Genomic DNA, 217857 nt, shown 5'->3' on the forward strand with positions numbered 1-217857 from the left:
CCCCAACCCTCCCCCGCTGGGGGAGGGAGTCCGGCTCCTCCCCCCAACGGGGGGAGGCTGGGAGGGGGGCGGAAATGCCGCGAAACTTACCAAACCCTCCCCTCTGGCGGGAAGGCTTCGCCGCGTCTCTGGGCTTCAATCTCCTCCCGCGCCGCGATGCCCGCCGCGCCATGCGCCAGGGCCTGGAACAACTCCAGGTAGCGCCGCGCCGCAGCGTCCCAGGAGAAGGCGGCGGCGCGCGCGCGCGAGGCGGCGCCCATGCGCCGGGCCAGGTCGCGGTCGGCGGCGAGGCGGCGCAGATGATTGGCGAGCGCGTCCACATCGCCCCAGGCGAAGATCCAGCCGTTGACGCCCTCGGCGACCAGTTCGGCGGCGCCGCCGGTGCGGGTAACCACCACGGGCAGGCCGGACGCCATGGCTTCGAGGGTTGCCACGCTCATCCCCTCGTTGTAGGACGGGAGGACGAAGACATGGGCGCTGGCATAGCGGGTGGCGATGTGCTCGCGGGCCACATAACCCGCGAACGTGACCCGCTCAGCCACGCCGAGGCGCTGCGCCAGGTCCTGGTATGCGGCGCGCGCGTCTCCCTCGCCGACCAGTTCGAGGCGCAGGTCGTGTCCTTCGGCCACGAGGCGGCGCAGAGCCTCAATCAGGTGGGCCTGCCCCTTGCGCTCGATCAGCCGCGCCACGCAGATCACCCGCAGCGGGCCGCCATCGGCGATGGGCGCCGGGTGAAAGGCCGACAGGTCCACGCCGTTCGCAATAAGATCAATCTTTAGCTCTGGACTGATAGTCCGGATCATATCGGCCTCGCCCTGGCACTTGGCCACTACCCGCCCGGCATCGCGCCAGATGGCCTTGATCACCGGCGTCAGGACGGGGTATAGCGGCCCGTAGCGTTGCTCGAAGCCAGGAATGTCGGGGCCGCAGACGCGCACCAGGTAGGGCAGGCCGGTGAGGCGCCGCAGGGCCAGGGCCACACCCCCGGCGGGCACAGCGCTCCAGGCGAACACCAGGTCATACGGCGCGGCCCGGTGCAGGCGGAGGGCGAGGGGCAGGGCCCGGGCGGCGTAGGTGAGCAGTTCGCGGTTGCTGGAGTGGTGGATGTTGCGGTTGTTGACCGGGGTCTTGAAGATCCGCGCGCCCGGGGCGAAGGTCTCCTGTTCGGCGCGCCGGCCCAGGGCCGAGGTCACCAGGTCAATCTCCAGCTCCGGCATACCCGCCAGGCGCTCCAGGATGGCCCGGTTCACCGTGCCCGTGCCGCCACCGAGGGGCGGAAACTCGTTGTTGAGCATGAGGATGCGCATGCGCCGTGCCTGTTGACATGGTTTCACAGGTGCGTTACCGTTCACGGGTTCCGCCCCTCTCCCAGCCTCTCCCCGTTGGGGGGAGGAGCCAGACTTCCTCCCCCGGCGGGGAAGGGCTGGGGAGGGGGCGGAGGTTTAGCGAAAGACTTTGTTTACAGACTAATCAGTCGCCAACTTCTAAATGCCCCAAATGATCGGAATCTATCCGGTATAGCCCGCGCAGGGGGGCTTCGCAGCGATAGCCCGCGGCTTCAGCCGCCGGGCTACGGGGTGAATACCGGTTTATATAATCTTCATCAGCCGCCGGGCTACCGGGCGAATACCGGTTTATATTCTTAATCTTCATTTCCTATGGGGAATGGGACGCGAGGAAGCGCCTGAACGCTCTACTCTGTGAGCTCCCGGCCCATCCCGTTCAAGACTCTCGATACCGATACACCTGGCGCGTCACGTAGAGCGGGCGGGCCTTGACCTCCTCGAAGATCCGCCCGACGTACTCGCCGATCACCCCGATGGTGATCAACTGGATGCCGGCCAGGAAGAAGATGGCTACGACCAGGGTGGCGAAGCCGGGCGGCGAGAGGCCGATGGTCAGCTTCTGGATGGTATAGGCGATGGCAATCAGGATGGAGAGGAACGAAACCGCCAGCCCGGCCAGGGAGATCATGCGCAGGGGCACGAAACTGAAGGAGATCAGCCCGTCGAGGGCCAGGTAGATCAGCTTCTTGAAGGTGTACTTGGGCTTGCCGGCGTAACGGGCGTGGCGCTCGTAGGCCAGGCCGGTCTGATTCAGGCCGACCCAGGTGCGAATGCCGCGCACGAAGCGGTTGCGTTCGGGCATGCCGTTGAGCAGGTCTACGACGCGCCGGTCCATGATGCAGAAGTCGCCGGCGTCAAGGGGGATGTCAATGTGGGCGATGCGCTTGAGCAGGCGATAGAAGAGGGCGTAGGCTGCGCGCTTGAGGGGCCCTTCTTTGCGCTGTTCGCGGATGGCGTAGACCACGTCGTAGCCTTCGCGCCATTTGGCGATGAACTGGGGCAGAACCTCCGGCGGGTCCTGCAGATCGGCGTCCATAATGATCACCGCCGCGCCGCGGCTGTGGTCAAGCCCCGCGCTGATAGCCACCTGGTGGCCGAAGTTGCGCGCCAGGTCCACGGCAACTACCCGCGGGTCGCTGGCGGCCAGATCGCGCAACAGGGCCAGGGTGCGGTCCTGGCTGCCATCGTTGACGAAGATGATCTCGTAGTCCAGGTTCAGCGGGTCGAGTGTCGCAGTCAGGCGCGCGTAGAGGGCAGGCAGGTTTTCTTCTTCATTGTAAGCGGGGACGACGACCGACAGTTCGACCTCCTTATCGGGGTCGTAGCCGGTCCCCGCAGGGTCTGGAGGCGCGACGGCCCTGGCCAGGCGCGCGCCGCTTCGGGACTCGGTCAGCGCGGCCAGGGCGCGACAGAAGCGCAGCGCCGCCTCGGGATCGTCGGTGGGGATGAAGGGGGCGGGAACGGCGCGGGCCTCGACCGTCTCAGACGCTTCGAGGAAGGACACGCGCTCTTGAAGATCCACGGCTGTCTGTCCCATAGCGCTCTCTTTCTGGCGAACGCCGATGAAATGCTCGCGCCTCATGATTTACTACGCTGGACCGAGAAGCAATAGCCTGATCATCCCAGGCGGCGGTGGAATTTTGGATTTTGGATTTTGGATTTTGGATTTTGGTCTCTGGCAAGGTTTGCGCCTATGCAGGATAGCATTCGGGTATTACGGCAGTGTTCCCTTGCGCGCCGCGCGGCGGGGTGGGAAAAACCCGCTTGCCCCTGCCGCAACCCGGAGGGTTGCGCGACCGCAGCGCCATTGGTCGGCGTAGAGACGGCCCGCCGGGCGGTCTCTATGCCGCCGGGGGCGGGCAGGCGGGGCCGCCACGGTCGCCGACCGTGCGGGGTGTTGCGTATGGGCGTCGCGACGCGCATGTGCTGGCGGCTGCACGGTTACACGCGTTACACCTGGCGTCGGGGCCGGGCTGCACGACCGGCGGACAAAGAGAGTATACTTGTGAGGGCGAAGCCCTGCCAGGCCCCACGCCCTCGTAGCGCATATTTACAGCAGTCTGGTGCAGCGATGAGTGTGAACCACGACCGTTCCACGCCCTGGTCCGCCGCGGATCTTGCCGCATTGAACGCGCGCTTCCGCGATCGCCCGCCCGAAGAGTTGCTCGCCTGGGCCGCCGAGCGCTTTGGCGAACAGACGGCGCTGACATGCAGCTTCGGCGGCGCGTCGGGTATGGTGCTGCTCGACCTGGTGGCCCGCCGGCGCCTGCCTATCACGATCCTCTTTCTCGACACCGACCTGCTCTTCCCCGAAACCTATCATCTGGCCGCCGAGGTTGAACGGCGGTACGGGCTGACGGTCAAACGCCAGCGTCCCGCCCTCAGTCTGGAGGAACAGGCGCGCCGGCATGGCCCGGAGTTGTATGCCCGCGACCCGGACCGCTGCTGCGCCATCCGCAAGGTAGCCCCCCTGGCCGAGGCCCTGCGCCCCTACCGGGCCTGGGTCAGCGGCATTCGCCGCGAGCAGACTGCCCAGCGCGCCGCCACCGAACTGGCGGCCTGGGACGCCCGGCACGGTCTGCTCAAGCTCAGCCCGCTGGCGGCCTGGAGCGAGCGCGAGGTGTGGGCCTACATTCAGGCCCATCAGGTCCCCTATAACCCGCTGCTCGACCGCGGCTACCCCAGCCTTGGCTGCGCGCCCTGCACCTGCCCGGCCAGCCCCGACAATCCGCGCGCCGGGCGCTGGAGCGGTTTCGCGAAGACCGAGTGCGGGATCCACGGGTGAGGCGTGGAGGTGTGGAGGTGTGAGGTGTAGAGCTACGGAACTGAAAACACCTCCACACCTCCACGGCGTGCGCCGGGTTCTCGGATGCGGTATCATTCCCTCCAGCAGCATTCGCCTTTGACGCGCCGGAAGCGTCGCGCATCAGGAGGTGTTCAATGACGAACGTTCCCGCTCCGCGCCTGCTGTGGACGCCCTCGCAGGCGTTGCAGGACAGCAGCAACATCCGCGCCTACATGCGCTGGCTTGAGACCACGCGCGGCCTGCGCTTCACCACCTACGACGAGTTGTGGCGCTGGTCGGTCAGCGACCTCGAGGCCTTCTGGGAGTCGCTCTGGGAGTACTTCCACATCCGCTCGGCCACGCCCTACACCCGTGTGCTTTCCGGCCATGAGATGCCCGGCGCGCGCTGGTTCGAGGGCGCGACGCTCAACTACGTTGAGCACGTATTCCGCCGGGCCACGCCCGACTATCCCGCGGCCCTGTTTCAGTCGGAGCGCCAGCCGCTGACGCCGATCAGTTGGGCCGACCTGGAGCGCCAGGTTGCCAGCGTCGCCGCGGCGCTGCGGGACCTCGGCGTTGGCACGGGTGATCGAGTGGTCGGCTACGTGCCGAATATCCCCCAGGCCCTGGTGGCCTTCCTCGCCGCCGCCAGCCTGGGCGCCATCTGGTCGAGTTGTTCGCCCGACTTCGGCAGCCCCAGCGTGATCGACCGTTTCAAGCAGATCGAGCCGAAGGTGCTCGTGGCGGTGGACGGCTACCAGTACGGCGGCAAGCCGTTCGACCGGCGCGCCGTGGTGGCCGAGATTCAGGCCGCCCTGCCGACCCTGGAGGCGACCATCTTTGTGCCCTACCTCGACCCCCAGGCCGCGCCAGAGGGTCTCTCCGGGCGCATTCTCGCCTGGGAGACGGCCCTGGCGACGCCAGGGGAGTTGCGTTACGAGATGGTCCCCTTCGAGCACCCGCTCTGGGTGCTCTACTCCTCCGGGACCACCGGCCTGCCCAAGCCAATTGTGCAGAGCCAGGGCGGCATTCTCATCCAGCATCTCAAGGAGTTGCACCTGCACCTCAACCTCAAGCCGGGGGATCGCTTCTTCTGGTACACCACCACCGGCTGGATGATGTGGAACTTCCTCATCGGCGGCCTGCTGGCAGGCGCGACGGTGCTACTCTACGACGGCAGCCCGGCCTATCCCGACATGGGCGCGCTCTGGCGGCTCGCCGCGGAGAGCCGGATGACCTTCTTCGGCACCAGCGCCGGGTACATCACCGCGCTGATGAAGAGCGACGTGGAACCGGGCCGGCAGTACGACCTGAGCGCCCTGGTCGGCATAGGTTCCACCGGCTCGCCCCTGCCGCCCGAGGGCTTTGAATGGGTCTACGAGCATGTCAAGTCGGACCTGTGGCTGGCCTCGATCAGCGGGGGCACCGATGTGTGCGGGTGCTTCATCGCCGGGGCGCCGATCCTGCCGGTCTACAGCGGCGAGCTCCAGTGCCGCGCCCTGGGGGTCAACGCCCAGGCCTACGATGCCGACGGCAACAGCGTTATCGGCGTGATGGGCGAACTGGTGATCACCGAGCCGATGCCCTCGATGCCGATCTATTTCTGGAACGACCCCGATGGGCGGCGCTACCGCGAGAGCTACTTCGAGATGTACCCCGGCAAATGGCGCCACGGCGACTGGGTGGTGATCAACGAGCGGGGCGGGGTGGTGATCTACGGGCGCTCAGACAGCACGATCAACCGCCAGGGCGTGCGCATGGGCAGCAGCGAGATCTACCGCGTGGTCGAGAGTCTCCCCGAAGTGCTTGACAGCCTGGTGGTGGACCTGGAGGGACTGGGCGGTGCGTCATACATGCCGCTCTTCGTCGTGTTGCGCGAGGGGGTGGAGCTTGATGCGGCCCTGGAGCGCAAGATCAAAGATGCGATCCGCACGGCTCTGTCGCCGCGCCACGTGCCCGACGCGATTTTCGCCATTCCCGATGTGCCGCGCACGCTCTCAGGCAAGAAGCTGGAAGTGCCGGTGAAGAAGATCCTCATGGGCGTGCCGGTGGAACGGGCGGCCAATCCCGACTCGCTGCGCAACCCCGAGTTGTTGCCGTTTTTCGTGGAACTGGCGGCGAAGCTCAGGGGGTAGTTCCCGGTGGAGGTGTGGAGCTGAAAACACCTCCGCATCTCCACACCTCCACACCTCCACATCCCTCACTCACCGACGGCAGGCTCAGGGGCGCCGAGGCGAATAATCGCCGCCCGCACCTCATCGGCGGCGCTCTGCCAGGTGGCGCGCAACCTGGGGTGCGCCTTCGGGTACATCGGCGCGCCAAAGTAGACATGCACCTTGAAGGGGCGTGGAATGAGCACGCCCTTGGGCATCACGCGGGTCGTGCCTTCGATGTAGGTAGGAATGACCGGGGTGCCGGGGAACTCGGCGATCAGTTTGCCGATCCCGGCGCGGAAGGGGCCGATGGTCCCATCGGAGCTGCGCGTGCCTTCAGGGAAGAGGAGCAGCACGTAGCCCTCGCGGAGGGCGCGCGCAGCGTGGCGCAGCGGGTCCTGGCCCCCGCGCCGGTCACGAGCGACGGGAATAGCGTTGAAGAGCACTCGTGAGGCGAACTGCTGCGGCCCGCCCTGAAAAAAATAATCCTGAGCCGCGGCGGCGACGAAGCGCTCCCGCGCGTGACGGGGCAGCGAGGCGAAGACAACTGCCGTATCAGCGTGACTGCAGTGATTGGCGGCGATAATACATGCGCCCTCAGTGGGGATGTGTTCGCGTCCCTCAACTGCCGGTCGCGCGTAGATCCATACAAAACGCACAAACAGACCAGGAAGGAACCGGGCCGCGACATGGCGGCTCTTGTAGAGGCTCATCGTCGTTCCGCCAGATGATTAGAGCACTGACCGGAATGCTTGATCCACTGAGGACACTGAGCCGTATGGCTCTCGGCGCGAGTGCCGCCATCATTACGGATCAATCTTTTCGAGAAACGCTATAGACATTCGTACCAGGCAACGCTTTATTGTACCGCAACTCGGGGCAGCAACGCCGAACAGGGCGGGCCTTGCCCTCCCGGGCCCGCCTCTGAAGGCGGCTTCAGGGAACGCGTAGTTGACCCGCAGATTGCGCTTTACGGCGACGGCGCCCCCCACAGCAGCGCCTGGCCCCCGCTGATGGTCGCCGCCAGGCGCTGCTCCGGCCCCAGCGCCATCGCGCTGGCCGGGGTCTTCAGCGCGCCTGCCTGCTGTCCGCTCGCTGTTGCGTAGAAGACCGGGCCGCCAGGGGTGTTTACCAGCAGCAGTTGTCCATCGGCGCTGAGGCGCGGCTCGCTGGCATCGGGCGCAACCGGCCAGCGGTCCAGTTGGACGCCCTGGGCGACGTCCCAGATAAAGGCCGCGCCGCCCGCCAGTCCCACGAGCCGGGCGCCGTCGGGGCCGAAGCTCAGCGCCTCCACCAGACTCCCCGTGCGGCCCACGTTTCGCAGCGCCCCATCTCCGACCGTGAGGAGCCACACCTCGCCCGCGGCGACGCCAATGGCCAGCGTGGCGCCATCGTCGGTGAAGGCCAGAGCAGAGGGGTCGGCCGGGGTTTTGAGCGTCCGTTCCTCGCCGTTCGGGCGCCGCAGGACCAGGTTGCCCTCGGGACCACGCCAGGCCGCCGCCGAGCCATCGGGGGCGAAGGCCAGCGCCTGCGGGGCGCTGTCGAGCGGGTTGCCGGCTTCATCAACCGCCGGGGGGAGATCGCCGATCGCGCTCAGGATCGTGCCGTCGGCAATGTTCCAGGTGACAATTTTGCTAAAACCAATCGCTGCGCAACCGTAGCGCGCCAGGACGCTGACGCGCCGCCCGTCGGGACTAAAGCGCAACCCGCTCAGGGCGAAAACGAAATCCTCGGGCGCTGTTGCCAGCACCGCGCGCTGTGTCCCTGTCGCCACGTTCCACAGTTCCACCTGGCCCACCGGGCGGCTATTCTCATCGCTGACAACGGCGGCGAGGGCCAGCGTCGCGCCATCGGGGCTGAAGGCGATGTCGGTGTACGCCGCGAGGTCGCGTTCCACAACCGCGCCGCCAGCCAGATCCGCCACTCGCACCTGGCCGTTGCGCCCCAGGGCGATCCGTTTGCCGTCGGGAGCGTAGACGACACTGACGCTGGCATCGTCCTCGTAGCGCACGGCGCCATCGGTGGTCGCGCTAACCCGCGCCCCGCCGGGCGGGCAGTCGCCGAGGAGCGGCGTCAGGGTGGCGAGGGTGTCACGCCGGGGGGCGAAACGAGGTTCCTCGGCAGGCGGCAGGTCGCCGGCGCGGTTCACGCCGGCAAGACGGCGCCGTTCACGTCCGGCGGCAAGGTCCCAGACAATCAGGTCCGGGCCGTCTACACTCAGCAGGTCGCGCCCATCGGGGCTGAAGGCGACCGCCGACACCAGGCTGCCGGGCACACCGATTATCTTCGCGCCGTCCGGCAGGCTATAGATCGTCACCCGGTCATTAAGCACCACGGCCACCCGGCCGCCGTCCGGGCTGAAAGCGGGCGCGGCGCCCTCAACTTCCAGCACCGGCTGGTTGTCACCGGCCGGGTAGACGCGAGTGATTGAGGGATCTGTGAGTCTGTTCTCAACGGTAGCGAGATAGCGGCCATCGTCACTGAAGCGAGGCGCGTTGCCGGGTAGTTCGGCGACACGGGCGCCATCGGTGGCGCGCCATAGCCAGGTAACCCCGTCTTCAAGCTGGTAGGATGGGCTGCTCGTCGCCAGCAGGTTTCCGTCAGGCGCGAAGCGCGGAGTGCCGCCCCGCAGTTCAGCGATTGGCGCAGCGTCGGCGGCGCGCCGCAGGACGGCGCGACCCTGCTCATTGTCGCCGGGCGTGGCGTGGGCCAGGAGCGCGCCGCCGGGCGACAGGGCGAGATCATAAGCGGCGCCGACGGCCTCGAAGCGGGCCAGCTTGAGGTCGGGAAGACGCAACCAGGCGATGCCGGCGGTCGTGCCCACTACCAGGGCGTCATCGCTGAGGGCGAAGCTGGCGAAGCCCCCCAGGCCAATCGAGCGTAGCCGGGCGATCCGGCCTACCGTTTCGGGACCGAGACGGGTGGCGGGCAATTCGGGCGTGGCCAGAGGCGATGGCAACGCCTCTGGCACGGTGGTAGGGACCGTGGGCGCTGTAGGCGCGATAACCGCGGCGGTCGGGGCGAGGGGGGCCATGGTCGCGGTGGGGACGGGCGTGGCGGCCGACGGTGGCGAAGCGCAGGCGGTAAGGGCCAGGGCGAGAAGGAGCGTGAGAAGCCGCGGGTAATGTTGCATACGATGCTTCCCTTTTGTGGTCCTTACCCTCCCCCCAATCTCCTCCCTCTCCACCTATCCTGGAGAGGGAGGAGGCGCCGAGCGTGGCGAGGCGGGGGAGGGTAAGGAGCGACTCCCATCGTCAGGTGGATGCGGGTAGAGACTCCCTCGCCAGGGGGTTCTGGAGGGGGCATTGCTCCCGGGAAGACGCCCGGGCATTCTGTCGTTGTGCAGTGAATGCGCACACACATCAAACGTGAAAAAAAGAGGATTTGGAAGGGCAGGGCCCTCCCAGATCCTCACTTGCAACGAGCATTGGAGCACTCGGCTCAATCCGTACCCCCTACCTCCTGCCCCCTACCCCTGCCGCCTGCGCCGGCTACCGCGCGGCTTCCTCGCGAATCCTGGCGAACGCCTCGGCATCATAGCGCAGCACCGGCTGCCGGGCGGCGCGCACCTCGTCGAGGCGGCGCACAGGCGCCTTCGTCGGGGCCTGGTGCAGCAGTTCGGGAGTCTCGACCGCCTCGCGGGCGATCTGGCGCAGGGCCTGGATGAAGGCGTCGAGGGTGCGCTTGCTCTCCGTCTCGGTCGGCTCGATCATCAACGCCTCGGGAACGATCAAGGGAAAGTAGACCGTCGGCGGATGAAAGCCATAGTCAATCAGCCGCTTGGCGATGTCGAGCGTGCGCACCCCGTGCGCGCCGGGAATCTGGCCCTTCAGCACCGTCTCGTGCATACAGATGCGGTCAACGGCCTGAGGGTAAAGGTCTTTGAGCATCACTCGCACATAGTTGGCGTTGAGCACGGCGGTCTCGCTGACCTCGCGCAGGCCCTCCGCTCCGAGGCTGCGGATGTAGGTCCAGGCGCGCACCAGCATGCCGAAGTTGCCGTGAAAAGCCTTCAGGCGACCGATGCTTTTTTCGGGAGTGAACAACTCATACGCGCCGCTCTCGGTACGGCGCACACGGGGGCCAGGCAGGTAAGGGGCCAGGGCCGCTGTGCAGCCCACCGCGCCCGAGCCGGGGCCGCCGCCGCCGTGCGGGGTGGTGAAGGTCTTGTGCAGGTTGTAGTGCATGAAGTCAAAGCCCAGTTCTCCCGGTCTGGCGATGCCGAGGATAGCGTTGAAATTGGCGCCATCGCCGTACATCAGGCCGCCGGCCTCGTGAACCAGGCGCGCCACCTCGACGATGTGCTCTTCAAACAGCCCCAGGGTGTTGGGGTTGGTGAGCATCAGTCCCACCGTGCGCGGTGAGAGTCTGGTCTTCAGGTCATCCAGATCTACATTGCCGCGCGCATCGCTCTTCACCTCAACGACCTTGAAACCGGCCATCGCCGCGGTGGCGGGATTGGTGCCATGGGCGGCGTCGGGCACCAGCACCTCGACGCGCTGCGGCTCGTTGCGGTCCAGGTGATAGGCGCGGAAAGCGAGGATGCCGGCGAATTCGCCCTGGGCCCCGGCGGCGGGTTGCAGCGAGACGGCGTCGAAACCGGAGATCTCGCCCAGATACTCCTGAAGTTCGTACATCAGTTGCAGCGCGCCCTGGGAGAGGCTGGCATCCTGGAGGGGATGGGCGGCGGCGAAGCCAGGGAGCCGCGCAGCTTCTTCGTGGAGCTTGGGGTTGTACTTCATCGTACACGACCCCAGGGGGTAGAAGCCCGTATCAATCGCATAGTTCCGCTGGCTGATGCGGGTGTAGTGCCGGATCACCTCGGGTTCGGACAGGCTGGGGAAGTCGTTCATATCGTCCTGGCGCAGCAACGCCTCCGGCAGGGGCGTTTCGGGCACATCGAGGCCCGGCAGGTTGGCGCCATACTTTCCCGGCGCGGAGAGTTCGTAGATGTGGGGTTCGTAAGTGTCCATCTTGATATGCTTTCCAGGTTAGCCGGGCAAAGACCGGTAGTGGTTTTTCATCACCGGTGGAGCAACCCTCAGAGTTGCTCCACAGGCCCCTGGCAGTCTAACGGAACAGATCGGCGATCTTCAGGCTAAACCCAGGCAACAGATCCGGGCTTTCCAGGGAGGCTTCCGGGCCATAGGTCCGCGCGAGGCCATCGGGCGTATGCACAGTGATGCTGCGGCTGCGCGGGTACACCACCCAGACGGCGCTCGCGCCCGCAGCCAGGTAGTCGCGGACCTTCTCATGCAGCCCGTCGGCGCTGTCGGAGGGTGAAACGATCTCCACAGCCAGGTCGGGCGCGATAGTCCAGAAGCCTTCGGGCACTCCCGTTTCGGGCAGACGTTCGGCGCGCACATAGTATACGTCCGGCGCGCGCACGGTGGCAGGATCTTGTTGGAGGACAAAGCCCGACTCGATACCGACATAGCCGCCGCGCTGTCTGCTCCACTGAGACAGAGCCGCGGTAATCAACGCAGCAAGAATACCGTGTATTCCTCCAGGTGGCATCGTTTCAACAACTTCTCCCCCCACAAGCTCGCGCCGGGAGGCGCCGGGGGGCAGCGCGGCGAACTCTTCGACGGTGAGCAACCGGCTCGTAGTGGCGCTCATAGTTCCTCCGGGTTCTGCAGCAACGCCAGGGCCAGGTCGGCGCGTCCAGCCTCCAGGAAGAGGATGAGACGGTAAGGGGTCAGGGCGAATTCGCGGACCTGATCGTAGCGGCGCTCGGTGGTGGCGTCGTAGGCGTTGCCATAGCCAACACGGATGCTGAAATACTCCTGACCGTCGAAATGCTCCATCACCGCGACGTGGTCCCAGGCGGGGCGCCAGGCCAGGGCGTAGCCCCAGCCGGTCAGGCCGGCGAGGCGCCAGTGGCGTTCGCGCCGCCGTACCAGCACGCGAGCAGGGCGGAGATCGCCGTGGGTGAGGCAGGCGGGCCGTCCGGTGGTCACAACATTCGCAGCGGCCCAGGCGGCAAGCGCCGCCGCGCCGCGGGCGTCGAGTTCGCCAGCGGCCCTGGCGGCCTCGAGGGCGGCAGTGAGGCGCGCCTGGTAATAACGAACATCCTCGTCGGCGCGCGCGCCAGGGGCAGGGCTGCTCTCACTGCCGTAGCCCGGCGGAGCGTCAGGGTCGAGGGGACCGTAGGCCGGCGCAGTATACTGGTGCACCCGCGCCAGCAGCGCGCCGAGGGCCTGGCCCAGTTCGTAGCGCTGTTCCTCGTCGAGAGCGCCCAGCACCTCGATCAGCGACGTGCCCTCAAGGTATGCCAGCAGCAGATAGGGCGCGCCGGCCTCCCCGCGCAGATCGTGGGCGAGTACCTCGGGGAGCGGCAGATCAATCTCTGCCCGCAGGGCGCGCAGCGTTGCCAGTTCAGCGGCCAGAGGATCGCCCGCGCCTGGATCGGGGGGCGCGCCCAGGCGCAGCACGGCGCGCCGTGACTCGCCCAGGTGGAGCAGCAGCGTGCGCTCGCCCAGCGGCTCCGCCTCGCGCAGGCGAGTGCCGGGGAGGGCATGGGCGACGAGGCGCCCGAGTTGTGCGTCGGTCAGGAGCATAGAATGATTTTAGATTTTGGATTGCGGATTTTGGATTGTCGGCGGGCGACATCCGCGGTTTTCTCGCACAACGATGTGAGTCAAAACGGGTTTTCCTGGGAGGGCTGCGCTTTCCCAGACTCTGCAAGGATAAGGTCGTGTAAGTCGCTCCTCACCCACCCCCTCGCTCCCTCCCTCTCCACCACAGGTGGAGAGAGAGGGTTGGGGAGGGTGAGGACCAGCCACCTCAAGCGCAGCTACCCCGCCTCCCGCAACGCCGCCGCCAGGCGGTCAATCTCGGCCTTGCTGTTCATCTCGGTGACGGCCAGGAGCATAGCGTGACCCAGTTGGGGTTCGTCCTGGCTCAGGTCATAGCCGCCGATGATGCGTTGCGCGCGCAGGGCGGCGTTGATCTCGGCCACGGGCCGCGGGCAGCGCACCACGAACTCCTTGAAGAACGGGCCGCGCTCCACGCTGTACCCCGGCAATTCCGCGATCTGCGCGGCGGCGTAGTGCGCCCGGTGGTAGCAGAGTTCGGCCACCCGGCGCATGCCCTGCCGGCCCAGCAGACTCATATAGACCGTTGCGGCCAGGGCCATGAGGCCCTGGTTGGTGCAGATGTTGCTGGTGGCCCGCTCGCGGCGGATGTCCTGCTCACGGGCGCGCAGGGTCAGCACGTAGGCCAGGCGCCCGTCCACATCGCGGGTGACGCCGACGATGCGCCCGGCGATTTTGTGCACATATTTCTGCCGGGTCGTAAAAATGCCCAGGTACGGCCCGCCGAAGTTGAGCCCGATGCCTAGCGGCTGGCCCTCGGCGGTGGCAATATCGGCGCCGGCCTCGCCGGGAGTCTGGAACAGGCCCAGGGCGATCGGGTCGAAGTGCACGCAGAGCAGCGCGCCGCGGGTCTGCACCTGCGCGGCCAGCCCGCGCAGGTCGTGCAGCCGTCCGAAGAAATCGGGGTTCTGGACGATCAGCAGGGCGGTCTGGTCGTCAACGAGGGCCAGGGCGTCCTCGATGGTGGCGCCGGGGGTCTCATCGCCGGTAATGCGGACATCCAGGGCCTGCAAGTAGGTGCGGAGCACGGCACGGTACTGGGGGTTGACGCTGCGGGCGACGACGATCTTGCGCCGGTTGCGAACTACGTTGAGGGCCATGATGGCCGCCTCGGCGATGGCGGTGCCGCCGTCGTAGTGCGAGGCATTAGCAATCTCCATACCGGTGAGCGAGCAGATCAGGCTCTGGTACTCGAAGATCGCCTGAAGCGTGCCCTGGCTGATCTCCGGCTGATAGGGGGTGTAGGCGGTGTAGTACTCGCCCCGGCGGAGGATCTGGTCCACCGCAGCGGGCACGAAGTGGTTGTAGGCCCCCGCCCCCAGGAAGATGCTATGGCTGTGGGCGCTGGCGTTCGCGTCGCTGAGGGCGCGCAATTCGCGCATCAGTTCCGCTTCGGAGAGGGGCGCGGGCAGGTCGAGACGGGGGAAGCGCCATTCCTCCGGCACATCGGCGAACAGGTCTTCAAGCCTGTTGACGCCGATAGCGGCCAGCATCTCGGCGCGCTCGGCTTCGGTGATGGAAATATAGTGAGACATAGCGATGCGATCTAGACTGCAACCTGAACCAGGATGGCTAGAAGAGTCCGGATGACCTCCGTAGCGCAACCTTGAAGATTGCGCTGCGGGGGAAACCGGATTGCTCCACCCCCGCCGGACAGGCGGGCCGGCGGCTAATGGGCGCGCCCCTCGAGATAGGCGGCATAGGCGGCGGCGTCCATCAGTTCCTCTTCCTCGCCCGAAGGCCGCATACGGATGAGCCAGCCCGCGCCGTAGGGATCGCTGTTGATCGGCTGCTGGTCGCTCTCCAGGGCGCTGTTCACGGCGGTCACCTCGCCGCCAACGGGGGCGTACAGGTCTGAGGAGGCTTTAACCGACTCGATCACCCCGAAGCTTTCGCCGGGGGCGAAGGTTGCGCCCACCTGGGGCAGTTCGACGTAGACGATGTCGCCGAGCTGTTCCTGAGCGTAGTCGGTAATGCCGATCACCACCTCATCGCCCTCGACCCGGACCCACTCGTCCGACTTGCTGTAGCGGAGGTCCGCTGGAATGACGCTCATGATGCACTCCTAAGGTGAACACAGGTGGTTGTAGGGGTATGGGGAAACCTGGTTTCCCCATACGCCTGCCCGATCGTGAACGTGGGGAAACCAGATTTCCCCGTGCCCCGGCCTGCTGCACAAGGACGATCGCCGCCGCGGGTCATGCCTTCTTGTAGCGCGGCTTATAGAACGGCATTTTAATCACCCGGGCGCGGGCCGGCTTCTCGCGGATAAGCACATCGAACTCGCTGCCCTCGGCGCTCAGCGGGGTGGGCACCAGGGCGATGCCGAGGGGCTTGCCCAGGGTCGGCGCCGGCATGCCCGAGGTGACGTGGCCCACCCGCTCGCCGCTGAGCGCAAGCACCGGATAGTCGCTTCGGGCGATGCCGCGCCCGACCATCTCGAAGCCGGCCAGGCGGCGGGCCGGCCCCCGGGCCTTAATCGCCGCCAGGGCCTCGCGCCCGACGAAGTCGCCCTTATCGAGTTTGACCACCCACCCCAGGCGCGCCTCGTAGGGGTTGATCGTCTCGCTGATCTCGTGGCCGTAGAGGGCCAGACATGGCTCAAAGCGCAGACTGTCGCGCGCGCCGAGGCCGCAGGGCTTCACGCTTCCTGGCGCGCCCAGAGCCAGCAGCCGCGTCCAGAGCATCTCGGCGTGCGGGGCGTCGAAAAACAACTCGAAGCCATCCTCGCCGGTGTAGCCAGTGCGAGCAATCAGCACATTCACTCCGAACATGCTGGTAAGCGCCACCCCGTGAAAGGGCAGGTTGCCCAGTTCGGCCGTCTCGGCGTCCTCAGCGTTCACCAGCAGCGCCTCGGCGGCGGGACCCTGCAGCGCCAGCATGGCCCAGCGCTCGGAGCGGTCCTCCAGTTCCACATCAAAGCCCCGGGCGTGTTCCTGGAGCCAGGCCCAGTCCTTGTCGCGATTGGCGGCATTGACCACGACCAGAAACTCATCGGGGACATGGTAGATGAAGATGTCGTCAACAATGCCGCCATCGGGCTTGCAGAGCAGGCCATAGCTTGACTGCCCGATCGGGATGGCGCTCACGTCACAGGTGACGACGTGCTGGAGGAAGGCCATCGCGTGAGGGCCGCGAACCATAAAGCGGCCCATGTGACTGATGTCGAACAGACCGGCGCCCTGCCGTACCGCGTGGTGCTCCTCGATGATCCCGCTGTACTGAACCGGCATCTCCCAGCCGCCAAACTCAACCATCCGCGCGCCAGCGGCGCGATGAGCCTCGAAGAGCGGAGTGCGTTTGAGCATAGGGCCTCCGGTTACGGTTCCAGATCGGCGCGAACGCGGCGCAGCAATTCGCGGCATGCCACGGCATAGCGGGCCAGTTCCTCATCGCCGCTGGCGCGCGCTTCGGCGGCGAACTGCCAGAGGGCGTCAGCGGCGGCCTCTTCGAGGAGCACAGGATAGCGATCGAGCACCTCGATCAGCGCCTCTTCACCGTCGGCGACCAGCAGCGCCTCAATGGCCTCATCAAGGCTCGCCGCATCTGCCTCGGAAGCCGCGGCGGGACGCCGGCGAGCCAGGGCCTCGCGGCGCTCCTCCAGGGCCTGGGCCAGGCGTTCGTTCCCCTCATCGAGGGCCTGGTCCACTCGCCGGGCCAGCAGGCCATCGGCCTCGAGGCGCAACAGCACAGGATGTTCGGCGCAGACCGCCTCCAACTCGGCGTCCGTGCGCGTCCGCAGCAGGGCCTGCACCGCGGCGTCGGGCAAGTCGTCGACGGGCGGCGCGGGCGCCGGGCGTGCGGCGTGGCTGCGCGACATCTCGGTCAGGCGGGCCAGGAGGGCGCGGGCGTTGCGCAGGCTATCGGCGATGGCGAACTCGCGCTGTTCGAGCGCCACCTCAATCAATTGCGCCAGGGCCGTATCAGCGCCCGGGTCAAGCAGAACAGGATGGCGCGCCAGGACGGCCTCGAACTCCTCCGGCCCATCTGCAGCCAGCATGGCCTCGACGGCCGCCAGCAGCGGCGGCGGGTCCTCGGTCGGGCTGCCTGCAGGCGTCTCGGATGCGCCCCGCCCGGCCACGGCTTCGCCGGTGACCGGCGGGGTCACGTGTGACGCCGGTTCGGATGGACGGCGTTCCATACGCTCCAGGAGACGGGCGATGCCGCCCAGGTCCTGAACGATCTCCACCTCGCCGAGATAGGGGCGGCGCTGCTCCTCGGGGAGGGAGCCAACCAGGAGGGCGTGCAGGTCGCGCGCCTGGTCGCGCCAGGCGTACTCAGGGACGCCGGGAGCAGGCGCGAAGATCACCCGGCGGCGCACAGCGTCGTGGAAGAGGAGCGGCGCGCCAGCGGGGCCGCGGTGGCCGCAACTCGGGCAGGTTACCACGTTCAACTCGCCCCGGCGCAGCGCCGCAACCGCCTCGGGCGCCTCCTGGGCGTCGAGGATCAGCCAGACTGGCGCCTCAAAGGCGACATTGCAGGCAGGGCAGGCAAGTTCAGTTGACTCCTGGTACCCGACAGACATAGGCGGCGAGTGCTAGGTCGAAGAAAACCTCTCCCATTGTACCATCACTTCGTCCGGTTGCAGATTACTGATCGAGTGGGACGCATCTGGACGCGGTCCGTAGCCGGTTGACACCCGGATCCTCCAGCGCAGGGCATGGCTTTTTCGCCGTGCCTCGCTGCACTCGGAGCTCCCAGGTAACGAGGCGTCCATTATTCACGAGGGTAGCAACAGGTTCGGGCGCCTCCTGCCCCTTTCGAGACCGGCAGAAGCGCCGCTGCCAGTTCTACTGCGCTGGCCTGGCTGTGGATACGCAGTTCGTAAGGATCGCCAAAGAACCAGAGATCACCTCTGATTCTTTCCTCTGCCGCCAGCTCGTTCTCGGCGGTCGGCACGCTCGACGCCAAAGAACCAGAGATCAACTCTGGTTATTTCCCCTCTAGCAATATCCGGTTCTGCAATAACGATGAACTGCGTTTAACATCCGCTCAATACTCAATGTCCGGGTAATTCTTACGCGAAAGCGGGAGGGTTTGGGAATAAATGCCCGATCAAACTCCTGTTTATGCCATCTTATCAGGAAAGGGATAAAGATCTGCGGCATGAACCTTGTTGAAATATCAACATATAGTGTATGAAGATATAAAAAATGTTAATAATATATTGACATAGGGCGGGCTTTATGTTATAAAAAGGGGCGTAACTCAGAAAATCTCATTCCATCCTTGATCTTATCATTGGATGTTGTTGGTATTCGGTAGCTTGTTGTGGCCGATGCGGCGCTTTACTACGATTCGGGCATGAGAGAGAGTCCGTGAGATGTCAGTTCAGTAGACAAGGCATCTCAATAAATCGGTCAACGTAGTGTGCAGCAAGACGAGAGCTGCAAAACTATGGAACTAAAACGCTATATCGATGTGCTTGTAAGGCGACGCTGGATTGTCATACTGACGGCTCTGGCCGCCTGTATTGCCGCAATACTAGGAACGCTAGGCATGGAGCCTCGTTATAAGGCGGCTACTACGGTTCGTATCACGCCGGGCACGAGTGCGCCGATAGACTTTGGACTGCTTGAATACTCCGTGCGTCTAAAGAACACCTACGCTGAGCTTGCGCGAAGTGAACCTGTGTTGATGGCGACCTTGAGCGAATTAGGCTTCGAAGAGTCGTACTCAGTGAAGAGCTTGCGGCGACATATTAGAGTGAAGTTCCCCGCTAACAACGAGCTAATGGTGATTGAGGTAGAAGATACTAATCCGAACAATGCGGCTGCTCTTGCTAATACCATCGCGAATACCCTCATTGAACAAAGTAAGAGTTCACCAAACCGGCGCAACTTCACCCTCACGGTCGTAGCCCCCGCCAGTGTCCCAACCAGTCCGAATGTGATAAGCCAGGCGCTTCTCGTCGCCTTTGGTATCGCGAGCGGGTTGCTCGGGGGCGTCGTGCTTGCTTTTTTGATGGATAATCTCGATACAAGAGTGTATTCTAATGAACAATTGCTAGATTTTGCCACGAATCTGCCAATTGGATACATTCCCGCCTTTTCTCATCGTAGAAACGGTGGATTGGAAAGCACCGCTGAAGGCGAAGCTCTGCGTTTGCTCCGCACTCGCTTGCTCGCGCTCAAGCGCAAGACGCCATTCAAGACCATTCTGGTGGCCAGTGCTGAGCCTCGAGCAGGGAAAACAACCATCGCTACAGGCCTGGCCTGGAGTTTTGCTCAGCAAGATCGTAAAGTTGCGCTCGTTGATGGCGATATGCGCTTACCGCGCGTTCATACGATGCTGGGTCTGAAGAATGAAATAGGCCTTGGCAATGTACTGAGTCAGCAAGCCTCGCTCGATGAGGCATTGCAGTTTAGCAGTCGCTATGGGTTTCATGTACTGACAAGCGGTGAGCCTGGATCGAATCCGGCTGAATTATTGAGTTCGCGCACGATGGCCGAAACCCTTGCGTTGCTATCGGAGCGATTTGATGTCGTCATTATTGATACGCCCGCGCTCACGGCGGTGCCTGATGCCGTGATACTCGCCACGCTAACCGATGGCTATCTGCTAGTGGTCCAACGCGGCCATTCGCGGCGTGAAGACATACAGGCCGCCCATGAGCAGCTTGTTGCCGTTGGTGCAGAAGCCTTTGGCGTCGTCATCAACCGTGCGGCGCCGAACCGTCGGTATGCCTATTATCAGCACAGGTGACTTTCTTTAATTTGTCTCGCTGCCTGGGGCGAGGCGGCGAGTCGTCGACCTCGTTGCTTGTCAGGAGTTCTCGCGGGCGGTGCGCGGTGGTATGACTGCGAGCGGGAGTCAACAAAGGCAAGGTGATACTGTGATCCGATCTGGCTGGACATCATTACTACACGAATGATTCGGGGGGCAGCGATGTTGGAGGTGAAGAGTCACGCGCCGGATCTGGCGACCGAGAGTTCACAGCTTGTCTTTGAAGTCAAAGCAGGAACGTTTTATCTGATCAGCAAACGGATGTTGGATGTTGTGATCGCTGCGGTGCTGCTCCTACTGCTTGCGCCTGTCATAGCGGTGATTGCCCTGGCGATCAAATGCACCTCTCCTGGTCCGGTATTCTTCGTCCAGGAACGCGTAACTGTCCGGTTGAAAAAGCGCAATGGCCGGAGAGTCTGGGTGGCGCAGCCTTTTCAGTGCTATAAGTTTCGTTCGATGTATCACAACGCCGATCCTGCCTTGCACCGCTTATATGTCGAAGCCAACATCAAGAATGATGTCGATGCGATGCGCCGATACAATGGCAATGAAACGAAGGTTCGGAAACTTAAGGCCGATCCGCGCATCACACCGATCGGGCGTTTTTTGCGCAAGACAAGCCTTGATGAACTGCCACAACTCTGGAACGTCCTGAAAGGCGATCTTAGCCTGGTCGGTCCGCGCCCGGCAATACCCTACGAGCTTGACCTCTATAAACCGTGGTATTTTGAGCGCCTCGGCGCCAGGCCGGGCGTCACCGGTTGGTGGCAGGTTACTGCGCGCAGTGCGGCCAGTTATGATGAAATGGTCGCTCTCGATATCTGGTATGTCAATCACCAGTCATTCCTCCTCGATTGCTGGATTTTGCTTCTCACACCGCGAGCGGTGCTATGGCCGCGCGGGACGGCGGTGTGAGCCAGTGAGTCGTTCACCTCTCGATGGTTTTTAGAGTACGTCGCAGGCGGTTGCAGCGGTTGGGCGAGCTATATGGGAGTATGCAATGAACGCTGTTCGCGTAGGTGTGATTGGCTATGGCTACTGGGGTCCCAATCTTGTACGCAACTTCGTCGAGTTGCCGGAGGTCGAACTTGTTGCTGTAGCCGATCTTCATCTGAGCCGGCTTGCAAAAGTCAAACGTCGCTACCCAACGACGTTGATAACCCAGGATTACCGGGATCTATTCGACCTTGGTCTCGATGCGGCGGTCGTTGCTACGCCGCCTACCACTCACTACGCTATTGCCCGTGATTGTCTCCAACACAATCTCCATGTTCTGGTTGAGAAGCCGCTGACGGTGAACGGCGCCCATGCCGAGGAGTTGATCGACCTGGCGCATGCTCGCCGGCGCGTCCTAATGGTCGGGCATACTTTTGAATACAACGCCGCCGTTCGCGAACTGAAACGCCTGATTGACAGCGGGGAGTTGGGCCAGATTTATTACGTCGACGCGGTGCGAGCAAACCTCGGCCTGTTCCAGTCGAAGACAAATGTGCTCTGGGATCTCGCGCCGCACGATGTGTCGATTATTTTGTACCTGCTCGGTCACAACATCGAGACCGTAAGTGCGCAGGGCACTGCCTGTCTTCTTAATGGCGTGCACGATAATGTGTATCTGCACCTGCGCTTTGCGCACGGAGTGACAGCCCATGCGCGTCTGAGCTGGCTTGATCCCAGCAAGACGCGTCGCATCACAGTGGTGGGCAGCAGGAAGATGGTGGTGTATGACGATGTCGAGGCCATTGAAAAGATCAGGATCTATGATAAGGGCGTCGAACACATGTTGCCCGATGATGGAAATGGCGATGTGTCCTTTAACTACCGCCACGGGAATATGGTGATCCCCCACGTTCCTGTATCCGAGCCGCTGCATGACCAGTGCCAGCACTTCATTTCGTGCATTATGACCAATACTGAGCCTCAGAGCAACGGGGCTGTTGGTCTGAAAGTTGTGCGGATACTCGAGCAAGCCGACTTTTCGCTCCGCAACAACGGCGTGATTTGCCCGGTCAATCTCAAGGCGCCTCAGGTGCAGCACACGGATTTAATGGCCAGAGAAGTGGCGGGTGTTGTGTTGCAGCCGTTTCAGCGCCGCGCGGTTGGCTTGGAGTAGCGGAGCATGTCAGCGTCTATGGAGCGTCGCCGACCTGCAATGAAGAAGACACATATGAAGGTTCCCTTTGTTGATTTGCGTGGTCAATATTTTTCGGTGCGCGAAGAGATCGAGACAGCGATCGAAAGGGTGCTGAACCGGGGCGATTATATTCTCGGCGAAGCAGTCCACGCCTTTGAGGAACAGTTTGCGCGGTACTGCGGCGTGGATCAGTGCGTGGGCGTTGACTCCGGACTCTCGGCGATTGAGTTGATCTTGCGCGCCTGGGACATTGGTTCGGGCGACGAGGTGATTACCACCGCCAATACGTTCTATTCAACGGTGTTGCCGATCGTTGCCTGTGGCGCGCGCCCGGTGCTTGTAGAGCCGGACCCGGCGACGCATACGCTGGATCCCGGCCAGCTCGAAGCCGCGATTACGCCGCGGACGCGGGCGGTGATCGTTGTGCATCTATACGGTCACCCCGCGGATATGGACCCCATCAACGCAATCGCGCGCCGCTACGGCCTGAAGGTGATCGAGGACGCCGCCCAGGCTCACGGAGCGCGCTACAAGCACCGCGTCGTTGGCAGTCTCGGTGATGCGGCCGCTTTCAGTTTCTACCCAACTAAGAACCTTGGCGCCTACGGTGATGCAGGCGCCGTGGCAACCAATGATGCCGATCTGGCTGAGCGGGTGCGGTTGTTGCGCAATCTCGGCCAGCGGGTCAGGAATGTCCACGAACTCAGGGGCTTTAACCATCGTCTCGACACCATCCAGGCGGCAATCCTGAGCGTCAATCTGCAACGCCTGGACGAGAGGAACGCGGCGCGCCGCCGGGCGGTTGCGCTCTATACCAAGGCGCTGGCCGAACTTCCAGTGGAACAGCCGTATGTTGCCCCATGGGCCGAGCACGTCTACCATCTGTATGTCATCCGAACCGACAATCGTGCCTGGTTGCAGCAGCAACTGGCGGAAGCAGGGGTCGCGACGGCGATCCACTATCCGACGCCCATTCATCTCCAGCCGGCCTTTGCGGATCTGGGCTATCGCAAGGGCGATTTTCCCGTATCAGAACGTCTGGCGCAGCAGATTCTTTCTCTGCCGATGTATCCCGGAATCAGCGAGGAGGCCATTCGCTACGTCGCCGACGTTGTCCGTCTCGCCAGCAGTGAGGGCAAGCGGCCTGCGATGGCCGGCGTGCGCGCGGAATAAAAGGTCGAGAGATGAAGCCGCCAGCCGTGACTGCTCAAGTTCAGCGTCCAGACGCGTACAGCTTCGTCGCGGCGGCGCTTGTCGGCGCCGGGCTCGGACTGATGAGCCTCTTCTCGCCTCTGCTGGCAATCGGGTTGGTCGGCGCGACGGTCTTCGGCCTGGTGGTGCTGCGCTACCCGCTGGTGATGGGCTACACGCTGATTGCCGGTGTGACGCTGCTGGCGGGTATTACTCGCGGCAAACTTATCCCGATGCTGCGCCCGAATGAGGTGATCCTCGTCCTTGCAATCGCCTTTACTGTCTTTGTGGTTATCGCGGATAGGCGGCGCAGCTTCGCCGTCGGGCGCTATAGCTTCGTCCTGACGGCCTTTGGCGTGCTGTTTTGCGGCAGTATAGCCATGCCCCTCGTCTACCACCTCAGCCAGGGCCGCGACGTTACGTTCGATGCCCTGCTCAACCTGACGTCGCCGCTCAAGTTTCTGGCCACCTTCCTGGTCATCGTCACCCTGGTACGGGGGCGCGCCGATACCGCGCGGGTGGTGCTGTGGATGCTGATCTGCGGCGCGATTGTCGCGCTGGTGGGGTTGCTTCAGGCGGCGGGCGTCGGGGTCGTGCGACAGATCCTGGCAAGTTGGTATACCTCGGTGCATTCCGAAAGCGCTCTGGCGTCAACGTCCGGTCGGGTCACCTCGCTCGTGGCAGCGTGGAACACGCTGGGTATGCTGATGATGACCTGCGTGCTGCTGGGATGGTCGGCCCTTCAGGCGTCAAGTATGGCCAGGCATCACTGGCCAATCATGGGCGCAACCGCGCTCTGCGCGTTGTGTCTGCTCGCCAGCGGCTCATTCGCAGGCACGCTGAGCGCAATCATAGGCATCGCGATCATCGCGCTTTTCAACCGGCAAAGCACGAAGACCCTGAAGCGCCTCTTTCTTGCCGGCGCGATCATTGGCGCGGGTCTCCTCCTCACCGCGCCGATCTCCTGGCCGGTCATCCAGGCGCGTCTGGAATACCAGTATGGCAATGGCGGCGCGTCGGGATTGTTGCCATCAACGCTGGTCTATCGCTTCTGGATCTGGCGCGATGTGTTCTGGCCCCTGATCACCGAGCAACCCATCTTCGGCGCCTCGCTGGTCATCTCCGACGCGCTACGCTGGCAGTGGACGGAAAGCCAGTACCTGCTGCTCTTGTTTAACGGCGGCCTGATTAGCTTACTGGCGCACCTGCTCTGGGTCGGCCTGATGGCCTTCTGGTTGTTGCGACGGGCGCGGAGAAGCGACGACGATCTGGTGAGTATGCTCGCCATCTGCGGCTTCGCTCTGCTCGTCGTGAGCTCGATCGCCGGCGTGACCAATGAGGTGTTTCTTTTTACCAGCTCGATTGATTATCTCTGGATCATCTTCGCACTCGTCGTTCAGCACCGAGAGGAGCATGCCCATGCGCGATCAGCGTAACGGGATCGCAGTGATCTTCTGGGGGCCGCATAGCCGGCACTCAGCGGATATTGCCGAGCGGCTCGGCGCGACCGTCTTCACGATCCATTATTTCAGTTGGCGCCGGATGTGGGTGGCGCCGGTGAAATATGTGTTACAGCATTTCAAGACCTGGGAGGTGCTCTGGCGTCAACGACCGTCGGCGGTCTATGTCATCATCCCGCCGACGTTTGCCGCGTTGAGCGTCTATCTGTACTGCCGGCTCACGGGGACGCCCTACGTGATGGACGTCCACGGTTTCTCGCTTACTGTTCCGAAGTGGCGCTGGACGATCCCGCTCCAACGCTTCCTGGCTCGCCGGGCGCGGGCCACGGTGGTTGATCAGGGCATGTACCAGCGCACCTTTGACTCCTGGGGGGCGCGCACCGTGTTGCTGGAACGACGGCCAAAGAGCGTAGCTTCCGGTCAGTTGCCGCCGCGCAACGCCGCGGATCCATTTACGGTGACGCTGGTCAACATCTTTGCCGAGGACGAACCGGTTGTCCCTGTCATTGAAGCGGCGCGTCACCTGCCGGATGTGCGCTTCTGCATTACCGGCGATACACGCCGCGCCGATCGGCGCGTGCTGGCATCGGCGCCGGCCAATGTGGTCTTCACCGGCTATCTGCGCGGTGATGACTTCTGGCATCTGCTGAGCAACTCACAGGCGGTGATGACGTTGACGGAGGAGCCATTCTCGCTGGTGTCGGGCGGCATTGAGTCGATGGCCATGGGCAAGCCAACCATCCTGTCGCGTCAGCCGGTGTTGACCGAATACTTCACCAGAGGGACCGTCTTTGTCGAACATACCGCTGCAAGCATCGTTGAGGCCGTGCGCTACGTCCAGGACCATGAAGATCGCCTCGCGTGCGAAATTAAGGAACTCGCGGCTGAGAAACGTGAACGCTGGGAACGGGCGTTCCATGAACTGCAAAGCCTGCTGGGAGAACATGTATGTGGGGCGGTGTCGGTCTTGGAAAGTTGAAGCAACAGTTTCGTCAATTTGACTGGAGCTTTATTCGCGGCTCGACGCTGCTCTCGGTTGGCACGGCGCTTGGCCGGCTGCTCGCCATGGGCTTCTGGCTCATTCTGGCGCGCGTCTTTGTTCCCGCCGACTATGGCGCGGTGCAGTACGCGATCACCATTGGCGGTCTGATCGCAGTGGCAACTCAGCCATTCGGCCAGTATGTGCTGGCGCGCTACGTCGGGAGCGCACGTGCGAACTGCCAGCAATTGCGCGCGGTGATCACCAATGGGCTGTTCTTTCTGACGGCGCTGGCCCTGCTCAGTCTCGGATTGGCCATCCCGATCCTGGCCGCTTTGAGACAGTTGACCTTCGAGGTGCTGCTGCTGTTTGCCGGTCTGACGCTCTACTACGGCTACTGGGGGCTGGCGACCGGTTTTACGGCGTCAGGGCAGTTGACGGCGGTTTACGTCGGCAGCAATTTGCTCCAGTTGGTGATGGTCTTCATCGTATTCTGGTTCAGCGACGCACTGACCCCTGCGCTAGCAGCGGCCATTTACGCGCTGTCGTATGTTCCGGTCATCGTGGCGCTCCAGGCGCGCTGGCCCCTGCCGCTCGCGCTGAGTCGCAGCGATCTGCGCCTCGACATGCTCGGGGATCTGGCGCGTTTCTCCTGGCCGATCTGGGTGTCGCATATCAGCTATATGCTGTATACCGCCATTCCCATTCTGCTGCTGGAGTACCATTTGTTTCTGGATGCGCTGGGAGTCTTTTCGCTTGCTAACACCCTGACCGCCGCGTTCACGATTATCAATCACAGTATTGCCACCCTGTTTCTGTCCCGCATTTCGCAGGCGCCGGCAGGGCAACGCCGGCTGCTCTTGCTGCGCACTCTGGCCGTGGTTGCGCTGCTGAACGCAGTGATACTTGCCGGCTACCTCCTGCTTGTGCAATGGGTAGTCATTGGTCTCTTCGGGGTTGCCTACGCTGGCGATCTGGGCACGTATGTGTTCCTTGCGCTGGCGACCATCGCTGGCGGCATTCAGTTGCTCATCACCGCCGCCCTGATCGGCAGCGGCAATGTCTGGCTGGAAGCCTCAGCCCGAATGCTACAGTGTCTGGTTGTCGGCGTAGTTGCCTGGTGGCTGGTGCCGCAACAAGCGGCGTTGGGCGCAGCGATCGCCGCGCTGGCCGGCGCGCTGGCGGCGCTGGCCTTTTATTCGCTGGCGGGCATATATCAGCGTTCTGAGCCGCCTTTAGGAGCGAGGATGTAGAAATGAGCAATCGTGCGCTGAGAGTCTGTTTTGTGCGTTGTAACAACTATTCGAGTATGCGGTTGCGTAAAGAAGCGGAAGCGCTCGCCAGAGCGGGGCACATGGTTGACGTAGTGTGTCTGCGCGATCATCCACGACAGGCGCCGCAGGAGCGGATAGACGGCGTCAACGTCTATCGGCTGCCAATGGAACACCAGCGGCGCGGCAAATTGCACTACCTCTATGAGTACCTGGGGGGCTTTGTGCTCTTGAGTCTGGCGCTGATCTGGCTGCACCTGCGCCGGCGCTACGATGTGATCGTGACCACTAATATGCCCGACCTTACTACCTTTGCGGCAGCCCTGCCGAAACTTCTAGGGGCGAGAGTCGTCTTTGATCTCCACGAGTGCATGCCGGAAATCTTTATGGTCAAATATGGGATCGGCCCCCGGCATCCTGTGGTGCGTCTCCTCAGCGCGATGGAGCAAGCCGCGATTGCCTTTGCCGACTATGCCATCACCTGCACCGAGGAGATGAAGCGTATCTTTGTGGCTCGTGGCGCGCCCGCCGACAAGTTTGCCGTCTTTCTGAACACCAGTAACGAGGCCATCTTCAGACCGCTGGAGGCGGCCTCGCCGCCGGCGCCCGATACCTTCACGCTCATGACACACGGGTCAATCGAGGAGCGCTACGGCCATGCCACCGCGATTCGCGCTGTAGCGCTGCTGCGAGCGCACATCCCCGGGCTGCGCTTCGAGATCTTCGGCGACGGTACAGCGCGTCAGCGGGTTGAACAGCTAACGCGCGAACTGGGGGTGGACGATATCGTGTGCTTCCACGGCTACGTGTCCTTCGAGGATCTGGTGAGGGCTATTAACCGCGCCGATATCGGGGTGGTAACCATCGAGCAGCGACCGGAGATGCGCTGGGTGCATACGCTAAAGATGTTTGACTATCTGGCGGTCGGCAAGCCTGTGGTGATCTCGCGCCTGCGCGCAGTGGAGGATTATTTCGACGACACGTGCCTCACCTATTTTGATCATAACAGCCCTGAGGCCCTGGCCGAGGCAGTGCTGATGTTGTACCGCAACCCTGAACTGCGGCAAAACCGGGTTCGTAATGCCAGCAAAGTCTACGAAACCCTGCGCTGGCCGGTGCAGGCGGTCGAGTTTGTTGCTCTCATCGAAAGGATTGCAGCGTGGAAAAATATGCACACCTTCAGGCGCTCGGTGCGCCCGGCGAAGTAGTTGCTCCTCACACTGACGAGATTGAGGCGACGGATCGCAGGGAACTGGAGGAGCCTAGAGACATACGGACGATTGACCCTGGTCATGATCATCGCTGGCAGACCCTGGTGGCAACGCATACGAGCACGCTCTTTCAGTCGCCGCCCTGGGTCCGGGTGATCCAACAGGTCTATAGTCTTGACGTCCGCGCCCATGTTGTGGTTGATCCTGCCGGGCATCCAATCGCTGGCCTCAGTTATTGCCGCATTGAAGACCTTTTCGCGCCGCGGATCGTCACCATGCCCTTTTCGGATTACTGCGATCCGCTGGTCAGTGACCGCGAGACTTTGAATTTGCTGCTCACCCGCATACTCGCCGAGGGCTGCCCGTTCACGATGCGCTGTCTGTTTAACGCGCTGCCACTTGAAGATGAACGGTTGACTCTTGTGAATCGCGCTCGCTGGCACGGGGTAAACCTGCAATCCGATCCTGATACGCTCTGGTCCAGCATAGACGAGTCCAGCCGGCGGGCCATTCGGAAGGCGCGCGCTGAAGGCGTCAGGGTTCGCGTTGCTGAAAGTCGTGACGATCTCTACGCCTTTTTTCGGCTGCATCTGAGGGTTCGCAAGTACAAGTATCGCTTGCTGGCCCAACCCTTTGCGCTCTTTGAACACCTCTGGGAAGAGTTTGTGGCCCGCGATCGGGGCTTTCTGATGCTGGCCGAGCACGAAGGCGCGATCATTGGCGGCGTCTATTTCCTCGGATGGGGCGACACGATCTATTACAAGTTTAACGCCTCGGATTTCGACCAGCTCAAACACCGGCCGAATGATCTAGTTATCTGGGAGAGCATGTGTTACGCCCGGGAACGCGGCTACGCCTGGCTCGATTTTGGTCTGAGCGACTGGGATCAGGAGGGGTTGGTGCGCTACAAGCGCAAGTTCGCTACCGAGGAACGCACCATCTCCTTTCTGAGATACATGCCGGAAGGCGCCGCCAGTGCGCGTGACGCCCAATTGCGCGGCCTGATCAATCGTCTCACCGAACTGTTTGTTGATCCCGGCGTTTCCGACGAGGTGACCGAACGGGCCGGGGCGGCTCTGTATCGGTATTTTACGTAGATCGAAGGTGGACGAGCCTCGTCAAATCAGATAAGGAGGTGTTGCATATGGTTAGGAAGGGAAGTGAGGCTGGGTTTAGGCGGCGTGATGTGCCATGTTTCGTCGCGGGTAACGTTGTCCTGTCCACTTCGTTCGATCTAGAGGATGATGCCTGGGACGCTTTCCTTGCCGCGACGCCGGGAGGCGGTCACAACCAGACAAGTCTGTGGGCGCGGCTCAAATCCCTTTCTGGATGGCGCCCGGCACGGGTCATTGCGCGCTCCGAGGGAAAGATCGTCGCAGGCGCGCAAATGTTGATGCGCACGTTGCCGGGAATTGGCGGGGTGGCGTATGTCCAGCACGGGCCGATTTCCGTCGATGATTCTCCCGTCCTCATGCGGGATTTGATCGCTACCCTGCACCGTCTGGCACGTTCATGCCGTATTCACTATCTGTCGCTCCAGCTTCCTTTGAATGGCCAGTATGGTGAACAACTCACCCGGATGGGCTTTCGTCCGAGTCCTGTCTCTCCGTGGGATCGGGCGACGGTGAGAATTGATCTGAGCGCCGAGCCGGAAACCATCCTGGCGCGAATGCGATCAAGTACGCGGTACAACATTCGTCTGGCCCAGCGCCAGGGGATTGTCATCCGTGAAGGCGGCGAGAGCGATCTGGCGGCATTCTACGCATTGCTCAGCGCTACAGCGCAGCGTCAGGGATTCGAACTTGAGCCAGAGTCCTATCTGCGTAGTTTATGGCAATTGTTCAGCCCGTCCGGGCACGCACGGATCTTCCTGGCGGAACATCAGGGCGAAAGGCTGTCGGGCGCCCTAATCGTCGCGTTTGGAGAAGCCGCGATGATGAAGCGCGTCGGTTGGCGCGGAGACACGGGTCGCCTGCGCCCGAATGAGTTGCTCTGGTCGACGGCGATAACCTGGGCACGGGCCAACGGCTACCGTTACTTCGACGTTGATGGGATCGACTATGAAGCAGCGCAAGCGGTGTTAAGCGGAGGGGAAATACCTGAGTCGGTGCGGCAGTCGGCAAGGGGTTTCAAGTTAGGATTCGGTGGTCAAGTCGCTCTGTATCCCGAGGCGCTCGAATGTTTTTATAACCCTTTCGTCCGGCGGCTCTATGATACGGTCAGGCCGTGGATCTCGGACGATGTCGATGTCAGGGAGTTGGTGCGCACCGTGGGGCTATAGTGGGCGATATTGGCAAATGTCGGACTATAGGTCATTGCCTCTGGCCAGACCCGCCGGTGGTTGTGGCCCAACCATTGCTTGAAGCGGCTGGCGGTCTGAGATGCCGCGGCCAGCTATGTCTTTTGGTTTGCGTGGATGAGCAGTCCGGATGAAAAACCAGCGACAACCTATCCGGTATCGTGGCAGCTATCGCCAGCCAGGGCCACGCAGGCTCTGGATGCTAATCCTTCTCGTAGGGCTGTTGCTCATTGCGGCGTGCAACCGCATTCCATCCGCTCTTCCAGGCCCTACCTCGACTCCTCATACCCGCACTGACGCGGCCGTTGCGCCTACGGCGACCCCGCCTGTCCAGCCTCGGCCCACATTGCCTGCGGGGCAGCCAGCTACCCCTTCGACCGGCCAGTATCTGCCGACAGTGACGCCGCCTGCCTCTGGTTGGCGGCTGATCTGGCACGATGAGTTTAATGGGACCTCCATTGACACCAGCAAGTGGGAGGTCATGGGCCGACGATCGTGGGGATGCTGGGAGCGTCGCCTGGGTTGGTGGTCAGAGGAAGATGCCTACCTTGATGGACGCGGCAACCTGGTGCTCCGCACGCGCGAGGTTCCGCTGGCAGAGTTTCGGGAGAAATGCCCGCAGGACGAGCGCAACCCGTGGGGGGCAAAGTACTGGGACAATGAGTATTTCTCGGGGGCGATCCGCTCACGCGGCAAGTTCGAGCGCGCCTTTGGGTATTTTGAGGCCAGAGTCGCCTTTGCCTACGACGCAACGCGCCCCGGTCACTGGCCGGCCTTCTGGCTCTATAACGACTCGGTGAAGCTCGTTGACAATAGCGGTCGCGATGGAACGGAGATCGATATCTTTGAGTACTGGGAGACCGATTTTGTGACCCATGCCCTGCACTGGGATGGTTACGACGATCAACATCATAAGAAAGCGGTGCGCGAAGTGCGCATGCCTGGCTTGAGCGCTGGCTACCACGTCTTTGGATTGCTCTGGACGCCGGACGTGTATGTGTTCTACATAGACGGCAAGGAAACCTGGCGTACCGCGCAGGGTGGGGTTGCGCAGACACCCCTTTATATTAAATTAACCGATGAAATCGAAGCTTATTATGGATTAGTATCCGAAGCTGATTTGCCCCATCACACCCTTGTTGACTACGTGCGCGTGTATGAAACGCCACCTGTTTATTGACAGGCAGTAGCTGCATCAACAGGGCCCCCGGGCTGAAAGCTGTCCAGAGGGCTTATCAGTTTTAGGCAAGGGATGTGAAGTCATGCGTCGCATCTACAATAAGATGCTCGCGATTGGGGCATTGATCAGGGTCGGCGATTACGAAGAAGCCAGGCGGCATTCTCGAGTGTGGTAACCCTTTGCTATATGCAGTTCCTCATTAAACCTGCAGACAACGCTCGCGTTCACGAGTATTTTGGCGGGCTCTTTCCGTGGCTTGCTCCAGATGAAGCGCTACTCGAACACGCTTTCACGCCTGAGGCATTTCAGGGACAGGGCATTATGGCCGGCGCCATGGCTCAGATTGCGGTTAAGGTCCTAGATTTTGGCGCGCGCTATGTGCTGACCTTTGTGCATGCGGATAACATCCCGGCGCTCAAAGGATGTCAACGGGCCGGTTTTGCCCCGTACATCTTGCGGCATGAACGCTGGCGTCTTTTTCGGCGCTCTGTCGTCTTTGAGGCGTTGCCTAACACTGTTGACCCGTTCGGGCCTGTTCCGCCCATAGCACGCACGCGTCCCGGCTGAGTCAGGACACGCCTGCCGCCAGGGTCAGAAAGAACGGTCAGGGAGGCATCGCCTCCCAGCCCCTTTCCAACGGTAAAACGGTAACTTTGGTGCAAAGCGTGTCTTGGAGCCTATCCGAACAACTCCTTTAGGCGGGAGGGGAAACCACGTTTCCCCGCCACCTGCCTGGTTAGAAGGTCGGCGAGGGCAAAGCCCTCCCGGATTATAATTCGGATAAACCGGTTATCGGGATAGGCTCCTAGTGAGGAAAGTGCAATGAGCGACCAGGAATCGCGGCCCCAGGTCAGCATCCATCCCACGGCGATCGTTGACCCGCAGGCCCGGATCGGCCCCGGAACCCGCATCTGGCACTGGACCCAGGTGCGCGAGGGGGTCGTCATCGGGTCCGAGTGCATCATCGGTAGAGGTTGCTATATTGACATCGGCGTGCAGATCGGCCGCTGCGTCAAGTTTCAGAGCAATATCTCGGTCTTTCACGGCGTCACCATCGAGGACGGTGTGTTCGTTGGCCCCCACGTCTGTTTCACCAACGACAAAGTTCCGCGGGCGATTAATCCCGATGGCACACTCAAAGCGGCGACGGACTGGAAGCTGGTTCCGACCCTGATTCGCTACGGCGCGAGCCTGGGCGCTAATGCGACCATCGTCTGCGGCGTAACCGTTGGCCGTTTCGCGATGGTGGGATCGGGCGCGGTGGTCACCCGCGACGTGCCCGACTACGGGCTGGTTGTGGGCAACCCGGCGCGGCTGATCGGCTACGTCTGCGCGTGCGGGCAGCGACTCCCGGGGGGGCCGCTGCCCGCAGGCGACCCGCCCGAGCAGCGGGTTTGCCCGGCGTGCGGGCGAGAGACGTGGGTGGGGACGGCTCCTGCTAATCAGGGCCTTTCTCAGAAAGAGTGACGCACAGGCGCGAAGGCGCAATGTGTTCGTGGTCGTGATGCCAGGCCTCTGTGCCATCGCATCCTGGCGTCACAAGTGATCGGGAAGCCCTGGTTCAAGGTATGCGAGACGTGCCGTAAGGTAGCGGACCGGCCCGACCGGCCGCGAGGCTGGCCGCACGGGATGCCTGTGTGGATGTACGGAGATGGGGGAGAGTCAAGAACGGGGGGCGGGGAGGACAAAGCTCCTCCCCGCTCCCCATATGCCCTTCACGCTCGGCTATGGCGCCTCGGCGCGCGCAATCACCTCTATCTCCGCCAGACTGGCGACGCGCATGCCGTAGAAGGTCCCGCTCATGCTGTCAATCAGCACGCGCACGGCGCGGGCGCGCACCTCGGTGAATGGCACATCGGTCCCCTGAGTGGTGATCCGCCCCACCGAGGACCGGGCAACCTCCTGCGTCGCACGGGCGTCGGCGTACAGCACCACGGTCGCGCCCTCGACCTGCAGGCTCGAATTCGCCTCGTCGCCGCGGCGCGGGTTGTAGAGCCGCACGTTGCGTACCGTCACCGGCACCGGGAAGGTCAACTGCACCCACTGGCCGGTTGTCTGTCCGGGGGCGCTGGTCCAGTAGGCGAAGATGGGGCCTTTCAGCACGCGCCGGTCGTTAACGCCGCCGTTGTAGTTGGGGTCACGGGTCGAGGAGACCGTGACCGTAGCGCCCGGGGCCAGGTTGGTCCACGCCGCTTCCTCCTCAGTGGCGGGGACCGGCATCATCGAGTGGCCGGCGTGGCAGCCCACACAGCGCACGTGCTCGCCGGGCCGCCCGAAGTTCATCCCTGCGACGTGGGCGCCGCCATTGCCGCCCGGCAGCAGCGGCACGTTCCCCGCCGCATCACGCAGTTGCTCGAACAGCGGGAGGTTGGCCGGCGTCTGGTCGTTGCGGACGACGCCTGCCGGGCTGACGGGCAGCTCGCTCAGCAGGATCGGCCAGTCGAGGTTGGGGAAGGAGCCGGTGCTGGTGCGCTGGTGGTCAAGAAAGAAGCGCAGCGTAGCGGCCGAGCCTGCGGGCGGCGCGCTGATGATGTCGCTATCCACCGGCGCATTGGCGTAGATGTTGAGCACATCGAAGATGAACGTTCCGTCCTGGTTGAAGGGCCCGCCCGCGGGCGGGGGAACCATGCTCGCCGGCTGCGTCACCGTGTCGGGGATGATCGGCGGGAGCGGCCGGGGCCGGACGGCGCGCGCCCGCAGCTCCGACGTGCCGGGGTAATTGAGGAGCGGGCGCAGATCGGTTCCATCAATGTTGACCGTGTAAAGCCCATAGTCCTGGTTGATATCTCTGGCGAGCGAGATCACCAGGCGGTGGTTGGAAAGGGCTTCGGGTTCGGCCGCATAATCGCCCCTGAAGACGCCAAACGAGGTGGGATTGTCGGGGTTTACGTAGTCGAGGGTCAGCGAGGTGATGCCGATCACGGGCGTAAAGGGCGTCGGGCCGCGGCTGTAGAGGCGGATGCCGCCGAAGCCGGCGGCTTCGCTCATGTTGAACATCGGGAAAAAGTTGGCCGCGAACTGGCCATTAGGCAGGAAGGTCCCGCCGTAGGTGTGATTGGCCGCCTCGTCGCGGAACCGTCCCGTCAACATGCGCAGATCGGTGCCATCAGGATTGATTGATGCCGCGTGCCAGGCGTTGCGGAAGGAAGCATCGGCGCCGCCCACCTGGTTGTCGCGGTCGGTGGTCAGGCCGTCCCGCTGCCTGAAACCTCCCGCGGGGTCCGCCACCGTTGCCGCGCTGTTGCTTGGGAAGCGGTGGTTGCGCCACCAGCGGGCATAGACGATCCGTCCGGTCAGCGGGTCCACCAGGGGGCGGTCGGCGCCGTTGCGCTCGGCGGTGATGCGGCGCAGGCCCGAGCCGTCGGCGTTCACCACGAACAGGTTGGTCGTGCGCGTGCCGCTGTACTGGGCGAAGGAAGGCCAGCGCGTTGATGAGAAGACGATGCGGCCGTCCGGCAGCCACACCGGATCGCCGTCATCGTAGCCGGAGAGCGGCGCAGCGGCAGGGCCGAGATGGGAAAGGTCCAGGCGCTGGTCGCTAAAGGTCACCTGACGCAGCCCGCGCCCGTCCACGCCGATGGTATAGATGCGCCAGGCCCCGGGATGGGCGCCGGGGTCCTGGTCATAGTTGCCGGCGGGAAGCCCGGCGAAGACGATCGTCGTGCCATCGTAGGAGACATCGGGCGCGTTGACATCAATCAGGTTGAGGGTCGCGGGCGTGGGGTTGGCCCCGTCAATGAGGGTGCGCACCGTACCGTCGGCCTCGCGGATCAGCAGCCTGCCGGGGTTGGCCGGACGGAAGCGCGAGTACGGGCCGACGCCGGGCATATCTCTGGGCCTATCCCAGTAGATGGTGCCGCGGTCGCGGATCTGGCGCGAGACGAAAACCAGGGCGGGGATGCCATCGCGGGCGATGAAGGGCGCAAAAACCCTGCTCTGCCTGCCGGTCTGGGCATTGCCGACCGCCGGCAGAGCGGAAGGAAGGAGCAAGGCGCACAGAGCAACTACCCCTGTCATCACTGCGAAATGGCGCAGCAGTTTGAGCATACTGGCCTCTCCTGTGGCGGGTGATGAGCATAGACGTGATCAGGCGCGAGCGTGCTCAGTGTAGCTGCCGTCTTGAGGGGTATGCCATCGGTCCATGGTCCTGTTTTAACCAATTTTTTACTACTACCGTGCGCGGAAGATGCAACCGGCTCACCGGCGCTGCGTGTGGAGGAGGCACTTCGCGCGGATGGCGCGTGTTGTGTAAACGGTAAAATCGGCGCGCCCATTCGAGGTGCACCCCTGCGATGCGGAGCGAGCAGTGTTCGCGATGCAGCGCGCCGCGCGGCTGATCGGGCGGTACGGGTGCAGATGAACCGCAGAGCGCGCGGCGGATGAGCTTATTGAAGCCGTTTGCGCTGCGGTACGAAGGTGGTCGGAAGATGTGAGCAGAGTCGATCAAGCAGTTCTGGCGGTAGCACGGGGACCTATTCGGCAACCCTTTACGCCGCCTATGGGGTTGATTTATACTCTCTCGCAGGTGCGGCGCGATACGCGCAAGGGGCGCCGTTTCGCCGCGCAACTGGCCGAAGATGCGGTTCATAGCTGGCTCGCCGCATCCGGGCGATTACCGGAAGACGGCAGGTTACAGGCAGCAAGAGCGGGAGGCGATCGGTCTACTTCGTGTTAGCCCGCCGATTTCACGCCTCTTCCTGAATATAGGCAGAACGTCCGTTCTTTCGACAGCTTGCACTACGATCAAGCGATATAGTAATAGGGTTGCTGTCTCTGTCCAAAAGACTTGCACAGGGGAGTTGTCAATGAGCGATCCTTTGCTGAACAGGCTCCTAGAAAATGATCTCGATCATCATGCGAAACCTATTTCGGAGGCTCAAAAGCAGAGCTTTGCCTTTCAAATAGAGTGTCTGAAAATGGAAATAGATATCCTCGAGAGAAGCATATCTAGACGGGAAACAATTTCACAGAGCGTTAAGAATTTCGCTATTGTTAGCTGGGGCGCAGCATTGACGGTTATGATTGGGCAAAGTGACTTGAGAAAATATGTGATTATCACTGTCATCCTGCCAATTATGTTCTGGTTGGTGGATGCCTGGTGGCTCTATTTATATCGAGGTGACTCTTTCAGATTTCGTAAAATAGAGCAATTCGTAAATAGCCCTGACCTAGAATTATCATACAGCCAAAAAAGATTAGCGAATTTTACCGTTCTTGATACGTCTGGAAAACAGTACAGAAACACAAAAGAGTACAAGAGGTTTGTGAATTTCGGGAAAATTCTTTTCTTTAGAGAAATGTTGTTCTTATACGGCGGTTTAGTTACTTTTAGTTTGGTAATCGGTATAATTTCTCTACTCATCTTCTAAAGTATTACCAACCAACCGCGGCGGGCAAACAAGGGCATGCAACGGATGCCGCTTCGCGTTGATCGAGATCGGCGCGATTTTGAAGGTTCGATTCGGCTCAACAGCCGTATCGAATCTAGGGTGCGGCACCGCTGATGCCCGGGCCGTTAGCCCGCTTATCCATAGCCAACAGTTAAATGGGGTGGTCAATTGCCTATCAGAATAACTTTGCGAACAGACAGAGAGTTTAGCCTGTTCAGGGAGATGCTTCATCGCTTGATACTACTTCGCGACGCAGATGATTTAGTTCTATGCTCTGGGTATATCTGGGAGCCAGCGGCAGGCTATAAGTACAAAATCCTGGATGACAAACTGCTGGATGTTCTCCTGAGAGGTTGTAAGGGTAAACGAATTATCACGATTGCGGGTAAGTTGGACAAACAATGGCTTGACCACTACAAAAATTTCGTCAGGCGATTGAGACAAAAAGATCTCTATGTAAAACCTTACTTGGCTCCCAAAAGAAACTGGCACGCCAAAATCGCAATTCGCCTAAAACAAGGGAAGCCTATCGCTGCCATAATTGGTAGTAGCAATCTAACCGGTCCTGCTTATAGCGAGAATGGATATTCTTGGAATTTTGAATGTGATGTCTTGATTTGGGAAAACTCTTCCCGGTTAAACCAACTATTCAAGCAACCTTTTGAAAAAATGTGGCATTTGGAGATTTTCAGTTAATCATTGACCCAGAAGTTCGTCAAATGAACGAGCAAGAGCAATTGCTTCGTATCTACACAGATACAGTTCAGAATGATTTTGAGGATTTAAGCGTTGAGTGACCCAAAGGCGAAAAGCGGGCTGACCCCTCGCTACAGCCACCTGCTCAAGCGCTCGCCTTGCTCCCAGGCGCGCTGCGGCCGAGCGGCAGACTGTTGAGCTTTGGAGAGTTTCATGCAAGGTAGTATCTCACAGGTAATCGCCCTCGCCATCTGGGGCAATGCGGCGTTGAGAGAGCCGGCTTCCTTTGATGAAGACGGCTTCTATTCGTCCAATAGAACGTTTGCGTTCTGTGAATATGTGCAGTTCGTTGATCTCAGAAGAATGGGAACAACTCTGGAGGAAGTTTCATATGCCTCTGATCCTGTCGCCTGGTTCAGGCGCATCAAGGATGAGGGCGCATATGCGCTGCGTCTGCTGTATGAGCCATCGGCTGGCGAGGACATAGGAGATCAGAAAGTCCCGGATAGCCTGCTGGTCGGATTTGTCGGCGGCGGCGGCGACTGGGTTGTCGAGGCCGTGAAGCCGGCAGGGTCTGACTACTGGGCGGCCCGCTGGGAACTCGGAGATCGCGCTCGCGAGGACGGGAAAATCTGGCGGGTCACCTACGGCCGCGTCGTGGCTAATGGTCCATCATCGCGAGCCGAGGCAAGCGCCAGCGCGGAGGAGATCAGGCAGCAACTCGTGGCTCACCTGCCAGAGATTGCAGAGTTCGCCCGGGCGCATTACGAGGAGCGATTCGCAAGAGCCTTTGATGTGGCGCTTGCTTGCCTTGTTTCTCCATATCCGGTTGAACCTCATGCGCGTCTTGCGCCGAAGAACGTTCTTCCCGAAATTGGCGCGCAGCTCCTTGACGCCGTTCAGGCGGCCTGGGTCTTTGGCGGCATGGGATCGTGGAACGACCTGGCGTTCGGCGGGGAGGCTCAAGTTCAATACGAAGCGCTGTCGGCGGAGTTGTACCGGTTGCTGAATGCCGCAATTATGGCGGCGGCGAATTCGAGTGCCCGCCCATAAGCGGTAATTCGCGCATCCGCTCGCCGGTGAGGGCGAAGACGGCGTTGGCCACCGCGGCGCCGATCGGCCCCATCGGCGGCTCGCCCACGCCATAGGGCACGTCGCCGCTGCGCAGCACGGCGACCTCGATCGCCGGCGCGTCGCGTATGCTGAGCAGGGGGTAGGCGCCGAAGTTGTCGGCGGCGAACCGCCCGTTGCGCACGCTGAGCCGCTCGAAGAGCACCGAACTCAGCCCCATGCAGATGTTGCCCTCGGTCTGGGCCGCCACCCCGTCGGGGTTGATCGGCAGCCCGGGGTCCACCGCTGCCCAGACCCGGTGCACGCGTATCCCGCCTTCGGTTGTGCGCGAGACCTCGGCGACGTGGGCCACCACGGTGCCGGCATCCATCGCGCAGGCGAGGCCGCGGGCGCGTCCGGCGGGCACGGGACCGCCCCAATCCGAGCGCGCGGCCACTTCGGCGAGCACGGTGCGCAGGCGGCGTCCGCGTTCGTCGTCGCCAGCGTGGGCGATGCGGAAGGCCAGCGGGTCGGCGCCGGCGGCGTGGGCCAGTTCGTCAATGAAGCTCTCGATGGCGAAGATGTTGGCGAGCAGACCAAGGCCGCGCCAGGCGCCGGTGGGGATGGGCAGCGGTACACGCTCAGAGGTTACGGTGATGTTCGGTACGGCGTAGGTGATGCGCGCGCCGCGCCATGCGCCGAAGTCGGCCCCGAAGAAGGCCCCGACGGGGGCGGGAACAAACGGGAAGATAACGTCGCCGCTGGCCTGGCTGTGCTCAATGGCTGCGATGCGCCCGCCTGGCCCCAGGACCGCGCGCAGCACGTGATGGGTGGGCGGGCGCACGAAGCCGTGCTGGAACTCCTCGGCCCGGCTCCAGCCGACGTGAACAGGCCGGCCTGCCGCCGCCGAGAGCCGCGCAGCCTCCACCGCCACTTCGCTGACCATGCGCCGCCCGAAGCCGCCGCCCAGGTAGGTGGGGATGACCTCAACGCTGCGCGGGTTGCGGCCCAGGGCGCGGGCGATGGCCTGCGCGGTTCCCGCGGCGTACTGGGTGCTGACCCAGGCCCGCACCCGGTCGGGGCGCACGTCCACCAGCGCAGCCTGGGGTTCCAGGTGGGCATGGGCGGCCATGGGAGTGCGGTACTCCGCCGTGATCACCCCGGCGCCGCGCAGGACCGCGGCGGCGTCGCCCACCCGCTGAACGGCGACGCCCCGGCCGGGGGCGGCGCGCACCAGGGCGTCAATCTGCTCCTGCTGAAGCGGCGGTTGCTCGATCCATTCCACATCCAGCGCGCGCACGGCGGACGCGGCGGCGCTGCGCGATTCGGCGACGACGCCGGCGAAGTCGCGCTCGATGACCACGGCGACCACGCCGGGGCGCGTGGCGGCGTCGCCGGGGGCGGCCCGGCGCAGGGTCGCGCCGAGGCTCGGCGGGCGGGCCACCGCGCCGAAGAGCATGCCCTCGACCCGGGCGTCGTAGCCGTAGGTGGCGGCGCCGCGGATCTTGGCCGGGAGGTCCACGCGGGGCAGGCTGGCGCCAATCAGCGTCCAGGCGGCGCCCGGCTTCAGGGGCGGCGGCTCGGCGGGAACCTCGCGGGCGGCGGCGCCGGTCGCCAGTTCGCCGTAGCTCAGCCGGCGCTGCGGCTCGGCGGTGACGAAGAAGGCCCCGGCGGCGGCGCTCAATGCGGCAGGCGCGACCCCCAGGCGCTCGGCGGCCTCGGCGCGGAGCAACTCGCGCAGGGTCGCCGCCGTCTCGCGCAGCGGGGCGAAGAGCGAAGAGACCGAGTTGCTGGCATTGGTGCCGAAGTTGTCAGTCACCGGGCCGAGGGAGCCGCTCTGGACGACCTCGATCTGCTCCCAGGCCAGTTCCAGCTCCTCGGCGGCGATCTGGGCGAGGGCGGTGTGGATGCCCTGGCCCATTTCGGTTTTGGGGACGGCGAGGCGCACCCGGCCGTCGGGGGCGATGTCGAACCACAGGAGCGGATCGGTGGTGACGATGGTCGGCGGCGCGGCGCCCTCGAAGGCATCGGCGAGGACGAGGCGCAGGGCGGGCAGGCCGAGGGTGGCGCCGAGGGCCAGGCCCCCGCCGACCACGCCGGCGCCGATGAGGAAGCCGCGGCGCGAGAGGCGCCAGCGGCGAGGAGGCGGCTGGCTCATGCGGCCTCCCCGGGGCTACGGGCCAGCACGGCAGCGCGGGCCACCGCCCGGCGGATGCGAACGTAGGCCCCGCAGCGACAGAAATTGCCCTCCATTGCCGCGGTAATCTCCTCGTCCGAGGGGTCGGGATTGGCGGCGATGAGCGCGGCGGCGGCCATCATCTGGCCGCTCATGCACCAGCCGCACTGGGGCGCCTGAACCTCCAGGAAAGCCCGTTGCACCGGATGCAGCACCTCGCCCCGGGCCAGGCCCTCGATGGTCGTAACCTTTTTGCCGGCGGCCTGGCGGAGGGGGGTCAGGCAGCTTCGGACGGCGACGCCGTCGAGGTGAACGGTACAGGCGCCGCAGTAGCCCGCGCCGCAGCCGAACTTGGTGCCGGTGAGGCCGAGTTCGTCGCGCAGCACCCAGAGCAGCACGCGCGGCGGGTCGTCGGCCACCTGGTAGGTCTGGTCGTTGATGGTGAGATCCACGGGTGGCTCCATTATTACCGGCGGCCCAACCTGAGGGCCGCCCACGACCGCACCGCGCACGGGCGCGGTGCGCTGGCGCTACTTTACCAGAGTTTTGCTACGGTTTTGCAGGGATGGTCGATACGATTTTGGATTGCCGATACCGGCCAACGATGGGAGGGGCGCGGGGAAACCTGGTTTCCCCACGCCCCTGCCCGAATGCTCAATGCCTGCAAGCTACGCTTGAGGCTCTTCACGGGGTGAGAAAAAGGTTGTTCGGGGAGGGTCGCGCCTTCATCCGGGAAGCACGCCCCCCGTACTACGCCGCGGGCGCGAGGCCGAGGGTCCGGGCAGCCTCGCGGTAGGCGTCGAGGCTGCCCTCGTCCCAGAGCACAAAGCGCACCAGGGTCACGCTGCCGCCCGCGGCGAGGGCGTCGCGCACGGCGGCGAGGGCCACCCGCGCGGCCTCGGCGACGGGGTAGCCGAAGATGCCAGTGCTGATACTGGGGAAGGCCACGCTGCTCAGCCCGTGCTGCGCGGCCAGGGCCAGGCTGCTGGCGTAGGCGGCGGCCAGCAGGCGGGCTGAAGTGGCCGGGTCGTCGGCGCGGTAGACCGGGCCGACGGCGTGGATGATGTGGCGCGCGCGCAGCGCGAAGCCGGGGGTAATGCGGGCCTCGCCGGTGGGGCAGGGGGCCAGGGGCCGGCAGGCGGCCGCAAGCTCCTCGCGCCCGGCGGCGCGGAAGATCGCCCCGCAGACCCCGCCGCCCTCGGCCAGGCCCTCGTTGGCCGCGTTGACGATCGCGTCCACGTCCTGCACGACGATGTCGCCCCGCACCAGTTCAAGGGTGGCAGGGCCGATCTGGTAGCGATCCATGCTGCCGCTCCTTTCTGCGGTGAAGGTTCACCACGAAGATCATACCAGGAATCACATCTCCTGTGTGATCACCGCAGAGCGTGTGAAGAAGCGGGAAGTGTTTCGACCAGCCCATCCTCCGCGCTCCTCCGCGTGCTCTGCGGTAGACCCGAACAAGCACCCCATCAACGCAGTCCGTTGCGTGCGATCAGCAATATCCTATGGCGGCGGAAGGCGGGCGATCAGTTCTGCGAGATCATCATACCCATACGGTGGGCAGCGACGAATAGCGAGCACCCAGACCCAACGCTCAGCCTCACAAACGGCATAGATGATTCGCCAACGCTCGAGCCTGATGCGACGGAGCTCGACATCAGGGCGCATATTGAGATCGTTCGCGTTCATCGGGCGGCTTTCGTGTGGCCGGGGCTCTGTCGCCAGTTGCGCAATAGCGAGGCGCACGCGTTGCCGCAGCTTGCCCGGTAGCGTGTGGCGCAGGGCGTGGACCTCGGGCTCAATGAACAGGTCGTAACTCACTCCCATTCGTTTGAGACCTCGTTCCATTGCAGCGCGCCGGCCGCCCGTGGTCCGGCCGCGATCCGGTCGCGGAGCGTCCGAAGCAATTCGCGATCCTCCGCATCCTCCAGCGCCTCCAGGATCTGGCGCCACAACTCCGGCGTCAGTACGACCGCAGTGGTGTGCCCCTGCTGGTCAACCATAAACTGCACGCCGCGCGCAAGTTCTTCAAACGTCATGGTGCGGTCCTCCTTGTGGATTTGAAACCTGGCGGTGACAGGTCGCTCCTTTATCAGGAGGAAGGCTTTGCCCTGTCACGCCCCCTCCTGTCCGCGCCCCGCATCTTCGGAGCGCCGGACCGCTAATAAATGCTTCTTGTATTGTAGCGCACCGGGCTCGCCCCTGCCCCCTACAGCCGGGCCAGCACGGCCCGCGCCGGGGCGCCGTCGCCGCCACTGATGCGCAGGGGCAGGCAGATGAGCTGGTACGGGCCGGGGGCCACGCCCGCCAGGGCCGCCCCCTCCAGGATCAGCACACCCGCGCCGAGCAGGATGTGGTGCGCGGGCAGCCGCGGGTCGTCCGGCGGGTCCACCGAGAGATAGTCAATGCCCACCAGGCCCGCCTGCCGCCGCACCAGTTCGGCGGCGGCCGCGGGGGTCAGGTAGACATAATCATGGACGAAATCCGGGCGCTCCAGCAGGCGCTCCTCACTGTTGCGGGTGTGGAAGAGGACGCGGTCGCCGGGATCGATCGGGTGGCCGGCCAGTTCCTCGACAGTGATCGCCCGGCGGTCGCGGATGTGGATCACCCGCGCCGGGCCGCAGAAACGCTCCAGCGGCACGTCGTCGAGACATGCGCCCCCGGCGAGGATGTGCCGCGGCAGGTCCACGTGGGTGCCGAAGTGGGTGCTGGCGTTGCGGATGGCGGTGACGTTCGCCCCGTCGGCGGCGAGGGTGAGTTGCGGTTCCAGGCCGATCGGCGGGTCGCCGGGGTACACCGGCATGTCCGCGCGCACCGGCATGGAGATGTCGTGCAGGATGGTGAGCATGGGAACCCCCCGGGGAATTTTGGATTTTGGATTTTGGATTTTGGATTGCAGATTGGGGCTATGAATCCGGCATAGCACGTTCGTCCCTGCGAAGGCATGGCCCGCTGCGGGCTAAAGCCCTCGCTTAGTTCTACTTTGTCACTTTGCCCCTGGCGGGGGTTGCGTGGGCCGCAGGCCCCCAAAGATCTTCTCTTCCTGGTGCGGCGCGGCGAAGCCGCGCCGCACCAGGAAGGGGAACGTTCCGAGGGGTGCAACCCCTCCGAACCTCCTCCCAGTAGCGCCAGGCTTGTCATTTGCGCGCCCTGCGGTAGATCTGCGTGCGGCGTCACTGCTGCTCGACGCTGGCGGCTACGGGCGTTTCGGCGCCGTTGTCGAGCTCGCGGAACTGGAGGGCGTAGAGCCGGGCGTACAGGCCCTGACGGGCCAGCAGTTCGGCGTGGCTGCCCTCCTCGACGATGCGGCCCCGGTCGAGCACGATGATCCGGTGGGCGATGGCCACCGTGCTGAGGCGGTGGGCGATGATCACCGCGGTGCGCCCGCGCATCAGCCGGTCGAGGGCCTCCTGCACCAGGGCCTCTGACTCGCTGTCGAGCGAGCTGGTGGCCTCGTCGAGCAGGAGGATGCGCGGGTCCTTGAGCATGGCCCGGGCGATGGCGATGCGCTGGCGCTGGCCCCCGCTCAGTTTGATGCCTCGCTCGCCCACGATGGTGTCGTAGCCGTGGGGCGTGGCTATGATGAAGTCGTGGGCGTTGGCCGCCCGCGCCGCGGCGATGATGGCCGCCTCGTCCGCGTCGAGCCGGCCGTAGGCGATGTTCTCGCGGATCGTGCCGCCGAAGAGCATGGTCTCCTGCGGCACCAGGCCGATCTGCGCCCGCAGGCTGCGCTGGGTCACCGCGCGCACGTCAATGCCGTCAATCGCCACCGTGCCGCTGGTGGGGTCGTAGAAACGCGGGATGAGGTTGAAGAGGGTGCTCTTGCCGGCGCCGCTCGGCCCGACCAGGGCGACGATCTCGCCGGGGCGCACCGTTAGCGAGATCTGGCGGAGCACCTCGCGCCCCGGCTCGTAGGCGAAGGAGACGTTCTCGAACCTGATCGCCCCGGCGACGGGGGGCAGGTCGGGCGCGCCGGGCGCGTCGGTGACGGTGGGCCGGGTGTCGAGGATCTCGAAGACGCGCCGCACGGCTCCCAGGGCCTCGCGGAACTGGCCGTAGAGGCCCGAGAGCTGGCCCAGGGAGGCGCCGATGGTGATCGCGTAGATCAGGAAGCCGCTGATGGTCGAGAAGGCCAGCCGGCCGGCCAGAACCTCGCGGCCGCTGAACCAGAGGATGGCGGCGATGCCGCTGAAGCCGAGGAAGGCCATCAGCCCGCCGAAGGCGGAGCGCAGCAGCGCCAGACGCAGGCTCGCGCCGAGGGTGCGCTCCATGGCCGCCGCGTAGCGCTCGACCTCGTAGCTCTCGCGGGCGAAGCTCTTGACCACGCGGATGCCCTGCAACCCCTCCTCGACCGCCACCGTCGCGCTGGCCAGTTCGTCCTGGGCGCGGGTGCTGAGCCGCTGGAGCATGCGCCCGAAGCTGGCGGCCACCGCGACCACGCCGAGGGCCAGGACGAGCACGAAGCCCACCAGGCGCGGGTTGAGCAGGAAGACGATGATGACCGAGCCGACCAGGGCGATCAGGCTGGAGAGGAGCTGGGTAATATTGCTGGTCAGCGCCGCCCGCACCTGGGTCACATCGCTGGAGAGGCGCGAGAGGATCTCGCCGGTGCGCCGGCTGGCGAAGAAGTCGAGGGAGAGCGACTGCAGGTGGCGGTAGAGGGCGACGCGCAGGTCAAGGACGATCCGCTCGCCGACGAGGTTGAGGATGTAGCTCTGGCCGAAGGTGAGCAGGGCCTGGAGCAGGAACATGCCCAGCAGGGCCAGGGCCAGGCCGTTGAGCAGCGTGAGGTTCTGCTGTTGCAGCACGGCGTCAAGCAGGCGGACGATCACCAGGGGAAAGGCCAGGCCGATGGCGCTCGAGCCGGCGAGCATGGCGAGGGCCAGGGCCATGTGCCCGCGGTAGGGCCGCAGGTAGCGGAGCAGGCGCCGCCAGTCGTTGGGATTTGGGATTTGGGATTTGGGATTTTGGATTGGTGATTGTGGATTGGTGATTGGGGGCGGCACGGTGGCGATTTCTGATCTATGATTGCGGATTGGGGGTGGCCGGCGCTGTGCGATGCTGCGATAGGGCTTCAGGGAGCCTGTACTGTTGCAGGCGCGGCTAATGGCGATGTAAAACGGGTAGGCGTTGCGACGACTTCAGTTGGCTTCCGGCTCAGGCGACTGATGAAGATTCAGAATGTAGACCGGTATTCGCCTGGTAGCCCGGCGGCTGAAGCCGCGGGCTAGCGATGCGAAGCCCGCCTGCGCAGGCTATGCCGGATTTAATTCGTAATCTCTATCAGTCGGCATGACCGAATTTCATTCTAAAAAACCACAAGCTGCACAATACTGGGTGTGGTGCGGCCGCAAGCCGCACCTACAATGCGAACGACAACTCCAGGGCCGGTTGGTGTTAGCATTGCTGCTTTTTATGGTAACACCCCTGCGACGGCGCGGCAAGGGCGGGCATCACCTCATCACCGCGCCGCGGCCCGATGCGTAATGCGGAGGCTGAATGCTATAATTGGGCCGGTGGTTGGCAGGGGGTATGGCGACGGTGAAAACGTCCTTGTGCAGATTTACCGCAGAGGAACGCAGAGGATGGACTTGTTGAAGCCCTCCGCGCCCCTCCGCGGCGCGTACCTGTTCGATGAAGCATATCAATTCCTGTTGAATACCGTACATGCGCATCATCACCCGGTCTGATTTTCGGCAATCCAAAATCCAAAATGGTTCGCCCTCCCCATCTTCGTGGTGAATCAATGCCCATCCGACGATCCATCGCCCTCCTCCTGCTCGCCCTGGCGCTGTTCGGCGCGTGGTCCGGCGCGCGGGGCCAGGTGATGGTGCAGCAGCCCGCGCCGACGGCTACCACTCTCCCGGCAACACCCTCGCCGACCCCTGTGCCGCCGACGGCAACCGCAGCGCCGCCCACGGCGACCCCTGCGCTGCCCACGCCGACCCCATCCCCGCCCCTCACGCCAACGGTCGCTCCCACCCCCGAGCCGACGCTCACCGTGCCGCAGGCGTTCGACCGGATCCTTAGCGGTCAGCAACCGGTCGAGACTATCTTCATACTGATCGCCCAGCGACCATGGTGGCTGGTTATTGGCCTCATCACACTCGCCTTGCTCATCGCTGGCTTGGTCGCCATCGTCAAGCCCTGGCACGAGCGGTTCTTGCGCTGGGTTGACCGGAAGACGGGAGGTCAGCGGATTGATATTGAGGGCGAGGTACAGCGCGAAGAGGAGAAGAAGAAGGTCGAAGGCGAACGGAAAGCCCAACAACTCCAGGCGGCACTGCCCGAGGGCATCGCGCGCTACCTGGACTGGCTGTGCGCCGAGTATGGCTTCACGCAGCCCCTCGGCATCGCCACCGAGCAGGTGCAGCTCAGCCTGCAGGCGGTGCATGTGCCGCTGCGGGTCGTTGAACGCGAGGCGATTGAAGCCTATCGCCAGCGTATGCGCGGCGAGCGGCAGAACGAGCCTGGGCGGGACGAGAAGAGCGGCAGGTACGTGTTTGAACTGCTGAGCGAGCCGGAGTTGATCGCAGCGGATTTGTCGTCGTCTGCCAGCCGGGACTCATGGCAGAGGATGTTCGTCGAGGGGGCCGAGAGCGATCCGCCGCCTGCGACCACCACCCGCCTGCTGCTGCTCGGCGACGCGGGCAGCGGCAAGACGACCACCCTGCGCTACGCGGCGCTGCGCCTTGCCGAGGCGTATCGCGCGGGCCGGGCCGCGCTGCTCGCCGAACCGGAGGCTGGCCTGCGCCTGCGTCTGCGGCAGGCGCCCCTGCCGATCTACGTCCGCCTGACCCTCTTCGCAGCGACGACTCCGGCCGATCTGAATGAACTACCGGTGCAGGAGCGGCAACGCTATGCCGGCGCCCCTCCCGACCTCTTCCTGGCCTGGCTGGACCGCGAGGCGGCGAAGTACTGCGAACTTCCAGAGGCGGCGTTGTCGTCGCTGATCAAACGGAACGACGGCGGAGTGCTGTTGCTGCTCGACGGGTTGGACGAAGCCGGAGACGATCAGCGCCGCGCCTATCTCGCGCAGGTGATTGACAATCTCGCCAGCCGCTACAACCGGCAACGCTACGTCGTCGCCAGCCGCACCGCGGGGTACCGTGGGAACGTCTACCTGCCGACCTTTCTGGAACGCCACCTCAGCCCCCTCGATAGGGACGAGGCGCAGGCGCTGATCCGCAAGTGGTTCGATGCCGTCTACGCGCGCCTGGCAGCGATCGGGCGGCGCAGGCAGGATGCCGCCGCCGATCAGGCGGCGGAACTCTGGGAAGCGATCGAGCGCAACGAGCGCCTGTTTGAGATGGCCGCCAACCCGCTGCTACTGACGGTGATGGCGCTGCTCCAGTTCAACAACGTCAGGCTGCCTGACCAGCGGGCAAAACTGTATGAGAAACTGATCGAACTGTTGCTCGATCTCTGGCGCAAACAGAACGTCGCCAGCGATACGCTGACAATGAGCGTGGCGCAACTGGCCAGCGAGCAGCGGCGGCTGGAGGCGCTTGCGCTGAAGATGCAACAGCAGCCGCGGCAGGTGCGGGAGGTGACGTTGCGCCAGGCGCAGGAATGGCTCAGCCCGCTGTATGTCGAACGGTTGAAGATTGACCCCGAGGCGGCGGACGATCGAGTGCGCGATCTGCTGCACCGCCTGGCGGTAGATAGCGGGATCATCCAGCGGCGCGAGGAGATGTACTCCTTTTCCCACTACACCTTTCAGGAGTACCTGGCGGCGCGGGCGCTCGACAGCCTCGACAACCGCGATGGCGAGCCGGATAGCGTGGCCTTTCTCCTGGAGCGCGCCGGCGATGCCCGCTGGCGCGAGACGCTGCTGCTCGCCGCCGGGACCTGGAGCAACGGGCAGCAACTCCCCAAGACAGAGCGGCTGCTGAACGGACTGCTGAAGACCCGCACACCGGAGCATCTACTGCTTGCCGCCGACGCGCTGGCCGACATCGGTAGGGTGGAGGAGTTGACCGATCTGCGCGACAGGACCACCGCCCGCCTCCGCGCCCTCGCCGCGCTCACCGACGACTGGCGCACCGCGGCCCACCCCAACCCCGTGCTGCGCAACCGCGCCGCGACCATGCTCGACCGCCTCGACGCCGATACCGACCGCCCCGGCCTCGACCTGACCAGCCCCGACTACTGGGCCGCCCGCATCGAGCCGGGGACGTTCAGTATGGGCGATAACAATGGGGAGTATGACGACGAAAAGCAGCAGTTCGACTGCCCCATCCGCCGGCCCTACGCCCTGGCGCGCTTTCCGGTGACCAACCGCCAGTACCTGCTCTTCGTCGAGGCCCTGGCCGGGCGCGGGACCCCCGAGGCGCTCGCGGCGGCGGACCGGCTGAAGGAGTTGATGAAGCGGCACGGGGAAACCCCGGAGAAGTACGGTGGCTTCCGTCCGCGCTCCTGGCCCGGGGCGCGCTACCGGCCCGGCGAGGGCAACCACCCGGTGGGAGGAGTGACCTGGTACGCGGCCACGGCCTTTGCCTGGTGGGTGAACGCCTGGCTGCACGCCCTGGGCGCGCTGAGGGCGGACGAGGAGGTGCGCCTGCCGACCGAGGCGGAGTGGGAGCGAGCGGCGGCCTACCCTCTGGCACTGCCGGGGGGCGACCCGCGGGCCGGGCGGCGCGAGTACCCCTGGGGCGACCGGAACGTGACAGAAACGCTGACCGGTGGTATGATTGCCAGCATTCGGGCGAACACCAGCGAGAGCGGGATCGACGGCACATCGGTGGTCGGCATCTTCCCCCATGGCGCAGCGGCCTGCGACGCGCAGGACATGGCGGGCAATGTCTGGGAATGGTGCAGCACACCACCGGTCCCGTACCCGTTCGAGGGAGAGGTAGACGCAGAAACTCTTTACACTGCGAACAAACGAGCGAGTAAAACGTATGTGCTGCGTGGCGGCTCGTGGTACATCACTCGCGGCTTCGCCCGTTGCGCCTCCCGCGTCGGCAACCCCCCTGGCCGCGCCGACGGCATCCTCGGGTTGCGTCTCGCCCGTTTGTTCTCCTTGCCTTCGTCTTAATGTCTTTTTGACTTTTTGGCTTTTTGATATTGTAAAGGGTTTTTTGGCACGGATAGCCGATAGCCGATACGTGATTCAATGAGTCCTTTTGAACAACGGTTGATGGAGCGTCTTTAGGGATATGCGTTGCGGATCATCGCCGTATACGGCGCCTTGCCGGATTATCCTGTATCGGGCTATCAGGTCGCTCAGGTGCTCGGCAAACAACTGCTGCGTTCGGGTGCCTCGGCAGGGGCAAACTATGCTGAAGCGATCCGCACCCATAGCCTGGCCGATAAGGCAGCGAGGCAGCAAGTCTGCATCAAAGAACTGGAAGAAACCGCATACTGGTTGCGTTGGCTCAGCAGGGCCTCACGATCTGTTGCTCAATTCCTCGCGCACCACGCGCCGTAGCAGGTCTTCGAGCGACTGCTGATTGATGTACTCCCGCAAGGCGATGTTCATCATGGTCTGGTAATTCCCGCCGCCGCGCTGCTCGGCCTGAGCACGGAACCATTCAAGAATATCGTCATCAATACGGATCGTGATGCGCGTCTTGCCCGCAGGCGCGGGAACGACAGGGCCGCGTTTGCCTCGTGAAAAGCTGATGCCGATCCCGGCTGTGACGAAACGTCTTGCACGCTCCCCTTCGCCCGGCGGCTGATGAAGATTCAGGATATTCACCGGCATTCGCCCGGTAGCCCGGCGGCTGAAGCCGCGAGCTACCGATGCGAAGCCCGCCTGCGCGGGCTATACCGGATTTATTTCTTACATAAGTAGTTTGTAAACGAAGTTTTTCGGTAAACGTCTGCCCCCTCCCCAACCCTCCCCCGCCGAGGGCGAGCGTCCGGTGCCTCCCCCCAGCGGGGGGAGGCCGGGCAGGGGGCGGACGTGCAGGGAAACTTCGTTCACAGCCTACTCAGTCCCCCCCGCCCAGAAACTCCAACACCGCAATGATGTAGACCCGGGCCGCGCGGGCCACTTCGTCGAGGTCCACGTACTCGTCGGGCTGGTGGGGCAGCCATTTGTCGCCGGGGCCGTAGACCACCACGGGGATGCCCCGGTCGCGGGCGAGGATGGTGCCGTCGGTGGAGCCGGGCACGCCGCCCAGGGGCGGGGGCGCGCCGTAGACGCGGGTGTGGGCCGCGGCCACGGCGCGGGCCAGGGGGTGCGCCGGGTCAATGGCGACCGCCGGGCGGTCGTCAACGGTTTCGACGCTGAAGCGGAAGGCCGGGTGTTCGGCGCGCACGGCTTCGCCCAGGGCGGCGATGCGCGCGACCAGGGCGGCATGCTCCACCCCGGGCACGGTGCGGATGTCTAGGAAGGCGTCGCAGCACCCCGGCAGGCAGTTGATCTGCGAGGCGTCGCCGGGGTGCGGCGCGCGGATGACCGTGGGGCTGAGGTAGTTCGGGCCGAGCAGCGGGTGCGGGGGGTGCTCGCGGTTGAGGGCCTCCTCCAGGTCGAGCACCTGATGGAGCCAGCGCACCATGCCGGTGAGGGCGTTGACGCCCTGGCGGGGCATGGCCCCGTGGGCGATGCGCCCGTGGCTGATTAGCCGCAGGCGCAGGGAACCCTTCTGGACGACGCACAGCTCGCCCCCCTCGGGTTCGCAGACGATGCAGCCGGCGGCACCGTCGGCCTCGCCGCGGGCGACCATGGCCTTGATGCCCAGCATCATCCCCTCTTCGTCCACCGGCACGAGCAGACGCAGTGTGCCCCGGAAGGGCGCTCCGGCCAGTTGCAGGGCGCGGGCGGCGAAGAGCATGGCCGCCAGGCCGCCTTTCATGTCGCAGGCCCCGCGCCCGTAGAGCCGCCGCCCTGCGATCCGCCCGGAGAACGGGTCATCGCTCCAGGCCGCTGGGTCGCCGGGGGTGACTACGTCGGTGTGCCCTTCGAGGAGCAGCAGCGGTCCCGGCGAGTCATCGGGGCCGCCCAGGTCGCCGCGCAGGTCGGCCACCACGTTGGGACGGCCCGGCGCCACCTCCTCGCGGCGCGGCGCCCAGCCCCAGGCGCGCAATTGCTCGTACACCAGGTCGGCGGCGGCGGCTTCGTTCGCGCCGGGCACGCCGGGGAGATACACGCTGGGCGTGCGCACCAGTTGTTGCAGGAAGGTCTCCATCGCTGCAGTATCGAGATGCGCCAGGGCGCGGGTGACGGGGTCCATGACGGCTCCATTTCAGGATTGCCCCCGTGAGGGGGATGGGGAAACCGGGTTTCCCCGGCTTGCGTTAAGACCTGGCTTCAGACGGGCGGTTCCCGGGCGGAGCGGCGCGAGACGCTCCGCCCCCTCCCTGGCCCTTCTCAGGTGTAGGGTTTTTCGAGCGAGAAGGGGTTTTCGGCATTCCAATGCGTTTGCGATCCTCACCCCCCTGCCCCCCTCTCCACCGTAGGGGGAGAGGGGGAGTTGGGCGTGCCGATGCCCCGGATGGCGCATGTGACGCGAGGATGTGCCGGAAAACCCTGCACCTGAGAACTCCCCAACCCTCCCCCAGCGGGGGAGGGCGTCTGGCGCCTCCCTCCGGCGGGGAGAGGCGGGGAGGGGGGCCGCGCCCTGGGAGGGAACCGGGGAAACCGGGTTGCTCCGGTCCCCGCTCACAGGGCGAGGGCGGTGGGGCTGCCCGCTGCGCTACGACCCCTGGGACGTGGCTCCGGTCCCCGCTCACAGGGCGAGGGCGGTGATGCGGGGGAAACCCGGTTTCCCTGAGGTCACGCCAGCGATGTGCTACAATTCTTCTCAAACACGAAACATGCTGGTTCGCTGGCCGTGCAGCGAGTGCAAAGGAGGCGCCCGTGCGCATCACGATCCTTGACGTGCAGAAGATGAAGGCCCGCGGCGAGCGCATCCCGATGGTAACGGCGTATGATTATACATCGGCGCAGATCGCCGATCGCGCCGGTGTGCCGCTGCTCCTGGTGGGCGACTCGCTGGGCATGGTGGTGCTCGGCTACACTTCGACTGTGCCGGTCACCCTGGATGAGATGGTACACCATATCCGGGCTGTTGTGCGTGGCAGCGAGCGGGCGCTGGTGATTGGCGATCTGCCGTTTTTAACCTACACAAATGTGGACGAGGCCATCGCAGCGACGCGGCGGGTGATCCAGGAGGGCGGAGCGCAGGCGGTCAAGCTGGAGGGGGGCGTCGCCGTAGCCCCCATTGTGGCCCGCCTGGTGGAACTGGGCGTGCCGGTGATGGGGCACATCGGGTTTACGCCGCAGTCGGTGCACCAGATCGGCACGCGGGTGCAGGGTAAGACCGCCGCGCAGGCCGCGCGCCTGATCGAGGATGCCCTGGCCCTGGAAGCGGCCGGGGCCTTCTCCGTTGTGCTGGAGTTGCTGCCCGCGCCCCTGGCGCGTGAGATTACCAGACGGCTGCGCATCCCCACCATCGGCATCGGCGCGGGCGTAGATTGTGACGGGCAGGTGCAGGTATGGCACGACCTCCTCGGTCTCTACAGCGATTTCGTGCCCCGGCACGCCAAACGCTACGCCACCCTTGCCGAGACCATCGGCGCCGCCCTGTCCAGCTATGTCGCCGAGGTGCGCGCGGGCGTTTTTCCCACTGCCGAGCATAGCTCAACCATGGACGAAGCCGAGCTGCGCGCCGCCCTTGAGCAGGTCAAGTGCCAGGGTTAAGGCCAGGTTCGGTTGTGTGGAGGTGTGGAACTGAAAGGGTCACCCTGCAGTTCTACATCTCCACACCTCTACACCTCTACATCTCCACAGGAACATCTCCACAGGAGAGATTTGGAGCGATTGTCAAGCCGGACGCCCAGGTCTGAACCGGGCGCAAACCAGGTACACCGGGGGGCACGCCCATGCAGGTCATAACTACTGTTGCCGCCTTTCGCCAGGCCCGTGCCGCCTTCGACGCCCTGGGCTTCGTGCCGACCATGGGCTACCTGCACCAGGGGCACCTCAGCCTGATCCGCCAGGCCCGCGCGGAGTGCCCGGCGGTGGCGGTGAGCATCTTCGTCAACCCGACGCAGTTCGGCCCGCGCGAGGATTTTGAGCGCTACCCCCGCGATCTGAACCGTGATCTGGCCATGCTCGAGCGCGAGGCGGTTGACCTGGTCTTTGCCCCCTCGCGGGAAGAGATGTACCCCGCGGGCTACGGCACCTACGTGGTGCTGCCCGCCGCCGACGAAGTGCTGGAGGGCGCCGCGCGGCCGGGGCATTTTCGGGGCGTGGCGACGGTGGTGTGCAAGTTGCTGAACATCGTGCAGCCAGCGCGGGCCTACTTCGGCCAGAAAGACGCCCAGCAAACCGTGGTGGTGCGCCAGATGGTGCGCGATCTGAACATCCCCACAGAGATTGTGGTGCTGCCGACGGTGCGCGAGGCCGACGGTCTGGCGATGAGCAGCCGCAACACCTACCTCACTCCAGAGGAGCGGCGGGCGGCCCCGGCGATCTACCGCGGGTTGCAGGCCGCCGAGCAACGTTACCTGGCGGGCGAACGCAATGCCGAGGCCCTGCGCCAGGCGGTGATCGCGGTGCTCGAGGCCGAGCCGTTGCTGCGCCCCGAGTATGTCAGCGTAGCCGACCCGATCACCCTGCGCGAGCTTGAGCGCGTCGGCGAACGAGGCGCGCTGGTGTCGCTGGCGGTGCGCCTCGGCAGCGTGCGCCTGATTGATAATGTGGTGCTGGGAGCGAGCCTGTAGCGCATTGCTCGCCACGGTTGACGCGAAGGCGCGAGGACGCAAGGCGGTGGTGGTAGTGGTGAGCGGGCTTCTCGGCCAACGGCTGATGTAGCGCCTCAGTGCCGGGTGAAAAATGTCGTCGAGAGGGTGACAGGCCATGTTTCGGGACGCAGGGGCGACCGGCCGATCGCCCCTGCCTGAACCATGCAGCGATACGCGTAGCGGGACCGGGGCCGGCGACAGCGCCAGGGTCAGGTCGCGCCAGCGGAGCCGGCCAGTCTGCCCCTATGGCGTCACGGCGGCGATAGACTCGCCGACGATCTGCACCAGGCGGTCAATCGTCTCCACTGGAGTGACCAGGGGCGGGGCGATGCAGATCGTATCGCCGATGACGCGGGTGAACAAGCCGCGGGCGGTCATCTCCTGCTGCACGCGCACGCCGACGTTGGCCGAGGCGGGGAAGGGTTCCTTGCTGGCCTTATCGGCGACCAGTTCCACTGCTGCCATCATGCCCTTGCCGCGCACGTTGCCGACGATGGGCATTTCTTCCAGTTCCTTGAGCGCGGCGTTGAGGTGCGCCCCGACCTCCGCGGCCCGCTCGACCAGCCCCTCACGCTCGATGATGGCGATGTTGGCCAGGGCCACAGCGCAGGCCGTGGGATGCCCCGAGTAGGTGAAGGCGTGCATCCAGCGCTTCTCCGGCGGCACGCTCTCGATCGCGTCGCGGATCTTATCGTTGACCCCGATGCCTCCCAGGGGAACGTAGCCCGAGGTGATCCCCTTGGCGAACTGCACAATGTCCGGCTCGACGCCATAGTGCTCCAGGGCGAACCAGCGCCCGGTGCGCCCGAAGCCGGTGATCACCTCGTCGGCGATCAGCAGCACCTCGTAGGCATCGCAGATCTCGCGAATGCGCTGGAAGTAGTCGTCCTGCGGGGGAATGACCCCGCCGGCCCCCTGGATCGGCTCGGCGATGAAGGCGGCAACCGTGTCGGGACCCTCGCGCAGAATGGCTTCCTCGAGCAAATTGGCCGCGGCCACGCCGTCGCTCACCTCGGGGGTTTTGTTCACGAAGCGGTAGGGGTAGGGCGATTCGATGTGGATAATGCCGGGCATGCGCGGCTCGAACATAGGCCAGTAGGACGGCAGGCCCGTCGCGGCCATAGCGGCCATGGTCACCCCGTGGTAGCCCTTCATGCGCGAGATAAACTTGACCTTCTCAGGCTTGCCGACGGCCTTCCAGTAGAAGCGCGCCGTCTTGAACGAGGTCTCGGTGCTCTCGGCCCCGCCGCTGGTGAAGAAGAACGTATTGATCGAGGGGTACATCAGTTCGGCCAGCTTCTCGGCCAGACGGATCGCCGGCAGGTTGGTCGAGCCGGCGTAGCCCGAGTAGAAGGCTAACTGGCGCATCTGGGCCGCGGCGGCCTCGGCCAGTTCTTCGCGCCCGTGGCCCACATTGACGTTCCACAGACCGCTCAGGCCGTCAATGTACTCCTTGCCGTTGATATCCTTGACCATGGCCCCCCGCCCCTCGACCCAGACGATTGGCTTCTTGTGGGCGCTGGGGTGGTACAGCGGATGGAGCAGGTGCTCGTGATCGGCATGGATGAGATCGCTTTCAATGGACACAAAGCCTCCTCATGCTTGCTAGAGACCCAGCGCGCCGCCTTCGTGCCGGGGTCGCCAGAGCCCGGGGGTACGGGATTGCGGGCAGGCGCTTCACCCTGCGGGCCAGGGTAAGATACCGCCGATTCTACTCCACATCGAACCGGCGCGCAAGGCAGTTGGCGGCAGACAGGGTTCGCTTCTGAGACGAACTCGGGCTTACCGCAGAGGGCGCGGAGAAGGAGCGAGGGTTGCCGGAAGCCCGACCTCTGCGTCCTTCGCGGTAAGCCCGAGTATGCGCCGGCTCCATGCAAGCGCCGGACGTCGCATCGGTTATGGGTTGATCAGAGACCGGATCGTCTCCGACAGAGCGGCGAAGTCAATCGGCTTGGCGAGGAACGCATTGCAGCCGACGTTGAGGGCGCGCTGGCGATCCTCGTCGAGGGCATAGGCTGTCAGGGCGACAATCGGGAGATGCGCCGTTTCCGGGTTTGATCGCAGACGATGGGTTGTCTGCCAGCCATTGAGTTTCGGCAGGCCCATATCCATGAGCACCAGATCTGGTTGCTCACTGTGGGCCAGACGTAAGGCCTCGATGCCATCAGCCGCCGCAATCACCTCGAAGCCTGCCATGTGCAGGTAGGTCATCACCAGATTGCGGACCATTGGTTCATCTTCTACCACGAGAATGCGTGCCATTAGTATCCCTCGATGGACCTGTTTGAGCCTGTCCAGATAACCGGGTTATCCCCTTACGTTCTGGAAAGGGCGCGGTCCTCTGGCCCTTCCTTCAGGCAGGGGCGCGGGGAAATCCGGTTTCCCTGCAGGAGTTATCCGGCAAGATTTTTCTGCCTTTGATACCCGATGAGCGCCCGAATGCTGCGCAGCAGATCATCGCCGCGGAAGCTGCCCTTGCGCAAGATGTTCTCGACTGAGCGGGTCAGATAGTCATGCTCGTGTGGGGCGAGTTCCTTTGCCGTCACCACCAGAACTGGCAGGGTGTCGCCGCCAGGACGCGCCCGTATTTCGCTGATGAGGGTTATTCCGTCCATTCGCGGTAACATCAGATCCACGATCGCCAGATCAGGGGCTTGCTGGTCGAACAACGCTAGCGCCTCGACTCCATCCGGGGCGGTCTCTATCTTCCAGTCCTGTTCGCTGAGCACGCGTTGCAAATACTTGCGTAACTCGCCGTCATCCTCCACCAGGAGCACCCGTTGGGGAGGAGTTCTATCGTGCAGGAGGCTGGCGATCATCCGGGTCAATTGCCCGATCTCTACCGGCTTGGGCAGACAGGCGGCGGCGCCAAGCACCAGACCGCGCTTACCCTCGGGGTCGATCGTTAGCAACACCACCGGGATGGCCGCGGTTGCAGGATTGGCTTTGAGCTGCCGGAGCACGGCCCAGCCGTCCACCCCCGGCATCAACAGGTCGAGAATGATCAGATCGGGGAGCAGCGCGGTTGCCAGTGCAAGCCCCTCCTCGCCGCCTGCGGCCGTCTCGAAGTGCAGATCCGGTCGAGCCAGCGCGCGAGGCAACAGGTCGCGGATCATCGGATCGTCGTCAATCACCAGCACGATCTGCGTCTCCACATGAGCATCACTGGCTGAAGACGCATGATACTGAGATGACGCCTCTGGGGAATGACGACCCGGCGCCGGCAGTTCCGGCTGGGAGTGTCCCTCCGGGATCTGCGGCATGGTGAGGGTAAAAGTAGAGCCAACCCCCGGCGCGCTGACGACGCTGATCTCGCCTCCCAGGAGACGCGCCAGGCGCTGGCTCAGGGCCAGGCCCAACCCCGTGCCGCCGTACTTGCGGGTTGAAGATGAATCGACCTGCATAAAGTCGCGGAAGAGATCTTTCAGATGCTCGGGGCTGATGCCAATGCCCGTGTCGTGGATCGCGAAGCTGATCTGCGCCGGGCGCCCATTGCTGGCGGGTTGCGCTAATACCTCAATAATCACTGTTCCGTCCTCGGTAAACTTGCAGGCATTGCCGGCCAGATTGACCAGGATCTGTTGCAGGCGCAGCTCGTCGCTCACGATGACGGGAACCGCGTCGGCTATTTGAACGACGATCCGGTTTCGGTTCTGTGTGGCAAGGGGCTGAACTGAATTCACGACGCGCTGGATCAGGGGCGCTATGGACAGTGGATTGGGTCGGATCTGCATCATCCGGCCTCGATCTTTGATAGATCGAGGATATCATTGATAATTGCCAGCAAGTGTTTCCCCGCCGTCCGAATAGACTCAAGGTCCCTGATGGTTTCGGCGGTCGCAGTGGTTGCGAGGGTGCAAGCGAGGAGTTCAGCATACCCGAGGATGGCCGTGAGGGGGGTGCGCAACTCGTGGCTCATGGTTGCCAGGAAGCGGCTCTTGGCCAGATTGGCCGCATCGGCGGCCTCTTTGGCCGCGCGCAGCGCCTGCTCGGTCTGCTTGCGCTCGGTGATGTTGCGGATGATGGTTTGAACCGCTGGCACACCCTGATCGTGAAACGGCAGCACTACCAGTTCCACCTCGATGGTTGCGCCGTCGGGTTGGATCACCTGCCGGTCCACCAGCACCGGCGTTCCGTCGGGATGCGGAGTTACCGCGCCAATAGCCGGGTGAACCGGCTGGCCGATCAGGGAAGCGCTCCGGTCGCTGCCGAGCAGGAGCGCAGCAGCCGCGTTGGCGTAACGGATGTTCTTGCCATCGTGTACAATCACGGCATCGGGCGAAAGTTCAGTTAACTGGCGATAGCGGCGCTCATTTTCCGCCAGTTGTTGCCGGGCCTGCGCCAGTCGGCTCAGCATCGTATTGATTGCGTTGCCGAGTTGACCGACTTCGTCGTTGCCCGTGAAGCTGATCCGCGCTCCCAGTTGATCGTCGTCCACCGCAGCGACTTCGTTCCTGAGCCTGATAATCCGAGCCAGGACCATATGCTCTAACATCCAGAAAACCGTTGCGGTGAAGACAAGCCCCGCGCCGAGCAGGACCAGCGTATACTTATAGGTCGTTTGCTTGCCAAGTTGATACACCTCGCGGGGCAGGCTGAGCGCCAGCAGCACGCCAGGGCCGCCATAGAGATCGGGAACATGGATCACTCCGCAGATGCGCTGGTCGTCAATGGGGGCAACCCTGATCGGCTGCTCAGGAGTAAGGGTTTCCGCCAGCGCCCGCAGGTCGGCTGGCAGCGCAGGGTCATCGAAACGGGCGACATTGAGTGGCAGACGGGTCACTTCCCGGAGCCGGGCGAGTTCGTGGGCATCAAGCCATCGGCCCATCACCAGGGTGCCCGCTGGCGGCCCCTCACCCAGACTGGTCAGGATGGGGTGCGCGGCGATCAGCATCGGGCCATCGGTCAGCATCATGATCCCACTCAACTGGTTGTCAGCGCTGCGGTGTTGGAGCAAGAACGCGTTGGCCCCATCGAAGCGCAGCAATTCCGAGGGTACTGGCGCTTCTGTCTCTTCGGCCAGATTGAAGGCGCGGGCGACAACCACCTCGCCCGCGGGGTTGACAAAGCCAACGTAGCTCAGGTGATTGTTGATGAAGGTGGCGTCTATCAGGTTGTTGTCAATGTACGTCGGGTCTGGCGCGCTGACGAAGGCGTAGCTATCGTCCCATACCGCGTAATCACGGGTCACCTGCTCGAGGCTGGTCAGACTGTCGGCGAGGGCATTGGCAGCCTGTTCGACCTGCTCGGTCACCGATTGCGCTTCAACCTGACGAAAGCCCTCTGCAAAGATCGTGTTGGCGAGGAGCGGCAGGGCAACCACCAGGGCGCCCAGGAGCACCGCGAGAACTGCGAAGGTTCGCACGCGCAACGAAAGTGGATTGAAGGCGAGGTTCATAGAAGTTCTCGAACGGGAGGATCCCGGTAGGGCAAAGCCCTTCCAGAAATCCTCTTTCCCGACCAATGGTGTAAGGGGATTGCCGCATTCGCCGAGGGCAAAGCCTTCCCAGGAACCCTCCTCTCAGCCCTTGCATGTAACGGGACGTGCCGGATGCACCGCTAACGGATTGAATGTGGATGTTGACAGCTTATGGGTGGATTGACGTAGTTTCGAAAGCTTGTAAAAGTTGAGTCTTATCATTACAAGAACATTACGGTACTATTACTCCAACGGAACTTCTCCCTGCAGGAGAGATTCGGGGGGCTTCGCCCCTCCGAAAGCCCCGCTCCAGTGCGGCGCGGCTTCGCCGCATCGGAACGGGGAAATCATGCGGGGGCCTCAGGCCCCGCTACGTCCCGCGGAGACGAAGTTTCGTTGTGATCCTATGAGTATTCATAGGATCACAACGAAAGAGATTCCCGAAGAACACCTATCACATCATAACATGAGAATTGTACCAGAACCTTCGAGAGGAGAAACCGGTAACTTTACTTTGTCACTTGCCGCAGCTTCCGCTATGAGCAGGTTCGGCGGGGCCTGCGGTCCCCGCAGCCCCCGCCGGGGGCGAAGTGACAAAGTAGCGATAACAGCCAGCGTGCCGGGCATCCCTGCAGGGCAGGGGCAACTGGGAACCCTCTCAGGTGTAGGGTTTTTCGAGCGAGAAGGGGTTTTCGGCATTCCAATGGGCTTACAATCCTCACCCCCAGCTCCTCTCTCTCCCGCGAGCGGGAGAGGGGGAGTCGGGCGTCCCAATGCCCCGGATGGCGCATGCGACGCGAGAATGGGCCGGAAAACCCTACACTTGAGAACATGGGGAACCCCGGAGTCCTCATTGCTCTCAAGCCGGCTGTCTTCGCATGAAAACCCTGGAGGTTCATCCAATGCGCGTAGCCCTGATCGGCGCCGGCGCTCTGGGCGGGGTGATCGGCTTTTATCTCTCGACCGTCGCCGATGTGGTGCTGGTAGACCCGTGGGCCGAGCACGTGGCGGCCATCGCCGCCCACGGTCTGCGCTGTGAACGCGACGGCGTCGAGACGATCCGCCGCGTGCACGCCGTGAGCGACCCGGCGCTGGCAGGCCGGGTTGAGGCGGCCCTGGTGCTGGTCAAGTCGCGGCAGACGCCCTGGGCCGCCGAGGCAGCCAGAACAGCGCTCACTGACACTGGCGTGGCCTACACGCTCCAGAACGGCCTGGGCAATCGCGAGATCCTGGCCGAGGCTCTGGGCGAGGAGCGCGCGGGCCAGGGAGTTACCTCGCTGGGGGGCACGCTGCTCGGGCCGGGGCGGGTGCGCCACGCCGGGATGGGGCCGACGCTCTTCGGCGCGGCGCCTGACCGGACGATGGCCGGGGCGCTGGCCGACCTGTTCAGCCAGGCCGGTCTGCCTGCGGAGGTGCGCGAGGATGTCACGGGGCTGGTGTGGGGCAAACTGATCGTCAACGCGGGGATCAATGCCCTGACGGCGCTGCTGCGCGTGCCCAATGGCGCGCTCGTCGAGACGTCCGCCGCCCGTGAACTGCTCGCCGCGGCGGCGCGTGAGGCCGCAGACGTGGCGGCGGCGCTGGGTGTGCGACTTCCATACGCTGACCCCGTGGAACACGCGCTTGAGGTGGCCCGCGCCACCGCGGCCAATCGTTCCTCAACCCTGCAAGACGTGCTGCGCGGAGCGCCGACGGAGATCGGCGCCATCAACGGCGCCGTGGCCCGCGAAGGCGCGCGTCTGGGCGTGCCGACGCCGGTGAATGCCCTGCTCGCCAGTCTCATTGAGGCCCTGGAAGCGACCACCGGGCAGCGGGTGGGGGAGGGGTAGGTGTGGAGGTGTGGAGGTGTGGAGGGGCGCTTACTCTACTCACATCTCTACATCTCTACACCTCTACACCTCCACACCTCTACACCCCCCTCAGGCGGCCCGGTCAACCCTGGTGAGGAAATCGCGGACGGCCTCTTCCAGGCTGATGGCGCCGGAGAGGATGCGCGGGTGGTAGGCAGGGATGAAATCGAACAGAAACGACTGCCCGGTGCGCAGTTCGCGCAGCATCAGGTGGGCGTAGGACCCCACTGCCTCGAGCATGCCGCTTTCGGCGAAGGCTCGTTCAGTGGCGGCGACATCGTAGCGCACGCGCCTGATGCTGGCCTGCCAGCCTCGCTGCCCGCGGGTGAGCCGGGCGTAGGAGGCGCGGGTGTCGCCATCAAAGGGCAGCCCCACCGAACCGGTGTTCACGACCAGGGTAGAGTCCACCCGGCGCACCAGGGGAGTGTGGGTATGACCGGCGCAGAACACCGCTGCCGCGGGATCGATCTGCGCGCGCACCTCATTGAGGGGCGCGCCGCGGTAGATGCCGTCGCGGTCGTGGCGCACCGAGGCGTGATAGATCGCCAGGCGTTCACCGTCGAGGTCGAAGGTCAGGTGTTCGGGCAAAGCGGTGATCTGGGGGATCATATCGGCAACCTGGGCGTGGGTCCAGGCTGCCACGCGGCTCACTTCAAACTGGGGGCCGCTGGTGGGGAAGTCGGGGCGCTGGCGTTCCTGTTCATACTGGAGCACGTAGCGCTCGTGGTTGCCGCGGATCACGCGCCAGCCGCGCTCGTCGCGCATACGCAGCACCAGTTCAAGGCAGACACGCGACTGGGGGCCGCGCCCGACCATGTCGCCAGCGACGATGACCAGATCGGGCGACCAGGATTCAACATCTTCGATGACGGCGTGCAGCGCTGCGGAATTGGCATGAATATCGGCGAGGACCGCGATGTTCATCGTTATGCAGCTACTTCGTTGCTTTCGGGAGTGCGGTTCACCTCACGCAGGGTGGAGAGATCGCGAATGCGTTCGGTGAACAGGATGCCATTCAGGTGGTCAACTTCGTGCTGGATGGCCCAGCCGAGCAGGCCGTCGGCGCGCCGCAGCCGCAGCCATTTCCCGTTGAGGTCCTGAAACTCCACCGTCACCCAGGTCTGCCGGGGCACCTGGCCATACCAGCCGGGCAGGCTCAGGCAGCCCTCCTCGCGCAACACCTCTTCGCCGCTGCTCTTCACGATCTTTGGATTGATCAGCACGAACTGCTCTGCCGGTGCGACGACCGCAGTGGTCCCGTCCTCGCGCTCCTCGATCTCCGGCGGCAGTTCGATGACGCACAGGCGGATGGGCAGACCGATCTGCGGCGCCGCCAGCCCCACGCCGTTGTTAGCGTGCATGGTCTCGAACATATCCGCCACCAGACGCTTCAGGCTCGCGTCGGGCAGTTTCACCGGGCGGCAGTGTGTTTTGAGGATCTTTTTATCCTCTTCGTTATCAATACGGAGAATGCGCCGGATAGCCATACTTTTATTCTTTCTTCTGGTGGAGGATGAAGACCGCTCCACATTAAGGATTATAACATAGGCTTGATACGAACATCGGTAAGACGGAGTTTCCCCGCGCCCCTCCAATCACAGCACGTGCACCGGGTCAACATCCACGCTCCAGCCATAGAGCGGTTCCAGGGCGTCAAGGGCGGCGTTGATGGCGCGCTCGTCGGCGGGGGGCGCGGCGCGGAGGATGAGGTGCCAGCGCCAGCGCCCGCGGGCGCGCTGAATGAAGGCGGGCGCCGGTCCAATCAGGCTCCAGCCTGCCAGTTCGCGCCGCCCAAGCAGGGCGCGGGCGCGTTCGGCCAGGCGTTCGGCTTCGCGCTGCGCGGCGCGGGGACTCTCGGCGGCATGGACCAGGCGCACCAGCCGGCTGAAGGGCGGGTAGCCCGTTGCGCGGCGAAAGGCGATCTCCTGGGAAAAAAAGCGTTGGTAGTCGTGCTCCTGAGCGGCGAGCAGGGCGTAATGCTCGGGGTTGTAGGTCTGAATGAGCACCTGGGCGCCTTCAAAGCGCCGGCCGGCGCGCCCGGCCACCTGGGTGAGCAGTTGAAAGGCCCGTTCGCCGCTGCGAAAATCGGGCAGGTGCAGCCCGGTGTCGGCGGCCACGACGCCGACCAGGGTGACCAGGGGCAAATCCAGGCCCTTGGCGATCATCTGCGTGCCGACAACCACGTCGGCCTCGTGGCGCAGCAGCGCGTCGAGCAGGCGCTCATGGGCGCCCTTGCCGCTGGCGCTGTCGCGATCCCAGCGCAGCACCCGCGCCGAGGGAAAGAGCGCCCGCACCTCCTCGGCCACACGCTGGGTGCCGATGCCGAAGCCGCGAATGCGCGCGCTCAGGCAATGGGGGCAGATCACCGGCGGCGCAGCGCGCGCGCCGCAGGCATGGCAGACCAGCACGGTGGCCTGCCCGGCGCCGGTTTCGCTGGCGTCGTAATGCACTGTCAGCGGGTTGGAGCAGGCGTTGCAGGTTGCCACGTAGCCGCAATCTCGGCACATGACGAAGGAAGCCGCGCCGCGCCGGTTGAGGAAGAGCATGGCCTGCTCGCCCCGCGTCAGGGTGGCGGCAAGCGCCTGTTGGAGCGCCTGGCTGAAGATCGAGGCGTTGCCCTGCTGGAGTTCGTCGCGCATATCCACGATGCGCACCGGCGGCAGGGGCAGGGCGCGGGAGCGGGGCAGGCCGTCGGCGCCGACGGCCCTGCCGACGCGCTCAGGGAGTTCCAGCAGGCGGTAGCGGCCTTCGCGTGCGGCCTGGTAACTCTCCACCGCCGGGGTGGCGCTGCCCAGCAGGGCGACCGCGCCGCTGAGGGCGGCGAGCCGCAGCGCCGTGTCGCGGGCGTGGTAGCGGGGGCTGGCCTCATGCTTGTAGCTCAGTTCGTGCTCCTCGTCAACAATGACCAGCCCCACCCGCTCCAGCGGCGCGAATACCGCCGAGCGGGAGCCGATCACCACCGCCGCCTCACCCCGGCGCAGGCGGCGCCAGGCGTCATAGCGCTCGCCCAGGCTCAGCCCGCTGTGCAGCACCGCCAGTTGGCCCGGAAAGCGCGCGGCGAAGCGGCGCACCAGTTGCGCCGTCAGGGCAATCTCAGGCGCCAGCACCAGAGCCTGGCGACCAAGCCGCAGGGTGCGGGCGATCGCCCGCAGGTAGATCTCGGTCTTGCCGCTGCCGGTGATGCCGTGGAGGAGGAAGACCGGCGGGTCGGCGCTTCCCTCGCCGGGCGCTTGTTCCTGGCGCGCGGCTGCATCGAGGGCCTGGACGATGGCCTCATAGGCCGCGCCTTGCGCCGCAGTCAGCGGTGGAGGCTGGTCGGGCGGCACGGCGGCGCTTAGCGGATCGCGCCGCACCTCGCGGGTTTCGAGGGTCACCAGGCCCCGCCGCTCCAGGGCGCGCAGCAGGGCGGCGTTCGCCCCGGTCGCGGCGTAGACTTCCGCCAGGGAGTGGGCGGAGGGAGGAACTTCGGGTGCATCGCTGTGGCGCGCGGCCAGCCACTCCAGCACGGCGCGCTGGCGCGGGGCGCGTTGCAACGCCTCCAGGGCCCGGGGCAGCGTCGCCGGAGGCGCTGCCAGCCGCACCAGCCGTTCAAGACGCGGGCGCACCCTGGGGGGCGTCGTGGCGGCGCCGGCGACGATCAGGCCCCGCTCGGCCAGAGCGGCGTAGGCGGCGCGCAACTCGGCGTCGCTGCCGCGCAGCGCCCGGCGCAGCGCCGCTTCGTCCAGTTCGCCGCGGGCGCGCAGGTAGTAGAGGATCGCCCGCTCGCGTTCGGGCAGCGCGCCCAGGTCGGCGCTCAGCCCGGCAGGGGTGGCGCGCCAGGTGACGGCGCTCTTCTGGCCCGTGCCGGGAGGCAACAGCAGGCTCAACACAGCGTAGAGCGGCGCGCGGTAGGTCGCGGCGACCCATGCTGCCAGCCGCAGGCCGGTTTCGGGGATCACCGCCTCGGGGTCGGCCAGGCCGATCAGATCGCGCAGGCGCTCCGCTGGCGCGGCGGGCGCAGCGAGGCGCAGCACCACCCCCTGCACCTGGCTGGTGCGCAGCGGCGCCCAGACCAGTTGCCCGGGACGCACCAGGCCCTGAAGGTGCGGCGGGACGCGGTAGGAGAGCACCGGCGGCGCTCCTCCGCTGGCGTTCAGGGCGACTTCGGCGATAACTGCGGTTGCCATAGGCGAATTGCGGCTTGTGGATTGCAGACGATCCCCGACGCATCCAGACGCCCCGGACGCGTCGGCGAGCGCCAGAACGGCTGCGCGTGTTGGCGACAGGCAGAGAGTATACCACCTTCGGGCCGCGCCAGGGTGCGCGAGGGGGTGATCAACATCGGTTCGATGGCGGCCCATCCGCGCGCCGGCATGTTACAATCCGTATGCCCCGGCCGCGTTTTGCCGGCAACGGTGCACCTTGTACAGCCCGGCGCACGTCTATGCCATACCACGAACCCGTCGTCCTGGAGCGCCGCGACCTCGGCGCCCTGACCCTGACGCGCTGGCATGCCCCGGAACTGGCGCGCGCCGCGCGCCCCGGGCAGGCGCTGCTCGCCCGCTGCGCGCCCCCCGATAGCGATGATCCGCTCCTGCGACGGACGCTCTTTCCCGCCGGCGCTGACCCGCACTCCGGCGTGGTCGAGGTGCTGCTGGCGCACGATGAGCGCGGCCTGGCCTGGCTTGCCGCGCAGCCCCCGGGGGCGCGGCTCGATGTCTATGGTCCGGTGGGGAACGGGTTTACTCTTGCCGAGCCAACGCGCAACCTGTTGCTGGCCGGGGCCGGTTCCGCCATGCCGGCGCTATTGTGCCTGGCGCGTACCGCCGTTGCGCGGGGCATTGCCGTGGTGCTGCTGGCATCCGCCGCTGACGCCAACCTGTTGCCGCCGCCTTTCTTGTTGCCCTCCGATGTCGAGTATCTCACGAGCGCGACCGGCGAGACCGATCTGCCGGCGCTGCTCGCCGGGCGCCACCCGGACGGCCCTGTGCTGAGCGGGGGGCCGCTTGGATGGGCCGATCAGCTCTGCCTGGGGCTGGCGGCGCCCCTGTTGCCGCCGGTGATCGAGACGGTGCGCGCGGGCAAGGTGCGCTGGGAACGGGGCTTCGCGCAGGTCGTCCTGCCAGGCGCCTTGCCCTGTGGTGTAGGCACGTGCCAGGCTTGCCTGGTGGAGACCCGCGATGGCGCCCGTCTCGGATGCAAGGATGGGCCGGTCTTCGATCTACGCGATCTGCGCCTTTGAAATGAAAATGGGAAAACCCCGTTCCCCCACGCCCCTGCCGGATGGGCGGGCAGGGCGGCCCCACGGCAGTTGAAGGAGCAGGGGGAAACTCGGTTTCCCCATACTATTGCCTGAAAGGCGGTCGCTCCCCTCTCGGTCAACGAACCTCGCCCTGGATTTCGCGATAGCTCTTGAGGAACCAGCGGGTCACGTCGCGGTAGCGATCCTCGCGCCCGATGAGCAAGTGGTGCAGGCTGCTCTCAGGGTCCTCGAGACCGGCGCCGTCGAGGGTTGTGGCGGCGGCGAAGCGGTAGAGAGGCTGGTAGAGCGTGATACTCGGCGCCAGGCTGATCCAGCGCTGCTGAAAGGCGGCGTAGTCGGCGCTGCGGGCGGCGAGTTCGCTCTCGACGCGGGCGCTGGCGAGGAGATCGTCAATCTCTTTATCGTCCAGACCGGCGTAGTTCAGGCCCGTGTCGGCGCGGCTGGAGTGCCAGAGGGCAAAGGGGTCGGGGTCGGGGCCAAGGCGCGTCCAGGTGTGCAGGGCCATGTCGAACTCGTGGGCGCGCAGCCGGGCCTGTAATGCCGGCCCGTCGAGTTCAACCACGCTGATACGCACCCCGAGATCGCCCCACTGGCGGGCGATCTCGTCGGCGACGGCGCGACGCTTCGGTTCATTGTCCACCAGCAACTCCAGAGCCAGGGGGCGGCCGTCACGCTCCAGGATGCCATCGGCGCCGCGGTCGAAGCCCGACTCGCTGAGGATGCGCCCGGCGGCAGCGGGGTCGGGGGCGTACCAGCGCGCTTCGGGGTTGTAGGCCCACCAGCCGGGGAGAATAGGGGTGTCGAGGGGCATTGCCGTGCCATTCAGGGCGCGCTCGATCAACGCGTCTTTGTTCAGGCCGTGGGCCAGGGCGCGGCGCAGGTTGAGATTGTTGAGGGGCGGGCGTCGCAAATTGAAACTCAGCGTGGTGTACTCATCGAGGGGCACAACCGCGCCGCGAATGCCTGCGGGTAGATCTTCAAGCGCAGCAGCGCCGGTAATCCGCGCACCGAAGGCCGTCACGTCGCCGCGGGCGAGGGCGGCGAAGGCGGCTTCGGGCGAGGCGATGAAGCGCAACTCCAGACGCTCGATGTAAGGGCGCCCGCCGAAGTAGCCTGCATTGGCAACGAGCACGGCGCGGTCCTCGCGCAGTTCGAGCAGGCGGTAGGGGCCGGTGCCCACCAGACGCTCGGCGATGGATCCGCTGGTCCAGGCTTCAGGCGGCTTGCCGGCGAACACATGGGCGGGCAGAATGGGCAGGCGGGCCATGCTGAGGAACGGCGCAAATGGCGCGGTCAGGGTCGCGCGAATGGTATAGGCATCCAGCCGGTCCACCAGCACATCCTGCCACACGGCGGCGAGGGCCGGTTCGGCGGGCTGATCGGCCACCTGGAGCGTCCGCAGCGTAAAGACCACATCGTCGGCAGTGAAGGGCCGGCCATCGTGCCACGTAACGTTGCGTCGCAGGTTGAAGTGGTACACCGTGCCGCTGGCGTCAACCTCGTAGGACTGCGCCAGGGCCGGTTCGATCAACCCGTCGGCGCCAATACGCACCAGACCATCGAAGATCAACGCGATCAGGTCGCGGCCCACGGGGTCGGCGAGCGGATCGTTAAGCAGGGGGATAGGGCGTTCCGGCGCGCCAACCACGGCTTCGACGTAGGAGCCGCCTACGAGAGGCGTCGCGACCGAGGCATTGCGCAGGGCAACCGCGCCAAGCAAGCCGGCGATCAGCATGATGCTCAGGGTAGCGATGACGATTTGCCAGCGAATACGACGGGCCATGGGCTTGAATATTCCTGCCAGAGAGGAGGTTCTGGGAGGGCGAAGCCCCGCCAGGAACCCGCTTTCCTTGCCTGGTTGGAGGAGGCTCAGGAACCCGGGGATGCTTACGCCCCTGCTCTGGAGATGGGTCAGGGAAGTCGCAGCCTTCCCCAAAAGCCTCCTTCCTCGTATGCCTGAAGGAGGGTGAGGAACCCGGAGTTCCCGGACCTCTGCCGGAGGGAAGGGCCGGGAGGGCGAAGCCCTCCTGGAACGTCATCGGCTGCCCCGGCTATCTGGACGGGCGCTTAACCAAAGATCGGCAGACTGGCGATCAGCGAGAGCAGCAAAAACGCCACGCTCAGGACCAGGGTCGCCTGGTAGAGGGTCTTCTCCAGACCGCGGCGGGTGCGGTAGATCGAACTGGTGTCGCGGTTGGCCATCCCGGGGCTGCGGGCCTGCAACACGACCAGGGCAATCAGCACCACGCTGATAACGATTATGGCAATGTACAGCGCGATTTCCACGAGATCATTCCTCTCTGAGATGCAGAAGACCTGTGTGCAGGAAGGTGCAAGAAGGCAAGCCCTCCAGGGAACGCTTCTCTGTAGTCTGGCAATTGTGCGGCATAGCCGCAGAACGCTATTGTACCATACCCCGTCCTATCGGCTGCTTCAGCAGGTGCGCCCTGAGCCTTGCGCATCATCCGGCCAAAAGATCGGTGCAGCGCAGGCTTCGGCCTTGCAGGGCTTGTTCCAAGGATGCCGCACGGGCGCCGAGATAAGCCAGGGCCGATGCACAGTCCGCCTCCAGCGTGAGGATCGGGGCTGATACGCCGCCCGATACGGTCATGTTTCACTAGTTTTGGCGGCGTAGCCGCCAAAACTAGCGAAAAACCCGGGGCTTGCCCCAAACATTTGCATAGTCCTGTTTCCACCCCCCGCCTTTTTTCCTCGCCTTCGGCCTGTGTTATACTTTATTTAGATCATCGAAGCAATGTTGCTTGCCAATGCCAGGAACGCGCCGCATGCCATCGCTGTGAGCGTCCTGCAACGTACCGGCGCCAACGGGCCCGTTCGCCCGTGGAGGAACTTGGAGCCATGACCGTTGCTGCCCGCATGGGTTCTCAACTGTCTGAGAGTGGTCCGTCTGATGATAAACCCGGTCACGAGTGCGGCATCTTTGGCATCGTGCATCGCGATGCCGATGTCGCGCGGCTGACCTTTTTCGGCCTCTATGCCTTGCAGCATCGCGGGCAGGAGAGCGCGGGGATCGCTGTATCCAACGGACGCGCCATCCGCTACCATAAGGAGATGGGCCTGGTGGCCCAGGTCTTTAACGAAGAGAAACTGCGCCCACTCACCGGCTTTATGGCCATCGGCCACACCCGCTATTCGACTACCGGCTCCTCGCGCATCGAGAACGCGCAACCCTTCGTGGTTGAGAGCGCCCTCGGCCCGCTGGCCGTGGGCCACAACGGCAATCTGACCAACGCTGCCGCTCTGCGCCGCGAGTTGCTTAATCGCGGCGTCGGCCTCACCAGCAGCAGCGACTCCGAGGTGATTACGCAGATGCTGGCCGGGGGCGAAGGCCGAACCTGGGAGGAAAAACTGCGCGTCTTTATGGTCCGCGCGCAGGGCGCCTACTGTCTGACCGTGCTTACCCGCGAGACGCTCTACGCCGTGCGTGACCCGCTGGGGTTGCACCCTCTCTGCCTGGGGCGCCTTGGCGAGCGGGGGTGGGTGGTGGCCTCGGAGAGTTGCGCCTTTGGTCCCATCGGCGCCGAGTTTGTACGCGATGTCGAACCCGGCGAGATCGTGGCAGTCACCGAGGACGGCCCCCGCACGGTGGCGTCGATGCCCGCCCCTCATCGGGCGGAGTGTCTCTTTGAGTACATCTACTTCGCCCGCCCGGACAGCGTGCTCCACGGCGCGGCGCTGCACGCCGTGCGCGTCGCCCAGGGCCGCGAGCTGGCCCGCGAAGCGCCTGCCGATGCTGATGTGGTCATCGCCGTGCCCGATAGCGCCACCCCCGCCGCCATTGGTTACGCCCAGGAGTCGGGCATTCCGTATACCGAGGGGTTGATCAAAAATCGCTATATCGGGCGCACCTTTATCCAGCCTGATGATCACGTGCGAAAAGTGGGCATTAACCTGAAGTTCAACGCCCTGCCCGACAATCTGGCCGGCAAGCGGGTGGTGCTGGTTGACGACAGTATCGTGCGCGGCAACACCAGCGGCCCGATTGTGCGCCTGATCCGCGAAGCCGGCGCCCGCGAGGTGCATGTCCGCGTCTCCTCCCCGCCCATCCGCCACCCCTGCTTCCTCGGCGTAGATATGGCCACCTACCCCGAACTGATCGCCCACCGCATGAGCATCCCCGAAATCTGCGCCCACCTGGGGGCCGACAGTCTGGCCTACCTCAGCCTGGAGGGCCTGATCCGCTCCACCCGCCAGGCTCCCAGCGAGTTCTGCAAGGGCTGTTTTACCGGCAAGTACCCGGTGCAGATCGAACTGGTCGAGAAGGAAGTCTTCGAGCTGCGCTAAGCAGGGCGACCTTCCAGGTTGCCTGCCAGAGGGCGACCTTCCAGGTTGCCCTGGTGGGCCCGGCTTTCTTCTTCCGGGGATACCGGTATCATAGACAGGAGAGTCATGACGCCGATGGCCGGTCATGAGACCCTGGAACTGGTGGTCGATTCGGTGGCCCAGGGCGGTGACGGGGTGGGCCGCCATGAGGGTCTGGTGGTCTTCGCCCGCGGAGGGTTGCCGGGCGAACGGGTGCGGGTGCGACTCTACGAGCGCCGTCCAGGCTATGCCCGCGGTCAGGTGGACGCGGTGCTTGAGCCCTCGCCCGAACGGGTCGCTCCGCGCCTGGCCTATGGCGACCATGCGCCGTGGCAGCATATCGCCTACTCGGCGCAACTGCGGCTGAAGACGACGATCGTGCGCGAGCAGTTGATCAAGCTCGCCGGGGTTCCCGATCCGCCCGTGGCTCCGACGCTTGCCGCACCGCGACCCTGGGGCTACCGCAACACCGCCCACCTGCACGTGGAGGATCGCCGGGTCGGCTACCATCTCGCTGGCACACGCACGGTGGCCGATCTGCCGGAGGATCCGCTGCTGTTGCCGGCGCTCAACGAGGCTCTGGCGGGCCTGCGCGCCATTCTGCCCTCCGGGGTCCTTGCCGGCGTGACGCTGCGGGCCAGCGCAGCCTTCGGCTATGCCCTGGCGGTGTTGCGCCCCACCCGCGAGGTTCCCGCCCTGGATCTGCTGCTGCTCGCCGAGGCATGGCGCGCCCACGTACCTGCGCTGGCCGGGGTGGCGGTCGAGGGCCGCGACTGGCGCAGCGCGATTTCCGGGGTGGCCAGCCTTCTGGAAGAGCTGGCGGGCATTCTGTTCGAGTTAGCGCCAACGACCTTCTTTCAGGTCAACCTGCCGCAGGCCGAGCGCATGCTTGACCTGGCCCGCGCGGCCCTTCGCCCGGCGCCTGGTATGCGCCTGCTCGACCTCTATGCCGGCGCCGGGGCCTTTGCTTTGCCTCTGGCCGCCGCGGGCGCCGAGGTGATCGCGGTGGAGGAGCACGCGGCCGCCGTGGCCGACGGCGAGCGCAGCGCCGCCCTCAACGGCATCGAAGGCGTGCGGTTCGTTCAGGGCGCGGTGGAGCGCGTCCTGCCCGGCCTGGCCGGTCCCTTCGATGGCGCGCTGCTCGACCCGCCCCGCCGGGGTTGCCATCCGGCCGCGCTGGAAGCCCTGACGCGCCTGGCGCCGCCGCGTCTGGTCTACGTCTCCTGCCATCCCGGCATCCTCGGACGGGACCTGGCGCCCCTCCTGGCCGCAGGCTACCGGCTTGAGCAGGTGCAGCCGGTGGACCTCTTTCCGCAGACGCCTCACATTGAGACAGTAGTGACGCTTATCCATACGCGATAGAGTTTTCCTGGGAGGCCGCCGCAACGCGGAGGGTTGCGCTACCGCGCGTCACGGGTTGCCGCCATCAAGGATGGCAACAACGGCAGCAGGCCGCTAACCCGCTCGCGCACCTCGTCGCGGACGGCGCGAAAGGCCCGCAGACGCTCCGCTTCATCTTCAACGGCCACCGGGTCGGCGATGCTCCAGTGGAGCTGGATCGCGGCCCGCAGCCACACCGCGCACTCCTCGCGGGCGATGTCGCATACCGTTACCACCACCGCCGAGGCCAGGTCGGCCAGCGTATCTACGTGCTTGGTCTGCTGGTAGCCGATATCAATGCCTGCCTCGGCCATGACCTGCACGGCGAGGGGGTGCAGCGGGGCCGGATGGGTGCCGGCGCTACGCACCGTGATGCGCGCGCCGCTGAGGGCGCGCAGCCAGCCCTCGGCCATCTGCGAGCGGGCGCTGTTGGCCCGGCAGAGAAACACGACCGGCGGCATACGCTCCGGAATGGGCGCGGCAGTGGGCAGGGCCAGGCCGGCGGCGAGGCCATGGTGCAGGGCGATCAGGCCCGGCAGGTGTGCGCTGTAGTAATTTGCCCGCGCGTCGGCATCGCTGCGGTGCACGCGCACCAGACCGGCCTGGCGCAGCACGTTGAGATGGTAGGAGATCAGGTTCTGAGCCAGGCCGGTTCGCTCCACCAGTTCGCCCACCTGGTAGTCGCTGCACCGCAGCAGCAGCAACAGGCGCCAGCGCGTCTCGTCGGCCAGGAGCTTCAGTTGTTCGAGCGTTGCCTGTCCTCTCTCGTCCATGGCACTCCCTGTGTGAACAGCGGGGAAACCTGGTTTTCGCCCCCCTGCCCGTCAGGAAAACCCGGTGTGGGCAACCCTGATGATCGTTGAGAAATAAATCCGGTATAGCCCGCGGCTTCAGCCGCCGGGCCACAGGGCGAATACGTTTATAGTTACATGAAGGTTGCCCACACCATGGAAACCAGATTTCCCTGTGCCCCTGCCCGTGGAAGGGTGTCGAGCGTCTTTGTGCCGGCTATCGTACCAGATCCGCTGCCGCCGCTCAAGGCGTGCTGCCAGGGCTGAGGCGGCGCCTTCAGGGCAAGCTCCGGAGGTGTTGCCTCAGCTCAGGGCATGCTCGTGGCAGATGGAGTACAATACCCTGCCGGATAAGTAACGGACCCGATGCTCTTGATTGTCAATGGTGACGCCGATGATGCCAGACCTCTTTCAGCAGCCGGCTCCCGCGCTGGGCAACCAGTATGCCGATGACCGCGTGTTGCGCTCATTCTTGCAGCGCGCGCTGCCGCCAGACGCGCTCGCTGAGGCGACACCGGCCCTGGAGCGGATGGGCGAACTGGCCGGCGGCGAGTTGTACCGTCTCCAGCTCGCCGACCGGCGCAACGAGCCGCTGCTCACCCAGTGGGACGCATGGGGCGAACGGATTGACCAGATCACGCTTTCGCCGCTCTGGCAGCGCGCCGCCCGCCTCGCCGCCGAGTACGGTCTGGTGGCCCTGCCCTACGAGCAGCCCTACGGGGCCGCCTCGCGCCTGGTGCAGTTCGCCCTGGCGTACCTCTTCCACCCCTCCACTGATGTGTACACCTGTCCCCTGGCAATGAGCGACGGAGCCGCGCGCACCCTGCTCCGCGCCGGCGACCAGGCTCTCATCGAACGGGCGCTGCCCCGTCTCACCAGCCGCGACCCCGACCGCTGCTGGACCAGCGGCCAGTGGATGACCGAGCTTCCCGGCGGCTCCGACGTGAGCCGCACCGAGACCGTCGCCCGGCCCGATTCCGATGGTCTCTGGCGGCTGTATGGACGCAAGTGGTTCACCTCGGCCACAACCGGCCAGATGACGCTGGCGCTGGCCCGGCCCGAGGGCGCCCCGGCGGGCAGTCGGGGCCTGGCCCTGTTCTACCTAGAACTGCGCGACGCCGACGGGCGATTGCAGGGCATCCGGGTGAACCGGCTTAAGGACAAGCTGGGCACGCGCAAGGTTCCCACCGCGGAACTAAGCCTGGAAGGGGCGCCAGCGCGGATGGTCGGCGCGCCCGGGGAGGGAGTGCGCGCGATTGTGCCGATGTTGCAAGTGACTCGCACCTGGAACAGTGTGATGGCCGCCGCCTTCATGCGCCGGGGTTTGGCCCTGGCGCGCGACTACGCCCGTCGCCGGGTGGCCTTCGACGCGCCGTTGAACCGGCAGCCGCTCCATGTCGAGACTCTGGCCGGGCTACAGGCCGAGTTTGAGGGCGCCTTCCACCTGAGCTTTCTGGTGGCGGCGCTCCTCGGGTCCGAGGAGGCCGGTCAGGTTGACGCCACGCAGGCCCACCTGCTGCGCGCGCTCACCTCGGTGGCCAAGCTGACGACGGGGCGCCAGGCGGTGGAGGTGCTCAGCGAGGTCATTGAAGCCTTCGGCGGCGCGGGTTACGTTGAGGACACCGGGTTGCCCATCCTCTTGCGCGATGCCCACGTGCTGCCGATCTGGGAGGGCACCACTAACGTGCTGGCGCTGGATACGCTCCGCGCCCTGGCCCAGCCGGGGGCCTGGGAGGCCCTGTGCGGGCTGGTCGAACGGCTCACTGCAGGCGCCGCCGACGAGGAGTTGCGTCTGGCCGGTCGCCAGGCGCGGGCGGCGCTCGACCATGCCCGGCGCTGGCACGCCGGTGCGGTAGGCGAGCGCCCGCGGCTGGAGCGAGGCGCCCGGCGCCTGGGGCTGACCCTCGGGCGCAGCCTGGAACTGGCGTTGCTGATTGACCACGCGAACTGGTCGCTGACCGTGGAGGGCGACGGGCGCGCCCGCGCTGCCGCCCTGCGCTTCGCCAGGACGCCGGTTGACCTGATCAGCGACACTGATCGGGACGACCAGGCCCTGGCCGATGATACGCCGCTGCCTCGCAGTGCAACCTTCCGGGTTGCGCCCCTGGAATGAGCAACATCGGGCAACCGGGTTTCCCCGCGCCCCTGCCGCCGGATGGGGCCGGCGGCCCTGGCCTCGGCTGGGGAAGATACGAAACCGACGTTCCCCAGGACTCCGCACGTGCTCACCGGTCCATCTTACGGGCGGCCAGGGCGGCCAGTTCGCTGAGGGAGGGGTGCGGGCCGTAGCTGGAGGCCAGGTCCTCCAGACGCATACCCATGCGCATGGCCAGGGCGACCGGAGCAAGCATATCTGCCGCGGTCGGGGCGACGGCGAGCGCGCCGGCGATCCGCCCGGCCTGGTCCCAGGCCAGGGTGAGGAAGCCTTCGGGCGTTTCGTGGATATGGGCGGCCAGACCTTCGGTGAGCGCCGCAGTCACACTGCCGTGAGCGCCTTCGGTGGTGAGGCGACCGAGTTTCGCCACCTGGGGCCGTTCCATGAATGTCAACACAATATGGCGCGTATCCGCCGGGCCAGAAGAGCGGCGCACCGCGTGCTGGGCCGCCGCCCGGCCCTGGGCCATGGCCACGCTTGCCGCGCATGGCTCTAACGCATCGCCAACCAGGTAGACCCCGCGCCATTTTGTCTGTCCATACACATCCACGGTCGCCTGGTCCGCGGGCAGCCCTGCCGACTCAGGATTGCTGCGGTAGCGGCTCACCACCATGGCGACGTCGGCCAGGTGACGTTCACCGTCCCCGGTAATGGCCATCACCTCACGCTCACCGGCGACGAGTTGTTGCACACCAGCCTCGGGCGCCACCACCACCCCCCGGCGCTCCAGCAGGCGCGTGAGGTAGCCGTCCACTTCGGGGGCCAGGCGGGTGCGGGGCGTTTCCTCGGGCACGAGCCAGGTCACCTCCGTGCCGAGCAAGTTCAGGATGTGGCACAGTTCGAAGCCGCTGGTTCCATCGCCGATCACCAGCGCCCGGCGGGGCGTCTCCTCCAGCACGTCCAGTTCAGTATCAGCCAGGATGCGCACATGGTTTGGTTCGAGGCCGGGAGGGAAAACCGTCTGGGCGCCGGTGGCGATGATCACTGCATCGGCCTCCAGGCGCTGTTCGGGCGCGCCATCGGGCGGTTCGACCACTACCTGTCCCGGACCAACGAGGCGGGCGCGCCCGGCGAGCATCTGCACCTCCAATCCCGTGAGCAGGTTGGTGCAGTGTTCCTGCCAGGCGGCAACCGTGCGCGCAACGCGCTCCTTGATGGCGCTGATGGCCCGTTCGCCTGCCGCCGCGGCGGCCAGCCAGACCCGGCCCGCCAGCGGTCGCCACAGCCCCGGGGCCTCGGTGCTCACCAGAGTGACCGAAGCATGGGGCGCCGCCGTGCGCGCGGCTTCCACCCCGGCCGGACCGCCGCCGATGATGACCAGTCGTAGCGTTGGAGTTTTCACGGCGTGTCAAAAAGGTATATACCTGGAAAACGCCTGCCTTCCAGACTCTCCTTCGGGCAGGGACGTAGGGAACCGCAGTGGCTTAGTTCAGCCAGAGGGCGACGGCAACCCCCAGGGATGCTGCGACGACGAGCGCGGCTGCCAGCAGGAGCCACACCTGGATTGGGAGCTCGGATGAACCGGCGGTTGTCCGGAGCGCCCGGACGCTCGTCACCACCACGCCGACCAGCAGCGCCGCCAGTACGACTACGACGGCGATCTGCAGGACAGGATTGGGCGCGAACCAGGCGACAACGGTCAGCACGATGCCGATTAGCATGGCCAGGTAGCCGATCCACTTTCCCGCGGCCCCCGTACCGGGCGGGGTGAGGGGCACTGAGCGGGTCGGGATGGTCTGACCGGGTTTGCGATATTTGAGCGCCATAGTGAAGTTCCTTTACTTCGGAACGTCGTGCACTGTTCTGGATTATACATCCTGCAACGACGATTGGGCAGGGGGTAGGGATTGAAGTCTCGTTACGCAGCGTTCTAATCTCGTATCTCTTCAACCGGCGTCAAATCGGACCGAGAATGAACGTGGAGAAACCTGGTTTCTCCATACCCCTGCCAGGATCTGGGGCGATCAGGTTGCCCTGCGCCTCTGTCCACCGGAGAGTCCGGGACAGCGCAGCCGCGTAGCGCCAGGCATGCCGGCCTGTGATACTATTACGGCTATGCCTCCACCCGCGAGTAGAAGCACAAAGAGAGGAGACCATGAGCATCAACGGAAATGTTAGCACGAATGGCCGCTCTCCCGCGCCGGTGGCCCGCAATGTCCTCGGCGGACCGCTGGCCGTCTGCAGTACCGATCCGCTGACCGGCTTCTACCGTACCGGCTGCTGCGACACCGGTCCCGACGATGCGGGCGTCCACGTGGTCTGCGCCCAGGTTACGGCGGAGTTTCTGGCCTTCAGCCGTTCACGGGGCAATGATCTGATCACCCCGCGGCCCGAGTACGGGTTTCCCGGCCTGCGCCCGGGCGACCGCTGGTGTCTCTGTGCGAGCCGCTGGCGAGAAGCTCTGGAGGCCGGCGTCGCGCCGCCCGTGGTGCTCGCGGCGACACACGAGGCGGCCCTCAACATCGTGCGGCGCGAGGATCTGCTGCGCCACGCCCTTGATGTGGCGGGAATGTAGTTGTGCGGGGCGCCGACAGGAATGGATATGAGCCGTGCCCTGGTTGTCGCCCTGTGCCTCTGGATGGCCACCGCTGCCTGGCTGCTCACCCGTCCGGCGGCCAGCCTGGAAACAACCAGCGGCCTCTATGCGCCGGAGCAGTCCGGCGGTCTTGTCTATCGGTGGAGCGGTGACCGCGTGGTCATCCCCATCACCCGGCACAGCGGGCCGACGGCGGTGCGCCTGCGGCTCGCCGCCACGCGCTGGGAGGGCCGTTCCACACCGTATCTCTCGTTGCACGATGACCGGGGCGTGCTGACGCGTTTCGCTGCGCCAGAGGGCCCCCGCAACTATTATCTCCGCCTGCCGCCAGGGGTTGCCAGCCTGACCATCACCTCTACCGTTGATCGTCCACCGGCCAGGGATCCCCGCTGGGTGGGCTTCACGCTCTTCAGTCTGAGCGTGAGGCCTGGCGGCTGGCCCGTGGACGCGCTTGCCCGCAGCCTTGCACTCCTGCCAGTCTACCTGGCTGTCGCGGCGGCCTTTGCCTGGAGCGTCCGGCGCGGATTGGCGGCGCCGTTGGCGCTCTTTGGTCTGGCGTTAGGGTTGCGCGTCTTCCAGCTCCAGAGCACGCCGCCGGGCTGGCGGGTTGACGAGGTGATCAGCCTGGTGGACGCCTGGCACCTTTCACGCACCGGGCGCGACCATCTGGGCCACCTGCTGCCTCTGGGAGCCTTCGAGGCCCTGGGCGACTGGATCTCGCCGCTGCTGACCTACCTGGAGTTGCCCTTCGTGGCCCTCTTCGGACCTGAACGCATGGTGGGCCGCATGGTTACGGCAGTGGCGGGCGCACTGGCCGCGCCCCTCGGCTACGCCCTGGCTCGCGCGCTGGGCCTGGGGCCGCTCGGAGCGTTCGCAACGGGATTGATGATGGCTCTCTCGCCCTGGCAGGTCTTCATCAGCCGGGTGGCTATGCCGCCGTCCCTCGTGCCGACCGTCTGGACCCTCTGCCTGCTGGCCGGGGTGCGCTTCATCGAACGCGGCGACCGGCGCGCGGCCCTGGGCCTGGCCCTGGCGGCCGGAGTGGCGCTGTACGCCTATCCCACGCTCAAGCTCGCTGTGCCCCTGCTGACGGCGCTGGCAGTGGCGCTGGCTCTGCTGAAGGGCCGCCTGGAGGCAGCCGGCAGCCACGCTCCAGCTCAAACGTTTCCTGAAGGCAAGGCATGGCCCGGCGCCGTGGTTCACCATCCCCTGGTCCTGGCCGGGTTGCTGCTGGCGCTCCTGTGGGCGCCCTTCGTCTACGTGACGTTGTTCGTCCCTGCCAGTTCCACGCGCCTGAACCAGGCGGCCCTGCGGGCCGACTCATGGGAGGCCTGGTTCCGCGCCTGGTGGGCGGGCTACGCGGTCTACTTTCAACCTGACTTCTACTACCGGCGCGGCGATGGCAGTTCAACATCGAGTTTGCCAGGCTTCGGAGTGGAGTTCTGGGCCAGCCTGCCACTGCTGTTGCTGGGCCTGGCGGGAGCGATCAGCAGCCTGGTTCGCCCCCGGTGGAAGTATGCTCTGACCGGGCGGTTCCGGGCGTTGTTCATCCTCGGAGCGGTGCTGATCGCGGCGCTGCCGGCGAGCCTGACCACACCCAGCCCCCATGCTTTCCGCGCCGCGCCGCTGGCGCCACTCTACGCCCTGCTGGTGGGATGGGGCGCGGCCCTGCTCCTGCCGCGGGGCCGTCCGCGGCCGGGAGCGGCCGGATGGTGGTGGGCGCGCTGGCTGAGCGCGCTGGCGCTGGCGATGGCGCTCCTATGGCAGGGCGCTGGATGGTGGCGCTTCTACACCCAGACGTATCCGCCGCTCCAGGCCGGCCTGAACCACGACGGCCTCGCCGAGGCGGTGCGCCGCACGGTGGAACTGGCCCCCGGCTACGCCGAAGTCTGGGTCAGCGCCGACAGCATCGCCGAGCCGTATGTCTACATTCTGGCCGCCCGGCCCTTCCCTCCCGACGAGGCCCGGCGGCTGCTGGTGGTCAAACGGCAACCTGGACGCTTCAACCACGTCATCAGTCTTGGTCCCTATCGCTTCGTGGAAACCAATCACCTCCCGGCAATTCTCCCGACCCTGGCGGCCGTGCCGGGAGCGGCGGGCGGCAAGGGCTACGTGGTGCAGGAGTGGAACGATGGGACCAGGCGCGTGCTGGTGCTGCGGCAGATGTGATGCGATTTTGGATTTTGGATTTTGGATTTGGGATTTTGGATTGCTGTACATAGCGTGCCGATCAACCCGGGTCGAACCACGGACCGATGAGGCGCGCCGTCAGCAACTCGCTGGGAACCAGAGGATCATCGGCGTCGGCGACCAGGAAGACCAGGGCGGGGTCGCGCTGGTCGAGCAGCAGGCCCTCGATCTTGAGGGGCAGCAGCTCGCCGTCGAGGTCAACGATGGGCGCATAGCGTGGCGCGCCCGCGGGCGGCAGCAGGCCGAGGGCCGAGCCGACGACCTCGCCGTCGTCCACGGCGTTGGGCGAGCGTTCGGCGGCGGCGCAGTAGAGGATGCCGGCAGGGCAGAGGGTGGCGTCGGTAAAGGTCAGGCGCGCGCCGTCGAGCAGGCCGAGGTGGTAGCGGGTGATGGCCTGGAGGGGGGGAGGCGGGGCGGTTGCGGGATCGGTCAGGTAGGCGGCCAGGGCCGGCCAGGCGATGTCGCAGGTGGCGTCAACCGGTTGCAACGCTCCGCGGGGCGCGCCGTTGCCGCGCTGGAAAAGCCGCAGCGTCTCGCCCGCGGGCAGCAGCACTGCGCCTTCCAGGTTCAATTCGCTGCCGGCAAAGGCTGGCGTGCGGAGCGCCGCATACAGGGCCGTGGCTTCCACCAGGCGAATGTCCGGCGCCGGCGCCGTGATGTTGCGCATCACCAGGACGCGCTCGCGCTGCGGCGTTGAGCCGGAGCCGAAGGCGATCAGCGTCGGGCCGGCGGCCTCCGGCACCACCACGCAGGCCTCCAGATCCAGCTTCATGGCCTTGGCGCCGCGCAGGTCGTCGAACTGCCGCTTCCCGTCGGGGCCCGGCGGCAGAGTTATCGCGCGCACCTCCCAGGAATCGAGGTCAATCAGGGCCACAAAATGCGCGTCGTCCTGAATGGCCAGCATATAATCCCCGACGCGGACCAGGCTCGACGCCGCGCGCACGTGGGCCGGGCGGTCGAGGGATGGATCGGCGCCGGCGGTGTAACGCAACGGGCGCCGGTGCAGCACCTGGACCAGCAGCCGCGGGTCGTGATGGGCTTCAATCATAGGGGCGCCTTTCCACGTGATTATCATTGAAGGGGTGTGAGGAAACCGGGTTTCCCCAGGCTTCCGCCTTCAGGAGCAAGCCGGCAGGGGCAACCTTCGCAAGCTGGTGGGAACAACCTTGAAGGTGTCCCTGTTGGAGAAACCAGGTTGCCCCGACGCCCGTCTCACCTCAGGAGTCCGGAGATGATCCCTCAGCCGGAATGTTCACCGGGCGCAACTCACGAATAAGAATGGTGATAATTGTTACCACCGGAACCGTGAGCAGCGCGGCGAAGAAGCCGCCGATCAGCCCGCCAACATAGAGCCCGAACAGCACCGCGCCCGGCGGCACCTTGATCGCCCGGGCGAAAAAAAAGGGCACCACCACATACACCGCGATCATCCCGATTATGGCCTCGGCGATGACGATCCAGACAACCGCCGACTGGCTCACCGTCGAGGCGGCCAGCACGGCCAGTCCCAGGCCCACCAGTCCTCCCAGGTAGGGGATGAACTCCAGCAGGCCGGAAATGACGGCAATCGGGATGGCGAAGGGGATGCCTACCACCAGGCCGGCAATGCCGTACCCGATGATGTAGTAGCCGGAAATCGCCAGTTGGGCCATGAACCAGCGCGACAGCCCTTCGCTTACTGCGCCGAGCAGGCTGACCACTCGGGGCCGGTAGGCCGCCGGCACGAAGAAGTGCAGCAACCAGAGGCGCGTCCCGCTGCTGGTGACGAGGGTGAACACCAGCACCACAAGCACGAACAGGGTCCAGAACAGCGCCCCCACCTGGGCCGCGGCGCCGATCAGGGCGCTGGACACGCCCCCCATAAGCCCGCTCACGGTGTTGAGGATGGTCGTCAGGGGCAGTTGCACCACGCCGGCTTCGAGCCGCAGCGCGATCGCCACCAGGAGCCGCGAGAGCCCATCGAGCGCCGTGGCAAAGAGCGGCATCATTTGCAACCCCAGATACAGAAAGAGTACTACAATCAGGGTCAGCGCCCCGGCGACGGTGAGGCCGCCGGGCACGCCCCGTCGCCCCAGGCGCGTCACCAGCGGGTAGAGGAGCATGCTCAACAGGGCCGCCAGGAATAGCAGCAGGGCCACCGAACGGATCAGCGGCAGCAACGGTCCCACCAGAATGAGCGCCACCCCGAGACCAAACAACGCGAACCATGTCCGGGCGGTAATCTGCAGCATCGAGACCTCGCACATCCTCCCACCGGGCAGGGGGACCCTCCAGGGGTTCTTCGAGGGGTGTCCTGGGAGGGCTTTGCCCTCCCGGCCCCTCCCACGAGCACAGGCGCGGGGAAACCGGGTGTCCCCATGCCCCTCTCTCCAGGCAGGGATGTGGGGGAAAGCCCGTTTCCCTATACCCTTCCAATCGGACGGTTACCCGACCCCCGCGCGTGGCGCTCACGGGCCTCGGCCTTCGAAAGGCCGCGAAGTTCAGCTACCGGCTCAACCGCCGCCGGCCGGGCAGTGTTTGTTGCCACGAGGATCCTCTGAGCTAAGCCGGTTACGGCGGCTGCCGCTGCTGCGTGAACCCGGTCTATAGTACCATGACGCGCGGATCCGAAGATAGCGTCACAGCCGCATCGCGCCAGTCTGTGGAGATGTGGAGGTGTGGAGGTGTGGGGCCGGTTCAACCATCTGGCATTCACCTCCACATCTCTACACCTCTAAACCTCCACAGACTGGTTAGGCAAAAAAGAGGGTGGCAAGGGCGCGGGGGATCACCGCGGCGGTGTGCACCTGCACGTAATGTCCCTGCCGCGTCGCGGCCAGACGGCGGCCAGCGGCGATCGCTTCGGGATCGGCGCTGGGGCCAAGCACGTGCAGGCGCTCAATGCCGGTGAGGGCCGTGAGGGGATCATCGCCAGCGGTAGCCAGACAATCGCTGAGCAACACCGCGACCTTTTCGGCCCGGGGCGCGCGAGCCAGTTGCGCTGCGGCGGCGCGCAGCACCGCGGCCAGATTGGTGACGCCTTTGCCGCGCAGGGACAGCAGATCGTCAATCACCGCCTCGGGCGAGCGGTAGCGGCCCTGTTCTCGCAGCACCAGCGCGTCACGGGCAAAGGCGATAATGCTGCAATCCGTCTGGGCATCAATCGCCAGGAGCGTGGCTGCCGCGGCCATCGCCGCGGTTGCCAGAGCTTGCCCGCGCATCGAGCCGCTGTAGTCAACCAGCAGGGCGATTGCTCGCGCCCCGGCGCGCCAGCGGCGAGTAACCACCTCGTCGCGCGTGACCGTTCGCCCCGGCGCGCGCTCGAGGGTGCGCTCCAGATCAAGCTCACCCTCGGCGCGACCGGTTTCCACGACCAGACGCCGGTAGCCCTGCCGCCAGCGCCACCCGGCTTTCCCCAGGCGCAGGAAGATCCGCGCGGCCAGGCGGCGCGCCCTGGTGCGCAGCGCCGGGTCGGTGGCGGCGGCCAGGTCACAGAGCAGGCTGAGGGCCGCGTCGGGATCGGTCTGACATAAACCGACAAGATGCCGTTCGTCCAGCTCACCCACCGCGGGCGAAACCATGTGAAAGTGCGGGTGCGTCGTGGACAGGTCGTAGCGGCTCAAGGTGCGGCGCGCGGCGGCTCGCACCGCGGCGCGCGTCTCGGCGCCGGTTAACATTCGGCCCCGGTCGCCAGCCGCTGGCGGCGCCGGCCCGTGGCCGGTTCCGTGCTGCGCGGATGGCGGAGCCTGAGGTGTGGGTTCGCCCTGTTGGGCGGCCAGAAGCCGGTCGAGCATGTCGGCCAGGATGGCCTCGGGCGTGCGTTCGCAGCCTTCGTCGAGCTTGATGCGACCAGAGAGGGCTGCCAGGGCGGCGTCGAGCAGCGTGGCGCGCCCCGGCGCCGGCTCGCCGCGCAGACGGCTCAATCCCTGCGCCACCAGCACCAGATCAATGGCCCCGCGCACCGAGGAACCGAGGCGAATGTCGGGGTGCGCGCGAGTCATACGGGTGAGCGCGACCGCCATTGCCACCAGCGCCTCGTCGCCGCCGGTGGCCCGGCGTACAATCTGGCGCTCGGCTGCGTCATCCTGATACCCGATGGCCACCCGGCACATCCGGTCGGCGATGGCCTGGCTCACGCGAGCCGTACCTACCGCGTCGAAGGGGTTCATGGCGGCAATCAGCCGGAAGCCCGCCCCGGCGCGGATCTGCCCGAGACGAGGCACGTGGATCTCGCCCTCGGCCAGCACCGTGATCAGGACGTTGAGGGTCTCTTCGGGGACGCGATTAAACTCCTCGATGTAGAGCAGCGCCCCTTCCCGCAGCGCCGCCATGAGCGGTCCCGGCGTGAAGCACTCCGGCTGGTAGCCCTGCTGCAGGACCATGGCGGGATCAAATGACCCCAGCAGGCGGGCGGGGGTCAGTTCGGCGTTGCCCTCGACAAAGACCACCTGCAACCCTGCTGCGGCGGCCAATGTTCGCAGCAGGGACGATTTGCCCGTACCCGGCGGCCCTTCAAGGACGATGTGGCGCCCGGTGGCGAGGGCCACGGCCAGTATTTCGGCCTCACGGCGCAGCCCGACGATGTTCTGTTCAAGGCGTTCAAAGAGATGTTCGGTAGGGAACTGCATCAGGCGGCCCTTGGGCGTGGGAGGGCCTCGCCCTCCCACGGACGGTGTCAGTGCTCGTGGATAATCACGCCACGCACATTCTTGCCGGCGAGCAGGTCCTCGTAGCCCTGATTGATCTCCTCCAGGCGATAGCGCCGTGTCACCAGTTCATCGAGCTTGAGCTGGCCATCGCGATAGAGATCGAGCAGCTTGCGGATATCGTACATCGGATTGGAATGGCCGAAGAGCGTGCCCCTGACTTCTTTCTGATAGAGGGTCATCACCGCGCCGGAGAGGTGCACAGTCTTCTTCGCCGGATCGGCCAGACCGGTGAGCACCATCGTGCCGCCCTTGCGGATGACATCAAACGCGGCCTGCACCACCTCTTCATTGACGATGTCTACCGTAACAATTGCCTTGTCGGCCCCGACGCCGCGGGTAAGCCGCATGGCGATCTCGCGCGCCTCTTCCGCCGTGGCGACGCTGTGGGTGGCGCCCAGTTCCTCGGCTTTCTCGCGCTTATTGGCCAGCGGGTCCACCGCGATGACGTGCCGGGCGCCGGCGTGAGCGGCTCCCTGCACCGCATTGATGCCAATACCGCCGATGCCGTAGATCACCACTGTATCGCCAGGAGCGACCCGCGCGGCGTACACTGCCGAACCCCAGCCGGTGGGCACGCCGCAGCCGACCAGGACGGCGACTTCGAGAGGAATATCCGGGTCAATGACCACGCACGAGTTTTGTGGAATGACCGAGTAGCGCGCGAAGGTGCCGAGCATACACATCGCTCCGAGGTCCTGGCCCCTGGCGTGAAAGCGGAACGTGCCATCGGGCATCGAGCCTTCGAGGATGGTAGCGCCCATGTCACAGAGGTTCTGCTGGCCGGTCGAGCACCAGCGGCAGTGACCGCAGGAGGGAATGAATGAGCAGACCACGTGGTCGCCCGGCTTGACGCGGGTGACGCCGGGACCGACGGCTTCGATGATCCCTGCGCCTTCGTGACCGCCAACGATTGGAAAGCGCGGCACCAGGTCGCCGTGCCGCAAATGCTCGTCGGAATGGCACAATCCCGCCGCGACGAAGCGGATCAACACCTCGCCGTCCCGTGGTTCGTCGAGTTCAACCTCTTCGATGGCCCACGGCTTGCCGACATCCCAGAGCACTGCTGCTGTCGTCTTCATTGACTGCTTCCTTTCTGTTGACGGTCACGAGGTCACAAAAGGGCTAATTCCACTTGCTCCAAGCCTCTGCCAGGGCGGCGCGTGGGCGCAACCCTATGGGTTGCTCCCGCAGGGTTCTCCTCCCAGGCGTCCACCTGGTCGGGGTCAACCTCCACCGGCGCAACCCTATGGGTTGCGCCCACAGGGTTCTCCTGGCAACCGTTCTTGTGGAAACCGTTCCTGTGGGATATAAATATTATACCCAACTGTGTGAAAACCGACAAGGAACCGCTACCGGCCTGCCCGGGTCAGGCTGGTTCCCCGCGCTCCAGGCTGTCAGGAGGGAGGCAACCCCTTTCCCTCCCAGGGGCCCTGTTCATCCCGTGCTTCTCCCGGCGCCGCGGCCACTCGCCGGTAGGGGCGATACACCGGTTGCCACATGGCTGATTCAATCCGCCGCGTCAGTTCATCATCGGCAATAACGGGCGCCTTGCCCTCGGCCATGGCTGCCCGGGCGACGGCGTGGGCCACGTTGCGGGATGCCTTGCGCACGTCCTCCAGCACGGGGTAGAGCGCCAGACCTGGATCGCGGCGGATGGGCGCGCCCTCGCTGAGAACCCGCGCCGCGGCGATGAACATGCCATCGGTCACGCGACGCGCCTCGCTGGCCGGCATCCCCTGTCCCACGCCGGGAAAGGCGTTGGTGCACTGCCCGACCGGTACGCTCCGCCCATTGATGGTGACCGGCGCGAACGGGCTGCCCGTGGCCGCCAGCGCGCGCCCGTCGGTCCAGGCCAGCAGATCGGCGGGGCGGGCCTCGCTTTTGCTGGTAGGGTTCGAGAGGGGAAAGATCACCGGTCGCGGGGGATGGGCGGCCATGGCCCGCACGACGGCCTCATTGAACGCTCCGGGTTGCGCCGCCGTGCCCAGCAGCGCCGTCGGACGCACCTGCTGCACTACTTCGAGCAAGGGGATGCGCGCCAGGTCGGCGTGGCCCCAGGCGCCCACCTGCTCCACGGGGTGGGTGTAGACCTGCTTGGCGTTCCAGATCGGTTCGCCCGCTATGCACCAGGCCGCGGCTGTCAACCGGCCAGATCGCCGCCCGCGCCTCGGCCAGGCTGCGGCCCGCGTGGACCATGGCCGCCACGATCTGGTCGGCGATGCCGATAGCCGCTGATCCAGCCCCCAGAATGACCACGCGCTGCTCGCCGAGGGGGATGGCATCACGATTGTCCCTCCTTCCTCTGAGGTTCGCGCTTCTCAATTCTGCGCCGGTTGTTCATTTACTGAAATTGACTTATATGAACAGTTGCTGAGGAAAGTTTCGCGGCGGTGTTGCCATTCGGAGGATTCGGTCCTGGTAGAGCAACCCGGAGGGTTGCTCTACTACATCACGCCTGCCAGGGCCGCGTCTGCAAATGACCGGTAACCCCGTTGGTGTTCCAGTCATCAAAGGACCGTCTATGGCTGAACGTTTCATCGGGATCGATGTCGGCTCAACGACGGTCAAGGTCGTGTTGCTCGACGAGACCGGCGCGTTCCTCACCCACCGCTATCGGCGCTCGAATGGACAGCCTCGCGCCACGTTGATCGCCTGCCTGAACGATCTGGCCGCCGTGCACAACCTGGCGGCCGTCGCCGGGGTGTGCCTGACCGGTTCGGGTGGCGAGGCCATTGCCCGGCTGATCGGCTGCCGCCACGTCAACGAGTTGATCACTCAGACCCGCGCGGTGGGCGCGCTGTACCCCGCGGCGCGCTCGGTAATTGAGATCGGCGGGCAGGACAGCAAGTTCCTCGTGCTCGAGTGGGACGCAACGACCGGCCAGATGCGCCTGGTTGATTTCGCTATGAACTCGCTCTGCGCCGCCGGAACCGGCTCGTTCCTCGACCAGCAGGCCGAGCGTCTGGGCATCGCCATCGAGGGCGAGTTTGCGCGGCTGGCCCTGCAGTCGCGCAATCCGGCCCGCATCGCCGGGCGCTGCACGGTCTTCGCCAAGTCCGATATGATCCACCTGCAACAGCAGGGCCGTCCCTTGCCCGACATCCTGGCCGGTCTCTGTCTGGCCCTGGCGCGCAATTTCAAGAGCGTGGTGGCGCGGGGCAAGCCCTTTACGCCGCCCATTCTCTTCCAGGGCGGAGTGGCCTACAACCAGGCCGTGGTGCGGGCCTTCGAGACGGTGCTGGAGCTGGCCCCCGGCGAGCTGATCGTTCCCGAACGCCACGAGGTGATGGCGGCCCTGGGCGCGGCGCTGATCGCCCGCGATGACGCCGAACGCGGCTCGACGGCGCGCCTGCCCGAGCTTGAACGTCTCGAAGCAGTGTTGCAGGCCCCGGCGCCGCGACGCAGCATGCCACCCCTGCGCCGGATCATCGCTGCGCCCGCGACAGTGCCCATGGGTTGCGCCGCGCCTGACGCTCGCCTGCCGGCGTACCTGGGGATTGACGTTGGTTCGATCAGCACCAAGCTGGCGCTGGTTGAGGCCGGCGGCCGGGTGATTGCCCGGCGCTACCTGCTCACCGCCGGGCGGCCGCTGGAAGCGGTGCAGCGTGGGTTGCGCGAGTTATGGGCCGAGGTGGGCGACCGGGTCGAGGTGTGCGGCGTGGGAACGACCGGTTCAGGGCGCTACCTGACCGCCGATTTCGTCGGCGCCGATGTGGTGCGCAACGAGATCGCCGCCCAGGCCCGCGCCGCCATGGCCCTCGACCCCACGGTGGATACGATCTTTGAAATTGGCGGGCAGGACAGCAAGTACATCCGTCTGGCCCACGGGGCGGTGGTGGACTTCGCCATGAATAGCGCCTGCGCTGCCGGCACCGGCTCGTTCCTCGAGGAGCAGGCCGACCGGTTGCGTATCAGTGTGCGCCGCGAGTTCAGCGAGCTGGCCTTCGCCGCCGGGCATCCCGCCGCCCTGGGGGAGCGTTGCACCGTGTTCATGGAGTCCGACCTGGTGCACCATCAGCAACAGGGGGCGGGACAGGCTGACCTGGTGGGCGGGCTGGCCTACGCCGTGGCGCAGAACTATCTCAACCGTGTGGTGGCCGGGCGGCCCCTGGGCACGCGGATCTTCTTCCAGGGGGGAGTGGCCGCCAATCAGGCGGTAGTGGCGGCCTTCGAGGCCCTCACCGGGCGGACCATCACCGTGCCGCCGCACCACGATGTCACCGGAGCGATCGGGGCGGCCCTGCTGGCGCGGGAGGAACTCGCCCGCCACGGGAACGGCGCCGGCCCGCCGACGCGCTTTCGGGGCTTCGACCTCTCCGACCGACACTACGCGACCAGCACTTTCGTCTGCCAGGCCTGCCCCAACCTCTGCGAGGTCAACCGGGTGACCATCGCCAGCGAGCCGCCGATCTTCTACGGCGCGCTCTGCGATCGCTTCGAAGAGGCCGGGCGCGCCCGCTCCCGTGCGGCGGATCTGCCCGATCACTTCGCCGAGCGGCAGCGTCTGTGGCTGGGCGACTACCGCGAGCCCGAACGCCGGCCCGGGCGGCTGCGCATCGGCTTGCCCCGCAGCCTGATCGTCTACGATATGTTCCCCTACTGGCGGGCCTTCTTCGCCCTTCTGGGCATGGACGTGGTGCTCTCCGCGCCGACCAGCCCGGCCCTCGTGCGCCGCGCCCTGGAGCACGCGGCCGCCGAGACCTGCTTCCCTGTCAAGCTGGCCTTCGGCCATGCGCTCGATCTGCTCGACAAAGATGTGGATCGCCTCTTCGTGCCGGTGGTCGTCAGTCGCGAAGACCCCCAGCCGGGCCAGGAGGAGAGCAACTACTGCCCCTTCATCCCCGCCACGGCCTACATGGTCGCCGCGCATCTGTCGCTGCATGGCCGGGAGGCCCGGCCCATCCTCGGCGCCATACGCTTCCACGATCCGGCCTTCAAGCGCCACGACCTGCGGCGCCTGGCCCGGCAGCTCGGCGTTTCGCTGGCGGCGATTGAGGCGGCGGACGCGGCGGGCAACGCGGCGCAGCAGGCGTTCTATGCCGCGCTGGAGGAGCGGGGCCGGGCCGCCCTGGCCGCCCTGCCGCCCGGCCGCCCGGCGGCGGTGCTGGTCGGGCATCCTTACAATACCAATGACCCGCGCCTGTGCCTCGACCTGCCCTACAAGCTCCGCAAGCTCGGCGTCGTGCCTATCCCCCTCGATTACCTGCCGGTGCGCGGAGCAGATCTGTCCGATGAGTTTCCCCGCATGTACTGGCGCGGCGGGCAGGAGATCCTCGCCGCCGGACGCATCATTCGCGACGATCCGCGCCTCCAGGCGATTGTGATTACCAATTTCGGCTGCGGCCCCGACTCCTTCCTCCTCGGCTACTTCAAGCGCATCATGGGCGACAAGCCCTTTCTGGAGCTAGAAATTGATGAGCACACTGCCGACGCCGGCATTATCACCCGCTGCGAGGCCTTTTTTGACAGTCTGCGCATGAGGCAGGGCCTATGAGCAAAACCTTTCCAGCAAGTACTTCCCCGCTCGGGCCTTGCCTCGTGGAGGGAGGGCGTCCGGCTCCTCCCCCGTGGGGGAAGGCTGGGAGGGGTGCCACACCTGCTGTCGGGGCATGCGGGGAGGCTGCGCTTCCCCGCATGCCCCTGGTCTCCGCCCGCGGCGGTGGCGATGGCGGCGTTTTGCCAGGCTTCCTGGCCGCTGGCGGGGAGGTGACCGTGTAGCTCCCATTATATGAAAGGCATCGGGCCTATGAGCGTATCCGCGCCGCAGAAGACCTACTACCTCCCATTCATGTGCGACCATGCCCTCATCCTGGCCGCGGCCTTCCGCGCCGAAGGGCAGCCGGCGGTGGTGATGCCGCCGTCCACCGATGAAACGCTGGCGCTCGGGCTGGCCCAGTGCGGCGGGCGCGAGTGCGCCCCCTGCGTGTTGATCAGCGGCGACCTGGTGCGCCTGACCCGCCAGCCCGATTTCGACCCGAAGCGGGCGGTGCTGTTTATGGTCACCAGCAGCGGCTCCTGCCGCTTCGGGCAGTACGTCACCCTGCTACGGCACATCCTCGACCGCCTGGGCCTGCACGAAGTGGAGATCACCGGCCCGACGGTCAACGACGCCTACCAGGGCCTGGGCAAGAACCCGTTGCGGCTGCGGCGCCTGATCTGGGAGGGAGCGGTGGCGGTGGATCTGTTGCAGAAGTTGCTGCACCGCTACCGGCCCTACGAACGCGAGCCGGGCGTCGCTGACGCGATCTACCAGCGTTGCCTGCAGGAGGTGGTGGCCGCTACCGAGGCCGGCGGCGGGCGGGCGCTATTGGCAGTGATGGAACGGGCCGCGCGCGCCTTCGAGGAACTGCCGGTGGAGACCTGCCAGCGCCGCCCGCTGATTGGCATCGTCGGCGAAATCTACCTGCGCCACAACCGCTACGGCAACCTCGACCTGGTGCGCCGGGTCGAGGCCCTGGGAGGCGAGGTTGACCTGGCGCCGATCATCGAGTGGCTCTACTACGCCAACTGGCGCTACGATGACACCTGCCGGGTGCGCGGGCAACCCCTGGCCCGCGCCCGTATGGCCCTGGTTGACCGCTACCAGCGCATGCTTGAACGCCGCCTGGCGCGCCCCGTGGCCCATCTCCTCGACCATCCCTACGAGACCCCCGTCGCCCGGCTGATGCGCTACGTCGAGCCATACTACTCAACCGACCTGGGCAACGAGTGCCTGCTGTCCATCGGCAAGACGGTGGAACTGGCCCGGCACGGCGTGTGCGGAGTGATCAACGTCATGCCCTTCTCGTGCATGCCGGGGATCATCACTGCGGCCATCGCCCCACGGCTCCGTCTCGACCTCGATCAGCTCCCCTGGCTCGACATCGCCTTCGACGCCCAGGGCGGCACCAACCTCACCACGCGCCTCGAAGCCTTCATGTACCAGGCGGCCGAGTTCCGGGCGCGGCAGGCAGGGCAACCCTCAAGATTGCCCCACGCCCCCAATGGTTAATAGAACGTCGCGTTAAGTTATCAAGCCATCCCTGGTTCCCATAACGGAACGTGCTATATTCCTTGCAACCCATATCCATTCTTGCCATATAGTCATTTTTCGGCGCTACATCCGCTGAATCGTTGCGATTAGCTCATCGTCGCGCTGCGTTGTGCAGCTAGCCTCTCAAAGCCTGTCCAGATGCCGGTTACGCCCTGATTGTGGGCCGGCATCCGTCGAGGTGGACAGGCGCAGGGCCTCGTTTGCCTTGAACGCCGTTTCGAAGGCGAATGGGCAATACTCAACGAGGAGGCATTCATGGCGACATCCACATCCACGTCGCGCACCTCTGACTTTTTCCGCGAAGTCGTTGCCGAGTGTCCGGTTGATCCCCGTCTTGAGGCATGTCTGCAATGCGGCACGTGTGGCGGGTCCTGTCCCTCCGGTCCGGATATGGACCACACCCCGCGGACGCTCTTCGCCATGATCGCCGCCGGGATGCGTGATGCTGTGCTCCGCAGCAATACGCCCTGGTACTGCGTGTCGTGCTACTACTGCATGGAACGCTGTCCCCAGGAGATCCGCATCACCGATGTAATGTACACCCTGAAACGCATGGCCATCAAGGCCGGCTACAGCGCGCAGACCACCGCGCCTAAAGGGCCAGGGTTCGCCCAGACCTTCGTGGATCATGTGGAGAACTACGGGCGCAGCTTCGAGCTGGGGCTGATCACGCGCTACTATCTCAACCACCGCCCCCTCGACGCGCTGAAAATGGCGCCCCTCGGCATGGGGTTGCTCAAGCGCAGGCGCCTCGATCTCAGCCCCCGGCCCATCCGGCAGATCGAGCAGTTGAAGGCTATTCTCGACAAGGCCCGCGAGATTGACGCCGCCCATGCAGTGTGAGCAAGAGGCGCGCCGGGCGTACCGCCTGGAGAGACGCGGCGAGGCGCGGCCTCTCTCCCATCCCCTGTCCCACACCTGTCTGGAGGAGCGTGGGCAAACCCGTTGTCTCCACACCCCCGCCCATCTGGGAGAGGTCCTACGCCTGGTCCGCAATCCAAAATCGCAAATCCAAAATCGCATCAGGGGGGTCCTATGCGCTACAGCTACTATCCAGGCTGCTCGTTGGAGCGCAATGCTGGCGCGTACCATACATCGCTGATGGCGGTGGCCGCGCAGTTGGGGGTTGAGTTTGCCGAAGTTGATGATTGGAACTGCTGCGGGGCCACCGAGTTCATCGCTGTCAACCGGCTACGGGCCTATGCTCTCGTCAGCCGCAATCTGGCCCTGGCCGCCCGCCAGACCGGAGGTTCCAACGGCGCCGCGAAGGGCCAGCTGGTGGCCCCCTGCAGCGCCTGCTATCTGAATCTGAGCAAGGTAGACCACTACCTCAGCGAGTCGCCGGCCCTGGCCAGCGATGTCAACCAGGCCCTGGCCGCTGGCGGGTTGAGCTACGCGCCTGGCAGTCTGCGGGTGCGCCACCTGCTCGATGTCCTGGTCAACGACGTGGGCTACGAGAAGGTGGCCGCCAGGGTGTGCCGGCCCCTGCACGGGCTGCGCGTAGCGCCCTACTACGGCTGTCTGGTGGTGCGCCCCGGCTTCCGGGAGCGTTTCGATGACCCCGAGTATCCCACCTCCCTTGACCGGCTTATGCGCGCCCTCGGGGCCACGGTGGTGGATTTTCCGCTCAAGGCCCACTGCTGCGGCGGGCACATGACCCAGATCAGCCGCGACGTGGCCCTGGAGTTGATCCGCCGCCTGCTCAAGAATGCTGCCGACTACCAGGCCGACTTGATCGTCACTCTCTGCCCGATGTGCCAGTTGAACCTCGATGCCTTCCAGGAGAGCGTGAACGGCCTGTTCGGCACGGAGTACCGCATCCCCATTCTCTTCTTCACCCAGTTGATGGGGCTGGCCTTCGGCCTGTCGCCCGCCGCGGTGGGGATCGGCAAGGAGTTTATTGACGCCCGCCCGGCCCTGGCGAAGATCGGCGCCGCCGCGCCCGCCGCAGCCGAGGCTGCCCCTAAACGGAAGCCGCGCCGCGGCGACCAGAGCCTGCCGCTTCCGCAGATGTCGGAGGAGGAATAGTCCATGAGCGCCGAGACTCCTGATCGCGCCCGGCGCGATCACCACGCGACGCCGGATGCCGGGCACGGCGAGCGCGTTGGCGTGTACGTCTGCCACTGCGGCCATAACATCGCCAATACCGTGGCGGTCGAAGAGGTCGCCGAGTGGGCTGGCCAGCAGCCCGGCGTTGTCGTCGCCCGCGACTATAAGTTCATGTGTTCCAGCCTGGGGCAGGAGTTGATCGAGCAAGATATTCAGCAACTCGGCCTCAACCGCGTCGTGGTGGCCGCCTGCTCGCCCCATATGCACGAGAAGACCTTCCGCAGCGCATGCCAGCGCGCCGGCCTGAACCCCTATCTCTTCGAGATGGCCAACATCCGCGAGATGGGCTCCTGGGCCACCAATGACCGCGAGGCGGCCACGCAGAAGGCCAAGGCCCAGGTCAAGGGCGCCGTTGAACGGGTGGTTCGCCAGCAACCGCTGGAACCGCTCTACGTGGACATCAATCCCAACACCCTGGTCGTCGGCGGCGGCGTCGCCGGCCTCACCGCGGCCCTTGAACTGGCCAACGCCGGCTACCACGTCTACCTGGTCGAACGCGATTCGTCCATCGGCGGCCACATGGCCAAGCTCGACAAGACCTTCCCTACCCTCGACTGCGCCGCCTGCATCCTCACGCCCAAGATGGTTGATGTGGCCAACCATCCCAACATTACCTTAATGACCTGGAGCGAGGTTGTCGCCGTCCACGGCTACGTGGGCAACTTCACGGTGCGTGTACGGAAAAAGGCGCGCTACATCAAGGAGGATCTATGCACCGGTTGCGGCACCTGCGTCGAGAAGTGTCCGGTGCGGATCATTGACCAGAACTTCGAGGTGGGCCTGGGCTACCGCAAGGCGATCTACCGCAACTTCCCCCAGGCTGTGCCCAAATACCCGGTGATTGACACCGCCAACTGCACGTTCTTCCAGCGCGGCAAGTGCCGGGCCTGCGAGATCGTCTGCCCGACCGATGCGATTGACTTTAATCAAAAGGATACGATCGTTGACCTGGAGGTCGGCAACATCATCCTGGCCACTGGCTACGAGCAGTTCGATGCCCGCCGCGTGCCCCAGTACGGCTATGGGCGCCTGGCCAATGTCTTCACCAGCATGGAGTTCGAGCGCATGGTCAACGCCGCCGGGCCGACCGCGGGCCGCGTGGTGCTGCGCGATGGGGTGACCGTGCCGAAGCGTGTCGGCATCATTCACTGCGTCGGCTCGCGCGACAAGAACTACCACGAGTACTGCTCGCGGGCCTGCTGCATGGCCGCCCTCAAGTTCGCCCACCTGGTCCACGAGCGGGTGCCCGAAGCCGAGGTGTTCAACTTCTACATTGACATTCGCGCCTCCGGCAAGCACTACGAGGAGTTTTACCACCGCGTGCTCTCCGAGGGCGCGCACTTCATTCGCGGGCGGGTGGCCGAGGTCACCGATGCCGCCCGCGGCCCCGGCGAAGAGGGCCAGTTGATCATCCAGGTCGAGGATACGCTGATCGGCAAGCAGCGGCGCATCCCCGTGGATATGGTCATTCTGATGGCCGGCATGGAGGCGCGCAAGGATGCCCGCCAGGTCGCCGCCCTCTTCGGGTTAGGGTGCGACTACGATGGTTGGTTCACCGAGCGCCACGCCAAACTCGACCCGGTGGTGACGATGACCGAGGGCATCCTGGTGGCCGGCGCCTGCCAGGGACCCAAGGCCATTCCCGAGTCGGTGGCCCAGGGGTCGGCGGCGGCGGCGCGGGTGGCCGGTATGATCGGCCAGCGCGTGATGAAGATGGAGCCGGTGCGTGCCAGTATTGACGCCGCGAGTTGCTCGGGTTGCCGCATCTGCAACAACCTCTGCCCCTACCACGCGATTACCTTCCATGAGGATCGCAAGGTCTCCGAGGTGATCACTGCCCTCTGCCAGGGATGCGGCGCCTGCGTGGCCGCCTGTCCCAGCGCGGCGATCAGCGGGGCGCACTTCACCCGTGACCAGGTGCTCGCGCAGATCGAGGGCATTCTGTGGGACGCGCGCCAGCCCGAGGTGCTCTGGCTGGAGCCTCAGTAGAGGAGGGTTGCCGTGGAGAACGAGTTTCAGCCCATCATCGTCGGCTTTCTCTGCAACTGGTGCTCCTACCGGGCCGCCGATCTTGCCGGCACGGCGCGCATTCGCTACGCGCCGACGATGCGCCCCATCCGCGTGATGTGCACCGCCCGCGTTGAGCCGGAGTTCGTGCTCAAGGCCCTCCGCGAGGGCGCCGATGGCGTGCTGATCGCCGGCTGCCACCCCGGCGAGTGCCACTACGTGGAAGGCAATATCAAGGCCCTGCGGCGCTTCATCCTGCTCAAGGCCATGCTGCGCCAGTTCGGCGTGGAGGACGAGCGCGTGCAACTGGTCTGGGCCGCCGCCTCCGAGGGCAAGCAACTCGCCGAGGCCGTGGACCGTATGACCGAACAACTGCGCGCCCTGGGCCCCCTCCGCTGGCGCCAGCGCGTGCTCGGCGAGCAGCCCGTCGCCCGCCACGCCCGTGAGGTGGAGGTCGGCGGGGATTGACAATGTAGCGCAACCTGGAAGGTTGCGCGCCGTAACGCGACCTTCCGGGTTGCGCGCACGACAGGAGATTATCCATGCCCAGGCCTACCTTCGCAATGTACTGGGCCGCCTCGTGCGGCGGCTGCGAGATCTCGCTGCTCAACGTCGGCGAGTTGATCCTCGACGTGGATGCCGCCTTCGACGTGGTCTTCTGGCCCTGCGTGGCCGACTTCAAGTACCAGGATGTCGAAGGCTATCCTGATGGCTATATTGACCTGTGCCTGTTCAACGGAGCCATTCGCAACTCAGAGAACGAGGAACTGGCCCACCTGCTGCGCCGCAAGTCGAAGACCCTGGTGGCCTTCGGCTCTTGCGCCTGCGAGGGCTGCGCCCCCGGCCTGGCCAACCTGACCACCAATGCCGCCACCATACGCACGGTCTATACCGACAGCCTGACCACGGACGAAAGCCGTACCCAGGCGCCCCGGCCGGTCACGCAGGTGCCCGAAGGCGAGATCCGCATCCCCGTGCTCTACGAGACGGTGCGCACGCTCGACCAGGTGGTGCCGGTGGATTACATCATTCCCGGCTGCCCCCCCGAGGCGCGGCAGATCGCCGCGGTGCTGCGCGCGGTGCTCACCGGTATGCCCCTCCCGCCCCCCGGCGGAACAATCATCGGCGCCGGGAACGTGGCCCTCTGCGAGGAGTGCCCCCTGGCGAAGAACGTCAAGCAGATCACGCGCTTCTACCGCCCCTACGAGATCGTTCCTGAGCCGGGGATTTGCCTGCTCGAACAGGGCCTGGTGTGCATGGGGCCGGCCACCCGCAGCGGCTGCGGCGCCCTCTGCCCCCAGGTCGGCATGCGCTGCGAGGGCTGCTATGGCCCCCTCGACGGCCAGGATCAGGGCGCGCGCATGCTCGCCGCGGTCGCCTCGGTGGTGGCCGCGGGCGGCGCGCACCTCGATGAGCATGCACAGGCTGAAGAGATCGCTGCGGTCATGGACACCCTGGTGGACCCGGCCGGCACCTTCTACCGCTTCAGTCTGGCCCACTCGTTGCTGCGGCGCGCCCGCGTCGCCGATAACTCCGCTTGAAGGAGGCGCCCATGAAACGGATCGCGATCGACCCCGTCACCCGCCTGGAGGGCCACGGCCGGATCGAGATCTTCCTCAACGATGAGGGCGATGTGGCCAACGCCTACTTCATCGTTCCCGAGTTGCGCGGGTTCGAGCAGTTCTGCGTGGGCCGCCCCGCCGAGGAGATGCCCCGCATCACCGACCGCATCTGCGGCGTGTGCCCCGAGGCCCACCACATGGCCTCCGCCAAGGCCCTCGACGACCTGTTCAAGGTGGACCCGCCCCCGGCGGCGAAGAAGCTCCGCGAACTGCTCTACTCGGCCTTCTACGTGGCCGACCACACCACCCACTTCTACGCCCTGGCCGGCCCCGACTTCGTGATGGGCCCCGATGCGCCCCCCGCCGAGCGCAACATCCTCGGCGTGGTGCGCAAGGTGGGCCTTGAAATCGGCAAGCAGGTGATTGACGCCCGCATTCGCAACCACCAGGTCATTAAACTGCTCGGCGGTCGTGGCGTGCACCCCGTCGCCGCCCTCCCCGGCGGTTGGAGCCGGCCCCTCGCGCCCGCCGATCGCGAGGGCATCGAAGAGGCTGCACGCCAGAACGTGGACTTCGCCCTCTTCAGCCTCAAGCTGTTCGAGGACCTGGTGCTCGGCAATCCTCAGTATGTCGAACTGATCCTCTCCGACACCTTCACCCACCGCACCTACTCGATGGGCACAGTGGACGCCAACAACCGCGTCAATTTCTACGACGGCATGATCCGCGTGGTCGATCCCGAAGGAGTCGAGTTTGTCAAGTACCACCCCCGCGAGTACGCCAGCCACATCGCCGAGCACTGCGAGAGCTGGACCTACCTGAAGTTCCCCTACCTCAAGGCCATCGGCTGGAAGGGGCTGGTGGACGGCAAGGACAGTGGCGTCTACTGCGCCACGCCCCTCTCGCGGCTCAACGCTGCCGATGGCATGGCCACGCCCCTGGCCCAGGAAGCCTACGAGAAGTTCTACGAAACCCTGGGCAGCAAGCGCGGACCCAACGGGCGCTACCAGCCCGTCCACTACCGCCTGGCGACCCACTGGGCGCGTCTGGTGGAGTTGCTCTACGCCGCCGAGCGCATGCTCGAACTGGCCACTGACCCCCAGATCACCGATCCCCAGGTGCGCGCGCCCGTCACCGCCACCCCCACCGAGGGCGTCGGCTCAGTCGAGGCCCCCCGCGGCACCCTGACCCATCACTACTGGACCGATGAGCGCGGCATTCTCACCCGGGTCAACCTGATCGTTGGCACTACCAACAACTATGCCCCTATTGCTATGTCGGTGAAGAAGGCCGCCCAGGGACTGATCCAGAAAGGCACGGTGATCACCGAGGGGCTGCTCAACCGCATCGAGATGGGCTTCCGCGCCTACGACCCCTGCTTCGGCTGCGCGACCCACGCTCTGCCCGGTCAGATGCCCCTCGAAGTGGTTATCCGCGACGCCCGGGGCGCCGAGGTACAGCGTCTCAGCCAGGGCGTCGGGTGAGGTATGGAGGTTAGGGAGAAAAACAGCTCTACAGCTTTTCACCTCCACATCTCCACAGAGGAAAGAGATCCGTCATGCGAACCCTGGTCCTTGGTCTTGGCAACCCCATCCTGACCGATGACAGCGTGGGCGTGCGCGTGGCCGAAGAGGTGCGCGCTGCCCTCGCTCCGCGCCCCGAGGACCTGGTCGTGGTCGAAACCGCCTCCCTGGGCGGCCTCGCGCTGATGGAAATGCTGATCGGCTACGACCGCGCCATTCTGATCGACGCCCTCTGCCGCAGCGACCAGGCCCCCGGCAGCCTCCTCCGGCTGAGCCTGCGCGACGTGCAGGCCCTCAATCCCACCGAGCGCAGCGTCTCACCCCACGACACCAGCCTGGGAGTGGCCCTGGACCTGGGCCGGCAGATGGGGCTGCCGTTGCCGGAAGAGATCGTTATCTACGCCATCACCGTCACCGACGTCCTCGACTTCGGCGAGCAACCGACTCCGCCGGTCGCCGCCGCCATCCCCGCCGCGGTGAACGCGGTGCTGGCCGAGGTGCTGGCGCGTGGAGGTGGAGAGGTGTAGCAGTGTAGAGGTGTGGAGGTGTAGAGGTGTGGAGGTGTAAAGCTTAAAGTTTCCAAGACTCTACATCTCCACATCTCCACACCTCCACACCTCCACACTCCCCAGGGGGTAGACAACAACCACAGGAGGATCGTATGGTATCCCCGGAGCTGCTGCGTCGTTATCCGTTTTTCGCCGGGTTCACTCCCGACCAGTTGACGGCCCTCGCTATGGCCGCCGAGGAGATGGAGGTCCCCGGTGGTCATCGCTTCTGCAACGAGGGCGACGAGTTGCGCCATCTCTACCTGGTGCTGGAAGGCAGCGTGGAGGTCACCCTGACCCTGCCCGAGAAGGGCAGCCGTTCGGTGCTGCCCCCACCCGCGGGTCAGGCCCGCGAGATCACCCTCAGCGTAGTGCGCCCCAGCGAGGTCTTCGCCTGGTCGGCCCTGGTGCCGCCTTACCAGGCCACCTCGAACGTGGTGGCCGCCGAAGATAGCCGGGTGGTGGCGCTTGACGCCGCCGCGCTGCGCCAGCGTATGGAGAGCGACCCGGCCTTTGGCTGCCAGTTGCTCCTGCGCGTGGCCCAGATCGCCCGCGACCGCATCCAGGACCTGCACCTGGAGGCTCTGGCAAGCGCCGCCCGATGATGCGATTTGAGATTTTGGATTTTGGATTACCGTAATGGCTTCCCGGTTAGGTTTGGCGATCATCCTCTTCCCTATCACCTGATCCAAAATCCAGAATCCAAAATCCAAAATCCAAAATCCCCGATCGGTTGCCATACTCTAAGCTCCGGTTGCGACCCTCATACCCCAGATAATCCCCAGAAAGCGTAGATTCTTCCCATCCCGGCACAACCACCGCTATCGGGGCGCAACGCCGCGCCCCCGCCGGGTCAACCCCCCACGGACAGCAACGCCGCGCCCCGTCCGCACGCAAACCCGGTAGCGCAGCACCCTGGATTGCGCGCCAGGGGGAGTTGGGGTTCCCCGGACTTCGCGCTTGAGAAGGCATAGCCCTCCCAGACATATCTGTACGCATTTCGGGAACGAGAGGCAGGTCTCCGATGGGTGAAATTGAAGGGTTCTTAAAGTACGGGCGCCAGGAATGGCGCGCGCGACCAGTTGCTGAGCGGCTGCGGGATTACCGTGATGTCTACGAGCCTCTGACCGACGCTGAGGTGCGCGTTCAGGCCGCCCGCTGTATGGACTGCGGCATCCCCTACTGTCATATTGCCTGTCCCGTGGGCAATTTTATTCCCTGGTGGAACGACCGGGTAACCGAGGGCAACTGGGAAGAGGCCCTGGCCCAGCTTCACCGCGACAACAACTTTCCCGAGTTTACCGGCCACCTCTGCCCGGCCCTCTGCGAAGGCTCCTGTTCCCTGGCGCTCTACTTCGAGCCGGTGTCGATCCGCATGGTCGAGTTGCGGATCATCGAGTGGGGGTTCGAGCACGGGTTGGTGCGGCCCCAACCCCCCCGTCGCCTGACCGGCAAGCGCGTGGCGATCGTCGGCTCGGGGCCGGCTGGCCTGGCTGCGGCGCAGCAACTGCGCCGCAAGGGTCACGACGTGACGGTGTTTGAGCGCGATGATCGCATCGGCGGGTTGCTACGCTACGGCATCCCCGATTTCAAACTGGAGAAGTGGATCCTCGACCGGCGTCTGGCGCAGTTGGAGGCCGAAGGGGTGGTCTTCCAGCCGGGCGTCAACATCGGGGTGGATGTGCCCGCCGATCAGCTGCGCCGCGAATTCGACGCCGTCCTGCTGGCCGGCGGCGCGCAGCAGCCCCGCGACCTGGCGGTCGAGGGTCGCGAGCTGCGCGGCGTCCATTTCGCGATGGAGTTCCTCACCCAGCAGAACCGCCGCTGCGCTGGCCTGCCGCTCACGACGGCGCCAATTGACGCCCGCGGCAAGCGTGTGCTGGTGATTGGCGGCGGCGATACCGGCGCAGACTGTGTTGGCACCGCTCTGCGCCAGGGCGCAGTGTCGGTGACCTCGTTTGAACTGCTGCCCCGGCCGCCGCTGCAGCGCGCCCCCGATAATCCCTGGCCCGAATGGCCGCGCATCCTACGTACATCCTCCTCGCACGAAGAAGGCGGCGAGCGCCGTTACAGCATTCGCACCCGTCGCCTGATCGGCGATGCGACCGGCCAGGTCACGGCCGTCGAGGCTGTTGAGGTGCGCTGGCGACCCGATGCCAGCGGGCAGCCGCGCATGGAAGACGTTCCTGGCAGCGAGTTTACCTTGCCCTGCGACCTGGTGCTGCTGGCCATGGGCTTCGTCGGGCCGCGAGCCGATGGCCCGATTGCTCAGCTCGGCCTTGAGTTGACCCCCCGCGGTGGCGTGGCCACCGACGAACACAAAATGACCGCGACGCCCGGCGTCTTCGTCGCCGGTGATATGCGCCGCGGCCAGTCACTGGTGGTCTGGGCGATTGCCGAGGGCCGCGCCGTTGCTGAGAGCATCCACTGGTACCTGATGGGATAATACGCGCCAGAGGGCTGGGAAGAGCACAGCCTTTCCCAAACCTCGCTCCTGGCAGGAGGGTGGGGAAACCAGGTTTCCCCATGCCCTCTCGCCTACCATCAGGAGCGTGGGGAACCCCGGCTGCTCCGTGCTCCTGTCCTTCTGGAAAGAAGATCGAACCTTAGTAGTTTGTAAACGAAGGTTCCTTGCATTTCTGCCTCCCTCCCAACCCTCCCCCAGCGGGAGAGGGTCGGGGAGGTGCAGTGGCTCGCCATCGCCGAGGCAGTGGCCTGAGCCGGAAGCCCTCCCCCGGCGGGGGAGGGTTGGGGAGAGGGTGGGGGTTTAGCGAAAGACTTTGTTTACAGAGTAGTCAGCCCTGGTGGCGCTGCAATTCGCCCTGCTTGCAGCGCGGGCAGCAGGTGGGTTTGCCCGAGAAGCGCCGACGCGGGGCGTTCATCTCAATCAGACAGCGCCCGCAGTAAAAGAATCCGTGGGAACGGCAGCGGGGATTTCTACAGGAGTAAAACTCGCGCCGATCAAAAAGCGACTCGTTCGAGTGGCCGCAGCGCACACACTGCAACCTGGTTTTGACAAGGGCCGCCATAGGGTTATCTCCGCCCGCATGAAGAACCGTGTGCGGATAGATAGTAATACGGCGACAGAAATTCTGGATGAATAGTCGCCAGGTACAATAATGAGAAACTGTTTATCTATAGGTTCCGTGCGGGCGTATGGGAGGCGAAACCAGCCCCTCCCGTCTCCGGAGGCGGGTTCATCGCAACCTGTACGCGGGCAGAGGCCTGTAAGGACTCCTGGTTTCCCCGGCTTGCTCTGACTTGGTACGTGTTTAGAATTGGGGTAACCCCGCAGACCCGGGAGCGAGGGCGTCCCGCCCTCGTCGGGATGCGAGGGCAAGATGCCCTCGCTCCCAGGAGAAGTGTGAACACGTGCCTGACTTGTTGTTCATCGTTTTGAAATCGTTTCTTAATCTCTCCAGTAGCTTATCAGACGCCCCTGGGCATCGTAGAGCGCCCCCGGGTCGCGTTCGTTGTTGTTCCAGATGTTCTCTGCCGGCCCCGGAAAGACGCGCGTCTCGCCGGGGGCGAGCACGCCGCCGATGGGGTGCTCCTGGCCGCCCCTGATGCTGCACATGCGCCAGCCAGTCAGATCCACTGCGGCGTTGCTGACGTTGCGCAGCGTGACCGTTTCGGCGCGCTTGTCAATGGCGATGATCCGCACCGGAGTTTCGGGGGCCACGCCTGGCCCGGGGTCATCGGCGCAACTGCGGAAGCTCGGCCCGCCTCCTATGGGCGGACTGGTGGGCGCGGGAGTCGCTTCCGGGCTGCGCTGGCCGTTGCACGTGGCCGGCGACCATAGCCCGCGGCCCTCGGCGCGGGCGCGGGCCTCGGCGGCCTTGAACTGGGCCTGGTAGCGGTAGGGCACGGCGAAGGTGTACTCGAAGGCGTAGCCCTGGTCAATCAGTTCGTAGTTGGCCATACGCCCATCGGGCAACCACAGGTAGCGCAGCAACCGCCCGAATTGATCGCGGTCGGCCTGGGTGGCGTCGGCTTCCAGAAACACCGTCTGGCCAGCGAGGAGTTCGGCAGCCCTGGCCGATGCCTCGCGCCCAAAGCATTCCACCGGCTGGCGCGGGTCCACGCTCTCCGGAGTATCAATGCCGATCAGCCGCACCCGTTCGACCTGTCCGTTGATCCGCACGTCCACCGTGTCGCCGTCCACTACGTTGACCACCTGGCCGGCCGGCAGCCCCTCCGGGCGGGTCAGGCCGGAGGCCGCGCCGCGCGTCTGCAAGACTTCACGGCCCAGCAGGCCCAGCAGCACGGCGTCGGGGCCAATCTCCGGGTGCAGTTCAAAGCGCCGGCGCTCGAAGTACTGCACGGTGAAGGGCCGGCCCTCAAGCTCGGCGGTGAACTCGCCGGTCAGGGGCAACCCGAAGCGCTCCAGGCCGCCGTTGGCGCGCCAGTAGCGCAGGAAGGCCCCGCAGACCTGATGCCCGGTTTCGGGGAAGACGGCGCAGCCCGGCCCGGCCGCGCTGCCGGGGCCTGGCTGCCAGGGTGTGCCAAGTTGCTCCAGACGCTCAGCACCCAGGCGCCCGGCGGTCACCCGCCCGTCGGGCTGGATCTCCAGCCGGTCGCGCTCGAACCACTGTACTTGCAGTGCGCGTCCCTCAACACTCTCCTGCGACTGGGCGGTGATGGGAAAACCAAAGACGGCCAATCCGCCGTTGCGTTCCCAGTAGACGCGAATCGGCCCGCTGATGCAGAAGCCGGTCTCGGCGAAGCAGCGTTCCCCGCGCTGCGCCGAGTGGGCCACCGCGCAACTGGCCGCGCCGAGAAGCGTCAACGCGACGATAAGGAGTAGCGGAGCGAGGCGGCGGTGCATACGTTCCTCCTTTCGTTCATCGGCGGCTGCGCTGCATACGTTTGGGCTACAATGAAGAGAGGGCTTACGCGCTGTCTCAACCTCTCCTGGACAGAAGCATCGGGAACCTGATTCGTCCCCACCCTCTAATTGGTTTTGTTATTTCTTGTACAATAAATCAGCTTAAAACGGATGCATAAACCGGTGCTCTCGGGAGCGCTGTATACTCCTAGACCTTTCTGTTCGAGATCCATTTTTCCCCCGGTAGTTCGCTGCACGTCCGGACAGGATGAAAAAATTATACATTCCTCAATAAACCCGGATTGTACCATTCAGGAAGGGGTCCGCCCGTGCTGAATCCCTGGCTCGCCCGGCGTTCGGCTGCGCGCATCGGAGCGCTCGCGCCTCCTGATGGGGATGCGCAAGAACGCGAGCTGGCGCGCGCACTGGTGATGCGTTACGGCTGGAACACGGTAGCCTGTCAGATTGTTAACCCTGGCCTGCACTACTGGTTCACTTCCGATCAGACGGCGGTGGTAGGCTTTGTCGAGGTCGGGCGGGCCTGGGTGGCAGCCGGGGCTCCAGTGGGGCCGCCCGACCAGGTCGTGGCGGCGGCGAAAGCCTTCGCGGCGGCGGCGGCGCGCCGTGGTCGCCGGGTGATCTACTTCGGCGCGCAGGCCCCTCTGGCCGAATGTCTGGCGGCGCGTCTCCCGCTGGCGCGCCTGGCGATTGGCGCCCAGCCCGTCTGGAACCCGGAGGACTGGCCGGACCTCGTGGCCCGCGCCGCCTCGCTGCGCGCCCAGATCGCGCGGGCGCGCAACAAAGGGGTAAGGGTCGCCCCGCTGCCTGCCGAGGCCGCCGCCCGGCGCCCGGAGATGCGTCGTTGCCTCGCGGAGTGGCTGGCCACTCGCGGCCTGCCCCCGCTGCGCTTCCTGGTCACCCCCGATGTGCTGGCGGCGCCCGCCGGCCGGCGCGTCTTCGTTGCGCGGCGCGATGGCGCGATTGTAGCCTACCTGGTGGCGACCCCCGTTCCGGCGCGGCAAGGCTGGCTGGTTGAGCAGATCGTGCGCGGGCGCGGCGCTCCCAATGGTGCGAGCGAACTGCTCATTGATACGGCCATGCGCGCCCTGGCCGCCGAGGGCGCCCGCTGGCTGACGATGGGCCTGGCGCCCCTGGCGCGGGTGACCGGCGCGCACGCGCCCGAACCTTCCGCGGCGGTGCGCCTGCTGCTGGAGGCCCTGCGCGCCTGGGGCGGGCGCTTCTACAACTTTGCCGGACTGGAGGCCTTTCGCGCCCGCCTGCACCCTCAAGACTGGGAGCCGGTGTACCTGCTGAGCCACGAGCGGCGCACTTCGCTGGCGACCCTTTACGCCGTAGCAGGAGCGTTCGGCGGCGCTCCGCCCCCGCTGTTCGTGGGGCGTGCCCTGTTGCGGGCCTTGCGGTAAACAACGCAGATGATGCAACAGACCGACATCAGTCTAAAAAACCTGCAATGGTCGGCCCATCCGATCCGAAGTCACTGGATTGCCGCAGCTTTCTGCACGCTTTTCGTTGCGGTGCTGCTCTACCGCCAGTCCATAAGCCCTGCTGCGTCTCAGATCTGCGCCTGATCCGGCCGTAGCCCTTACAGATTCACAGAGATCTCCTCGTTTTATCCCCTGGATACAGCGCCGTGCTACACTCGAACGGCGCGTGTAGCCAGATTGCGCCTGTCGCCCTCAGCAAGCAACGTGAAGGAGGATCGCCTTGCATCGTTTCGCTCACCGTCTTCCCATCTGGCTGGTGCTGGTCGCGCTGTTGACCGCCTGTGGCGGCGGCGCCGGCCAGGCGCCCATCCCGACCGCCACGCCCGCCGCCGAGGCGCCAACCAGCGCGCCCGCAGCTACCGCGGCCCCGCCCACCGCGGCGCCGGTTGACCAGCCCACGCCCACGTCCATCGTGCTTAAGCCTACCTCTGAGCCGGCTGCCGGCGGCGACCTTGCCAGCGTCTTTGGCTCAATGCAGACCTTCCGCCATCCCTCGGGCCTCTTCTCGATAGATGTTCCCGGAAGTTGGAAATTCACCGATATCCCGTTCTCCGACCGCGTGCAGAACGTCTGGGACTCGCCCGACGGCAACTTCAGCGTCGTCGTCACTATCGCCGAAGTCGGCCAGGCCCTGAGCAATGAACGGCTCGTTGAACTGGGGCAGGAATATGTGCGGAGCACCAGCACCTTCGAGAATAACCCCACTCTCGTTTTCGAGGATCCTCAGACCATGTCCGACGGCAGCATCCGGCTGGTCTGGGCGGTCACACCCCAGGGATCTACCGTCGAACTGCTTGGCAACACCTTTGTCGAGCAGCGGGGCGATAAGCTGTCATTTCTAACGACCCTGCGGCCCATGGCGCTGTTCGAGGCGTCGAACCCGTACACCAACCCGATTATCAACAGCTACCGCATTGATCCGAGCGTGGCGCTGGACAGTGCAATTGCCGGCGGAAGCGCCGCTCCCGCGCCGCCGGCTGGCGGAGGGAGCAGCAGTGGCGGCGTACCCGCGCCGCCGGCCGGCGGGAGCAGCGGCGGGACCACGGGCGGCGGCGGCGCGACCACGCCAATCGGCCAGGCGGTCGAAGTGGCTCCTGACCTGGTGATGTCCGTCATCGCGGTGGAACGCTCGGCTGGCAACGAGTTCTTCAAGCCCAATGCGGGCAACATCTTCCTGCTGGTGCGGGTGAGCTTCACCAACCGCGGCGCCTCGCCGCAGGTCGTCTCTAGCCTGCTCAGCATGTCGGTGCGCGACGCAGCAGGGACGAAGTACGAAATGAGCACGATTGCCACGGCTCTGGCCAATGAAGTGATAGATGGCGAAGTGCCCGCCGGCGCCACAAAAACGGGCGTTGTCGGCTTCGAGGCGCCTGCTAATGCCACCGGGCTGGCACTGGTCTATGAGCCATTTGGCGGAGGCCGGGCGGTCAGCGTGCCGCTGAATTAGCATGGTCGCTGTTCGTTGGTTCTGGCGGCTACGCCGCCAGAACCAACGAACAACGTGAAATCCGGGATTTGCCCCGCATCAGCCCTCATTATTCCTCACGCCTCCGGCGCCTGTGTGGTTATAATAAAAGCCATGAGCGATCCGGCGTATCTCAATCTCTACGCGCGGGGCCTGCTGCACGAACGGGCCGCGGCGGCGCGCGAACGCCTGGCGGCCTGCGTGCTCTGCCCGCAGGTCTGCCGCGCCGACCGGCTTGATGACGAGGCGGGAATCTGCCGAGTGGGGCGGGAGGCGCTGGTTGCCTCATACGGGCCGCACATGGGTGAAGAGAACGTGCTGCGCGGCTGGCGCGGCTCAGGCACGGTCTTCTTCAGCGGCTGCAACATGCGCTGCGTCTACTGCCAGAACTACGACATCAGCCAGATCGCCCGCGGGCGCGCCGTCAGCGCCGAGGAACTGGCGGAGATTTTTCTCGAGGTGCAGCGCAGAGGCTGCCACAACCTCAACCTGGTCACCCCCTCTCACGTCATCGCCCAGATCCTGGAGGCGCTGGCGCTGGCCGTGCCCCGTGGTCTGCGCCTGCCAATCGTCTACAACACCTCCGGCTACGACTCGGTCGCGGCGCTGCGACTCCTCGACGGCGTGGTGGATATCTACATGCCCGACCTCAAGTACAGCGACTCGGCGCTGGCCCAGCGCTACTCCGGCATTCCGCATTACTGGGACGTGGCGCGGGCGGCCCTGCGCGAGATGCAGCGCCAGGTCGGCGACCTGCGCATTGAGGGCGGGTTGGCCACGCGCGGCTTGCTCATTCGCCACCTGGTGCTTCCGGGAGATCTGGCCGGCTCACGGGAGGTGCTGCGCTTCGTAGCGGAGGAGTTGTCCCGTGATGCCTGGATCAACATAATGGACCAGTACTACCCGGCCTATCGCGCCTTCGACTACCCCGAACTGCGCCGGGGCGTCACGGCGCAGGAATACGCCACTGTGGTCGCCTGGGCGCGCGAGCTAGGGCTGCATCGGGGCATTCCCCTGGATAGCATGGCCTAGGGCACAGACGTTGCTCAAGTCCTGCCGTGCTCGAATCTGCCATTGACAGTTCAGACGAACAGTGGTAGAATAAAAAAGTTGACCAACATCATCCCCTGTGAGACCGGCATCCTCCCCGCTATCCCCTGGTTCCACAGAAGCCTTCGTCGCTCGAAGCATTATGTTGTTGGGGTCGCCGGAGCGAGTGTGGCAGGCAGACGCCTGGCCACCGGCAGTTCGAGATGTCGACGCGGTTTTTGTGGAAATAGCCATGCTGTCTTTGCCAGCAATGCGCGGAGGAGAGAGTTCGATGCAAGTCAAACTGTTTGTTGGGAATCTGCCCTGGAGTGTGGGCGACGCCGAGTTGACCCGGATCTTCACCGGTCACGGCGCGGTTTACAGCGCGCGGGTTATCAGCGATCGCGACACTGGTCGCTCGCGGGGCTTTGGGTTCGTTGAGATGGAAACCGACGATGTCGGCGCGCTGATCCGGGCGACCGACGGCTGCGCGGTTGAGGGCCGCAATCTGCGGGTCAACCTGGCCGAAGACAAACCCGCGCCCCGGCGCGGCGGCGACCGCGGCGGTTTCGGGGGGCGGCGCGAGCGCTACTGATCCAGCGTATGAAAAGGGGGTGGGAGGGCGAAGCCCTCCCGCCCCCTCTTTTTCTGCCTTCATACCCGCCGCAAGACTATGGGGCCGATCAATCTCCCTTTGTCTGGCATTCCAACAGCGTTACGGCGCCACGGGCCACGAGGCGGCTGGTTAGCTGGATCGAGCGGTAGACCTGGATGGTGATAGTCATCTGGATCTGCTCGACGATGCGAGCCGGCGCGCCCAGCGGGCCGAGGTAGCCAAAGGGAGCGTACACCTGGCGCGCGATCGCCTTGTGCGCCTCGGCGATTGCGCCCGTCGCGGCGTCCACTGCGTCGGCGGCAAGCTCGACCCCGCCACGCAGTTGCCGCAGCGTTTCCGCCTCCATCAGACGCTCCTTTCATATTCCTCGCACCAGGCGCGGATTCGCGCGTACACCGCCGGATCGCGGGTCAGTTGCAAGTGGTCCATCGGCGAAAAACAGGCCACATGGTCGCGGGGCATCGGATACGGCGCTGTGCCGTCGGGGGGCGTCTCGCGAATGGACGGCACGAGGACCAGCCCGTCGCCGAGCAGAATGGCGACGAGGTGCTTCGGGTCCTCGGTCAGGGTGGCGACGACCAGATAGTGTTGCGCGCTGGTCAGCCACGGCACGGTCTGGCGCGGGGCGGCGCGCTGGCCGGCCTCTTCGATAAATGGCGGCGAGCGCAGATCCTTGATCCCCTGACTGCGCAGGTCGAAGATGTCACCGATGAGTCTGGTAATTGGGTTGGGCACGCTATGAAGCACGCGGGCGGCGATGTCGCTTAGCAGCGCCAGAGGCGCGCCATCGTGAGGGCTGCCCAGGTAAAATGCCTGCCGCACTAATGGAACCCACGGGTCGTGGCGCTGGGCGCCAATGTGGCAGGCATGCCTGATGACCAGCCCGCCCATGCTGTGGCCGATGAGGACCAGATCCCTTACCGGGAGGGGGTAGGCCGCCAGCAGGGCGTTCAGCAAATCGGCCAGGCTCTGCCCATTGCGGGCGAGCGCTAGCCCCGTATTGTAGCGCGCAAACAGCGGGGTAAACCCCAGATCCGCCGCCAGTTCCGCGCCGTAGGAGGTCCAGCGTCCGGAGTTAGACAGGTCGCGGTAGGCCCAGCTGCCCTCGTTGCAGCCCAGGCCGTGGAGGAACACGCACAGCCTCGGGGTAGGACGGGGATGCGCCTCGAGGAGCGCCGCGCGGGTCAGGGGGAGGGGCCGGTTCCTGACGTACAGCGCCATCTCAATCTCGAGGCCATTTTGCCGGGCCTGGAGATAATCGCCCACGGCGCCATTGATGATGCTACGCGCCCACGTCGTCCACGGTGTGGCGCAATCCGACGCCGCTGGCTTATCTTGCAACAGGGGCCTCCTTGTGACGAGGGGGGCAAACGCGACCATTCTACCATGCGTGCCGGCGCAGCACAATGGGAGGGATAGCGTTCACGTGTGCTGAACACGTGTTCACTGCAGAGGGCGCGGAGATTGGGCCTGGTCCAATCCTCTGCCCTCCTCGGCGTGCTGCGCGGTAAAGCTGAATGAGAACGAATGGGCGCTGCCCGTCTCGCCCGGCTCCTGTCAGGGTATAATGAAGATCTGCGGCGTGCCGGTTGCAATCACCTATGGGCCTGGGAGAGCGGCAACCTGGCTGCCCCCAACCGGTAGGCGGGCGCATGCCAGCCTGGCCGGCAGGAGCGAGGGGCAACCCGTTTTTCCCACGTTCACAGTCAAAGGATTGCCATGAACAACGATAGCTACGACATCCTGCGCCGGGCGGTGATCGAGGCCCTGGGGCCGCGCCCCACCCCGGAGCGGCGCCGCCAGATCGCCGCCGACCTGCGCGCCCTGGCCGAGCAGCAGACGCGCATGGCCGAGCGGGTAGAGGCGCGCGGCCCTGAGGGCCAGCCGGCGCCGCAGTGCCGGCGCCCCGCCGGGATGTACGTGCGCGTCCGCCACGAACCCGATCCGCTGACCGGAGCGCGGCGCATCCGCCTGTTGCTTGGCAAGCAGGCCTGGTTCGATCTGGGCAGCCCGGAGCGCGTCATGGTGCAGCCTGCGGGGGCAGAGATCTGGATCGTGCCGACGCAGGCCGCCAGCGGTCTGCGCGTCGAGGCCAGGGTCGGGTTGCCGGGCTGTCTGACGCTTCCCGGCACGCCCCTCGACGGGCTGGCGCCGGGGCGCTACGCCGTCACGCTGCGCGCCGGGGCACTGGTGATCGGCGCGCGCGACGAGGAGGCGAGACGATGAACGCCACTCCTGATCCCGCCGGAGTGGCAGGGCAGGCCAGCCACGTTCCCGGCCCGTCCCAGGGTCAGTGGATGGGCATTCCGGAGTACCGGATCATTGACCCGCCTGGCCGCAGCATCACGATGTTGCGCCTGGTCTGTCCGCCATTCAAGAGGTCATCCTCGATCTGACACAGCGCATGCCCGCTTTCAGCGGGGGCAAGCGCGAGAAGAATAAGACGTGCTGGTGATCGCCAGCCTGAAACACGCCAGGGAACATCCCTATGCTCCCCATCGGCATCTGCCTGCCCGCCTTCGGCACGACCTACGCCGAGGTGCGGCGCGCCGCGCTGGCTATTGAAGACCACGGCTATGATTCGCTCTGGCTGTGGGATCACTACGTCTCGTGGAACGATCCCCGCGAGCCGGTGCTGGAGTGCTGGACGACCCTTGCCGCCCTGGCCGAGGCTACCTCGCGCATCCGCCTGGGGCCGCTGGTGGCGAATGTCGCCAATCGCCACCCCGGGCGGCTGGCGAAGGTGGCGGCCACGCTCTACGAGATTGCCAGCGGGCGCCTGGAGGTGGGCCTCGGCGCCGGGGGCTATGCCGCCGAGCAGGAAGCCTTCGGCATCGACCAGGGCGACCGCGCCACACGCACCCGGCGATTGGAGGAGACCTTGCAGGTGCTGCCGCTGCTGTGGAGCGGCGAGCCGGTTACGTTTGAGGGGGAACTTGTACGCCTGCGGGAGGCGATCGTATCGCCGGGGTTGCATCCCCCGCCCCGCCTCATCGTGGGCGGGCGCGGCGAGGCCCTGGCGCGTCTTGCCGGGCGCTACGCCGACGGGTTGAACCTCCAGTGGCGCTTCCGCGAGAGCTTCCCGGCGGTGCTGGCCGCCCTCGACGCCGCCCTGGCCGAGCGGGGCCGCGACCGCGCCGACTTCGACCTCTCGCTGCACGTTGATTGGGCCGTTCTGGCCGCCGACCCCGAGGGCGCCTGCGCTGCCTGGGCCGCCCTCGGCTTCACCCGCGTGATCGCCCTGGCCCCCGTGCCCATCCCCCTTGATGATCTGGCCCGTCTCGCTCCGGCAGGGCGCAACCCTCCCGGAAGTCCCGCATAAGCCCTACCCGCGAGGGTTCGGGATCGTGATGACATCTTCGGGTTTTATAGCCCACGCATAAGCCCCACCCGCGAGGGTTCGGGAGTTCTCAGGTGTAGGGTTTTCCGGCGCATCCTCGCGTCGCATGCGCCATCCGGGGCATTGGGACGCCCAGCTCCCCCCTCTCCCGCTCAGGGAGAGGGGGGCGGGGGGTGAGGATCGTAAGCGCATTGGAATGCCGAAAACCCCTTCTCGCTCGAAAAACCCTACACCTGAGGGGGTTCCGGGAGGGCGTAGCCCTTCCCGGAACCATCTCTTTCACCCCCCTGTTTGGCGGCGAAGCCCAGGGGCAGGGGCATGGAGAAACCAGATTTCCCTGTCTTCCCGCTGGCAAAGCGTCGTGGGGGAGGGGCTTGCCCTCGCACGCGACACTCTCAGCAGATGCGCGGCAACTGCTCGCCCACCTGCATATCCACCACTCGCGTGCCGCCGATGCCCGTGCGCGCCACCACCACCCCCGGGTGCTCGGCGGTGACCTCGCCGATGATCGCCGCCCGCGCGCCGAGGGGATGCGCCCGCAGGATCGCCAGGGCGCGCTCGGCATCCTCGCGGGCCACCAGGGCCACCAGTTTGCCCTCGTTGGCGATGTAGAGCGGGTCCATGCCCAGGATCTCGCAGGCGGCCCGCACCGGCCCCGGCACGGGCAGCGCCCGCTCGTCCAGGCGAATGCCCACCCCGGAGGCCGCGGCGATCTCGTTGAGGGTCGAGGCCACCCCGCCGCGGGTCGGGTCGCGCAGCGCGTGGACGGCGCAGCCCGCGTCCAGCAGGGCGGCGACCATGTCGTGGAGTGGCGCGGTGTCCGACGCGATCGCCGCGCCGAACTCCAATCCCTCGCGCACGCTGAGGATGGCCACACCGTGGAGGCCAATCTCGCCGCTGATCAACACCATGTCGCCGGGTCGGGCCAGTTCCGGCCCGACCCGCACTCCGTCGGGGATTACCCCTAACCCGGTCGTGCTGACGAATACCCCATCGCCATGGCCGCGGTCTACCACTTTGGTGTCGCCGGTTACCAGGGTGACACCGGCCCGCCGCGCCGCCGCGCCCATGGTCTCGGCGATGATGCCGAGCTGGTCGAGGGGCATGCCCTCCTCGATGATGAAGCTGGCCGTCAGGTACAGGGGGCGCGCGCCGCACATGGCCAGGTCGTTGATCGTGCCGTTCACCGCCAGGTCGCCGATATTGCCGCCGGGAAAGAAGAGCGGGCGCACCACGAAGGCGTCGGTGGAGAGAGCCAGGCGCGCGCCGCCGACCTCAACTACCGCGCCGTCGCCGAGTTGTTCCAGGGCGGCGTTGCGGAACGCCGGCAGAAACAGGTGGCGCACCAGGTCCGCCGAGAGCTTGCCGCCGCCGCCATGGCCCATCACGATGGCCGGGTAGTCCCGCAGGGGGAGGGGGCAGGTCCAGTCCTCGAACGAGAGGCTCATCGCGCGACCTCCACGTCCCCGGCGGGGATAAAGCGCCCGTACTGGTAGTAGGCTGCGCAGGCGCCCTCACTGGAGACCATCGTGGCTCCCAGGGGGGTGCGAGGGGTGCACTGCTTGCCAAAGGCGGGGCACTGGTTGGGCTTGAGCAGCCCCTGGAGCACCTCGCCGCTGCGGCACAGGGGCGACTCGGCGGTGTTGATGTGGCCCACCTCGAAGCGCGCCTCGGCGTCGAAGCGCCGGTAGCGCTCGCGCAGACGCCAGCCGCTCTGGGGAATCATACCGATGCCCCGCCAGGTCCGGTCGGTGACCTCGAAGACCTGCTCGAGCACCGCCTGGGCGGGCTGGTTGCCCTCGGGCCGCACCGCCCGCGGATAGGCGTTCTCCAGCTCGGCGCGCCCGGCTTCGAGTTGCGTCACCGCCCGGCGAATGCCCTCCAGAATATCCAGCGGCTCGAAGCCCGTCACCACAATCGGCACGCCGTAGCGTTCGACCAGCGGCCCGTACTGCCAGGTGCCCATGACGCTGCACACGTGACCGGCGGCCAGGAAGGCCTGCACGCGGTTCCTGGGCGACTCCATAATCGCGCTGATCGCCGGCGGCACCAGCACGTGCGAGACCAGCATCGAGAAGTTGGTCAGCCCCAGCCGTTCGGCCTGCACGACGGCCATGGCGTTGGCGGGCGCAGTGGTCTCGAAGCCGATGCCAAAGAACACCACCTCGCGGTCGGGGCGCTGCTGGGCCAGCCGCACCGCGTCGAGCGGCGAGTAGACGATCCGCACGTCACCGCCACTGCTCTTCACCTGAAACAGGTCGCTATTACTGCCGGGCACCCGCAGCATATCGCCAAAGGAGCAGAAGGTCACCTCGGGACGAGCGGCAATCGCCAGGGCTTTATCAATGATCTCCAGCGGCGTCACGCAGACCGGGCAGCCCGGGCCGTGGATCAGTTCGATCTCCGGCGGGAGCAACTGATCAATGCCGTTGCGGATGATCGAGTGGGTCTGGCCGCCACAGACCTCCATAATCGCCCAGGGCCGGGTGATGACGCGCCGGATCTCCTCGAGTAGCCGGGCGGCCACCTCGGGATTGCGGAACTCATCGAGGTACTTCACGCCGTTGCCTCCTCATCGTCCTGGCGCAACTCCTCTTCGAGCATGCCCAGTTCATGAAACAGCGCCAGGGTCTCTTTCGCCGATTGCTCATCAAGTTGCGTAATCGCGAAGCCGACGTGGACGATGGTGTAATCGCCGACCTGGATGTCGGGCAGGTAGCTCAGGCAGACATCCTTGACAATGCCATCGAAGTCTACCTTGCCCATGCGCACGCCGTCAACGTCGCTAATGGCAATCACCCTGCCGGGGATGCCCAGGCACATCACCCACCTCCTTTCCCGGGGCCATCGAGTGTCCAGATCATAACACGATTATTGCCCGAATCGGCGATTGCCAGGCGCCGATGGTGCAACCAGAGACCGTAGGGCCAGCAGAGGGTATCGGAGGCGACGGCGCGCCAGCGGTTTTCTCCGTGGTCGTCGAAGTTGGCCTGGCCCAGCACCACATCGGCGGGCGCGAAGGCCCCCCTCCGCGGCGCGTGGTTCCAGAGCAGCACGCGGTTGTTGGCGGTATCGGCCACGGCCAGGCGCTGGCCTTCGAGGGCCAGGGCGTAGGGAAAGCGCAGGCGGCGGGGGCCCTGGGGCACGTGGGCCAGTTCGCTGCTGCTGGCAAAATCGGGCTGGCCGAGCACCAGATCGGCCGGGCGGTCGGCTTCAGGCGGGGGCGACCAGCCCAGCACGCGGTGGTTGCCCGCGTCGGCGACGTAGAGCGTAGTTGCGTCGCCAGCGATGGCGTGCGGCCAGCGGAAACTGGCCGGACCGGGGGGGCCGCCCCGGTTCTCGTCGTGGGCGGTGGGCATGGGCTGGCCCAGGATCAGATCGGGCGCGCGACCGGGTTCCGGCAGGCCGCGCCAGCCCAGCACGCGCCGGTTGCCGGTGTCGGCGACGTAGAACCACCCGGCGCTCCAGCCGAGGCCGTAGGGCCAGTAGAGGCTCAGTGCGTCGGGCGCGCCGCCGCGGTTTGGCTCAACTGCGTTGAGGCCGGTCTGGCCGAGGGCGTAGTCAGGTGGCTCGGCCAGGCGTTCCGGCACACGTTCCCACACCAGCACGCGGTGGTGCCAGGCATCGGCGACATAGAGCCGCCCGGCGACCACCAGCACCCCGGTGGGCAGGTGCATGCCATTGGCCGGGCCGCGCCCGCCTGCGGCGGGCCCCTCGCTGGTAAAATCCGGCTGGCCCAGCACCACGTCGGCGGGCGCGCCGTTATGGTCGGGCAGCCCGCGCCAGATCAACACGCGATGGTTGCCCGTATCGGCCACTACCAGCCGCTCATCATCCAGGTAGACCCCGCGGGGCGCGTAGAGTTGCGCGGGGGTGGGCCGGGCCGCGGGCAGCGCCAGCCCCCCCGGTGATTCGGCCCCCAGGCGCAGAGAGGGTGTCCAGTTGGCCATTTCTTTACCTTCGCGAGCGCTGCGGAGGCGGGGAGGCGGGGAGGTGTGGAATAATCACCTCTACATCTCCACACCTCCACACCTCCACACCTCCACACCTCCACACCTCCACACCTCCACACCTCCCTGCCCTTCACTCCGCCAGCCGTACCCAGATCACGCCCTCCTCAACACGCAGCGGAAAAGGTTCGAGTTGGGCCTGGGGCGCGGTGAGGCATTCGCCGCTGCCAGCGTCGAAGCAAAACCCGTGCCAGGGGCAGGTGAGCGTGCCCGCGGCAGGATCGAGCAGCCCGCCATCGAGGGGCAGGCCCTGGTGGGCGCAGGCATTGCGGAAGGCGCTGAGGCGGTGATCGAGGTTGATAATCAGCGCCTCAACCGGTCCAGCGCGCAGGGCGACCATCGTGCCGGGAGGCACGTCCTCCACACGGGGGCCGCGGGTCCAGCCGGTCTCGGCCCTGACGCTGATCGCCTCAGGGCGGATCAGCGCCGGGCCTGGTTCGTTCGGTAGCACCTCGACCTCGCGGATCTCGGGGATCTGGCTGAGAATCGCCTCCTCGACCCCCTCGCGCAGCGTCACCGCCGACATCGAGCAGCCGTTGCAGGCTCCGTGGAGGTGCACGAAGACCGTCGCCTCGCGCACCTCGACCAGTTCCACGTCGCCGCCGTGGGATTGCATAAAGGGCCGGACCTGTTCCAGCACCCGGGCGACGCGGGTCGCCAGGTCGAGCCGCACCAGCCCGTGCATAGCGAAGAGGGCGTAGACCAGGGGATCGTCAACCAGTTCAAAGAGCAGTTCTTTGCCGCGCGGGTCAGCCTTGAGCCGCTGGATGATCGTTGTCAGGCCAGCCTTGTGGAAGGCTTCAATGGCCTGTTTGAGGGCAATGGCTCGGTCGCGGGCGCCAGCATCGAGCGCGCGCACCTCGGCCATTGCCCGGTCTACCCGTTCGGCAAGGGTTTCAAGCGTTTCAGGCTGCCGGGTGACCGTCACGGAATCTCCCTTCTAGCAGGAGGTGTAGGGCAATCAGATTCCCTGCTCGCCAACCGCGCCCGCAACAACCTCTCAGGGTCGCTCCAGCGTCTCGATGGTCTTCGTAGCGAGAAGGTCGGCGAAAGCGCGGCGAGCCATCTGTTGCAGCATCGTTTCAACGGCGCCGGCCTCAGGCGGAGCGACGTGGCGGCGCGCGAGGGCCTGGAGGACAAAACACGCTCCCCCCGGTGTGTCGAGCAGAAAATCGCGAAAGATCGCCTCCACGAACTGGTCAAGCCAGACGCCTTCGCCCTGCGGATTGGCGCGCAGGCGCGCAAGGGCGGTTGCCGCGCCCTGGTTGCGTTGCACCAGACGCTCGGCGAAGCGCTCGACCGCGAGGGTGAGCAACAGGTCAAACTGCTGGCGCTGATACGCCTCCATCGCGGTGCGCCTCCTGCTGCGCCGCTATACGGCGTTCGATTTCTCCGAGTGTCTCGCGAACAGTCGCGGCGGCCTCGTGGTCGCCGCCAGTGGCGAAGAGCCTGGCCGCCTCTTGCAGTTTTGGCTGTGCGTGGGTAAAGATGCCCAGATGGGCCAGGGCGTTGCCCTGGTTGGCCAGCACGCGCCCGTATCCGAGGGGATCAGCATCGGGGTCGCGGGTGGCCAGCACCTCCTCGTACAACGCAATCGCCTCGGCCAGATGTTCCTCGGGCCGGGCGGAGGGCAGGTATTGCAGCGCATTGGCCAGGTTCAGGCGGACGCTGCTCCACAACCACGGATGGCCCTCGGGCGTAACCGTGTTGAGGGCCTCGCGCAGGGCCTGCACGGCGATAGCCATGCGCAACTGATCGCTGGCCTCCGTGAGGGGCATAGCCAGGTAAGCCAGGGCCAGGTTATTCTGCGCCAGGGCGTACATGTCGGGATGGGTCGCCCGCTTGAAGAACCGCAGAGCCTCCTGGTAGCATTTGACTGCTTCGAGGAGCGGGGCGCGCTGGTCACCGGCGCGCTCCTGGTAGAGCATTCCCAGATTGAGCCAGGCGTGGGCGCGCGCATCCTCCAGACCGCTGCCGGCCAGCAGGGCCAGCCCCTGGCGGTAGTGCTGGATCGCCAGCGCCTCGGCCCCGGGGCGCCTGAGCTGCGTCTCGGCGAGGGTGAGGTGCGACTGCGCTGCCAGCAGGGGCGAAACAGGGGTGGCGCAGGCGATAGCGGCCTCGAGATCGACCTCAGCTGCGGCGGGCGCGTCCCGCTCCAGGGCTGCGGCAGCGCGGGCCATCAGCACGAAGGCGCGCACCTCGCCGGTGGCCTCGGCGGGGTCGGGTGGCTGACCGGCCAGACCGAGGGTGTAAGCCGCCACCTCAACGAGCAGCCTCAGTTCACCCTGCGCCTCGGCGCGGAGCGCGGCGTACAGCGCCGGGTCGCCGCTGAGCACGAAGCGGTTGTAGCGCGCTTCAGGCAAGGGATCGCCCTCCAGGGCGGCCAGGGCGTCGGGCGTGTCGCCAGCGCAGGCGCAGGCAAAGAAACGCCAGGCATCCGGCAGCGTGTCGGGAACGCGGCCACACAGCAGTTCGGCAAGCGCCGCTTCCCCTCCGGCGATGGGCGGCAACACCAGATGGCCCGCTGGCAGCGGAAAAATGCCCAGAGGTTGGGGGCGAACAGTAAGATCATTCATATGCATTGCAAATCATGCCAATGCGAATGTAGATTTTGAGTTGCGACCCGCATCGTTCAGCCCTCTCCCCAACCTATTTCCGCCGGAAGAGAGCCGCCACCCTCCCCGCCCTCGAAGGAGGTGGGGAGGGTGTGTTGCAGATTCCTTCGGTAACAGGCCGCCCAGGCCCGAGGCCCATCTCACAGCGTGACACGCAGCGCGCCGCCGCCCTCGTCCCAGAAGGCCGGTCGCGGTCCCGGCGGCGTGCCCGAAGGCAGCAGATCCCAGATCAGCACGCTGCGGTCGCCGCGAGCGTTGCGCTGTTTGAGCAGCAACCCGCCCGCGCCCGGCCCGCGCGTGGGCAACAGCCAGAGTTCACGGCCCTTCGGCAGGGCCACCATCGTGTTGTGCGGAAAATATCGTTCCGCCACATCCGCGGGCAAATGCAGGTACCCCAGGGAGGTCAATTCGATGTGAGTGGTTGACATACATGTTGCCCCTTGGTGCTACTCAGCGAACCTCCGATGTCCAGCGTAGCGGCGCGCTCCATTCGGCCAGGAGACGCTGCGCCAGGCCCTCCATGCTCTCGGCGACGGCCGGGCTGAGCGGCGCCCCCGGGTCGAAGCTGGCGCCCTCAATCAGGTAGACCGTCACGTCGCGCGGGTATTCCTCCTTGAGCAGCCAGCGGGCGAAGGCCAGGGCATGATCCCAGCGAAAGGCGTGCAGGTTCATGCCCCGGAGCGGAGGGATCTGTTCCAGGGCAGCGCCGGGCACCCGGTAGAGACTGCCCGGCACCGCGCCGGTGCGCGAGGCGTCTACGATGATCACCCGCGCGGCCCCGCGCATCTGAAAGGCCACGTCCATTCCCGCCGTGCCGCCGTCCACCAGCCGCGCGCCCGGCGGCGGGCCAAGCTCCCAGAGCCGGCGAATGAGGATCGGGCCGACTCCATCGTCGCCCCGCAACAGGTTGCCGCACCCGATAATGACCGTTTCCATACTGCCGCCTACGCCCCCTCGCCGATGCGGAAGCGCGCCAGTTCCTTGCCGCTCTTCTCGTCGTAGGCGTGGACGGTGCAGACCAGGCAGGAGTCGAAGCTGCGGGCCACGTGCCCCAGTTCGACCGGATCCTTCGGGTCGGCGATGGGCGTGCCGACGAAGGCCTGCTCCATCGGCCCGTTGACCTCTTTGCGATCGCGGGGGCCAATGTTCCAGGCCGTGGGCGTGACCACCTGGTAGTTCTCGATCTTCCCATCCTTGAGCACGATCCAGTCGGAGAGACTGCCCCGCGCCGCTTCCGTCGAGCCGAAGCCGCGCCCATCGGGGAGTTCCTGAGGCTTGATGTAGAACTTCTCGTGCAGGTCGAGTTCATCGAGCCATTTACGGGCCAGTTTATAATACTTGGGAGCCTCGTGCATGCGCGCCAGCACCCGCACCAGCACACTGGGGCCAACGGTCGTAACCGCGTCGTAGAAGAGCGGATCGTAGTCCTGCCACGGCTCAGCGCCGGGCTTGCCGGCGATCACCTGCCGCGCCAGCGGGCCGGCCTCCAGGGGCTTCGCGCCAACGCCGGGGATCTCGTAGCGCGGGGCCTTGGCCCAGGTGTACTTGCCCTGCTTGCGCCCGATCGCCGGGTCCAGCGGCTCGGTGCGGCCCTCAAAGGGGTGCAGGGCGTGGTTGCCCTCGAAGAAGGCGTGGGTCACATCCTCGCGCACATTGGCCTGGTCGAAGTCGTAGTACACGCCGTCGGCAAAGACCCCCGAGCGGTTGATCAGCGCGGCATTACGGCCCTCGATGGTCGGGCGCGCGTACTTCTCGGGGTTGAAGTAGGTGCCGGTCGCCAGGTAGTTGCCAAAGCCCGCGCCAAACGTATCCAGGCCAATCCGCTGGGCGAAGCGAATGAAGAAGCCGCAGTCGGAGTTGTAATGGCTCTCCTTCTCGTCCACCCAGGCCAGCACATCGGCCCAGGAGCGGTTCTCGAGCCAGCGGTCCACCGAACAGCCCAGCCAGCGTTTCTCCAGCCACTCGTCCTTCCAGTACTCCAGGATGGCGATCGAGCGCGTCACATCGGCGAGGGTAGGGCCGCACATGACCCCGCCGGGGATCATGAAGCTGGAGTGCGGCCACTGGCCGCCGTAGATCGCGTAGACCTCCACTGGCTTGCCCGAGAGAGTCACTCCGACCTCGTAGCTTGTACCGACGAAGGGCGCGAAACGGCGTACTGCCTCTTCATAGCCCTCGGCCCGGGCGTAGTTTTTGTTCACCAGGTCAATGGCGAAAAGGGCGTAGAACCAGCGCGGGATGCTTTGCAGCGTCTCGCACGCCTGGGCGATATTGCGCACCAGGGTGGCATTGGGAGGCAGTTCGGTTTTCCAGGCGGTATCGAGAGCGTAGGCCGCCTTGTAGAGGTGGCTGCCGCCGCAGATGCCGCAGATGCGCGGGGTCACGATCAGGCCAGCCTGGGGGTCCTTGCCTCTAAGGATGATCTCAAAGCCCCGGAACATCGCCGCCTCGGTCCACGCCCCGGTCACCACTCCGTCACGGACGGACACGCGCACATCGAGGTCGCCCTCTACCCGACCGAGGGGGCTGACGTGCAGATCGAGGGCCGTAGCGCCCGCGGGGGAAAGATCGGTCACGGTAGCCATAACGCATCGCTCCTCTGGTCCCGCGTCGCGGGCTACACCACAAACATATCTTCTTTCGACCACCTGGGCGCCGCCACGCGAGCCGCTGCTGCCAGGGCCATGTAGCTGATCGGATCGGTGCCGGTGGGTACGTCGCGAGGAATAGTGCCGCTGACCTTCTGGGTTTTAAACACTGTGCCGGGCGCCAGGTCGAAGAAGGGAAACTCCGGTTCGGTGCAGCCGGTGCAGGGCATGCCGGCGCGGGTCTTGGAGGACTGGCGGTTCCAGAGGATGCGATTGCAGGGCGAGCGGGTCATCGGGCCGCGGCAGCCAAACTCGTAGAACAGACAGCCGGTGCGGGTGCCCTGTCCGAACTCCATAGTGGACTGCTTGTACTCGAAGAATTGCACGCGGGTGCAGCCGGTCTGGGTAAAGCTCTTAAAGAAGGTCTGCGGGCGCTGCAACTCGTCGAGGGCCACGTCGCCGGCGCGCCCGCTGGCCACAGCTACCAGGATCTGGGTGACCCAGTCAGGGTGGGCGGGGCAACCCGGGATGTTGATCACCGGAAGGCCAGCTTTGGAGCGCCAGTCGCCGCCGAGGAACCCGCCTTTCGCCTTGCGGAGGTACTGCAGGCCGACCGACTCGCTGGGATTGGGGGCCACGGCGGGGATGCCGCCCCAGCAGGCGCAATCGCCGATCGCCACCACGATGCTGGCCTGGTTGGCCAGTTCATACACCCAGTCCTTCATCGGCCGATCGGCGAACATATCGTAGCGGCCCGAGCCGTTCGGCCCCAGGATCACCGTCCCCTCGAACACGAAGATATCGAGCGGACGTTCGCCACGGGCGCAGGCGTAGAAGAGTTGCTGCGCGGCCTCGCCCAGCTCCATCCCCAGCGAGGGATGCCAGAGAATCTCGATCCCGAAGTCCGTCACCAGATCACAGGCGCTCGGTTCCTCAGCGTTGAGGAAGGACATGGTGTTGCCGCTACATGCCCCTCCCTGGAGCCATAACAGGGTTGCCATACCGGTCTCCTCTGGAGGTACGCGGAGGTGTGGAGGTGTGGAGGTGTTGTGGAGCTATGAACCTGTGTAAAAATCACCTCTACACCTCTACCCCTCCACACACCTCGCCATCAACCACGCCATCCAGACGTCCATACCCGCCCCGGTGCGAGCGGAGGTTTCAAAGATGGTAATTCCGGGCCGTACCTCCTTGATATTGCGGCGCATCAGAGCCAGATCGATCCCGCATGCCTCGGCCAGGTCGAGCTTGGTGATGATAGCGACATCGGCGGAGTTGAACAGCACCGGGTACTTCACCGGCTTATCCTCGCCCTCGGTGACCGACAGCAGCACCACGCGCACCTGCTCGCCCAGGTCGTAGCCAGAGGGGCACACCAGGTTGCCGACGTTCTCGATGAAGAGATAATCCAGTTCCGCCAGGTTCCAGCCCGCCGCCTCCAGGTGCGCGCTGATCATCTCGGCTTCCAGGTGGCACATATCGCGGGTTTGTATCTGGCGGACGAGGGCGCCGCTGCGTTCCAGGCGCCGGGCGTCGTTATCGGTCGCCAGGTCGCCCACCAGGGCCGCCGGGCGCCGCCCGGCCCGCACCAGTTCGGTGAGGGTGCGTTCCAGAAGGGCCGTCTTGCCGCTGCCGGGACTGGAGACGAAGTTGAGCGCCAGCACCCCGGCCTCCTGAAAACGCTCGCGCAGGCGCGCTGCCAGTTGATCGTTCTTGCTGAGGACACCGGTGCGGATCTCCAGCAAACGCGTAGATACGGTTGACATCAGCGTTCCTCCATCGCCGGTTCAGGGTCGGGAACCTCGATCCCGGTCACCTCAAGCTCGCGCCCCTGGCGGATGTGCATACTCGGAGCGCCGCAGAACGGGCAGCGAAAACTGCCTTCCTCCGGCTGCACGTCGCGACCGCAGGGGTCGCATGCCAGCACCAGCGGAACCGTCTCGATCTCCAGCCGCGCCCCTTCGACCAGCGTATGCTGAGCCGCGAGCGGGAAGCAGAACTCCAGAGCCTCCCGCACCACGCCGGACATGGCCCCCAGGCGCAGGTGCACCGCGACCACGCGCTCGGCCCCGGCCCGGCGGGCCGCCTCCTCGACGATTTCCACGAGACTCAGAGCAATGGATAGTTCGTGCATGTGGCGTCTCTTCACCGCTCCAGCGAATGCCCGAAACGCCTCCCGAAGGCCAGGATGAGCGCCGCGGCCCGCTGCACATCGGGGTCGCGCAGCGCGCCCAGCAGGCTCAGCAGGCCCCGCTTCGGCGGGTGGCGGCGCTGTTCTTCGTAGCTGGCCACAAAGGCGTCGCCGGCCTGCCCGACCAGCTTCACCGTCGCCGGCTGGAACACGCCGGAGCTGAGCAAGGCGTCAAACTCTTGTGAGGCAACAAAGGGCGCCAGCCGCTCGATAATCTCGATGAACTTCGGCGCCACGGCGACAAGCCGGGGGAGGTAGGGCAGCAGCACGGCCAGCGAGAGGATCTGGGCGATCACCTCGTTGCTTTCGCTGGGAATCGCGCCGCGCACATCGTCGAGGCTGGAGCGGATATTGTCTGTCAATTCCTCGCCGCGCTGCAACAGGCTGTTCGCCGCCGTAAGCGCGAAGGCGACCAGTTCGAGCTGGCCCAGGAGCTGGTTGATGGCCTGGAGCGTTGCCGGGTTGCGCAGGGCGGCAAGGGTGGCCTGAAACTCCGGTTGGGCCGACAGTTGCGCCAGTTGGGTTGCCGTAGCCGTAATGGCGGGCAGTTCCTTGCCCAGGACCGCCAGTTCGCGCAGGTAGATCCCGCCGTCTGCTGGCAGGGCCTGCCGCACCTCATCGAGACTGGCGGCGACATTGTCGGTGATTGTCTCACCCCGGCGGATCAGCCCGTCCAGCGCACTGGCCGAATAGGCCAGCAGTTCGGCGTGGTCGAGCAACTGGTGCAGCGCCTCAACCGTGCGCGGCTCGTTCAGACGATCAAGCAGCGCCTCCAGCGAGGCGCTGCGGGAAGAAGTGGCGCCGTTGCTGCTCATCATGGGAACACTCTTCACCGGTCTCGAATGGGGAAACCGTTGCGCTTCCAGGAGCCTGTTCAAGAATAGCCAGAAGCCGACCGCGTCGAGATGCGCCGCACCCGATCAGCAATCGAAAATCTACTATCGCGCCGGGCTTTCTCGCTTCTCTATCCGCCGAAGGGAGCCTGTTACAAGAGCGCGGCTTGCCAGTGCCGCGCCTTTAGAGCGCAAGATACTTTGTCCCAACCGGCGCGGTCAGGGAAAGCCTTCGCCGTGCACGCCCGCAACCAGGGGGAAGTATTTATTACTCTTGGTGATTGACCTTATTCTACCTGAGACAGATGACCCTGTCAACTGCTTTGACAGTGAAAATAATTTTTCATTTGCTTTGCACGAGGCGAACGAGAGCTTGACGGCTCGCGCCGGCGGGGCCTTCTGTAAACGACTGGAGAATCTGGGAGGGCGATGCCCTGTCCCTGTCCATCCGGGAATGGACGGTAGCCGATGCCGAGGGTTGCAGGCGGGAGAGGGAAAGCTGGCTTTTCTCCGCAACTGTCTGCAAGGTGCAGCCTTCTCAGCAACTATCTTCCCTGACTTCTATAACCGAACGTGCCGGAGGCGCCGGTAAGGAAGGAGCAATCCGCGCCTATCGGCGCCCTGAGCTTGTCGAAGGATGCTCGCTGCTCGTATACCTGGCTAACTCCTTAAACTGCATTATAATCAAACCATGCAGACGGAAGAACGCGAGGGCGTGGCGCGCTGGCGAGTGCTGGCGCGGGGGATCGTGCAGGGGGTCGGCTTTCGCCCCTTTGTCTTCGGGCTCGCCCATCGGCTGGGGCTGGCGGGCTTCGTGCGCAACGACAGCACCGGGGTCACGATCGAGATCGAAGGGCCGCCCGGCAGCCTGGAGCAGTTCGTGGCGGCGCTGCGCTCTGAGGCGCCGCCACTGGCGCGGATAGAGACCCTGGAGCGCGCGCCAATGCCACCCCGGGGTGACAACGGCTTCACCATCGTCGCCAGCGCCGCCACGGCCACCCGGCGCACCCTGATCGCTCCCGATAGCGCCACCTGCGCCGATTGTCTGCGCGAACTGCGCGATCCCGCCGACCGGCGCTACGGTTATCCCTTCATCAACTGCACCAACTGCGGCCCGCGCTTCACTATCGTGCTCGACATCCCCTACGACCGCGACCGCACGACCATGCGCCAGTTCACCCTCTGCCCCGCCTGCCGCGCTGAGTACGAGAATCCCCTCGACCGGCGCTTCCACGCCCAGCCCAACGCCTGCCCCGTTTGCGGGCCGCAGTTGCAGTGGGAGGCGCTGGACGAGTCCTTTGCCGCGGCGGGCGCGGCCCCGCTGGAAGCGGCGGCGGCGGCGCTGGTCGCCGGGGCGATTGTGGCGGTCAAGGGGCTGGGCGGCTACCACCTGGCCTGCGACGCGCTCAATCCCGGCGCCGTCACCCGCCTGCGCCGGCGCAAACAGCGCGAGGCCAGGCCCTTCGCGCTCATGGCCCCCGATCTGGCCACTGTCCGGCGCCTGTGCGTCCTGAGCGCGGACGAGGAAGCGCTGCTCCTCTCCCCGCGCCGCCCGATCGTGCTGCTCGACCGGCTGCCCGACGCGCCCGTGGCCCCTGATGTGGCGCCTGGCCATACCACCCTGGGCCTGATGCTTCCCTACACCCCGCTGCACACCCTGCTGCTCGACGCCTTCGCCGCCCGCCGCGATCCGGCGCAGCCCGCGGTGCTGGTGCTCACCAGCGGCAACCTGAGCGACGAGCCGATCGCCTACCGCGACGATGACGCCCGCGCGCGGCTCGCTTCCATTGCCGACGCCATTCTCAGCCATAACCGGCCCATCCACATCCGCTGCGACGACAGCGTCACCCGCGTGGTAGCCGGGGGCGAGCAACCCCTGCGGCGCTCACGGGGCTACGTGCCCGAACCGCTGCGCCTTGACCTGGCCGCCCCGCGGCCCATCCTTGCCGTCGGCGCGCACCAGAAAAACACCTTCTGCCTCTTCCGCGAGCGCGAGGCCGTCCTCAGCCACCACATCGGCGACCTGGAAAACCTGGAGACCCTCACCTCCTTCCGCGAAGGGATCGCCCACTTCGAGCGGCTCTTCGACATTGCGCCCGAGGTGGTGGCCTACGACCTGCACCCGGAATACCTGGCAACGAAAGAGGCCCTGGCGCTGTCAGTTGACATAAAAATCGGCGTACAGCACCATCACGCCCACATTGCCAGCGTCCTGGCCGAGCACGGGCGCGCGGGGCCGGTGATCGGCGTCGCTGCCGACGGCACGGGCTATGGTCCCGATGGGGCGATCTGGGGCGGCGAGGTGCTCCTGGCGACCCTGGGGGAGTACACCCGCCTCGGCCACCTGGCCTACGTGCCGCTGCCCGGCGGCGACGCGGCAGTGCGGCAGCCCTGGCGCATGGCCCTGGCCTACCTGTGGCAGGCCTACGGCCCGGACCTCACCACGCTGGACCTGCCGCTGCTGAAGGAGCTTGACCCGCTCCGGAAGGGGCTGATCTTGCGCATGATCGAGCGGGGTCTCAACAGCCCGCCGACCTCGAGCATGGGCCGGCTCTTCGACGCGGCGGCGGCGCTGGCGGGCCTCCACCCCGAGGCGTCCTACGAGGGCCAGGCGGCGATCGCCCTCGAGCACGCCGCCGAACCGGCGGAGCGCGGCTACCCCTTCTCGATCATCCTGGACGTCCCCTTCCGCCTGGATATGCGCCCGGCCATCCGCGCGCTGGTAGAGGACGTGCGACGTGGCGTGAGCGTAGGGGTCATCGCGGGGCGCTTCCATGCCACGGTCGCCGCCTGTCTGGCGGCGGCCTGCCGGCTGGCCCGTGAGCGCACCGGTCTGGAGGTAGTAGCGTTGAGCGGCGGCGTGTTCCAGAACCGGCTGCTGCTGGAGAGCCTGCTGCCGCGCCTCGCCGCCGACGGCTTTGAGACCCTGATCAACCGCCGCGTCCCGCCGAACGACGGCGGCCTGTCGCTCGGCCAGGCGGCCGTGGCGGCGTGGAGGATAAGAACGCATTGATAGTGAAGATCTTCTTGCCTGCGGCCCCGTAGCACCCTGCAAGCGCTATGAGACGCCACCGTATTGCGCCAGCCAGGCCAGGGCCAGCGAGAGGCCGATCACCGTCTTGGCGTCGCTGAAGGCCCCTTCGAGCAGCGCCTGCTGCAAGCCCTCCAGGGGTCGCTCTTCGGGATGCAGGTGTTCGTCCCAGTCGGCCGTGCCGTCAGTAGGTGTCAGGTCGAGGCCCAGGAAGATGTGGGTGCGTTCGTTGGTGTAGCCCGGTGATGTGTAGTAGCTCCCCAGCGGGATGAGCCGCCCGGCGCGATAGCCCAGTTCTTCGGCCAGCTCGCGGGCCGCCGCTTCCTCCGGAGCTTCGCCCGGATGTAACAGGCCCGCTGGCAGTTCCAGCATCTCCCGGCCCGCGGCGATGCGGTACTGCCGCACCAGCAGCACCTTCCCCGTGTGGATTGGCACGACCGCCACTCCGCCAATATGCTCCACCACGTCCCGCCGGGCCGTCTGCCCATTGGCGATCCGCGCCGTGCCGGTGATCACCGTGAAGAAGCGGCCTCGAAACACCTCGTGTCGTTCGACCCATTCTTCCATGCTATTGATCCCTCTTGAGACAGGGCTTCGCTGCGTGGCCTTGTACGGAACCGTTTGGAAGGGAAGCGCGGTTCGGAAGCGTCCGCTCCAAGCTCCCTGGAACAGGCGCGCGCTGCACGTTTACGTTGTCGCCAGCAGGCACGCGCAGGCGGTCGCGATGTCCGCCTCCGGCAGGTTGTCTCAGCATAGCGTCAGCAGGACCTCGCCCGCGACTGGCGGCTACAAAACGTAGCAACTAGCTTTCCAGGCCCACCCCACGCACCACCAGCGCGCCGGCCGCCAGCGGGCGCAGGTGCAGCCGGGTCATACCGCTCTCGATGTCCAGAATGAACCGCTGGCGCGACCTGCCATCAGGCAATGATAGCGGCACGCGGTTCGCGCCGTTCACGCGCACCTCGAGCTGGCCTGCGACGGGGCTTGTCAGGTCCAGTTCCAGCGTCACCCTGCGCGGGCGAGCGCTGTAGATCAGCACCTCGGCTTCGTCGCTGATGTACCGCTCCACCCCGGCAGGCGTTACCCGCGGGGGCGACCAGCCCCCGCCGAGGCCCAGAAAGGGCAGCGGATCATCCGGCGGGACCACGCGGTAGGCCAGCACCGAGCCGGTGACCGGCGGCTCAAACGGCCCCATGGCCCGCAGCAGGCCCGAGGCGCTGCGCGTATCGGAGTAGGCCAGCATCGAAGGTTCGCGCCGGGGTTTGGCGCCGCCGGCTGCCGCTGCCGCGATGGTCTGGAGGTCGCCGTAACGCAGGGCGCCGCCGGCGCTGTGGAGCATCAGGTAACGGATGTTGAAGTAACTGAAGACGCTGGCGGCGATCCGCGCCGGCTCCTGGGTGATGATGTCCGGCGCGGGTTCCGCATAGGCAAACATGCGTACAGTAGGGATCTGTTCGACGAGGGGATAGGGTAGTCTGCGTGAGGTGTAGCCGCCCGCCAGATACTTGCCGTGCACAACCTGGAAGAGCATGTACACCGGGCTGGTGTTGTAGTAAAACGGCGACTCCAGGATCGCATAGCGTTCGGGGTCACGCCCCAGGGCCGCATACAGCGACGGGACGTAGACGCGCACGATGGGGAAGGGCGTGGTCAGGTTCTCGAAGGCGATCAGCGCGACCAGGCCGGCCAGGGCCAGATTGGCCGCGCGGGTGGGGTGTGCCGCGCGCCCCTCCAGGGCCGCGAGGAGGCGCTGCGCGCCTAGCGCCGCCAGGATGGCCAGCGCGAGCGTCGCATACACCGCAAAGCGGATGGGGTAGCGCGAAATCTTCACCAGCGGCAGTTCGTAGATCAGCGCTCCGGGCAGGGGCAGGCCAGTCCGCCACCCCAGGATCTGTAGCTGCGGTCCCAGGGCCAGTAGAGCGAACAGCAGCCCGCCGAGCAGCCAGAAGCGCCCGGCCCGTCCGCGCACGCCCAGGGCCGCCAGCGCCAGCGCCACGAATCCCAGATACACCGTCTTGTTCTGAATATGGGTCTCGGCCTTGTAGGTCTGCAGGCGCTCGGCCAGTGGACCGAGGAGCGGATGGATCTGGCTGGGAATGAAGAAGTCAGCCAGGTCCGCCGAATGCTCCAGCCGGAAGGTCGGGCCGCCCTCGCTTTCGGCGCCGGGCGTCTGGCTGGCGAAGCGCGCCGTGGGAATGGCAAACGGCGCCACCAGCAGCAGCGCCACCCCGATGGCTGCCATGACGGCCAGCGCCCCCGACGCGCGCAGGCGCGGGAGCGGGCCGCCGCGCGCGCCCGCCGGCTGGTGGGACAGCAACCGCGCGACGGCGTACCAGGCCGCCCAGATCAGCGTGAACAGCAGGTACTGCCAGTCGCAGAGCGCGGTCAGGGCGATCAGCGCCCCCGCCAGGGTGATGCGCCCCCGGCCCGGCGCGTTAGCGGCGCGGTGCAGGGCCAGCGCCGCCAGCGGCAGCGGCCAGGCCGCCAGCATGTGCGTATGGCTGCCCAGCACCTGGGCCAGCAGGTAGCCGCTACAGGCAAAGATCACCCCTGCGATCAGCGCGGCGCGGTGGCTGGTCGCCCGGAAAGAGCCGTTCTCGGCCAGGACGCCGCGCGCCAGCAGATAGGCCGCGTACCCGCTCATCGTCAGCGAGAAGAGCACCACGAAGTTGTAGGCGGCCACCAGTCCGAAGAGCGCGTGGATCGGCAAGCTGATAAGAAAATTGATCGGATTGAGCGTCTGCAACCACAGCCCTGCGCCATGCGGGTAGTAGAGGTAGGGGGTGAAGAAGGGGTTGCTGCCGGTAAGCAGCGCCTCCCGCAGCCACCATATGTTCCACATGTTCTGCCAGGTGTCGAAGCCGTTTCCCGGCACGGCGGTCGTCATTTGCAGCGCCATGGGCCAGGTCATCAGCAGGGCCAGGCCCAGGTAGAGCGCCAGGGCCATTCCCTGCTTCGCCATCTCTTCGCGCCAACGGACGGTTTGAGGGGTCATAGGAGGCCTTGAAGCGGGGATAAGCCTTGTAGGGAGGGCTGGTGCAATTTTGGATTGCCGATTTTGGAGTGCGGATTGGAGCGGTGCATCTGGACGTGTCGGCGTTACGCTGATGCCCTGGCGGGTCGCCTGGTAGCGAACCAGGGAGAGCGCAGCCTTCACCGGAAAAACCTATGGGTGTGCGGCTCCCTCCCTGACCCTCCCCCGCTGGGGGAGGGAACCGGGCGCATCCTCCCAGCAGGGAGAGGCTGAGCGTGGGCGTGACCCTGCAACCTCCAGGGCGGCATCACCCCCGCGCTTCCACCTGCCGCAACTCGGCCACCACGCTCGCCGGCAGGGCATGCTCCCAGAGCCGCCCACCCAGGCGTTCGAGTTCCTGCACCGTGGCGTCCCGCTCCTGAACCGGGACCAGCGCCACCAGCGCCGCGCTACCCGCGTCGAGTTCCTGACCGATCTCATAGAGGGCCTGGTCGGGAAAGCCCGTGTCGCGCACCAGGCGATGCACCGCCTGGTTGGCTGCTTCCCCCGCCAGGGTTGCTGATTGGGGGCCAAGCATGCCAGCAAAGGTGTATACGAACCATGCCGCCCCACCTACGACAGTTGCGGCAAGCTCGCTCAACTCTTCGCGCAGGTCGCCCGGTTCGCGCAGGGTGATCCGCCCGTCGGGACGCTTCTGCACCACCGCCACGTGGCTCTGTGGTCCGCCGAGCCGCCGAGTCAGGTCAAGGATGGCATTCTTCGCCTCGCGCGCCTGCCGCGCGCTGTCGAAGGTGTAGACCAGGAGCAGCGTATCATCTTGCATTGCGTTACCTCACTCAATGGTCTGTGAACGAAGTTTCCTGATCCAAAATCGCAAATCTCACCTCCACGTCAGGCGCAGCACCCGCAGCCAGTTGCGGTAGGCCAGGCATTCCAGCGCCGCCTCATCGTAGCCGTGGTCGCGCAGCGCCGCGATGAGCCTGGGCATACCGGCCACATCGCCGATCGCGGCGGGTATCGTCGCCCCGTCGAAGTCCGATCCGAAGCCGACCCGCTCCAGGCCCACTCGCTCAACCAGGTAGTCAATATGCCGGACCAGTGTGCTCAGCGGCGTATCAGGGTTGCGGGCGCCGTCTTCTCGCAGAAAGCTGACCGCGAAGTTCACTCCCACCATGCCGTCGGAGTCGCGGATGGCATCGAGTTGCCGGTCGGTAAGATTACGCGAATTGGCGCACAGCGCGTGCGCGTTGGAGTGCGTCGCCACCAGCGGCGCCTGGCTCAATCGCGCTACATCCCAGAACCCCGCCTCGTTCAGGTGCGACACATCGAGCATGATCCCCAGCCGGTTGCAGGCCCGCACCAGGTTCTTGCCCGCCTCGGTCAACCCCGGCCCGGTGTCAGGCGCGTGCGGATAGGCGAAGGGCACGCCGTGCCCGAAGACGTTCGGCCGGCTCCATACCGGGCCGAGCGAACGCAACCCCGCCTGGTAGAAGACCTCCAGGGCGTCCAGATCCGGGTCAATCATCTCGGCGCCCTCGAAGTGGAGCACCGCTGCAAGGACGCCCGCATCGAGGCAATGCTCAATCTCGGCCACGCTCCGGCAGACGCGCATGCCACCTTCCGACTCGGCCTCCAGGCGGAACAGCAGCGCCGTCATGCGCATCGCCTCGTGCAGGGCATAGGTGGCCTCGAGCGGCGCGGGCAGCGGCAACATAAAGCCTGCGCCGGGGGGCGGGTCGGGATCGGGTGCGTCTGACTCCTCGGCGGGAGGCACAAACACAGCGAAAAGGCCGCCGGCAAAGCCGCCAGCGATTGCCCGGGGCGCGTCAAGATGGCCGTGAGGCGAGGCTCGGAAGAACGAGCGTTCCTGGCCCGCCTGGGGGCGGTAGAGGCGCAGCAGCGTATCGTTGTGGCCGTCGAAGATAGGAAGCATTGTCTGGGAAGCCATATTCTCAGGTGTAGGGTGTTCCGGCGCGTCCTCGCGTCGCATGGGCCATCTGGGGCATCGGGAAGCCCGACTCCCCCCTCTCCCGCGAGCGGGAGAGGGGGGCGGGAGGGTGAGGATCATAAGCGCATTGGAATGCCGAAAACCCCTTCTCGCTCAAAAACCCTGCACCTAGAGGAAGCCATGGGCCGCGCATTCCTACAATGCCCGGAGAAAGGGCGCTCGCAGCGCGATCATTGCCACCATCAGCCAGCCGGCCAGCGCGCTGCCGGCCACCACCAGCGGCACGCTGCCCGCCATCTGGGCGATGCTCCCGGCCAGCATCCCGCTCATCGGGCTGAGGCCCATCAGCAGCAAGGTGAACACGCTCATCACCCGGCCGCGCAGCCTGTCAGGAACGATCGCCTGGATGAGCGTGTTGGTCAGCGCCATTGTGGTCACTCCGGCCCAGCCCGTCAGGCCGATCAGCAGCAACGAGAGCGGCATCCAACGCGAGGCGCTGAAAGCGATCAACAGAAGAGGCTGCGCGAGCGCGGCTATGCGCAGCAGCCGTCCTCGAGGCATCGCATCGCCGAACTGCGCCAGCATCAGCGCCGCCGTCAGCGCTCCGAGGCCGCTGGTTGCCGAGAGCATCCCCAGCCCGCTTGCCCCGACATGCAGGATATCACGGGCAAACACCGGTAACAAGGGAATGTAGGTAAAACAGAAGAAACTGATCGCTGCTGCCTGCAAAAGCAAGGCCCGCACCCGCGGCTCGTTCTGGATGTACCGCAGCCCCTCGCGTAACTGCCCGCCCTGTCGGACGCCGCCGGGAGGTTGAAAGGCCGGCAGCCGCATCAGTAACAGGCTGGCGATGACAAAGACAAAGCTCGCCGCGTTCAAGGCGAACGCCGGTCCCTCCCCGATCAGCGCCACCACTACCCCTGCCACTGCCGGCCCCACCGTGCGCGCCGCGTTGAAGATTGACGAATTGAGGGCAATCGCGTTCAGTAAATCCTCGCGCCCGACCATCTCTACCGTGAACGCCTGGCGCGTCGGCCCCTCGAAAGCGGTCACGGCGCCCAGCAAAGCGGCCAGCGCCACGACGTGCCAGACCTCGATGCGCTCGGTGAGCGTCAGCCCTGCCAGCACCATCGCCAGCGCCATCGCCACCGCCTGGCAGATGAGCAACAACCGGCGTTTCGATACCCGATCGGCAAGCGCCCCTGCCGGCAGCGATAACAGCAGCACCGGCAACGAGGTCGCCGCAGCCACCAGGCCCAGCATTGCCGGCGAGTTACTGAGGCGCAGCACCAGCCAGCCCTGGGCGACACTCTGCATCCAGGTGCCGGTCAGCGAGATTAACTGGCCAGCGAAGAACAGCCGGTAATTCCGGTGGCGCAAAGCTCGGAAGATCGGAGGAAAACGGCTGGTTGACGCCGAGGCCTCCTGCGCGGAAGTCCTGGTTGATGCAGCCATGGCGCTTATGCCTCGTCGGCCAGGGCGTCGTAGAGGGTTTTCATCGCGTCGTACATCGCTGCCAGTTGTTCAGGACTCAGGTGGCTCATCCGCTGCTCGACATACGCCCGATGCCTGGGACGCAACTCGTCAATCAGGGCCTTGCCCTGCGGCGTCAGTTGCACCAGCGTCACGCGCCGGTCGTGGGGATCGGCCGCGCGACGCACCAGCCCTCGCGCCTCCAGCCGATCAACCAGGCGCGTCAGGTTGCTGTTGTCGGCCAGCATCTCATGGCAGATCTGGCTCAACGGCACCCCTTCGACACTGGCATGAAACAGGATCGCGTACTGTGGCGTCGAAAGGTCGTAGGGGCGAAACTCCTCGCGGTTCAGTTCCTGAAAACGCCGGTGCAACTTCAGGAACAACCGGTACGTCTCGATCTGCGGCGAATCCTGGCAGGCTATTTCAGGCATAGTCCACCTCGGATATCCATGCGGCTACACTACGGTAACCTGCTCCTGGGTGGAGGTACGGGGAACGCGGCGTGCCCCATACCCCTCCAGACGCCCATCTTTACGCTTCGCAGCCACGTGGCTTCGCCATGCGCCATCGGGATGAAGGGGCGCTTGTGTAGGAGAACGAGGCCCTTGCCACCTCTCCTCCAGGTAGGGCCGCAGGGATGGCCCTCATGCTTTCGTTTCAGTGTACGCGAATGTATTTGACTTGTCAACCATTTAGATGTAAAAAAAGCGCCCCGGCGTCTATAGCCGGGGCGCTGCGCGGATGCGATGCCTACCAGTAGAAGGCAAAAACCCAGACCATCAAAATGAAGGCGACCAGCCCGGTAATGCCAAGTAGCAAAAAGTAGCTCGGAACATCCGGGTTCTCACTCCACTCCGGTTGCATGCCGCTCTCCTGTCTGATTCGTCGTGCAGAACTCCGATGCCATTGTACTGCTATCTGTCGAATTGCGCCAGCGGCGCGGAACTGGTTCAGGCGTACCGCCGAGCATGCAGGGGGGGCGCAGAGGCCAGGCTGTCGCCCCCCGCGCCCTCTGCGGCGAGCGTGCGTCCCTGCCCGCTGGACCGGCGCAGCCTACACCTCCACGACGCCGTTGGGCAGGTCAATGACCCTGGCAACGCTGCCCCGCACTGGCGCGCACCCGAACTGCCGATCCTGCGCGTAGACCCGCATCGGCAGGCCGCCCCGCACCCGCAGCGTTAGCCGCAGTTCCGGATCTACCCGCACGCCCTCCAGGAGCGCCAGGCGGAAGCGCTGGATGATCATCGCCAGGGCCAGTTTGATCTCCATCAGGGCGAAGGTGGCGCCAATGCACATACGTGGCCCCGCGCCAAAGGGCAGGTAGGCGTATGGCGAGGGTTCCAACTCTTCCCAGCGCTCTGGCTTGAACACCTGCGGCGCCGCGAAGAGATCCGGCATGCGGTGCGTGATGAACGGGCTGAGGAAAATGGTCGTGTTCGCGGGCAACTCGTAACAGCCAAGCTGGAAGGGCGCCGTGCTCACGCGCACCAGCACGCTCGCTGGCGGCATCAGCCGCAGGCTCTCCTTCACCACCCGGTCGAGCAGCGGCAGGCGCCCGAGTTGCTCGATTGTGGGCGCATCGCCGCGCAGCACGCTTGTGAGTTCATCGTGCAGATCGGCGAGCACATCGGGGTGCTGGTCCAGCAGGAAGAGCGTCCAGGTCAGGGCGTTCGAACTGGTCTCGTGGCCCGCCGCGAAGAGGGTGTACGTCTGGCCCACCAGTTCATCGTCGCTGAGCATCTGGCCATCTTCGTCACGAGCGGCAATCAGGGTGGCCAGCACATCATTGCGGGTGTCGCCAAGGGCGCGGCGCTGGGCGATAAGCGCGCGCACATAGACCTCGATGCGTTCGGCCAGGTGCGCCAGCCGGTAGGGGCCCGTGCCCGGCAGGTTGGGCGGCAGCAGCATGTCCAGCGGCGAGAAGTTGATCTCCAGCGATTGCCGGAACAGTTCGCCGAGGGTGCGCGCCTCGGGCGTGGCCTCCAGGCTGAAGAGGGTCTTCAGCGCTACGCCCAGGGTCAGACGTTGCATCTCCTGGGCGACGTCGATCTGCTCGCCCGGCCGCCAGCGGCTCAATGCCCGGTCAATCACCGCCACCATGGTGTCGCGGTAACCGCTAACCTGCTGGCGGTGAAACGATGGCATCATCAACCGGCGCTGCTGGCGGTGTTTCTCGCCGTTCATCGCCAGCAGCCCGTTGCTGACGCGGGCTATCGCCGAGTCTCGTGGCATTGGCCGACTGCCGCCCAGATTGGTCCAGAAGCGTTGCCCATCGGAAAAGATCAGCCGATTGTGGTCCGGGCCGAAGGCCAGCACCATCACCGGTTCCGTTCGCGACAGGCCGACAATCGGGCCGTAGCGCTGGTAGGCGCGTACCAGGAAGCCGATCGGATCGCTGCCAAAGGGGATCAGCGTCCCGCGCCAGCCCAGAACGGGATCGGGACGGGGGCCGGGAATGAACACCGGGGCGACCGAGAACTGCATGGGCAAACCTCTCCAGGGCGCCTGCGCGCCACGGGCCGGGAACCAGCCGGCTCCTGCTTATTGGTGAAGGCAATACTCTCTAGGGATCGTGTTTACTCTCTAGGGATCGTGTTTACATCTACCGAACATCCTCAAACCGCAGAGGGCGCAGAGGGGCGCGAAAGGCTTCACAAAGCTCATCCTCTACGCTCCTCTGCGTGCTCCGCGATAAATCTGAACACGTTCTCTCTAGTATCCTACCCCAGAATCGCCCCCACTGCGGGACAAAACCGCGTCAATTCCCGCGAAGATTAGCGCGGCCCGTCAGTCATGGATCCAGAGCACCGCCACCAGCAGCGCCAGGCCCGTTACCACCGTTCCTATCGCCACCAGGATCAGCAGCGTCATTGGAATCAAACCAGACCAGCCGCCCACGCCCGCGGCGATCGCCAGGATGGCCAGGGTGAGCATCAGCGCCGCCAGCACCAGGGCGATGGCGATGCGGTTGGCTGCGCCGATCAGCGCCCCCGCCACCCGTCGCAGTTCGCGCTCCTCGGTGTGCACGCGCAGCACGCCGTCGTTGAGTTGTTCGAGCACATCGCTCAGTTGGTGTGGCAACGCTATTGCTACTTCGCCGAGGGACTTTACTTCCTTAAGCACCTGCGCCCCCATTGCACCCGGCCCCATCTGTTCGGCGAGAGCCTGCCGCACATACGGTCGCGCAATCGCGAACACATCGAGCGTGGGGTCAAGCTGCACCCCCACTCCTTCCATGATCATCAGCGTCTTGAGCAGGATCGCCAGCGGCCCGGGCAGACGGATGTTGTGCCGGCGGAAGAGCACCAGCAGCTCGTTGATCGTATCGCGCGCCGAGATATCGCGCAGCGAGCGATCAACGAAGCTCTCCGTAAAGCGTTCCAGGTCCCGCCGCAACTGAGGCGTGATGTCCCGCCGCGACACCAGGTTCAGCCGCTCCATCGCTCGCAGCGCCTCGCTGCTATCATGATTGACCAGCGCCGCCAGGAGGAGCAGCAGGCTCTGGGTCGTCTGGCGATCCAGGGTGCCTACCTGGCCGAAGTCCACCACGCCGAGCACCCCGCCCTCCATCACGAAGAAATTGCCAGGGTGCGGGTCGCTATGGAAAAAGCCAAAGCTAAACACCTCGCGCAGGATCAGTTCCGTGCAATTGCGCGCCAGCCGGCTCCGATCCACACCCGCGCGCTGCAGGCCGGCCTCGTCGGTCAGCTTCACCCCATACAGGCGCTCGGTGGTCAATACGCGCGTGTCGGTAAGCTCCCAGTAGACGATGGGAATATGCACCGTTGGCGTATCGGCGAAGAGGGCGCGGAAGCGATCAGCGTTGCGCCCCTCGCGCTTGTAGTCAAGTTCGGCCCGGAGCATCGCCGAGAACTCCCAGGCCAGTTCCAGAAGGTTGTATTCTCGTCCGAAGGGTAGCCGTTCCTGAGCCAGCGCTGCCAGGTCGGCCAGAATCGCCAGGTCGGTGTTGATGCGCGCCTCGATGTCGGGCCGTTGGACCTTGACGGCCACGTCGGCGCCGCTGTGCAGGCGCGCGGCGTGCACCTGACCGAGCGAGGCCGCGGCCAGCGGCTCCGGGTCGAAGCTGGCAAAGAGCGCGTCAATCGGCTGGCCGAAGGTCTGCTCAATGAGCGCCACTGCCTGGTCGCTCGAATACGGCGGCACGGTGTCCTGGAGTTTCTCCAGTTCGGCGATGAACTCCGGGGGCAGGAGGTCGGGCCGCGTGCTCAGCGCCTGCCCGAGCTTCACAAAGGTGGGGCCAAGGGCGATCAACGCTTCGCGGAGGCGCGCGGCAGTGCCCAGCGGCGCCGGCGGCGGCACGCGCAGGATCACCCGCTTTGGGAGGGAAAGCAGCGAAACCAGGCCCAGTTGCTCGACCAGGTAACCAAAGCCGTGGCCGACCAGCACATGGGCGATCTCGCGGTAGCGGCCAAGGTAGCGCGCCTGGCGAACGAGGGGCCACATCGCTCAGCTACCTGATAGTCTGAATAGCAGCGGCAGGAGGTGGGGCAGAAAGATCAGACAGCCGACAACCACCGAGCCGATGGCGCAGATCAGCACTGTTCCTGCAGCGACGTCTTTGGCGATTTTCGCCAGTGGGTGGCGCGCGCTCGTCGCCAGGTCCACCGCTGCTTCAATCGCCGTGTTCACTCCCTCCGCCGCCAGCACCAGGGTGATGGTGATCACCAGCGCCAGCCACTCCCAGCGCTCGATCCTCAGGACCAGACCCAGGGCCACGGCGCATGCGCCCGCCAGACAGTGGATCTGCGCGTTGCGCTGTGTGCGCAGCAAATAGCCCAGCCCCGCAAACGCGTACCGAAAAGCGGCGATCAGCGGCCCCATCCGCCAATCCACCGCTCGTCGCGGCGGATCGCTCTGGCTGTCGGCATCACGCTGCATATCTCGATTATACACCACGTGGCGGGGGATGGTTCGGTAAGACGGCGCCTTTCCAGGGAGTGTGTAACGCCCTCGGGGCGAGACCCCACCCCCGGTTTGCCTGGCAGTTCTGCCCCAGCGCTACCGCCAGAACCGCCAGGCAAACAACCTGTGGGGCGGCATTGCCGCCCCACATCCCGCTCCTTGCTTCAAGATGGTCTGGAAAGATGCAGCTCTCCCGGACCGTAACCGGATGACCGGGTTGCCCGACCGGACCTTTAATCGGGCTGTAACACCAGGTTCTCGCCTGCCACCCAGCCCTTCTGGCCACCCACGGTAGTGACCCGCCACCAGGTGAAGCCATCGGCGGATTGGGGGCCTTCATCCACCATCATTTCCGTCCCGATCGGCAGCCGGGCGATGATGTTATCGGGGCTGATCGCCGGCGCCGAGCGCATCCGCAGGTTAAGCCCGCCCGCACGGGTCACCCAGGCGCGGCAGCCGACGGCGATCTCGGTGCAGGCCGGCCCGGTCTGGGCCGCCTCGCCGATGGTCACGCGCACCGGGCGAGTCAGGATCTGATCGGTGCCTTTGACCCGCGCGCTGATTGAGGCTGTGCCCTGCTCCAGGGGCGCTTCGACGCTCCACGTGCCATCGGCGCCAACCGTCACCTCGCCAAGCACCCGATCGCCGTTGAGGATCTCGAGCACTGTGCCAGGCTTGCCCTTGCCGCTGATCACATTCGGACCGGGCTGCAGCACCGCTCCCTCGGTGGGCGCGTCCACACTCACCCCCAGGCCCCCGGTCGCGTTCACCTCGATCGGCGCGCTCGCCGCTACCGCGTTCCCGCTGGCGTCCAGCGCTTCGACAATGATGGACTGTTTGCCCGCGCCGAGGATCGTCTCCAACTCCCAGCGCCCATCAGGGCCAACCACGGTCGTTCCCAGGTTCGTGTCGCCTGCTCGGACGCGCACTCGCGCGCCCGGCGTGCCCGTGCCGCTCAGCGTGACCGGGCCGCTCTCCACCTCGCCGGCGGGCGCGTCGAAGGTCGGCGCTGCCAGGGCCTCGCCGACAGCCAGTTTCACTGCATCGCCGGTAGCGACGACCCGGCCCCCGGCGTCCACGGCGCGGGCCACAATCTCCGCCTCGCCCGCCGCCAGGGTGGTATCCAGGCGCCAGTTGCCATCGGCGCCGACCACCGCCTTGCCGACCGGCGCGCCATTCACCAGCACTTCGACCGTCGAGCCGGGCGTGCCCGTGCCGCGCACGGTGTAGGGGCCGGCGACCACCGCCTCGCGACTGCTGAGGATGACAGGGGCCGCCGGGGTCACCAGCGTGGGTACGGGTGTGCTGACCACCACCGGCACCTGCGTGGCCGCCACTGCTGGCGTGCTCGCCTCGGGCGGCGCCGAGACGCCGGGCCGCAGCAAGGCCAGCGCCAGCAGCCCGGTGATCCCCAGCTTGGCCCAGTCGCGGCCCTGCCAGCGTCGCTCATCGGGGATCTCGGTGACGGTCGTTGTCGTCGTCGTCCGCTGCATCAGCGCCTCCCCTTGCGATACGTGCCGTCACGCACCTGCTGGGCGAAGACCTTCGCCTCGGCGATCCAGGCCGGAATATCCACATTTTGCCAGGCTTCGGGCTTGATTATCGCGCGGATCTGCTCCTCGGTCATACTGGCCAGTTGCTCGAAGCTGGTCACGCCGGCATTCAGCAGCCGTTGCTCGTAGACCGGGCCGATGCCATTGATGTCAATCAGCGGATCGCGGCCGGGCAGGTGGGCTAGCTGGCGCGCCTGCTCGCGCCACGCTTCGGTATCCAGTTCGGTCGTCGTCTCGGGATCCGCAATCGCGCGCAAGCGGTCCGGATGCGTGGCCGCGACCTGCTCAAAGGTCAGGACTCCGGCTGCGTACAGTCGCTCCTGGTAGGCGGGGCCGATCCCCCTGATGTCGGTCAAAGGATCGCCCTTGCTGCCAGCCAGACGGCCCAGGGCCAGACGGGTGGCCGCCAGTTCATCATGAAGGGCCAGGTTGTACTCGCGCAGCATGGCTACGTCCGTAGTCTCGTCAGCAGTGCCCACCTGCTTTGCCATGAGCGTCTGGCCCTGGGCGCTGGCCGGGGCGCTGGCAGCGGCGCGCAGCGCGGCCAGTTCGGCGCGAAGCTGATCGTTTTCCTGGCTTAACGTCGCGACACGGGTGCGCAGGCTGCCCAGTTCGTCCTGCACCGTCTGGAGCGTGCCCTGCGCCGTCTTCAGCTCACTTTCCAGCGCGGCCCGCCGATCGCCGCAGGCCCGCAGGTCGGCCGCCAGCTTGTCGCGCTCGCCGCGCAGGGCATTCACCTGCGTTTCAACGTCTACTGAGACCACCTGGCGGCGGCGGCGGAACCAGATCCAGTCCCATATCCACTCGGCGACAAAACCGATCAGCACGCCCAGCGTCAACCACCAGAGATAGATCAGATTCATCGAACCATCTCCCGCAACTACAACTCCTGGTGCATCCAAAAACCCTGCCACGCTCCTCTGACGTGCCGCGACCGATGACCTGCGCGCTGTGCTACACGTCCCGGTCCTGCGCGCATACATGCCGGTATGGCCGGCGGAGCAGCAGGTCAGGTGGAAAGACGGACAGGTCTATAGGTGCAACGCGATCCGCTTTTACGCTACTACGGCTAGCAGCGCAATTCCCTATCCAATTGGCTAGATCCGGGCACGCCTCCCGGCTACGCTTGCTGAAGGGAATGGAACGCTTCCATCAGGAGGAGGTTTGAGGAAATCTAGTTGCTTCACCAGACCGATGCAACGCCGGCCTCTGCCGGCAGGGCTTGGGGCCTGCTCCAACAAGGCGACATCGGCCCCGGAGATTCCTATGCCAACCGGCGCGCTTGCGGGGATCGGCTATAATGGCCGGTTGGAACAGCTCGGCGCCGGGGGCTGCGCTGTCTGCCCCTGGCGGCTGCACGCTCAACAGAGAGGCATTGCTATGCGACTGATCATCGTTCGCCACGGCGAGAGCGAATGGAATCGCATTCATCGCTACCAGGGACAACTCGACGCCCCGCTCTCCGAGCTGGGGTTACGGCAGGCCGAAGCGCTGGCAACGCGCCTCAAGGCCGAGCCGATTGACTACATCTACAGCAGTCCCCTCCAGCGCGCCGCTCGCACGGCGCAGGCCATCGCCGCCTACCATCCCCACGTCCCCCTGGCCTACAGCGACGCCCTGCTGGAGATTAACCACGGCGAGTGGCAGGGCAAGTACGCTCACGAGGTCGAGGCCCTCTACGGCCCGGGGTTGCGCGAGTGGCGCGAGCATCCTACCCGCTCCCAGATGCCCGGAGGCGAGAGCTTTTCCAACGTCCTCAAACGCACCCTCGACTTTCGCGAGGAACTCTGCCGGCGACACCCCGATCAAACCGTGCTGATCAGCACCCACGATGTGATCGTCAAGATCCTGGTCGCCGATGCGCTGGGAATGAACATGGATCGGATAAACCGCATCTGGGTGACCAACGCCAGCATCTCGGTCATCGAGTACGGCGCCGATCTGCCCTATCTGGTCAGTCTCAGTGAAGCCTGCCACCTGGGAACCCTGGCCAGCACCCGTGAGGGGCAGAAGGCCCTCTAAGTAGTGTGTGAACCAGGTTTTTCGCTAAACCCACCCCCTCCCCAACCCTCTCCCGCTGGGGGAGGGAGTTCGGCTCCTCCCCCCATGGGGGGAGGTTGGGAGGGGGGCGGAAAGGCAACGAACCTTCGTTCACAGACTACTAAGCGGTCTGTGAATGCGGGTTTTCGCTAAACCCGCCCCCTTCCCAACTCAACCCTCCCGGGGTGAGGGCGCCTGGCTCCTCCTACCAACGGAGGGAGACCAGTAGAGGGGCGGAAAGGCAAGGAAGGGCAGTTCACAGACCAGTTGAGGCCAAAATCACACTGCGGTCAGGGGCGCTCCCCGCTGCCTCAACACGTGATAGTGTTCACATCTCCTGAACACGTTCGCACCGCGGCGGGCGCGGAGGGCCGCAAAAAGTTCATCCTCTCCGTTCCTCTGCGTGCTCTGCGGTAAATCTCAACACGCCCTCAACACGTCTGGTTGGTCATCAGGCGGCAGCGGTCAAAGAGCAGCGTCCACAGCTTCTCGACCACCTGCCGGGGCACTTCCACCAACTGGTAGTAGAGCATGTCATTCCAGACCAGTTCGCGACGGATCACCTCTGGCCGGATGAATGTGAACTGGGCGATCAGGCCGATGTTCCAGGCCACCAGGGCCACGGCCCCGATGAGAATGGGCCATCTGCCCGCCCGCGGCTGCAACCAGGCCAGGAACGTCGCGAGGCCAACCACGAAGATCGGCGTGCACTCGATCAACCGGCGAAAGCCAAAGGCGCCCCGCAGGTGCCAGGTCGTGCCAAAGGCGCCGTTGATATAGGTCTGCGCCAGGAACCCGGCCAGCAGCAACCCGGCCAGCAGCGCATCCCGGCGCGCCAGCCAGAGCAGACCCAGCAACCCCAGGGCCAGCACCGGCGCCCATACAAAGGCGCCCCGCCCCGGATCAATGAGCGTATTGAGGAAGTTCGGGCTGCTCCAGATGAACTTGCTCGCCACGGTCGGCGAGGGGCCGGGCCGCCCGTTGAGGATCTGGTAGGCCAGCAATTGCGGCGTCAGCGTCACCCCCAGTGTTACGAGAAATGCCGCATGGCGGCCGGCAAGCCCCAGGGCCGCGCGCCAGCGTTCCTCTGCCACAAACGCTGCCTGGTGATCCCTCCTCTGCGGAGCAGTTCGGAGAGGCGGACCCCCCGAAGAACCCGCCGCCAGGACCCCGTAGGTCCAGAGGGCTTCCAGGGCCGGGATGATCAACAACAGCCCCAGTTGTTCGCGGGTCATCACCATCAACCCACCGATCAGCCCCAGGGCCATCCACGTACCCAGGCCCCGCTCCAGGGGTCGCCGCCAGTGACGCATCCAGACCGTCAGAAACAGCGCGAAGAGGAAGAAGCCGGGCGCGTGCGACCACGGCATCAGAATGATGCTGTAGAATACCAGCGAAGAGGCCAGAAAGACGGTGAGCGTCGCCACGGTGGCGGCAAAGTCGTCGCTGTAGCGGCGCGCCAGCCGGTAGGTCAGCAACAGGCCCAGCAGGCTATACAGCGCCGACATCATACACGTCGCGACGATGTACGCTCGCCCGTAGCCATCGCGTGGCAGGTTCGCCCCCAGAGCATTGGCGAGGCCCACGGCCATATCGGCCAGCACGAACCCCGGCGCCCAGAGGATCGCCGCGCCAACCGGCGCGACATTGCGCAGCAGCCCCGTCCGGGGATTGGGGTTCATCGCGTCTTCGCGCAGCAGCGCCCTGGTGATGGCCTGATCGCCGAAACGTTCGGCCTGCGCGGCGAAGTGCTCGTACTCGTTACGGAAATCGAGATCGCGATCAAAGTAGACCGAGCGCAGATAGGCGTAGTACTGCACCTCGTCGCTCAGGGCCACGCGCGGCACGCTGAAGGGCAGCAGCAGCAGAAATACCAGGGTAATCACCCACGGACCGGCGTCACCGGCAGCCAGCCAGGACCGGAAACGCACCAGCGCCCGTAGCCGCCCCGGAGTGGCGGGAGACGTCGTGTGGTCAACAGGTGTATGCATGTTCGCGCGCCACACGCTTCTACCAGGCAGGGGTATGGGGAAACCATGTTTCCCATACCCCGCCAGATGAAAACCTAGATGATTTGGCAAGACGGGACGGGAAAATCCGGTCTCCCGCACCCCGGTCAGTCCGCAATCCGCAAGCGCGCTAGCGTCGCATGACCGGCAGGTGTGTCCGCGTAAAGGTTACGCTGGTCAGATTAATGGTCGCTGTCAGATGGCCGTCGGTGGGATTGCCGGCGCCGTCAAGGAAGCGCGCATAGACATAATAGGCGCCAGGGGTGAGTTGATCGGCCCGCAGCCCGCTCGCCAGGCTCCAGTTGGTGATGGTAAAGGTCGTGCCGTCGCCGGGCGCCTGCACAGGCGTCCAGACCAGACTCGGATCGGTGGCGGGATTATTGACCGGTTGGCGGCTATTAGCCAGCCAGACCCCCCAGAAGCCCCGGCCTGGATAGGCATTATCGGTAACGGTGAAATTGCTGAAACTCAGGGTGGTCAGAATGGTAGCCTGAGCATTCGAGGTGATGCGCAGCGAGTCAGGCGTTGAACTCGCCAGCACCGGTTTTACGGGATCGTAGATCAGCGTTTGCTGATAATCCCGCTGATTGCCCGCCCGGTCGCTCACGCGCACAAGCAGATTATTCTCGCCGAGGGCGATCCGTCCGGGGTAGCCGAGCGCATTGGCGAAGAAGTCATTCTGCATCGGGATGGCGCGCGCGAAACTGGTAATGCTGCGACCGGCCGCCACATCCTTGAGATTGCTGCAATCATTGACCCCCCGGACGTCCAGGTAGAAGCCCGGCTCGCGGGTATAGCCGGGATGGCCATCACTTGCCCCGGCGGCGCCGCTATCAGCCGGCAGCAGTGGATCGTGCAGGTCATCGCCGGCAGGAGTGAACCGTGGCGCGCGCCGGGCGATGTGCGGATTGCTGATAATAACCGCCGCCTGGATCCCCGGGTCAATGATAATATCGTCGCTCTGCGGAGCGCCGGTATCACCATCGGCCTCGCGCACCTGGGTGTACAACTTCACCGGCGTGCAATCCTGGCCGAACAGACTGGAAGGCAAGGGAATGGTCATCGGGTTGCTGAAGGGCTGCCATCCATTCGAGTCATTGGCCGTATCGGTTGGTGGAGAGTTCCAGCGCCAGCGGATCTGCGCGGGCTGGCCGCGAATGTTGAGGAAACTCACCCTGACGGTGTTCCTGCCTGGTATGTACTGCGCATTGTCTTCAATGTTGGGGTCCGCCCCCACATCGGCGCCCGGCTCGGCAGCGAAGAGCAGATACCGCAGCACCGAGGGTCCGCCCCCAAACAACTCGCCGGCCACGTGGGCGTAGGAGGCGTCACTGACATTCGCCGACATGCGCGAGTTGAAAATCACCCCTGCGTCGTTCGGAGCGGCGATGGGGTTGGTGAAGGAGGTGCTGCCCCGCGGGCGCACGGCGTAGTACACGCGCTGGCCGATGTCCACCACGGCGTTCCACTGCAAATGCAGGTTGCCGCTGGAGTCGGCAAAAATATTGGCCGTGCCGAACGTCTTAGCGGGGCCGGTGATCCGGGTGACGGCCCAGGTATTGCCGTCGCTTGAACTCGACACAAAGATGCCGGAGCCTGAACCGCCCTCGGCGATGCCCCGGTACGCCACGTAGATGCGACCATCGAGATCGTAGGTTACCGTCGGATCCGCGTAGCCCTCATCAAGGCCCGAAACACGAGTGAGCGCAAATGTGCTCCCGTTCCAGGTGCCTGCGCGGATGACCAGGCGATCGCTCTCGCCCGCGGTCACCGCAATGGCCATCGCCCCGTTTGGCCCGGCTGCCAGAGCGGGAAAATTGACCGCCGCGTCGTTGCCGATGCTCACCCGGGGCGACCAGTTTTGCCCATCGTTGTTGGAACGCACGACGAAAGCGGGCCTGTCTGGCTCTCGCCAGGCAACATAGGCGTAATTGTCGCTGGAGACCTCAACCACGGCATTGACCGGGAAGGCGCCGCTGGGGCCAGCATACACGGTGCGCTGCGGCCCCCAGTCGCCGTTGAGCGGTTTGCGCCGGTAGAAGATTGAGCGGCGCTCCTGGTTGATCCAGACATAGTGGACGGCGCCATCGGGGCCGATAGCTATACTGGTGGTCGAAAAGTCGGCCTGACCGGGGGCATCGCCAAGCCGCGTGGGGTTGGGGAAGTCAAGTGTGCGGTCGCGCTTCTGCCAGACGAAGGCATCGGCGCGATTGGCGTTCGCCGAGAGGAACACCTCGCTCCGCGCGGCGACCACGTCGGGGAACTTGATCTCGCGAACGTTCGGGACAGTCGTCTGGCCGAGCAAGCGCGGACCGCTGCCCCCCTGGGCCAGGCCAGGCGCCGCGGGCAGGAGCAGGGCCACCAGGGTCAGGGCGCTAAGGATGAGAGTCAGGCGGCGCATAGGGTTGTCCTCTTCTACCGGCTAGCGGCTCGTGACGCTGAAGTCGTCAAAGAGAATCCCTCCCATCGCCCGCGTATACACCCCTGCCCGCCCTGCCGGGAGGGGCTCCGGATCGTATCCCTCGACCACAACCGTTCCGTCCAACGTAACGGTGATTGTGTCGCCGGTGACGTTCATTGCCAGCACATGCCACATTCGCTCATCGAACCCCGGTTCCCTGATCTCCACCAGCGTGGTGGCGACGCCCTGGTACACCCGTTCAAGCACCTGTTTGGGAGTAGCCGGGTACGCATTCTTCAAGATCCGGTAGCGGTAGTAGCTCGCAGTTAGCGGATCATTGCCGCTATAGCGGGCCACCAGCCCGGCGGTGCCATTGTACAGGTCGTAGAAACTGACCTGCACGGTGTAATCGGTCCACGCCGACGTGCCGGCGACCGCCGCCGTCTCCAGGGTTGAGGGGTTTCCTGCCGAGGCGGTAAAGCGTTGTTCGAGCCGCCCATTGGCGATCGTCCAGATAGGGCGCTGTTCAGCCAGCCGGATCGGCTCCAGCGGCACGAACGTCCAGGCGTTGATGGTTGCGGGATCGTCGAAAGTGTCTGCGGCAAGGATTGCAGCCGTCTGGGGCATCGTCGCCGCCGTCGGATTCGGGCCAATCGTCGGCGTGGGGGGAAACGGCGGATACTCGAGCAAAGGCTCTTGTTCCTGGGCGACACCACGCGGCGCCTGCCAGAGAGCCACGGCCACGAGCGCGGCGACCAGCAGCAATACCGCCCCGCCGGCAATAGCGGGTCTGATGTAACCTTTCATAGGCATCCCTCTCGATGGACGCGGCCCTCTTGCCGTGCGGGTCGCGCAAGGTGAACCTATTGTACTACTGAACGCCAGTGCTTGCGAATAGGAAGAAAGTCTTGACGCACATATGCATCCGCGCTTGCGCGTAGTATGCGAGAGGGTCTGGGAGGACGAGACACTCCCAGACCCCGTGCGTTTGTGTGGCGGCCTTAACGAGCGGTCGGTTACCGATACATCCTCGGCAGCCAGAGTTGGGGCGGCGTTAGATTGCTGGAGGGCACGCGGATCTCGATGTATCCATCGCTGGCGTTGCCCGCCGCGTCAAGGAAGCGCACATACAGATAGTAATCCTCGCCCGCCACCAGTTGCGCGCGGCTGAGACCGCTGGCCAGGCTCCAGTTCCTGATGTCGAAGGTGCCGTTTTGCACGCCGCTCGCCGGAACGATGAACCATCGCAGGTTCTGATCCCGCAGCGGGTCGGCTACGCGATCGGGCGAGTTGGCCACCCATACCCCCCAGATCTCATCAGGGAAGAAGTCGTCATCTACGGGGATGTTACTGAAGCGCAGGGTCTGCAGCAGGTCGAATTGGGGATGGGGAACGGCGCTGGCCTGTGAATTGTTGTTCGCGTCTTGCTGGTTCAGCCGCGGCCTCACATTGTCGTAGTTGACGGTCAGGTTAAAGGTCTGCCTGTTCCCCGCCCCATCACGCACTTCGACCACCATCGGCCAGGGCCGCGATTGCTGGCCGCTGAAGCCGGGGATCGGCACAAATCCGGACCAGCCGTTCGGCCCGAGCTGGTAGGTGGTGCTGAAACTGGTTCCGGCGCCGCTGATCCGGGCCTCGGTCAGACCGCTACAGTCGGTGTCGGGAATGATGTTCAGGTAGGTAAACGGATAACGCGTGTGATCGGGCGCGCCGCCTGGCGCCTGGCCATCGTCGCTCACCGGTGCGTTCGTGACGCTTGCGGCCCGGGCGAGCGGATTTTCCAGGTATACCCAGGCTTCCACTACGCCATCTATGAGAATGCTATCCGAACGCGCCTCAGCCTCGATCTCGCCGGTCTGCGTATTCCGAAGCTGGGTGAACAGGGTTGACGGCAGACAGGACGTATCGCTGTACAGCGCTTCCGGCACGGATACCCGCAGCGGGTTGCTGAAGGGTTGCCAGCCGTTGGAGTCGCTCGCAGCGTCAGTTGGCGGGGAGTTCCAGCGCCAGCGGATCTGGTTGGGTGTCCCCTGAAGGCTGGGGAACGAGACCAGCACGGCCCGTTCGGCGCTTCGACCGGTTCGAGGCGCATCGCCCTCGATCACCGGCTGGCCGCCGAAGGCCGCCGCTCTGAACAACGAATAGCGCATGCGCAGCCCGCTGCCCGTGAACTCCTCACTGACCATGTGATTGTACGCGACACCCCCGACAATGCTGCCGGAAGCCCGCGGGTTAAAGAGCGTGCCACTGGCGGCCGAAGTGAGCGGTCCGCGGAAGTTGGCCGTTGGAGACTTGAAGGCATAGAAGGGCTGGATTCTGCCCGACGGCTGTCCGATCCACGAAACGTGCAGGTTGTTTTGCTCGTCGAGGCTGATATTGGCTGTACCAATCACCCGGCCAGACGTGAGCCGGCTGCGCGGCCAACTGCCGTCCGGCTGGCGCTCGGAGTAGAACACGCCCGAATTCGGCCCGCCCTCGGCGATACCGCGCCATGCGACATATACCCGGCCCTGGCGGTCGAAGCTGATGCTCGAGTCGGCCCATCCATCGCCGCCGGAGGTCACCTGGCTGATTTCAAAGCGCGACGTTCCCGCGTTCCACAATCCGGCGAAGATGTGCAGGCGATCCCCGGCGCCGGCGGTGAAGGTCAGACCGACCTGGCCGTTCGGGCCGGCGGCCAGGCCCAGCGGCGACGCATAGGCCTCGAAACTGGTGACATTGGTCAGCCCGCTCCAGCTTACGCCGCCATCGGTAGAGGTGCGGAACCGCACCGGCGTGCCGGGATCGCGCCAGGCGACGAAGATCTGATTGTTGCTCGATACCGCCACCTCGACCGAGACCGGAAAGGGCGACCCCCGGTTGACGATGCGGGTTGGCCCCCATTCTCCTTGCGGAGAACGCTGGCGCACGAAGATCGTTCGTGACGGCTGGTTGATCCAGGCGGCCCACACCGAACCATCAGGCCCCAGGGTAATCGAGGTGGGGGAGTAATCGGGTTGGCCCTCGGCAGGGCCCAGGTCTACAGGGTTAGGAAAGCTGGTTGCAGTTGCCCCCTTACTCCAGGCGAAGGCCGTGCGGCGAAAGGCGTTTCCAGAGGCGTGTACCTGATTGTTGCCTGCCACTACATGTGGGAACTTCACATCATTGGAGCTAGGCATGATGAATTCAGTGATTAATTGCAGGCCGCTTTCTTGCGCCCTGGCAGAGGGCGCTGGCTGCGCCGCGAACACGGCGGCCAGCATCGCAACGGTACACAGCGCGACAAGCGAGGTTCGCAACATGGCTCGTTCTACCTCCAGGCGGGGATGGGCGAAGCGTTCGTGGCAGACGCCCCCGCATATCGTTCACCTAATGCTGACCTGGGTCCGGTGCTCCACAGCTCTCCAACCCTCCGCGACGTTCGTATGGAGGTGTGGAGCGGTAGAGAGAACGCTACTGCGCATAGGTCCATCCTGAACCGCAGCCCGGCAAACTGGCCCGCCGATCGCTGGCTGCGTCGCCGGCCCTCGTGCGGGCCTGCCCCCTGACCCTGGCTACGGCTGGACGACGGCAAAGTCGTCGAAGATGATCCCGCCAATGGCGCGGGTGTAGATGCCGGCGCGGCCGGCCTTCAGCGGCGCGGGGTCCTGCGCCTGGGCCACGACCTGACCATCAAGGGTGACGGTGATGGCGCCGCCGTTCACGCTCAGGGCGAGGGTGTGCCATTCGCGCTCGGTGAAGCCCGGCTCGTCAATGGCCGCCAGGGTGGTCGCCACGCCGCCTTCAACCTTCTCCAGCACCCGCTTCGGCGTATCCTCGAAGGTGTTCTTCAGTATGCGGAAGCGATAGTAACTGGCGGTTGCCGGGTCAGCGCCGCTATAGCGGGCCACCAGCCCGGCGGTGCCGTTGTAGAAGTCGTAGAAGCTCACCCTGACAGTGTAGTCGGTCCACGCAGCCTCGCCGGTAAGAGCGAGTGTCTCCTGGATCGAGGGGTTGCCGGCGGCCGCAGTAGCGTCCTGCGCCAGGCGCCCGTCGCGAATGGTCCAGACGGAGCGGCTCTCAGGCAGCACGAACTCGAGATCGACGATCTCCCAGGCGCGCAGATCGGCCGCATCGTCGAAGGCGGTCACCGCAAGTGGCGCCCGGCCTTGCGGAAGTGGAGGCGTTGTCGGGTTGGGACCGACGGTGGGGGTAGGCGGATAGACAGGGTATTCCAGGATCGGCTGTTGATCCTGGGCTACGCCGCGGGGGGCCTGCCAGAGGGTCACGGCAATGGCGCCGATGACCAGCAGCCCGACCGCCAGGCTTACGATCATAGGTGTGCGATATCGCTTCATAGACCTGGTCTCCTTCTGGGTGAACGCTCCTCAGGACCGGGGGCGGGAGTAGACCGCGCTCGCTGCGGCTCGATGAGGGCCGCTGATCGTAGCTCAGTTCACTATCGTTGTCAATGTTTCAAGCTGGCGCGACGGTAATGCGACATGTGGACCGAGAAACGGCTGGTACAGACGTAGCAGCTCGGCCGCGATATGCGCCGAGCTGAAGGCCGGGGCCATGGCCGCCGCGCGGCGGCTGCAGGCGGCCCAGGTCTCGCGATCGGTGAGCAATTCCTCGAGAGCTTCGGCAATAGACGCGCCGGAGCGGGGGTCCACGACCTGACCGGCGGCATGGGCCGCTATATAGTCGCTGACTCCGGTGGTGCGAGTGACCACGGTAGGGGTGCCCACCGCCGCGGCCTCGACCGCCACGCGACTGAACGACTCGGCTACCGAGGGCACCACGACGACATCGGCGGCGGCGAGGTAGGTGATGGCCTTGGCATGGGGAATGCCACCGGTAAAGTGCACGTCGGCGCCGACCCCCGCGGCGGCGGCCCGGGCCCGCAGGAAGGCCCCGTAGTCGCCAAAGCGGGGTGTGGAACGGTTAGGGCCAACAATAAGCGTCTGCGGCGCGATCCCGCGTCGCCGCAGATAGGGCAGCGCATCTATCAGGTAGGCGATGCCTTTGAAGGGGTGGAGGCGGTTCAGACTGACAACGATCGGCCGGGCGGGGTCGAGATGGTGTCGTTCCGCGACTTCCAGGCGACTGCGCTGGCGGAAGGCCATGAGGTCGCCAGAGGGCGGGAAACTGTCGGCGGTGATGTTGTAGGGGATCGCGACAACCTTGCGCGGATCGGCGCCGAGGCGGACGGCGAGTTCGCGGATCTGGGGCGAGTCGGCGCGCAGCACAGCGGCGCGCCGGAAGACCCAGGGCAGGATGGCGCGCACGGCGGGGAAGCGCCCGTAGCCGTAGTCATATTCCGGCTCGGCCATAATATCGGCGCCGGGCAGGGTAATCGCCAGGGGCGGCGAGTGGCGGCGGGGGGCCAGCGCGGCGATCAGGCCAAGGGGAAAGGCGGTTTCGAGGTGGGCCAGAGCGTAGCGCCGCTCACGAATGAAACGCTGGTAGTGCAATGCCGCGCCAGCGAGATAGGGATAGGGCAGCGCAGCGGCTACAGCGCGATTGGCGAGCTTCAGCGGCGCGCTGGCGCTTACCGGGAGGCGATGCACCGTCACCCCCTCTTCGGTGCTCGTGACCCGGCGCGTCAGACGGGCATCCAGGCTCAACACTTCGGCCTCGATGCCATGCCGCCGCCATTCGGCGATCACTTCGCTGTGAATGCGATTGCCCATCGCAGCGCTGTCGTAGCGCGGGATGCAGTAGAGAACGTTCATGGTTCCTCAATCCGCTGAACTCGGCAAGGCGCGCCCACGGCACGGCAGGCAGGATAGACGCGGGCTATTTATAAAACGAGCGAGATCCCTGTAAGGTTGCGCTGATTCACTGACAAAAGGGTGATATTCGGATTCCGTTATTCGTTAGTCTGTAAAGCAAGTTTCCTGGCATTTCCGCACCCTCCCGGCCTCCAACAGGGGTGGGAGCCGGGCGCTCGCCCTCTCTCAGGTGTAGGGTTTTTTGGGCGAGCAGGGGTTTTCGGCATTCCAATGCGCTTACGGTCCTCACCCCCCCCCCCGCCCCCCTCTCCCGCGAGCGAGAGAGGGGGAAGTGGGGCGTCCCAATGCCCCGGATGGCGAATGCGACGCGAGGATGCGCCGGAAAATCCTACACCTGAGAAGCGCCCGCCCCCAGCAGGAAGGGCTGGGGAGAGGGTAGGGCTTTAACGAGAAACTTTGTTTACAGACTATTCATTCTTCCCGGCGTTCCCACAGTTCCAGTGCTCGTCCCGAGCGGCTCACCACGCGGATGAGGCGGTAGGATGGCTCCAGGGCCGCGCGGCCGCCAAAATAGTCGTCCCAGATGCGCGGTATGTAGGTTGGGCGCCGATGATGGAGGATGTACCCCGGATCGCGCTTTTCGTGACCGGGCACGCCCTCCCCCATGCCCGCGATTTGCAGCCGGCCAATGTGCCGGTCGGTCAGCCCGTACATGTCAATCGCTGTGCGCTGCCCGTAGAAGGCTACCGCGCCTGCGCCGGCCACGGCGATGCTGGCCTCGGGCGGGCTGTGGTCTTGCAGCCACCAGCCGATCTCGCGCCAGATCCACACGCTCTCGTCCAGGCCACGGATGGTGGTGTCGAAGGGCGCCGTGCGAGCGAGAGCGGCCAGGCTCCCGGCTGCCAGCCCGAGGGCCAGCAGGGTCCGCACCAGGCGCGCGGGCGCGGGCAGGGTCTGGATGCTGGTCGCCAGCCCGTCGGCGATGAGGAGCGCGAACCAGGGGACCAGGGGCACGAAGAAGCGTTCGCCGCGAAAGTGGTCGCCGCCCACAACGATGATGTAGGCGCTGTAGGTCAGGGTCACCAGCAAGACATAGCTGCGCCAGGAGGCCAGGGCCGCGCGCCAGGATCGCAGCCACGGCGCGGCGATCACCAGCAGCAGCGGGCCGCCAATGGTCAGGGCGAAGGCCCCGGCATAGGCCAGGCCGCGCTCGATCTGCTTCAGGCCGCCGCCGGTTTTGGCGTAGAAGGTGTTCGGCAACAGGTCGCCGTAGTAGCCCAGCCGCCACAGGAAGTATGGCCCGAACAGAGCCAGGAAAGGCACGCCCAGGACCAGCAACGGCGGCAGCGTCGCGCGCCAGCGTTCCGCCGGGCCCCTCTGCCGCCCCGGCGCTGCCGTGAGCCTGGCATGCAGGGCCGTGAGGGCGAACAACAGCAGGCCCTCGGGACGCGTGAGCGCGGCGAGTCCGAAGGCCAGCCCGGCGGCTGCCAGCCCGCGTGACCCCGATCGCTCGCGGGTGAGGTATGCGCCTCCGCCCACGAGCGCAAGCAGCGTGAACAACCCCGTCTCCAGCCCGGAGCCGCGGGCGGTGTAGAGCAGCAGGCTCTGGCTCGTGCCGGTGAGCAGGGCCGCCACCAGCGCCCATGGCGGGCCGATGAGCGGCTCGGCCACCCGATAGGTTCCCACGACGATCAACAGGCCGAGCAGGACGCCGCTGGCGTGGCTCCAGAGCGCCAGGTCGCCGCCCAGGCGCAGCACTCCCGCCGCCATCACCGTCCACAGAAAATTGGTGTAGCCCTCGACTCGCTCGCCGACATTGTAGACCAGCCCGTGGCCCAGAGCCAGGTTCTGGGCGTAGCGGAAGGAGATGAAGGCATCGTCGGAGAGCCAGGAGGGCCAGATCAGGCTGGCCAGGGCGACAGGCGGCATCAGGGCGGCCAGACCGAGGCGCGCGGGGAAAGGTCGCGCGCTCAGGGCGGCCAGGAAGACACCGCTGAGCATCAGGGCCGCCAGCCAGGTCGGGGGCAGGGCCGCGGGCCGGTTGAGGATGGCCAGGGCCGCCAATCCGAGACCGGCCACGCCGGTGAGCGCCAGCGCGTCGCTCCGCGGCAGCCGGGCAGCGCGCAGCAATCCCCACAGCGCCGCCAGCCCCAGGCCGGCGAGCGCCGCTCCCGCCAGGTCGGGCCGGGTAAGCGGGCGCAGCCGCACGTCGGTCAGCATCACGCCCAGGGGGCGCGGGTCGCCAGCAGCGACGAAGGTGGGCGTCTGGAGAGCGAGCCATAGCTCGGCGCCCTCGCCGCCGGGGCCGATCAGCAGCCGGTAGAGGCGAAAGCGCGACTCCGGGGTGACGCGGGCCACGGCTTGCCCGCCGACGAGCAACGTCAGCGGCTGCGGCCCCGCGGGGTTGTCGGCGCGCAGGCGCACCTCGGCGCGGTAGGCGGGCGCGGCGAAGAAGGCGCCGCGCACCTGGACCAGGGCGTTGCCGCTCGTCCAGCGGTAGAGGGAACCATCAAGGTGGCGTTCGGGGCCGTAGATGCCGTCAAGGAAGACCGGCCCGGGCGCGATCTCGCCGCCGGTCACCGGGGCGAGGGCCGGAGCCTGCGAGCGGCCAAGCGACACCAGAGCGGCGACAACCAGCAGCAGCGCCAGGAGGCCCGGCACAGTCCAGTTGACGGCGAGCCACTGCCTGGCTTCCCCCTGTCGCGCGGACGCGGGCGCGACGGTGACATCCAGGCGTCGTCGTTCGGCTTCCAGACCCTGGCGGGACTCGGCGTTCACGGTTTATGCAGAGTGAACATCACGTAGAGCGGATCGCTGCGGTCGAAACGCTCTTCGAGGGGATGGACAATCAGGGCCAGCAACAGATCCTTGAGCACGAAGCGGCGCCAGTAGCGCGTGAGCTGCGTCTCGTGGTAGCGCCCGTTGAGGAGGGAGCGCCCGAAGCCCTCCAGCCGGCTCATGCGCAGGCCGGCGGGCCGGGCATAGGTGTGCTCAAGGTCCTCCAGGGTGTAGAAGCGGAAGAACGAACCGGGTTTACCCTCCTGCACGAAGGCGTTCCGCTCCACCGGCACAAACGGGCGAATGCCGCGGAAAAAGCCAGTGCGCTCACTGCTGGTAAAGGGCAGGGTCACGGCGGCAATGCCGCCAGGGGCCAGAACGCGCCCGATTTCGCGCCCGACCGCCGCGTCGTCGGGGATGTGCTCGAGCGAGGAGATGGCGGCGATGCGCGCGAGGCTGCCATCGCGCACGGGCATAGCGGTGGCGCTGGCCACCAGGGGCAAGAACTGGCCGTCGCCGGGGCGGGCGGTGGCGCGCCGCTTGCGGAGTTGCCAGCGCACCCGTTCCTGGTCCAGCTCCAGCACGATCACGTTAACGCCCTCTCTGGCGAGCATGTGCGGGTATGACGAGGTGCCCGAGCCGATGTCGAGCACCAGGTCGCCGCGGCGCAGGTCGAGAGCGCGGGTGGCCCAGGGATACTCGATGATGCGCCAGAGGCTGAAATCGTTGACCGTTTCAAGCAGAATGCGCCAGCCGTTCAGGGCCACCTCGTAGGCAACCGCGCGCCACTTGCTGAGGCGCACCGGCCGGCCCTCGCGCTCCTGTCGAGTAGATTGGAAGGTGGTCGTTGCCATTGCCGCGGGCGGAACAGGGGTTGCGGGGAGGCTATGCCCGCGCCCTTTTATAAAGAAGTACTCGTCCTATAGCCCGGCGGCTGAAGCCGCGGGCTACGGTTGCGAAGCCCGCCTTCGCGGGCTATACCGGATCTATTTCTCAATGATATATTAGCTCTACGTTGTCACTCGCCGCGGCTGCCGCTGCGAGGAAGGGGAGATCTTCGGGGTCCTGCGGCCCCCGCAACCCCCGCCAGCAGCAGCGTGACCAAGTAGAGTTAGCCGTTTAACGTTTATTCAATAATCATCCCCATGAACGCCAGGCTCAGGCGCCGGGAGGGCTGTCCCGGCGGCGCGTCGGCGGGGGCGCTTAAGTATAGCACAGTCTCGCCAGGGGGCAGGATGACGTGCAGGGTGCGGCGCATGCGGGCGCGGCTGACGGTCAGGGTGAAGGGCGCGGCGTCGCCCGCGCGGACGGTGAGCGCGCGGGGTCGCTCGAAGGCTTCGAGGTCGAGGGTCAGGCGCGCAGGGCGCGGGGCGCCGGTCGGGTTGAGCAGGAAGACCTGTGCCGCCTCCCCCATCCAGCGCCACCGGGCGCCCGCGGCGTCCTGCTCCAGATCGCCCCAGCCGGGGCCGAGGTAGGCCAGAGGGCGGGGTCGCTCCGGTACGGGCACGGGGTAGAAAGTCACCTGTTCGTCGCGGTAGCTCTCGGTCAGACCCATCTCGGCGACCAGGTCGCGCATAGGCGGCAGCGACGAACCCATCGAGTCGTGGTGGAACACGACATAACGTATGGCGTAGGCCGCCAGGGTCTCGCGGGCCAGGTCGGGCCAGCCGGGGCTGAGGATGTCATCGCGTTCGACCTGCCCGAAGCGCAGCTCCTTGATCCCCGGAGCGTAACGGCCCAGGGGATAGGGCGGCTCGCGTCCGATGAAGCCCCCGATGATCGGCCAGTGGTGGCGGGTCTGGTACCAGAGGTGCTCGCTGTTGGAGAAGTTCAGGTGAAGCGGGACGGGCAGCAGGGCGCCGTCAGGTGCGGGCATGCTCAGGTAGGGTCGGGGCATGGGGCGCTGGAAGAGCGGCGCGGCGCCGGCCGTGCCGTCAATGGCGATAATGCTCGCCAGCAGCGCAGCGGCCAGCAGCGCTGCGCCCCGGCCCGCGCGGGCGAGCAGGGGGCGGGCGCCCGCGGCGGCGAAAAGGGCCGTGGTGAGGAGGCTGATGAGCACAAAATGGTTGGGCCGGTGGCTGGAGCGCACTCCGGGCAGGTCGCGGATCAGGGCGTAGGGGCCAGGGAGACCGGTGTTCCGCCCGAACACGAAGATCTCTGCGCCGAGGGCCATGGCCGCCGCAAAGACGCCCAGCGCCAGCCAGCGCCAGTGGGCGCGCCCGCTCAGGATGACGCCGTAGAGTGCCAGGGCGATCCCCACCAGGCCCAGCGAAACGTTCCAGAGGATCTCGCCAGGGTGCAGCCGTTCGTAGAAGGCGGTGACGGCCCCTCCCCAGAGGGGATGGTTGGGATTGGGCAGCCAGAAGCTAATCAGGTCGGCGTAAGCCTGCTGCTCGCCGCGAGCGTCGCCGAGGAGCGCGTCGCCGGTGTACAGCAGGCTGAGGAGGCGCGGGGTCATGACCGCGAACCAGAGGACAATCGGCGCCAGGCCCCAGAGCAGGGTGGTGGCTTGCAGGCCCACGGGCGCGCCGGGCAGCCGCAGGGTTGCCGGCGGCCCGGCGGGGCCGGCAGGGATGCGAAGCGCCCACAGTCCTGCCATCAGGCCGGTGGCAATCAGCGCGAACAGGCCGTAGTACCAGGTGCCCAGGCCGACCACGAGCAGCGCCGCGCCGCTAAGCAGGGCCAGCGGCCAGCGCGGGCGTTCGAGCAGCGCAGCGGTTGCCAGCGCCCACAGCGGCAGCCACTGGACGGAGGCGACCTCCAGTTGCGCGTCGAGCACCTTTTGCATATGGAAGGGCGCGAAGGCGTAGACCGCGCCGCCGATGAGCGCCGCCAGGATCGCGGCCCGCCGCTCGCCGGGTGCGAGGAAACCTTCTGCTCGTGCTGCCACCCACCGGTCCGCCGGGAGCCCGAAGGCTCCGGCTCGCGTTGCGAAGGCTACCTGCGTAGCCTGCCGGAGCCGGTGCGGGCCGGCTTCGCAACCAGACGTTACGCTGCACTGCCGCTCGCCCCCGTCGCGCAACACGTAGGCGATGAAGAGAAAGGTGAAGTAACCGCCGAGAATGAAACTGAGCAGGATCAGCAGATTGTAGGCCGGCAGCGGGCCGGCGGCGAGGGTGACCGGAAGGGCCAGCACCCCCTGAGGCAGGCTAAGGGTCTGCCAGAAGAGATCCAGCCCCTGGGGATGGAAGAGCAAGGGGGTCACGAACGGGTTCTGGCCGGTGGTGAGGGCCTGCGCCGTCCACCAGACGTTCCAGATTCCCAGGTAGCCATCCACCTGGCCGGGCTGGTTGGCGATGATGCGCTCGCCGAGGTGCAGCGGCAGGGGAAAGGTGACCACCAGGGCCAGCAGGGTGTAGACCAGCAGGGCCAGGGCGTGGGAGGGCCAGTGACGGCGGGTTGTGGCGGCGAGGCGCACTCAGGGACCTCGTTCGGCAGCGAGCACGGCGACGCCGGTGTACCAGGGCGCCCGTTCCAGGTCGAGCAGGCTGGTGGGGCTGGTGATGCTGACAATCAGGGGCGTGGCGGGGTCGCACGGCGTTGCGCCGAGGGGCAGAATGACTTCTTCCGGGGCGCCGCTGAGGACGACGCGGCGCTCAACCCCGGCGGCGCGGAGGGTCACGGGGCGACCGGCGGGGCCTCGGAGGGTCAGGCGCGGGTCGCCGCAGCCGCCCAGGCGCAGCCGGGCGGCGCCGAGGGTCCAGCGGCCGCCGGGCAGATCGAAGGTGGCGGGGGCGAAGCCGACGAAGTGGCCGATGGCGGTGGCGGCGCCGGGCGCGAGGCGCGAGGGGGCGGGGGTCGGGGCGACCTTCCAGGCCCAGAAGTAGAAATCGTTCGTATCACGCCCGAAGCTGGCGATGCGGGCATGGGCGCTGGCCGCTGCCGCGGTATCGCCGCGCAGGGTGGCGACCCAGGTCTCCATCGCCAGGGCGTACAGGCTACGGGGTTCAAGGGCGCTGGCCTCGGCGAACCAGGCCGCGGCGGCGGGGAGGTCGCCCCGGGAGAAGGCCAGGTCGCCCAGCGCGATAGGGCGCAGCGAATTGGCGGGGTCGGCGCGATAGGCGGCGCGGAAGGCGGCCTCGGCGGCAGGGGCATCGCTACGGGCCAGGGCCTGGCGTCCCTCGGCGGCGATGCGTTCGGCGCGCGCCCAGGTGAGGTAGCGGGTGCTGACGATCAGACTGGCGAAGAGCAGCCAGCCCGCCAGCATCGCGCCCGCGCGCAGCAAGGCGGTGCGGGTAAGGCCGCGGCCCAGCGCCCGCATAGCCGCCGGCAGGCGCCAGAGGGCATAGGCGCAGAAGGGGACGCACACCGCCACCAGCGGCAGCCGCAGGCGGTGGTGGGCCACGGTTATCGCCGCCAGCAGCACGCCGAAGGCGAACCAGGCGACCGCGGGCGCGGCCCGCCGCCACGAGGGGGCGAAGCACAGCCCGGCGATGCCGCCATACATCAGGAGCACATACTGGAGATCGGCGAGCGCGCTGAGGGGCCGTGGGTTCTCTCCGGCGCTCAGGGCGATCTGCTCATCGCGGGGGCTGATCGTCACCACGTCGCCCACAGCGAAGCTGCGCGACTGGAGCAGGAAGAGTGAGGCGATCTTGTAGCGCATGCGGTTGAGGAAGAAGAGCGGGTCCTCCCGGATACGCGCGAGTGTCAGCCGGACGGCGAGGGCCTGGCGGTCGGCCAGGTTGGGCTGGCTGAAGATCAGTTCCGCCGTGGCGCGTTGCTCTTCGTCGCTGCGCACCAGGCCGAACCACATGCTGATGCCGCCGTTGGTGTCGGATAGAATGAGCCGCTCGTGCACCAGGTAATTGCGCAGCGCCCAGGGGCCGATCACCAGGGTGGCGCCGAGGAGCAGCGCCAGCGGCAGGGCCAGGCGGTCGGCGAGGCGGGCGCAGGGAGAGCGGCGGGGGAGCGCGAGGACCAGCAGCGCGGCGATGGGGATGAACCACAGCGCCACGGCGCGGGTCAGGGCGGCAAGGGCCAGAATCAGGCCGGCGAAGAAGGCCGGGCGCCAGCGGCCCGTAACGATGGCGCCATCCAGCAGCGCCAGAGCGGCGACGATCAGTATCACAAACAGCGCCTCGGCGAAGAGCACGCTGCCAAAACTGGCGAAGGGCACAAAGACTGCCGCCAGGGCGGCGCTGAGCAACCCGACGGCGCGGCTGGCGAAGAGCCGTTGCCCGAGCCAGGCAAAGGCCAGCACGCCAACGCCGCTCACGATGGCCTGGCCAAGCAGCGCCCAGCGCACATCAACCCCGGCGAGGGCAAACATCAGCGCGAGAAAGGCCGGATAGACCGGAGGGCGCAGCCACTTACCTGTGTCGTGGTAGCCGCCCCGAAGGATGTGCAGCGCAGCGCGGTAGTATTCTTCGGGGTCACCCGGCTGCACGGCGCCGGCGGGGGCCTGCCAGGACCAGAACCAGACCCGCAGGCCCACCGCCAGGGCGACGATCAATGCCAGGGCCAGCGCGTAGCCGCGGGCGGGCAGGCGGGGCAGCGAACGGGCAGGGGTCATAGGATGTGCGCTCTGAAACGAACCACGAACCTGGGAGCAGCCCCTACGGTTGCTTCCAGGTGCTCCACGATGACCCGCCAATTGTACTCGAAACCACCGGTTGCGGCGCAACCCGCCGGGTTGCGGGCGGAGGTCTAAGAGGGCCAGGTCCCTGACGGGCGCAGATATGCGAACGGGGAAACCGGATTTCTCCATTGCCCCTGCCGGCGGGGCCGTGGAGACGGCCCACCGGGCCGTCTCTATGCCCGGATCTCCTGGCGCTGGAAGAGGACGTAGCCCAGGGCGAAGAGCAGGATGGTTCCGGCGATCAGGCCGACCATGTGCGGCCAGCCGAGCATGATGCTCTCGCCGAGGGGCAGGGGCGATCCCAGGATGGCGCCCTGGAGCTGTGAGGGCAGCACGAAGCCGAGCGAGCGCACCTCGGGGCGCAGCAGGGCCACGGTGGCCTCGGTGTAGAGCACGTTCGGCGAGAGGCGGCTCAGAGCCTGTTCGAGCTCGGCCTGGGCCAGCAGTTCAGCGGGCAGGCCGATTCGCACGGGCCGCAGAATCTGCGCCAGGATTCCGGCGATGATGCCCCAGAAGACGGTGAAGAAGAGCCAGGTGGCCAGGGCGGCCATGGCCGCCGTTGCCGGTTGCCGGAAGAGGATGGAGGCCAGCATCCCCAGCGCCAGCCACACCCCGCCGTAAGCAATAGTCAGCACTAGGAACCAGAGCAGGCGCGCGGTCTCCTCGCCGCCAGGGGGCACGCCGAGGCGCAATAGGCCCAGGCCGGCGATCAGCAGCCAGATCGTCGTCAACACCAGGGCGAGGGTGAACAGGCTCGCCAGGAACTTGCCCAGCAGCAGGGCATCGCGGTAGATGGGCTGCGCCAGCAGGCGGGACATGGTGCGCCCGTTCAGTTCACCGTTCACCGCGTCGAAGGAGAGGGCGATGGCGATGATCGGCACCAGGAAGACCAGGAAGCCCACGAAGGCCGGCAGCGGCTCCTGGCTGGTGGTGAAGAGCCGCAGGAACAGGAAGCGATCCTGGCCGACGGTCTCGCGCAACTGCGCCGTGGCGGTGAAGACCGTCCCGGCGGCGGTGAGCACGGTGATCAGCTCCAGGATGAGCATGCGCGTGCTGCTGAGGTAGTCGGCCATTTCTTTGCTCACCACGGCCCACAGGCCGGTCCAGGGCGAACCTTCGCGGCGCGTGGCCGCGGCGCCGCTGGCAGACGCTTTACGCTGCGCGAGCATGGCTGGCCTCCTTCTGGAAGTAGCGGGCGTAGACCTCTTCGAGGTTGGGCGCTTCGCTGGCCAGGGAGAAGAGCTGGCCCCCGGCTTCAACCACTGCCCGGGCCACGGCAGGACGCAGGTCGCCGATGGCTTCGAGCACGAAGCGGTTCGGCCCGGCCCGTTGCACCTTTTGCACCCCTTCGACCTGGCTCAGGGCCGTCTCCAGCCTGGCGTCGCCCTCGGCCTCGACGGTGATATGATAGCCGCCGCCGAGGACCTCGCGCGCCAGCACGTCCACAGGGCCTTCAAGCACCATTTTGCCCCTGGAGAACAGCCCCACCCGATCGCAGACCGCCTGCACCTGGTGCAGCAGATGCGAGGAGAGCATGATGGTGATGCCTTCGCTCCGCAGGTCGCGAATCATCTCCAGGAACTCGCGGGCCGCCTCGGGGTCGAGGCCCAGGGTCGGCTCGTCCATAATGATCAGCTCGGGGTGCTTCATCAGGATCTCGGCCAGACCGAGGCGCTGGCGCATGCCCCGCGAGAAGGTTCTGACGGCCTTGTCCATCACTCCCTCCAGGCCCATGCGCTTCAGGGCGGCCTCGATGCGCGCGCCGGCCTCCTTGCGATTGAGGCCGTTGAGCTGGGCAATGTAGGCCAGGTTTTCGCGCGCCGTGAGGGTGTCGTAAAAACCGACCTGGTCGGGCAGGTAGCCGACGCGGGCCTTAACGCTCAACGGTTGGCGCGCCGGGTCGAGGCCCAGCACCTGCACCGAGCCCGCGCTTGGCTCGGTCAGGCCGAGAAGCATCAGGATGGTAGTGGTTTTACCCGCGCCATTAGGCCCCAGCAGGCCGAAGACCTCGCCCCGGCGGATGGTCAAGTTGAGCCGGTCAACGGCCACAAAATCGCCGTAGCGCTTGGTCAGCCCGCGAGCCTCGAGAACGATATCCATAGGTTAAGTTTCCTTCCACGTGATCTGCAAGCCGGGCTTGCAACCTTTCAGGGTCGGTGCAAAGTCCATTGCCCCCAGGGAGGTGAGGCGGCGTAGCCGCCCATCGGATTATGTTTGGGCGATTCTGGCGGCGTAGCCGCCAGAATCACCCCAATAACCGGTGGCCGGGGCGTGCCTGATAGACGCTGCAACAGCCATGTGCAGCCTTTCGCCAGGGCAAATAAGGGGGTTATTTGAGGGGAGGGCAAGCCTTGCCGGGTCCTCCCGCTGGCAGCGGAAACGGATTTCCGGGCGACCGCGCTCCTCCAAACCTCCCTGCCGGTTTTTTAGCGACGCCCGAAGCGCGAGACGGCCAGGCCGACCACGCCCACGGCGATGGCAATCAGCACAATGCCCACGATGCCCCAGAGGGTTGAGGTTAGCACGGTGATGCGATAATCAATCGAGGAACTGCGTCCTTCCTCGGGGCGAGCGCTGAAGCTGACCACGTAGTCGCCAGCGACGGCCTTATCCGCCGGGCGCACGCTGACGGTGACCTCCTGCTCCGCCCCGGCGCCCAGTTCGGCAATGGTCGCCGGCTGGAACTCCACCGTCCATCCCGAAGGAGGTGTGCCGCTCAAGGTGATGTTGCGGGCAGGAGCGGCGCCCGTATTCCGCACCAGCAGCGTGTAGGTCGCGGTCTGGCCGATGGTGGCCTGGCCGGAGAGCCGCCCGTCGGGCGTGGTCAGGTTTACCTGAGGCTGGCCAACCACCTCGGCGGTCAGCGTCACTTCGGCGCGCACGTCGCCGCTCTCAGCTTTGATGTAGATCGGGAACGAGCCCAGTTCAACCCCTTCGGGCGCTTCCACTTCGACGCTGATGCTCTCCGAGCCGTTGGCGCGCACCGGCAGACTGGTCACCTCCTGGCCAGCAGCGCGGAAGCGCACGAACCATCCTGACGGCGCTTCGGCAATCAGGTTAGCGGTCAGGTCGGTGTCGCCTTCGTTACGCAGGGTGGTGTTGAAGCGGAAGGTGCTGTCAGGGGCTCCACGGACGCTGGGAAGGTCCACGTCGAACACCAGGCTTGGCGGGAGTTGCTCCTTGACAGTGATTTGCAGTTGCAGGGTTGCACTCTCGCCGTTACCCTCGGCGAGGACGCTGAGGCGGTACTCGCCCGGGGCGACATTGTCGGCCGGCTCCACGCGCAGGTCTACACGGGTATCTTCATCGGGCAAAATATAGGCCGCCTCGATGACCCGGCCATCGCCACGGAGGGTGGCCGTCCAGCCGTCGGGCAGGTCGCGTATGCTGAGACGGGCAACCTGTGGCGTGGAAGCGCGCAGAATCAGGGGAAAGTTGATATCCTCGCCTTTCGCTACCTGTTGCGCCGGAAAGCGGGTAACGAGCGTGAGCCCTCCCTGGGCCAGGGCCGCCGGCGCAGACGGCAGCAGAAGCGTCAGAAGACTAAGCAGAACCAGGGCGGTCAGCACAAAACGTCGCATTGCCAGGCTCCTTGGATGAATGTGAATCTGCAAGATGCCACCAGTAGGCGTATACGCAGACAGTATAAGACCATAATTAGCGCAGTATAAGAGGAAGATTAGAGTATTGTCGAACGTCGGGATCGCCGGCCGCGCTGGAGCAACCTGTGCGCGCAAGCCGGAGAGATACGAGGCTTAACATTTTCTTAACCTCTGTCATGACACTGTAATCTGCGAAACTTGTACGGATGGGCGATGCACGGGTAGCATTCATAGCATGGATCAGTTGTCAAACTGGAGTTAGCAACCCTGAACTGAGTAGGCTGTGAACGAGGTTTTTCGCTAAACCCACCCCCTCCCCAACCCTCCCCCGCCGGGGGAGGGAGCCGGGCGCCTCCCTCCGACGGGGGGGTTGGGAGGGGGGCGGAAATGCCAGGAAACCCGGTTCACAGACTACCAAGCCTCACGGCAGGGAATCCCGTGCTAACAAGTAAAACGTTCACCTTCCTTCTCGGCAAACGCGCCGCGCGGGTGCAACGCGCGGCGCTAGAGGCGTTTTTGGGGCGCGAGCCGGGCCTGCAGGCGCTGCCGGGGTTGCTCGACGCGCCTCTGGGGCTTGAACCGCTTCCTGACCCGGCGGCAATTCTTGCCGCACCGTCGCATCTGGCCATCTGCGGCCCGCCGGCATCAGGGCGCACGCTGGCGTTGCTTCAGGTCGCCGCGCGCTGGTGCGCGACGGGATCGGGCGCGCCAGTGGTCTATCTGTCGCTGTCTGACGAGGATGCGCCCAATCTGCCGCCGCGGGCGATCCTTGCCGGCGCGTTCGAGCGCGCCGGGCTGCCCCCGGCGTTCGGCGCGCGTCCGGGGATTCTGCTGCTGGACGACTGGGAAACGCTGCCGACCGATCGCCGGCTTGCCTGGCGCGCGTTTCTGACCGCTACGGGGCGGGAGTGGCGCGCCCTGCGGCTGGTCGTCGTCCTGCCGGAGAGTGAGGAATGGACGGGTTTCCGCACCCTGGATGTGCCCGGCGATGTGGAGACGCAGGCGGCCTGGCTTCGTCACCTGCTGCCGGCGGAGGCGCCAGAACGCCTGCTCGCCGCGTTGCGCGCCGGAAGCGGCGGCGCGGCTATCCGTCTTGCCGATGTGGCCCTGCTGGCCCTGACCTTGCCGGATCACGGGCTGCCGGCCTCGCGCGCGGAGCTGTACGCGCGGGCCTACGAGGCGCTTCGCCCGGCAGTGGAGCGCGGCGATCCCGACGATCCCGTCCCGCTCCCGGCGGTGGGCCGGGCGCTGCTCCGGCATTACCGAATGGCGCGGGCTTTTGCTGGCAGCGCCGAGATTGGCGGGCTGGCGAGCCTGCCGCCGATTGAGCGCATCGCTGTGGCGCCGCTGGCGGCCGGGTTGCTGGGCACGCCGGCGCCGGTGCTGGCGGCCCTGTGGTCCACCAATGCCCCGTCGGGGGCAAGCCTGGATGCCGGTGTCGCCTGTCTCCTCGCCATGCCCGATCAGGCGCCTGAATGGGGCCTGCGGCTGGTCGAGCATCTGGCTCGACCGGAGGCAAGCGCCGAGGAACGGGCGGCCTTGCGGTCGCTGGCTCCCGTCCTGCCGCGTATCTTTGCCGCTTCGCCCGAGGTCGAGCGGGCCAGCGCGGCCCTGCGCGCCGCCGATGCCGCGCTGCCGCCTGTGGCGGGGCGCTGGCTGCCGCTGGTGGATGACGCTGACGCGCCTGCCGCCCTGCGCTGGGCCGCCGCGGATCTGCTGGCGCGCCACGGGCTGGAACGGGAATTGGCGACCGCGGTTCCCGAGGCGCCCGACTCGCCGGCGCTACAGATGCGGGCCTTTCTAGCGGCCACCGCTGTAGAAGGGGGCGTGGCGCTGCTGGCGACGCCGCCGCTGCGAGCGGGGGCTGTGGCCCTGCTCGGCGACGCCTCGATAGGCGAGCCCCGTCTGGCCGTCGCGCAGGCCATCCTTGCCGATGCCTCCTCGCCCGACGATCTACGCGCCCTGGCCCTGATCGGCGACCGCGCCGCGCTCGAGCAGGCGCTGTGTTCGCCCGTGACCGTGTTGCGCCGGGCGGCGCTGGCCATCCTCCGCGAGGAGGATCCGGCGGTCGCGGCGCCGCTGCTGGCGCGAGCGCTCAAACATCCCGAGGCTACGGTGGCGACCTGCGGCGAGGCCCTCGACACTCTGGCAGCGCTCGAGCATCCCGGCGCAACGGCGCTGCTCATCCGCGCGCTCCTTGACGAGCAACTCGGTCTGGTGACACGGCTGCGGGCGCTGAGATTGCTCGCGTCTAGAGGGCGAGCCGGAATCCAGGTGCTTCGCCGGGCGCTGGAGGCCGGCCGGCTGCCGCTGGCGGTGCGGGCCGCTGCCGCCGCGCACCTGGGGCGTCTGGAGGATGACGGAGCGTTGCCGCTGCTGCGCAACCTGCTCGAAAGCGACGCTCCGCCCATGCTGCGCCACAGCGCGGCGGAGGCGATCGGCGCTCTGGGGCGGCGCGCCGAACTGGCCGATCAGGCGGCTGCCGCGTTGATCACCGGCCTGCGCCGGGCAGGGGTGAACGCGGCCCTGATGGTCGCCATCGCACGCGGGTTGGGGCGCAGTGGCGCCAACGCCGCGCTGCCGCCGTTGCGTTCGCTGCTGGGGCTGGCACTGGCCGATGTGCTGCGCGCGGCCTGGGAGCGGCGCGTCCCTGAGCTGGCCAGCCTGCCCGCGCGCGCCTGGCTCGCTCTGGCCCTGTCCGCCGAAACGCGGGTGGCGCTCATAGACGCTCTGGCGCAAGGGGAGACCCTCGCCGACCAGCCTTCCAGCCTGGCCGAGTGCTGCGCCCGGCAGGCCGAACGGATCGCCGAGGCGGCGGCGCTGGCGCTTGGCGACCTGGCCCGCGCGCGCCCGGATCTCCAACCCGCGGTGCGCATCACCCTGCGCCGAACGGCCGCCGCCGATACTCGACCTGCCGTGATACGCGCCGCCCTTGACAGCCTGGCTTCCTGTAGCGACCCGGCGGAGGAGCTGGAGGCGCTGCTTGATGACGCGGCGGTCTCGTTACCGTCTCAATGGCTGGCGTTGGAGCGTCTGGGCCGGCTGGCGCCCGCGCGCGAGGCGCTCACCCGCCGGTTGAATGGTGGCGATCCCTTCCTGCGGGCGGCGATGGTGACGCTCCTGGCCGCGCAGGGTCACGAGGCCGCCCTGCCGGCCATGCGCCGCCTGGCGCGTGACCCCGCGGGCGACCCGCACCTGCGGCGCGCTGCCATCGCCGCCCTGGGACGCTTTCCTCCTGCCGAGGTGAGCGCGACCCTGGTTACGCTCGCCGCCGATGAGAGTGTTCCTGCCGACCTTCGCGCGCTGGCGGCGGCTACGTTGCCGGCCACCCTCTCGACCGACGAACGGGCGGCCCTGTACCGCGCGCTGCGCGTCGCGCGGCAGCCGGAGGAGGTGGAGGCGGCGCTGGCGCGGGCGCTGGCGCGGGCCGGCGAGCGCGAGGCGCTGCCGGTTCTACTACGGCTCGCGCGCAGCGAAAGCGGGGCCGCCGCCAGCGCCAGTCTCGAGGCCCTGGCCGAGGTTGGCGACGACAGCGTCGAGCCGGTGCTGGTGGCGGTGAGCCAGAGCCACCTGGCGGCCCCGGCGGTGCGCCTGGCCGCCGTCGCTGCGCTGCTGCGCCTGTGTGGCCCGGCGCATCTGACCCTGCTTCGCGAATACCTGACCAGCGCGTCTACACCCCTGCGCATACGCGCCTACGCTGTCCTCGCCGCCGCCTGTCCTGACGATCCGCGGCTCGGCGAGCCGCTGACCGACCCTGCCGCTCCGCTCGCGCTTCGGCTCCAGGCGCTGGAGCACCTTGCCGCCCGCGATCCCGCCGCGCCCGCGCTAGAAGCCGTCCTGACCCGTCCCGACGAAGAGCCGCAGATCCGTCTGGCCGCCGCCAGGGCCCTGATGCGCGGCGGGCCAACCGCCCCGGCGGCGCTTGCCGCCGCCCTCGCGGATGCTCCCGATCAGCCGCCGGCCCCCCCTCTGTTGCGCCGGCGCTGTATCGAAGCCCTGGCTACGCTGGCCCAGGGCAACAACGCCGCCGCGTCAGCGGCCCTGGAGCGCCTGAACGCCCTGGCCGAAACGCCAGACCAGCCGGAAGCGCAACACTGGGCGGGTGAGGCGTTGTGGCATTTTGGATTTTAGATTTTGGATTTTGGATTGATTTGCGTAGTGTCGCGGTGAGATCTGGGGATGATGCGGATGTAGTCTGTTCAACAGGAACCGGTACTGTTCGGGCTGGTGGAACTGGAAGGTCTGCAAGAGCTTCGCCTCAGGCGGGAGAGAACCGGCTCTCAGGTGTAAGGGTTTTTTGGGCGAGCAGGGGTTTTCGGCATTCCAATGCGCTTACGGTCCTCACCCCCCCCCGCCGCCCGCGACCGCGAGGCGGGGTGGGTGGAGTCGGACGTCCCAATGCCCCGGATGGCGCATGCGACGCGAGCATGCGCCGGAAAACCCTACATCTGAGAAGAGAGAACCGGAGGCCTCGCTCCGGCGAGGGGAGGCCGAGAGGGAAGCAGAACCCTGCGAGCGGCGACGTGTCTGCAAAATCAGCGTCCAGGGAGGGCATCGTGGCAACTCGCATTCTGGTGATTGACGATGAACCGGTGATCTGCCGGTTGATCGAATACCAGCTTGGCAGCGCGGGCTACCGAGTCATGGCGTGCCAGCGCGCGCACGACGCGCTGCTGTTGATTGCCAACGAGGCCCCGGACCTGATCCTGCTCGATGTTATGATGCCGGGGATCAGCGGCTGGGATCTGTGCCGCCAGATCCGCGCCAGTTCGACGGTGCCGATCATCATGCTGACGGCGAAACACGGCGATGAGGACATCGTCACCGGACTGACGAGCGGCGCCGACGACTATGTAGGCAAACCGTTCAGCGCCGCTGCGCTGATCGCGCGCATCGAGGCGGTGCTGCGGCGCAGCCGGAGCGCCAACGGTCAGCGCCGGCCAACGCCGGCCCCCATAGAGCCAGCAGCGGCGCCCGCGGCGGAAACTCCTGCGCCAGGGGTCGCTTCCTCTCTCGCTGACCGTCCGCGGGCGCGTGAAACCGAGCCTGTAGAAAACCGGCTGCCGCGCCTCGGCCCGCTGCTCGCCGAAGCGCGGCGCCAGCGGCGCCTCAGCCTGCACGATGCCGGTGAGGTCTGCGGCGTGCGTTGGGAGTTCCTCCAGGCCATTGAGCGAGAGCAATTCAGCTACGTGCCGCGCGACGAACTGCGTCACGCCCTGCGGACCTACAGCGCCATGCTCGATGTTGATCTCAGCCCCTACCTGGGGCATGGCGGGCAACGGCGCCGTCGGATTCCGGGGGCGCTGCCGTTGACTGTCGGGGTGGTGGCGGTGCTGGCGATGGCGCTGGTGGTGGTGATTCTGATTCTGTGAAACGAAAGGGAGCCGGCCCGCCGGACCGGCTCTACGCGTGCTATGGGTGGGGAGCCGGCCCGGCGGGCCGGCTTTACTTTTCATTACGGGCGTGCATCCAATCCAGGATGGCAGGCCACACCTCCTGATGGGCGCGGCGCCCAACCAGCATGCCCAGGTGTTGCAGCACCACCCCCACATCGCCCTCGTACCACAGCACACGGGTGTCGCGGCTTCCCACGGCGGAGTGAAATGGCAAGACCGATTCGGGCGGGATGATCGCCGAATGCCGTTCGATGACGCTAATGAGCGGCACGGTAATCGCCGCCGGCGCTGCCAGGCGCCCGCCGACGCTGAGCGTCCCCTCGATGAAACGGTTTTCACGGTACAGCAACTCCACCATCTCCTCGAAGAGCCGCCGGGGCAGGGGTTGCTCATCGAGGGTCCAGCGCATGACCCGCAGGTGGGTGTTCAGGGCCTGGGGGTCGGCAAGGCTGTACCACCAGTCCGTCAGGCGTTCGCCCTCGAAGGTGGCGGGCGCGGCCAGGATGCTTACGGTGTTCAGAAATGTACCTGGCACATTCGCAGGCAGCAGGGCGGTAAGGGTCTCGGTGCGCGGGGCGCGGGCCACCACCGGGCCAAAGGCGCCCGTGCCGGGGCCAAAGCATAGCGGTGCGCTGAGCAGCACCAGACCCTTGAGCCGTTCAGGGTAGAGGGCCGCGTAGATCGCCGCCAGCACGCCGCCGAGGGAGTGACCGGCCACAAAGGTCGCCGGTTCGCCGGTCTCGGCGGCGATGGCTTCCTGACAGGCCAGCAGGTACTCCGCGGCATATTCTGCCAGCCCCAGATGGTAATCCTCTGTGTCAGGGCGTTCCCAGCGGATCAGGTAGGGGCGAATGCCGCGCCGGAGACAGTGTCGGATGACACTGACCGAGGGCGCGAGGTCCCACAGGTAGGCGCGTTTGATCGGTGCGGGGACGATCAGCAAAACCGGCCCCGAGGCGTCGGCTTCAGCATAGGCGTTGAGGGTCAGGAGTCGCGTTGAAAACACCGCCCGCGACGGCGTTTCAATAGGCGCAAGCCCCGCCATATCGAACCAGTGCCCGCGCGCGCGCCGCAGGCGATCAAGCTGATCGTAGATCATCGCGGTGCACCCCTTCAGGTTGCGCCAGGCGCCTGCATGAAGGCGAAAGGTACAGCTTTTCTGCAAGCGCGCCGGGGAGTCTACTCTCCATCCCGATCCTGCTCTGGCCTTCCGGGAAGCCTCTGCGAGCCAACCTCAGTATACCTTTCCAGTTAGAAATGGGCAAACGTGGGATCGAGGCACTCATATCCCCCAGATGCACTCCTATGGATGCGCTCGAAACCGCCTCCCGGCAAATATCGTGATAGTTTTCACGTAAATTGCCGCGCCAATTCCGCTATACTGCATGAAAGGGTTTATCACTACGATCAGGTCCGTTCCCCTGGCCTGATAGTCTAGCGGAGTCTGACGATGAACATCACCATGTGGGCCGGGATCTTGCTGCTGGTCCTCGGCACGGCCGGCGTGGTGGCAACGGCTGCGCCAACATCGGCGATCCCGATCCTCTTCGGATTGGTCCTGATGGTCCTGGGTGCGCAGATGCGTCATCCAGCGCGCGCTCCGGTGGCGCGGCGGATCGCGGCGGGGGTTGGCGCTCTCGGCTTGCTTGCTACGGTGGCGAATATTCTGACGCGCCTCGCCTCGGGATCGTTTCAGCTTAACGCCGCCGTCTTCGCCAATGCCGCCATGGCTCTGATCTGCGCCCTGTTTCTGGGGTTGCTGATCTGGGAGCAACAACAGGGACGCCGCCGGTGGCCGTAGGGTTGGGCGCCTCTCCGGCGCTACGCCTTCTTACAGGTGCACGCGCCAGGCGCCACCGTGGTACCGTGGTACGCGTGGGTACGGAGGTCTGGGCTATAATCGTGGCATGGACGCTCCTCGCCCGAACTTCACGTTATCACACGTGCCAGTCCTGGTGAGCTACGTGGTGGCCGTGGTCACCGGCGTGGCAGCGGCGCTGCTCACGAACCTGCTCGCGCCTCCTGTCGAGCAGCGCGGTTTTGTGTTATTTCTTCTTGCGGTTACGATAAGCGCCTGGTACGGCGGGTTCGGGCCGGGATTGCTGGCCACGATATTCACGGCGCTGGTGGGCGTCTATGAGTTGCAGGCCTCCCCGCCGTCATCCGGGGTGAAGAGTTCCTACGTGCTGCATCTGGGGTTCTTTCTCGGCGCGGCCCTGGTCGTCAGCGCACTCAGCGAGTCCCGCCGGCGCTCGGAGGGTTTTGCCCAGGCTGAGCGCGAGCGTTACGCGGTCATCCTCAGCAGTATTGGCGAGGCCGTTATCGTTACCGATGCCGCTGAGCGGGTGACCGTGATGAACCCTGTTGCCGAGCAACTTACCGGCTGGCGCTTCGACAAGGCGCGCATGCGTCCTCTGAGCGACGTGTTGCGTGTCGTCGAGGAGACCACACGGGCGCCGCCGGAACGTCTGGTCGAGCGGACCTTGCGCGAGGGCCAGGCGGTTGCGCTGGCGTCGGGCACGTTGCTGCTGACTCGCGATGGGGCCGAACGCCCCATCGAGGGCAGCGCCGCGCCGGTACGCTCCCGGAGCGGCGCGCTGATCGGCGCGGTGCTGGTCTTTCGCGACGTCAGCGCGCGACGCGCCGAGGAACGCGCTCGCGAGGAGACCCTGCGCCGCGAGCGCGAAGCCCGCGACCAGGCGCAGCGGGCCGAACGGCGCGCGGCCTTTCTCGCCCAGGCCAGCGCCATCCTGTCCTCATCCCTGGCCTCTGAGGAGACGCTCCAGGCGATTGCCCGCCTCGCTATTGCCGAAGTCGCTGATATGTGCGTCGTGTTCGCCCAGGAACCCGATGGCATGCTCCGCCGCGTGGTCACTGTGCACGTTGACCCTGATCTGGAGCAGCAGTTACGTGCCCTCCAGTCGCTGACGATTGATCCGCGGAGCGATCATCCCGCCGCGATTGCCGTTCGTACCGGCCAGGCGCTGCTCAATCCGCCCATCCCGGACGCGCTCGTCGCTGCCGCCGCTGCTGATGCCGAACACCTGGCGCGTCTCCGCGCCACCCTTCCCCGTTCCCATATTGTCGTGCCGCTGGTTGCCCGCGGCGTGGCGACCGGCGCGATTTTGCTGGGAATGAGCGCCTCAGGGCGGGTCTTTACCGAAGCCGATATCGGCCTTGTGCGTGAACTGGCCGGCCGGGCCGCCGTCGCGCTGGATAATGCCCGCCTGTATGAGGAAGCGCAACGGGCCATCCAGGTGCGCGACAACTTCCTTTCTCTCGCGGTTCACGAATTGCGTGCGCCGCTTGCCGCCGCTCTCGGCAACGTGCAGTTGCTCATACGGCGCGCCGAGCGAGCCAATCTGTCGGACGAACGCTTCGGTCGCAATCTGCGCCTGATCGAGGAGCAACTACGTCGTCTGGCTAACCTGGTCAGTATGCTGCTCGATGTCTCGCGTCTGGAGGCGGGCCAGTTGAGCATTCAGCGCGCCCCGCTGGATCTGGCGGCCCTGGTGCGTCGGGTGCTTGAGCGCGCCGAAGCCTCGCTTGTCACCCATGTGCTGCGCTATGACGGGCCTGTCGGCCCCCTTCACATCGAGGGCGACGCCGTGCGCCTTGAACAGGTGCTCGACAATCTGCTGCAGAATGCAGCCAAGTATAGCCCGCCCGGCAGCGCCATTACCGTGCTGGCGGGCCAGCAGCACGAACGGGTCTGGTTCGCCGTGCGCGACGAAGGCGTGGGGATCGATCCAGCGGTGTTGCCCTACCTGTTCGAGCGCTCATACCGCGCTCCTGATCCCTCCACCCGCGCTATGCCAGGCATGGGTATCGGTCTCTACGTCGTGCGCGAGATCGTCGCCAGACACGGCGGAACAGTAGAGGTGGAGAGTGAGCCGGGCAAGGGTACCACCTTCACGGTCTGGTTGCCGCGATGACTGACCGATGTTTTGGCCCCCCTAAAGCCTGGCGCCGGGCTGCGTAATTTTTCGGCGCGTTCTTGCCAAAATGCGCTCATAGTCGTTACACTATGAGTGAAAAAGGCAGGTCCTTGCAAGCTCCGCTTGCGCCTTTAAGGGGTGGCAAGAGGGGGTTTTTTTTAGGGGAGGGCAACATCTCCCTGCCGCGAAGAGTTTGTAGCGTCTTTACAACCCGGAAATGACGGGTTGATATCTGTCAGGACGGTTGCGTCCTTTAGCCACTGCCCCTGGCTGTATTCAGGGTCTCAAACCACCAGAGTTTTAGCACACGAATGGCGCATCTTCCATCGCTGGCGCGCTTTATGTGGCTATCGATCGCCGCGGCGATCCTCACTATTAGCCTCAAGCTAGCCGCCTTCTGGCTGACCGGTTCGGTCGGGTTGCTCTCCGACGCGCTCGAGTCGCTCGTCAATCTCGCCGCTGCGGTGATGGGCCTGGCAATGCTCGCCATCGCCGCGCGGCCCGCCGATGAGGACCATGCCTACGGCCACACCAAGGCCGAGTACTTCGCCAGCGCCACCGAGGGCCTGCTGATCCTCGTCGCCGCGGGCAGCATTATCTGGACCGCCGTGCCGCGCCTGATTGCCCCCGCGCCCCTCGAGCAGCTTGGCCTGGGCCTGGCCGTGTCCATGGTCGCGTCGCTGATCAACTTTGTGGTCGCGCGCATCATGCTCCGCGCCGGTCGCAGGCACGCCTCCATCGCTCTCGAGGCTGATGCGCATCACCTGATGACCGATGTCTGGACCTCGGCGGGCGTCGCGGTCGGCGTGGCGCTGGTCTGGCTCACCGGGTGGGCGTGGCTCGACCCGCTGATCGCCCTGCTGGTGGCGGCGAATATCATCCGCTCGGGCATCGACCTGGTGCGTCGCTCGGCGCTGGGGTTGATGGATACGTCCATCCCTCCGGAAGAACTGGCCCAGGTGCGGGCGGTGCTCGACGAGTACGCCGCGCGAGGCGTAGATTACCACGCCCTCCGCACGCGCCAGGCTGCCGCGCGGCGCTTTGTATCTATGCACCTTCTGGTGCCCGATACCTGGACCGTTCAGCAGGGGCACGACCTGGCCGAGGAGGTCGAGCGCGATATTCGCGCGACGCTTCCCAACACGTCGGTGTTCACCCACGTCGAGCCGCGCGGTGATCCGGCCTCCTGGGAAGATGTGAAGTTGTAGGGTCGCGGTGAACATGCCCCCGGATTTCTAGAGCGTGGGGAAACCGGCTTTCCTCACGCTCTTACGGTAGCTGTAGAGAAGGTTGGGGATTTGGGATTTTGGATTTTGGATTTTGGATTGTCTTTTCGGAAAGGTATGCGGATCAATCCGCAATCCGCAATCCAAAATCCAAAATCCCATTACTCTCCTCCTTCGGCGACCATATCTTCGACATGAGCGGCGTCGTTGAGGCGCATCAGGCGCCAGCCATTGCGTCCCAGGCGCAGCTCGGTCAGCGAGCCGTTGTCGAGCCACATGCGCCCGAAGTTGCCCAGGTCCAGACCGATCACGTGGCAGAGCAGGGCGCGGATGGTGCCGCCGTGCGACACGGCGACCACCACCTCGCCCTGGGCATGGCTCTCCTGGATGCGCTGGAGCGCCACCAGCGCCCGGGCCTGCAACTGCGCGTAGCTCTCGCCGCCGAGACGCACGGTGCGCGCCGGGTCGCGCCGGTACTCGGCCATATGGTCGGGGAAACGCCGGTAGAGTTCTTCGGGTGTCAGGCCCTCCCACTGCCCGACGTCAATCTCGCGCAACTCGGGCATCGGCACGGGCGTCTGGCCGATGGCCGCGCCAATGATCTCGGCGGTCTCCCAGGCGCGGGCGATGTCACTGGCGTACAGAGCGCGCACCTCCAGCGGCCGCAGGCGCGCGGCGGCGCGGCGGGCCTGCTCACGCCCGCGTTCATTCAAGGGAACATTGGCGTGACCCTGGTACTGGAGGGTGACGTTCCACGGCGTCTCGCCGTGACGGACGAGGATAAGGCGCATAGGATCTCACTTGTGGTGATGGATGTGGTTTGTTCGCAAAGGCTGCCGCTACCTTCATCTGGGGCCTATTATACCGTTGGCCGGGTCGTTCCGGCTTGACACAACGTTCATCCAGGTCAGGGGCAACCTGAAGGGTTGCTAACCCTGCTGTCCCCCTCATTCTTCGAGCCCCAGGGAATATACCGCCACCTCCCCATCGGGTGCATGCAAATACACCGGGGTCATGCCGCTCACGATGCGCAGCGCTACCGTGTGGCGCTCCAGGCCTCCGCGCAGCGCAAGGCTGGCCCGTTCCTGCCCGTTGGCGCTGATAACCAGGCGACCCGGCGCCGGGCTGTTCAGGTCCACGGTGAGGATAACGTCACGGGGGCGGGCGCTGAAGATCAGCACCTCGGCTTCGCTACGGATGCGCCGCTCGATTCCGCCGCTGCTCGCCGTCGGCGGCGACCAGCCGGCCCCGATGCCAAGAAACGGCAGCGGGTCGTCTGGCGGCGCCACCTTATAGGCCAGCACCGACCCCGCCGGGATCGGCTTCAGTGGCCCCATGGATCGCAGCAACCCCGAGGCGCGAAACGGGTCGGAGCAGGTCAGTACCGCAATCTCGCGCCGGGGCGGCGCTCCGCCCGCGGCGGCTTCGGCGACTTTCTGCAGGTAGTGGTAGCTCAGCGCCCCTCCGGTGCCGTGGAGCATCAGATAGCGGATGTTGAAATAGCTGAACACGCTGGCGGCGATGGTCGTTGGCTTCTGGGCGATAATGTCTGCCTGAGGACTGGCGTAGGCGAACATGCGCACCATGGGGATCTGCTCCAGCAGAGGGTAGGGCAGGGTGCGCGAGGTGTAGCCGCCCGCCAGATACTTCCGGTGGGCGATTTGAAAGAGCATGTACGTCGGGCTTACGTCGTAGTAGAAGGGTGACTCGAGAATGGCGTATTCGTCGGGATCTTGTCCCAGTTCGTTGTAGAGCGGCGGAACATAGACCCAGACCATCGGGAAGGGCGTGGTCAGGTTCTCGAAGGCGATCAGCGCGACCAGGCCGGCCAGGGCCAGATTGGCGGCCCGGCCAGGGCGCGGCGCGCGCTCCTCCAGCACGCTCAGCAAGCGGTGCGCGCCCAGGGCGGCCAGGATCGCCAGCGCGAGCAGCGTATAGACGATGAACCGCAGCGGGTAGCGTGAGATCCGCAAGAGGGGCAGGTCGTAGAGCAAGGCGCCGGGGAGGGGTATGCCGGTGCGATGTCCGAGCACCTGCAACTGCGGCCCCAGGGCCAGCAGGGCAAACAGCGCGGCGCTCAGCAACCAGAATCGGCGCCGGTCGTCGCGCAGGCCAAAGGTTGCCAGCACCAGGGCCGCCACGCCGAGATAGGCGGTCTTGGACTGGATGTGGATGTTGTCCTTGTAGCTCTGCATGCGCTCGGCCACCGGCCCGAGGAGGGGATGGAGCTGGCTGGGGATGAAGAAGTCGGCCAGGTCGGCCGAATGATCCTGGCGGAAGGTGGGGCCGCCCTCGGTTGCGACGGCGGGCATACGGGCCGCGAAGCGCGCAGCGGGAAGAGCCAGCGGCGATGTCAGCAGCAGCGCCAGCCCGATAGCCGCCGCGACGGCCAGCGCCCCCGACGCGCGCAGGCGCGGGAGCGGGCCGCCGCTTGCGCCCGCCTGCCGGTGGAGCAGCAGCCGGGCTACGGCGTACCAGGCCGCCCAGATCAGCGTGAACAGCAGGTACTGCCAGTCGCAGAGCGCGGTCAGGGCGATCAGCGCCCCCGCCAGGGCGATGCGGCCCCATCCGGGCTGATTGGCGGCGTGGTGGATGGCCAGCGCCGCCAGCGGCAGCGGCCAGGCCGCAAGCATGTGCGTATGGCTGCCGAACACCTGGGAGAGCAGGTAGCCGCTGGTAGCGAAGATGACCCCGCCGACCAGCGCGGCGCGGCGCGCCGTTGCCGGGCGCGCGCCGGGCGCGACGAGGATGGCCCGTGCCAGTAGATAGGTCGTGTAGCCGCTCATCGTCAGCGAGAAGAGCACCACGAAGTTGTAAGCCACGACCAGCCCGAAGAGCGCGTGGATCGGCAGGCTGACCAGAAAATTGATCGGATTAAGCGTTTGCAGCCATAGTTCGGCGCCATGGGGGTAGTAGAGGTAGGGGGTGAAAAAGGGATTGCTACGGCTGAGCAGCGCCTCCCGCAGCCACCACATGTTCCACATGTTCTGCCAGGTGTCGAAGCCGTTGCCCGGCACGGCGGTCGTCATTTGCAGCGCCATGGGCCAGGTCATCAGCAGGGCCAGGCTCAGGTAGAGGGCCAGGGCCGCGCCGTGGCGCCCCAGCGCATCGCGCCAACGGATAGTTGGTAGGGTCATAGGATGTCCGGGTTAAGATGTGCCTGTATGGGAGCGCGCGGGTTTCGGTGCCGATGCCGCTTTGGATTTTGGATTTTGGATTTTGGATTTTGGATTTTGGATTGTCGGATGTGGCTTCCCGATCAGACCTGGCGATGATGGGTATGTGGGCCATTCAACAGGAACTGGTATAAGCCATGGTTCATGCTCGAGTTACAGTTTGAGGAGCGCAGGGAGGCACGGTCTCCCCGCGCTCTCCGTTGTACCCGTAGCGGTTGGCGGTATGCGGGTGGCGAAGGGCGCGGACCTTCGCGCTTTCTCCTGCCGTCGCGGAGCATGCGGGGGACGAGCTTTCGGAAGTCCCATACGCCCCTCCGCGCTCTCTGCGGTGCGAACGGGTGCGATAGCGGTGAACGCTATCGCGGTTCGCCGCAGGTCACACCAGTGCTGGCATGACGACGGACACGGCGACGCGGCGGGCCAGGTCGGCGAGGGTGGCCCGGTCGCCCAGGCCGGCCCCCACGCGGCTGATCGCGTCCACGGCGAAGGCCGTCGCCAGCCTGGCGGTAGCTTCAAGGTCATAGCCCCGCGCCTGCGCGGCGACAATGCCCGCCACCATCGCGTCGCCCGCCCCCACGGTGCTGCGCGCCGTTACCTGCGGGGGCACGGCGCGCAATGCTTCGCTGGCGGTGATAAAGAGCGCCCCCGCGCTACCCATCGAGACGACCGCCAGCTCGATCCCCGCCGTGAGGAGTTTCCGCGCTGCCGCGATGATGGCCGCCTCGCCGGGGAGGGGGGCGCCGATCAGCGCCTCCAGTTCGTGAATGTTGGGCTTGATGATCCGCGGCGCGGCAGTGATGGCCGCCGCGAGCGGCTCGCCGCTGGTGTCAAGCGCCACGCTCCGCCCCCGGGCCCTTAGCTCGCCGATCAGATCACGATAGAGCGTTGGTGCGACGCCGGGGGGCAGGCTTCCCGCCAACACCACCCACGGCGCCGGCGAGGCTGCCAGGCGCGCTCGCAGCGCGTCCAGGTCGAGCGGCGCAGGCGCCGGGCCGGGAAAGTTGATGTCGGTCGTTTGCTGCCGCACCGGGTCAATAATCTTGATCCCCACCCGCGTGCGCCCGGCGATGCGCACAAACTGGTCGGCAATGCCTTTACGAGCGAACAGATCCTCGAAGCTCGTCGCATTCTCGCGGCCCAGGAACCCCGTCGCCGCTACCCTGTGGCCGGCGTCGGCCAGGGTTACTGCTACGTTGACCCCCTTGCCGCCAGGGTGATCCTGAACCTGTTCAACCCGGTTCACCTTGCCCGCGGCGAAGTCGGTGATGGTCACGGTGCGGTCAATCGCCGGGTTGAGGGTAACCGTGATCATCTCAGGGGTGGCGCTCATGGCTGGCCTCCTCCCGGACTGGCGGCGCGCGCGCCGATAGTTAGACCACGCACCTCTTCAGCGGTGCGGCATGCCAGAGCCTGGCGCGCCAGGTAGCGGGCCTGCTCCAGCGACAGCGAGCGCAGCTGCGCCTTGACTGCGGCCACGCTGGGAATGCTCACGCTTAACTCGTGGACGCCCAGTCCTGCCAGGATCGCCGCGCCGTGAGGTTCGCCCGCCACGCCGCCGCAGACTCCTACGTGGCGTCCGGCGGCTTGCGCTGCGCGCGCCACCTGATCAACCAGCCGCAGCACCGCTGGGTGCAGGCCGTCCACCTGCCTGGCCAGAGCCGGATGCAGCCGATCCATCGCCAGGACATACTGGGTCAGGTCGTTGGTGCCGATGGAGAAGAAGTCCACCTCGGCGGCGAACTCGGCGGCCATTAGCGCGGTGGAGGGCACTTCGACCATAATGCCGATGTCAACTGGCGGCGCGCCGACTTCGAGGCGCACCTCCTCGGCAATGGCCTTCGCCTGGCGCAGTTCCTCCAGCGTGGCGACCATCGGGAACATAAGCCGGAGGGGGCCGAGACATGCTGCGCGGTAGATGGCCCGCAGTTGGGGACGAAACAGATCGGGCCGGCGCAGGCAGAGCCGCAGCCCGCGCACTCCCAGGAAGGGGTTGTCCTCCGGCGGCAGATCGAGGTAGGGTACGGCCTTGTCGCCGCCGATGTCGAGGGTGCGAATAGTGAGCGGCAGGCCGTTGAGCGCGCGGACCATGGCGGCGTAGGCTTCGTACTGCTCCTCTTCGCCGGGAGGCGTGGCGCGCTCGAGGAACAGAAACTCGGTGCGCAGCAACCCGATGCCCTCCGCCCCGGCGTTGATCGCCGGTTCGGCCTCGACGGGGCGTTGCACATTGGCGACCACCTCGATGCGATGGCCGTCGGTGGTCAGGGCCGGTTCATACCGCGTCTGGTACTCTACGTCGCGCAGGCGAGCCAGTTCGGCCTGGGCGCGCCGGGCCGACTCCAGGTCGTCCGCTTCTGGATTAACGTACAACGCGCCAGCGCCGCCATCGAGGATGCCGGGCGCGCCAGCGGGCTGCTCCAGCAAGGCGGGTCCGGCGCCGACGATGGCGGGGATGCCCAGAGAGCGGGCGATAATCGCGGTGTGGGAGGTCGGTCCGCCGCTGGCGGTAGCCAGGCCGAGGATCAGCTTTGGATCGAGGCGGGCGGTATCGGAGGGCAACAGATCCTCGGCAATGAGAATGACCGGCCCGGCGGGCAGGGCGGGCGCCTCGGCCTCGACCGCGACCATGAGCCGCAGCACCCGTTGTCCGACATCGTTCAGATCCGCTGCGCGGGCCGCCAGGCGCTCATCGGCCAGGCGTTGCAGCGCGCCGACGCGCTCCTCGATGGCCCGGCGCCAGGCCCAGGCCGCGCTATGCCCTTCGTCAATCAGCCCCTCGACCTGGGCGACCAGTTCCGGGTCGGCGAGGAGGGCCTGGTGGGCGCGGAAAATTGCCGCCTCGCCCCGCCCGGCGCGCTCGCGTACCGATTCGTAGATCGTGCCCAGCTCCTCGCGGGCGGTGGCGAGGGCCGCGTGGAGCCGTTCGCGTTCGTGGGCCGGATTTTCGGCCACGTCACGCACGACGAGGCGCCGGGTCTGGTAGTGGTAGAGGGGGCCAATCGCCAGGCCCGGAGAGGCGGCGACGCCGATTACCGCCCGGTCGGCCCTGGCGGGGCGCCAGCGGAACGTTTCGCTGGCCGGCGTGAGCGTGGGGGTCTCGTCCTCCAGCCCGGCGGCCACTGCTGCGCCCAGGGTGGCTACAGCCGCCTCGGCGTCGGGGCCGCGGGCCGCGATGCGGATCAGCGCGCCGTGGGGGGCGCCGAGGCGCAGCAGCGCCGCCAGGGCCTTGCCGTTGGCCGTCTGGCCGTTGTAGCTCACCTGGATCTCGGCGGCGAACTGGTTCGCCAGTTCCACGAACACCGTGGCGGGGCGGGCGTGCAACCCGGCGTGGCTGCCAATAGGCACAGTCACCGCTGGCCCGTCCTCCCAGACCGCCTCGGCGGAGGCGCCGGGTGTTCGGGGACGGATCAGGTGGCGGATGATCACCTGCGGATCGGTGGTGGTGGCGAGCCGGGTCGCCAGCTCGGCGTGACCCAGCACGTCCACCAGATTGGCCAGCAAGGGCAGATGCTCGTCAGAGCGAGCGGCGATGCCAATCAACAGGCGCGCCTGGGCATCATCCTTCCAGGGCACGGCGCTAGCCAGTTGCAGGACGGCGATCCCCGTCCGGCGGATCAACTCGCGGTCCTGGCCCATACCGTGAGGAATAGCGATGCCGTTGCCGAGGTAGGTATTGGCCTGTTGCTCGCGGGCCAGCATGCTCTCGACATAGGCGGGGGAGATATAGCCGGCCTCTACCAACATCTGCCCGACCTGGCGGATGGCTTCTTCTTTATTCGCGGCGGTGGCGCCGAGGCGCACCGTGGCAGGGGTAAGCTCAAGCATCGGAGCGCTCCTTTACACTGAGGCTGAACCATAGCCGTGGTTATCCATCTGGCCCGGTGGTGCAACCTGGAGGGTTGCACCACTCTCCGGTCAGGCCGTCACCGGCTGAGTCGCGTCCGCTGCGGCAGACGACGCAGGTACGGCCAGGGGGCGCTTCAGGGCGTAGAGCATCGCCGCGGTGACGAGCGTGCCGGCCAGAATAGCGACCAGGTACATCGGCAGGTTGCCGACCGCATTGGGGATGGGCAGGACGAAGACGCCGCCATGGGGCGCCTGGAGGGTGCAGCCGAAGAGCATCGAGAGCGCGCCGGCAACCGCCGAGCCGGCGATGATCGCGGGAATGACCCGGAAGGGATCTTTAGCCGCGAAGGGAATGGCGCCCTCGGTGATGAAGGAGATCCCTAGCACGGCGGCGGCCTTGCCAGCCTCGCGCTCCTCGGCGCTGAAGCGATCCTTGAACAACCAGGTCGCCAGCGCCAGCCCCAGAGGCGGGGTCATCCCGGCGGCCATCACTGCGGCCATGGGGGTGAAGACCTGGCTGGCCAGCAACCCCGTCGCGAAGGCGTAGGCTGCCTTGTTCACCGGGCCGCCCATATCGAAGGCCATCATCGCGCCAAGAAGGAGTCCCAGAACCACGGCGCTGCTTGATTCCATCGTCTGGAGCCAGCCGGTCAGCGCGGCGAGGGCGGCGCTGACCGGGCCGCCGACGACGTAGATCATCAGCAGACCGGTAATGCTGGCGCCGAGCAATGGCAGGATCAGCACTGGCTTGAGACCGGCCAGGGTTGGCGGCAGGTTGAGCATCCGGTTTAGCCAGGCGACGCTATAGCCGGCGATGAACCCGGCGATAATGCCGCCGAGGAAGCCGGCTCCGCTCGAAGCGGCGAGCATGCCGCCAATCATACCGGGAGCGAGGCCCGGGCGGTCGGCGATAGAGAAGGCGATAAAGCCGGCCAGAATGGGCACCATCAGGGCGAAGGCCGACGGGCCGCCGATCTGGAACAGCGCCCAGCCCAGGGTTCCTGTCTTGGCCTCCTCGTAGACGTAGATTCCGCCGAGGGCGAATGCCAGGGCGATCAGCAGGCCGCCAGCGACGACGAAGGGCAGCATATAGCTCACCCCGGTCATCAAATGCTTGTAGGGGCCGCTGGCGCTGGCGCTGCGGGCGGCCTTCGCCGCCGCAACCTGGGCAGTCAGGTCGGCGCCGCCGCCGGCCGGAGCGCCGCTATGCACCGTCGCCTCCTTGAGGGCCGTGGCGATCACCGCCGCCCCATCGTGGATGGCGGCTTTGGTTGAGGTGCTGTACACCGGCTTGCCCGCGAAACGGCTCAGATCGATTTTGGTGTCGGCGGCGATGACCACCGCGTCGGCAGCGGCGATTTCCTCTGGCGTCAGGGTGTTTTGCGCGCCCACGGAACCCCGGGTCTCGACCTTGATCTGGTGGCCGAGCTGTTCGGCGCCCTTGCGCAGCCCCTCGGCAGCCATGAAGGTATGGGCGATACCGGTGGGGCACGAGGTAATGCCCACGAGTCGCTTTGCGACCGGCGCAACCGGGGCGGAGGGCGCCGGCGCGGGTGGCGAGGAGGAAGCGGGGAGGAGCGCCAGCGCCGCCTCGAGCACGGCGCGGGTCTTCGTAATCGCCTCGCTGGTGCGGGTCTCGTACACGGGTTTGCCGACGAAACGGCTGGCATCAACCCGAATATCAGCCGCGACCACCACCACGTCGGCGGCGGCGATGCTCTCAGCGCTGAGGACGTTGCGGGCGCCCTCGGCGCCCTGGGTCTCTACCTGGATCTCGTGTCCCATGGCAACGGCGGTCCTCCGGAGGGCCTCGGCGGCCATCAGCGTGTGGGCCACTCCAGTTGGACAGGCAGTGATCGCGACGATGCGACTCATGGCGTTCCTCCCCTGATTTCTATTCCATTGCGGTGATTTGTTGTAAGCTACCATTGACTTTCGAATTTGTCAAGATATGTTTTCGTTTACTTTTGATAATCCGCGGGAAGATTCTTGGGGGGGGCAACCCGAAGGGTTGCTCGCTACAGGAACATTGCCCCGGCCCTGAGCCTTGCGCACATTTTCCTTGACTTTCGATATTTCTCGCGTACAATAGAGGCGCAACCACTACTGCATGTAAGGAGGGCGCAATGGAGGAGTCCCTTACCGCAGCGCCGCCCCGGGATGACCTCGAAGCGCCGCTGATGCTCGACCGGCGCAGCCGCATCGCGGCGCTGGTGCGTCAGCGAGGTTCGGTGCGGGTGCAGGAACTGGCCGAGTTGTTCCAGGTCTCCCCGGTGACGATCCGTAGCGACCTGGCCCATCTGGAACAGGAGGGGTTGCTGGTGCGCGATCGGGGCGGGGCAGTGGCGCCCGCCACGCGCAGCGCGTTGATCGCCTTCGACCAGCGTGCCACGATGAACCGCGCCGCCAAGCAACGTATCGGCTGCGTTGCCGCCAGCCTGGTCGCCCCTGGCGATGCCATCTTGATGGACGCCGGCACCACGGTAGTGGAAATGGTTCCCCATCTGCCCCGCTCCGGGCCGCTCACCGTGGTTACGAATGCGCTCAATGTGGCCCTGGAGCTCCGGTCGTTGCCCGAGGCGCGGGTGATCCTCCTCGGCGGCACGGTCAACTACGCCACCTTCGGCACCCTTGGGCCGCTGGCCGAGCAGGCCCTGGAGGGCATGGCCGTGACCAGGCTCTTTCTGGCCGCCGAAACCGTGGATCTGGCAGCAGGGGTGACCGATTCGACCATCGAGATCGCCCAGATCAAGCGCGCCATGGTGCGCGCGGCGCGCCAGATTGTTCTGCTGGCCGATTCGAGCAAGTGGGGCCGCACGGGGTTCATCAAGGTCGCACCCCTGAACGCCATCCATACGGTCGTGACCGACGCCGGGCTGCCGGAAGACGCTCGCGCCGCCCTTGAGCGCCTCGGGGTGCGGGTGCTGATCGCCTGATGCCATTTTAGATTTTGGATTTGGGATTTTGGAGTTGTTGTATCTGGGGCGCCTATGAGACCGGGCGGTGATGCGCATGCGCCAGATACAACAGGAATGGCCAGGAAGCGCAGGGAGGCCGCCATGACCCGTCGCTCGCGCAAATCCTCCGCTCGCGCCGCCGGGGCGCCTGGAGCGCTCCCGGCGACGGATGCGGCCCTTGCCTCCGAGATCTGGCTGCCGCCTCTCTCCGGCGACCCCTGCCCCCAGGAGGCCGATCTGGCGCGGCTGGTGGCCGCTACCGGCGTTGGCCTGCTGGCCCTGGATCGGGATCTCCGGCTGCGCCGGGCCTCTCCCGCGGCGGTTGCCATGCTGCACCTCCAGGCCGCCGATCTGGGCAAACGCCTGGATGACCTTGCCTGGCCGCTCACCCCGTTGAATCTCGGCGCCGATGCTGTTCGCGTGCGCGAGACGCTCGCGCCGCTGGAGCGCGAAGCGCGCCATCCTGATGGGCGCTGGTTCCTGGTTGCCTTGCGGCCGTTGCGTGGCCTCGAGCCGGTCTTCGAGGGGCTGGTGGTGAGCTGGGCTGACATCTCGCGCGTTCGTTCCGCCGAGTCCCACGCCGGGCACCATCAGTTGCGCGCCCTCTCCCAGCGCCTGCTGGAGGCCCAGGAGGCCGAGCGGCGCGCCCTCGCCGCCGAGATGCACGACGAGATCGGCCAGTTGCTCACCGGCCTCAACTTGCTGCTGCTCTCGATTGACCCGCAGGGCGACGCTGCTGTCGCTGCCGCCTACCTGTCTCAGGCCCGCCGCACCGTTGGCGAGCTGATCGCCCGTGTGCGCCACCTCTCCCTCGACCTGCGCCCGCCTATGCTCGATGACCTGGGCCTGCGCCCGACTCTCGACTGGCTCGCCGAGCGCTACACTGCTCAGACCCGCGTCAGGGTCCATCTCACGCAGATCGGCATTGACCGGCGCTTTTCCCCGATGCTCGAGCTGGTCGTCTACCGCATTATCCAGGAGGCTCTGACCAATGTGGCTCGCCATGCTGAAACTACCGAGGTGACGGTGCGGGTGTGGATCGAGGATGACCAGTTGCACGTGCTGGTGGAGGATCAGGGGCGCGGCTTCGACCCCGCCGCGCTTGACCCGTACCGCTCTAGCGGGTTGTCGGGCATGTCCGAGCGGGTGGCGCTCCTCGGCGGCACGCTGACGATCACCTCGGCGCCCGGCGCAGGCACGAGCATTCGCGCCGCCCTGCCCCTCACCTCTCCTGAACAGATGCCGGGACGCCGCTAGGGTCGTCGGCTGAGCCTGTGGGGAGGTGTGGAGATGTGGAGATGTGGAGATGTTAGTAGAGTCGGCGTCTCTCCACACCTCCACACCTCCACACCTCTACACCTCCACACCTCCACGCCCCCTCGTACCACTACGGGGCGGCATCCCGGAGAAGTACGAGTAGACAGCGCGCCGGGTTGCGCTATAATTACGGCAGGTGCGAGCGGACTGCCTGGCGCCCGTTGAGGTTGTTCCAAACAGGCAGGACGCTCGAAGGTGTACCTATAGACAGTCGCCGGGCACAGGGCCGTGCCGCGTGCGTTATACAACAACTGGTTACGCATTCCCGACCTGATAGGCTGGCCCTGTCCCGGCGGCTGGAAGGAGGGATGCAACCATGATTGAGCGCTGGGATCCGTTCCGTGAGATGCGAGCGCTACGCGATTCCTTTAACCGCTTCTTCGATGAGGCGCTCCTGCGGCCGAGCAGCGACTGGCTGGCGGGCTTCCGCGACCAGCCGGCGATGAACATCTACGAGACCGACGCGGGGCTGACGGTGGAGGTGCATCTCCCCGGCATCAAGCGCGAGGAGATTGACATCACTCTCAGCGGCAACACTCTGACGATCAAGGGCGAGCGCCGCGCTAGCGAGGAGGTGAAAGAGGAGCACTATCTGCGCCGCGAGGTGCACTACGGCGCCTTCCTCCGCCGGGTGACGCTCCCCGAGTACGTTGATCTCGAGAAGCCTGAGGCCACCTTTGTGGACGGCGTGTTGAAGATCGTCTTCCCCAAACTGGCTGCGCCGCAACCCAGGAAGATCGAGTTGAAGGAGGAGGCCAGGCCCGCGGAGGTTTCGGCGTGATCGGCTGATGAGCGATTAATCATAGCGCCACGGGGGTGAAAAGACCAGCTTTCCGCGCCCGTGGCGCTCGTATTTTCCGGCAGATGAGGAAACCGGCGTTCACAGTATGTTAGCAATGTTCCCGGAAGGGCCTGGCCCTCCCGGAACCTCAACCTCGCGCAGGATCTTTGCCGTGCCCCCTGGGTGGACAATCTGGTTCACGGGCTTGCCCGGCGCGGGCAAAACGACGCTCGCCCGCGCGGTGCAGGAGCGTCTGTGGCGCCGCGGAGTCGTAGCCGTGGTGCTGGACTCTGATGCGGCGCGCCCGGTGCTCGCGCCGGAGGCGGGGTACAGTGGGCCGGCTCGCGACCGGTTCTACGGCCAGTTGGCGGCCCTGGCGCGCCTGTTGAACCAGGAAGGCGCCAATGTGCTTGTCGCTGCTACAGCCCACCGGCGCGCCTATCGCGCCGTGGCGCGGCTGGCCCTGGCGCCGCGCTTCGCCGAGGTCTGGGTGCGTTGCTCGCCGGAGGTGTGCCGTAAGCGTGATCCGAAGGGTCTGTACGCCCGCGCCGCCGCTGGCGAGATCGCCGATCTGCCGGGCCTGCACGTACCCTACGAGCCGCCCGAGGCGGCCGAGGTGATTGTGGATAGCGACCGCGAGCCGGTCGAGGCCGCCGTGGAGCGCATTCTGCGGCAGGTGCCGTTTCTTGCCCCTGAATAGACCGAGAGCGCGGTTTCCCCGCGGTAGCGCCTCCGTTCCGCCGCACACCGTCGCGCCGTAGCGGGCTTCCAGAAGCTCGTCCTCTACGCTCCTCCGCGTGCTCGGCGGCAACACTGAACACGCATCCTCCGTTTACCTCAGGTACGCCCCCACCTCCCCGGGATCGAAAACCGGGGTCTCGAGCAGCCGCTCGATGAAGCGGAACAGACTGCGCCGCACATCATCGGCCACATGGTACCAGAGGGGGCTGGCAATCACCAGGGCGCGCCAGATGAGGAAGGGCTGCACGACCCGTAACAGCATCTCGTCGCCTGTGTGCGCGAGGTAGGTTTGCCAGAAGATGGTCCACAGTTCATCGAAGGGCGATGCCAGAGCGCCGGAGCGTTGCAGCGAGAAGAACAGGTAGTTGATCGCCATGGCGCTTACATCGTCGGCAGGCTCGCCCCAGGGCCCCCGGCTCCGGTCGAGCAGAGTGAAGTCTGTTCCCTCGCCGAAGAGCACGTTAAAGGGATGGAAGTCGCCGTGGATCTGAGCGAGCCGTTCCGGGTGGGCCTTAAGGCGGTTCCGCCAGGCTACCAGGCGAGTTTCAACGCGCTCCAGCCAGGCGGGCGGGGCCAGGGCGTAGTCGGGCGGGTAACTGTCAATCAGGCCGACGATGCCTTCACCGCTGCCGAACACGTCGCGCAGGTGCCGCCGGTAGAGGGCCGGTTCATCGCGCCGGAGCTGGTGGATCTCGCTCAGGTACAGCGCCAGCGCCCGCGCCCGGGCCAGATCCGCCTCGTCCGCGCTGCCGGTTGCGACCATGCGTTTCAGATCCTCAGCATAGATCTGTCCCTCGGCGTAGTCGGTGAGGAGAAACACCTCGCCCGCGCCGATGGAACGCAGGCCCCCGCCGGGATCGAGCACGCCCACGTCCAGGGCGCGCACGTGGCGGGGCAGGTCGTTAAAGCAGTCGTAGCTCAGGATCATATTGGCGGCGCGGTCGGCGCGCCGCTCATGACCAAACTGGTTGGCGGCCATGGTATGCAACACGGCGCGCCGTTCTTCTCCATCGCGGCGGTAGCGGATCAACAGTGGTTCGCCGTAACCCAGGAGCTTGAGCGTGCCGGGGCGGATGCCCTCATCGGGCGGAGGGGGCGCTCCGCCCAGAGAAGCCAGTTCCAGCACCTCCACAGGCGCTCCGAAATGCTGGCTGAGGTAGGCGCCAAGCAGGACCAGTTCGAGTTCCATAAATATATCTCTCAGGATTAGACCAGACTATCGAGTTCATCGTAGCGTTCGCTGACCACCGCCACCAGCGCCTGGCGGAGCGCCTCGCCCTCGAAGCGACGCCGGGCGACTTTGCCGATCTGTCGTCCCAGTTCAGGGTCGCGCAGCACCTGCGTGATCCAGCGCTCGAGGTCGCCCCGTTCCACGTGGTAGCGCAGCGAGTCCAGCGGGAGCGCGGCCAGCGCGGCGCGCAGTTCCCACAGGTTCGCCGCGCTCTCGCCAAGGTAGCGCCCCTGCCCGTCGTGAAAGTGGAAGCGCTTGTCGTAGGGCAGCGGCGCCCGCAGATACTTGTGCAGGTGCCGGATGTGCGGCACCGTGCGTGGTCGAGCGCGAAACTGCACCGGTTGGGGCGGCGCCGGATCTGCCGAGCGACTGGCCACGCACAGGTAAGCCTGGCCACGGGGCAGGTCGCCGAGAGATGGCGCCAGTTCAGCCCAGCCGGGGCAGCGCGCTAACCGGGCCGCGATGCAACGCTGCTCTTCGGGCGCGACGAGACGGGTCACCAGCCAGTGATCAATCGCCTCAAGGATAGACCGCGGCAGGCGGCTGGGCTGGTAGCTGACGATGCCAACGCCCCCTTCCCGTATCAGCCGGCAGAGGACGGTTGCGAAATCGTGCTCAGGCGACAGGCAGAAACTCTGGGCCTCGTCAATCAGCAGCCAGTGCGGCCGGCCGTGGCGCGCCCGCAGGCAAGCCAGTTCGTGGAGCAGGCCGGCTACGTAGCTCACGCGGCGCTCATGCGTCTCCAGCGACAGGTCGAGCACCAGGCTCGTCTCGGCGTACTCGCTGAGGGTCACGACGTCGCTCACCGGGGGCAGGGGCGCGCTGGCGCCGCCGAGCAGCAGGGTGTGCGGGAAGGCGCGCATAGTCCGGTAGTCGCCTTCGGGATCGATCAGGCAGATCTGGTAGCCGCGGCGCAGCAGTTCCTCCGCCAGCAGGCCGGCCAGCCAGGATTTGCCGCCGCCGCTGGCGCCGACGATGGCCAGCGCGCCATCGAGCAGCCAGAAGGGGTCGAGTTGCACGGGCGTGCGATCAGGGCGTTCCCCGAGCGGGAGCATGCGCTCCGGGCGCTGGCGGTAGACCGGAAGTTCGTTGCGCAACAGCCGTTCGCCCAGGGCGCGGACTCCGGCGCCGTCGGGCTCCGGCAGCACCACGTCGGCCAGGGCGCGCACATCCTCGGTGGCGTTGCTCACTGCGACCGCCAGTTCAGCGCATTCGAAGAGACTGCGGTCGTTTTCCGCATCGCCGCAGGCGATGACGCTGCGGGGCGAGCGGCCCAGTTCACGCAAGGCGTAGCGCAGCCCCGTGCCTTTCGTGGCCCCCGGAGGCAGCACCATCACCGCCCCGCGGTTATACTCAACCGTCGCCCCGCCGGCCACCTCGTGCAACACCTTGAGCACTACCAGGTCGTGGGGCGTGTGGGTGGCGACAATCGCCAGCCCCCGCTCCAGCGGCACGCCCAGATTGCTGAGCCGCTCGATCAAGGCGGGGTTGAGCCGGCCAAAGGGCAGGGTCACAATGTCGCGGTGAGGGAAGTACACCACCGCGCCGTCCTCGGCCACGATCGCGTCGAACACCTCGGCGAACGGCCCGTGCGGGGTGAAGGTCTTCAAGGTGCGGCCGGTCACCAGGAGCAGCGTCCAGTTCGCGCTCTTCAGCCGTTGCAGCAACCCCCAGGTCTCCGGCGCGACCTGCCCGTGCTCGGCCAGGGTGCCGTCGAGGTCGCAGGCCAGGGTCATGATGTGCATCGGCTTCCTCTACCTGGCTTCCGGCGGGCGGAACACCAGCACCGGCACGCCAGCACTGCGCAGCACTTTATCGGTGACGCTGCCGAGGAGGAGGCGGGTCAGCCCGCCGTGACCATGGGTGCTCATGGCGATCAGGTCAACTTCTCGCTCGGCGGCGCATTCCAGGATTTCGGCGATGGGCCGGCCCACCCGCACTTCAGGCGCAACGGTCAGACCTTCACCGCGCAGGCGGGTTGCTATCCGCTCCAGATCCGCAGTGGCTTGCTGCCAGGCCTGTTCCTGCGCCTCGACATCCACCATCGGTTCGACCCCGCTGACTGCGAACCCTCGCACGGCCGGCTCGATCACCCGTAGCAGGGTGTAGCGCGCGCCAACCAGGCGCCCCAGCCAGGTGGCGTGGGGGAGAATCTGCTCGGACAGCGGCGAACCGTCCAGCGGTACGAGGAAATGATGCAGCTTCGGTTCGCGAGCCAGGTCAGGCGTACCGTCTTCAGGGTGCAGCAACAGGATTGGCGTCTTCGACAGGCGGATCATGCGGTCGGCCACGCTGCCCAGCCAGGCCCGCGCCAGGCCGCCGCGCCCGTGGGTGCTCATCACGATCAGGCTGGCGCCGATCAGATCCGCATGCTGGCAGAGGGCCTCGGCCACCGGCGCCTCCAGCAGCGTCATCGTCACCGGCCCGTTCCATAGCGTTGCGATACGGCGCGCGACATCGGCCAGATACGCCTCCTCATCCTCGCGCAACACGGCGTCTACCCGCGGGTCAACCACCGGTGCGCCGGTGGGCGCGAGCGAGGGCGCAAATAGATGGTGCACGTGGGCCAGGGCGATCTGGATGTTGCCGCGCCGGGCCAGCGTCACGGCCATTGGCAGGGCATGTTCGCCAAATGGGGAACCATCAAGAGGAACCAGGATCGTCTGCATCTTCGCACCCTCCGCTTCCAACCTCCACGACCGCTGGAGGCGGAAGCCGCAGGCACGCTTCAAACCAGCTTGACCGTCTGGCCCTCATCTCCACGCTGCAACGGCTCTACCGAATCAGGCATGCGTAAGTGTGGAGGTGTGGAGATGTGGAGTGTATGAGGATGGTTTTACAGCTCTACATCTCCACACCTCTACATCTCCACACCTCCACCCGACCGGTCGGTTGAACCGTGGAGCATTTCTCAGGCCAGAACACGTGGGTCTGAAACATGCCTTGATCCATAGACACGCTTCCCTCCCGGACCGTCTCCTGCCACCGTCACCGTTAACGGATACGCGACGGCGGGAAGGGGCGGCAGGGAGGGAGAAGCGCACACAAAACAGGGCAGCAACCAGCAGCGAGCCGCCCCTCGTTGATCCCAGTATAGCCTGTTCTGGCGCGCTACGGCGAAAACAAACCGATACCGGTAGGGAAGGGGTCTTTACTGGCGGCCCGCTGCTGCCCACGCGCCTGAGTGCATGGACGCTTACAACGTATTGCGTCAGAGTAACCCACTTACCGGAACGGGTTTGCTATACTGATATGACAGTAAGCCACGCGCAGGGGTCGCGGGGGTTGCGGGGGTTGGGGAGGGCGCAACCCTTTTGCGTTCTTTACGGTCTGGGGTCGCCAGGGGCACAGCCCTGCCGGAACATCTGCTGTATGCCCGTTGTTGGCGGCGCGATCGCGGGCGGGAGCCTTAGCGGTCGTTAAAGCAAGTTTCCTGGCGTTTCCGCCCCCCTCCCAGCCTCCTCCCAACGGAGGGAGGAGCCGGACACCCTCCCCTAGCGGGGGAGGGTTGGGGAGGGGGCGGGGGTGTAGCGAAAGACTCTGTTTACAGACCAGTTAGTGAGGTCCCATCCCTCGCCGCAAAACCCTTTATCGTTCTTGAGTATGGCGACGAGTCCGCATAAGGAATGACATAGATGAACACCAACACAGCTTCCCAACAATCACTCTCCGGGGCGCGACAGGCAGGACCCAACTGGGGCCTCTGGGCGCTGGTGGGCGGGGCGGCGCTGTTGATTGTCATCGCCCTGCTTAGCATACCGCTAAGCGCGCGCCAGCAGCCCGTTTTCGCCCCGCTCTCCACGCCCGAAGGGGTTGTCCAGCGGTTTTTCGACGCTGTGTACCGTGGCGACTATGCCGCTGCGTATGGCTTTCTCAGCGCGAAAGCGCAACAGGAGCGGTCACTGGCCGAGTTTCAGAACCAGATACCCGACGTGCGCAACGGCGAGATGCGCGTGGATCGCGTCGCCATCCACGATGGCACCGCAACGGTGACAGTGACGGTCACCCGCTTCGAGCCGGGGGGCCTCTTCGGGGGCAACCAGTGGAGCACGCAGTACGATCTGCTGCTCGAGCGCGATGGCGAGAGCTGGCGCATCGTTGGCTGGTGGTTTGCCTAGGGGGAATTTTGGATTTTGGATTTTAGATTTTAGATTTTGGATTGGGGGTGGCCGCGGTCGGCGTCTCGCTGGTAACAGCCAGGCTATCTGTAATACCAGGTTCTTGTGGATACTTGCGGAATGAGTGTCGGCGAAAGGGCCTGTGAAGCCATCGTGCCGCCATTCAATTCGCAAGTGTCCACGAGAACCTGGTACAAAATCCAAAATCCAAAATCCAAAATCTAAAATCCGTGAGGAGCGCGTCCATGGCAATCCAGGTGGCGCGACGGCTCTATCTCTATGTCGCGGCCTTCATCGGGTTGCAAATGCTCGGTGCCGGGACGTCCGCGCTGCTGGCCTTTATTGTCGAGCGCTGGCTCGGCGGCCCTCCAATCGGCGCCGAAGGCGCAGTGTTGCGCCTGGCGGGCGCTGTGGCGCTGGTAGTGGTCGGTATGCCCCTGTGGGTTGGCCACTGGCTGTTTATCCGCCGCGATGCCGCCCGGCCCGAAGGTCAGGCTTCGCCGCTGCGCCGGCTGTACCTCTACGCGGTGCTGCTTGTCGCGGCCCTTGGCGCCCTGATGGCCAGCCGCGAGGCCCTGGCCCTGGCTCTCACAGCGATGGGGCAGGACGGCGCGGCTCTTGCGCTCGTCGCGCCGCTGGCAACCGCGCTGGTGTGCGGCGTGATCTGGGCGGCCCACTGGCGCGTCACTGGCGCCGACCGCGTCCAGGTGGAGCGTAGCGGCCCCAACGCGACCCTGCGCCGCTGGTACATGGTCTTGATACTCTGGGTGAGCCTGGCGCTGGCAGCGTTCGGAGCGGGCGCACTGATCAATGTCCTGCTCCAGCGCTTCGGTTTCGGTCAGCCTCTCCTGACTGTGCAGGTATTGGATAGCATCGCTACGCTGGCGATCGGGTTGAGCTTCTGGCTGGCCCACGAACTGTGGTCGCGCCGCCTGGTCCGTGTTGCCGGTCCGCTCCGGGCCGATGAACTCGCCTCGAGCTTGCGGCAGGTCTACCTGGCGCTGGTTATCGTTGGCGCCCTGATCGCTTCCCTGACTGGTCTGACCGCGCTCCTGGCCGCCACATTTCGGCTGCTGTGGGGTCTGGAGACCTGGCCGGGCGCCTTTGCCGCCCAGACGACGGCAGTCGCGGCCCTCGCCGTGGCCCTGCCGGTGTTATTCTACCATCGCGAGCAGATGGTGCTGACGGCGCGCTTCAGCGGCGCCGAGGAGCGAGTCGGCGCCGCCCGGCGCCTGATCAGCTACCTGGTCGCCGCGGTCAGCCTGGTGGCGCTGTACTTCGGTCTGAGCGGGCTGATCGCCACCCTGCTGCGGAGCCGGCTCAGTGCAGAGGTGGTCGGCGACATTGGCCGCCAGGCATTGAGCTGGTACATGGCTACGACCATCGTTACTCTGCCGGTCTACGGGCTGGCCAGCCGCTGGAACGAGCGTCTGGCCCGCAGCAGCGCCGAGGAGGAACGGGCGGTCATCCGGCGCATCTATCTGTACGCCGGCCTGCTCTTCGGGGTGATCGCCGCAGTGGTCGCCCTGACGCAGTGCATTCGACTGCTGCTGGTGACGCTCCTCGGCCAGGGTGGGCCGGGGGTAGTCGCGCAGATCAGTGAACTGGCGGGCTATGCCGTTCTGGGCGCGGCGATCGCCGTGGCCTACGCGGCCGGGCTGCGACGGGCCGGCGCGGCGCGCGGCAGCCTCGGCGCAGGTTGGCGGGTTGGCATCGTGGCCGGCGAGTCGCTCCGCGAGCATCTGGTGGCGGCCCTGGGTCATGAGTTGCCCGGCGCCACGTTGATCGTCTGCGATGAGCGCGAGGTCCTGGAGCGCCACGCCAGCCTGGCCGGGGCCGATCTGCTGATCCTCTCTCTGGCGGCCTGGGCCGACCCGGCTCTGGCGACCGTGCCCGCGCCACGGCTGTTGCTGGCCGCCGCGCCGCCGGATGTGACCCTGGTGGGCGCGCGTCGCGATGGCCCGGCCCTGGCGCGCGAGGCGGCGCGCAAGGCGCGGGCGGCGTATCTGGCGCGTCCCGCCGCAGGCAAGGCGCTGGCGCAAAGCGCGTCGTAGCTCCTCACCCTCCCGCGCCGAGCGCCGCGAGGCGGGGGAGGGTGAGGAGGGGCGCCCCTGCCTCCTGGAAGAGGGCGGGGAAGCCTGAGTTCCTTACACCCCTGCCCGGAGGGCGGGCCTGAGAGGGCATGTCTCTCCCAGGAAAACTCTTTACAACCCGTTGGCGCGCGGCGCAGCCGGGCGGGAGGGTCTTCTCAGGCGTAGGGTTTTCCGGCGCATCCTCGCGTCGCATGCGCCATCCGGGACATTGGGACGCCCAACTCCCCCTCTCTCGCGAGCGGGAGAGGGGGACGGGGGTAAGGACCGTAAGCGCATTGGAATGCCGAAAACCCCTTCTCGCTCGAAAAACCCTGCACCTGAGAGGCGGGAGGGTCCGGGAGCGCCCGGCTCGTCCAGGAACAAACCTGACAACCCGTTGGCATGCGGCGCAGCCGTGTGGGAGGGCCTGGGCCTCTCAGCCTGGCGTGCACGGTTCAGGGAGCTAACAAATGTCTACGAAAGGTCTGACCCTGGTGCTCGCCGATGATCACCACCTGGTGCGCGAAGGATTGCGCCTGCTGCTGGAGACGCGCTTGCAGTGCCGGGTTGTCGGCGAGGCCGCCACCGGCGTCGAAGCCGTGGCCCTGGTGCGCGCGCATCGCCCTGACATCCTGATAGTCGATCTGAGCATGCCTGGGATGAGCGGCATTGATGTGACGCGCGCCGTGGTGTCCCAGGTCCCGGAGACGCGCGTGATTGTCCTCTCCATGCACGGCGACGAACCGCACGTCCGCGAGGCCCTGCGCGCAGGGGCGATGGCCTACGTGCTCAAGGAGTCCCTCGCCGATGATTTTTTGCACGCCATCGCTCAGGTGGCTGCCGGGCAGCGCTATCTCAGCCCGCGCCTGGCCGAGCGGGCGATCAGTTCCTTTGCTGGCGAGCGCGCTGGCGCGGCAACTGCGAACACCGAGAACCTGAGCCCCCGCGAGCGCGAGGTGCTGAGCCTGGTGGCTCAGGGCCTGACCAGCGCGGCGATCGCCGAACGCCTGGGCATCGGCGTGCGTACCGTGGAGTGGCACCGCGCTCGCTTGCTGCATAAGCTCGGGCTGCACAGCGTCGCCGACCTGGTGCGCTATGCCCTCCAGCACGGCCTGGCGCCTGAGACCGAGTAATCTGCGGCCAACCCTCCCATCAGGCAGGGGCGTGGGGAAACCCGGTTTCCCCACGCCGGAACCGGTGCCGGGGCGCCTGGCGCCGCGGTGGATAGGGTCGGAGGAAACCCGGTTTCCCATTATTCACGGCAGTGTTGTGCGGCTTCGCTGCATGAGATTCACCTATGAAAACCGCCGACCAGTTCACAGCCGAATTGGCGCCGTGGAGCGTATCGGTCGCTGAAGCCTACACCGCGCTCAACTCCCGTCCCGGCGGACTTTCGGCCTCGGAAGTTGCGGCGCGCCTGCGTCGCTATGGTCCAAACACCCTCCAGACGGTCAGGGGCCGGCCCCTGATCGGGACCTTCGTCGAGAACTTCACGCACCTGATGGCGATCCTCCTCTGGATCGCCGGGGCAATCGCCTTTCTGGTGCAGTTGCCCCAACTGGGTGTGGCCATCTGGACGGTCACGCTGATCAACGGGTTGTTCAGCTTCTGGCAGGAGTACCGGGCGGAACGGGCCGCCGCCGCCCTGCGTGCACTGCTGCCAGCCAGGGCGCGCGTGCTGCGCGATGGCAGCGTGCAAGAGGTGCCGCGTGACGAGATTGTGCCCGGCGACCTGTTACTGCTGGCCGAAGGCGACCTCGTCGCTGCCGACGGTCGTCTGGTCGAGGCGGTCGAGTTGCGGGTTGATCAGGCCACGCTCACCGGCGAGGCGCGCGCCGTTTCCAAACACGCTGAAACCTACGCCGGCCCCGAGACCGGCCCCGCGCTGCCCAATGTGGTCTTCGCCGGCACCACGGTGGTCGCTGGCAGGGGGAAGGCGCTCGTCTTCGCCACGGGGATGCGCAGCGCCTTCGGCGCGATCGCCCGGATGACCCAGAGCGTTACCGAGGCCCCCAGTCCCTTGCAGCTAGAACTGGCGCGCCTGACCCGCGTCGTCAGCGCCATCGCGATCGGCGTCGGCGCGCTCTTCTTTGCGCTCGCCGTAGGCGTGGTGCGGATTGGTCTCGTCGACAGCTTCATCTTCGCCATGGGCATGATCGTCGCCTTCGTGCCGGAAGGGCTTTTGCCCACGGTCACCCTGGCCCTGGCCATCGGGGTGCAGCGCATGGCCCGCCGGCACGCGCTGGTCAAACGTCTCTCCTCTGTCGAGACCCTCGGCTGCACCCAGGTGATCTGTACCGACAAAACTGGCACCCTGACGCAGAACGCCATGACCGTGCGCTACCTCTGGGCCGGTGGCCGGCAGTTTGAGGTGAGCGGCAGCGGCTACGACCCCGCTGGCGGCATCAGTGCCGATGGTCAGCCCTGTCGCCCCGTTCCGGGCGACGACCTGTACGACCTGCTGCGCGCCGGCGCCCTCTGCAACGATGCCCGGCTCCTGCCGCCAGGCGCCGCTCCCGCCGGCCATGGCAACTTGAGCGGCTGGAGCGTCCTTGGCGACCCGACCGAGGCGGCGCTGCAGGTTGTGGCGCGGAAAGGAGGGTTGGACCCGGAAGCGCTGGCCCGCGCCGAGCCGCGCATCCACGAGTTGCCGTTTGAGTCGCGTCGCAAACTGATGAGCACGGTGCATGGCGCTGGCGGCGCGCGGGTGTATACCAAGGGCGCGCCCGACGAGGTGCTGGCCCGCTGTACAACCATTCGCCTCTCCGGTCGCGATGTGCCTCTCGATGAGCGGCTGCGGGCCGAGGTGCGCACAGTCAAGGACCGGCTCGCCCGGAGCGGGTTGCGGGTGCTGGGGGTGGCGCAGCGCCAGTTGCCCGAGGACCAGCCTCCGCATCAGGCCGAAGCGGTCGAGCGTGACCTGACCTTCCTGGGCCTGGCGGCGATGTACGATCCGCCTCGCCCGGAGGTGGCCGAGGCGGTCGCCAGGTGTCACCGGGCAGGCATTCGCATCGTGATGATCACCGGCGACGATGGGCTGACGGCCACGACCATCGCCCGGCGCCTCGACCTGGTGCGGCAGGAGCATCCGCGCCTGGTGACGGGGGTGGAACTCGACGCGCTCCCTGACGCCGAGCTGGACCAGATCCTCCGCGAGGAGGTGATTTTCGCCCGCGTCGCACCCGAGCACAAGCTGCGGATCGTCGCGGCGTTACAGCGTATGGGCCTGGTCGTGGCTGTAACCGGCGACGGGGTGAACGATGCGCCCGCGCTCAAACAGGCCGACATCGGCGTGGCGATGGGCATGGCCGGCACCGACGTGGCCCGCGAATCGGCGGACATGGTTCTCACCGACGACAATTTCGCCACCATCGTGCATGCAGTTGAAGAGGGGCGCGCCGTCTACGCCAACATACGCAAGTTTGTGACCTACATTTTCACCAGCAACGTGCCTGAAGCCGTGCCCTTCGTGCTCTTCGCCTTGAGTGGCGGGCGCATTCCGCTGGCGCTGACAGTGATGCAGGTGCTGGCGATTGATCTGGGCACCGACCTGCTGCCGGCCCTGGCCCTCGGCGCCGAACCAGCCGAAGCAGGGGTGATGGATCGTCCCCCGCGCCGGCGGGAGGAGCACCTGATCACACGCGGGTTGCTGCTGCGCTCGCTCTGCTTTCTCGGCCTGATCCAGAGCGCGGCGGCGATGCTGGCCTTCTACACCATCTACTGGGGCGCCGGTTACGCGGGGCAGTGGCTCGATCTGCCCGGCAGTGGCCCCCTCTACCAGACGGCGACCACCATGACCCTGGCGGCGATTGTAGCGACCCAGATCGGCAACCTGTTCGCCCAGCGCACCGAAGAGACCTCGATCCTGACCGTCGGACCGGGCCGCAACCGTCTCATCTGGATCGGCATCGCGGTGGAACTGACGCTGATTGTTGCCATCGTCTACCTGCCGCTGCTGCAATGGGTCTTCGGTACAGCCCCGTTGCCCGCGGCAAGCTGGCTGGTGTTTCTGGCGTGCACCCCCGTGCTGCTGATCGCCGACGAAGCGCGCAAGGCCGTGCTGCGTCGCTACCGGCGCCGGCAGGCACCCCTTCCGGCGCCTGGAGTCTATTCTGGGAGGTGAGCGATGCGTGTCATCATCCTTGGCTGTGGCCGCATTGGCTCAGGACTGGCCGCGCGGCTCAGCTACGCCGGTCACAGCGTCACGGTGATCGAACCGGTCGCTGCGGCCCTGGCCCACTTGCCTGCGGGCTTTCGCGGGCGCACCCTCGTCGGCGACGTGCTCGACCGGCGGCTCTTGCTTCAAGCGGGTATTGACCACCAGGACGCTCTCGCCGCTGTAACCCCCAGCGACGACGTCAACATCGTCGCCGCCCGGCTGGCACGCCTGGTCTTCCGGGTGCCGCGGGTCGTGGCGCGGGTCTACCACCCGCGCGCCGCCGAGGTCTATCGGCGCCTTGGCGTGCAGACCGTCTGTACAACAACCTGGGGCATCAGCCGCATTGCCGAACTGTTGAGCTACTCCGAGCTTGAGCCAGTGGCGAGCCTGGGCAGCGATGTGGATCTGCTCACCGTCGCCGTGCCCCCCTTGCTGGTGGGGCGTCCGGTCAGTGTGATAACGGCGCCCGGGGAGATCCAGGTGGCGGCGATCAGTCGCGGCGGGCGCACCTTTTTGCCCCAGCCGGCCACGCGCCTCGAAGCGGGCGATCTGCTGCACCTGGTCGTGCTAACAGTGGCCACCGACCACCTGGCGGCTCTACTGCGACAGTAAAGGAGGCCGGCTATGCGCGTGCTGATCGTTGGCGGCGGGCAGGTGGGGTCATACCTGGCTGGATTGCTCCTGGAAGAGGGGCACGCGGTAACCATCGTCGAGATGCATGAGGCGACGGCCGGGGCCCTGCGCGAGGTCCTGCCTGATGCTACGGTGATCCACGGCAATGGCACCGACCCCGAGGCGCTGGAGATGGCCGGCATTCACGCCACCGATCTGGTTGCCGCCGTCACCGGCACCGACGCGACGAACCTGGTGATCACCAGCCTGGCGCGCTTTGCCTTCAACGTGCCGAAGGCCGTCGCACGGGTGAACAATCCCCACAACACCTGGATGTTCATCCCTGAAATGGGCGTGGACCTGGCCCTGAACCAGGCTGAGGTGCTGGCGCGCCTGATTGCGCAGACGATGCTGTAGCAGCGGGGCGCAGGGAGCGCCTGACACCCCGGTGGATCGGGATGTGCGGCAACCGGAGCGTCCCGGCGGGCGGAGGCGTGGGGCAACCCGGGCGTGCCGATGTTATCTGGTATAGCCCGCGCAGGCGGGCTTCGCATGGGTAGCCCGCGGCTTCAGCCGCCGGGCTACGGGGCGAATACCGGTTTGGATACTTAATCTTCATCACAACAGGTTCACACTGAAAAGAAAGGAGATTTCCAATGAGCAACGTTCTTGATCAAGTCATGGACATGCTGCGCGAAGCGGCGGTTCCCTTTGAATTGATACACCATCGCGCCGACTTTACCGCGCAGGAAACCGCGCAGGACACGCACACTCCGGGGCGCCGGTTCATCAAAACCGTGGTGGTGCGGGTTGATGATGATCTGGCGCTGGCGCTGCTCCCCGCCCCGCGCATGGTAAACCTCGAGGCTCTCCAGCAGGCCCTGGGCGCCTCCCGGGTGCGTCTCGCCAGCGAAGCGGAGATTGCCGAGCGTTTCCCCACCTGCGAAGTGGGAGCCTTGCCGCCCTTCGGGTCGCTCTTCGGAGCGCCGGTCTACAGCGATCTGCACCTTGATGACGAGGAACAGGTCACGTTCACGGCGGGGACGCACCGTGACGCCATCCGCATGCGCTATGGCGACCTGCGTCGCCTCGTTGGGGCCACGCCGCTTGCCTTCGCCGAGTAACCCGGACGGCGCATAGGCTGACGGTAGCGCAACCCGGAGGGTTGCGCTACTGTGCCTTATTTTGGGGGCATCTCACCGCGGGTACAACCCGTACAATTACGGGTCTTTAACCTGCATCACCACGTATGGCAGCCGGCCTCTTGCTCCACTACACTTAGAAATGTCCGGCGGCATTCATAGTCTGTAGGCTACTCCGCTGCCGGGACATCAAAGAATGCGTGCCTGTGGTTTCGGGCGCGGTCGAGAATAGTGTAAAGAGAGGAAAGCCTTGGATCGCTACACGTGCCTGCGCGAACTCCTGCCGGTGATCGAGACGGCGTTGGCGGCCAAGGGTTATGTGGCCGAGGCCGCGTACCGCTACGCAGTTGATGGCAGGCGCGTCACGGTGATGACGCGCGGTGCGGCGGTTATTGCGCTCCACGAGGATCTGGGGCGCGACATGGCTGACATTACCGTCTATGGCAGCCCCGAGACAGGCGGTATCGGGGTGCTGGAAGAGTTGCCCCCACCGTTCCCCTCGGTCCCTGGTCAGGTGCTGATGCCCTGACTCTGCGCCAGGTTGTGACCCTACGCTCGCCGTGGCTTTGCCGGCCCGGAGCAGTGTAGGGCTGGTTTGCGGCGCCGCGCGGCGCTTCGCCGTGCTCCTCGCAGCGAAGGACTCCAGGCTCTCCTCTGCGTCTCCCTGCTCTTGCCTGATCAGCAGCTCTGGAAGGCCGCCGTTCTCTCAGGCCCTTTCCTCTTAGTGACGATCAGGGTGTTCCGCACCCTGGCTCGCCGCAAAAGCAAGGGGTGGGTGGAGCGCCGTCCTGCCAGAAGTAGCTGCAGAGGTGAGCGAAGCGGCCGCGCGGGAGAGTCTGGGAGAGCGAAACCTTCCCGCAAGAATGTTTTTGTTCTTTCTCGTCGCAGGGTGGTAAAATCGAAGCTGGTTTCACGTCACAGATAAGGAGAGATCAGATCCCCTTTCGCGCAACACCGAGGGTTGCGCTGCCGCCTCAAAGACGGGTGGTGTTCGGCCGTGAACGCTGGATCATCAACCGATGCTCAGAGAGGTGTGTTATGGCAGGGTTCCAACGCTTGCATTCCTGGATCCTGGGCCAGGGCCGCCGGTTTCATGATCGCGCGGCTGCCGGTCGGGCCCTGGCCGAGCGGCTTACCGTCTATGCTGGTCGCCCCGACACAATCGTACTGGCCCTGCCCCGCGGCGGCGTTCCCGTAGCTTACGAGATCGCGATGGCCCTCGATGCCCCGCTGGACCTCATGCTCGTGCGGAAACTCGGGGTTCCCGGCGAGGAAGAACTGGCCATGGGGGCCATCGCGGAGGGCGGGGTGCGCGTGCTCAATACCGACGTCGTGCACGGTCTGCGCATTGACCCTGATACGATCGCCTGGGTGGCCGCTCGCGAAGGGCAGGAATTAGACCGCCGGGGGCGTCTGTACCGTGGAGAGCGCCCGGCGCCCGATCTCCGCGGCAAGACGGTCATTCTGGTGGACGATGGACTGGCGACCGGCGCGACGATGCGCGCTGCCATCGTTGCCGCTCGCGCCCAGGAACCGGCGCGTATCGTGGTTGCCGCGCCGGTCGCGGCGCGGGAAACGGTGGCCTTGCTCCAGCCAATGGTGGATGAGGTGGTCGTCGTGCAAACCCCGGAGCCGCTCGCCGCGATTGGCCTGTGGTATGAAGAGTTCTCCCAGGTGAGCGACGACGAGGTGCGAGCTTTGCTGCAACGCGCCGCGGAGCGGCAGCGAACGGTCTGAGCGCCTATATGATTACCTGCCGCCAGCGCGATTATCAGGGCGCAGAAGAACTCGATGCCGTGCTCGACCTGTGGTGCGCTGCCAGAGCAGTGGATCAGGGCGATCCCTGGCCGCCGCTTGACGCGTTACACGCCGAACTCGCCGCGCGCCAGGCGGGAGCCTGCGACACCCGGGTGTGGGAAGATGCCCACGGCCAGCCGGTAGGCGCTGCGCTGCTGCTTGACGCCTGCATCCTGATAGCCTGCGCCAGACCCGGCGCCGAGACCGAAGCCCTGGCGACCGAAATGCTCGCCTGGGGGCTCCAGAGCGTCGCCCGAATTACCCACGGTCGCGGTGAACATCCCTGCCTGTTCGTACCTGCCCGCAGCGATGATCGGCGGTTCATCGCGCTGCTGGAACGCGCCGGTTTTGAGGCCGATCCCTGGCGTACCCTGCGGATGCGGCGCTCGTTGCGCGACCCGATCGCCGAGCCGCAGGTCCCGCCGGGTATCGTGATCCGGCCCGTTGCCGGTATGCGCGACATCGCGGCGATCGTCGCGCTCCACGACGTTGTGTTCGCAGGTTGTGACAAGGATCTCGACGATCGCGCGGCGCTGATGCGCGCGCCAGGGTACCAGCCTGCGCTGGACCTGGTTGCCGTAGGGCCGACAGGCGCTCTGGCCGGCTATGTCCTGGGCGTCGTTGCGTTACTGGAGCGCGAGCGCCTGGGACAGGCGTCAGGCTGGATCGAGTTCGTTGGGGTAGAACGTTCGCAGCGCAGGCTGGGCGTGGGGCGCGCGCTCGTGCTGCGCCTGTTACATGCCATGCGCGGCGCCGGTCTCGATGCGGCCCTGCTCAGCACTGGCGCGGCCAATCTGGCTGCCTGCCGGCTCTTCGCCGCCTGCGGATTCGCCGTCTGGCACGAGATCCGCTGGTATGTGCGTGAAGCTGGCCCTGATGAGGGGCGACCGGCTCGTGTAGAGCAACCCTCCGGGTTGCTAGAAAAGTGTGCCCCATAAAAAGGGGTATGGAGAACCCATACGTCTCCATACCCCGGCAACCAGCTATGTTGATGTTAGACCCTACTCATCCTCGTGATACTTGAAGGAGAGTTTGATCTTTGTGCGGTAGACCAGCGTCTCTCCATCGAGATGGATATCCTGCGCCACCACCTCGGCGACGCGGATGTCGCGCAAGGTTTTGGCCGCCGTCGTCATCGCAACCGCCGCGGCCTTCTCCCACGACTCGAGGCTCGTGCCGACGATCTCTATCACCTTGTAGACGCTCTCAGCACTCATGATCCGCTCCTTTCATTCTGGCTTGCAGCGTTCACCATTGAGCTGCGACGGACCTTGAGAACACGGCGGGCGACCCATCCTGCTTTCAGATTATTATCTTCTACCATACATCACCCGGGGCCAGGTTGCAAGTATGCGCGGCGTCACCCGGTGTGATGGTTCCTCGACGCTTGCCGGTTGGGGCCATGGCCTCGGCGGCTATCGATCCGCAACCTTCGCCCGCCACTCTTCGAGCAGCGCGCCCAGGTCGGCGTAGATCGCTGCCGGGCGCACGGGGCTGGCTTCGGCCTCGGCGCGCGAACTGACGCCGGTCAGTATCAGGGCGGCGGGCATGCCCGCCGCGGCGGCCCCGGCGATGTCGGTATCCAGGCGGTCGCCAACGACCAGCACCGCTGTGGGGGGCGCGCCGAGGGTCTCGGCGGCCACCTGGAACATCGTCGGTGCCGGCTTGCCGATCACCAGCGGCTGCGTATCGGTGGCGGCCACCAGGGCGGCGGTGATTGCCCCGGCGCCGGGGATCAGGCCCTCTTCGGAGGGGAAGGTGCGGTCGGGGTTGGTGGCGACGAAGCGCGCCCCGGCGCGGATCAGCAGCGTCGCCGTGCGCAGCGTGTGGTAGGTGAGGGCGAAATCGGCCCCCTGCACCACCAGGTCCGCCGTGCGCGCATCCTCGACGAAGTGCCCATCGTGCAACAGCGCCTCGCGCAGGCCATCCATGCCGACGATATAGACCCGCGTGCCGCGCGGGTACATCGCCCGCAGCGCGCGCCCCGTGGCAATGGCCGAGGTGATGATCCGCCCGGCAGGCACATTCAAACCCATTCGCGCCAGCTTGGCCTCGTACTGCGCCGGGGTCATCGAGGCGTTGTTGGTAATGCAGGCATAGCCGAGGCCCTGTTCGTCCAGGAAGGCCAGCAACTCCCGCGCCCCTGCCAGAGGCTGATTGCCCCGGTACAGCACCCCGTCCATGTCGAACAGGACGGCCTTGATAGTAGTGAAAGCAAGCATACCGTTCCTCGGCGCCGCTGCTACGCTCACATCCGTTCAGGTGCGGCGACGCCCAGCAGCGCCAGCCCATTCCTGAGCGCCTGGGCCGTCGCCGCGACCAGGGCCAGCCGGGCCGCTCGCAGACCAGGCGTGTCGGCCTTGAGCACCGGGCACTGCTCGAAGAAGACGCCGAACTCGCGGGCCGTGGCATAGCACCATTCGGCGATCACGAAGGGCGCGTAACGCGCTCCGGCCTCGATCACCGCCTCGGGCAGGCGTGCAAGATGCTTGATCAGCCGCGTCTCCGCCGGATGGGTCAGCAGGGTTGGATCGGCGTCCTCCGGTCCCGTGCCGCCGTCTTCGGCCGCTCGGCGGAGGATCGAGCAGCAGCGGGCATGCGAGTATTGCAGGTAGGTGGCGCTGTTGCCCTCAGTCGAGAGCATGCGCTCCCAGTCCAGACTGATGTTCCGCCGCGGGTCCTGGTAGAGGTCGTTGTAGATCACCGCGCCCACGCCGACCGCCTCGGCCACCGCAGCCTTCTCGGTCTCTGGCAGGTCAGGGTTCTTCTGCTCCACCACGGCCCGCGCCCGCGCTACGGCTTCGTCGAGCAGGCTTTCCAGATAGACCATGTTGCCCTTGCGGGTGGAGAGCGGCTGCCCGTCAGGGGTGGTGACAATGCCGAAGGGCACGTGCACCAGTTCGACGTCGCGGGCGTAGCCCATGGCGCGCACGATGGCGAAGAGTTGCCGGAAGTGTAGTTCCTGGCGCCCGTCTACCACGTAGATGATCTTCACCGGGTCGAACGTTTCCAGCCGGAACTTCACCGTCGCGATATCGCGGGTCATATAGACGGTGCCGCCGTCGCTGCGCTGGATGATAAAGCGGGGCAGGTTGTCCAGCTCGGCCACTACCGAACCATCGGCATCGCGGAAGGCGGCCCCGGAGCGCAGGGCCTCGTCAATCACGCCGGCCAGCATCGGCTCGTAGAAGCTCTCGCCATAGGCGTGGTCGAAGACCACGCCAAGCCGGTCGTAGTTCCGCTGTGCGGCGGCGAGAGTCAGATCCACGCACCACTGCCAGATCGCGCGCGCTTCGGGATCGCCCCGCTCCAGGGCCAGCGACCAGCGCCGCGCCTCGGCCTCCAGGTCGGGGTCAAAGACTGGCAACGGGCGGCCCTCGACCACGGCCCGTTCGCGCTCCTGCTCCTGGGCCTTCATCTCGTTGTTGTAGCGGGCGTAGAGCAGTTCCAGTTGTTCCATCGCCGCCTCGCCCTCGGCCTGGGGGCGTCCGTAGCGTTTAATCGAGGCGATCACCGTGCCGAACTGCGTGCCCCAGTCTCCCAGGTGATTGTCGCCGATCACCTCATAGCCCAGGGCGCGCAGGATGTGCACCAGGCTCTGGCCGATAATGGTCGAGCGAATGTGGCCCACGTGCATGCGCCGCGCGATGTTCGGCGCCGAGTAATCCACCACTACCCGGCGCCCGGCTCCCGCCTGGTGATGGCCGTAGGCTGCGCCGCGAGCCTGGATCTCGCTCACCACCGCCGCAGCCAGGCGTTGCGGATGCAGGCTGAAGTTCAGGAAGGGCCCCACCGCCTCGACCGCGCCAATCAGCGATTCGGGGCCGGGGCGGATCGCGGCGGCCAGTTCGGCGGCGAGTTGCGGCGCCGGTACGCCCAGGGCCTTTGCCGCGCGAAAGGTTGGCAGGGCCAGATCGGCAGGAATATTCGGTTTGGGCGTGGCCAGTTCGATGGTCTCCGCGGGCGCCCGACCCGTTGCTTCAATCGCCTCCCGCACCTCGCGGGTAAAACGTTCAAGCGCGTAGTCCATTATCTTCTCCACGGTCGCCCCTGGTACCGCAGCGACCTGTCGCCGCAGCGGGCGGGTTGGGCGGGGCTTTGCCTCTCCCAGCGTCCCCTACAAGGGGACATGTCATTACCAGAGCGCCTTGCTCACCGGCTTCGTCGCCCGAACAGGGGGCGCGTACAGCTCCTGGTAGGCCCCCCAGAAGCCGTAGACGGCCCGCACGTAGCCTCGCGTCTCGGCAAAATCAATCTGCTCGGTGAAGCGATCCGGGTCGGCCACGCGACTCCCGCCGGCCCAGCGTTGCGCGTTCCCCAGACCGCCGTTGTAGGCCGCCAGCGCACCCTGCACGCTCCCCTCCATGTCGGCCAGGCGCCGGGCCAGATAGTAGCTGCCGAAGCGCACGCTCACCACCGGCCGGTAGAGGTCGTCGAGAGTGAAATCGCTGATCCCCAGACTCTGGGCGATGCCCTGGCCGGTTTCGGGCATGACCTGGGCCAGACCGCGCGCTCCAACCCAGGAGGTGGCGCCGGGATTGAAGAGGCTCTCCTGGCGCAACAGGGCGTAGAGCAGGCGCGGGTCGAGGCCGTTGGCCGTCGCTTCCCGGTTGACCAGGTCGGCATAGGGGGTAGGGAAGATCAGGCGGCGCAGGGCCGGCGGCGCCTGATCCGGCGCAGGCGCCAGCGCGGCCAGTTCTTCGGCGGCCAGCAGCGCGGGGTAGGTCGCGCCGCCCTCATAGGCGGCCCGCGCCAGGCGCAGCAGCGCCCAGGGTTGGCCGCGGGCCTCGTCGAGACCCTCGCGCCACTCGTTCATCGCCTCGGTCTGCAAGCCTACCTGTTCGAGGTGCGCGGCGCGCGTCGCCCGTTCGTCGCCGGAAGGCGGCGCCGGCGCGCCGGCCCAGGTGGTTGCCCAGGCTTCCAGTTCGCTCCACGCTTCCGCGGCAATCGGCGCTCCGATGGGCAGGGCGCCCGCGGGCTGCCTGCCCAGTTCCTCCGCCGCGCGAACGCCCTCATAGCTGTGGGGAGCGGCGGCAATCGCAGCAGCAAAGAGCGCCTCGGCAGCCGCGGCGTCGCCCTGGTCGCGAGCGGTGCGGGCGGCCCAGAAGGCCCCGCGCGCTCGCCACCCTCCGTCGTTATGGTCGGCCAGCGTTTGCCATGCGGCGCGGGCCTCCTCAACGCGCCCGGCTTCGTACAGGGCCAGGCCGGCCCGGTGCAGGGCCACGCGCCCCTCGGCGCTGCCGGGATAGCGCCGCCCCAGGTCGAGACGCGCCTGCAACGCGCCTTCGGCGTCGCCCAGGCGCTCACGCAATTGCACCACCCGATCCAGCGCCACGGGAGCGCGGGGGTCGTCGGGATAGGCCGCGGCATACTCCAGGTAGCCCTGGATGGCCCCCTCAACATTGCCAGCCTGGCCGGTGGTTTGCACCTGGTCGAGCCGGGCCTGGCGCCCCGGCTCGCTGTAGGGGTCGAGAGCCACGGCTTCGGCCAGGGCCGCCAGCGCGCCGGGCATGTCGCCCGCGGCGCGCAGGGCCAGCCCGCGCAACCGGCGCAGTTCGATTGACGTGGCGAGATCGCCTTCGGTGGCGATCGCCCGCTCGAACTGCGCAACCGCGTCGCTCCAGCGCCCGGCGGCCATATAGATCCGCCCGGCCTGGGCGGCTCTGACCTCGGCGGCGCCGGCGGCGAGCAACTGATCCATCGCAATGGCGGCCTCCGGCGTTTCTGGCGCGCTGCTCACAATCTCCAGCCGCCAGCGGCGCGCCTGCTCCGTCTGGCCCTGAGAGTCGGCCAGGGCGATGGCCTCGGTCAGCACGCGGGCGCGGTAGGCCGGCTGGCGGGCCAGGTCGAGCAGTTCGGGATAGAGAGCCAGCGCCTCATCAGGGCGGCCGGCGGCCATGAGCTGGACGATGGCCTTTTCAAAGGCCCCCGCCCGCTCACCTCTGGGGATGGCGCTGCGCGCGGCGATCAGATAGCTCGCGGCGGCCTCGGCGTGCCGCGCCAGCGCCTGCTCCTGGGCCGCCTGGCGCAGGGCGGCGTAGGGCGCAATAGACGTGTCCAGGGCGCGGTACTCCTGATAGGCGGCGATCGCCGCGGCGTGGTCGCCAGCCGACTCGTGGGCGCGGGCCAGCCAGAAGAGGGCGGGCGGGCGCAGGGGATGCTCCGCCGGCGCCGCCGTCAGAAACGCGCGCCACATCTCGGCCGCCGAGGTCCAGCGGCCGCGGCGGGCGAAGCTCTCGGCCAGGTAGTAGCGCGCCGCCAGAGCTTCGGGTACGGTGGGGTAGCGCTGGAGCAGGGCGCTCAGATCGGCGCCGGCTGCCGCGTCATCGCCGATGGCCCGCGCGGCCATCGCCCGCTGTAGCAGCACCGGCGCGGGGGGCAGGGCTTCGGGGGCGCCCGTGCCAGACGCCGGGGAAACGGGCGCGTCAGGGAAGGGGGCGGTCACCACCTCACAGGCGCCGAGGCTCAGGGCGAGCAGTGCGCTGAGCAGAATCGTGGTACTTCGACTCATGGATTGCGATCGATCCGATCCTCGCGCCAGCGAAACACGAACTGCTTATCGGTCGTCCGGTCGCGGCGGAAGCGCCAGAGGCGGGTAGGACGGCCACGCCCCTCGCGAACGATGTTGGTCTCCTCCAGCAGGTTCGACTCCTTGATTTTACGGTAGAAATTGCCCTTGTCGAGCTTTTCGCCGAGGATCTGCTCGTAGATGTGCTTCAACTCCAGGATGGAAAACAGCTCCGGCAGCAACTGGAAGGCCAGGGTGGTATATTCCAGCTTGGAGCGCAGGCGCGAGATGGCATAGGCAAGGATCTGCTCATGGTCAAAGGCCAGCCGTTCGGGCAGGGCGCGCACCGGCCACCAGCGCACGTCGGTGCTCTCATCGCTGACCGAAATCTTCTGCGCGTCGGCGCGCACGAGAGCAATGTAGGCCACACTGATCACCCGCATCCGCGGGTCGCGTCCTGGATCGCCGAAAGTGTACAACTGCTCCAGATACACATCGCGCACGCCGGTCTCCTCTTCGAGTTCGCGGCGCGCCGCCGCCTCCAGCGATTCATCCATATTGATGAACCCGCCCGGAATGGCCCAGAACCCCTCGAAGGGCCAGTGGCGCCGCTGCACCAGCAAGACGTGCAGTTCCTGGTTGATCAGCGTGAAAATAACCACGTCAACGGTCACTGCGGGCCGTTCGTAGCGCGTCGGATCGTATGCGTGCTGGCTCGTTTCGGGTTCCATGGCACGCCCTCCTGATAGTGTGGAAATAACACTATCATAGAGCACCCTGGCGCGGGTGTCAAGCCAGGGTAGGAAACCGGATTTTCCCACGCCCCTGCCCGTCTGGAAGGGCCAGGCCCTTGCGGAGCATATTCGAAACGCATCGATAGATGGCGGCGCGAGCGCATCGAGCTATACGGTTCAGTGTCTTCAGCGGATCAAGCATTCCGATCGGTGCTCTAATCAATCAACCCGTAGGCCGCCGCGCCGACCAGCGCCGCTCGAGGGTCAAGGATAACGTGTACTGGCGTGCGCTCCATCAGGCTGCGGAAGCGACCCTTGTTCCGCATAGCGTTGAGCAGGCGCGCGGTGCGCAACTGGGTGAGGATGCGCGGCGGGATTCCGCCCCCCAGATACACTCCGCCTGTGGCAAAGACCTTGAGCGCCAGATTGCCCATTTCGGAACCCAGGATGCCCAGGAAACAGTCGAGCGTAGCCGTGCAGAGTGGGCAGGGGGTGGCGGGGTCGAGCGCTCCGTCAACGATCACCGGGGTAGGATCGCTGGCCACCGCCAGCGCGGCGGCGATCTCCGCCGTCTCGCGCCGGAAGACGCGGTCGCGAAAGAAGGCGTAGAGGTTGGGGATGCCCAGACCGGAACACAGCCGTTCGTAGCTCACATGGTTATGGTGTTCGAGCATATACGAGAGCAGTTCGACTTCGAGCGGCGTGGTAGGGGCGAAGCTGGCGTGGCCACCCTCGGAAGGGCGCGCGCGGTAATGGTCGTACTCCCAGGTAAGGTACGCCTCCCCCAGGCCCGTGCCGGGGGCGATGACGGCAATGGTGCCCTGGGGGTCCGGGATGCCGGGGTTCAGGGTCGCCAGATGTTCGGGCTGGAGGTAGGGCACGGACTGGGCGAAGGCCACGAGGTCATTGATCAACTTCACCGGCACGCCGCCGAGATGGGCGCTCAACGCGCGCCCATCAATCACCCAGGGCATATTGGTGATCTCGGCGCGCTGATCGAGCACCGGTCCGGCCACGCCGAAGCAGGCGCCCTCGAGAGTGGCGGGATGGTCCGCGAGAAACTCGCTGACGATCGTCTCCAGATTCTGGTACTTACTGCTTGGGAACGTTGCTGTAGCCAGAAAATGTCGCGGCCCCGTTTCGCGCGAAACGAGCACCAGGGCGGTCTTGGTGCCGCCGATGTCGCCTGCAAGAAACATGCCTCTCTCCTCTAGCGCCGCTCCTCAAGCGCTGCCCGCAGCGCCCCGATCGCGCTGGCGATGCCGCGGTCCGGCCCGAAGATCGCCGAGCCGGCCACGGCCACGGTAGCGCCCGCATCGCGCAGCGGGCCGATGGTCTCAGGGTTGACTCCGCCGTCAACCTGAATGTCAATCTGTTCCAGCCGGCGAGCGCGCAGGATCTGCCGCAAGCGGGCCACCTTGTCCAGGCCGCCGGGAATGAACGTCTGGCCGCCAAAGCCGGGGTTTACTGTCATCACCAGGACGAGATCGACCTCGGGCAGGATCTCTTCCAGCACGCCAAGGGGAGTGGCGGGGTTAAGGGCCACGCCGGGCCGCGCGCCGAGGGAGCGAATGGTCTGCACCGTGCGGTGCAGGTGCGTACTGGCTTCGACATGGACGGTGATCCGCTCGCAGCCGGCGGCGACAAACTCCTCAAGGTAGCGTTCCGGCTCCACGATCATCAGATGGGCGTCAAGGACTGCGTCATAGCGCGCCGCAAGGGGGCGGAGGGCATGCGCCACCAGCGGCCCGAAGCTGATGTTGGGCACGAAGCGCCCGTCCATCACATCGAGGTGCAGCCAGCGCACGCCCGCAGCCAGGGCCGCTTCCACCTCCGCGCCGAGGCGCAAAAAGTCGGCGGTAAGGATTGAAGGAGCAAGGATCATAGCGTTCCGTTTCTAAAAGCCGTGCCTGCACGGCGCTTCTCTAGGGGAGGCGCCGGCCTGCAGGTGGCGGACGCCATCTTCGCTGGCGACGATCACATCGGTAACCAGATCGAGAAAGAGACCATGTTCGACAATCCCCGCTCGCCGTTCCAGCGCGGACGCCAGGCACTCCAGGTCGTCAATCGGGCCAAAGGCGCAATCGAGGATGTAATTGCCCTGATCGGTGCGGAAAAATTCGCCGCTGCTCGTCCGCCGGAAGGCCACCCGGGCCCCCAGGCCGGCGACGAAGCGCGCCGTCGCCATAGCGCCAAAGGCGATCACCTCCAGCGGCAGCGGATGGTGGCTGCCCAGCGCCGGTGACAGCTTGCTTGAGTCTACCACAATGACCTCGCGTCGCGACGCCTGGGCGACCATTTTCTCGCGGAGCAGCGCCCCGCCGCCGCCTTTGATCAGGTTGAACTGCGGATCGACCTCATCGGCCCCGTCAATCGTTAAATCAACCGTTCCGCACTCATCAAGGGTCGTCAGGGGAATTCCGAGGGCAAGCGCCTCCCGTTCGACGCTATCGGCGCAGGCTACCCCCACGATATCACGCAACTCGCCCATCTTAAGCAACGCGGCGATGCGGCGCACGGCATGAATAGCAGTACTGCCGACCCCGAGACCTACCACCATGCCCGGCTCGATCAGTTCCACCGCCCGTTCGGCGGCTCGCCGCTTCAGTCCTTCTTTTGGATCGCTGTTCATGACGTGCTCGCTTTCGTGGAAGGGTAAGGCCCTTCCAGCAGCCTGGGCGCAACCTGGTAAGGTTGCGCCTACGATGCAACCGGGGCCAGGGCGCGGTCCTCGCGGCCCGTCAGGCCGGTCACTTCGCGGATGCGCGCTTCGTCGAGGGTCTCCTCGGCCAGCAAAGCCTGCGCCAGGGCGTCGAGCCGATGGCGATGCTCGTTGAGCAAGCGAATCGCTTTCTGATAGCTCTCGTCCACGATCTTCCGCACGGCTTTGTCAGCCACCTGGGCCGTGGCCTCACTGTAGGGTCGCTGCGATAACCCCGCGCCCAGGTAGTTGCCGCGGCTGGTGTCCAGCAGTTGCACCTGGCCGACCTCGTCGCTCATGCCAAAACGCATGACCATAGCCTGGGCCAGGTTGGTCACTTGTTGCAGGTCATTCTCGGCCCCGGTGGTGACGTTTCCGTAGACCACCAGTTCAGCGGCCCGCCCGCCCAGGATGGTCACGATCCGCGCCCGCAGGTAATCTTCCGTGTAGTTGTATCGGTCGTTGATCGGCACTGAGAGGGTGACCCCCAGCGACTGCGCCCGCGGCACGATCGTCACCCGACGCACGGGGTCGCTTTCGGGCTGCAAGAGGGCCAGCAGGGCGTGCCCGGCCTCGTGGTAGGCCACGCGCTCGCGCTCCTCGGGGTGCAGCAGGATGCGCCGTTCAAGACCGAGATAGATCTTCTCCAGCGCGTCCGAGAAATCGCGCATCGTCACCTGATCGCTGCCGCGCCGGGCGGCCATGAGCGAAGCCTCGTTCACCAGGTTGCGCAGCTCCGCGCCTGTCGCTCCCGGCGTATTCTCGGCCACGCGGTGCAGATCCACGTCGGGCGCCAGCGGCACATCGCGGGTGTGGATCTTGAGGATCTCGGCCCGGCCGTTCTTGTCTGGCGGCTGCACCACGATGCGCCGGTCGAAGCGCCCGGGACGGAGCAGGGCCGGGTCGAGCACATCGGAGCGGTTGGTGGCCGCCAGCACCACCACGTGCGTCTGGGCGTCAAAGCCGTCCATCTCGGTGAGGATCTGGTTGAGCGTCTGCTCGCGCTCCTCGTTGCCCCCCAGCTCGCCTCCGCCGCGGCGCCGCCCGATGGCGTCAATCTCATCAATGAAAATGATCGCCGGCGCCGCTGCGCGGGCCTGCTGGAACAGATCGCGCACCCGGCTGGCGCCCACGCCGACCACCATCTCAATAAACTCCGAGCCGCTCATCGTAAAGAACGGCACATCGGCTTCACCGGCCACGGCGCGGGCCAGCAGCGTCTTGCCGGTGCCCGGAGGTCCTTCCAGCAGAATGCCGCGGGGGATCCGCGCGCCCAGCTTCTCGTACTTCTCTGGATGTTTCAGAAAGTCAACAATCTCGATCAGTTCCTGTTCCACCTCGTCAATGCCCGCCACATCGTCGAAGGTGACGCGCTCCGCCGTCGAGGGATCGTACCGCCGCGCTCGCGCGCGACCCAGGCCAAACATCCCTCCTGGGCCGCCCGCGCCCTGCAGCGTGCGCGAACTGAGCCACAGGAAACCGCCAAGGAGCAGCAACGTCGGCCCGAAGGCCAGCAGCAGCGTCCATAGTGGTGAACGAGCCTGCTCGAGCGGTTTGGCGGTAATGACCACCCTGTTCGTTTCCAGCAGGGTGATCAACTCTGGATCGGGAATGAGCGTCGGTTTAACGGTGGCGAAGCGGCGGTAGACGCGCTCACCGGCGGGGGGCGGGTCGCTCGCTGGCGTCAACACCACCAACCCGTATTCGCCTTCGCTGGCCGTGACTGGCTGGCGGAACTCGCCCTGAATATCCTCCCCGCGACTGGTGATTGCCGCGACGTTCCCCGCTGCAACCTGTTCCTTGAAGACCGTGTAGGGTATAGTGATATAGTTTGGCTCGGCAGGAAAGAGCCAGTTGATCAGCAGGTAGTTCAAGACCAGCAGCACGAGAAAGGTGATCCAGAAACTCCCGCGCCGTGCGGGTTGCCACATGGGCGGCTGCCTGGCCCCCTGTCCGGACGCCGGTTGTGTGGCGGGCGGGGTGCCGCGAGGGAGTGGCGCCATAGCTGTCCTCATCATGAATAAAAAAACGTTCTCGGAAGGGCTTGGCCCTCCTAGATCCTTCCGACCGCCGGGCCGGGGCCTGGGGAAACCGGGTTTTGCTTCATTATACGCCCGAAGTGTGCCGTGGTTTACACCACTGTCGGGCGGGCCCTAGACCGCGCCGCGAGAGGCGGGCGTTGCGCCAGCCCTGAACGCCTGCCATTGCAGTGGGTGCCTGGACTGTGGTACACTGCCGTTGGTTTTCACCCGCGACGTGGAGGTTTGCCCGGTGACGCAGGACGATCAGCAGATGCCCGAGCGCGGCTCGGAAGGTCGGATTAGCCGCGATACCCTGCTCTTGCTTGGCGCGCTCACCTTCCTCATTCTCGCCGTCGCTCTGACGTTCCTGTTTACGCCCAACACTGGTACGAATATCGGTCAGATCCCGTCTACTGCAACCCCCGCTCCTCCTACCGAAGCGGCGCAGTCGCCGGTTGCTCCAGTGACAACTCCTGCTTCTCCGGAAGCGGCCTATCCCAGTCCGGGAGCAATCGGTCAGGCGCCAACAGCGTCCCCTGTGGTCCCTACCGCTACTCCTCAGCGGGGCGCGGCCACGGCAACCCCCGGCGCGTCTGACGAGGAGCCGTACCCTGGCCCCGTTGGCGAGGGTACGCCCCCGCCATTACCGACGTTCAGACCCACGGTGCTCCAGCCTACCGCGCCCCCGACGCCTACGCGCCCGCCCGAGGTTATTCAGCCTACACCTATCTTTCCGGTCCCGACCCAGCCGCCCCCCCCGGCGTCGCCGCCCGCAACGCCGACGTCCGACCTGCAGCTCGACGTTACGCCGACTGCTGTTCCTACCGCTGTTCCTACAGTTCCGCCAGTGACGCCCACCACGCCGCCCCCGCCGCCGGCCGACGTGCTACGGGGCAGCGTGCGCTGGTCGGCTGCGCAAGGGCCGATCATCCTCCGCCGTGATGTACAGATCGCTCCGGGAGCGGAACTGCTCATCGAGCCAGGAGTAGAGGTTCGTCTTGATCCGGGAGTGTCCATCTATGTTGACGGTGGACGGTTACTGGTCGCGGGAACAGCCGAGCAGCCGGTGCGCTTCGTCGGGAACACCGGCGCTCGCTGGAGCGGCCTGTTTGGACGCCCGGACAGCACGATTGTGCTGGATTACGCCGAGGTGCGCGGCGGCGGCGTGGGCGGCACAGTGATGGCCGTGGATCGCAGCAGGCTAACGGTGCGGAACAGTCGCTTTATTGATAACGGCGGCGGGATTATTACCACTGACACCCGTCTGGAGATGAGCGACACCCAGATGTTCGGGAACGATATTCCTTTTGGCCCGGCGCTGGAGGCCAGTTTCGCCCGTGGGAACTTCGTGACTCTCACCCGCAATCGCTTCGGCGGCAACCGCCTTACCGACGGCTCGCCCCAGGTTCGCCTTAACAACAGCAGCACCTTCGAGACGCTGAACCTGACCGTCGAGGGCAACCTGGTGACCGGCGGCACGCCCAATTTGCAGTTGACGACCAATGGCCCCCTTCAGGGCGCCGTGATTTGTAATACCCTCGTCGGTGATGGCCAGGGTTTTGGAATCCGTACCACGACCGAACAGGTGGCCCCCAACGGCGCTCTGCCAATGCGTCTACGCGTTGAGCAAAACCATATTGACGACCACGTTCCGCCGATCATCCCGGTCTACCTGCGCTACGGGCTTGGCCGGGGCGCAACGAGCGAGATCCTCCTCGATATGCGTAATAACTGGTGGGGCGATGCCTCCGGGCCCTACGATCCGGATCGCAACGCCAACGGGCGCGGCGACTCGGTGGGAGTGAACATTGAGTTCATCCCCTGGTTACAGGCGCCTCCCTCCTGCGCTCCGCCGCGCTAGGCTGTGTGGGTTTTGCCCCTCGCATCGAAGCAAACAAAGAAGTCCTGGGAGGGCCATGCCCTCCCAATTCCTCCGACACCGGGCGGCCGCTAATTCTCGGTTTCGATCCGTACTTTCTCCACTTTCGTTACTGGCCTGGTCGCCGGTTCAGTCGCTTCGAGTTGCTCGTACACCACACGGTTGATCTCGCGCGCCGCCAGGTCCAGGCCGCGAATGGCCGCCCGGGCAATGCCCAGGTGCAGCCGGCCAACCGCTCTGAAGAGTTCAGAGGTGGCGTCAATCGCCTCGCTGCGGGCGCGCGGCGGTAACAGGTACACCGGCCAGCTCACCGCTGCGATCCCCAGTCGCGCTACACTGGCCCCCACAGCGCCGGCTGCATCGATCAGATCCTCTCCGCGGCCCGTCGCACCGCCCTGGTTGTGTATCTCTGTCATATATGTACCTCCCTGGCTCTTTCCGACAACTTCCATTATAGTCTGCCAGGGGCGGTATGTCTATGAGGTGCGGCCAATCCGCAGGGCTATTGCAAAGTCTCCAGGGCTGAACCCCGGGTTGCGAAAAATGACCGTATCGAGCGGCCACCTTGCCCCAATCCCCGCCGGAGGCACACTCTGCATCAGCCCCGGGCCAACGCAGGTGCTCTATCTCCCTTGGAACCACAGGTGGGGCGTTGTTCCTCACCCTCCCCCCGGCCCCCTCCCTCTCCACCTCCGGTGGAGAGGGAGGGGGCGCCGAGCGTAGCGAGGCGGGGGAGGGCGAGGACCGCGAGCCTACAACAACCCCCCCGTCCCCGCCGCCGAGAC

Annotated in this window: 167 protein-coding genes; 69 read left to right on the forward strand and 98 right to left on the reverse strand. The window is 66.1% G+C overall.

Annotation, left to right across the window (positions count from 1 at the left end; translation table 11 throughout):
• Nucleotides 1-86: 86 nt before the first annotated feature.
• Nucleotides 87-1307 carry a glycosyltransferase gene (locus tag NZU74_05140; protein MCS6880695.1) on the reverse strand — a complete coding sequence of 407 codons (1221 nt, stop codon included), beginning with the start codon at nucleotides 1305-1307 and terminating at the stop codon, nucleotides 87-89.
• A gap of 415 nt (nucleotides 1308-1722) precedes the next feature.
• Nucleotides 1723-2883, reverse strand: coding sequence for a glycosyltransferase family 2 protein (locus tag NZU74_05145; GenBank protein ID MCS6880696.1), 1161 nt, complete (start codon nucleotides 2881-2883; stop codon nucleotides 1723-1725).
• Nucleotides 2884-3417: 534 nt separating this feature from the next.
• Here NZU74_05145 and NZU74_05150 point away from each other — a divergent pair.
• Nucleotides 3418-4131, forward strand: a complete 714-nt coding sequence (locus tag NZU74_05150) for a phosphoadenylyl-sulfate reductase (GenBank protein MCS6880697.1) — start codon at nucleotides 3418-3420, stop codon at nucleotides 4129-4131.
• A 155-nt stretch (nucleotides 4132-4286) separates the two neighbouring features.
• The gene (locus tag NZU74_05155) at nucleotides 4287-6266 is read left to right on the forward strand and encodes an acetoacetate--CoA ligase (protein MCS6880698.1); all 1980 of its coding nucleotides are present in this window, start codon (nucleotides 4287-4289) and stop codon (nucleotides 6264-6266) included.
• Nucleotides 6267-6331: 65 nt separating this feature from the next.
• On the opposite strand, the gene NZU74_05160 is transcribed toward NZU74_05155, so the two are convergent.
• From NZU74_05160 to NZU74_05200, 9 genes are all read right to left on the reverse strand, one after another.
• Nucleotides 6332-6997, reverse strand: coding sequence for a 1-acyl-sn-glycerol-3-phosphate acyltransferase (locus NZU74_05160; GenBank protein ID MCS6880699.1), 666 nt, complete (start codon nucleotides 6995-6997; stop codon nucleotides 6332-6334).
• 257 nt (nucleotides 6998-7254) lie between these two features.
• The gene (locus NZU74_05165) at nucleotides 7255-9417 is read right to left on the reverse strand and encodes a WD40 repeat domain-containing protein (protein ID MCS6880700.1); all 2163 of its coding nucleotides are present in this window, start codon (nucleotides 9415-9417) and stop codon (nucleotides 7255-7257) included.
• Between the two features lie 358 nt (nucleotides 9418-9775).
• The gene (gene gcvPB / locus NZU74_05170) at nucleotides 9776-11257 is read right to left on the reverse strand and encodes an aminomethyl-transferring glycine dehydrogenase subunit GcvPB (GenBank protein MCS6880701.1); all 1482 of its coding nucleotides are present in this window, start codon (nucleotides 11255-11257) and stop codon (nucleotides 9776-9778) included.
• A gap of 97 nt (nucleotides 11258-11354) precedes the next feature.
• A complete protein-coding gene (locus NZU74_05175; GenBank protein MCS6880702.1) occupies nucleotides 11355-11903 on the reverse strand; it encodes a Uma2 family endonuclease in 549 nt (182 codons plus the stop codon).
• Nucleotides 11900-12844 carry a phosphotransferase gene (locus NZU74_05180; GenBank protein MCS6880703.1) on the reverse strand — a complete coding sequence of 315 codons (945 nt, stop codon included), beginning with the start codon at nucleotides 12842-12844 and terminating at the stop codon, nucleotides 11900-11902. Before NZU74_05180 ends, NZU74_05175 begins: the two co-directional genes overlap by 4 nt.
• Before the next feature lie 236 nt (nucleotides 12845-13080).
• Entirely contained in the window at nucleotides 13081-14415 is a 1335-nt protein-coding gene (gcvPA, locus tag NZU74_05185; GenBank protein ID MCS6880704.1) for an aminomethyl-transferring glycine dehydrogenase subunit GcvPA, read from the reverse strand.
• A gap of 134 nt (nucleotides 14416-14549) precedes the next feature.
• Complete coding sequence (gene gcvH / locus NZU74_05190; GenBank protein MCS6880705.1) at nucleotides 14550-14936, reverse strand: glycine cleavage system protein GcvH; 387 nt, start codon at nucleotides 14934-14936, stop codon at nucleotides 14550-14552.
• Nucleotides 14937-15078: 142 nt separating this feature from the next.
• The gene (gene gcvT / locus NZU74_05195; protein MCS6880706.1) at nucleotides 15079-16188 is read right to left on the reverse strand and encodes a glycine cleavage system aminomethyltransferase GcvT; all 1110 of its coding nucleotides are present in this window, start codon (nucleotides 16186-16188) and stop codon (nucleotides 15079-15081) included.
• 11 nt (nucleotides 16189-16199) lie between these two features.
• A complete protein-coding gene (locus tag NZU74_05200) occupies nucleotides 16200-17405 on the reverse strand; it encodes a CpXC domain-containing protein (protein MCS6880707.1) in 1206 nt (401 codons plus the stop codon).
• A gap of 872 nt (nucleotides 17406-18277) precedes the next feature.
• Here NZU74_05200 and NZU74_05205 point away from each other — a divergent pair.
• The 13 genes from NZU74_05205 (at nucleotide 18278) to NZU74_05265 (ending at nucleotide 32795) form a co-directional block, all read left to right on the forward strand.
• On the forward strand, nucleotides 18278-19585 hold the full coding sequence (locus NZU74_05205) for a polysaccharide biosynthesis tyrosine autokinase (GenBank protein ID MCS6880708.1): 1308 nt from the start codon (nucleotides 18278-18280) through the stop codon (nucleotides 19583-19585).
• A gap of 183 nt (nucleotides 19586-19768) precedes the next feature.
• The gene (locus NZU74_05210) at nucleotides 19769-20521 is read left to right on the forward strand and encodes a sugar transferase (protein MCS6880709.1); all 753 of its coding nucleotides are present in this window, start codon (nucleotides 19769-19771) and stop codon (nucleotides 20519-20521) included.
• A gap of 85 nt (nucleotides 20522-20606) precedes the next feature.
• A complete protein-coding gene (locus tag NZU74_05215; protein MCS6880710.1) occupies nucleotides 20607-21716 on the forward strand; it encodes a Gfo/Idh/MocA family oxidoreductase in 1110 nt (369 codons plus the stop codon).
• 39 nt (nucleotides 21717-21755) lie between these two features.
• Nucleotides 21756-22910, forward strand: a complete 1155-nt coding sequence (locus tag NZU74_05220) for a DegT/DnrJ/EryC1/StrS family aminotransferase (protein ID MCS6880711.1) — start codon at nucleotides 21756-21758, stop codon at nucleotides 22908-22910.
• Nucleotides 22911-22936: 26 nt separating this feature from the next.
• Nucleotides 22937-24364 (forward strand): hypothetical protein, encoded by a 1428-nt coding sequence (locus NZU74_05225; GenBank protein ID MCS6880712.1) that lies wholly within the window; start codon nucleotides 22937-22939, stop codon nucleotides 24362-24364.
• Nucleotides 24348-25367, forward strand: a complete 1020-nt coding sequence (locus NZU74_05230) for a glycosyltransferase (GenBank protein ID MCS6880713.1) — start codon at nucleotides 24348-24350, stop codon at nucleotides 25365-25367. The genes NZU74_05225 and NZU74_05230 overlap by 17 nt, the downstream gene beginning before the upstream one ends.
• Nucleotides 25364-26620, forward strand: coding sequence for a lipopolysaccharide biosynthesis protein (locus tag NZU74_05235; protein MCS6880714.1), 1257 nt, complete (start codon nucleotides 25364-25366; stop codon nucleotides 26618-26620). The genes NZU74_05230 and NZU74_05235 overlap by 4 nt, the downstream gene beginning before the upstream one ends.
• A 56-nt stretch (nucleotides 26621-26676) precedes the next feature.
• The gene (locus NZU74_05240; protein ID MCS6880715.1) at nucleotides 26677-27846 is read left to right on the forward strand and encodes a glycosyltransferase family 4 protein; all 1170 of its coding nucleotides are present in this window, start codon (nucleotides 26677-26679) and stop codon (nucleotides 27844-27846) included.
• Entirely contained in the window at nucleotides 27798-28946 is a 1149-nt protein-coding gene (locus tag NZU74_05245) for a GNAT family N-acetyltransferase (GenBank protein ID MCS6880716.1), read from the forward strand. Before NZU74_05240 ends, NZU74_05245 begins: the two co-directional genes overlap by 49 nt.
• Before the next feature lie 89 nt (nucleotides 28947-29035).
• Nucleotides 29036-30130 carry a peptidoglycan bridge formation glycyltransferase FemA/FemB family protein gene (locus tag NZU74_05250; GenBank protein MCS6880717.1) on the forward strand — a complete coding sequence of 365 codons (1095 nt, stop codon included), beginning with the start codon at nucleotides 29036-29038 and terminating at the stop codon, nucleotides 30128-30130.
• A gap of 415 nt (nucleotides 30131-30545) precedes the next feature.
• Nucleotides 30546-31328, forward strand: coding sequence for a glycoside hydrolase family 16 protein (locus NZU74_05255; protein MCS6880718.1), 783 nt, complete (start codon nucleotides 30546-30548; stop codon nucleotides 31326-31328).
• 186 nt (nucleotides 31329-31514) lie between these two features.
• A complete protein-coding gene (locus tag NZU74_05260; GenBank protein MCS6880719.1) occupies nucleotides 31515-31895 on the forward strand; it encodes a hypothetical protein in 381 nt (126 codons plus the stop codon).
• 255 nt (nucleotides 31896-32150) lie between these two features.
• Entirely contained in the window at nucleotides 32151-32795 is a 645-nt protein-coding gene (locus NZU74_05265; protein MCS6880720.1) for an N-acetyltransferase, read from the forward strand.
• A 258-nt stretch (nucleotides 32796-33053) separates the two neighbouring features.
• On the opposite strand, the gene NZU74_05270 is transcribed toward NZU74_05265, so the two are convergent.
• Nucleotides 33054-35375 carry a hypothetical protein gene (locus NZU74_05270; protein ID MCS6880721.1) on the reverse strand — a complete coding sequence of 774 codons (2322 nt, stop codon included), beginning with the start codon at nucleotides 35373-35375 and terminating at the stop codon, nucleotides 33054-33056.
• Nucleotides 35376-36133: 758 nt separating this feature from the next.
• Here NZU74_05270 and NZU74_05275 point away from each other — a divergent pair.
• The 3 genes from NZU74_05275 (at nucleotide 36134) to NZU74_05285 (ending at nucleotide 38467) form a co-directional block, all read left to right on the forward strand.
• Nucleotides 36134-36697 (forward strand): hypothetical protein, encoded by a 564-nt coding sequence (locus NZU74_05275; protein ID MCS6880722.1) that lies wholly within the window; start codon nucleotides 36134-36136, stop codon nucleotides 36695-36697.
• A 243-nt stretch (nucleotides 36698-36940) separates the two neighbouring features.
• Nucleotides 36941-37414: a phospholipase D-like domain-containing protein gene (locus NZU74_05280; GenBank protein MCS6880723.1), complete on the forward strand. Its 474-nt coding sequence runs from the start codon at nucleotides 36941-36943 to the stop codon at nucleotides 37412-37414.
• Nucleotides 37415-37627: 213 nt separating this feature from the next.
• On the forward strand, nucleotides 37628-38467 hold the full coding sequence (locus NZU74_05285) for a hypothetical protein (protein ID MCS6880724.1): 840 nt from the start codon (nucleotides 37628-37630) through the stop codon (nucleotides 38465-38467).
• Here NZU74_05285 and NZU74_05290 read toward each other — a convergent pair.
• From NZU74_05290 to NZU74_05320, 7 genes are all read right to left on the reverse strand, one after another.
• On the reverse strand, nucleotides 38433-40622 hold the full coding sequence (locus NZU74_05290; GenBank protein MCS6880725.1) for a molybdopterin-dependent oxidoreductase: 2190 nt from the start codon (nucleotides 40620-40622) through the stop codon (nucleotides 38433-38435). The genes NZU74_05285 and NZU74_05290 overlap by 35 nt on opposite strands.
• Nucleotides 40619-41092, reverse strand: coding sequence for a (2Fe-2S)-binding protein (locus NZU74_05295; protein ID MCS6880726.1), 474 nt, complete (start codon nucleotides 41090-41092; stop codon nucleotides 40619-40621). The genes NZU74_05290 and NZU74_05295 overlap by 4 nt, the downstream gene beginning before the upstream one ends.
• A 298-nt stretch (nucleotides 41093-41390) precedes the next feature.
• A complete protein-coding gene (locus tag NZU74_05300; protein MCS6880727.1) occupies nucleotides 41391-41945 on the reverse strand; it encodes a macro domain-containing protein in 555 nt (184 codons plus the stop codon).
• Nucleotides 41946-42143: 198 nt separating this feature from the next.
• The gene (locus NZU74_05305) at nucleotides 42144-42461 is read right to left on the reverse strand and encodes a hypothetical protein (GenBank protein MCS6880728.1); all 318 of its coding nucleotides are present in this window, start codon (nucleotides 42459-42461) and stop codon (nucleotides 42144-42146) included.
• A complete protein-coding gene (locus NZU74_05310) occupies nucleotides 42458-42679 on the reverse strand; it encodes a hypothetical protein (protein MCS6880729.1) in 222 nt (73 codons plus the stop codon). Before NZU74_05310 ends, NZU74_05305 begins: the two co-directional genes overlap by 4 nt.
• A gap of 170 nt (nucleotides 42680-42849) precedes the next feature.
• Nucleotides 42850-43488, reverse strand: a complete 639-nt coding sequence (locus tag NZU74_05315) for a cyclase family protein (GenBank protein ID MCS6880730.1) — start codon at nucleotides 43486-43488, stop codon at nucleotides 42850-42852.
• 325 nt (nucleotides 43489-43813) lie between these two features.
• Nucleotides 43814-45646 carry an ABC transporter transmembrane domain-containing protein gene (locus NZU74_05320; GenBank protein ID MCS6880731.1) on the reverse strand — a complete coding sequence of 611 codons (1833 nt, stop codon included), beginning with the start codon at nucleotides 45644-45646 and terminating at the stop codon, nucleotides 43814-43816.
• A gap of 740 nt (nucleotides 45647-46386) precedes the next feature.
• Here NZU74_05320 and NZU74_05325 point away from each other — a divergent pair.
• The gene (locus NZU74_05325) at nucleotides 46387-49680 is read left to right on the forward strand and encodes an SUMF1/EgtB/PvdO family nonheme iron enzyme (GenBank protein ID MCS6880732.1); all 3294 of its coding nucleotides are present in this window, start codon (nucleotides 46387-46389) and stop codon (nucleotides 49678-49680) included.
• A gap of 351 nt (nucleotides 49681-50031) precedes the next feature.
• On the opposite strand, the gene NZU74_05330 is transcribed toward NZU74_05325, so the two are convergent.
• Nucleotides 50032-50349 carry a BrnA antitoxin family protein gene (locus NZU74_05330; GenBank protein ID MCS6880733.1) on the reverse strand — a complete coding sequence of 106 codons (318 nt, stop codon included), beginning with the start codon at nucleotides 50347-50349 and terminating at the stop codon, nucleotides 50032-50034.
• A 229-nt stretch (nucleotides 50350-50578) separates the two neighbouring features.
• Nucleotides 50579-51823 carry a M20 family metallopeptidase gene (locus NZU74_05335; protein MCS6880734.1) on the reverse strand — a complete coding sequence of 415 codons (1245 nt, stop codon included), beginning with the start codon at nucleotides 51821-51823 and terminating at the stop codon, nucleotides 50579-50581.
• Between the two features lie 626 nt (nucleotides 51824-52449).
• Here NZU74_05335 and panB point away from each other — a divergent pair.
• The gene (gene panB / locus NZU74_05340; GenBank protein MCS6880735.1) at nucleotides 52450-53292 is read left to right on the forward strand and encodes a 3-methyl-2-oxobutanoate hydroxymethyltransferase; all 843 of its coding nucleotides are present in this window, start codon (nucleotides 52450-52452) and stop codon (nucleotides 53290-53292) included.
• A 182-nt stretch (nucleotides 53293-53474) separates the two neighbouring features.
• Nucleotides 53475-54317, forward strand: a complete 843-nt coding sequence (gene panC, locus NZU74_05345) for a pantoate--beta-alanine ligase (GenBank protein MCS6880736.1) — start codon at nucleotides 53475-53477, stop codon at nucleotides 54315-54317.
• 264 nt (nucleotides 54318-54581) lie between these two features.
• On the opposite strand, the gene NZU74_05350 is transcribed toward panC, so the two are convergent.
• From NZU74_05350 to NZU74_05365, 4 genes are all read right to left on the reverse strand, one after another.
• Nucleotides 54582-55925 (reverse strand): aspartate aminotransferase family protein, encoded by a 1344-nt coding sequence (locus NZU74_05350; GenBank protein MCS6880737.1) that lies wholly within the window; start codon nucleotides 55923-55925, stop codon nucleotides 54582-54584.
• A gap of 309 nt (nucleotides 55926-56234) precedes the next feature.
• The gene (locus tag NZU74_05355; GenBank protein MCS6880738.1) at nucleotides 56235-56600 is read right to left on the reverse strand and encodes a response regulator; all 366 of its coding nucleotides are present in this window, start codon (nucleotides 56598-56600) and stop codon (nucleotides 56235-56237) included.
• A gap of 131 nt (nucleotides 56601-56731) precedes the next feature.
• Nucleotides 56732-58075 (reverse strand): response regulator, encoded by a 1344-nt coding sequence (locus NZU74_05360; GenBank protein ID MCS6880739.1) that lies wholly within the window; start codon nucleotides 58073-58075, stop codon nucleotides 56732-56734.
• A complete protein-coding gene (locus tag NZU74_05365; protein MCS6880740.1) occupies nucleotides 58072-59736 on the reverse strand; it encodes a PAS domain S-box protein in 1665 nt (554 codons plus the stop codon). Before NZU74_05365 ends, NZU74_05360 begins: the two co-directional genes overlap by 4 nt.
• 923 nt (nucleotides 59737-60659) lie before the next feature.
• Between NZU74_05365 and NZU74_05370 the strand changes: the two genes are divergently transcribed.
• A complete protein-coding gene (locus NZU74_05370; protein MCS6880741.1) occupies nucleotides 60660-61586 on the forward strand; it encodes a 2-dehydropantoate 2-reductase in 927 nt (308 codons plus the stop codon).
• Nucleotides 61587-61676: 90 nt separating this feature from the next.
• Here the strand turns inward: NZU74_05370 and NZU74_05375 are convergent, their stop codons facing one another.
• From NZU74_05375 to priA, 3 genes are all read right to left on the reverse strand, one after another.
• Nucleotides 61677-62531 carry a metallophosphatase family protein gene (locus NZU74_05375; GenBank protein ID MCS6880742.1) on the reverse strand — a complete coding sequence of 285 codons (855 nt, stop codon included), beginning with the start codon at nucleotides 62529-62531 and terminating at the stop codon, nucleotides 61677-61679.
• A 2-nt stretch (nucleotides 62532-62533) separates the two neighbouring features.
• Nucleotides 62534-63094, reverse strand: coding sequence for a peptide deformylase (gene def / locus NZU74_05380; GenBank protein ID MCS6880743.1), 561 nt, complete (start codon nucleotides 63092-63094; stop codon nucleotides 62534-62536).
• A gap of 108 nt (nucleotides 63095-63202) precedes the next feature.
• Nucleotides 63203-65773: a primosomal protein N' gene (gene priA, locus NZU74_05385; GenBank protein MCS6880744.1), complete on the reverse strand. Its 2571-nt coding sequence runs from the start codon at nucleotides 65771-65773 to the stop codon at nucleotides 63203-63205.
• Nucleotides 65774-66030: 257 nt separating this feature from the next.
• Here priA and NZU74_05390 point away from each other — a divergent pair, with 257 nt between their 5' ends.
• The gene (locus NZU74_05390; protein MCS6880745.1) at nucleotides 66031-66828 is read left to right on the forward strand and encodes a hypothetical protein; all 798 of its coding nucleotides are present in this window, start codon (nucleotides 66031-66033) and stop codon (nucleotides 66826-66828) included.
• Between the two features lie 136 nt (nucleotides 66829-66964).
• On the opposite strand, the gene NZU74_05395 is transcribed toward NZU74_05390, so the two are convergent.
• Both NZU74_05395 and secG read right to left on the reverse strand, forming a co-directional pair.
• A complete protein-coding gene (locus NZU74_05395; protein ID MCS6880746.1) occupies nucleotides 66965-68632 on the reverse strand; it encodes a peptide ABC transporter substrate-binding protein in 1668 nt (555 codons plus the stop codon).
• Between the two features lie 284 nt (nucleotides 68633-68916).
• On the reverse strand, nucleotides 68917-69135 hold the full coding sequence (gene secG / locus NZU74_05400; protein MCS6880747.1) for a preprotein translocase subunit SecG: 219 nt from the start codon (nucleotides 69133-69135) through the stop codon (nucleotides 68917-68919).
• A 573-nt stretch (nucleotides 69136-69708) separates the two neighbouring features.
• Here secG and purF point away from each other — a divergent pair.
• Nucleotides 69709-71154: an amidophosphoribosyltransferase gene (purF, locus tag NZU74_05405; GenBank protein ID MCS6880748.1), complete on the forward strand. Its 1446-nt coding sequence runs from the start codon at nucleotides 69709-69711 to the stop codon at nucleotides 71152-71154.
• Between the two features lie 105 nt (nucleotides 71155-71259).
• Nucleotides 71260-72534 (forward strand): class I SAM-dependent RNA methyltransferase, encoded by a 1275-nt coding sequence (locus tag NZU74_05410; GenBank protein ID MCS6880749.1) that lies wholly within the window; start codon nucleotides 71260-71262, stop codon nucleotides 72532-72534.
• Nucleotides 72535-72572: 38 nt separating this feature from the next.
• Here the strand turns inward: NZU74_05410 and NZU74_05415 are convergent, their stop codons facing one another.
• Nucleotides 72573-73325, reverse strand: a complete 753-nt coding sequence (locus tag NZU74_05415; GenBank protein MCS6880750.1) for a metalloregulator ArsR/SmtB family transcription factor — start codon at nucleotides 73323-73325, stop codon at nucleotides 72573-72575.
• A gap of 412 nt (nucleotides 73326-73737) precedes the next feature.
• Here NZU74_05415 and NZU74_05420 point away from each other — a divergent pair, with 412 nt between their 5' ends.
• On the forward strand, nucleotides 73738-75456 hold the full coding sequence (locus NZU74_05420; GenBank protein MCS6880751.1) for an acyl-CoA dehydrogenase family protein: 1719 nt from the start codon (nucleotides 73738-73740) through the stop codon (nucleotides 75454-75456).
• A 112-nt stretch (nucleotides 75457-75568) separates the two neighbouring features.
• Here NZU74_05420 and NZU74_05425 read toward each other — a convergent pair whose 3' ends face one another.
• Both NZU74_05425 and NZU74_05430 read right to left on the reverse strand, forming a co-directional pair.
• Complete coding sequence (locus NZU74_05425; protein ID MCS6880752.1) at nucleotides 75569-76840, reverse strand: FAD-dependent oxidoreductase; 1272 nt, start codon at nucleotides 76838-76840, stop codon at nucleotides 75569-75571.
• An 82-nt stretch (nucleotides 76841-76922) separates the two neighbouring features.
• Complete coding sequence (locus NZU74_05430; protein ID MCS6880753.1) at nucleotides 76923-77264, reverse strand: hypothetical protein; 342 nt, start codon at nucleotides 77262-77264, stop codon at nucleotides 76923-76925.
• A gap of 329 nt (nucleotides 77265-77593) precedes the next feature.
• Between NZU74_05430 and NZU74_05435 the strand changes: the two genes are divergently transcribed.
• Nucleotides 77594-78013 (forward strand): DUF2237 domain-containing protein, encoded by a 420-nt coding sequence (locus NZU74_05435; GenBank protein ID MCS6880754.1) that lies wholly within the window; start codon nucleotides 77594-77596, stop codon nucleotides 78011-78013.
• Between the two features lie 27 nt (nucleotides 78014-78040).
• Nucleotides 78041-80203, forward strand: a complete 2163-nt coding sequence (locus tag NZU74_05440; protein ID MCS6880755.1) for a glycosyltransferase family 39 protein — start codon at nucleotides 78041-78043, stop codon at nucleotides 80201-80203.
• A gap of 61 nt (nucleotides 80204-80264) precedes the next feature.
• On the opposite strand, the gene NZU74_05445 is transcribed toward NZU74_05440, so the two are convergent.
• From NZU74_05445 to NZU74_05465, 5 genes are all read right to left on the reverse strand, one after another.
• Nucleotides 80265-81272, reverse strand: a complete 1008-nt coding sequence (locus NZU74_05445) for a hypothetical protein (protein MCS6880756.1) — start codon at nucleotides 81270-81272, stop codon at nucleotides 80265-80267.
• 169 nt (nucleotides 81273-81441) lie between these two features.
• Nucleotides 81442-82455 (reverse strand): AI-2E family transporter, encoded by a 1014-nt coding sequence (locus NZU74_05450; protein MCS6880757.1) that lies wholly within the window; start codon nucleotides 82453-82455, stop codon nucleotides 81442-81444.
• Between the two features lie 501 nt (nucleotides 82456-82956).
• Complete coding sequence (locus NZU74_05455) at nucleotides 82957-84831, reverse strand: MoxR family ATPase (GenBank protein MCS6880758.1); 1875 nt, start codon at nucleotides 84829-84831, stop codon at nucleotides 82957-82959.
• 47 nt (nucleotides 84832-84878) lie between these two features.
• The gene (locus NZU74_05460) at nucleotides 84879-85991 is read right to left on the reverse strand and encodes an NDMA-dependent alcohol dehydrogenase (GenBank protein MCS6880759.1); all 1113 of its coding nucleotides are present in this window, start codon (nucleotides 85989-85991) and stop codon (nucleotides 84879-84881) included.
• A gap of 315 nt (nucleotides 85992-86306) precedes the next feature.
• A complete protein-coding gene (locus tag NZU74_05465; GenBank protein ID MCS6880760.1) occupies nucleotides 86307-87194 on the reverse strand; it encodes a hypothetical protein in 888 nt (295 codons plus the stop codon).
• Nucleotides 87195-87433: 239 nt separating this feature from the next.
• Here NZU74_05465 and NZU74_05470 point away from each other — a divergent pair, with 239 nt between their 5' ends.
• From NZU74_05470 to NZU74_05525, 12 genes are all read left to right on the forward strand, one after another.
• On the forward strand, nucleotides 87434-90406 hold the full coding sequence (locus NZU74_05470) for an acyl-CoA dehydratase activase (protein MCS6880761.1): 2973 nt from the start codon (nucleotides 87434-87436) through the stop codon (nucleotides 90404-90406).
• 252 nt (nucleotides 90407-90658) lie between these two features.
• Nucleotides 90659-91903 carry a hypothetical protein gene (locus tag NZU74_05475; GenBank protein ID MCS6880762.1) on the forward strand — a complete coding sequence of 415 codons (1245 nt, stop codon included), beginning with the start codon at nucleotides 90659-90661 and terminating at the stop codon, nucleotides 91901-91903.
• Nucleotides 91904-92200: 297 nt separating this feature from the next.
• Nucleotides 92201-92788, forward strand: a complete 588-nt coding sequence (locus tag NZU74_05480; protein MCS6880763.1) for a 4Fe-4S dicluster domain-containing protein — start codon at nucleotides 92201-92203, stop codon at nucleotides 92786-92788.
• Between the two features lie 192 nt (nucleotides 92789-92980).
• Nucleotides 92981-93973, forward strand: coding sequence for a CoB--CoM heterodisulfide reductase iron-sulfur subunit B family protein (locus NZU74_05485; GenBank protein MCS6880764.1), 993 nt, complete (start codon nucleotides 92981-92983; stop codon nucleotides 93971-93973).
• Nucleotides 93974-93976: 3 nt separating this feature from the next.
• Nucleotides 93977-96043, forward strand: coding sequence for a CoB--CoM heterodisulfide reductase iron-sulfur subunit A family protein (locus tag NZU74_05490; protein MCS6880765.1), 2067 nt, complete (start codon nucleotides 93977-93979; stop codon nucleotides 96041-96043).
• 12 nt (nucleotides 96044-96055) lie between these two features.
• Nucleotides 96056-96529 carry a hydrogenase iron-sulfur subunit gene (locus tag NZU74_05495; GenBank protein ID MCS6880766.1) on the forward strand — a complete coding sequence of 158 codons (474 nt, stop codon included), beginning with the start codon at nucleotides 96056-96058 and terminating at the stop codon, nucleotides 96527-96529.
• Nucleotides 96530-96603: 74 nt separating this feature from the next.
• Entirely contained in the window at nucleotides 96604-97602 is a 999-nt protein-coding gene (locus tag NZU74_05500) for a F420-nonreducing hydrogenase (GenBank protein MCS6880767.1), read from the forward strand.
• Between the two features lie 11 nt (nucleotides 97603-97613).
• Nucleotides 97614-99107: a Ni/Fe hydrogenase subunit alpha gene (locus tag NZU74_05505; GenBank protein MCS6880768.1), complete on the forward strand. Its 1494-nt coding sequence runs from the start codon at nucleotides 97614-97616 to the stop codon at nucleotides 99105-99107.
• A gap of 74 nt (nucleotides 99108-99181) precedes the next feature.
• Nucleotides 99182-99673 (forward strand): hydrogenase maturation protease, encoded by a 492-nt coding sequence (locus tag NZU74_05510; GenBank protein MCS6880769.1) that lies wholly within the window; start codon nucleotides 99182-99184, stop codon nucleotides 99671-99673.
• A gap of 134 nt (nucleotides 99674-99807) precedes the next feature.
• Nucleotides 99808-100299, forward strand: coding sequence for a cyclic nucleotide-binding domain-containing protein (locus tag NZU74_05515; GenBank protein MCS6880770.1), 492 nt, complete (start codon nucleotides 99808-99810; stop codon nucleotides 100297-100299).
• 419 nt (nucleotides 100300-100718) lie between these two features.
• The gene (locus NZU74_05520; GenBank protein ID MCS6880771.1) at nucleotides 100719-102140 is read left to right on the forward strand and encodes a glutamate synthase subunit beta; all 1422 of its coding nucleotides are present in this window, start codon (nucleotides 100719-100721) and stop codon (nucleotides 102138-102140) included.
• A 358-nt stretch (nucleotides 102141-102498) separates the two neighbouring features.
• The gene (locus NZU74_05525; GenBank protein MCS6880772.1) at nucleotides 102499-102798 is read left to right on the forward strand and encodes a hypothetical protein; all 300 of its coding nucleotides are present in this window, start codon (nucleotides 102499-102501) and stop codon (nucleotides 102796-102798) included.
• 305 nt (nucleotides 102799-103103) lie between these two features.
• On the opposite strand, the gene NZU74_05530 is transcribed toward NZU74_05525, so the two are convergent.
• Nucleotides 103104-104522: a thermonuclease family protein gene (locus NZU74_05530; GenBank protein MCS6880773.1), complete on the reverse strand. Its 1419-nt coding sequence runs from the start codon at nucleotides 104520-104522 to the stop codon at nucleotides 103104-103106.
• Nucleotides 104523-104851: 329 nt separating this feature from the next.
• Here NZU74_05530 and NZU74_05535 point away from each other — a divergent pair, with 329 nt between their 5' ends.
• From NZU74_05535 to NZU74_05550, 4 genes are all read left to right on the forward strand, one after another.
• Nucleotides 104852-105946 (forward strand): DUF2156 domain-containing protein, encoded by a 1095-nt coding sequence (locus NZU74_05535; protein ID MCS6880774.1) that lies wholly within the window; start codon nucleotides 104852-104854, stop codon nucleotides 105944-105946.
• A 301-nt stretch (nucleotides 105947-106247) separates the two neighbouring features.
• Complete coding sequence (locus NZU74_05540; protein MCS6880775.1) at nucleotides 106248-107474, forward strand: DUF4352 domain-containing protein; 1227 nt, start codon at nucleotides 106248-106250, stop codon at nucleotides 107472-107474.
• Between the two features lie 132 nt (nucleotides 107475-107606).
• The gene (locus NZU74_05545; protein ID MCS6880776.1) at nucleotides 107607-108524 is read left to right on the forward strand and encodes a radical SAM protein; all 918 of its coding nucleotides are present in this window, start codon (nucleotides 107607-107609) and stop codon (nucleotides 108522-108524) included.
• Between the two features lie 289 nt (nucleotides 108525-108813).
• Complete coding sequence (locus NZU74_05550) at nucleotides 108814-109116, forward strand: RNA-binding protein (protein ID MCS6880777.1); 303 nt, start codon at nucleotides 108814-108816, stop codon at nucleotides 109114-109116.
• An 88-nt stretch (nucleotides 109117-109204) separates the two neighbouring features.
• On the opposite strand, the gene NZU74_05555 is transcribed toward NZU74_05550, so the two are convergent.
• Nucleotides 109205-109483 (reverse strand): hypothetical protein, encoded by a 279-nt coding sequence (locus NZU74_05555; GenBank protein MCS6880778.1) that lies wholly within the window; start codon nucleotides 109481-109483, stop codon nucleotides 109205-109207.
• A complete protein-coding gene (locus NZU74_05560) occupies nucleotides 109483-110478 on the reverse strand; it encodes a GPI inositol-deacylase (protein ID MCS6880779.1) in 996 nt (331 codons plus the stop codon). The genes NZU74_05555 and NZU74_05560 overlap by 1 nt, the downstream gene beginning before the upstream one ends.
• A gap of 378 nt (nucleotides 110479-110856) precedes the next feature.
• On the opposite strand from NZU74_05560, the gene NZU74_05565 reads away from it, so the two are divergent.
• The 3 genes from NZU74_05565 (at nucleotide 110857) to NZU74_05575 (ending at nucleotide 112459) form a co-directional block, all read left to right on the forward strand.
• On the forward strand, nucleotides 110857-111363 hold the full coding sequence (locus NZU74_05565; GenBank protein ID MCS6880780.1) for a hypothetical protein: 507 nt from the start codon (nucleotides 110857-110859) through the stop codon (nucleotides 111361-111363).
• Nucleotides 111360-111533, forward strand: coding sequence for a hypothetical protein (locus tag NZU74_05570; GenBank protein ID MCS6880781.1), 174 nt, complete (start codon nucleotides 111360-111362; stop codon nucleotides 111531-111533). Before NZU74_05565 ends, NZU74_05570 begins: the two co-directional genes overlap by 4 nt.
• 92 nt (nucleotides 111534-111625) lie before the next feature.
• The gene (locus tag NZU74_05575; GenBank protein MCS6880782.1) at nucleotides 111626-112459 is read left to right on the forward strand and encodes an LLM class flavin-dependent oxidoreductase; all 834 of its coding nucleotides are present in this window, start codon (nucleotides 111626-111628) and stop codon (nucleotides 112457-112459) included.
• Nucleotides 112460-112872: 413 nt separating this feature from the next.
• Here the strand turns inward: NZU74_05575 and hypE are convergent, their stop codons facing one another.
• The 14 genes from hypE to NZU74_05645 form a co-directional block, all read right to left on the reverse strand.
• On the reverse strand, nucleotides 112873-113925 hold the full coding sequence (hypE, locus tag NZU74_05580; protein ID MCS6880783.1) for a hydrogenase expression/formation protein HypE: 1053 nt from the start codon (nucleotides 113923-113925) through the stop codon (nucleotides 112873-112875).
• Nucleotides 113922-115037, reverse strand: coding sequence for a hydrogenase formation protein HypD (gene hypD, locus NZU74_05585; GenBank protein ID MCS6880784.1), 1116 nt, complete (start codon nucleotides 115035-115037; stop codon nucleotides 113922-113924). Before hypD ends, hypE begins: the two co-directional genes overlap by 4 nt.
• The gene (locus NZU74_05590; GenBank protein ID MCS6880785.1) at nucleotides 115034-115300 is read right to left on the reverse strand and encodes a HypC/HybG/HupF family hydrogenase formation chaperone; all 267 of its coding nucleotides are present in this window, start codon (nucleotides 115298-115300) and stop codon (nucleotides 115034-115036) included. The genes hypD and NZU74_05590 overlap by 4 nt, the downstream gene beginning before the upstream one ends.
• Nucleotides 115300-116427, reverse strand: a complete 1128-nt coding sequence (locus tag NZU74_05595; protein MCS6880786.1) for an NHL repeat-containing protein — start codon at nucleotides 116425-116427, stop codon at nucleotides 115300-115302. Before NZU74_05595 ends, NZU74_05590 begins: the two co-directional genes overlap by 1 nt.
• 133 nt (nucleotides 116428-116560) lie before the next feature.
• Nucleotides 116561-117415: a NifU family protein gene (locus NZU74_05600; GenBank protein ID MCS6880787.1), complete on the reverse strand. Its 855-nt coding sequence runs from the start codon at nucleotides 117413-117415 to the stop codon at nucleotides 116561-116563.
• 72 nt (nucleotides 117416-117487) lie between these two features.
• Nucleotides 117488-117835, reverse strand: coding sequence for a hypothetical protein (locus tag NZU74_05605; protein ID MCS6880788.1), 348 nt, complete (start codon nucleotides 117833-117835; stop codon nucleotides 117488-117490).
• Nucleotides 117807-119063 carry a hypothetical protein gene (locus NZU74_05610; protein MCS6880789.1) on the reverse strand — a complete coding sequence of 419 codons (1257 nt, stop codon included), beginning with the start codon at nucleotides 119061-119063 and terminating at the stop codon, nucleotides 117807-117809. The genes NZU74_05605 and NZU74_05610 overlap by 29 nt, the downstream gene beginning before the upstream one ends.
• 179 nt (nucleotides 119064-119242) lie before the next feature.
• Nucleotides 119243-119530 carry a hydrogenase maturation protease gene (locus NZU74_05615; GenBank protein MCS6880790.1) on the reverse strand — a complete coding sequence of 96 codons (288 nt, stop codon included), beginning with the start codon at nucleotides 119528-119530 and terminating at the stop codon, nucleotides 119243-119245.
• Between the two features lie 22 nt (nucleotides 119531-119552).
• The gene (locus NZU74_05620; GenBank protein MCS6880791.1) at nucleotides 119553-120038 is read right to left on the reverse strand and encodes a hydrogenase maturation protease; all 486 of its coding nucleotides are present in this window, start codon (nucleotides 120036-120038) and stop codon (nucleotides 119553-119555) included.
• A gap of 8 nt (nucleotides 120039-120046) precedes the next feature.
• On the reverse strand, nucleotides 120047-121687 hold the full coding sequence (locus NZU74_05625; GenBank protein MCS6880792.1) for a nickel-dependent hydrogenase large subunit: 1641 nt from the start codon (nucleotides 121685-121687) through the stop codon (nucleotides 120047-120049).
• A gap of 32 nt (nucleotides 121688-121719) precedes the next feature.
• Nucleotides 121720-122691, reverse strand: coding sequence for a hydrogenase (locus tag NZU74_05630; GenBank protein MCS6880793.1), 972 nt, complete (start codon nucleotides 122689-122691; stop codon nucleotides 121720-121722).
• A gap of 87 nt (nucleotides 122692-122778) precedes the next feature.
• A complete protein-coding gene (gene hypB / locus NZU74_05635; protein ID MCS6880794.1) occupies nucleotides 122779-123456 on the reverse strand; it encodes a hydrogenase nickel incorporation protein HypB in 678 nt (225 codons plus the stop codon).
• Nucleotides 123456-123824, reverse strand: a complete 369-nt coding sequence (hypA, locus tag NZU74_05640) for a hydrogenase maturation nickel metallochaperone HypA (protein MCS6880795.1) — start codon at nucleotides 123822-123824, stop codon at nucleotides 123456-123458. The genes hypB and hypA overlap by 1 nt, the downstream gene beginning before the upstream one ends.
• Before the next feature lie 11 nt (nucleotides 123825-123835).
• Nucleotides 123836-124699 (reverse strand): DUF1641 domain-containing protein, encoded by an 864-nt coding sequence (locus tag NZU74_05645; protein ID MCS6880796.1) that lies wholly within the window; start codon nucleotides 124697-124699, stop codon nucleotides 123836-123838.
• Between the two features lie 706 nt (nucleotides 124700-125405).
• Between NZU74_05645 and hypF the strand changes: the two genes are divergently transcribed.
• Nucleotides 125406-127727: a carbamoyltransferase HypF gene (gene hypF, locus NZU74_05650; GenBank protein ID MCS6880797.1), complete on the forward strand. Its 2322-nt coding sequence runs from the start codon at nucleotides 125406-125408 to the stop codon at nucleotides 127725-127727.
• 45 nt (nucleotides 127728-127772) lie between these two features.
• Here hypF and NZU74_05655 read toward each other — a convergent pair whose 3' ends face one another.
• The 11 genes from NZU74_05655 to NZU74_05705 all read right to left on the reverse strand — a co-directional run bounded on the left by NZU74_05655 (nucleotide 127773) and on the right by NZU74_05705 (nucleotide 141482).
• Nucleotides 127773-128312 (reverse strand): NUDIX hydrolase, encoded by a 540-nt coding sequence (locus NZU74_05655; protein ID MCS6880798.1) that lies wholly within the window; start codon nucleotides 128310-128312, stop codon nucleotides 127773-127775.
• A gap of 235 nt (nucleotides 128313-128547) precedes the next feature.
• The gene (locus NZU74_05660; GenBank protein MCS6880799.1) at nucleotides 128548-130740 is read right to left on the reverse strand and encodes a hypothetical protein; all 2193 of its coding nucleotides are present in this window, start codon (nucleotides 130738-130740) and stop codon (nucleotides 128548-128550) included.
• A 286-nt stretch (nucleotides 130741-131026) separates the two neighbouring features.
• On the reverse strand, nucleotides 131027-131542 hold the full coding sequence (locus NZU74_05665; GenBank protein MCS6880800.1) for a DUF1269 domain-containing protein: 516 nt from the start codon (nucleotides 131540-131542) through the stop codon (nucleotides 131027-131029).
• 57 nt (nucleotides 131543-131599) lie between these two features.
• Nucleotides 131600-132667 carry a dipeptidase gene (locus tag NZU74_05670; GenBank protein MCS6880801.1) on the reverse strand — a complete coding sequence of 356 codons (1068 nt, stop codon included), beginning with the start codon at nucleotides 132665-132667 and terminating at the stop codon, nucleotides 131600-131602.
• Nucleotides 132668-132862: 195 nt separating this feature from the next.
• Nucleotides 132863-134122 (reverse strand): MFS transporter, encoded by a 1260-nt coding sequence (locus NZU74_05675; GenBank protein MCS6880802.1) that lies wholly within the window; start codon nucleotides 134120-134122, stop codon nucleotides 132863-132865.
• Nucleotides 134123-134127: 5 nt separating this feature from the next.
• Nucleotides 134128-134574 carry a MarR family transcriptional regulator gene (locus NZU74_05680; protein MCS6880803.1) on the reverse strand — a complete coding sequence of 149 codons (447 nt, stop codon included), beginning with the start codon at nucleotides 134572-134574 and terminating at the stop codon, nucleotides 134128-134130.
• A 622-nt stretch (nucleotides 134575-135196) separates the two neighbouring features.
• Complete coding sequence (locus NZU74_05685) at nucleotides 135197-136627, reverse strand: cytochrome P450 (GenBank protein ID MCS6880804.1); 1431 nt, start codon at nucleotides 136625-136627, stop codon at nucleotides 135197-135199.
• 303 nt (nucleotides 136628-136930) lie between these two features.
• Complete coding sequence (locus NZU74_05690; GenBank protein MCS6880805.1) at nucleotides 136931-138607, reverse strand: AarF/ABC1/UbiB kinase family protein; 1677 nt, start codon at nucleotides 138605-138607, stop codon at nucleotides 136931-136933.
• Between the two features lie 3 nt (nucleotides 138608-138610).
• Nucleotides 138611-139042 carry a diacylglycerol kinase family protein gene (locus NZU74_05695; protein MCS6880806.1) on the reverse strand — a complete coding sequence of 144 codons (432 nt, stop codon included), beginning with the start codon at nucleotides 139040-139042 and terminating at the stop codon, nucleotides 138611-138613.
• Between the two features lie 257 nt (nucleotides 139043-139299).
• The gene (locus NZU74_05700) at nucleotides 139300-140559 is read right to left on the reverse strand and encodes an Ig-like domain-containing protein (protein ID MCS6880807.1); all 1260 of its coding nucleotides are present in this window, start codon (nucleotides 140557-140559) and stop codon (nucleotides 139300-139302) included.
• The gene (locus NZU74_05705) at nucleotides 140559-141482 is read right to left on the reverse strand and encodes a helix-hairpin-helix domain-containing protein (protein ID MCS6880808.1); all 924 of its coding nucleotides are present in this window, start codon (nucleotides 141480-141482) and stop codon (nucleotides 140559-140561) included. The genes NZU74_05700 and NZU74_05705 overlap by 1 nt, the downstream gene beginning before the upstream one ends.
• 403 nt (nucleotides 141483-141885) lie before the next feature.
• Between NZU74_05705 and NZU74_05710 the strand changes: the two genes are divergently transcribed.
• Nucleotides 141886-142641, forward strand: coding sequence for a histidine phosphatase family protein (locus tag NZU74_05710; protein MCS6880809.1), 756 nt, complete (start codon nucleotides 141886-141888; stop codon nucleotides 142639-142641).
• A 449-nt stretch (nucleotides 142642-143090) separates the two neighbouring features.
• Here the strand turns inward: NZU74_05710 and NZU74_05715 are convergent, their stop codons facing one another.
• The 13 genes from NZU74_05715 to NZU74_05775 form a co-directional block, all read right to left on the reverse strand.
• Nucleotides 143091-144650 carry a glycosyltransferase family 39 protein gene (locus tag NZU74_05715; GenBank protein ID MCS6880810.1) on the reverse strand — a complete coding sequence of 520 codons (1560 nt, stop codon included), beginning with the start codon at nucleotides 144648-144650 and terminating at the stop codon, nucleotides 143091-143093.
• Nucleotides 144651-144798: 148 nt separating this feature from the next.
• Nucleotides 144799-147069, reverse strand: a complete 2271-nt coding sequence (locus NZU74_05720) for a BNR repeat-containing protein (GenBank protein ID MCS6880811.1) — start codon at nucleotides 147067-147069, stop codon at nucleotides 144799-144801.
• A gap of 21 nt (nucleotides 147070-147090) precedes the next feature.
• The gene (locus tag NZU74_05725) at nucleotides 147091-147876 is read right to left on the reverse strand and encodes a hypothetical protein (GenBank protein ID MCS6880812.1); all 786 of its coding nucleotides are present in this window, start codon (nucleotides 147874-147876) and stop codon (nucleotides 147091-147093) included.
• A 209-nt stretch (nucleotides 147877-148085) separates the two neighbouring features.
• A complete protein-coding gene (locus NZU74_05730; GenBank protein MCS6880813.1) occupies nucleotides 148086-150227 on the reverse strand; it encodes a hypothetical protein in 2142 nt (713 codons plus the stop codon).
• 375 nt (nucleotides 150228-150602) lie between these two features.
• Entirely contained in the window at nucleotides 150603-151385 is a 783-nt protein-coding gene (locus NZU74_05735) for a DUF1080 domain-containing protein (GenBank protein ID MCS6880814.1), read from the reverse strand.
• Nucleotides 151386-151478: 93 nt separating this feature from the next.
• Nucleotides 151479-152762, reverse strand: a complete 1284-nt coding sequence (locus NZU74_05740; GenBank protein MCS6880815.1) for a glycosyltransferase family 4 protein — start codon at nucleotides 152760-152762, stop codon at nucleotides 151479-151481.
• Nucleotides 152763-153233: 471 nt separating this feature from the next.
• Nucleotides 153234-155540 (reverse strand): hypothetical protein, encoded by a 2307-nt coding sequence (locus tag NZU74_05745; GenBank protein MCS6880816.1) that lies wholly within the window; start codon nucleotides 155538-155540, stop codon nucleotides 153234-153236.
• Nucleotides 155537-156394 (reverse strand): class I SAM-dependent methyltransferase, encoded by an 858-nt coding sequence (locus tag NZU74_05750; protein ID MCS6880817.1) that lies wholly within the window; start codon nucleotides 156392-156394, stop codon nucleotides 155537-155539. Before NZU74_05750 ends, NZU74_05745 begins: the two co-directional genes overlap by 4 nt.
• 272 nt (nucleotides 156395-156666) lie before the next feature.
• A complete protein-coding gene (locus NZU74_05755; protein ID MCS6880818.1) occupies nucleotides 156667-158958 on the reverse strand; it encodes a hypothetical protein in 2292 nt (763 codons plus the stop codon).
• Nucleotides 158959-161055, reverse strand: coding sequence for a glycosyltransferase family 39 protein (locus NZU74_05760; protein MCS6880819.1), 2097 nt, complete (start codon nucleotides 161053-161055; stop codon nucleotides 158959-158961).
• Nucleotides 161056-161294: 239 nt separating this feature from the next.
• Nucleotides 161295-162290: an ABC transporter permease gene (locus NZU74_05765; protein MCS6880820.1), complete on the reverse strand. Its 996-nt coding sequence runs from the start codon at nucleotides 162288-162290 to the stop codon at nucleotides 161295-161297.
• Nucleotides 162274-163221 carry an ABC transporter ATP-binding protein gene (locus NZU74_05770; GenBank protein MCS6880821.1) on the reverse strand — a complete coding sequence of 316 codons (948 nt, stop codon included), beginning with the start codon at nucleotides 163219-163221 and terminating at the stop codon, nucleotides 162274-162276. Before NZU74_05770 ends, NZU74_05765 begins: the two co-directional genes overlap by 17 nt.
• A 326-nt stretch (nucleotides 163222-163547) precedes the next feature.
• Nucleotides 163548-164702 carry an NEW3 domain-containing protein gene (locus NZU74_05775; protein ID MCS6880822.1) on the reverse strand — a complete coding sequence of 385 codons (1155 nt, stop codon included), beginning with the start codon at nucleotides 164700-164702 and terminating at the stop codon, nucleotides 163548-163550.
• Nucleotides 164703-165161: 459 nt separating this feature from the next.
• On the opposite strand from NZU74_05775, the gene NZU74_05780 reads away from it, so the two are divergent.
• A complete protein-coding gene (locus NZU74_05780) occupies nucleotides 165162-168854 on the forward strand; it encodes a HEAT repeat domain-containing protein (protein MCS6880823.1) in 3693 nt (1230 codons plus the stop codon).
• Between the two features lie 296 nt (nucleotides 168855-169150).
• Entirely contained in the window at nucleotides 169151-170095 is a 945-nt protein-coding gene (locus NZU74_05785; GenBank protein ID MCS6880824.1) for a response regulator, read from the forward strand.
• Nucleotides 170096-170168: 73 nt separating this feature from the next.
• On the opposite strand, the gene NZU74_05790 is transcribed toward NZU74_05785, so the two are convergent.
• Nucleotides 170169-171218: an alpha/beta fold hydrolase gene (locus tag NZU74_05790; protein MCS6880825.1), complete on the reverse strand. Its 1050-nt coding sequence runs from the start codon at nucleotides 171216-171218 to the stop codon at nucleotides 170169-170171.
• Between the two features lie 351 nt (nucleotides 171219-171569).
• On the opposite strand from NZU74_05790, the gene NZU74_05795 reads away from it, so the two are divergent.
• The 3 genes from NZU74_05795 to NZU74_05805 all read left to right on the forward strand — a co-directional run bounded on the left by NZU74_05795 (nucleotide 171570) and on the right by NZU74_05805 (nucleotide 175265).
• A complete protein-coding gene (locus tag NZU74_05795) occupies nucleotides 171570-171920 on the forward strand; it encodes a hypothetical protein (GenBank protein MCS6880826.1) in 351 nt (116 codons plus the stop codon).
• A gap of 142 nt (nucleotides 171921-172062) precedes the next feature.
• Entirely contained in the window at nucleotides 172063-174054 is a 1992-nt protein-coding gene (locus tag NZU74_05800; protein MCS6880827.1) for an ATP-binding protein, read from the forward strand.
• A 344-nt stretch (nucleotides 174055-174398) separates the two neighbouring features.
• Nucleotides 174399-175265 carry a cation diffusion facilitator family transporter gene (locus tag NZU74_05805; GenBank protein ID MCS6880828.1) on the forward strand — a complete coding sequence of 289 codons (867 nt, stop codon included), beginning with the start codon at nucleotides 174399-174401 and terminating at the stop codon, nucleotides 175263-175265.
• Between the two features lie 179 nt (nucleotides 175266-175444).
• Here the strand turns inward: NZU74_05805 and NZU74_05810 are convergent, their stop codons facing one another.
• The 5 genes from NZU74_05810 to NZU74_05830 all read right to left on the reverse strand — a co-directional run bounded on the left by NZU74_05810 (nucleotide 175445) and on the right by NZU74_05830 (nucleotide 184177).
• Nucleotides 175445-176074 carry a histidine phosphatase family protein gene (locus NZU74_05810; GenBank protein ID MCS6880829.1) on the reverse strand — a complete coding sequence of 210 codons (630 nt, stop codon included), beginning with the start codon at nucleotides 176072-176074 and terminating at the stop codon, nucleotides 175445-175447.
• 156 nt (nucleotides 176075-176230) lie between these two features.
• Complete coding sequence (locus NZU74_05815; GenBank protein ID MCS6880830.1) at nucleotides 176231-178420, reverse strand: hypothetical protein; 2190 nt, start codon at nucleotides 178418-178420, stop codon at nucleotides 176231-176233.
• Between the two features lie 415 nt (nucleotides 178421-178835).
• Complete coding sequence (gene pfkB, locus NZU74_05820; protein MCS6880831.1) at nucleotides 178836-179789, reverse strand: 1-phosphofructokinase; 954 nt, start codon at nucleotides 179787-179789, stop codon at nucleotides 178836-178838.
• A complete protein-coding gene (gene ptsP, locus NZU74_05825; GenBank protein ID MCS6880832.1) occupies nucleotides 179786-182281 on the reverse strand; it encodes a phosphoenolpyruvate--protein phosphotransferase in 2496 nt (831 codons plus the stop codon). The genes pfkB and ptsP overlap by 4 nt, the downstream gene beginning before the upstream one ends.
• A gap of 90 nt (nucleotides 182282-182371) precedes the next feature.
• Nucleotides 182372-184177, reverse strand: a complete 1806-nt coding sequence (locus NZU74_05830; GenBank protein MCS6880833.1) for a PTS fructose-like transporter subunit IIB — start codon at nucleotides 184175-184177, stop codon at nucleotides 182372-182374.
• 251 nt (nucleotides 184178-184428) lie between these two features.
• On the opposite strand from NZU74_05830, the gene NZU74_05835 reads away from it, so the two are divergent.
• The 4 genes from NZU74_05835 (at nucleotide 184429) to cysC (ending at nucleotide 188057) form a co-directional block, all read left to right on the forward strand.
• Nucleotides 184429-185238: a DeoR/GlpR family DNA-binding transcription regulator gene (locus tag NZU74_05835; GenBank protein ID MCS6880834.1), complete on the forward strand. Its 810-nt coding sequence runs from the start codon at nucleotides 184429-184431 to the stop codon at nucleotides 185236-185238.
• Nucleotides 185239-185361: 123 nt separating this feature from the next.
• On the forward strand, nucleotides 185362-186516 hold the full coding sequence (locus NZU74_05840) for an ATP-binding protein (protein ID MCS6880835.1): 1155 nt from the start codon (nucleotides 185362-185364) through the stop codon (nucleotides 186514-186516).
• A gap of 376 nt (nucleotides 186517-186892) precedes the next feature.
• The gene (locus NZU74_05845) at nucleotides 186893-187357 is read left to right on the forward strand and encodes an Hsp20/alpha crystallin family protein (GenBank protein MCS6880836.1); all 465 of its coding nucleotides are present in this window, start codon (nucleotides 186893-186895) and stop codon (nucleotides 187355-187357) included.
• Between the two features lie 172 nt (nucleotides 187358-187529).
• Nucleotides 187530-188057: an adenylyl-sulfate kinase gene (gene cysC, locus NZU74_05850; GenBank protein ID MCS6880837.1), complete on the forward strand. Its 528-nt coding sequence runs from the start codon at nucleotides 187530-187532 to the stop codon at nucleotides 188055-188057.
• Between the two features lie 132 nt (nucleotides 188058-188189).
• On the opposite strand, the gene NZU74_05855 is transcribed toward cysC, so the two are convergent.
• Genes NZU74_05855 through NZU74_05865 form a run of 3 tightly spaced genes read right to left on the reverse strand, consistent with a single transcriptional unit; the run spans nucleotide 188190 to nucleotide 191998 of the window.
• Nucleotides 188190-189287, reverse strand: a complete 1098-nt coding sequence (locus NZU74_05855; protein MCS6880838.1) for an aminoglycoside phosphotransferase family protein — start codon at nucleotides 189285-189287, stop codon at nucleotides 188190-188192.
• A 17-nt stretch (nucleotides 189288-189304) separates the two neighbouring features.
• Nucleotides 189305-191074 carry a Cof-type HAD-IIB family hydrolase gene (locus NZU74_05860; GenBank protein ID MCS6880839.1) on the reverse strand — a complete coding sequence of 590 codons (1770 nt, stop codon included), beginning with the start codon at nucleotides 191072-191074 and terminating at the stop codon, nucleotides 189305-189307.
• A gap of 9 nt (nucleotides 191075-191083) precedes the next feature.
• Nucleotides 191084-191998: a universal stress protein gene (locus NZU74_05865; GenBank protein MCS6880840.1), complete on the reverse strand. Its 915-nt coding sequence runs from the start codon at nucleotides 191996-191998 to the stop codon at nucleotides 191084-191086.
• Between the two features lie 966 nt (nucleotides 191999-192964).
• Here NZU74_05865 and NZU74_05870 point away from each other — a divergent pair.
• From NZU74_05870 to NZU74_05915, 10 genes are all read left to right on the forward strand, one after another.
• Nucleotides 192965-193447: a hypothetical protein gene (locus tag NZU74_05870; protein ID MCS6880841.1), complete on the forward strand. Its 483-nt coding sequence runs from the start codon at nucleotides 192965-192967 to the stop codon at nucleotides 193445-193447.
• A 245-nt stretch (nucleotides 193448-193692) separates the two neighbouring features.
• Nucleotides 193693-195501 (forward strand): DUF5671 domain-containing protein, encoded by a 1809-nt coding sequence (locus NZU74_05875; GenBank protein ID MCS6880842.1) that lies wholly within the window; start codon nucleotides 193693-193695, stop codon nucleotides 195499-195501.
• 488 nt (nucleotides 195502-195989) lie between these two features.
• Nucleotides 195990-196652 (forward strand): response regulator transcription factor, encoded by a 663-nt coding sequence (locus tag NZU74_05880; GenBank protein MCS6880843.1) that lies wholly within the window; start codon nucleotides 195990-195992, stop codon nucleotides 196650-196652.
• Between the two features lie 164 nt (nucleotides 196653-196816).
• Entirely contained in the window at nucleotides 196817-199642 is a 2826-nt protein-coding gene (locus tag NZU74_05885) for a cation-transporting P-type ATPase (GenBank protein MCS6880844.1), read from the forward strand.
• A 3-nt stretch (nucleotides 199643-199645) separates the two neighbouring features.
• Nucleotides 199646-200290, forward strand: a complete 645-nt coding sequence (locus tag NZU74_05890; GenBank protein MCS6880845.1) for a TrkA family potassium uptake protein — start codon at nucleotides 199646-199648, stop codon at nucleotides 200288-200290.
• Nucleotides 200291-200302: 12 nt separating this feature from the next.
• Nucleotides 200303-200707: an NAD-binding protein gene (locus NZU74_05895; protein MCS6880846.1), complete on the forward strand. Its 405-nt coding sequence runs from the start codon at nucleotides 200303-200305 to the stop codon at nucleotides 200705-200707.
• Between the two features lie 239 nt (nucleotides 200708-200946).
• Nucleotides 200947-201414 carry a YbaK/EbsC family protein gene (locus NZU74_05900; GenBank protein ID MCS6880847.1) on the forward strand — a complete coding sequence of 156 codons (468 nt, stop codon included), beginning with the start codon at nucleotides 200947-200949 and terminating at the stop codon, nucleotides 201412-201414.
• A gap of 268 nt (nucleotides 201415-201682) precedes the next feature.
• Nucleotides 201683-201961, forward strand: coding sequence for a hypothetical protein (locus NZU74_05905; GenBank protein ID MCS6880848.1), 279 nt, complete (start codon nucleotides 201683-201685; stop codon nucleotides 201959-201961).
• A gap of 509 nt (nucleotides 201962-202470) precedes the next feature.
• A complete protein-coding gene (locus tag NZU74_05910; GenBank protein MCS6880849.1) occupies nucleotides 202471-203169 on the forward strand; it encodes a phosphoribosyltransferase in 699 nt (232 codons plus the stop codon).
• Between the two features lie 8 nt (nucleotides 203170-203177).
• Nucleotides 203178-204167 (forward strand): GNAT family N-acetyltransferase, encoded by a 990-nt coding sequence (locus NZU74_05915; protein MCS6880850.1) that lies wholly within the window; start codon nucleotides 203178-203180, stop codon nucleotides 204165-204167.
• 63 nt (nucleotides 204168-204230) lie between these two features.
• Here the strand turns inward: NZU74_05915 and NZU74_05920 are convergent, their stop codons facing one another.
• The 9 genes from NZU74_05920 to ftsH all read right to left on the reverse strand — a co-directional run bounded on the left by NZU74_05920 (nucleotide 204231) and on the right by ftsH (nucleotide 215103).
• A complete protein-coding gene (locus NZU74_05920; GenBank protein MCS6880851.1) occupies nucleotides 204231-204446 on the reverse strand; it encodes a dodecin domain-containing protein in 216 nt (71 codons plus the stop codon).
• A gap of 198 nt (nucleotides 204447-204644) precedes the next feature.
• Entirely contained in the window at nucleotides 204645-205451 is an 807-nt protein-coding gene (locus tag NZU74_05925) for an HAD-IIA family hydrolase (GenBank protein ID MCS6880852.1), read from the reverse strand.
• 26 nt (nucleotides 205452-205477) lie between these two features.
• A complete protein-coding gene (argS, locus tag NZU74_05930) occupies nucleotides 205478-207259 on the reverse strand; it encodes an arginine--tRNA ligase (GenBank protein ID MCS6880853.1) in 1782 nt (593 codons plus the stop codon).
• A gap of 105 nt (nucleotides 207260-207364) precedes the next feature.
• Complete coding sequence (locus tag NZU74_05935; GenBank protein MCS6880854.1) at nucleotides 207365-209740, reverse strand: transglycosylase SLT domain-containing protein; 2376 nt, start codon at nucleotides 209738-209740, stop codon at nucleotides 207365-207367.
• The gene (locus tag NZU74_05940) at nucleotides 209737-210468 is read right to left on the reverse strand and encodes an NUDIX hydrolase (GenBank protein MCS6880855.1); all 732 of its coding nucleotides are present in this window, start codon (nucleotides 210466-210468) and stop codon (nucleotides 209737-209739) included. Before NZU74_05940 ends, NZU74_05935 begins: the two co-directional genes overlap by 4 nt.
• 218 nt (nucleotides 210469-210686) lie before the next feature.
• Entirely contained in the window at nucleotides 210687-211670 is a 984-nt protein-coding gene (glk, locus tag NZU74_05945; GenBank protein ID MCS6880856.1) for a glucokinase, read from the reverse strand.
• Between the two features lie 11 nt (nucleotides 211671-211681).
• A complete protein-coding gene (gene rpe / locus NZU74_05950) occupies nucleotides 211682-212356 on the reverse strand; it encodes a ribulose-phosphate 3-epimerase (protein MCS6880857.1) in 675 nt (224 codons plus the stop codon).
• A 12-nt stretch (nucleotides 212357-212368) separates the two neighbouring features.
• The gene (gene rpiA, locus NZU74_05955; GenBank protein MCS6880858.1) at nucleotides 212369-213103 is read right to left on the reverse strand and encodes a ribose-5-phosphate isomerase RpiA; all 735 of its coding nucleotides are present in this window, start codon (nucleotides 213101-213103) and stop codon (nucleotides 212369-212371) included.
• Between the two features lie 68 nt (nucleotides 213104-213171).
• The gene (gene ftsH, locus NZU74_05960) at nucleotides 213172-215103 is read right to left on the reverse strand and encodes an ATP-dependent zinc metalloprotease FtsH (protein ID MCS6880859.1); all 1932 of its coding nucleotides are present in this window, start codon (nucleotides 215101-215103) and stop codon (nucleotides 213172-213174) included.
• 340 nt (nucleotides 215104-215443) lie between these two features.
• Between ftsH and NZU74_05965 the strand changes: the two genes are divergently transcribed.
• Nucleotides 215444-217054, forward strand: coding sequence for a hypothetical protein (locus NZU74_05965; GenBank protein ID MCS6880860.1), 1611 nt, complete (start codon nucleotides 215444-215446; stop codon nucleotides 217052-217054).
• A gap of 89 nt (nucleotides 217055-217143) precedes the next feature.
• On the opposite strand, the gene NZU74_05970 is transcribed toward NZU74_05965, so the two are convergent.
• Nucleotides 217144-217488, reverse strand: coding sequence for a hypothetical protein (locus tag NZU74_05970; protein MCS6880861.1), 345 nt, complete (start codon nucleotides 217486-217488; stop codon nucleotides 217144-217146).
• Between the last annotated feature and the right edge of the window lie 369 nt (nucleotides 217489-217857).

Source organism: Chloroflexaceae bacterium (assembly GCA_025057155.1).
Classification (GTDB): Bacteria; Chloroflexota; Chloroflexia; order Chloroflexales; family Chloroflexaceae; genus JACAEO01.

Coding starts and splice junctions, on each gene's coding strand:
- NZU74_05750 (MCS6880817.1), bottom strand. CDS start 156,394: ATGGCAACGACCACCTTCCAATCTACTCGACAGGAGCGCGAGGGCCGG.
- NZU74_05925 (MCS6880852.1), bottom strand. CDS start 205,451: ATGCTTGCTTTCACTACTATCAAGGCCGTCCTGTTCGACATGGACGGG.
- NZU74_05715 (MCS6880810.1), bottom strand. CDS start 144,650: ATGCATACACCTGTTGACCACACGACGTCTCCCGCCACTCCGGGGCGG.
- NZU74_05300 (MCS6880727.1), bottom strand. CDS start 41,945: ATGGATCGCTACCAGATCGGCCCTGCCACCCTTGAACTGGTGCGGGGC.
- NZU74_05180 (MCS6880703.1), bottom strand. CDS start 12,844: ATGCTCCTGACCGACGCACAACTCGGGCGCCTCGTCGCCCATGCCCTC.
- NZU74_05845 (MCS6880836.1), top strand. CDS start 186,893: ATGATTGAGCGCTGGGATCCGTTCCGTGAGATGCGAGCGCTACGCGAT.
- NZU74_05240 (MCS6880715.1), top strand. CDS start 26,677: ATGCGGTTGCGTAAAGAAGCGGAAGCGCTCGCCAGAGCGGGGCACATG.
- NZU74_05810 (MCS6880829.1), bottom strand. CDS start 176,074: ATGCGCCTTATCCTCGTCCGTCACGGCGAGACGCCGTGGAACGTCACC.
- NZU74_05165 (MCS6880700.1), bottom strand. CDS start 9,417: ATGCAACATTACCCGCGGCTTCTCACGCTCCTTCTCGCCCTGGCCCTT.
- NZU74_05860 (MCS6880839.1), bottom strand. CDS start 191,074: ATGCACATCATGACCCTGGCCTGCGACCTCGACGGCACCCTGGCCGAG.
- NZU74_05330 (MCS6880733.1), bottom strand. CDS start 50,349: ATGCCGGTGAATATCCTGAATCTTCATCAGCCGCCGGGCGAAGGGGAG.
- NZU74_05910 (MCS6880849.1), top strand. CDS start 202,471: ATGGCAGGGTTCCAACGCTTGCATTCCTGGATCCTGGGCCAGGGCCGC.
- NZU74_05545 (MCS6880776.1), top strand. CDS start 107,607: ATGAGCGATCCGGCGTATCTCAATCTCTACGCGCGGGGCCTGCTGCAC.
- NZU74_05210 (MCS6880709.1), top strand. CDS start 19,769: ATGTTGGAGGTGAAGAGTCACGCGCCGGATCTGGCGACCGAGAGTTCA.
- NZU74_05700 (MCS6880807.1), bottom strand. CDS start 140,559: ATGCAGCGGACGACGACGACAACGACCGTCACCGAGATCCCCGATGAG.
- NZU74_05355 (MCS6880738.1), bottom strand. CDS start 56,600: ATGGCACGCATTCTCGTGGTAGAAGATGAACCAATGGTCCGCAATCTG.
- NZU74_05660 (MCS6880799.1), bottom strand. CDS start 130,740: ATGACCCCTCAAACCGTCCGTTGGCGCGAAGAGATGGCGAAGCAGGGA.
- NZU74_05365 (MCS6880740.1), bottom strand. CDS start 59,736: ATGAACCTCGCCTTCAATCCACTTTCGTTGCGCGTGCGAACCTTCGCA.
- NZU74_05840 (MCS6880835.1), top strand. CDS start 185,362: ATGACCCGTCGCTCGCGCAAATCCTCCGCTCGCGCCGCCGGGGCGCCT.
- NZU74_05695 (MCS6880806.1), bottom strand. CDS start 139,042: ATGCAGCGTGATGCCGACAGCCAGAGCGATCCGCCGCGACGAGCGGTG.
- NZU74_05915 (MCS6880850.1), top strand. CDS start 203,178: ATGATTACCTGCCGCCAGCGCGATTATCAGGGCGCAGAAGAACTCGAT.
- NZU74_05160 (MCS6880699.1), bottom strand. CDS start 6,997: ATGAGCCTCTACAAGAGCCGCCATGTCGCGGCCCGGTTCCTTCCTGGT.
- NZU74_05595 (MCS6880786.1), bottom strand. CDS start 116,427: ATGGCCAACTGGACACCCTCTCTGCGCCTGGGGGCCGAATCACCGGGG.
- NZU74_05550 (MCS6880777.1), top strand. CDS start 108,814: ATGCAAGTCAAACTGTTTGTTGGGAATCTGCCCTGGAGTGTGGGCGAC.
- NZU74_05940 (MCS6880855.1), bottom strand. CDS start 210,468: ATGGAACCCGAAACGAGCCAGCACGCATACGATCCGACGCGCTACGAA.
- NZU74_05570 (MCS6880781.1), top strand. CDS start 111,360: ATGAACGCCACTCCTGATCCCGCCGGAGTGGCAGGGCAGGCCAGCCAC.
- NZU74_05360 (MCS6880739.1), bottom strand. CDS start 58,075: ATGATGCAGATCCGACCCAATCCACTGTCCATAGCGCCCCTGATCCAG.
- NZU74_05480 (MCS6880763.1), top strand. CDS start 92,201: ATGGCGACATCCACATCCACGTCGCGCACCTCTGACTTTTTCCGCGAA.
- NZU74_05520 (MCS6880771.1), top strand. CDS start 100,719: ATGGGTGAAATTGAAGGGTTCTTAAAGTACGGGCGCCAGGAATGGCGC.
- NZU74_05690 (MCS6880805.1), bottom strand. CDS start 138,607: ATGTGGCCCCTCGTTCGCCAGGCGCGCTACCTTGGCCGCTACCGCGAG.
- NZU74_05325 (MCS6880732.1), top strand. CDS start 46,387: ATGCCCATCCGACGATCCATCGCCCTCCTCCTGCTCGCCCTGGCGCTG.
- NZU74_05675 (MCS6880802.1), bottom strand. CDS start 134,122: ATGGCTGCATCAACCAGGACTTCCGCGCAGGAGGCCTCGGCGTCAACC.
- NZU74_05760 (MCS6880819.1), bottom strand. CDS start 161,055: ATGACCCCTGCCCGTTCGCTGCCCCGCCTGCCCGCCCGCGGCTACGCG.
- NZU74_05275 (MCS6880722.1), top strand. CDS start 36,134: ATGAGCGATCCTTTGCTGAACAGGCTCCTAGAAAATGATCTCGATCAT.
- NZU74_05890 (MCS6880845.1), top strand. CDS start 199,646: ATGCGTGTCATCATCCTTGGCTGTGGCCGCATTGGCTCAGGACTGGCC.
- NZU74_05315 (MCS6880730.1), bottom strand. CDS start 43,488: ATGCTCACCATCCTGCACGACATCTCCATGCCGGTGCGCGCGGACATG.
- NZU74_05630 (MCS6880793.1), bottom strand. CDS start 122,691: ATGGCAACCCTGTTATGGCTCCAGGGAGGGGCATGTAGCGGCAACACC.
- NZU74_05920 (MCS6880851.1), bottom strand. CDS start 204,446: ATGAGTGCTGAGAGCGTCTACAAGGTGATAGAGATCGTCGGCACGAGC.
- NZU74_05440 (MCS6880755.1), top strand. CDS start 78,041: ATGAGCCGTGCCCTGGTTGTCGCCCTGTGCCTCTGGATGGCCACCGCT.
- NZU74_05375 (MCS6880742.1), bottom strand. CDS start 62,531: ATGAACATCGCGGTCCTCGCCGATATTCATGCCAATTCCGCAGCGCTG.
- NZU74_05610 (MCS6880789.1), bottom strand. CDS start 119,063: ATGAATGATCTTACTGTTCGCCCCCAACCTCTGGGCATTTTTCCGCTG.
- panC (MCS6880736.1), top strand. CDS start 53,475: ATGCAGGTCATAACTACTGTTGCCGCCTTTCGCCAGGCCCGTGCCGCC.
- NZU74_05795 (MCS6880826.1), top strand. CDS start 171,570: ATGAACATCACCATGTGGGCCGGGATCTTGCTGCTGGTCCTCGGCACG.
- NZU74_05430 (MCS6880753.1), bottom strand. CDS start 77,264: ATGGCGCTCAAATATCGCAAACCCGGTCAGACCATCCCGACCCGCTCA.
- NZU74_05935 (MCS6880854.1), bottom strand. CDS start 209,740: ATGAGTCGAAGTACCACGATTCTGCTCAGCGCACTGCTCGCCCTGAGC.
- NZU74_05395 (MCS6880746.1), bottom strand. CDS start 68,632: ATGGCCCGTCGTATTCGCTGGCAAATCGTCATCGCTACCCTGAGCATC.
- NZU74_05790 (MCS6880825.1), bottom strand. CDS start 171,218: ATGATCTACGATCAGCTTGATCGCCTGCGGCGCGCGCGCGGGCACTGG.
- NZU74_05475 (MCS6880762.1), top strand. CDS start 90,659: ATGAGCGTATCCGCGCCGCAGAAGACCTACTACCTCCCATTCATGTGC.
- NZU74_05720 (MCS6880811.1), bottom strand. CDS start 147,069: ATGCGCCGCCTGACTCTCATCCTTAGCGCCCTGACCCTGGTGGCCCTG.
- NZU74_05665 (MCS6880800.1), bottom strand. CDS start 131,542: ATGCAAGATGATACGCTGCTCCTGGTCTACACCTTCGACAGCGCGCGG.
- def (MCS6880743.1), bottom strand. CDS start 63,094: ATGGCTATCCGGCGCATTCTCCGTATTGATAACGAAGAGGATAAAAAG.
- NZU74_05215 (MCS6880710.1), top strand. CDS start 20,607: ATGAACGCTGTTCGCGTAGGTGTGATTGGCTATGGCTACTGGGGTCCC.
- hypE (MCS6880783.1), bottom strand. CDS start 113,925: ATGAGCCTCTCGTTCGAGGACTGGACCTGCCCCCTCCCCCTGCGGGAC.
- NZU74_05500 (MCS6880767.1), top strand. CDS start 96,604: ATGCCCAGGCCTACCTTCGCAATGTACTGGGCCGCCTCGTGCGGCGGC.
- NZU74_05655 (MCS6880798.1), bottom strand. CDS start 128,312: ATGGAAGAATGGGTCGAACGACACGAGGTGTTTCGAGGCCGCTTCTTC.
- NZU74_05510 (MCS6880769.1), top strand. CDS start 99,182: ATGCGAACCCTGGTCCTTGGTCTTGGCAACCCCATCCTGACCGATGAC.
- hypF (MCS6880797.1), top strand. CDS start 125,406: ATGCAGACGGAAGAACGCGAGGGCGTGGCGCGCTGGCGAGTGCTGGCG.
- NZU74_05970 (MCS6880861.1), bottom strand. CDS start 217,488: ATGACAGAGATACACAACCAGGGCGGTGCGACGGGCCGCGGAGAGGAT.
- NZU74_05620 (MCS6880791.1), bottom strand. CDS start 120,038: ATGGAAACGGTCATTATCGGGTGCGGCAACCTGTTGCGGGGCGACGAT.
- purF (MCS6880748.1), top strand. CDS start 69,709: ATGACCGTTGCTGCCCGCATGGGTTCTCAACTGTCTGAGAGTGGTCCG.
- hypB (MCS6880794.1), bottom strand. CDS start 123,456: ATGTCAACCGTATCTACGCGTTTGCTGGAGATCCGCACCGGTGTCCTC.
- NZU74_05885 (MCS6880844.1), top strand. CDS start 196,817: ATGAAAACCGCCGACCAGTTCACAGCCGAATTGGCGCCGTGGAGCGTA.
- NZU74_05855 (MCS6880838.1), bottom strand. CDS start 189,287: ATGGAACTCGAACTGGTCCTGCTTGGCGCCTACCTCAGCCAGCATTTC.
- NZU74_05175 (MCS6880702.1), bottom strand. CDS start 11,903: ATGAGCGCCACTACGAGCCGGTTGCTCACCGTCGAAGAGTTCGCCGCG.
- NZU74_05420 (MCS6880751.1), top strand. CDS start 73,738: ATGATGCCAGACCTCTTTCAGCAGCCGGCTCCCGCGCTGGGCAACCAG.
- NZU74_05530 (MCS6880773.1), bottom strand. CDS start 104,522: ATGCACCGCCGCCTCGCTCCGCTACTCCTTATCGTCGCGTTGACGCTT.
- hypA (MCS6880795.1), bottom strand. CDS start 123,824: ATGCACGAACTATCCATTGCTCTGAGTCTCGTGGAAATCGTCGAGGAG.
- NZU74_05470 (MCS6880761.1), top strand. CDS start 87,434: ATGGCTGAACGTTTCATCGGGATCGATGTCGGCTCAACGACGGTCAAG.
- NZU74_05410 (MCS6880749.1), top strand. CDS start 71,260: ATGACGCCGATGGCCGGTCATGAGACCCTGGAACTGGTGGTCGATTCG.
- NZU74_05685 (MCS6880804.1), bottom strand. CDS start 136,627: ATGCAGTTCTCGGTCGCCCCGGTGTTCATTCCCGGCCCCCGTCCCGAT.
- NZU74_05770 (MCS6880821.1), bottom strand. CDS start 163,221: ATGGATATCGTTCTCGAGGCTCGCGGGCTGACCAAGCGCTACGGCGAT.
- NZU74_05875 (MCS6880842.1), top strand. CDS start 193,693: ATGGCAATCCAGGTGGCGCGACGGCTCTATCTCTATGTCGCGGCCTTC.
- priA (MCS6880744.1), bottom strand. CDS start 65,773: ATGGCAACCGCAGTTATCGCCGAAGTCGCCCTGAACGCCAGCGGAGGA.
- NZU74_05565 (MCS6880780.1), top strand. CDS start 110,857: ATGAACAACGATAGCTACGACATCCTGCGCCGGGCGGTGATCGAGGCC.
- NZU74_05205 (MCS6880708.1), top strand. CDS start 18,278: ATGGAACTAAAACGCTATATCGATGTGCTTGTAAGGCGACGCTGGATT.
- NZU74_05485 (MCS6880764.1), top strand. CDS start 92,981: ATGCGCTACAGCTACTATCCAGGCTGCTCGTTGGAGCGCAATGCTGGC.
- gcvPA (MCS6880704.1), bottom strand. CDS start 14,415: ATGTCTCACTATATTTCCATCACCGAAGCCGAGCGCGCCGAGATGCTG.
- NZU74_05280 (MCS6880723.1), top strand. CDS start 36,941: ATGCTTCATCGCTTGATACTACTTCGCGACGCAGATGATTTAGTTCTA.
- NZU74_05725 (MCS6880812.1), bottom strand. CDS start 147,876: ATGAAAGGTTACATCAGACCCGCTATTGCCGGCGGGGCGGTATTGCTG.
- NZU74_05555 (MCS6880778.1), bottom strand. CDS start 109,483: ATGGAGGCGGAAACGCTGCGGCAACTGCGTGGCGGGGTCGAGCTTGCC.
- NZU74_05615 (MCS6880790.1), bottom strand. CDS start 119,530: ATGTCAACCACTCACATCGAATTGACCTCCCTGGGGTACCTGCATTTG.
- NZU74_05450 (MCS6880757.1), bottom strand. CDS start 82,455: ATGCTGCAGATTACCGCCCGGACATGGTTCGCGTTGTTTGGTCTCGGG.
- NZU74_05290 (MCS6880725.1), bottom strand. CDS start 40,622: ATGAGCCAGCCGCCTCCTCGCCGCTGGCGCCTCTCGCGCCGCGGCTTC.
- NZU74_05455 (MCS6880758.1), bottom strand. CDS start 84,831: ATGCAGTTCCCTACCGAACATCTCTTTGAACGCCTTGAACAGAACATC.
- NZU74_05815 (MCS6880830.1), bottom strand. CDS start 178,420: ATGACCCTACCAACTATCCGTTGGCGCGATGCGCTGGGGCGCCACGGC.
- gcvT (MCS6880706.1), bottom strand. CDS start 16,188: ATGCTCAAACGCACTCCGCTCTTCGAGGCTCATCGCGCCGCTGGCGCG.
- NZU74_05835 (MCS6880834.1), top strand. CDS start 184,429: ATGGAGGAGTCCCTTACCGCAGCGCCGCCCCGGGATGACCTCGAAGCG.
- NZU74_05575 (MCS6880782.1), top strand. CDS start 111,626: ATGCTCCCCATCGGCATCTGCCTGCCCGCCTTCGGCACGACCTACGCC.
- rpe (MCS6880857.1), bottom strand. CDS start 212,356: ATGATCCTTGCTCCTTCAATCCTTACCGCCGACTTTTTGCGCCTCGGC.
- NZU74_05805 (MCS6880828.1), top strand. CDS start 174,399: ATGTGGCTATCGATCGCCGCGGCGATCCTCACTATTAGCCTCAAGCTA.
- NZU74_05730 (MCS6880813.1), bottom strand. CDS start 150,227: ATGCCTAGCTCCAATGATGTGAAGTTCCCACATGTAGTGGCAGGCAAC.
- NZU74_05490 (MCS6880765.1), top strand. CDS start 93,977: ATGAGCGCCGAGACTCCTGATCGCGCCCGGCGCGATCACCACGCGACG.
- NZU74_05435 (MCS6880754.1), top strand. CDS start 77,594: ATGAGCATCAACGGAAATGTTAGCACGAATGGCCGCTCTCCCGCGCCG.
- ptsP (MCS6880832.1), bottom strand. CDS start 182,281: ATGCTTGAGCTTACCCCTGCCACGGTGCGCCTCGGCGCCACCGCCGCG.
- NZU74_05680 (MCS6880803.1), bottom strand. CDS start 134,574: ATGCCTGAAATAGCCTGCCAGGATTCGCCGCAGATCGAGACGTACCGG.
- NZU74_05220 (MCS6880711.1), top strand. CDS start 21,756: ATGAAGAAGACACATATGAAGGTTCCCTTTGTTGATTTGCGTGGTCAA.
- NZU74_05310 (MCS6880729.1), bottom strand. CDS start 42,679: ATGACGTTTGAAGAACTTGCGCGCGGCGTGCAGTTTATGGTTGACCAG.
- gcvPB (MCS6880701.1), bottom strand. CDS start 11,257: ATGGACACTTACGAACCCCACATCTACGAACTCTCCGCGCCGGGAAAG.
- NZU74_05895 (MCS6880846.1), top strand. CDS start 200,303: ATGCGCGTGCTGATCGTTGGCGGCGGGCAGGTGGGGTCATACCTGGCT.
- NZU74_05625 (MCS6880792.1), bottom strand. CDS start 121,687: ATGGCTACCGTGACCGATCTTTCCCCCGCGGGCGCTACGGCCCTCGAT.
- NZU74_05140 (MCS6880695.1), bottom strand. CDS start 1,307: ATGCGCATCCTCATGCTCAACAACGAGTTTCCGCCCCTCGGTGGCGGC.
- glk (MCS6880856.1), bottom strand. CDS start 211,670: ATGTTTCTTGCAGGCGACATCGGCGGCACCAAGACCGCCCTGGTGCTC.
- NZU74_05785 (MCS6880824.1), top strand. CDS start 169,151: ATGCGCCGGAAAACCCTACATCTGAGAAGAGAGAACCGGAGGCCTCGC.
- NZU74_05270 (MCS6880721.1), bottom strand. CDS start 35,375: ATGCTCAAACTGCTGCGCCATTTCGCAGTGATGACAGGGGTAGTTGCT.
- NZU74_05445 (MCS6880756.1), bottom strand. CDS start 81,272: ATGATTGAAGCCCATCACGACCCGCGGCTGCTGGTCCAGGTGCTGCAC.
- NZU74_05230 (MCS6880713.1), top strand. CDS start 24,348: ATGCGCGATCAGCGTAACGGGATCGCAGTGATCTTCTGGGGGCCGCAT.
- NZU74_05265 (MCS6880720.1), top strand. CDS start 32,151: ATGAGCGACCAGGAATCGCGGCCCCAGGTCAGCATCCATCCCACGGCG.
- NZU74_05870 (MCS6880841.1), top strand. CDS start 192,965: ATGAACACCAACACAGCTTCCCAACAATCACTCTCCGGGGCGCGACAG.
- NZU74_05390 (MCS6880745.1), top strand. CDS start 66,031: ATGCCATACCACGAACCCGTCGTCCTGGAGCGCCGCGACCTCGGCGCC.
- NZU74_05775 (MCS6880822.1), bottom strand. CDS start 164,702: ATGCGACGTTTTGTGCTGACCGCCCTGGTTCTGCTTAGTCTTCTGACG.
- NZU74_05260 (MCS6880719.1), top strand. CDS start 31,515: ATGCAGTTCCTCATTAAACCTGCAGACAACGCTCGCGTTCACGAGTAT.
- NZU74_05285 (MCS6880724.1), top strand. CDS start 37,628: ATGCAAGGTAGTATCTCACAGGTAATCGCCCTCGCCATCTGGGGCAAT.
- NZU74_05735 (MCS6880814.1), bottom strand. CDS start 151,385: ATGAAGCGATATCGCACACCTATGATCGTAAGCCTGGCGGTCGGGCTG.
- NZU74_05145 (MCS6880696.1), bottom strand. CDS start 2,883: ATGGGACAGACAGCCGTGGATCTTCAAGAGCGCGTGTCCTTCCTCGAA.
- NZU74_05865 (MCS6880840.1), bottom strand. CDS start 191,998: ATGCAGACGATCCTGGTTCCTCTTGATGGTTCCCCATTTGGCGAACAT.
- NZU74_05415 (MCS6880750.1), bottom strand. CDS start 73,325: ATGGACGAGAGAGGACAGGCAACGCTCGAACAACTGAAGCTCCTGGCC.
- NZU74_05465 (MCS6880760.1), bottom strand. CDS start 87,194: ATGCCATCCCCCTCGGCGAGCAGCGCGTGGTCATTCTGGGGGCTGGAT.
- NZU74_05150 (MCS6880697.1), top strand. CDS start 3,418: ATGAGTGTGAACCACGACCGTTCCACGCCCTGGTCCGCCGCGGATCTT.
- NZU74_05590 (MCS6880785.1), bottom strand. CDS start 115,300: ATGTGCCTGGGCATCCCCGGCAGGGTGATTGCCATTAGCGACGTTGAC.
- NZU74_05200 (MCS6880707.1), bottom strand. CDS start 17,405: ATGTCTGTCGGGTACCAGGAGTCAACTGAACTTGCCTGCCCTGCCTGC.
- pfkB (MCS6880831.1), bottom strand. CDS start 179,789: ATGAGCGCCACCCCTGAGATGATCACGGTTACCCTCAACCCGGCGATT.
- rpiA (MCS6880858.1), bottom strand. CDS start 213,103: ATGAACAGCGATCCAAAAGAAGGACTGAAGCGGCGAGCCGCCGAACGG.
- NZU74_05370 (MCS6880741.1), top strand. CDS start 60,660: ATGCGCGTAGCCCTGATCGGCGCCGGCGCTCTGGGCGGGGTGATCGGC.
- NZU74_05670 (MCS6880801.1), bottom strand. CDS start 132,667: ATGGCTTCCCAGACAATGCTTCCTATCTTCGACGGCCACAACGATACG.
- NZU74_05460 (MCS6880759.1), bottom strand. CDS start 85,991: ATGAAGACGACAGCAGCAGTGCTCTGGGATGTCGGCAAGCCGTGGGCC.
- NZU74_05155 (MCS6880698.1), top strand. CDS start 4,287: ATGACGAACGTTCCCGCTCCGCGCCTGCTGTGGACGCCCTCGCAGGCG.
- NZU74_05830 (MCS6880833.1), bottom strand. CDS start 184,177: ATGAGTCGCATCGTCGCGATCACTGCCTGTCCAACTGGAGTGGCCCAC.
- NZU74_05765 (MCS6880820.1), bottom strand. CDS start 162,290: ATGCTCGCGCAGCGTAAAGCGTCTGCCAGCGGCGCCGCGGCCACGCGC.
- NZU74_05900 (MCS6880847.1), top strand. CDS start 200,947: ATGAGCAACGTTCTTGATCAAGTCATGGACATGCTGCGCGAAGCGGCG.
- NZU74_05605 (MCS6880788.1), bottom strand. CDS start 117,835: ATGGAGGCGTATCAGCGCCAGCAGTTTGACCTGTTGCTCACCCTCGCG.
- NZU74_05740 (MCS6880815.1), bottom strand. CDS start 152,762: ATGAACGTTCTCTACTGCATCCCGCGCTACGACAGCGCTGCGATGGGC.
- gcvH (MCS6880705.1), bottom strand. CDS start 14,936: ATGAGCGTCATTCCAGCGGACCTCCGCTACAGCAAGTCGGACGAGTGG.
- NZU74_05505 (MCS6880768.1), top strand. CDS start 97,614: ATGAAACGGATCGCGATCGACCCCGTCACCCGCCTGGAGGGCCACGGC.
- argS (MCS6880853.1), bottom strand. CDS start 207,259: ATGGACTACGCGCTTGAACGTTTTACCCGCGAGGTGCGGGAGGCGATT.
- NZU74_05710 (MCS6880809.1), top strand. CDS start 141,886: ATGCCAACCGGCGCGCTTGCGGGGATCGGCTATAATGGCCGGTTGGAA.
- NZU74_05335 (MCS6880734.1), bottom strand. CDS start 51,823: ATGGACCCCGTCACCCGCGCCCTGGCGCATCTCGATACTGCAGCGATG.
- NZU74_05705 (MCS6880808.1), bottom strand. CDS start 141,482: ATGAATCTGATCTATCTCTGGTGGTTGACGCTGGGCGTGCTGATCGGT.
- NZU74_05515 (MCS6880770.1), top strand. CDS start 99,808: ATGGTATCCCCGGAGCTGCTGCGTCGTTATCCGTTTTTCGCCGGGTTC.
- NZU74_05880 (MCS6880843.1), top strand. CDS start 195,990: ATGTCTACGAAAGGTCTGACCCTGGTGCTCGCCGATGATCACCACCTG.
- NZU74_05645 (MCS6880796.1), bottom strand. CDS start 124,699: ATGATGAGCAGCAACGGCGCCACTTCTTCCCGCAGCGCCTCGCTGGAG.
- ftsH (MCS6880859.1), bottom strand. CDS start 215,103: ATGTGGCAACCCGCACGGCGCGGGAGTTTCTGGATCACCTTTCTCGTG.